Source organism: Bradyrhizobium sp. CCGUVB14, from assembly GCF_024199935.1.
In the GTDB taxonomy this organism is placed as follows: domain Bacteria; phylum Pseudomonadota; class Alphaproteobacteria; order Rhizobiales; family Xanthobacteraceae; genus Bradyrhizobium.
Map to the genome: position 1 here is coordinate 1238062 of NZ_JANADS010000001.1, position 230686 is coordinate 1468747.

The 230686-nt window shown below is 59.3% G+C and carries 203 protein-coding genes and 5 pseudogenes (1 of these 208 cut by a window edge); 129 read left to right on the plus strand and 79 right to left on the minus strand.

The window, feature by feature from the left end; all coding sequences use genetic code 11:
• The 4 genes in view from NLM32_RS05955 to acdA (NLM32_RS05970) are tightly spaced (at most 17 nt apart) and all read left to right on the plus strand, a layout consistent with a single transcriptional unit that may run on beyond the window.
• Positions 1-580 carry the 3' portion of a TetR/AcrR family transcriptional regulator gene (locus NLM32_RS05955; RefSeq protein WP_254128315.1) on the plus strand. Its footprint begins 77 nt before the window's first position, so the window shows 580 of its 657 coding nt (coding positions 78-657); the start codon falls outside the window, past its left edge; it ends in the stop codon at positions 578-580.
• 2 nt (positions 581-582) lie between these two features.
• Complete coding sequence (locus NLM32_RS05960; RefSeq protein WP_254128316.1) at positions 583-1581, plus strand: acryloyl-CoA reductase; 999 nt, start codon at positions 583-585, stop codon at positions 1579-1581.
• A gap of 17 nt (positions 1582-1598) precedes the next feature.
• A complete protein-coding gene (locus tag NLM32_RS05965) occupies positions 1599-2174 on the plus strand; it encodes a peroxidase-related enzyme (protein WP_254128317.1) in 576 nt (191 codons plus the stop codon).
• A 13-nt stretch (positions 2175-2187) separates the two neighbouring features.
• Entirely contained in the window at positions 2188-3390 is a 1203-nt protein-coding gene (gene acdA / locus NLM32_RS05970; protein ID WP_254128318.1) for a 3-sulfinopropanoyl-CoA desulfinase, read from the plus strand.
• 51 nt (positions 3391-3441) lie between these two features.
• Here acdA (NLM32_RS05970) and NLM32_RS05975 read toward each other — a convergent pair whose 3' ends face one another.
• Together NLM32_RS05975 and NLM32_RS05980 are read right to left on the minus strand one after the other, a co-directional pair.
• Entirely contained in the window at positions 3442-4395 is a 954-nt protein-coding gene (locus tag NLM32_RS05975; protein WP_256568215.1) for a LysR family transcriptional regulator, read from the minus strand.
• Between the two features lie 165 nt (positions 4396-4560).
• Positions 4561-4896, minus strand: a complete 336-nt coding sequence (locus tag NLM32_RS05980) for a hypothetical protein (protein WP_254128319.1) — start codon at positions 4894-4896, stop codon at positions 4561-4563.
• 17 nt (positions 4897-4913) lie between these two features.
• On the opposite strand from NLM32_RS05980, the gene NLM32_RS05985 reads away from it, so the two are divergent.
• The 10 genes from NLM32_RS05985 (at position 4914) to NLM32_RS06030 (ending at position 15157) form a co-directional block, all read left to right on the plus strand.
• Positions 4914-5312, plus strand: a complete 399-nt coding sequence (locus NLM32_RS05985) for an SRPBCC family protein (protein ID WP_254128320.1) — start codon at positions 4914-4916, stop codon at positions 5310-5312.
• Positions 5313-6026: 714 nt separating this feature from the next.
• Positions 6027-7262, plus strand: coding sequence for an FAD-binding oxidoreductase (locus tag NLM32_RS05990; protein ID WP_254128321.1), 1236 nt, complete (start codon positions 6027-6029; stop codon positions 7260-7262).
• A 94-nt stretch (positions 7263-7356) separates the two neighbouring features.
• Positions 7357-8199 carry a transporter substrate-binding domain-containing protein gene (locus NLM32_RS05995; RefSeq protein ID WP_254128322.1) on the plus strand — a complete coding sequence of 281 codons (843 nt, stop codon included), beginning with the start codon at positions 7357-7359 and terminating at the stop codon, positions 8197-8199.
• 4 nt (positions 8200-8203) lie between these two features.
• Positions 8204-9175, plus strand: coding sequence for a proline racemase family protein (locus NLM32_RS06000; RefSeq protein WP_254128323.1), 972 nt, complete (start codon positions 8204-8206; stop codon positions 9173-9175).
• A gap of 11 nt (positions 9176-9186) precedes the next feature.
• Positions 9187-9840, plus strand: coding sequence for an amino acid ABC transporter permease (locus tag NLM32_RS06005; RefSeq protein ID WP_254128324.1), 654 nt, complete (start codon positions 9187-9189; stop codon positions 9838-9840).
• Complete coding sequence (locus tag NLM32_RS06010) at positions 9840-10685, plus strand: amino acid ABC transporter ATP-binding protein (protein ID WP_254128325.1); 846 nt, start codon at positions 9840-9842, stop codon at positions 10683-10685. Before NLM32_RS06005 ends, NLM32_RS06010 begins: the two co-directional genes overlap by 1 nt.
• Before the next feature lie 6 nt (positions 10686-10691).
• Positions 10692-11591 carry a dihydrodipicolinate synthase family protein gene (locus NLM32_RS06015; RefSeq protein WP_254128326.1) on the plus strand — a complete coding sequence of 300 codons (900 nt, stop codon included), beginning with the start codon at positions 10692-10694 and terminating at the stop codon, positions 11589-11591.
• Positions 11592-11752: 161 nt separating this feature from the next.
• Entirely contained in the window at positions 11753-13186 is a 1434-nt protein-coding gene (locus NLM32_RS06020; protein ID WP_254128327.1) for an NAD-dependent succinate-semialdehyde dehydrogenase, read from the plus strand.
• A 36-nt stretch (positions 13187-13222) separates the two neighbouring features.
• Positions 13223-14611, plus strand: coding sequence for a PLP-dependent aminotransferase family protein (locus NLM32_RS06025; RefSeq protein ID WP_254128328.1), 1389 nt, complete (start codon positions 13223-13225; stop codon positions 14609-14611).
• 159 nt (positions 14612-14770) lie between these two features.
• Complete coding sequence (locus tag NLM32_RS06030) at positions 14771-15157, plus strand: tautomerase family protein (RefSeq protein WP_254128329.1); 387 nt, start codon at positions 14771-14773, stop codon at positions 15155-15157.
• Between the two features lie 273 nt (positions 15158-15430).
• Here NLM32_RS06030 and NLM32_RS06035 read toward each other — a convergent pair whose 3' ends face one another.
• From NLM32_RS06035 to NLM32_RS06055, 5 genes are read right to left on the minus strand one after another with little or no spacing between them, the layout of a single operon-like run.
• A complete protein-coding gene (locus NLM32_RS06035; protein WP_254128330.1) occupies positions 15431-16777 on the minus strand; it encodes an aspartate aminotransferase family protein in 1347 nt (448 codons plus the stop codon).
• A gap of 14 nt (positions 16778-16791) precedes the next feature.
• On the minus strand, positions 16792-17985 hold the full coding sequence (locus NLM32_RS06040; protein WP_254128331.1) for a phosphotransferase: 1194 nt from the start codon (positions 17983-17985) through the stop codon (positions 16792-16794).
• On the minus strand, positions 17927-18718 hold the full coding sequence (locus NLM32_RS06045; protein WP_254128332.1) for an ABC transporter permease: 792 nt from the start codon (positions 18716-18718) through the stop codon (positions 17927-17929). The genes NLM32_RS06040 and NLM32_RS06045 overlap by 59 nt, the downstream gene beginning before the upstream one ends.
• Positions 18715-19512: an ABC transporter ATP-binding protein gene (locus NLM32_RS06050; protein ID WP_254128333.1), complete on the minus strand. Its 798-nt coding sequence runs from the start codon at positions 19510-19512 to the stop codon at positions 18715-18717. Before NLM32_RS06050 ends, NLM32_RS06045 begins: the two co-directional genes overlap by 4 nt.
• A 10-nt stretch (positions 19513-19522) precedes the next feature.
• Complete coding sequence (locus NLM32_RS06055) at positions 19523-20503, minus strand: ABC transporter substrate-binding protein (protein WP_254099436.1); 981 nt, start codon at positions 20501-20503, stop codon at positions 19523-19525.
• Between the two features lie 199 nt (positions 20504-20702).
• On the opposite strand from NLM32_RS06055, the gene NLM32_RS06060 reads away from it, so the two are divergent.
• The 4 genes from NLM32_RS06060 to NLM32_RS06075 are packed head-to-tail and all read left to right on the plus strand — an operon-like array spanning position 20703 to position 26086.
• Positions 20703-22787 (plus strand): hydantoinase/oxoprolinase family protein, encoded by a 2085-nt coding sequence (locus NLM32_RS06060; RefSeq protein WP_254128334.1) that lies wholly within the window; start codon positions 20703-20705, stop codon positions 22785-22787.
• 11 nt (positions 22788-22798) lie between these two features.
• Positions 22799-24535 (plus strand): hydantoinase B/oxoprolinase family protein, encoded by a 1737-nt coding sequence (locus tag NLM32_RS06065; RefSeq protein WP_254128335.1) that lies wholly within the window; start codon positions 22799-22801, stop codon positions 24533-24535.
• On the plus strand, positions 24532-25380 hold the full coding sequence (locus NLM32_RS06070; protein ID WP_254128336.1) for a sugar phosphate isomerase/epimerase: 849 nt from the start codon (positions 24532-24534) through the stop codon (positions 25378-25380). Before NLM32_RS06065 ends, NLM32_RS06070 begins: the two co-directional genes overlap by 4 nt.
• Before the next feature lie 31 nt (positions 25381-25411).
• A complete protein-coding gene (locus NLM32_RS06075) occupies positions 25412-26086 on the plus strand; it encodes a TetR/AcrR family transcriptional regulator (protein WP_254099427.1) in 675 nt (224 codons plus the stop codon).
• 185 nt (positions 26087-26271) lie between these two features.
• On the opposite strand, the gene NLM32_RS06080 is transcribed toward NLM32_RS06075, so the two are convergent.
• From NLM32_RS06080 to NLM32_RS06095, 4 genes are all read right to left on the minus strand, one after another.
• A complete protein-coding gene (locus tag NLM32_RS06080; protein ID WP_254128337.1) occupies positions 26272-26943 on the minus strand; it encodes a hypothetical protein in 672 nt (223 codons plus the stop codon).
• Between the two features lie 79 nt (positions 26944-27022).
• Positions 27023-28279: a pyridoxal phosphate-dependent aminotransferase gene (locus tag NLM32_RS06085; RefSeq protein WP_254128338.1), complete on the minus strand. Its 1257-nt coding sequence runs from the start codon at positions 28277-28279 to the stop codon at positions 27023-27025.
• Positions 28280-28287: 8 nt separating this feature from the next.
• The gene (locus NLM32_RS06090) at positions 28288-29850 is read right to left on the minus strand and encodes an aldehyde dehydrogenase family protein (protein ID WP_254128339.1); all 1563 of its coding nucleotides are present in this window, start codon (positions 29848-29850) and stop codon (positions 28288-28290) included.
• A gap of 35 nt (positions 29851-29885) precedes the next feature.
• A complete protein-coding gene (locus NLM32_RS06095; protein ID WP_375143623.1) occupies positions 29886-31292 on the minus strand; it encodes a VOC family protein in 1407 nt (468 codons plus the stop codon).
• A 150-nt stretch (positions 31293-31442) separates the two neighbouring features.
• On the opposite strand from NLM32_RS06095, the gene NLM32_RS06100 reads away from it, so the two are divergent.
• The 11 genes from NLM32_RS06100 to NLM32_RS45720 all read left to right on the plus strand — a co-directional run bounded on the left by NLM32_RS06100 (position 31443) and on the right by NLM32_RS45720 (position 42699).
• The gene (locus tag NLM32_RS06100) at positions 31443-32345 is read left to right on the plus strand and encodes a LysR family transcriptional regulator (RefSeq protein WP_254128341.1); all 903 of its coding nucleotides are present in this window, start codon (positions 31443-31445) and stop codon (positions 32343-32345) included.
• Positions 32346-32887: 542 nt separating this feature from the next.
• Positions 32888-34447, plus strand: coding sequence for an AMP-binding protein (locus NLM32_RS06105; protein ID WP_254128342.1), 1560 nt, complete (start codon positions 32888-32890; stop codon positions 34445-34447).
• A gap of 12 nt (positions 34448-34459) precedes the next feature.
• Positions 34460-35269, plus strand: a complete 810-nt coding sequence (locus tag NLM32_RS06110; protein ID WP_254128343.1) for an enoyl-CoA hydratase/isomerase family protein — start codon at positions 34460-34462, stop codon at positions 35267-35269.
• 122 nt (positions 35270-35391) lie between these two features.
• A complete protein-coding gene (locus tag NLM32_RS06115; RefSeq protein ID WP_254099609.1) occupies positions 35392-36447 on the plus strand; it encodes a hypothetical protein in 1056 nt (351 codons plus the stop codon).
• A gap of 44 nt (positions 36448-36491) precedes the next feature.
• Positions 36492-37553 carry an ABC transporter substrate-binding protein gene (locus NLM32_RS06120; protein WP_254128344.1) on the plus strand — a complete coding sequence of 354 codons (1062 nt, stop codon included), beginning with the start codon at positions 36492-36494 and terminating at the stop codon, positions 37551-37553.
• A 113-nt stretch (positions 37554-37666) separates the two neighbouring features.
• Positions 37667-38455 (plus strand): ABC transporter permease, encoded by a 789-nt coding sequence (locus NLM32_RS06125; RefSeq protein WP_254099605.1) that lies wholly within the window; start codon positions 37667-37669, stop codon positions 38453-38455.
• 76 nt (positions 38456-38531) lie between these two features.
• Positions 38532-39263, plus strand: a complete 732-nt coding sequence (locus NLM32_RS06130; RefSeq protein WP_254128345.1) for an ABC transporter permease — start codon at positions 38532-38534, stop codon at positions 39261-39263.
• A 10-nt stretch (positions 39264-39273) separates the two neighbouring features.
• A complete protein-coding gene (locus NLM32_RS06135; protein ID WP_254128346.1) occupies positions 39274-40392 on the plus strand; it encodes an ABC transporter ATP-binding protein in 1119 nt (372 codons plus the stop codon).
• A 4-nt stretch (positions 40393-40396) separates the two neighbouring features.
• Positions 40397-41209 (plus strand): IclR family transcriptional regulator, encoded by an 813-nt coding sequence (locus NLM32_RS06140; protein WP_254128347.1) that lies wholly within the window; start codon positions 40397-40399, stop codon positions 41207-41209.
• A gap of 71 nt (positions 41210-41280) precedes the next feature.
• Entirely contained in the window at positions 41281-42210 is a 930-nt protein-coding gene (locus NLM32_RS06145; protein ID WP_254128348.1) for a LysR family transcriptional regulator, read from the plus strand.
• Between the two features lie 357 nt (positions 42211-42567).
• Positions 42568-42699 carry a hypothetical protein gene (locus tag NLM32_RS45720; protein WP_256562434.1) on the plus strand — a complete coding sequence of 44 codons (132 nt, stop codon included), beginning with the start codon at positions 42568-42570 and terminating at the stop codon, positions 42697-42699.
• A 744-nt stretch (positions 42700-43443) separates the two neighbouring features.
• Here the strand turns inward: NLM32_RS45720 and NLM32_RS06150 are convergent.
• From NLM32_RS06150 to NLM32_RS06165, 4 genes are all read right to left on the minus strand, one after another.
• On the minus strand, positions 43444-45000 hold the full coding sequence (locus NLM32_RS06150) for an AMP-binding protein (RefSeq protein WP_254128349.1): 1557 nt from the start codon (positions 44998-45000) through the stop codon (positions 43444-43446).
• Between the two features lie 77 nt (positions 45001-45077).
• Positions 45078-46049, minus strand: coding sequence for a nitronate monooxygenase family protein (locus NLM32_RS06155; protein ID WP_254128350.1), 972 nt, complete (start codon positions 46047-46049; stop codon positions 45078-45080).
• An 81-nt stretch (positions 46050-46130) separates the two neighbouring features.
• A complete protein-coding gene (locus NLM32_RS06160; protein ID WP_254128351.1) occupies positions 46131-47345 on the minus strand; it encodes an ABC transporter substrate-binding protein in 1215 nt (404 codons plus the stop codon).
• 529 nt (positions 47346-47874) lie between these two features.
• Entirely contained in the window at positions 47875-49281 is a 1407-nt protein-coding gene (locus tag NLM32_RS06165) for a short-chain fatty acyl-CoA regulator family protein (RefSeq protein ID WP_254128352.1), read from the minus strand.
• Positions 49282-49400: 119 nt separating this feature from the next.
• Here NLM32_RS06165 and NLM32_RS06170 point away from each other — a divergent pair, with 119 nt between their 5' ends.
• From NLM32_RS06170 to scpA, 6 genes are all read left to right on the plus strand, one after another.
• Positions 49401-49994, plus strand: a complete 594-nt coding sequence (locus NLM32_RS06170) for a biotin transporter BioY (protein WP_254128353.1) — start codon at positions 49401-49403, stop codon at positions 49992-49994.
• Positions 49987-51519 (plus strand): acyl-CoA carboxylase subunit beta, encoded by a 1533-nt coding sequence (locus tag NLM32_RS06175; RefSeq protein ID WP_254128354.1) that lies wholly within the window; start codon positions 49987-49989, stop codon positions 51517-51519. Before NLM32_RS06170 ends, NLM32_RS06175 begins: the two co-directional genes overlap by 8 nt.
• A gap of 5 nt (positions 51520-51524) precedes the next feature.
• On the plus strand, positions 51525-53540 hold the full coding sequence (locus NLM32_RS06180; RefSeq protein WP_254128355.1) for an acetyl/propionyl/methylcrotonyl-CoA carboxylase subunit alpha: 2016 nt from the start codon (positions 51525-51527) through the stop codon (positions 53538-53540).
• A 54-nt stretch (positions 53541-53594) separates the two neighbouring features.
• Entirely contained in the window at positions 53595-54671 is a 1077-nt protein-coding gene (locus NLM32_RS06185; protein WP_254128356.1) for a CaiB/BaiF CoA-transferase family protein, read from the plus strand.
• Between the two features lie 79 nt (positions 54672-54750).
• A complete protein-coding gene (locus NLM32_RS06190) occupies positions 54751-56616 on the plus strand; it encodes a methylmalonyl-CoA mutase family protein (RefSeq protein ID WP_254128357.1) in 1866 nt (621 codons plus the stop codon).
• Positions 56617-56663: 47 nt separating this feature from the next.
• Entirely contained in the window at positions 56664-58817 is a 2154-nt protein-coding gene (gene scpA / locus NLM32_RS06195; protein ID WP_254128358.1) for a methylmalonyl-CoA mutase, read from the plus strand.
• 478 nt (positions 58818-59295) lie between these two features.
• Here scpA and NLM32_RS06200 read toward each other — a convergent pair whose 3' ends face one another.
• Entirely contained in the window at positions 59296-60840 is a 1545-nt protein-coding gene (locus NLM32_RS06200; RefSeq protein WP_254128359.1) for an enoyl-CoA hydratase-related protein, read from the minus strand.
• Positions 60841-60959: 119 nt separating this feature from the next.
• Complete coding sequence (locus NLM32_RS06205) at positions 60960-62501, minus strand: acyl-CoA synthetase (protein ID WP_254128360.1); 1542 nt, start codon at positions 62499-62501, stop codon at positions 60960-60962.
• Between the two features lie 264 nt (positions 62502-62765).
• Between NLM32_RS06205 and NLM32_RS06210 the strand changes: the two genes are divergently transcribed.
• From NLM32_RS06210 to NLM32_RS06300, 18 genes are all read left to right on the plus strand, one after another.
• A complete protein-coding gene (locus tag NLM32_RS06210; RefSeq protein ID WP_254099566.1) occupies positions 62766-63440 on the plus strand; it encodes a TetR/AcrR family transcriptional regulator in 675 nt (224 codons plus the stop codon).
• An 822-nt stretch (positions 63441-64262) separates the two neighbouring features.
• Positions 64263-65411, plus strand: a complete 1149-nt coding sequence (locus NLM32_RS06220) for an acyl-CoA dehydrogenase family protein (protein WP_254128361.1) — start codon at positions 64263-64265, stop codon at positions 65409-65411.
• A 29-nt stretch (positions 65412-65440) separates the two neighbouring features.
• A complete protein-coding gene (locus NLM32_RS06225; protein WP_254128362.1) occupies positions 65441-66616 on the plus strand; it encodes an acetyl-CoA C-acyltransferase in 1176 nt (391 codons plus the stop codon).
• 24 nt (positions 66617-66640) lie between these two features.
• Positions 66641-67402: an SDR family NAD(P)-dependent oxidoreductase gene (locus NLM32_RS06230; RefSeq protein ID WP_254128363.1), complete on the plus strand. Its 762-nt coding sequence runs from the start codon at positions 66641-66643 to the stop codon at positions 67400-67402.
• Positions 67399-68574: an acyl-CoA dehydrogenase family protein gene (locus NLM32_RS06235; RefSeq protein WP_254128364.1), complete on the plus strand. Its 1176-nt coding sequence runs from the start codon at positions 67399-67401 to the stop codon at positions 68572-68574. Before NLM32_RS06230 ends, NLM32_RS06235 begins: the two co-directional genes overlap by 4 nt.
• The gene (locus tag NLM32_RS06240; RefSeq protein WP_375143524.1) at positions 68523-69638 is read left to right on the plus strand and encodes a phosphotransferase family protein; all 1116 of its coding nucleotides are present in this window, start codon (positions 68523-68525) and stop codon (positions 69636-69638) included. The genes NLM32_RS06235 and NLM32_RS06240 overlap by 52 nt, the downstream gene beginning before the upstream one ends.
• The gene (locus tag NLM32_RS06245; RefSeq protein ID WP_254128365.1) at positions 69635-70411 is read left to right on the plus strand and encodes an enoyl-CoA hydratase/isomerase family protein; all 777 of its coding nucleotides are present in this window, start codon (positions 69635-69637) and stop codon (positions 70409-70411) included. The genes NLM32_RS06240 and NLM32_RS06245 overlap by 4 nt, the downstream gene beginning before the upstream one ends.
• 13 nt (positions 70412-70424) lie before the next feature.
• On the plus strand, positions 70425-71588 hold the full coding sequence (locus NLM32_RS06250) for an acetyl-CoA C-acetyltransferase (RefSeq protein ID WP_254128366.1): 1164 nt from the start codon (positions 70425-70427) through the stop codon (positions 71586-71588).
• The gene (locus NLM32_RS06255; protein ID WP_254128367.1) at positions 71585-72580 is read left to right on the plus strand and encodes a nitronate monooxygenase family protein; all 996 of its coding nucleotides are present in this window, start codon (positions 71585-71587) and stop codon (positions 72578-72580) included. The genes NLM32_RS06250 and NLM32_RS06255 overlap by 4 nt, the downstream gene beginning before the upstream one ends.
• 54 nt (positions 72581-72634) lie before the next feature.
• On the plus strand, positions 72635-73414 hold the full coding sequence (locus NLM32_RS06260) for an ABC transporter ATP-binding protein (RefSeq protein WP_375143525.1): 780 nt from the start codon (positions 72635-72637) through the stop codon (positions 73412-73414).
• Positions 73411-74124, plus strand: a complete 714-nt coding sequence (locus tag NLM32_RS06265) for an ABC transporter ATP-binding protein (protein WP_254128369.1) — start codon at positions 73411-73413, stop codon at positions 74122-74124. Before NLM32_RS06260 ends, NLM32_RS06265 begins: the two co-directional genes overlap by 4 nt.
• 12 nt (positions 74125-74136) lie before the next feature.
• On the plus strand, positions 74137-75015 hold the full coding sequence (locus tag NLM32_RS06270) for a branched-chain amino acid ABC transporter permease (RefSeq protein ID WP_254128370.1): 879 nt from the start codon (positions 74137-74139) through the stop codon (positions 75013-75015).
• 2 nt (positions 75016-75017) lie between these two features.
• The gene (locus NLM32_RS06275) at positions 75018-76037 is read left to right on the plus strand and encodes a branched-chain amino acid ABC transporter permease (protein WP_254128371.1); all 1020 of its coding nucleotides are present in this window, start codon (positions 75018-75020) and stop codon (positions 76035-76037) included.
• A 20-nt stretch (positions 76038-76057) separates the two neighbouring features.
• On the plus strand, positions 76058-77266 hold the full coding sequence (locus tag NLM32_RS06280) for an ABC transporter substrate-binding protein (RefSeq protein ID WP_254128372.1): 1209 nt from the start codon (positions 76058-76060) through the stop codon (positions 77264-77266).
• Positions 77267-77430: 164 nt separating this feature from the next.
• Complete coding sequence (locus NLM32_RS06285) at positions 77431-78576, plus strand: acyl-CoA dehydrogenase family protein (RefSeq protein WP_254128373.1); 1146 nt, start codon at positions 77431-77433, stop codon at positions 78574-78576.
• Between the two features lie 74 nt (positions 78577-78650).
• On the plus strand, positions 78651-79628 hold the full coding sequence (locus tag NLM32_RS06290) for an NADPH:quinone oxidoreductase family protein (protein ID WP_254099525.1): 978 nt from the start codon (positions 78651-78653) through the stop codon (positions 79626-79628).
• Between the two features lie 34 nt (positions 79629-79662).
• Positions 79663-80334, plus strand: coding sequence for a nitroreductase (locus NLM32_RS06295; protein ID WP_254128374.1), 672 nt, complete (start codon positions 79663-79665; stop codon positions 80332-80334).
• A gap of 137 nt (positions 80335-80471) precedes the next feature.
• The gene (locus NLM32_RS06300; protein WP_254128375.1) at positions 80472-81248 is read left to right on the plus strand and encodes an enoyl-CoA hydratase-related protein; all 777 of its coding nucleotides are present in this window, start codon (positions 80472-80474) and stop codon (positions 81246-81248) included.
• Positions 81249-81499: 251 nt separating this feature from the next.
• On the opposite strand, the gene NLM32_RS06305 is transcribed toward NLM32_RS06300, so the two are convergent.
• Together NLM32_RS06305 and NLM32_RS06310 are read right to left on the minus strand one after the other, a co-directional pair.
• Entirely contained in the window at positions 81500-82678 is a 1179-nt protein-coding gene (locus NLM32_RS06305; RefSeq protein ID WP_254128376.1) for a cytochrome P450, read from the minus strand.
• A 14-nt stretch (positions 82679-82692) separates the two neighbouring features.
• Positions 82693-83901, minus strand: coding sequence for an ABC transporter substrate-binding protein (locus tag NLM32_RS06310; RefSeq protein ID WP_254128377.1), 1209 nt, complete (start codon positions 83899-83901; stop codon positions 82693-82695).
• A gap of 111 nt (positions 83902-84012) precedes the next feature.
• Between NLM32_RS06310 and NLM32_RS06315 the strand changes: the two genes are divergently transcribed.
• Entirely contained in the window at positions 84013-84492 is a 480-nt protein-coding gene (locus NLM32_RS06315) for a MarR family winged helix-turn-helix transcriptional regulator (protein WP_254128378.1), read from the plus strand.
• 549 nt (positions 84493-85041) lie between these two features.
• On the opposite strand, the gene NLM32_RS06320 is transcribed toward NLM32_RS06315, so the two are convergent.
• Positions 85042-85416 carry a tyrosine-type recombinase/integrase gene (locus NLM32_RS06320; protein WP_256568393.1) on the minus strand — a complete coding sequence of 125 codons (375 nt, stop codon included), beginning with the start codon at positions 85414-85416 and terminating at the stop codon, positions 85042-85044.
• Between the two features lie 122 nt (positions 85417-85538).
• Positions 85539-86660 carry an IS630 family transposase gene (locus NLM32_RS06325; RefSeq protein ID WP_254128379.1) on the minus strand — a complete coding sequence of 374 codons (1122 nt, stop codon included), beginning with the start codon at positions 86658-86660 and terminating at the stop codon, positions 85539-85541.
• A gap of 25 nt (positions 86661-86685) precedes the next feature.
• On the opposite strand from NLM32_RS06325, the gene NLM32_RS06330 reads away from it, so the two are divergent.
• Positions 86686-87000: a LexA family transcriptional regulator gene (locus tag NLM32_RS06330; protein ID WP_254128380.1), complete on the plus strand. Its 315-nt coding sequence runs from the start codon at positions 86686-86688 to the stop codon at positions 86998-87000.
• On the opposite strand, the gene NLM32_RS06335 is transcribed toward NLM32_RS06330, so the two are convergent.
• Together NLM32_RS06335 and NLM32_RS06340 are read right to left on the minus strand one after the other, a co-directional pair.
• Positions 86904-87344 (minus strand): hypothetical protein, encoded by a 441-nt coding sequence (locus NLM32_RS06335; protein WP_256568394.1) that lies wholly within the window; start codon positions 87342-87344, stop codon positions 86904-86906. The genes NLM32_RS06330 and NLM32_RS06335 overlap by 97 nt on opposite strands.
• Before the next feature lie 318 nt (positions 87345-87662).
• Positions 87663-88841 carry an aminotransferase class V-fold PLP-dependent enzyme gene (locus NLM32_RS06340; RefSeq protein ID WP_254128381.1) on the minus strand — a complete coding sequence of 393 codons (1179 nt, stop codon included), beginning with the start codon at positions 88839-88841 and terminating at the stop codon, positions 87663-87665.
• 518 nt (positions 88842-89359) lie between these two features.
• On the opposite strand from NLM32_RS06340, the gene NLM32_RS06345 reads away from it, so the two are divergent.
• Positions 89360-90109, plus strand: coding sequence for an SDR family oxidoreductase (locus tag NLM32_RS06345; protein ID WP_254128382.1), 750 nt, complete (start codon positions 89360-89362; stop codon positions 90107-90109).
• A gap of 98 nt (positions 90110-90207) precedes the next feature.
• A complete protein-coding gene (locus NLM32_RS06350; RefSeq protein WP_254128383.1) occupies positions 90208-90588 on the plus strand; it encodes a DoxX family protein in 381 nt (126 codons plus the stop codon).
• Positions 90589-90717: 129 nt separating this feature from the next.
• On the opposite strand, the gene NLM32_RS06355 is transcribed toward NLM32_RS06350, so the two are convergent.
• Positions 90718-91617: a LysR family transcriptional regulator gene (locus NLM32_RS06355; protein WP_254128384.1), complete on the minus strand. Its 900-nt coding sequence runs from the start codon at positions 91615-91617 to the stop codon at positions 90718-90720.
• 114 nt (positions 91618-91731) lie between these two features.
• Between NLM32_RS06355 and acdA (NLM32_RS06360) the strand changes: the two genes are divergently transcribed.
• The 5 genes from acdA (NLM32_RS06360) to NLM32_RS06380 all read left to right on the plus strand — a co-directional run bounded on the left by acdA (NLM32_RS06360) (position 91732) and on the right by NLM32_RS06380 (position 97965).
• Entirely contained in the window at positions 91732-92946 is a 1215-nt protein-coding gene (gene acdA, locus NLM32_RS06360) for a 3-sulfinopropanoyl-CoA desulfinase (protein WP_254128385.1), read from the plus strand.
• Between the two features lie 264 nt (positions 92947-93210).
• Positions 93211-94422 (plus strand): CaiB/BaiF CoA-transferase family protein, encoded by a 1212-nt coding sequence (locus tag NLM32_RS06365; protein WP_254128386.1) that lies wholly within the window; start codon positions 93211-93213, stop codon positions 94420-94422.
• Between the two features lie 456 nt (positions 94423-94878).
• The gene (locus NLM32_RS06370; RefSeq protein ID WP_254108912.1) at positions 94879-96213 is read left to right on the plus strand and encodes a tetratricopeptide repeat protein; all 1335 of its coding nucleotides are present in this window, start codon (positions 94879-94881) and stop codon (positions 96211-96213) included.
• A gap of 220 nt (positions 96214-96433) precedes the next feature.
• A complete protein-coding gene (locus NLM32_RS06375; RefSeq protein WP_256568395.1) occupies positions 96434-97222 on the plus strand; it encodes a CoA transferase subunit A in 789 nt (262 codons plus the stop codon).
• Positions 97219-97965: a CoA-transferase gene (locus tag NLM32_RS06380; RefSeq protein WP_254128388.1), complete on the plus strand. Its 747-nt coding sequence runs from the start codon at positions 97219-97221 to the stop codon at positions 97963-97965. Before NLM32_RS06375 ends, NLM32_RS06380 begins: the two co-directional genes overlap by 4 nt.
• Before the next feature lie 78 nt (positions 97966-98043).
• On the opposite strand, the gene NLM32_RS06385 is transcribed toward NLM32_RS06380, so the two are convergent.
• On the minus strand, positions 98044-99543 hold the full coding sequence (locus NLM32_RS06385; protein ID WP_254128389.1) for a CoA-acylating methylmalonate-semialdehyde dehydrogenase: 1500 nt from the start codon (positions 99541-99543) through the stop codon (positions 98044-98046).
• Positions 99544-99646: 103 nt separating this feature from the next.
• Here NLM32_RS06385 and NLM32_RS06390 point away from each other — a divergent pair, with 103 nt between their 5' ends.
• On the plus strand, positions 99647-100534 hold the full coding sequence (locus tag NLM32_RS06390) for a LysR family transcriptional regulator (RefSeq protein WP_254128390.1): 888 nt from the start codon (positions 99647-99649) through the stop codon (positions 100532-100534).
• Between the two features lie 47 nt (positions 100535-100581).
• Here NLM32_RS06390 and NLM32_RS06395 read toward each other — a convergent pair whose 3' ends face one another.
• A complete protein-coding gene (locus NLM32_RS06395; RefSeq protein ID WP_254128391.1) occupies positions 100582-101652 on the minus strand; it encodes a YeiH family protein in 1071 nt (356 codons plus the stop codon).
• 85 nt (positions 101653-101737) lie between these two features.
• Between NLM32_RS06395 and NLM32_RS06400 the strand changes: the two genes are divergently transcribed.
• Positions 101738-102649 (plus strand): LysR substrate-binding domain-containing protein, encoded by a 912-nt coding sequence (locus tag NLM32_RS06400; RefSeq protein WP_254128392.1) that lies wholly within the window; start codon positions 101738-101740, stop codon positions 102647-102649.
• A 40-nt stretch (positions 102650-102689) separates the two neighbouring features.
• Here the strand turns inward: NLM32_RS06400 and NLM32_RS06405 are convergent, their stop codons facing one another.
• The 3 genes from NLM32_RS06405 to soxC are packed head-to-tail and all read right to left on the minus strand — an operon-like array spanning position 102690 to position 105080.
• Positions 102690-103265, minus strand: coding sequence for a hypothetical protein (locus tag NLM32_RS06405; protein WP_254128393.1), 576 nt, complete (start codon positions 103263-103265; stop codon positions 102690-102692).
• A 32-nt stretch (positions 103266-103297) separates the two neighbouring features.
• Positions 103298-103837, minus strand: coding sequence for a c-type cytochrome (locus NLM32_RS06410; protein ID WP_254108904.1), 540 nt, complete (start codon positions 103835-103837; stop codon positions 103298-103300).
• Positions 103824-105080 (minus strand): sulfite dehydrogenase, encoded by a 1257-nt coding sequence (soxC, locus tag NLM32_RS06415; protein ID WP_375143624.1) that lies wholly within the window; start codon positions 105078-105080, stop codon positions 103824-103826. The genes NLM32_RS06410 and soxC overlap by 14 nt, the downstream gene beginning before the upstream one ends.
• A gap of 313 nt (positions 105081-105393) precedes the next feature.
• On the opposite strand from soxC, the gene NLM32_RS06420 reads away from it, so the two are divergent.
• From NLM32_RS06420 to NLM32_RS06455, 8 genes are all read left to right on the plus strand, one after another.
• Positions 105394-106119 (plus strand): succinate dehydrogenase/fumarate reductase iron-sulfur subunit, encoded by a 726-nt coding sequence (locus NLM32_RS06420; RefSeq protein ID WP_254128395.1) that lies wholly within the window; start codon positions 105394-105396, stop codon positions 106117-106119.
• Positions 106120-106121: 2 nt separating this feature from the next.
• The gene (locus NLM32_RS06425) at positions 106122-106454 is read left to right on the plus strand and encodes a succinate dehydrogenase (RefSeq protein WP_254128396.1); all 333 of its coding nucleotides are present in this window, start codon (positions 106122-106124) and stop codon (positions 106452-106454) included.
• The gene (gene sdhC, locus NLM32_RS06430; RefSeq protein ID WP_256568216.1) at positions 106451-106792 is read left to right on the plus strand and encodes a succinate dehydrogenase, cytochrome b556 subunit; all 342 of its coding nucleotides are present in this window, start codon (positions 106451-106453) and stop codon (positions 106790-106792) included. The genes NLM32_RS06425 and sdhC overlap by 4 nt, the downstream gene beginning before the upstream one ends.
• A 2-nt stretch (positions 106793-106794) precedes the next feature.
• Positions 106795-108561: an L-aspartate oxidase gene (locus NLM32_RS06435; RefSeq protein WP_254128398.1), complete on the plus strand. Its 1767-nt coding sequence runs from the start codon at positions 106795-106797 to the stop codon at positions 108559-108561.
• Positions 108558-109520 carry a fumarate hydratase gene (locus tag NLM32_RS06440; RefSeq protein ID WP_254108899.1) on the plus strand — a complete coding sequence of 321 codons (963 nt, stop codon included), beginning with the start codon at positions 108558-108560 and terminating at the stop codon, positions 109518-109520. The genes NLM32_RS06435 and NLM32_RS06440 overlap by 4 nt, the downstream gene beginning before the upstream one ends.
• A complete protein-coding gene (locus NLM32_RS06445; RefSeq protein ID WP_254128399.1) occupies positions 109484-110164 on the plus strand; it encodes a fumarate hydratase C-terminal domain-containing protein in 681 nt (226 codons plus the stop codon). Before NLM32_RS06440 ends, NLM32_RS06445 begins: the two co-directional genes overlap by 37 nt.
• 68 nt (positions 110165-110232) lie before the next feature.
• Positions 110233-110550, plus strand: coding sequence for an NIPSNAP family protein (locus tag NLM32_RS06450; protein ID WP_254128400.1), 318 nt, complete (start codon positions 110233-110235; stop codon positions 110548-110550).
• 40 nt (positions 110551-110590) lie between these two features.
• A complete protein-coding gene (locus tag NLM32_RS06455; RefSeq protein ID WP_254128401.1) occupies positions 110591-111334 on the plus strand; it encodes a sulfite exporter TauE/SafE family protein in 744 nt (247 codons plus the stop codon).
• Positions 111335-111368: 34 nt separating this feature from the next.
• On the opposite strand, the gene NLM32_RS06460 is transcribed toward NLM32_RS06455, so the two are convergent.
• Complete coding sequence (locus NLM32_RS06460) at positions 111369-112307, minus strand: LysR family transcriptional regulator (RefSeq protein WP_254128402.1); 939 nt, start codon at positions 112305-112307, stop codon at positions 111369-111371.
• Between the two features lie 366 nt (positions 112308-112673).
• On the opposite strand from NLM32_RS06460, the gene NLM32_RS06465 reads away from it, so the two are divergent.
• From NLM32_RS06465 to NLM32_RS06475, 3 genes are read left to right on the plus strand one after another with little or no spacing between them, the layout of a single operon-like run.
• The gene (locus tag NLM32_RS06465; protein WP_254128403.1) at positions 112674-113444 is read left to right on the plus strand and encodes an ABC transporter ATP-binding protein; all 771 of its coding nucleotides are present in this window, start codon (positions 112674-112676) and stop codon (positions 113442-113444) included.
• Between the two features lie 28 nt (positions 113445-113472).
• Positions 113473-114333 carry an ABC transporter permease gene (locus NLM32_RS06470; RefSeq protein WP_254135228.1) on the plus strand — a complete coding sequence of 287 codons (861 nt, stop codon included), beginning with the start codon at positions 113473-113475 and terminating at the stop codon, positions 114331-114333.
• A 56-nt stretch (positions 114334-114389) separates the two neighbouring features.
• Positions 114390-115394: an ABC transporter substrate-binding protein gene (locus NLM32_RS06475; RefSeq protein ID WP_254128404.1), complete on the plus strand. Its 1005-nt coding sequence runs from the start codon at positions 114390-114392 to the stop codon at positions 115392-115394.
• A gap of 121 nt (positions 115395-115515) precedes the next feature.
• Here NLM32_RS06475 and NLM32_RS06480 read toward each other — a convergent pair whose 3' ends face one another.
• Positions 115516-116355: a nitroreductase family protein gene (locus tag NLM32_RS06480; protein WP_254128405.1), complete on the minus strand. Its 840-nt coding sequence runs from the start codon at positions 116353-116355 to the stop codon at positions 115516-115518.
• A 321-nt stretch (positions 116356-116676) separates the two neighbouring features.
• The gene (locus NLM32_RS06485; RefSeq protein WP_254128406.1) at positions 116677-117606 is read right to left on the minus strand and encodes a LysR family transcriptional regulator; all 930 of its coding nucleotides are present in this window, start codon (positions 117604-117606) and stop codon (positions 116677-116679) included.
• Between the two features lie 146 nt (positions 117607-117752).
• Here NLM32_RS06485 and NLM32_RS06490 point away from each other — a divergent pair, with 146 nt between their 5' ends.
• The 8 genes from NLM32_RS06490 to NLM32_RS06525 all read left to right on the plus strand — a co-directional run bounded on the left by NLM32_RS06490 (position 117753) and on the right by NLM32_RS06525 (position 126823).
• Positions 117753-118928, plus strand: a complete 1176-nt coding sequence (locus NLM32_RS06490; RefSeq protein WP_254128407.1) for an acyl-CoA dehydrogenase family protein — start codon at positions 117753-117755, stop codon at positions 118926-118928.
• A 119-nt stretch (positions 118929-119047) separates the two neighbouring features.
• Complete coding sequence (locus NLM32_RS06495; protein WP_254128408.1) at positions 119048-119845, plus strand: ABC transporter ATP-binding protein; 798 nt, start codon at positions 119048-119050, stop codon at positions 119843-119845.
• Between the two features lie 71 nt (positions 119846-119916).
• Positions 119917-120750: an ABC transporter permease gene (locus tag NLM32_RS06500; protein ID WP_375143625.1), complete on the plus strand. Its 834-nt coding sequence runs from the start codon at positions 119917-119919 to the stop codon at positions 120748-120750.
• A gap of 34 nt (positions 120751-120784) precedes the next feature.
• Positions 120785-121786: an ABC transporter substrate-binding protein gene (locus NLM32_RS06505; RefSeq protein WP_254128410.1), complete on the plus strand. Its 1002-nt coding sequence runs from the start codon at positions 120785-120787 to the stop codon at positions 121784-121786.
• Between the two features lie 91 nt (positions 121787-121877).
• Complete coding sequence (locus NLM32_RS06510; RefSeq protein WP_256568217.1) at positions 121878-123047, plus strand: CaiB/BaiF CoA-transferase family protein; 1170 nt, start codon at positions 121878-121880, stop codon at positions 123045-123047.
• Between the two features lie 89 nt (positions 123048-123136).
• Complete coding sequence (locus NLM32_RS06515) at positions 123137-124381, plus strand: CaiB/BaiF CoA-transferase family protein (RefSeq protein ID WP_254128412.1); 1245 nt, start codon at positions 123137-123139, stop codon at positions 124379-124381.
• A gap of 105 nt (positions 124382-124486) precedes the next feature.
• Entirely contained in the window at positions 124487-125641 is a 1155-nt protein-coding gene (locus tag NLM32_RS06520) for an acyl-CoA dehydrogenase family protein (RefSeq protein WP_254128413.1), read from the plus strand.
• Positions 125642-125773: 132 nt separating this feature from the next.
• Complete coding sequence (locus tag NLM32_RS06525) at positions 125774-126823, plus strand: acryloyl-CoA reductase (RefSeq protein WP_254128414.1); 1050 nt, start codon at positions 125774-125776, stop codon at positions 126821-126823.
• A 195-nt stretch (positions 126824-127018) separates the two neighbouring features.
• On the opposite strand, the gene NLM32_RS06530 is transcribed toward NLM32_RS06525, so the two are convergent.
• The 4 genes from NLM32_RS06530 to metC form a co-directional block, all read right to left on the minus strand.
• On the minus strand, positions 127019-128170 hold the full coding sequence (locus NLM32_RS06530) for an NADH:flavin oxidoreductase/NADH oxidase (protein ID WP_254128415.1): 1152 nt from the start codon (positions 128168-128170) through the stop codon (positions 127019-127021).
• 240 nt (positions 128171-128410) lie between these two features.
• The gene (locus tag NLM32_RS06535; protein ID WP_254128416.1) at positions 128411-128719 is read right to left on the minus strand and encodes a cytochrome c; all 309 of its coding nucleotides are present in this window, start codon (positions 128717-128719) and stop codon (positions 128411-128413) included.
• 11 nt (positions 128720-128730) lie between these two features.
• A complete protein-coding gene (locus NLM32_RS06540; protein WP_254128417.1) occupies positions 128731-129930 on the minus strand; it encodes a molybdopterin-dependent oxidoreductase in 1200 nt (399 codons plus the stop codon).
• A gap of 394 nt (positions 129931-130324) precedes the next feature.
• Positions 130325-131488, minus strand: coding sequence for a cystathionine beta-lyase (gene metC / locus NLM32_RS06545; RefSeq protein WP_254128418.1), 1164 nt, complete (start codon positions 131486-131488; stop codon positions 130325-130327).
• A 1336-nt stretch (positions 131489-132824) separates the two neighbouring features.
• Here metC and NLM32_RS06550 point away from each other — a divergent pair.
• The 5 genes from NLM32_RS06550 to NLM32_RS06570 all read left to right on the plus strand — a co-directional run bounded on the left by NLM32_RS06550 (position 132825) and on the right by NLM32_RS06570 (position 137632).
• Positions 132825-133856, plus strand: coding sequence for an amino acid ABC transporter substrate-binding protein (locus NLM32_RS06550; RefSeq protein ID WP_254128419.1), 1032 nt, complete (start codon positions 132825-132827; stop codon positions 133854-133856).
• 88 nt (positions 133857-133944) lie between these two features.
• Positions 133945-135132: an amino acid ABC transporter permease gene (locus NLM32_RS06555; RefSeq protein ID WP_254128420.1), complete on the plus strand. Its 1188-nt coding sequence runs from the start codon at positions 133945-133947 to the stop codon at positions 135130-135132.
• A gap of 3 nt (positions 135133-135135) precedes the next feature.
• Positions 135136-136296 (plus strand): amino acid ABC transporter permease, encoded by a 1161-nt coding sequence (locus NLM32_RS06560; RefSeq protein WP_254128421.1) that lies wholly within the window; start codon positions 135136-135138, stop codon positions 136294-136296.
• A 15-nt stretch (positions 136297-136311) separates the two neighbouring features.
• Entirely contained in the window at positions 136312-137109 is a 798-nt protein-coding gene (locus NLM32_RS06565; protein ID WP_305884089.1) for an amino acid ABC transporter ATP-binding protein, read from the plus strand.
• Between the two features lie 169 nt (positions 137110-137278).
• Complete coding sequence (locus tag NLM32_RS06570; RefSeq protein ID WP_254128422.1) at positions 137279-137632, plus strand: carboxymuconolactone decarboxylase family protein; 354 nt, start codon at positions 137279-137281, stop codon at positions 137630-137632.
• 112 nt (positions 137633-137744) lie between these two features.
• Here NLM32_RS06570 and NLM32_RS06575 read toward each other — a convergent pair whose 3' ends face one another.
• On the minus strand, positions 137745-138680 hold the full coding sequence (locus NLM32_RS06575; protein WP_256568218.1) for a LysR family transcriptional regulator: 936 nt from the start codon (positions 138678-138680) through the stop codon (positions 137745-137747).
• 96 nt (positions 138681-138776) lie between these two features.
• Between NLM32_RS06575 and NLM32_RS06580 the strand changes: the two genes are divergently transcribed.
• The 4 genes from NLM32_RS06580 (at position 138777) to NLM32_RS06595 (ending at position 141712) form a co-directional block, all read left to right on the plus strand.
• Positions 138777-138974, plus strand: coding sequence for a hypothetical protein (locus tag NLM32_RS06580; protein WP_254128423.1), 198 nt, complete (start codon positions 138777-138779; stop codon positions 138972-138974).
• Between the two features lie 171 nt (positions 138975-139145).
• Entirely contained in the window at positions 139146-139604 is a 459-nt protein-coding gene (locus NLM32_RS06585) for an SRPBCC family protein (RefSeq protein WP_254128424.1), read from the plus strand.
• Between the two features lie 491 nt (positions 139605-140095).
• A complete protein-coding gene (locus NLM32_RS06590; RefSeq protein WP_254128425.1) occupies positions 140096-140296 on the plus strand; it encodes a hypothetical protein in 201 nt (66 codons plus the stop codon).
• Positions 140297-140470: 174 nt separating this feature from the next.
• A complete protein-coding gene (locus NLM32_RS06595; protein WP_254128426.1) occupies positions 140471-141712 on the plus strand; it encodes a GGDEF domain-containing protein in 1242 nt (413 codons plus the stop codon).
• Between the two features lie 219 nt (positions 141713-141931).
• Here NLM32_RS06595 and NLM32_RS46025 read toward each other — a convergent pair whose 3' ends face one another.
• The gene (locus NLM32_RS46025; protein WP_309144832.1) at positions 141932-142450 is read right to left on the minus strand and encodes a DUF3732 domain-containing protein; all 519 of its coding nucleotides are present in this window, start codon (positions 142448-142450) and stop codon (positions 141932-141934) included.
• A 230-nt stretch (positions 142451-142680) separates the two neighbouring features.
• Positions 142681-143349, minus strand: coding sequence for a tyrosine-type recombinase/integrase (locus tag NLM32_RS06605; RefSeq protein ID WP_254128428.1), 669 nt, complete (start codon positions 143347-143349; stop codon positions 142681-142683).
• 20 nt (positions 143350-143369) lie between these two features.
• Here NLM32_RS06605 and NLM32_RS06610 point away from each other — a divergent pair, with 20 nt between their 5' ends.
• Positions 143370-143954 (plus strand): hypothetical protein, encoded by a 585-nt coding sequence (locus tag NLM32_RS06610; protein WP_254128429.1) that lies wholly within the window; start codon positions 143370-143372, stop codon positions 143952-143954.
• A gap of 41 nt (positions 143955-143995) precedes the next feature.
• Positions 143996-144541 (plus strand): hypothetical protein, encoded by a 546-nt coding sequence (locus NLM32_RS06615; RefSeq protein ID WP_254128430.1) that lies wholly within the window; start codon positions 143996-143998, stop codon positions 144539-144541.
• 9 nt (positions 144542-144550) lie between these two features.
• On the opposite strand, the gene NLM32_RS06620 is transcribed toward NLM32_RS06615, so the two are convergent.
• Complete coding sequence (locus NLM32_RS06620; protein ID WP_254128431.1) at positions 144551-145519, minus strand: hypothetical protein; 969 nt, start codon at positions 145517-145519, stop codon at positions 144551-144553.
• A gap of 132 nt (positions 145520-145651) precedes the next feature.
• On the opposite strand from NLM32_RS06620, the gene NLM32_RS06625 reads away from it, so the two are divergent.
• The 4 genes from NLM32_RS06625 to NLM32_RS06640 all read left to right on the plus strand — a co-directional run bounded on the left by NLM32_RS06625 (position 145652) and on the right by NLM32_RS06640 (position 148440).
• Positions 145652-146236, plus strand: coding sequence for a hypothetical protein (locus NLM32_RS06625; RefSeq protein WP_254128432.1), 585 nt, complete (start codon positions 145652-145654; stop codon positions 146234-146236).
• A 129-nt stretch (positions 146237-146365) separates the two neighbouring features.
• Positions 146366-146830 (plus strand): mobile mystery protein A, encoded by a 465-nt coding sequence (locus tag NLM32_RS06630; protein WP_254128433.1) that lies wholly within the window; start codon positions 146366-146368, stop codon positions 146828-146830.
• The gene (locus tag NLM32_RS06635; RefSeq protein WP_254128434.1) at positions 146817-147416 is read left to right on the plus strand and encodes a mobile mystery protein B; all 600 of its coding nucleotides are present in this window, start codon (positions 146817-146819) and stop codon (positions 147414-147416) included. The genes NLM32_RS06630 and NLM32_RS06635 overlap by 14 nt, the downstream gene beginning before the upstream one ends.
• 4 nt (positions 147417-147420) lie before the next feature.
• On the plus strand, positions 147421-148440 hold the full coding sequence (locus NLM32_RS06640) for a restriction endonuclease (RefSeq protein ID WP_254128435.1): 1020 nt from the start codon (positions 147421-147423) through the stop codon (positions 148438-148440).
• Between the two features lie 244 nt (positions 148441-148684).
• Here NLM32_RS06640 and NLM32_RS06645 read toward each other — a convergent pair whose 3' ends face one another.
• Both NLM32_RS06645 and NLM32_RS06650 read right to left on the minus strand, forming a co-directional pair.
• Positions 148685-149899, minus strand: a complete 1215-nt coding sequence (locus NLM32_RS06645; protein WP_254128436.1) for a TIR domain-containing protein — start codon at positions 149897-149899, stop codon at positions 148685-148687.
• Between the two features lie 150 nt (positions 149900-150049).
• The gene (locus NLM32_RS06650; protein ID WP_254128437.1) at positions 150050-151747 is read right to left on the minus strand and encodes a hypothetical protein; all 1698 of its coding nucleotides are present in this window, start codon (positions 151745-151747) and stop codon (positions 150050-150052) included.
• On the opposite strand from NLM32_RS06650, the gene NLM32_RS06655 reads away from it, so the two are divergent.
• On the plus strand, positions 151748-152032 hold the full coding sequence (locus tag NLM32_RS06655) for a hypothetical protein (protein WP_254128438.1): 285 nt from the start codon (positions 151748-151750) through the stop codon (positions 152030-152032).
• A 209-nt stretch (positions 152033-152241) separates the two neighbouring features.
• Here NLM32_RS06655 and NLM32_RS06660 read toward each other — a convergent pair whose 3' ends face one another.
• The 4 genes from NLM32_RS06660 to NLM32_RS06675 all read right to left on the minus strand — a co-directional run bounded on the left by NLM32_RS06660 (position 152242) and on the right by NLM32_RS06675 (position 154992).
• The gene (locus NLM32_RS06660; RefSeq protein WP_254128439.1) at positions 152242-152496 is read right to left on the minus strand and encodes an ATP-binding protein; all 255 of its coding nucleotides are present in this window, start codon (positions 152494-152496) and stop codon (positions 152242-152244) included.
• Entirely contained in the window at positions 152493-152669 is a 177-nt protein-coding gene (locus NLM32_RS06665; protein ID WP_254128440.1) for a hypothetical protein, read from the minus strand. Before NLM32_RS06665 ends, NLM32_RS06660 begins: the two co-directional genes overlap by 4 nt.
• A 400-nt stretch (positions 152670-153069) precedes the next feature.
• Complete coding sequence (locus NLM32_RS06670) at positions 153070-153816, minus strand: DCL family protein (RefSeq protein ID WP_254128441.1); 747 nt, start codon at positions 153814-153816, stop codon at positions 153070-153072.
• Positions 153817-154053: 237 nt separating this feature from the next.
• Positions 154054-154992, minus strand: a complete 939-nt coding sequence (locus tag NLM32_RS06675; protein ID WP_254128442.1) for an IS481 family transposase — start codon at positions 154990-154992, stop codon at positions 154054-154056.
• Here NLM32_RS06675 and NLM32_RS06680 point away from each other — a divergent pair.
• The 3 genes from NLM32_RS06680 (at position 154991) to NLM32_RS06690 (ending at position 158366) form a co-directional block, all read left to right on the plus strand.
• On the plus strand, positions 154991-156001 hold the full coding sequence (locus NLM32_RS06680; protein WP_375143526.1) for a reverse transcriptase domain-containing protein: 1011 nt from the start codon (positions 154991-154993) through the stop codon (positions 155999-156001). The two genes, NLM32_RS06675 and NLM32_RS06680, sit on opposite strands and share 2 nt — an antisense overlap.
• 91 nt (positions 156002-156092) lie before the next feature.
• The gene (locus tag NLM32_RS06685) at positions 156093-157313 is read left to right on the plus strand and encodes an IS701 family transposase (RefSeq protein WP_254135231.1); all 1221 of its coding nucleotides are present in this window, start codon (positions 156093-156095) and stop codon (positions 157311-157313) included.
• Positions 157314-157991: 678 nt separating this feature from the next.
• Positions 157992-158366, plus strand: coding sequence for a hypothetical protein (locus NLM32_RS06690; RefSeq protein WP_254128443.1), 375 nt, complete (start codon positions 157992-157994; stop codon positions 158364-158366).
• 3 nt (positions 158367-158369) lie between these two features.
• Here the strand turns inward: NLM32_RS06690 and NLM32_RS06695 are convergent, their stop codons facing one another.
• Genes NLM32_RS06695 through rplQ form a run of 4 tightly spaced genes read right to left on the minus strand, consistent with a single transcriptional unit; the run spans position 158370 to position 161538 of the window.
• Positions 158370-159971 carry a hypothetical protein gene (locus NLM32_RS06695; RefSeq protein ID WP_254128444.1) on the minus strand — a complete coding sequence of 534 codons (1602 nt, stop codon included), beginning with the start codon at positions 159969-159971 and terminating at the stop codon, positions 158370-158372.
• Positions 159968-160798, minus strand: a complete 831-nt coding sequence (locus tag NLM32_RS06700) for an ATP-binding protein (protein WP_254128445.1) — start codon at positions 160796-160798, stop codon at positions 159968-159970. Before NLM32_RS06700 ends, NLM32_RS06695 begins: the two co-directional genes overlap by 4 nt.
• Positions 160795-161088, minus strand: coding sequence for a hypothetical protein (locus NLM32_RS06705; RefSeq protein ID WP_254128446.1), 294 nt, complete (start codon positions 161086-161088; stop codon positions 160795-160797). Before NLM32_RS06705 ends, NLM32_RS06700 begins: the two co-directional genes overlap by 4 nt.
• A 3-nt stretch (positions 161089-161091) precedes the next feature.
• Positions 161092-161538, minus strand: a complete 447-nt coding sequence (gene rplQ / locus NLM32_RS06710; protein ID WP_254128447.1) for a 50S ribosomal protein L17 — start codon at positions 161536-161538, stop codon at positions 161092-161094.
• 717 nt (positions 161539-162255) lie between these two features.
• Between rplQ and NLM32_RS06715 the strand changes: the two genes are divergently transcribed.
• The 3 genes from NLM32_RS06715 to NLM32_RS06725 all read left to right on the plus strand — a co-directional run bounded on the left by NLM32_RS06715 (position 162256) and on the right by NLM32_RS06725 (position 166463).
• A complete protein-coding gene (locus NLM32_RS06715) occupies positions 162256-164352 on the plus strand; it encodes a DNA/RNA non-specific endonuclease (protein WP_254128448.1) in 2097 nt (698 codons plus the stop codon).
• Positions 164353-164493: 141 nt separating this feature from the next.
• A complete protein-coding gene (locus NLM32_RS06720; RefSeq protein WP_254128449.1) occupies positions 164494-165348 on the plus strand; it encodes a S1/P1 nuclease in 855 nt (284 codons plus the stop codon).
• 14 nt (positions 165349-165362) lie between these two features.
• A complete protein-coding gene (locus NLM32_RS06725) occupies positions 165363-166463 on the plus strand; it encodes a hypothetical protein (RefSeq protein WP_254128450.1) in 1101 nt (366 codons plus the stop codon).
• Between the two features lie 49 nt (positions 166464-166512).
• On the opposite strand, the gene NLM32_RS06730 is transcribed toward NLM32_RS06725, so the two are convergent.
• Complete coding sequence (locus NLM32_RS06730; RefSeq protein WP_254128451.1) at positions 166513-167946, minus strand: hypothetical protein; 1434 nt, start codon at positions 167944-167946, stop codon at positions 166513-166515.
• Positions 167906-169006, minus strand: a complete 1101-nt coding sequence (locus tag NLM32_RS06735; protein WP_254128452.1) for a nucleoid-associated protein — start codon at positions 169004-169006, stop codon at positions 167906-167908. The genes NLM32_RS06730 and NLM32_RS06735 overlap by 41 nt, the downstream gene beginning before the upstream one ends.
• A 264-nt stretch (positions 169007-169270) precedes the next feature.
• Here NLM32_RS06735 and NLM32_RS06740 point away from each other — a divergent pair, with 264 nt between their 5' ends.
• Both NLM32_RS06740 and NLM32_RS06745 read left to right on the plus strand, forming a co-directional pair.
• Positions 169271-170818 (plus strand): Fic family protein, encoded by a 1548-nt coding sequence (locus NLM32_RS06740; protein WP_254128453.1) that lies wholly within the window; start codon positions 169271-169273, stop codon positions 170816-170818.
• A 270-nt stretch (positions 170819-171088) separates the two neighbouring features.
• Entirely contained in the window at positions 171089-172129 is a 1041-nt protein-coding gene (locus NLM32_RS06745; RefSeq protein WP_254128454.1) for an IS110 family transposase, read from the plus strand.
• Positions 172130-172471: 342 nt separating this feature from the next.
• On the opposite strand, the gene NLM32_RS46190 is transcribed toward NLM32_RS06745, so the two are convergent.
• The 6 genes and pseudogenes from NLM32_RS46190 to NLM32_RS45730 all read right to left on the minus strand — a co-directional run.
• Positions 172472-172891: a hypothetical protein gene (locus tag NLM32_RS46190; RefSeq protein ID WP_375143527.1), complete on the minus strand. Its 420-nt coding sequence runs from the start codon at positions 172889-172891 to the stop codon at positions 172472-172474.
• Between the two features lie 66 nt (positions 172892-172957).
• The gene (locus NLM32_RS06750; RefSeq protein WP_254128455.1) at positions 172958-173218 is read right to left on the minus strand and encodes a hypothetical protein; all 261 of its coding nucleotides are present in this window, start codon (positions 173216-173218) and stop codon (positions 172958-172960) included.
• 658 nt (positions 173219-173876) lie between these two features.
• On the minus strand, positions 173877-174158 hold the full coding sequence (locus NLM32_RS06755) for a hypothetical protein (RefSeq protein WP_254128456.1): 282 nt from the start codon (positions 174156-174158) through the stop codon (positions 173877-173879).
• Between the two features lie 303 nt (positions 174159-174461).
• Positions 174462-174659 carry a hypothetical protein gene (locus tag NLM32_RS06760; RefSeq protein WP_254128457.1) on the minus strand — a complete coding sequence of 66 codons (198 nt, stop codon included), beginning with the start codon at positions 174657-174659 and terminating at the stop codon, positions 174462-174464.
• Positions 174660-174690: 31 nt separating this feature from the next.
• Positions 174691-174942, minus strand: a complete 252-nt coding sequence (locus tag NLM32_RS06765) for a helix-turn-helix domain-containing protein (RefSeq protein WP_309143721.1) — start codon at positions 174940-174942, stop codon at positions 174691-174693.
• A gap of 18 nt (positions 174943-174960) precedes the next feature.
• Positions 174961-175074 (minus strand): annotated as a pseudogene (locus NLM32_RS45730) (hypothetical protein); the annotation flags it as partial.
• Between the two features lie 954 nt (positions 175075-176028).
• Here NLM32_RS45730 and NLM32_RS06770 point away from each other — a divergent pair.
• Positions 176029-176217, plus strand: coding sequence for a hypothetical protein (locus NLM32_RS06770; protein ID WP_245288299.1), 189 nt, complete (start codon positions 176029-176031; stop codon positions 176215-176217).
• Between the two features lie 303 nt (positions 176218-176520).
• Positions 176521-176739 carry a hypothetical protein gene (locus NLM32_RS06775; protein ID WP_254128459.1) on the plus strand — a complete coding sequence of 73 codons (219 nt, stop codon included), beginning with the start codon at positions 176521-176523 and terminating at the stop codon, positions 176737-176739.
• A gap of 12 nt (positions 176740-176751) precedes the next feature.
• Here NLM32_RS06775 and NLM32_RS06780 read toward each other — a convergent pair.
• The 4 genes and pseudogenes from NLM32_RS06780 to NLM32_RS06795 form a co-directional block, all read right to left on the minus strand.
• Positions 176752-177089: pseudogene (locus tag NLM32_RS06780) on the minus strand (transposase); the annotation flags it as partial.
• A 113-nt stretch (positions 177090-177202) separates the two neighbouring features.
• Complete coding sequence (locus NLM32_RS06785) at positions 177203-178003, minus strand: IS630 family transposase (protein WP_309144875.1); 801 nt, start codon at positions 178001-178003, stop codon at positions 177203-177205.
• Positions 177966-178313, minus strand: a complete 348-nt coding sequence (locus tag NLM32_RS06790) for a hypothetical protein (protein WP_254128460.1) — start codon at positions 178311-178313, stop codon at positions 177966-177968. Before NLM32_RS06790 ends, NLM32_RS06785 begins: the two co-directional genes overlap by 38 nt.
• A 453-nt stretch (positions 178314-178766) precedes the next feature.
• A protein-coding gene (locus NLM32_RS06795) for an IS3 family transposase (RefSeq protein ID WP_375143528.1) occupies positions 178767-179995 on the minus strand; the annotation gives its coding sequence in 2 pieces (ribosomal slippage) (positions 178767-179713 and positions 179713-179995; 1230 coding nt in all).
• Positions 179996-180275: 280 nt separating this feature from the next.
• Here NLM32_RS06795 and NLM32_RS06800 point away from each other — a divergent pair.
• The gene (locus NLM32_RS06800) at positions 180276-180515 is read left to right on the plus strand and encodes a hypothetical protein (RefSeq protein ID WP_254128462.1); all 240 of its coding nucleotides are present in this window, start codon (positions 180276-180278) and stop codon (positions 180513-180515) included.
• Between the two features lie 826 nt (positions 180516-181341).
• The gene (locus NLM32_RS06805; protein WP_254128463.1) at positions 181342-182838 is read left to right on the plus strand and encodes a methyl-accepting chemotaxis protein; all 1497 of its coding nucleotides are present in this window, start codon (positions 181342-181344) and stop codon (positions 182836-182838) included.
• Between the two features lie 351 nt (positions 182839-183189).
• Here NLM32_RS06805 and NLM32_RS06810 read toward each other — a convergent pair whose 3' ends face one another.
• From NLM32_RS06810 to NLM32_RS06820, 3 genes are all read right to left on the minus strand, one after another.
• Positions 183190-183630: a VirK family protein gene (locus NLM32_RS06810; protein ID WP_254128464.1), complete on the minus strand. Its 441-nt coding sequence runs from the start codon at positions 183628-183630 to the stop codon at positions 183190-183192.
• Positions 183631-183880: 250 nt separating this feature from the next.
• Positions 183881-185311 (minus strand): IS701 family transposase, encoded by a 1431-nt coding sequence (locus NLM32_RS06815; protein ID WP_254128465.1) that lies wholly within the window; start codon positions 185309-185311, stop codon positions 183881-183883.
• Between the two features lie 107 nt (positions 185312-185418).
• Entirely contained in the window at positions 185419-186855 is a 1437-nt protein-coding gene (locus NLM32_RS06820; protein ID WP_254128466.1) for an IS701 family transposase, read from the minus strand.
• 145 nt (positions 186856-187000) lie between these two features.
• Here NLM32_RS06820 and NLM32_RS06825 point away from each other — a divergent pair, with 145 nt between their 5' ends.
• Positions 187001-188341, plus strand: coding sequence for an IS1182 family transposase (locus NLM32_RS06825; RefSeq protein ID WP_254128467.1), 1341 nt, complete (start codon positions 187001-187003; stop codon positions 188339-188341).
• Positions 188342-188830: 489 nt separating this feature from the next.
• Positions 188831-189526, plus strand: a complete 696-nt coding sequence (locus NLM32_RS06830) for a hypothetical protein (protein ID WP_254128468.1) — start codon at positions 188831-188833, stop codon at positions 189524-189526.
• Between the two features lie 426 nt (positions 189527-189952).
• Here NLM32_RS06830 and NLM32_RS06835 read toward each other — a convergent pair whose 3' ends face one another.
• Entirely contained in the window at positions 189953-190267 is a 315-nt protein-coding gene (locus tag NLM32_RS06835) for a LexA family transcriptional regulator (RefSeq protein WP_254128380.1), read from the minus strand.
• A gap of 25 nt (positions 190268-190292) precedes the next feature.
• On the opposite strand from NLM32_RS06835, the gene NLM32_RS06840 reads away from it, so the two are divergent.
• From NLM32_RS06840 to NLM32_RS06850, 3 genes are all read left to right on the plus strand, one after another.
• A complete protein-coding gene (locus NLM32_RS06840; protein WP_254128379.1) occupies positions 190293-191414 on the plus strand; it encodes an IS630 family transposase in 1122 nt (373 codons plus the stop codon).
• 557 nt (positions 191415-191971) lie between these two features.
• The gene (ltrA, locus tag NLM32_RS06845) at positions 191972-193234 is read left to right on the plus strand and encodes a group II intron reverse transcriptase/maturase (RefSeq protein WP_254128469.1); all 1263 of its coding nucleotides are present in this window, start codon (positions 191972-191974) and stop codon (positions 193232-193234) included.
• A 226-nt stretch (positions 193235-193460) separates the two neighbouring features.
• The gene (locus tag NLM32_RS06850) at positions 193461-194492 is read left to right on the plus strand and encodes a LacI family DNA-binding transcriptional regulator (protein WP_254128470.1); all 1032 of its coding nucleotides are present in this window, start codon (positions 193461-193463) and stop codon (positions 194490-194492) included.
• 1715 nt (positions 194493-196207) lie between these two features.
• Here the strand turns inward: NLM32_RS06850 and NLM32_RS06855 are convergent.
• Together NLM32_RS06855 and NLM32_RS06860 are read right to left on the minus strand one after the other, a co-directional pair.
• The gene (locus NLM32_RS06855) at positions 196208-196594 is read right to left on the minus strand and encodes a response regulator transcription factor (RefSeq protein ID WP_254128471.1); all 387 of its coding nucleotides are present in this window, start codon (positions 196592-196594) and stop codon (positions 196208-196210) included.
• Between the two features lie 86 nt (positions 196595-196680).
• Positions 196681-197352: a response regulator transcription factor gene (locus NLM32_RS06860; protein WP_254128472.1), complete on the minus strand. Its 672-nt coding sequence runs from the start codon at positions 197350-197352 to the stop codon at positions 196681-196683.
• Positions 197353-199375: 2023 nt separating this feature from the next.
• Here NLM32_RS06860 and NLM32_RS06865 point away from each other — a divergent pair.
• The 9 genes and pseudogenes from NLM32_RS06865 (at position 199376) to rfbC (ending at position 211824) form a co-directional block, all read left to right on the plus strand.
• Positions 199376-200809: an MATE family efflux transporter gene (locus NLM32_RS06865; protein WP_254128473.1), complete on the plus strand. Its 1434-nt coding sequence runs from the start codon at positions 199376-199378 to the stop codon at positions 200807-200809.
• A gap of 532 nt (positions 200810-201341) precedes the next feature.
• Complete coding sequence (locus NLM32_RS06870; RefSeq protein ID WP_254127840.1) at positions 201342-202568, plus strand: ISL3 family transposase; 1227 nt, start codon at positions 201342-201344, stop codon at positions 202566-202568.
• A 535-nt stretch (positions 202569-203103) separates the two neighbouring features.
• Positions 203104-203430, plus strand: coding sequence for an HU family DNA-binding protein (locus NLM32_RS06875; RefSeq protein WP_254128474.1), 327 nt, complete (start codon positions 203104-203106; stop codon positions 203428-203430).
• 1090 nt (positions 203431-204520) lie between these two features.
• Positions 204521-205713: pseudogene (locus tag NLM32_RS06880) on the plus strand (DUF932 domain-containing protein).
• Positions 205714-206472: 759 nt separating this feature from the next.
• Positions 206473-207966 (plus strand): strawberry notch-like NTP hydrolase domain-containing protein, encoded by a 1494-nt coding sequence (locus tag NLM32_RS06885; RefSeq protein ID WP_256568220.1) that lies wholly within the window; start codon positions 206473-206475, stop codon positions 207964-207966.
• Complete coding sequence (locus NLM32_RS06890) at positions 207966-209021, plus strand: toprim domain-containing protein (protein WP_254128475.1); 1056 nt, start codon at positions 207966-207968, stop codon at positions 209019-209021. Before NLM32_RS06885 ends, NLM32_RS06890 begins: the two co-directional genes overlap by 1 nt.
• Positions 209022-209469: 448 nt before the next feature.
• Positions 209470-210075 (plus strand): LuxR C-terminal-related transcriptional regulator, encoded by a 606-nt coding sequence (locus tag NLM32_RS06895; RefSeq protein WP_254128476.1) that lies wholly within the window; start codon positions 209470-209472, stop codon positions 210073-210075.
• A 44-nt stretch (positions 210076-210119) separates the two neighbouring features.
• Positions 210120-211091: a glycosyltransferase family 2 protein gene (locus NLM32_RS06900; RefSeq protein ID WP_254135233.1), complete on the plus strand. Its 972-nt coding sequence runs from the start codon at positions 210120-210122 to the stop codon at positions 211089-211091.
• 160 nt (positions 211092-211251) lie between these two features.
• Positions 211252-211824: a dTDP-4-dehydrorhamnose 3,5-epimerase gene (gene rfbC / locus NLM32_RS06905; protein ID WP_254128477.1), complete on the plus strand. Its 573-nt coding sequence runs from the start codon at positions 211252-211254 to the stop codon at positions 211822-211824.
• A gap of 662 nt (positions 211825-212486) precedes the next feature.
• On the opposite strand, the gene NLM32_RS06910 is transcribed toward rfbC, so the two are convergent.
• Entirely contained in the window at positions 212487-213494 is a 1008-nt protein-coding gene (locus NLM32_RS06910; RefSeq protein ID WP_254128478.1) for a glycosyltransferase, read from the minus strand.
• A gap of 220 nt (positions 213495-213714) precedes the next feature.
• Between NLM32_RS06910 and NLM32_RS06915 the strand changes: the two genes are divergently transcribed.
• Positions 213715-213864 (plus strand): hypothetical protein, encoded by a 150-nt coding sequence (locus tag NLM32_RS06915; RefSeq protein WP_254128479.1) that lies wholly within the window; start codon positions 213715-213717, stop codon positions 213862-213864.
• A gap of 98 nt (positions 213865-213962) precedes the next feature.
• Here NLM32_RS06915 and NLM32_RS06920 read toward each other — a convergent pair whose 3' ends face one another.
• The 7 genes from NLM32_RS06920 to rfbB form a co-directional block, all read right to left on the minus strand.
• Positions 213963-214112, minus strand: a complete 150-nt coding sequence (locus tag NLM32_RS06920) for a hypothetical protein (RefSeq protein WP_254128480.1) — start codon at positions 214110-214112, stop codon at positions 213963-213965.
• A 40-nt stretch (positions 214113-214152) separates the two neighbouring features.
• Complete coding sequence (locus NLM32_RS06925) at positions 214153-214935, minus strand: ABC transporter ATP-binding protein (protein ID WP_254128481.1); 783 nt, start codon at positions 214933-214935, stop codon at positions 214153-214155.
• 2 nt (positions 214936-214937) lie between these two features.
• Positions 214938-215702, minus strand: coding sequence for an ABC transporter permease (locus tag NLM32_RS06930; protein WP_254128482.1), 765 nt, complete (start codon positions 215700-215702; stop codon positions 214938-214940).
• Positions 215703-215862: 160 nt separating this feature from the next.
• On the minus strand, positions 215863-217599 hold the full coding sequence (locus NLM32_RS06935; protein ID WP_254128483.1) for a glycosyltransferase: 1737 nt from the start codon (positions 217597-217599) through the stop codon (positions 215863-215865).
• 261 nt (positions 217600-217860) lie between these two features.
• On the minus strand, positions 217861-218733 hold the full coding sequence (gene rfbA / locus NLM32_RS06940) for a glucose-1-phosphate thymidylyltransferase RfbA (RefSeq protein ID WP_254128484.1): 873 nt from the start codon (positions 218731-218733) through the stop codon (positions 217861-217863).
• Positions 218730-219623 carry a dTDP-4-dehydrorhamnose reductase gene (rfbD, locus tag NLM32_RS06945; protein WP_254128485.1) on the minus strand — a complete coding sequence of 298 codons (894 nt, stop codon included), beginning with the start codon at positions 219621-219623 and terminating at the stop codon, positions 218730-218732. Before rfbD ends, rfbA begins: the two co-directional genes overlap by 4 nt.
• A gap of 7 nt (positions 219624-219630) precedes the next feature.
• Positions 219631-220674 carry a dTDP-glucose 4,6-dehydratase gene (rfbB, locus tag NLM32_RS06950; protein ID WP_254128486.1) on the minus strand — a complete coding sequence of 348 codons (1044 nt, stop codon included), beginning with the start codon at positions 220672-220674 and terminating at the stop codon, positions 219631-219633.
• Positions 220675-222031: 1357 nt separating this feature from the next.
• Here rfbB and NLM32_RS06955 point away from each other — a divergent pair.
• Entirely contained in the window at positions 222032-223273 is a 1242-nt protein-coding gene (locus NLM32_RS06955; protein WP_254128487.1) for an O-antigen ligase, read from the plus strand.
• A gap of 449 nt (positions 223274-223722) precedes the next feature.
• Here NLM32_RS06955 and NLM32_RS06960 read toward each other — a convergent pair whose 3' ends face one another.
• Entirely contained in the window at positions 223723-225681 is a 1959-nt protein-coding gene (locus NLM32_RS06960) for a glycoside hydrolase family 127 protein (RefSeq protein ID WP_254128488.1), read from the minus strand.
• A gap of 563 nt (positions 225682-226244) precedes the next feature.
• Here NLM32_RS06960 and NLM32_RS06965 point away from each other — a divergent pair.
• Positions 226245-226361 (plus strand): annotated as a pseudogene (locus NLM32_RS06965) (hypothetical protein); the annotation flags it as partial.
• 141 nt (positions 226362-226502) lie between these two features.
• On the plus strand, positions 226503-227933 hold the full coding sequence (locus NLM32_RS06970; RefSeq protein ID WP_254128465.1) for an IS701 family transposase: 1431 nt from the start codon (positions 226503-226505) through the stop codon (positions 227931-227933).
• Positions 227934-228201: 268 nt separating this feature from the next.
• Here NLM32_RS06970 and NLM32_RS06975 read toward each other — a convergent pair.
• Both NLM32_RS06975 and NLM32_RS06980 read right to left on the minus strand, forming a co-directional pair.
• Positions 228202-228363, minus strand: a pseudogene (locus tag NLM32_RS06975) (IS5/IS1182 family transposase); the annotation flags it as partial.
• A 129-nt stretch (positions 228364-228492) separates the two neighbouring features.
• Positions 228493-230214: an NEL-type E3 ubiquitin ligase domain-containing protein gene (locus NLM32_RS06980; protein ID WP_375143529.1), complete on the minus strand. Its 1722-nt coding sequence runs from the start codon at positions 230212-230214 to the stop codon at positions 228493-228495.
• Positions 230215-230686 lie beyond the last annotated feature (472 nt).

Sequence of the window (230686 nt, forward strand, 5' to 3'; positions counted from 1 at the left end):
GCGCGCACGGCTAGTACGCACGGGCGTCGCGATCCTGACCGAGAAGGGCTTCAGCGCCGTTGGAGTTGAGGAGATCCTGGAAGCTGCCGATGTGCCAAAAGGGTCATTTTACCACTACTTTGACAGCAAGGACGCCTTCGGTCTCGAGCTGATCGACGCCTATGCTGACTTTTTCGCGCGCAAGCTGGATCGATGGTTCGACAACATGGAGCGTGCTCCCCTCGACCGTCTCCGTGATTTCATTGCGGACGCAAGGTCGGGGATGGCGCGGTACGGTTACCGGCGTGGCTGTCTCATCGGTAATCTCGGACAAGAGATGGGTGTCCTGCCGGAGCCGTTTCGAAAGCGCCTGGCCGCCGTCTTCCGGGACTGGGAAGCGCGGACGTCCCGTTGTCTGCGCTCGGCGCAAGAGGCGGGCGAGATACCCAGTGGCATCGATTGCGAAGGCCTAGCGCAGTTTTTTTGGACAGGCTGGGAGGGCGCGGTCCTGCGCGCCAAGCTCGAACGGCGCCCCGACGCGCTCGACTTATTCGCCGAAGGCTTTTTTTCGATTATCCGGGCAACGTGTAAGGAGAGTTGACAGTGGGGTCGAATTTCAAAGCCGTGCTGATCGAGCATGATGGCAACCGGCAGTCGGTAAGACTGGCTGAGCTTGCTCGCGACCAGTTGCCCGAGGGAGATGTGACGGTACGCGTTGCCTGCTCGACGTTGAATTATAAGGATGCGTTGGCCATCACGGGAAAGAATCCGGTTGTTCGTAACTTTCCCATGATCCCTGGCATCGATTTCGCGGGGACCATCGAAGAATCTTCAAACGCGAATTTCAAGCCAGGCGACCGGGTCGTGCTGAACGGATGGGGCGTGGGCGAGCGGCACTGGGGCGGGTTGGCCGAAGTCGCCCGGGTGAAGAGCGATTGGCTGATCCCTTTGGAGCCGGCCTTTTCCTTGGCTCAAGCGATGAGCATTGGGACGGCCGGTTACACTGCCGCGCTCTGTGTGATTGCGCTTGAGCGCCACGGCGTTACGCCGGGAAGTGGCGAGGTGCTCGTGACCGGCGCGGCAGGCGGCGTGGGCAGTGTCGCAACGGCGCTACTCGCCAATCTCGGTTATGAGGTGGCCGCAGTTACAGGGCGTCCTGAAGAATCGGACTATCTCACGAAACTTGGTGCCAAGCGCATCTTGCCGCGATCGCGGTTCAGCGAACCGGGGAAGCCGCTCGCGAAGGAAGAATGGGCCGGCGCGGTCGATGTGGCCGGCGGACAGGTGCTCGCCAACGTCTGCGCATCGATGAAGTATCGTGGTGTGGTCGCGGCCTGCGGTCTCGCCGCTGGCATGGGCTTGCCGGCGACCGTGGCCCCCTTCATCCTGCGAGGCGTCACACTCGCTGGCATCGACAGCGTCATGTGTCCTCGCGAGGAACGCCGCGAGGCGTGGCGGCGACTTGCCCGTGACCTCGATCCTTCTCTCCTTGATGCGATGACCGAGCGCGTGCCGCTCGAAGCGTGCATCAGCGTTGCAGATCGTCTCATTGCGGGCACGGTGCGCGGCCGCGTAATCGTGCCAATTTCCAACGAGCAATAACCTAGGGATCCAAAGTCATGACCCAAGCCCTTGCAGTCAGTCGCTTCCCCGTTCCCGATCTCGCCGACATGCCCGGCGACATCCGCAGCCGCATCCTGGCCGTTCAGGAGAAGTCGGGCTTCATTCCGAACGTCTTCCTCGTGCTCGCGCACCGGCCGGACGAGTTCCGCGCCTTCTTCGCCTATCACGACGCCCTGATGGACAAACCTGGCAATCTCACCAAAGCCGAGCGCGAGATGATCGTGGTCGCAACCAGCAACCTCAACCAGTGCCAGTATTGCGTGGTGGCGCATGGGGCAATCCTGCGAATCCGTGCCAAGGATCCCCTGATTGCCGATCAGGTCGCCGTCAACTACCGCAAGGCGGACATCACTGATCGCCAGAAAGCCATGCTGGATTTCGCCGTCCGTGTCTCCACCGAGGCTCAGAAGGTCTCCGAGAGCGACTTCGCCACGCTGAAGTCGCACGGATTCACGGAAGAGGACATCTGGGACATCGCCGCGATCTCGGCCTTCTTCGGCTTGTCGAATAGGCTTGCCAACGTCACAAGCATGCGTCCGAACGCCGAATTCTACGCCATGGGCCGCGGCTGAGAGGAGGTACGCCATGGAGCTTTCATCGGAGCAACAGGCGCTGAAGGAAAGAGCCGCGGCGTTCTCGAACGGGCTGCTGCGCAAGCGCGGCGCCGAGGTCGATCAATCGCGTGAATATCCCTGGGACGTCGTCGAAGCGCTGAAGGCAGAGTGCTTCATGGGAATGACCATTCCCAAGGAGTATGGCGGGGAGGGCCGCAGCTTCCTCGACACAGTGCTGGTCATCGAGGAGATGGCGCGCGCGTGTACCGTCTCGGCGCGCATCGTCGTTGAAGCCAACATGGGTGCAATCTCGACTGTCATGGCGTATGGCACCGACGCCCAGCGCAAGCGGGCTGCCGATCTCGTCTTGGCCGGCGACAAGCCGGCGATCTGCATTACCGAGCCCGACGCGGGCAGCGACGCCAGCGGAATGAAGGCCCGGGCCGACAAGCGCGGCAACCGTTACGTGATCAACGGCAAGAAGCACTGGATCACGGGCGCCGGCGTATCGCGCCTGCACCTGATCTTCGCGCGGGTTTTCGATGAGGGCGGTGAGGAGCTGGGCGTCGGCGGCTTCCTGGCTGTGCGCGGGGACGCCGACGGTCTGCGCATGAGCAGGCGCGAAACGACGATGGGACTCTGCGGCATGCCCGAGCGCGAGCTGGTGTTCGAAGATCTGGAGATCACGCCAGATATGGTGCTGCTGCCCCCGTCGGGCTTCAAGCGCGGTTTTGCCGATCTCATCAACGCCTATAACAGCCAGCGCGTCGGCGCGGGCACCGTCGCCATGGGGATCGCCGCCGGCGCCCTGGAGCATGCCGTCCAATGGGCGAAAACGCGCGAGCAGTTCGGGAGGCCGATCGGCGAATTCCAGGGTTTGCAATGGATGCTTGCCGACATGCAGACGCAGCTCACGGCGTCCCGGTTGATGTTGCATGCCGCGGCAGCATCGCGCGGTCCGGATGGCAGCGCGTTTCCCGACCCGATGCTCGCAGCCCAAGCAAAAATCTTCGCGTCGGAGGCCGCGATCAAGATCGTCAACGACGCGCTGCAAATGTTCGGGGCCCGCGGCTATTCGCGCGACTTCCCGCTTGAACGTATGGCGCGTGATGTACGCATGTTCACGATAGGCGGGGGCACAGCCCAGGTGCTGCGCACGCTCGTCGCAAGCAAGGTTCTGGGCTGGAAGCTGCCGCAGACCCGCGATGGCTACACGATATCCGAGAACCAATAAGGTCTACACCTAAGATCAAAGCCATGACCTTGGGATCGTTGGCGGCACCATTCAGGGTTTCTTCGCGCCTTGACTCTTCCTCAGGTCAGAAAACTCTTGCTTGAGCAGGTCCAGAACAGTTCTGACTTTGGGGAGATCCGCCATGCGCTTGTGGCAGATGATCGCGAGTTCTGCGCGGAGTGAGGCTGGAAGCTCGAGCTTGAGCTCCACGAGGTCTCCCGGCCGCTTGAGCCGATGGGGCGTCTTCAGAAGGATCATCGCGCCAACGCCAGCCTGGCAGGCCGCGACCTGTACGCTGTAGTCGTCAGATGCGAAAGTGGGACGAAAGTCTGGGATCTTGGCCGCGAGCTCCGGATTCGGGCTGACCATCTCGAGCTGCCCCGCCCATGCGATCCAGTCGAGGTCGCGAAAGCCATATTTCGCGGGCAGTCTCCGTGCGTAGTCCTTGCTGACGTACGCGCCGATCGGAATCACAGTTTCGCCGACTGTGATCAGATCGGGATCATCGGAGGGATATCTCCTGAGCGCGATGTCCGCCTCGCCACGCGAGAGATTCAAGCGTTCCGTGCTGGCCAACACCTCGAGAGCGATCTGTGGGTGCTTTCTCTTGAGGGTTTCCGCGAACGGCGCCAGGAGATCTAAGGCGAACGTCGGTGCGGCCGTAACGCGCACGCGGCCACTGACAGGAGAGTTCTTCGCATCGAGTGAGCGATTGGCTTCCGTCGCCCATTGCGCCATGCCTTGGGCTGCGGGCATTAGCCTTATTCCAGTTTTCGTTAGGGTGATGCCCTGGTTTTTGCGGACGAAAAGCGGCTCGCCGAGCCCGTACTCCATCTCCGCAATCCTCCGGCTCAAAGTGGGTTGGCTCACCTTCAAGCGCCGCGCGGCGCCACTCATGCTCCCAGCATCGCAAACGGCGAGAAAAATGCGGAGGTCGTCCCATTGTAAGTCCACGTTCGCTCCTCCGGCTCGTATGGTGGGCCATCCAGTTATGTATGGAGACATAGGAAGTTAGGCGATTGCTATTCTGTCTGTCCAGGGCAAAGTCGTCATCGTTCATCAGTCTGGGGCTGGGTGCTCAGGCAGTAGGAGGCGACGGTAATGCTCGACCAGCAGGCAGGCGACGGAGTCTTGTTCATCGTCAATGATTCCGTAGTTAGTCAAAATGAATTAGGCGGGATGACACCGAAGACGATGAACTCCGGAGCTGTCGATTTTGTGAACGGCTCGGTCGCGGGTGGCTGGATGGCAAGGGCCATTGAGCGCCTTTGGCGCCTCGTCTTTGACCTTAGCTACTAGCTGCATGACGTTTTTCAGGGCCGTTTCGCGCGAGAATTTCTGAGAACGCTCGAAATCGAAATCGTCGGTCACCGTAGTGTATCGCACGTCGATGGCCTCCCGCAGCGACCAGTCTTCATAGGAAAGCACGCTCGGATCCACGGTCAACACAAACAAGGAGATCAGACTCATGGCAAAATACGTCGTCGCGTCCGCCGAGCGCACCATCGACGCGCCCGCGCACGATGTCTACCGATACCTCGCAGACATGCACCTTCACGCTCGGTTCCTGCCCCTTCTACGACTTTCAAGTCGAAGAAGGCGGCGTAGGAGCAGGCAGCGTCGTCAGCTTCAAAATAAAATCTGCGGGCGGCGTCCGGAATCTCCGGATGGAGATCACTGAGCCGGAGCGCGGCCGAATCTTGGTCCAGGCTGACACCGGAAGCTCCGGCCTCGTCAGGACATTTACTGTGACCCCCCACGGCGAGCAGGCGTTGGTGAACATCACCTCCAGGTTTGATGGCGAGACGGGCATCGCCGGCTTCGTCGAGGGACTCGTCGCGCCTCGCAGGTTGCACCGCGTATACGTCGAGGAACTCACCCGCCTCAACGCTTATGCCCGTGAGCAGCGCGACGCATCCTGAAGTGCCACGGCAAGCTCGCAGACAGTCGGTGTTGCCAAGATCTGTACCCGTCCGACTCTTGGCGGCGGCAGGTGACGAAGCGCCTGCCGTCGGAGAAGTGCCGCACCGGATGGACGTTCTCGAGACCCGAGCGGTGCTCGACCGCCGGCCGTCCTGCCGATGCCCCCGTAAGCGGCAGCAGCATCGCAAACTGACCAGGCCCGGCCTGTCGTTGCCGAGTGCGGACCTCAGCGCATCTTCATCATCCGCGCAGTGTTCGGGCACGCGATAAAAAGACCCAGAAAAACAGCACGCAAAACAACCGGTGTGGGGCTTCAAGGCGACCGGCGAGCTGGCGTTGCTCACCTCATCGAAGCCCGACCCGCGCCTCGTCGCCCTGGTCAGAATAGTTGCGCGACAGGCCGCGCGAGGCTTCTATTCACGCCCCCATGGGTCGGCCGGGACTGTGCGACCTCCCACACTGTTCGACGCCAAGGATGATCGGATTACGCGTCAATGATCCGTCGTTCGGCCTCGCGGTAACAAGCGTATGCCGTTGCTGCTGACAAAGGGCCCGACAACCAGCTTGGTGAACAAATAATCATTGAACCCCGCCGTGAGTCGTGATTGTTATATGTCAATGACTCGGAAATCGTGCTTATTGAGCTATGTCAATCCTAGGGCAGGCAGTGTGGTCGCGGCGCGGCGGGGCTTAGCGCGAACAGGAGATTTTGCATGGCTGAATCGCATGCTGTCGCGGTGATTGGCGGGGGCGTAGTCGGCGTGAGTTGCGCGCTCATGCTGGCGCGGGAAGGGCACAGCGTCACGGTCGTCGAGGAGGGCCGCGTCGGCCATGGTTGCTCTTGGGGCAATGGTGCCCAATACAATGCGGGATCGGCTCTTCCGATGGCTCATCCCGGTGTCATGTGGCGCGCGCTGCGCTGGTTCGCTGATGCTAATGGCCCAGTGCGCCTCGCTCCGCGTGAGTTGCCTCGCACGCTCCCTTGGCTAGTCCGCTTCCTGCGTACTGGACGTCCGCAAGCTTGGGAGGCGGCGTATGCGGCGTTGCACACTCTCAACCAACCGTGTGCCGCTCTGTATCGCGATATGCTCGGCGATACCGATTGGAAACGATTGTTCCGGCCGAACGGTGCCCTCCATGTATGGCGCGACGAAGCGCCAAGCGCGCTGGAAGAGCGGGTGGACTGTATGCGGACGCAGCACGGCGTAGCTTTTGAGAGGCTGAGTGCCGAGCAGCTGCGCGAGTTGGAGCCGGCTCTGTCCCGCGACTACCAACGTGGGGTCTACTTTCCAAACAGTGGTCATGTGACTTCGCCCCCAGCGCTGGTGGAGGGTTTGATGGAGCGAGCGGCTGCGCTTGGCACCTCAATTCGCACTGCGCGTGTTGAGGCGATAGAGCCGGGCACGGAACATGTAACACTGCAGACGAGTACCGGGCCTCACCACTGCGACACAGTGGTTGTCGCGGCGGGGATTGCTAGCCGCGATCTGGCGCGCTCCCTGGGAGTTTCCCTGTCGCTGGCCAGTGAGCGTGGCTATCACATTACTATGCCCGGTATTTCCGGTGCCATCAGCCGCCCCGTCACCGACGCAGCCTCGGCCTTTGTTGCCACACCGCTCGACGAAGGGCTGCGCGTCGTGGGCATCGCCGAATTCGATGCGCCCGATGCGCCGCGTGATGTGAAGCAGAGCACGAAGCTGCAAGCATACGCCCGCACAATGCTCCCGGACATACCCATCAGTCAGGTGACTGACTGGATGGGCGTAAGACCATCAACGCCAGACAGCCTCCCGATCATCGGCGCCCATCCGAAGCATGCGTCCATCTTGTTCGCTACTGGCCATGGGCACATGGGCATCAGTGGAGCCCCCATGACTGCGGCCATTATCTCCGACCTGGTCGCGCGCCGCGCACCCCGGATCCCAAGCGCGCCTTATCGGCTGCGATAAAGGCGGTAGGTCTCACAAGTTTAGCCTTGCGTCGCTCAGCGATAATGATATGGTTCAATTGTAAATTGACATAGTTCAATAGGAGGAAACCTCAATGAGCCGTTGGATAAGTGCGATCGTCGCTGCTGTCATTGGTGCGGCTTCGCTGCTGGGGCCGGTTTCGGTGCCGGCTCGAGCCGAGAACCCCTCCCTGGTGCTCGACCGCATCAAGGCGAGTGGGAAGCTCAAATTCCCCGTGATGGTCGCGGAGGAGCCCGGCTACATCAAGGATCCGCGCACCGGCGAATGGTCGGGATTCTTCGTCGACTGGGGCAAAGATATCGCCAGTCTGCTTGGCGTTCAGATCGAATATTACGAGACGACCTGGGGCAACCTCGCTGCCGATTTCCAGGCCGGCAAGGTGGATCTTGCGGTGGCTCTCAACCCCAATCCTCGCCGCGGCCTCGTCATCGACTATGTGCCAGGCGCCATCGTCGAGGGCATCTGGGCTCTCGTCGCGCGTCCTGGCTTTACGCCCAAGACCTGGCGCGAGATGGACAAGAAGGAAGTGCGCGTCGCCGTGCAGAAAGGCGGCACGATGCAGGTGATCGCGGAATCCGTGATCCCCAACTCCACCATCGTCGTAGTGCCCACGCGCGACCAGGCGGTGCTGGAATTGCAGTCAGGCAAGGTCGACGCGATGATCGTCGCCGACCAGGACGCCGCGCTCCTCGACTCGAAGGGGGTCGGCAAGGCCGTGGTGCCCATGCCGGTGCTGCGTAACCCCGCAACGATCGGCATCCGCCGCGAAGCCGGAAATGAGGGGTTCTCCAACTTCTTGGCCAACTGGATGTCGCAGCAGAATTCACTTGGTCTCGCCTGCTCGCGCATCACTCACTACATGCTCGAGCGCGGCATCGACATGAAGGTGGTTCCCCAGTCCGGCAAGTATTGCTGACGCCATGCGTACGAGCCGTCTCTTCACGGTTATCGACAGCCACACCGCAGGGCATCCCACCCGAACGGTCATGTCGGGGATCCCTCCGCTGCGCGGGCAGAGCGTGCGCGAGCAGCGGGATGATTTTCGCAACAACCATGACGGCTTGAGAACGCTACTGCTGCATGAACCGCGCGGGCATGCCGCCATGGCGGCGGCCGTGCCCGTGCCCTCGCGCGAGGCGGACCAGGGGCTGTTCTTCATCTTCTCCTATGTCTACGCTGACATGTGCGGCCATGCCACGATCGGTTACATCGCCAGTCTCGCTGCTATGGGAGCCCTTCCGCAGGGCTTTGAGCAAAATGGTATGTCCATCGAGACCCCGGCGGGCATCGTCCATGTGACAGGCACGTTCGAAGCCGGGCGGCTAACGTCTGTCCTGTTACGCAACGTGCCCTCCTTCGTGCTCGCCTCCGGCATCGTCTCGGAGGTCGAAGGTCTCGGCACAGTGACCTGCGACATTGCTTATAGCGGGATCACATATGCGCTAGTCGACGCTGACCAAGTCGATCTTCCCTTCGACATCGACCATGCCAGCCGCTGGTGCCGCGCAGGCATGACGATCAAGCAGGCGCTAAACGCCCGCAGCGGAGCGCCGCAGGTCGGCAGCGTGCTGTTCTATCGCTCCATCGAGGGCGGCGCCCGACATCTGGTCATTTTGGCCAGCAACAAGTTCGACCGTTCGCCCTGTGGCACCGGTACCTCCGCCCGGTTAGCCCAACTCCACGCCCGCGGGCAGTTGGCGGTAGGCGCCGCATACCGGGCCGAGAACATTCTGGGCGTGCCCTTCGAAGCCAAAGTCGCGGGCCTGGCTAAGGCCAATGACGGCAAGCCCGCTGTTATTCCGGAGGTGCGCGGCATGGCTCATGTCACCGCATTTTCCACTCTCGTTCTGGAAACAGACGATCCGCTGCCTTCCGGCTTCCTTCCGAACTGACGGAGAGCGCCATGAAATTCGATCCGTCCATCGTCTTTGCGAACTGGGACATCCTTGCCTACGGCCTGCTCGTCACTCTGAAATACACGATCTACACCTGCGCCATCGGACTCGCGATTGGCCTCCTCGTGGCGCTGCTTCAGCTCTCTCCATGGCCACTGGTGCGATGGACCGGCCGAGTCTGGGTCGAGTTCTTCCGCAACATCCCGCTGCTGGTGTTGCTGATGTGGACCTATTACGCGCTGCCAATCTTCCTTCAGATCCAGATCGGTAAGGAAACGGCCGGTGTTCTGGGTCTCGGGTTCTACGCCAGCGGCTTCTATGCCGAGATTCTGCGCGCCGGCGTCCAATCGATCGACCGTGGCCAGACCGACGCTGCCATCGCGTTGGGCATGGGGTACGTGCAGCGCATGAAGCGCATCATCCTGCCGCAGGCACTCCGCCGCATGGTGCCGCCGCTGATGGGCCAGACCATCATGCAGCTCAAGAACACGACGCTTCTTTCGGTGCTGACCATCCCCGATCTGCTCTATCAGGCGGGCTACATCGCCAGTTTCACCTACCGGCCGATGGAGGTCTACACCGTCATCGGTGCCGTCTTCATCCTCTTGCTGTTCCCCCTCAGCGCTCTTTCTCGCCGATTCGAACGCAAGGAGGCCGCGTAATGACGGTAACATCCACCGAAGTCGTACTGAGCGTACGCGGCATCGAGAAGTCCTACGGGAAGAATCATGTACTTCGTGGCGTCGATCTCGACGTGCATCGCGGAGAGGTGGTCTGCCTGATCGGTGCGAGCGGCTCGGGCAAGACCTCGCTGCTGCGCTGCATGAACCTTTTGATGGAGCCGGACCAGGGCGAGATCCTCATCGAGGGGGCGCCTCTGTTCCGCAGCACCGGTGATGAGCGGCTGAAGCTCTCCGGCAGACAGGTCAGTGCCGTGCGCACCAAGACCGGCATGGTGTTCCAGAGCTTCAACCTGTTCCCCCACCGCACCGCTCTGGAGAATATTATCGAAGCTCCGTTGGTGGTGAAGAAAGTGCCGCGCGCCGAAGCCGAGGCTCGAGCACGCGAGCTCCTCGCGCGCATGGGTCTTCCGGACGCCGGGCACAAATACCCTTCGCAATTGTCGGGCGGCCAGCAGCAGCGCATCGCGATAGCCAGGGCGCTCGCTATGCAGCCCACCATCATGCTTTTCGACGAGCCGACCTCGGCGCTGGATCCGGAACTGGTGGGCGAAGTGCTCGCCGCTATCCGCCAGCTCGCTGCCGAAGGAATGACCATGGTCATCGTCACCCACGAGATCGGCTTCGCCTATGAGCTGGCCGATCGGGTGGTTTTCATGGACCAAGGAGTCGTCGCAGCTAGCGGAGCTCCACGCGAACTCCTGCTGTCGAGCGAAAATCCGAGGCTCGCGGCCTTCGTCGGACGGTTTACCGAACAGGCCCGTCTTCTCGGCCCCCTCACTTCGCCGGCGGCTGCACCTTCAACCGCATCTTCCAACAAAGGATAGTAGATCATGACCAATGTGAACTGGGGCGGCATCTTCCCCGTGCTCGTCACTCCCTTCGGCGCCGACGGCTCCATCAACGAGGCCCGATACAAGGCACTCATCGACGACGCGATCGCCAACGGCGCGCAGGGCGTCGTAGCGGCCGGCAGCACCGGAGAATTCTATGCGCTTACCAAGACCGAGCGCGCGCGCCTCTACAAGTTGACCGTCGACCACGTGGGCGGCCGCGTTCCCGTCCTGGCGGGGGTCGCCGACTTGCGTGTCGAGGATGTGCTGGAAGCGTGCCAGTCGGCCGTGGCGGCGGGCTGCGCGGGCGGCATGATCCTGCCGCCGATCTACGCCATGCCGAGCCCGCGCGAGATCGTGGCCTTCTTCGAGCACATCTCTCGGAACACGTCGCTGCCCCTGATGCTCTACAACAGCCCGCGTCGCGCCGGCATCGACATAACTCCGGCCCTCGTGGAGCAGCTCTCGGCGCTGCCGACCGTCGTCGCTATCAAGGATAGCTCCGGCGTGATCACTCAGGTGACAGAGCTCGTGCAGCGCGTGGGGAGCAGACTTCGTGTCTTCGTCGGTTACGAGACAATGATCGTGCCGGCTCGCGCCGTTGGTGCTCACGGAGTGGTCGCTATGGCGCATCAAATCGCCGGGCCTTTGATCCGCGACTACTGGGACAAGGCCCTGAGTGGAGACAAGGCATTGGATGAGCTCGGCCGCGACGTCTTCGCCTTCTATCGTTGCTTCCAGTCCGGATCCTATTACGCGGCCATCAAGGAGACCATGAGCCAGCTTGGTCGGGGCGCGGGTGGCCCGCGCCTGCCGCTGCTGCCGCTGGCCGACGAACAGAAGGCGGCCATTGCGAAGATCATCGCCGAAGCCGGTCTTGCTCGCTGGGGGAAGGCTTAAGGGGAGGCAATCAGTAATCCGCCATCAAAATTGGTGGCGGCCCCTACCAACTGCGCGAGCAACAACGGTTCGCATCGAGCCGCATCGACACAGGAACTCGATCCAATCGGGCTCCCATCCACTCGCGTCTGAGAGCATCATATCCGTCTAAGGAATAGAATATGTACACGAAACTGGCACTCCTCATTGATGGCGAATGGATCGAGGAAACCAATGCTGGAAGCGAAACCGTTCTCAATCCGGCCACGGAGCAGCCTCTCGGCAAGCTGCCGCACGCCGGAACGGCAGAACTCGACCGCGCACTTGCAGCGGCAAGCCGGGCCTTCGAGAGCTGGAAGCGCACCTCGCCTTATGAGCGTGGGCAGATTTTGCGCCGCGCGGCTGGCCTGATGCGCGAGCGTCTGGACCACATCGCGACGGTACTGACCCTGGAGGAAGGTAAGACCCTCGCGGAAGCAAAGGGTGAGATCGCCGCCGCGGCGGAGTTCTTCGACTGGTTCGCGGAAGAGGGGCGGCGCAGCTATGGGCGTGTCATCCCGGCGCGCCTGCCCGATATGCGCCAGACGGTCACGCAGGAGCCGGTAGGGCCCGTGGCTTGCTTCACGCCCTGGAATTTCCCGGCAGTCACACCTGCGCGCAAGATCGCCCCCGCTCTTGCCGTCGGATGTACTTGCATCATTAAGCCGGCTGAGGAAACGCCGGGTACGACGCTGGAAATAGCGCGGGCGCTCACCGACGCAGGGCTACCCAAAGGCGTGCTGAACGTCGTCTTCGGCGTACCAGCGAAAGTCTCCGAATATTTGCTGCGCTCCCCCATCATCCGCAAAATCTCGTTCACGGGATCAACACCAGTGGGACGACACCTCGCTCGGCTCGCTGGAGAGACCCTGACCCTCGCCACCATGGAGCTGGGCGGTCATGCACCGGTGATCGTCGCAAAAGACGCCGACGTGCAGCGCGCCGCGGAGCTCTCCATGGCCATCAAGCTGCGCAACACTGGCCAGGTCTGCACTTCGCCGACACGCTTTTTCGTGGAGCAGCCGGTTTACGAAGAGTACCTCGAACACGCGCGTGCCTACGTCGAGAAGCAGGTGGTGGGCGACGGCCTGCAAGCGGGCACCACAGTGGGTCCCGTCGCCAACACACGCCGCGTCGCAGCGATGGACGACCTGATCTCCGACGCCTTGTCCCATTCGGCGCGCCTTGTGGTCGGAGGTGAACGACTGAAAGGGACAGGTCTGATGTATCGGCCCACGATCCTGGCGGATATGCCCGACCGTGCGAGGGCTATGAGAGAGGAGCCGTTCGGCCCCCTTGCGCTGGTACAACCTGTTGATGACCTAGAACAGGCCATCGCCCGGGCGAATGCATTGCCTTACGGTCTGGCCGGATATGCCTTCACCCGCTCTGCCGCAACGGCCAACCGGATCGCGGAGGAGATGGAGGTCGGCGTCATCGGCATCAATCAGATGGTGGTGACGATACCCGAAACGCCGTTCGGTGGAATCGGCGACAGTGGCTGGGGCCGCGAAGGCGGCATCGAGGGTCTGGAGTCCTACACTGTCAGAAAGTATGTCGGCCATCTTCATGTCTAGCAGGCGATGAGCCCGAAAGGAAAAGGAGCGCGGGACATGAGCCTGGATGGACCAATTTCGGGCTGGAGACCTCGGCAACTCGCGCCCGAGGGGCCGCGCTACCTCGCCTTGGTCAACGCTCTAGAGCAGGACATTGCCGATGGCCGGCTATCGGACGGCGATCGCCTGCCGCCTCACCGCGACCTGGCACGGGAGCTTAGTCTGTCCGTCGGGACCGTGAGCAAAGCCTATCAGGAGGCCGAACAGCGCGGTATTGTCAGCGGCCATGTCGGGCAGGGCACCTTCGTCCGGCGCCGTTCCGCCGCCCGAGCCGAGCCGACGGCAAGACGTGAGCCGGTCAATTTGGCGTTGAACGTACCCGTCGAGGCAGGCGAAACGCAAATCCTGTCCGCGATGTTCAGCGAGGTGGTGCGCGAGCCTGATCTTAAGCCGTTGCTGCGCTACCACCCCCATGGCGGCATCTGGAAGCACCGCGAAATCATCGCTGCTTCGCTGTCCGACGACAGCTTCACCGTCGAACCGGCAAGGCTGTTCCTTTGCAACGGTGCCCAGCACGCCTTAGACATCGCCCTGCGCCTGGTGGCAAAGCCCGGCGACAGCATCTTAGTCGATACCTTTACCTATTCCGGCTTCAAAGCCATCGCCGCTGCCAGCCATCTAAACTTGGTGCCCGTGGAGATGGACGACGAGGGAATGGATCCGGAAGCGCTAAGACAGGCGTGTCGTGCGTCCGGGGCGCGGGTGCTCTATTGTATGCCGACCTTGCAGAGCCCAACGGCCCGTACCATGAGCCTTCCCCGCCGGCGGCGCATAGCTGAACTCGCCGAGGAACTCGATCTCGCAGTCGTAGAGGATGACGTTTACAGCTTCTTCTTCTCCGAGCGTCCGGCGCCAATCGCCTCGTTGGCGCCAAGCCGCACCTTCTACACCACGTCCTACTCCAAATGCCTTGCGCCAGCCTTCCGACTCGGCACGTTGTCGGTACCGACAGACTACATTGCTCAAACCGAGCTCCTCCTGCATGCCTCCGCCTGGTTTGTGGCTCCGATGCTAAGCGAGGTAGTCGTGCGATTAATTGAGAGTGGCAAACTGGAAGACCTTCTGCGTGAGCGACGCCTGCAGGCGCTTGAGCGTTACAGGGTGTTCCAGGACGTCTTTCCCAAGGCCGCCAAGCTTCAGTCCCCGGCCTTCTACGGTTGGTTGCCATTGCCGAAAGGGTGGTCTGCAGATCAATTTGCGGCCGCCGCCCGAGGTCGTGGCATACTCGTGACCCCACGCATAGCATCGGCGGTAGGCGAAGGGGATCCAGGCGCAACCCGCATCTGCCTTGGCGCGCCTCAAGATATCGTCACACTTTCTGATGTGCTTCAGACTCTGCGCGATATCCTGGCTCGCCATCCAATAAACGTGGTTTCTGTGGCCTAGCCATCGCTCGCTCAGCTTTCGGTCCATTCCGGCCCGGTCACCGCAATGTGGTCAAACGGAGCGAATACGAGCCAGCTTCGTTGGAAAGGGCAACGATCGACGATGGCACGAAAGCCGTTCTCGACCCCATGATGGCAAGCCTCTTGAGGAAATCCATAGATGCCGAGTACACGGATCACGACGGGCAGGTGGGCTCGTGGCAGCGAGCAAAAGGTTATCGAAACGGTCCAATCGGCGCTGCTCTCCGCGCTGAAGATACCTGACTACGATCGCGATGTAGTCCTCGACATCTACGATGCGAACGTCCGGATCATTCCCACCGGCCGATCGGACCACTACACGCGTGTCGAAGTCGTGATGTTCTCGGGCCGATCGCTTGAAGCAAAGCATGCACTCTACAAGGCTCTAGTCACAAACCTATCCGCGCTCGGGGTGCCAGCGACAGAGATCAAGATCATCTTGCTTGAAGTGCCAGCGGAGAATTGGGGACTCAGAGGTGGCTACCCTGCATCGGAAATTGATCTGGGCTTCAAAGTTGACGTCTAGTCGAACCGGCAACTCAGCGACTTGGGGACGTGAAGATAAGGGACGTCCAGGCGGCTAGCCTGGGAATCTGCTGTTCTACCAATCGCAACAATCGGGTGTTGCGTGTCTCCGCAACCAATGATTGTTGCGAAAGCTAGGCGCCCAAAGCCCCGGCTTCCCACGGGCGCGGCGGTCTGCGTGCTGGCCCTCGCGTATCAACGTGGATGCGAAGAAGCTCCTTTCGCAAAGCTTCGCTAGTCTAGCGGCTCGATTGCGCCGCTCTTTGAGAGTAGGTCAGATGCTCCTCAAAACGGCGCGCATTTCGGTCAACAAGCGATCGACGTCGCTCTCCGAAAAGACGAGAGGAGGGCGAATTTTTAAGCAGTTCGCATAATAGCCGGTCGCCGAGATCAGGACGCGACGTTTGCGCAGCCCATCGACCACGGCGAGCGCGGTCACCGAGTCGGGCTCCTTCGTGCCTCGATCCTTCACGAACTCCGCCGCGACATAAAGTCCAGCGCCGCGGACGTCCCCGATGCGCTCATCGTTGGCCGCGATCTCCCGGAGACCCTTCTGAATCATGGCGCCGATGCGCGCGGCATTGTGCTGCAGATTATCCTCACGGATGACATCAAACGTTGCCCTTGCCGCCGCGATGGCCACGCTATTGCCGCCAAACGTATTGAAATAACGCATTTCGTTGCCGAAGCGCTCGATGACCTCTCCGTGGACCGCCACGGCCGCGACGGGGAAGCCATTGCCCATCGGCTTGCCCATGGTGACGATATCCGGCGTCTGGCCATGGCGCTGGAAGCCCCACAGCTTGTCGCCCGAGCGACCGAAGCCGGCCTGCACTTCGTCGGCGATGACGACGCCGCCGGCCTTGTGCACGAGCTCGGTGATCGGCCGCAGGATATTCGTGGGATTGGCGTAGATCCCGTCGGATGAGAAGAGCGAGTCCGCGATGAAGGCGGCGATCCCTTCACCCCGCCGTTCAAGCTCCGTGATCTCGTGTGCGACCTGGCGAACGAGAAGCTCGGCAACTTGGCCCGCGGGCAGGCGGTAGGAATCGGGCGCAGGGATCCTGCGGACCCAGGTCCCCAACGGGGAGTTCTTGCCAAGCGACGGGGACAGCCCTGCTGTTAGGAACGAATTCCCCGTGTAGGCCTCGGACGTGATGATGATGCCCTTGCGGCCGGTCTGGTGCATGGCGATGCGCAACGCCAGATCGTTGGCCTCCGAGCCGGTGCAGGTGAACATGATGTGTTCGATCGGCGCGCCGAACGTCGGAATGATCTCGGCGGCAAATTCGAGGATACCGTCCTGCACGTAGCGCGTATGGGTACAGAGCGTCTGCATCTGACGATGGACCGCTTCGACGACGCGCGGGTTGCAGTGGCCGACCGAGACGACGTTGTTGTAAGCGTCGAGGTATTCGTTGCCCTGCGCATCCCACATCTTCGTACCGAGGCCGCGGCTGATCTGGACGGGCTCGGCGTACATCAGCCGGTAGGCCGGTCCCAGCAGCTCGCGGCGCTGGCGGATCTTGTCCTGAAGTGCGGCGTCAAGACCGTCCATGTTGTTGGGGTCGAAGCCGTTGACCATCCCGACATTGACCTTGGGCTTGGTGGGCGCATTCATGATCGTGCTTCCTTTCAGATGCTTTCCAGGCGGATGCTTTGGGGCGCGCCAGCGAATGTCTCGCTGATGTGGTCGCGCGACCGCTCGAGGAAGTAGTGCAGCTGCTTCCAGCCCTGGTGGGTGTTGCGCATGATGTAGCGGGCATTGTCTGGGAATTGTTCAGCGCGCCATGTGGTGATCAGCGCGCGCGCGATTACGCGAGCCATGACGAGGTGTGGCAGGACTTCCAGCTCGGTGCTTGTCAGGCCAGCGACAGACAGATAGCCTGCCAGAAGGTCGCGTCCGGCATCGAACATCGCGTCGTCGCCTTCAGCGTCGAGCTGGTTCAACAACGCAGTCGAGACGTCGACGGCGATATAGGTTCGCACGGCGTCGCCGAAATCGATCACGCCCGTGACGAAATTGGCATTGGCGCGATCGGCGACGATGTTCGAGCGGCTGAAATCGTTATGCAGGACCTGACGGCGGCACCGCTTGAGTAGGTCCTCGATCTCGTGAAAGCGTTGGAGACCGCGTTCCAGCATCCTACGCTGCTCGGGATCGCGAATGCCGCCCAGAAGATAGGCGAGCTTCGGCAGATGCTGGACGTCCCAGGCAATCTCGCGCCCGTCGTATGGATGACTGAAGTCGGCCATGGCCAGACGCAGCTTCGCAAGCACCGCGCCGACCCGGGCGCGATCGGCGGCCGTTTCGTCGACGCGGTCGAGCGGAATGCCCTCCAGATACGTCAGCATGCGCACCAGACGTGGCTGGCCATGGCGATCGATGTGCGTGAAGAAGGTCGCACCATCGCGATCGCGCACCACGCGGGGCGTCGGAAGGCCGCCGTCGTGTCTTGCCAGGTGATCGAGCAAGTCCGACTGAAGCGCCAACTCATTCGGGTCCTCATCCGGGTTGGAGAACTTCACGATGAAGCGCTCTCCCGCGGGCGTTGCCAGACGGAAGGTATCGTCCTTTTCGGTTGCCAAGCGATCGAGCGTGCCGGTGATACCGAAGTGGACGTTGAGAATACCAAGCGCTTCGTCGACGGCAATCGACTTGAACGGTGTGGCCAACCCTCCAGCGGTCAGCAGATTGGGAGAGGACATCGTGGATCGCTTTCGATGGCGGGTACGAGGGAGGGATGCATGCGTCCCTCCCGTTCCGTGATCAGGTTGTCGGCTGGCGCTGCGACGTATGCCAGGGCAGGGCGATGCGCTCCATGACATCGACGGCGTAGAACAGGATGGTGCCCATCACGCCGAGCAGCACCAGGGAGACGAAGACGCGCGTTGTGTCGAACTGACCCTGGGCTGTCAGCACCAGGAATCCCAAGCCTCGCCCACCGGCCACGAACTCGCCGACAATCGCTCCGACCAGCGCGAAGGAAATGCCAACCTTCATACCCGAGAACAGTGAAGGCAGGGCGTTGGGTATTCGTATCTTATAGATAATGTCGAACTTTGAGGCCCGGGTTGCTTTGGCGAGATTCAGCATATCCGGGTCGACGGAGCGCAAGCCCAGCACGGTATTGATGACAATCGGGAAGATCGCCAGCATCACCGCCACCGCCAGTTGCGACGAGACACCGGTCCCCAGCCAAATGACGAACAGTGGTGCCAGCGCCACCTTAGGCACCGAGTTCACAGCGATTAGCAGCGTATAGACCGTGCGCTCGAGAAATCGCGACTGGACGATGCCGACTGCAAGAATCACGCCCAATCCGACGGAGATCGCGAAGGCGATGGCTGTCGTCGACAGGGTGTAGAGCATATTACGGATAAATATCCATGGACTTTGCAAGAACGCCGCCCAGATCGCGGAGGGCGCGGGCAGGATGATGGCGGGCGGATTGAAGATGCGCACGACCGCCTCCCAGAGCAGGATCGAGCCGATCAGGACGAGGACGATGTCCAGTGATCGACTGTCGCGCATGAATTTTGCGATGAAACTGCTTGTCATTCGTGAAGCACTCCCAGTTCGGCGAAGTGGTGGCGAATACGCTGGGCATAAACACCGAATGCATCGGTCTCGCGCACGGAGAGCGGGCGGGGGCGGGGTAGATCGACATCGAACATGTCGACGATGCGGCCCGGTCCGCGCGACATCATCACCACCCGGTCGGCGAGAAACACGGCCTCCGAGATGGAATGCGTGATGAAAATGACGGTCTTGTTGGTGCCCTGCCAGATGCGCGCGAGCTCGACATTGAGATCGTCGCGGGTCATCGCGTCCAGCGCGCCAAAGGGCTCGTCCATCAGGAGCAGGTCGGGGTCGCATAGCAGGGCGCGGCAGATCGAGGCGCGTTGACGCATGCCGCCCGACAGCTCCCACGGATGTCGCTTCTCGTAGCCCTTGAGGCCAAAGCGCTCCAGGAGCTGCAGGGCGCGGTCGCGGTACTGCTCGCGCGGGTGGCCAAGAAATTCAGCCTGCAGCAGCACGTTGTCCAGAATGGTGCGCCAATCCAGAAGCACGTCACGTTGGAACACCACGCCCATGCGATCCGGCGGACCGATCAGAGGCTTGCCCGACACATTGATGCTGCCGGAGGTGATGCTCTCCAGTCCGGCGATGCATTTGAGCAACGTGCTCTTGCCGCAGCCGCTCGGACCAACGATGCTGTTGAACTGGCCGAGGCGCACATCCAGGTTGATGTCGCTGAGCGCAACGACCGGGCCATGCTTGGAGGGGTAGGTTTTCCCCGCGCCTCTGACCTGCAGATAGTTACCGGCGATCCTGTTGGCTATCATGTTCATGGCGACCTCGTCAGCGCGGGACCAGATCGTTGGTGAAATAGTCGCTGGCCTTCCAGCCCGCGGGCACGACGCCGGCGCGCTCCATGCCCTTCAGCGCGGCGTTCCAGTCCTCGGTCGCCTGCCAGCCAATCGGCTTTCCTTCGGTCGCTGGCGTGTTGAAGTATTCGAGGGTCAGCTTGATCTGCTCGCGCAGGACGTCGGGCTTCAGCATTGCGTCTGGACGCTCGGCGAGCATGGCTTTGACGCCGAGGTCGGGATCCTTGGCGATCTCGGCCCATGCGCGCTGTTCGACCTCGATCAGCTTCTTCAGCGTGTCGCCGCGCTTCTGGATCGTTGCGTCGGAGGCGATGAGCCCGTAGCTCGGGAAATAGAGGTCCGCTATGTCGGAGGTCAGGCATTTTGACGGCCGGGTCGCCTGCGCGAGCGGCAGGGCGGAAGCGACAGTCGACATCAGCCCGTCGGCGCGTCGCGACGTGTAGGTGCCCCACAGCGCCGCGGCATCGACGAATTCGATCGTCGTGTTGTTGCGGTCGAGCCCTCCGGCGGCGAGGAACGTGTCGATATAGGGCGCCCATGGGCTGGCGGCGAAAACGACAAGCTTCTTGCCCTTGAGGTCTTCGATCTTCCGGATCGGCGCGTCCTTGTCGACGAGCACACACAGGTCCGTGCGCCTGTCGAACCCCGCGATCGCCCTGACCTTGGCGCCGCCGTGGCGGGCCGCGGGCACGAGGCCGAGCTGAATTTGTCCGACATCTGCTTGGCCCGCGTTCACGAGCTGCAGGGTGTTAGCGGAGCCCCGGCCGTCCTGCACATCGACATCAAGTCCGGCCTCTTTAAACCAGCTCTTTTGTTGTGCGAGGTGCATCGCTGCGTGACTGCCCCAGGGCGAGAAGTCTAGCCGCACCGTCAGCTTCTCGTTTGCAAGAGCGGGCCCGGCAAGGGCCAAAAGCATCGCAAAAGCGGCCGATGACAGAAGTCGCATATTTCTCATTTGTCCTCTCCAGAAGTGGGCTGTGTTGGCCATCCGCCCTTATTGGTTCATTGGCGAATAGTACTATTAGTTAGATAACAAGCAAGAGCCGAGATCGAAAAGTCTGAATTTCAGGCATACAATGCCAAAAAATTACGTTGCCGGCTCTGTTCGTGACGTGATACAGAACTAACCGATTAGTTCAACAAGGATGGCTTGCATGGCGACTTCGGCGATCAGGACCGCGCGGGTCGGTGTCGACATTGGGGGGACGTTCACGGATCTGGTGATGATCGAGGGCGATGGTCGCCTACATCACGCCAAGGTTCCCTCGACGCCCGGCGCGCCCGAGGAGGCCGTCATCACCGGCATCTCGCATCTCGTGTCGGACGCGCGGATATCCGTCGGCGACGTCCGTGAGATCGTGCATGGCACGACCGTCGGATCGAACACGCTGCTTCAGAAGGTGGGCGCCAGGGCCGGCCTGATCACGACCGCCGGCTTCCGCGACGTGCTGGAGATCGGGCGGCTGCGCACGCCCAACATGTTCGACCTGCAGTGGGACAAGCCGCTGCCGCTCATCCCGCGCCGCTACCGCCTCGAGGTCAGGGAGCGGATCGCTGCCGACGGCAGCGTCATCGAGCCGCTCGACGAGGCCGGCGTCATTGCCGCGGCTGCCATGCTGGTCGAGGCGGGCATCGAATCCATCGCGATCTGCCTGCTCAACAGCTATCGCAATCCCGCCCACGAGCAGCGCGCTGAGGCGCTGATCCGCAAGCGCTTTCCTGCCATCCAGATCACGACGTCGGTCTCGGTGCTGCCGGAGGCGAAGGAATACGAGCGGACCAGCACAACGGTTGTGAATGCCTATGTCGGTCCCGTGCTGGCCGCCTATCTCGAGCGCCTGCAGGCCGGCATCAAAAGCCTCGGCATCGATGCACCGCTATTGGTCAGCAACTCGAACGGCGCGCTCGCCTCGGCCGAGACGGCCTGTGCGAAGCCGGTGTTCTTCATTTCCTCGGGCCGCGCCGCGGGAGCCGTCGGCGGGGCGCGTCTGGGCGAGGCATTGGCCCAGAAAAACCTCGTCATCTTCGATATGGGAGGCACCACGGCTTCAGCGTCGCTGGTGCGTGAGGGCGAATTGAGCCGGGTCAGCGAGTATGAATTCCGGGCGGGAATTTCGACGCCCAGTCGCTTCATCAAGGCCGGCGGGTACATGATGAGCGTTCCGACCGTCGACGTTGCCGAAGTCGGCAGCGGTGCTGGATCGATCGCGGCGCTCGACAGTGCGGGACTGATCCGGGTAGGACCCGTTTCCGCCGGCGCCGATCCCGGTCCGGCCTGCTACGGCCTCGGTGGCAACAGGGCCACCGTAACCGATTCCAACCTGGTGTTGGGCTATCTGCCGGAAGAGCTCGCGGGTGGTGCGAGGCGGTTGTCGAAGGCGGCCGCCGAGGCAGCCATCGCCGACCAGATCGGCAGCCAGCTTGGCCTCAGCGCCAGCGAGGCGGCCTATGGCGTGCGCGAAGTAGTCAACGCGAACATGGCGCGCGCCATTCGTGCGGTGACCGTGGAGCGGGGCGTCGACCCACGTGACTTCACACTGGTGGCCATCGGAGGCTCCGGTCCCGTCCATGCCGCCGCCATCGCCTCGCTCCTGTCGATGACCAGCCTGCTGATCCCTGCGACCCCCGGTGTGTTCACGGCAATGGGCATGCTGTCGGGAGACGTCGAACGCTATTTCACGGCTCCGATCGGCGGCGTCGTGGAGACGGTCGATCTCGATAATTTCGCGGCCGTGACCGACGAGTTGCGCCGGCAGGCCGTTGCCAACCTGCGCGAGGAAGGCATCCCCGAGGACGCGATGGAGCTCCTGCCCGAGGCCAACATGCGTTTCCGTGGACAGGAAATGTCGCTGGCCATCCCGTTCGCGGAGCCCTTCGATCCCGAGGCGGTGCGAACCGCGTTCCTCGAGACCTATCGTTCGATCTACAGCTACGTCTCCTCGGATGCCGTCGAGGTCGTCAGCATCCGGATGACCGGCCGTGGCCTGCGCCAGGGCCGTCTGGACTTTCGCCAGCTGTCGGCGGTCGGATCTGAAGAGGCAGGGCCCGTTTCGCGCCGCAAGGTTTACTACGGCAAGGCCGAGGGCTGGATCGATACGCCGATCTACGACCGCACCCGTTCGCCGCGCAAGCTGATCGGTCCGGTTATCCTGGAAGCCAACGACAGCACCGTCGTCGTGCCGCCCATGGCGAGCGTCGAGCGTGACGACTTCCTGAACCTCCATATTCGCCTGTCCTGAGGAACGAAGCCATGGCCGAGATTTCCGCTCACGATCCGATCACCTTCGCTGTTCTGAAAAGTGCCGTCGAATCCATTGTCGATGACATGGCCTACACGGTGATGCGAACGGCCCGTTCGCCCATCGTCCGCGACGTTCTCGATTACTCGACAACGATGTGCGATGCCAAGGGCCGTATCCTCGCGCAGGCGAAGACCGTGGCGCTGCATCTGGGCGCAGTCCCGGACGCCATGGATGCGCTGCTGAAGCGCTTCGGCGGCGATCTGCACCCCGGCGACGTGATCATCTTCAACGATCCGTACGAGGGCGGCATGCATCTGCCGGACATCTTCATGTTCAAGCCGATCTTCCATGGCGACGAGCAGATCGGCTTTTCGGTGGTGATCTGCCATCACTGCGACGTCGGCGGCCGCGTGCCCGGCTCCAATGCGAGCGACTCGACGGAGATTTTCCAGGAAGGCCTGCGTCTTCCGCCGCTCAAGCTTTATGATCGTGGCGTACGCAACGAGATCGTTTTCGAGATCATTGGGCGGAACGTTCGCCTGCCGGATCTGGTGATCGGCGATCTCGAGGCGCAACTCGCAACCTGCGCCATGGGCGAGCGAGAATTGTTGCGCATCGTCGACAAATATGGCGCACCTGCGTTCAACCGCTTCCTGGGAGATTTCCTGGACTATGGCGAGCGTCTGACCCGGAACGAGATCGCAAACTGGCCCGACGGGCGCTACGAGTTCACCGACTACATCGACGGTGACGGGTTCGATGAGGCGCCGATCTCGATCAAGGTGGCGATTACCGTGAAGGGCGACCACCTCGATGTCGACTTCAACGGCAGTTCGCCTCAGGTGAAGGGCGCGATCAACTCGACGCTGTCGTTCGTGAAGTCCGCGAGCTATCTGGCGATCCGCTGCGTTCTCGACGCCGAGGTGCCGAACAACTCCGGCGTCTACCGTGCGATCGACGTATCGGCACCGCTCGGTACGTTGTTGAACCCACACTTCCCGGCACCTGTCGCGGCACGCGCGTTGACCGGCTATCGTGTCGTCGACGCGGTGCTGGGCGCCCTGGCTCAGATCGTTCCCGAACGTGTTGCGGCGGCGGGCGAGGGTGGAAACTCGGTCGTCTGCCTTGGCGGCTATGACAAGGTGACGCGGCTGCCGTTCGTCATGGTGGACATGATCAATGGCGCGCTGGGAGCGCGCGCCACCAAAGACGGCATCGACGCGATCACCAATCCCTCGCAGAACATGTCGAACATGCCGGTCGAGCTGATGGAATCGACCTATCCGATCCGGATCGAGGAGTATGCCCTGCGCGCGGACTCCTGCGGCGCCGGCGAGCGTCGCGGCGGGCTCGGCGTGGTCCGGCAGTACCGCCTTCTGGCCGAAGACGCGGTCATGCAGCTGCGCTCGGACCGTTACCACCATCGTCCCTACGGGCTTTTCGGCGGCAACGAGGGAGCGGCTTCGCGCAACTTGCTCAGCGTCGACGGCAGCAAGTTCGAGCTGCTGGATAGCAAGGTGACGCGTAACGTTTCGCGTGGAGATGTCATCCGTCATGAGCAGGCGGGCGGGGGCGGCTACGGCAACCCGATGAAGCGCCCGCTGGAAGCGGTGCTGGACGACGCGCTTGATGGCAAGATCACACCGGAATTCGCCAGCGAATACTACCGCGTCGTGATCAAGGACGGTCGCATCGACCAAAAGGCAACCGCCGACCTGCGCAACCTGCGGACGGAGATGGCATGATGGCTGACTTGCGTCGTTTCGCGATCAATCAGATCACGACACGGGACTGGACCCTCGAGCAAGCCGTGAACGGCTATGCCCGACAGGGCGTCGCCGGCATCGGTGTCTGGATGGAATACCTGGATGCCTGTGGCGTTCGTCAGGGCGCAAGGCTGATCCGCGATGCTGGTCTGTTCGTGCCCAGCCTTTGCACGAGCGCCTGGGTCAATATTGCGGATCGCGCCGGCTTTGATGCCGCCGTCGCGGAGAACCGCAGGCGTCTCGATGCGGCCGCCGAGATCGGGGCAACGGCCCTGGTTGTCGTTCCCGGGAGCCTTGCGACCGGTGAAAAGGATCTGCCCGCGGCGCGGTCGCGGGTCCTTGGTGCGCTCGAACAGCTCTTACCCTATGCGCTGGAGGTCGGTGTGGTTTTGGGCATCGAGCCCCTGCACCCGATGTATGCCGCAGACCGCTCCTGTCTGAACACCTTTGCTCAGTGCCTCGACATTTGCCGCAGGCTTGGCCAAGGAACAGGAATCGTCGCCGACACCTATCACTGCTGGTGGGATCCGGAATTCGTGCCGGGGCTGCGCCAGGCGGGGCCGGAAAATATCCTGACGTTCCATCTGGGCGACTGGCTTGTGCCGACGCGCGATGTATACCATGACAGAGGCATGGTCGGCGATGGTGTAGTCGACTTTGGGGCTTACCGAGCGGTTCTCGACGAGATGGGTTACGACGGGCCGTTCGAGATCGAACTGTTTTCCAAGTTCGACTGGTGGCTTCGTGATGGTGACGAAACAGTTGCCGTGGCGGTCGACCGCTGCGCGCCGCTGGTCGGTGAACGACAGAAGGCTCCGTGCTGAGCGCACTGTCGGTTGAAACGATGGAGGGCAGATGGCGGAAAAACCCGCTATCCGAGATTCGATCCGAACGCAGGAAAAGATCCTCGCGGCAGCGCAGGTCGAGTTCGCACGCCGCGGATTCGATGGCGCCCGTGTCGACGCCATCGTGGAGCGGGCCAAGATCAGCAAGAATCTGCTCTACCACTATTTTCGCAGCAAAGAGGATCTCTACATCCGCATTCTCGAGCGGACCTATGAGACTTTGCGCAGGCGTCAGAGCGACGTGTCAGTCAATGGCCTCGATCCACTCAATGCGATGATCCGCTTGTGCGAGAACACTTTTCGGGTCTTTGTCGAAGAGCCTGACGTCATCGTGATCCTGAATACCGAGAACCTGCATCGCGCCAAGCACATTGTTAAATCAACGATCATCCGGACGATGTACGACAAGCTATCGGAAAACCTGCGCGAAATTCTGCAAGCCGGGGTCCAGCAGGGAATCTTTCGCCAAGGCGTCGATCCTGTCGAGCTGTACATCTCTATGTCCGCTCTGGGATACTTCTATCTGTCGAACCAGCACACGCTATCCATCCTCTTCAAGCGAAAGCTGGGGGCGCCCGAGAATATCGAGCGCCGGCAGGCCCATCTCGTCGACATGGTTGTCAGCTACCTAATGCGGAAACCCGAACCGGGCGATTGGACTCCGTCGCTAGCGCGCGGGTCCTGAACGGACACGAGGCCACCAACGTCATGGTCGCAGGCAATGCGGCTAAGCTGGGGGCGGTTTTCGGACGAGACACCGGGGCTGAGACTGGAAACCATGCACGACAGCGCTGCTGGCGCGCGGTGAAATGCCTCCCTGGCTGGATATAACTGGCGGAAGGTCTCTCCACGGGCTGCCGTGCGTGCGATTCACAACAATGCTTCGAGAAACGAACTGCCACCGCCCGAGGTCGTGGCATACTTGTGATCCCACGCATCGCGTCCGCGGTCGGCGAGGAGGATCCTGGCGCAACCCGCATCTGCCTTGGCGCGGCAAGAGATATTGTCGCACTCTCCGAGGTGTTCCAGACTCTGCGCGATGTCCTGGCTCGCCACCCAATAAACGTCGTTTCGGTCGCCTAGTCTAACCGTGGTTGGCTCTGCTTTCGGTGCGCTCTGTCTCGTTTGCTGCGGTTCACAGGAAAGTCCAGCCATCGAGCAGCGAACCTCGGGACTTCGCATTCGACCAACTGCAGAAATCTGTTGTTCCGAGCACCCGAAACCACCGGTTCCGACGATTCCAGTTTGCGACCCCATTCCGCAGGGATCGGTGTTACGCCTCCCCGCAACCACCGACGCTTGCGATAGCAAGCCGTTCAGAGCCCCGGCCTCCGAAAGGAAGTCGGGGTTCTTTTTGCCTGCCGCAAACCGCAGGATCGCGGCTAGGTCGCCGCGCAGCACGATCGCGAGTTCCTCCGCCTCGGGCATCAGCGTCACCTGATCGACGAGGGTACGGAGAACCTCCGCTGCTTCCCCTTTGTCGTCTTCGTTTTGCAGGCTTTCGTACAGCGCGGCCACGTGCTGCCGATAGATCTCCGCCATGTTGGGATGTAGGAGAGGCGGCGGCTCTTCTGCGAGATCCGACCAAGGTGATTGCGCCATTCAATGAAGGCGCAATTTGCTAAGCGTCGTTTTTTTCTTTGCAGTCTTTCGAAAGTCTAGCGGTTGCGTGCGCAATGCGCCGGCATGCTTCCTCCAGCTCAACTAAAGACGTTGCGTAGGAAATCCTGAAATAGGGAGCAAGCCCGAAAGCAGAACCAGGCACCACCGCAACGCCGGCGCCGCGCAGCAGATACTCGACAAAGTCCCTGTCGTTCTCCAGCGTTTGCCCGTCAGGAGTGATTTTGCCGATCAGGCCGGCACAGCTTGCAAATGTGTAGAAAGCGCCCTCGGGCACGCGGCAGGTGATCCCGTCGATCCTGTTCAGCGCGCCGACGACAAGATCGCGCCGCTCCTGGAACGACCGGCAGCAGTCGCGGACAAAATTCTGCGGCCCGTTCAGCGCCTCGATGGCTGCGGCCTGACTGACCGACGACGGGCAGGAGGTCGACTGGCTCTGCACGACGGCCATGGCCCGGATCAGGGCACTTGGTCCGGCGCCATAGCCGATGCGCCAGCCGGTCATCGCATAGGCCTTCGAAACACCGTTGATGGTCAGCGTCCGGCTGCGCAGCGCTGGCTCGATGGCTGCTGGCGTGGCGAAGCGAAAGCCGTCATAGACGATGTGCTCGTAGATATCGTCGACCATCAGCCAGACCTGCGGATTTGCGAGCAGCACGTCGAGGATCGGCCGGTAGGCGGCCTCCGAATAGGCCGCGCCGGATGGATTGGACGGCGAGTTCAGCATCACCCAACGCGTGCGAGGCGTGATGGCGCGCGCGAGATCGTCGGCCGAGAGACGAAAGCCATTGGCCTCGGAGCACGGCACCAGCACCGGCGTGCCGCCGGCGATTGCGACGATGTCGGCGTAGGTCACCCAGAACGGGGTCGGGATGATGACCTCATCGCCGGGGTTGATCGTCGCCATCATGGCGTTGAAGAGCACCTGCTTGGCGCCGGCCGACACCGTGATCTCGTCCTGAGCGAAGTCGAGTTCGTTGTCGCGTTTGAACTTCGCGCGAATGGCGGCCTTAAGCTCCGGTGCGCCGTCGAGCGCGGTATATTTGGTCGCGCCGGCGCGCATCGCGCGCTCGGCTGCCTCCTTGATCGTATCCGGTGTGTCGAAATCCGGCTCGCCTGCGCCGAGAATGATAACGTCCCGGCCTTGGCGTTTCATCTCCGCAGCGAGCCCGCTGATCTTCAGGATCTCCGACACGCCGATCGACGAAAGGCGGTGGGAGGGGCGGAACAACGCGGGGCTGTGGAGTGGGGCGTTCATGTGTCCTCTTACGCCACGTCGAACTTGACGCCCTGGGCGAGCGGCAATGTCCGGCCGAAATTGACCGTATTGGTCGCGCGGCGCATGTAGGCCTTCCAGGCGTCCGAGCCCGACTCGCGCCCGCCGCCGGTTTCCTTCTCGCCACCGAAGGCGCCGCCGATCTCGGCGCCGGACGGGCCGATATTGACGTTGGCGATGCCGCAATCCGAACCGCGTACCGACAGGAAGGCTTCGGCTTCGCGCAGATCATTGGTGAAGATCGAGGACGACAGACCCTGTGGGACCGCGTTGTGCAGGTCGAGCACCGCATCGAAGTCACGATACTTGATGACGTAGAGAATCGGCGCGAAGGTCTCGTGCTCGACGGGACCGACCTGGCTCGCGATCTCGACCAGCGCCGGGCGGACATAATAGGCCTCATCGCCGCCGTCAGTGCGAACCCGCTCGCCGCCGAACACAGTGCCGCCCGCAGTGCGCGCCTCGCCCAGCGCTTTCTGCATCGATGCGTAGGCCGCGCCGTCGATCAGCGGACCGACCAGGGTGCCGTCCTTGAGCGGATCGCCGATCGTCACAGACTCATAGGCGCGCTTCAGGCGCGGCAGGAACGTGTCGTAGACGCTGTCGTGGACGAACAGGCGCCGCAGCGTCGTGCAGCGCTGACCAGCGGTGCCCATGGCGGCGAACGCGACGCCGCGCAAGGTCAGGTCGAGGTCGGCCGTCGGCGCGACGATTGCGGCGTTGTTGCCGCCGAGTTCGAGGATCGCGCGCGCAAAGCGTTTGGCCAGCCGCGGCCCGACGACGCGCCCCATCGCAGTCGAGCCGGTTGCCGACACCAGAGGCACCTTGGCGTGATCGACGAGGATCTCACCGATCTCGCGGCCGCCGAACAGAACCGCGGACAGCCCGTCCGGCGCCGTGCCGTCTTCTGCCTTGAAACGCGCGAGCGCGCGATCGAACAGCGCTTCGGTCGCAAGCGCCGTCAGCGGCGTTTTCTCCGACGGCTTCCAGACGATGCTGTTGCCGCAGATCAGCGCCAGCGCAGCATTCCAGGACCACACCGCGACCGGGAAGTTGAACGCCGAGATGATCCCGGTCACGCCGAGCGGATGCCAGCTTTCCATCATCCGGTGCTCGCTGCGCTCGGTCGCGATGGTCAGGCCATAGAGCTGGCGCGACAGACCCACCGCGAAGTCGCAGATATCGATCATCTCCTGGACCTCGCCGAGGCCCTCGGACGCGATCTTGCCGGCCTCGATCGATACCAGCCTGCCGAGCGCCGGCTTGTTGGCGCGCAATTCCTCGCCAAGCAGGCGGACGAGTTCGCCGCGCTTCGGAGCGGGGACAAGCCGCCATTCGAGGAAGGCCGCGTGCGCCTTGTCGATCGCCGCCTGTGCATCGGCGGCACCGATCTCGTTCACATGGCCCGTGATCTCGCCTGTTATCGGCGATCGAGCTGTCAGCTTGCCGCCGGTGTAGCGGCTCCGCTTGACGCCGAGTGCGGCGAGGAGCGCGTCTGCCTCGTCCGCCAGGGATTTGACGGCGCGTGCTGGGGTCTGGGTCGTGATGGTCATGGCGATTTCTCTTGGATAGTTGAAGGGCGGTTCAATCAGGCCATCGCCCGGCATGCAAGGTGCGGTGACCCGAGCTGGCGCACGGCCTGCTCCAGGGAGGTCCTTTCCGCCTGCGCGTACAGCTTCATTTCATCGTGAACCCCAGCACCGAGGGCGACTTCGAACGCAGCCCGGTTGGAGCGCGCCGCGTAGTTTTGCTGCTGGTCGGTGCCGAGATTCGACTGGAAAATTCCTGCCGCACTGACCGGGAGGAAATCTTCGTAGACGATCGGATCGTAGCGCAGAAAACCCGCAGCCAGCAAATCATCGAGGCTGGATGGCGGCGGATGCCGCTTGCATGCATCAATGCCCGCCGACGTCGCCGAATAGCGGAAGAAGGCGAGCCCTTGCGCGCGAAGCTCCGACCAATCGTCCGGGAACATCTTGAAGCGCTCGGCCAGTTCGCTGTCGTAGTCGCGTGCGGATGCGCCGGCCGCACCGGCCTGCCGCACGGAGGCGAGCAATCGGTCGTAGAGCTCGCGACCCTTGGGCGTGAGCGCAACGCCGCGCTGCTCGATCTCGCCGAAGCGGGCGGTATGTGTCCCGGCTGCCATCGTCTCATTGGCCTGCCGGAACAGGATCGGTTCCTCCAGCGCCTTGAAGCTGGTCTGACGCAGCAGGATCGGGCAGTCGCGGCGCGGCGGACCTTCGATGATCGCCTTCGGCGCGATGCCGCGCCGTGGCATTGCGGCCTGGACGGCATCGATATCCAGCGTGCGCGGCGTCAGATGGTTGATGTGCGGGCCGCGAAAGCTCACCACGTCGGCGATCAGTCGATGGGTCGCGTGCAGCTTGCTGTAAACCTCCAGGCTGACCGTGGCCTCGCTGTGCCAGCGGAACGTCTCCAGGGCTTCGCGAACGAACTCATCCGCCTGCGCGATGGTCAGATGACCCGTCGTCTCGAAGGTGCCGACCAGTTCGAGCGCCCGCGGCGTGAAGATGCGACGCCGACCTAGGATTTGCTCCGCCTCGGCGCGCAGGCTCTCATCCTCGATCAGGTCGAGGCGCAGCAGCGAGGTGAAGACCCGGAACGGGTTGCGGCGAAGCGCGGCATCGTCGATCGGCCGGAAGGCCGTGGCATGGACGGGCACGCCGGCGATCGACAGGTCGTAGTAACCGACCGGATGCATCCCCATCACCGCAAAGACGCGGCGCATGTCGCGCAATTCGTCGGCGCGGCCGAGCCGAATGGCACCGTGACGCTCGACGCCCAACCGCTCGAGCTCGTCACTGCGCGCGAGACTCGCCCGCAGCTGCTGGTGCTGCCGCACGGTCTCGCGATTGGTGTCGTTGACGAGTTCCACCAGGGTGCCGTATTGCGGCACTTCGGCCCGGTACATGTCCGACATGGCGCGGGAAAACAAAGTACGGATCTCGTCCGCATCCGCGCGCAGCGCTGGCATCATCATCTCCGTCGACGGCGGATCGGCCGTCATCGACGGACCGATCCCAAGTTCATGCTATTTCGTTATGTTCCGGCGATTAGACCTTGCTTGATCGGCCAATTCAAACGATGTTTGCTCAGAAGGTCATTCTGAATTGGAATGATAGCAATGGATCCGCAGACACCTCGCCGTTTTCTTCCCTCCACCGCCGTGCTGGCGGCGTTCGAAGCCACCGCGCGGACCGGCAGCATGACGCTGGCCGCGCGCGAGCTTCAGCTGACCCAAAGCGCCGTCAGCCGGCAGATCAAGATGCTGGAGGAGCAGCTCGAGGTGGAGCTCTTCATCCGCGAGCGGCAGACCGTTCGACTGAACTCCGTCGGCGAATCCTATGCGCGCGAGATTCGCGAAGCGCTCCACAAGATCAGCACCGCCTCGTTCAATCTTCATGCGAACCCGAGGGGCGGGAGCCTCAATCTCGCCATCCTGCCGACGTTCGGCACCCGCTGGCTCGCGCCGCGTCTGCCGAGGTTCCTGGCAGCAAATCCCGGGATCACCATCAACCTGGCAACGCGGTTGTCCTATTTCAATTTCCGGGTCGAGTCGCTCGACGCTGCGATTCATTTCGGCCAGCCGGAATGGCCCGGCGCCGAGATGGCTCTGTTGCGGTCGGAACAGGTCATCCCGGCCTGCAGTCCCGGCCTGAAGCGCCAATACCACTTCCGTGTTGCCGGCGATCTCCGAAACGCGCCGCTGCTCAGCATCTCCACGCGCTTTCATGCCTGGGACCGGTGGTTCTTGATTCACGATGCGCCCGGCAGGACCACTCAGGGGATGGTGTTCGACCAGTTTGCCACCGCAGCCCAGGCGGCGATCGCCGGTCTTGGCGTGGCGCTGCTGCCGACCTTCCTCATCCAGGATGAGCTCGCGAGCCGCAAGCTGGTCCGAGCCATCAACCTGCCTATGGAAAGTCCCGAACGATATTACCTCGTCTGGCCTTCCGAACGGGCGAAGTACCCGCCGCTCGCCGCATTCCGGGAGTGGCTGCTCGCGGAGACTGCACCTGGCCGTTGATCAAGCGGCGCTGAGCCTTTCTACGGCGGTACAGTCGCCAGGCTTTGAATGCGTTGCGCGCAGCGTCTATGGCAGCAGCGCTGGCGGTAGCGGTGATTGTCTTGAGCTTCCCGAACTCTTCTCCGGTCGCCGGCTGGCGAACTGAAAAAGCTACTACGTACGTGGTCGTTCCGGAGGGGCGGCAGACCTCTATCTCGCGCTTTCCTTGAGTGGATCCTGCAAGAGACGCCCCGTTAAACATCTGTTTTCGTGCAGCACCTAGGTCTGGAGCTAAGCTAAAGCACCACCATCCCAGGTGGATCGGTGTCCAGGCTTCCCTACGATTTCGCTGAGAATCTTAAGGCGCTGATGTGTCGTCGGTCGTCTTCCGAGGCCAAGCGTTCGGCTTCTGCGACGCGTCAGTTCCAAATTCCAAGTGCGGCGCTATCAATTCCAAAACGATATCGATCGAGGTGCAATTGGTATTGGTCGATCAACGGCAATCGCTACACAATCGCTCAACTCGGCCGAACTGAAGCGCCGCGAACCTAGAGACAGGCTCGATGCAGACGATCCCCCAGCTTCTCCTCGCGCGTGCCCAAGACTCAGGCGATCGCGTCTTCTGCAAATTCAAGGGGCAGCAAACGACGTTTCGCAGCCTGCTCGCCAAAGTCCAGGAAATGGCGGGCGCGCTCCAAGAGGCTGGTGTGAAACGTGGCGATCGGGTCGGCTTTATGCTGACCACTTCCGTCGAGCACATTGCCCTCTATCTGGCGACCTCCTGGATTGGTGCTGCGGCAGTGCCGTTCAGCGTTCACCTCAAGAGCGCAGGCATCGAGCTCCAGGTTTCGAGTGCAAAGCCATCCGCTTTTGTGGCCAATCGCGTTCAAACGGATGCGGTACGTGCGGCTTTCGCAACGGTCCCCAAAGCCCCCGTCCTGATCTGGTTCGAGGATGGCGATAACCGAAATTCCGAACACAGTCTCAACGATCTCCTCCGCGCTAGCCGGTCGGCGGTGACCCCCGTTTCGCGATCGCTCGACGATCTTCTTGCGATTAACTACACCTCCGGTACGACCGGTGCGCCCAAAGGCGCAATGTTGTCGGACCGATTTTATTGGATCGGCGCAAAAAACGCAGGCGTATTGTCCGAAGCCAACCGGGATGATGTTTTCTTCCTGTGGGAGCCCTTCTACCATGTGGCAGCTTGGATGACCGTCATGATGGCTCTTCATCATGGTCTGAGCATCTATATGGTCGAGCGGTTAAGTGCCTCCAAACTCTGGGACCAGATCGCCGATGCAAAGGCTACAAAATTTCACTATCTGGGCGGCCTGATCAATATCCTCCTCTCGCAGTTCGTGACTGAGAGCGAGCGTAACAACACCGTGTCTATTGCTTGGGGCGCCGCTTGCCCGAAAGACACCTGGCGTCAGTTCGAAGAACGGTTCGGGCTGATCGTCCGCGAGGGTTATGGCCTTAGCGAAGGTCAGAATTTCACCCACATCAACATGCGGGATGTCCTCGGCTCCATTGGCACACCGGTAGAAGAGTTTGACAGCTGGTTGGTTGATGACCACGGAGACCGTGTTGGGCCAGGCGTCGTCGGCGAAATCGTGCTGAAGCCTAAGATGCCCGGTATTACCATGCGGGGGTATTTTGGCGATCCCGAGAAGACGGCGGAGGTGCTCCGAGCCGATGGCTGCGTCTATACGGGTGACACAGCCTCCACCGATCAAGATGGCAATTTCTACTTCAAGGGCCGTAAGAAGGATGCCTTGCGCCGGCGGGGAGAAAATGTCTCGGCATGGGAGGTTGAGCGGGTGCTCAATGCCGCTCCGAACGTTGAAGAGTCCGCGGTTTTGGGCGTAGCATCGCCCATGGGAGAGCAGGATATCTTGGCGGTTGTGAAGGCCAAGGACGGGGCTGAGGCGGACCCGCTGACTATCGCGCAGTTCTGCAGCGAGCGCCTCGCGTACTACCAAATTCCCCGCTACATTCAGATCGTCGATGAGTTCCCGCGGGGCCCGACTCAGCGCATAAAAAAGAACGATATCGTCGTTGATTTGAACGCGGCTTGGGACGCCGAGAAGGCCGGGTTTAAGCCTGCCCGGAACGTCTGAGGGAGCCGGGTCATGTTGGAAGCTCCCCAAAACCAGCCAAACTCCGACGAGCTCTTGAGCGAGGTTCGCGAGGGGGTCTTGATCCTGAAGATCAACCGCCTCAATCGATACAACGCGTGGACGTCTGACGTTCGAGATCAACTGGCAGGCCATCTTACGGCAGCGGGGGGCGATCCAGGCATCAGGGCGGCGATCCTGACCGGCGCAGGCGATAAGGCATTCTGTTCAGGTCAAGATCTTTGGGAGCTACAAGCATTCAAAGATGGGTCGGAAATCGGCTCGTGGCTTGGACGCCTGACCCGCTGTTACGATGCCGTCAGACAATTTCCAAAGCCATTTATCGCTGCGGTGAATGGCGTCGCAGCCGGTTCCGGTTTCCAGGTCACCCAGTTCTGCGATCTCGTCGTTACGCACGCCGGCGTGACGATGGGCCAGACGGAAATCAATTCCGGCCTGCCGAGTATATTCGGGACGTGGCTGATGTGGGAGCGAGTGGGGCGGCGCGCTATTGAGCTCTCTCTGCAAGGCCGCTTGATGAACGCCGAAGAAGCCCGCAGCCTCGGATTCGTTCATGAGATAGTCCCGCAAGAAGGCGTGCTTAGCGCTGCTTTGAGAGCAGCGGAGCGGCTGTCCAAGCAGCCTCAAGTCGCTTACAGCCTGTCAAAACGCGCCAATACTTTGCTTGACGAAGATCGCTATCGAAAGGCGATCGCCATGGCCATGGAAGCCTATGAGCAGGCGTTCAACGTCGGTGCGCCGCAAAAGGAGATCGAGCGCTTTTTCGAACGCCGCCGTTATCGAAAGAAATTGGCCGAAGGCTGATAGCTGAAGCTGGACACAACCCGCGCCGCGAGGCGCCGAGCCACGAATACCCCGAGCGAAGTTCCCCCGGACGGCGTTTCCAAGCGTTGCCCGAACGGTCCCCCATTGGAGATTACCCAATCATGCCTACCGAACTGTCGAGCGTCGAATTTAGCACCTATCTCTGGTCCCGCATGTACGCCGGATTGCAACTGGTCACCATGAGGGAAAAGGGCGAGTCAGGCGTTGCTGACCTCAAGTTCAATTTCATGCGCTCACACGGTGCCAAGCACTTCATCGCTGGTCTTAAGAAGCTCGGCATCGACAAGGATCCGCCCGCGATCGCCGCTGCCAAGTATCACTACCTGTCGAATTGCGCAGTCGGCGCGGTTGATATGGAGTACGCCGAAGAAGGCCCGAAGAAAGCTTGGATCCGCTATCTCGCGCCGGCGTGGGCGTACCCCGGCTCGGGGCTGCTCGCTATCCCGGCCTCGACGCAGATTGGGGCGTTCCGTGCTTGGCACCAGAACAACGGTACCTGGCTCGGTTGTCCGCGTCTGGGGTATGTATGCACCAAGCTTTACCAGCATGGCGCCCCTTACGATGAAGGCTACTTCATCGAATACGATCACGATATTACATACGATGAGGCTCTGAAGTTCGAGACGGTGGACCGTAGTCCGGGTTTCGATCCGGCGATCGCGCCCCGACTGGACGAAGCAGAATGGCCTCTTGAACGGCTGGCTAAGGCGAGGCGCCGCTACGCTGAGGGTTATACCGCCGGACCTGTCGGGGTCTTGGTGCGATCGTATGGCGTGCCTTATGCCGCCTACCTTGTAGCGCAAGCTGCAAGGGGCATCGGAACGCAGTACGCTCGCGAAATCGCCAGCCGGTTCGGCTGCGCTGAAAAAGATGCACCCGCTATGGCCAGGCTTCTTTCGGACATCTTGAGCGACTTGGGCATCGAGCATCAGAGCCGCAGCAAAGATGGCTCGTTCTTTATCGAACGCCGGCAGTTTGCGCCGTTACAGGACGGATTTCCGGACGAGATCCACGACGCAATCGGTGAGCTCTTTCCCGCAATCATCGCGGTGCTGTCCGACAAGGTCGATTTCAGGGTCGCGGTGAACGGCGCTGCTTCAAGCGAGAGCCGTACCGAAGTCTGGAAAATCGAAGGAAGCGCCACGCGCTTACGGTAGTCACCCACCACTTGTGTCATAACCAGAAAGAAGAGGGGAATGCGATGACTAAGACCAAGCTCGGTATGAATCGACGACAAATTCTTGCTGGTGCCAGCGCCATCGGCATTGGTGGGATAGTTGCTCCTGCCATTACCGGTAGTGCCCTGGCTCAATCCAAATCGATCACGGTCGTGAGCTGGGGCGGCTCGCTGGTTGAGGCGATGAAGAAGCACTGGATCGTGCCCTTTACCAAAGAAACCGGCATCAATGTCGCAGTTGCGGATGGCCCGGACCTAGCGAAGCTCAAGGCCCAATCCATCATGGGCCGCTCTGAATGGGATGTGTTCGATGCGTCTGGGGCAGTAGCATTGGCCGGGACGAAACAGGGATTCTGGGCCCCTCTCGACCGCGACGTCATCAAGTCTGACAACCTCAAGCTTCCGGCCTCAGAACACCGCGTCGGCATGTACTTCTTCGCGGGGGGCATCGCGTTCAACCCGAAAACACACCCGGAAGGCAAGCACCCCACGAATTTCAAGGAATTTTTCGATGCGAAGGCTTTCCCCGGAAAGCGAGCGCTCCGGACGCGAGTTTCCGAGATGCTCGAAATCGCATTGATCGCCGACGGCGTAGCGCCGAAGGATCTCTACCCCCTGGATGTCGAGCGAGCGTTCCGAAAGCTCGACACGATCAAGCCGATTGTCACGAAGTGGGTTGAGCAGACGCCCCAAACGATCTCGTTGATCCAGAACGGCGAGGTCGACTATTCCTACACCTACTCGAATCGGGCCAAAGTTGCGCAGGAATCGGGCGCTTCCATCGATTTCGCCCTGCAGCAAGTGCTGCTGGGCGTGAGTTATCTGACGGTGCCCAAAGCGAGCCCCAACAAACCTGAAGCGATGCAGTTCATCGCGTTCATTTTGCGTCCTGATCGACAGGCGGCTTTTGCAGACGAACTCGGTCTCCTGCCAAACAATCAAAAGGCGGTGCCCCTCATGAGCGAAGCTTCCCGCAAGTGGGTCCCAAATCTGGAAGGCCCGAATTCTGCAATACTGAACGATGAGTGGTGGGGAGAGAATTTTGACAAGCTGCAGGCTCGGTTCAAGCAGTGGCTTTTGATTTGAGCAACTGAAAGTCACCCTACTGAAATTTGGTGGGCGGATCACTCCGCTCACCAGGCAGACGGTTCAAAAGCATGTCATCTTTCACATTGCGGCCACTAGAAGGCTGGGCCTACTTGGCCCCCGCGCTGCTGCTTCTCGCGGGTGTCTTCCTTGTTCCACTGATATTCACGCTCTCGTTTAGCTTAGATACCCCGCCGTCGGCCCAGCACTACGTCGCACTTGTCGGCGAGCCGCTTTTCCAGCGCGTCTTAGGCAACACTCTTACGATAAGCCTGCAGGCGACCGCCTTGACGGTGCTGATTGCCTATCCTGCGGCGTTCCACCTGGCGCTCCAACCTCCTCGTAGACGGGCCCTGTTAATGGCACTTGTGATGCTTCCGTTCTGGACCAGCATCCTGGTGAAGAGCTTCGCCTTTATCGTCCTCCTTGGGGACCAGGGCGTGATCAATCGCACGCTGCGAGCTATCTTCGGCAGTGAGGCGGGCGTCACCATGCTATTCAACCGAGTGGGCGTGATGATTGGCCTTACCCACTACCTTGTTCCGTTTGTCATCTTGCCGGTTCTAGCGAGCCTTTTGGGACGCAATCAGAGCATTGAGCGCGCCATGGCGGTCATGGGTGCGGGTCCAGTTCGAATTTTCTGGAATGCTATCTTGCCCGCCAGCCTACCTGGTCTACTGGCGGGTACGCTTATGAGCTTGACGCTGTCTCTGGGCTTTTTCGTAACCCCTGCCCTGCTGGGGGGGCGACAGGATATGATGATCGCCAACCTCATCGATTTTTACACCCGGGAAGTTCTGGACTGGCCAACCGCGTCTGCCATCTCGATCATCCTGCTCTGTCTCTCTGGCTTGCTCATTACCGCACTGCTCCGGGCGAAACGCGGCGAGAGTCTTCTCTAAGGGGGATACAATGGTCTCTGATCTGGCTACGACCCTTTGGCGCCGAATTGGCTCTTGCCTGGCGTGGGCGGTCTACATGTTCCTGCTGCTACCTACTCTGATCGTTATCCCGATCGCGTTCGGCGACAGCGCCGAGGTACAGTTTCCCCCGGCAACTTGGTCACTAGGACTCTTTCGGCGATTCTTCGCTGATGAAATCTGGATGACATCGCTCTGGACGAGCATTGAAGTTGCGCTTGTCAGCTCCTTGATCGCTCTTCTTGTTGGCGTGCCCGCAGCATATGGGCTCGCAAGGGCATGGATAAGAGGCCGCTCGGCGGTGCAGCTGATATTGATGAGTCCGCTGCTTGTCCCAAGTATCGTCCTCGCCCTGGGCGTCTATCTCTATCTAGGGCGAGCCGGCCTGTCGGGAACGAAGACAGGCATCATCCTCGCCCACACGGCCTATGTCCTGCCTTTCGTAGTCGTAACAGCTAGTTCCGGATTGAAGGCGCTTGATGCGCGGATCGAACTGGCTGTGCAGGTTTTGGGCGCCAACCGGTCGCAAGTGCTGCGATATGTCGTTATTCCGCAACTTCGGCCAACCATCTTGGTGAGTTTTCTGTTCGCATTCTTGATGTCCTTCGATGAGGTCGTGCTCTCGTGGTTCTTGAGCGGCACCTCGGCCACCACCTTACCCGTCAAGATGTTCACGGCAATTCATTGGGAAGTGTCACCGGTTCTGGCTGCGGTTGCTACTCTCCTGACCATTGTATCGGCAGCAGCATGCCTCGGCGCAGCGCTCCTCCAGCGAAACCCAACACACTAGGGGCTCATCCGTGAACGCCACCGCGAATTCCGAAGCTGTCCGACTCCGGGTTGATCGAGTTAGCAAGCAATATGGTGATATGACTGCCTTAGCGGCTACCGATCTCGTTATCCGAAAGGGAGAGTTTGTCAGCCTACTTGGGCCCTCAGGATCCGGTAAGACCACGCTCCTCAACATCGTTGCCGGCGCCGCAATGCCTTCAACAGGGCGAGTGCTGCTGGACGGCCGTGACATCACGCACCTGCCGTCACGCGAACGCAACCTCGGCATGGTCTTCCAGCATTACGCGCTAATCCCGCATATGACCGTTTTCGACAATGTCGCCTTTCCGTTGAAAGTGCGGGGTGTGGCCAAGAATGAGATCGCTGACCGTGTGCGGGCCGTGCTGGCCACTGTCCGACTCGACCAACTGACTGATCGGAAACCTAGTCAACTGTCTGGCGGGCAGCAGCAGCGCGTGTCGATCGCTCGCTGCCTCGTCTATGATCCGCCGGTCATTTTGATGGACGAACCGCTTGGTGCTCTGGACAAGGGCTTGCGTGAAGCCATGCAGTTTGAGATCAAGCGACTTCATAGGCAGCTTGGCATCACCGCACTGTATGTCACGCACGATCAGGACGAAGCTATGGCGCTCTCCGATCGGATCTGCGTCATGAACAACGGCTCGATTGCCCAGCTTTCAGCAGCTCGCGAACTCTATTATCAGCCGACCAGCAAGTTTGTTGCGGAATTCCTGGGCGAGTCGAACGTTCTTCCGGGTAAAGTAACCTCATCAGGTTCCACCATTGAAGTTGAACTCGACGAAGGAGCAGGTTCGGTTCGGAGCACTCAGCCTTGTACTCTCAAGCCGGGCGAGCAAGCGTTTGCGATGATGCGTCCTGAGAGCATCTCAATCGTGGCAACCCCTGGCCAGACCGCAGCCGATAACAAGCTGGCTTGCACCGTGGAGGGCGTTGAGTTTATCGGTGGTGTTAGTCGTGTCCGGCTCCGCGCGGCCGGTAATATCGCCTTGAGCGTCAAGTTGTTGTCGAGCCACAAACCGCTCGCCACGCTCGCATCAGGAGACCACGTCTGGGCTACCTGGAGCCCTTCCGATACGATCTTGCTCGACCGCACCCACGATGCGTGAGACCATGGCTTCGCAGAATTCAGCGAGCGGTAGTTTCACGGACTATCGAGACGACCGCCTCTTTGTCGAAGCTATCGAGAAGTGCTTCATCGTCCTCGAGGCCTTCGGGGCGCGCAGCCCCGCGATGAATATAGCGCAGCTGAGCCTCAAAACAGGGTTGGGACGCAGCGCAATCCAGCGGATTGTCTACACGCTAAGTGAGCTCGGTTATCTGCAGCGTGAAGAGGAGACCAAGCAACTGAGTCTGGCGCCTAAGAGCCTCAGCTTAGGTTCGCGATATATCGCAGCAGATAACCTAATTGAACTCGCTCAGCCGTTTTTGCGCGACATTGCTGAGCGGTTCGACGAGACGGTGACCCTCGCTCGTTTGGATCGATCCGAGATTGTCGTCGTTTCCAGTGTCCCGAGTTCGCAAGTTATTAGCGCCTCCGTGCCTGTCGGTGCACGGTATCCTATCGAGGGGTCTGCGTCCGGATGGGTTCTCGTGGCAGACATGCCCGAAATCGCGCAGCTGAAAATTGTCGAGAAGATCCGTTCGCGCACCGGTTCGCGATGGGCGTCCAATGACGAGCTGCTCAGGAGACTGGAAGAAGTTCGCGTACGTGGCTTTTCGCTTATCGAGCCGCCACTGTTCCTGGGTGGGCTGTCTATCGCTGCGCCGATCCTTAATGTGGATGGCACCGCTTGTGCCGCTTTGGCTGTGTCTTGCCCAACAGCCCGATGGTCTATCGAGGAAGCGAACGCCCGCATCACCCCTATCATCGTTCACGCCGGGCATGCCCTATCTCGATTGAATGGCTGGCACGGCGGCGAGTGACGGCTGTCCAGATCTGGTATACTCAGGCATGGTCGAAAGCGATCGATCGCAGGGCTTGAGGATCGCAGGGAATGGATGTCCGGCATTTCAGATACTTTCTCGCAGTGGCCGAGGCGCTGAGCTTCGCAAAGGCTGCACGAGCACTGCATATGAGCCAGCCTCCGCTGTCCAAGCGCATTGCTGACATGGAGGAGGAAATTGGCGTCAAACTATTTGATCGGACGAGCAAGAAAGTCGAGCTAACACAAGCGGGCGAGGCACTTGTTCCTTACGCTCGCGACGCCATTCTGGCGTTTGACGCGGCCGTACGAGCAGCTCGGTCTCAATCCCCAAGTCGCAGGCACCGAGTGCGAATTGCTCTCCCGCCAGAAACGTCTCGGGTGGTGATAGAAGAATTGGTTCGCCGACTTGAGCAACTCCGGATTGAAGCTGAGCCTGTGGAAGCCTGCACTGCCGATCAGGAGAGCCTCCTGAGAGCAGGCGACATCGACATCGGCGTCCTTCGGCTTCCCTTCGATGATAGGGGGTTTTGGGTATCCCCCCCACTTGCTCAATCCCTTGGGATTGTGATGGATGCCACGCATCCACTTTGTTCCCAGCCAAGGATTTTCCTAGATGATCTTAGCCCATATCCCTTGGTGCAGTTCGCGCGACATTACGCTCCGGGCCTTTATGATGAGTTGCTCAGACTGTGCGCTGAAGGAGGATACTCTCCGTCAAAAATTCTCCATGGCGTTAGAATGACCGCGGCTCTCCTCCGAACGGAACAAGCGGTTACGTTTACGACGCCACGCTTCCTAAAGCGCCGTGGCGATGGAGGCACCAAAGAGCTCGTGTGGCGCTCGCTCCAGAATGATCCAATCCATTGGTGGACGTCGGCAGCATGTCGCCTTGAGGACCATAGGGGTTCCGTAAAAGCCGCGATCGAGGTGGTTTTGGCAACCGTGGAGCAACATGAAAACTGGCTACGGATTCCACGACCTGAAAAATTCGCTAAATGACGGAAGGCGGCTCCTCCTACATCTAACGACGCTTGAACGAGACCCGCGGGTCTTGGAGACTTCCGGCGATGACCTCTTTTTATCAGGTGGTTGCCGGCACCGCGCTAGAAGTATGTCGTCCCGCGCTGCGTCGCGACACTTGTAGACGTGGGCTATCAGCGCAAGATCGCCTCCCGACGGGAATATGTTGTTGTTCCTCGTCTACTGCATCTTGGCATCAGTTTATGTCCGCACAAGCCCAGTGATTGATCGAGCGGTACCGTCCTTGCTGGGTAAGCGCGAATTTCTCCGCATCCTTGCTTTTGAGTGCTCTAGCTAATGCATGAGGTGTCCGCCAAAATAAGTGGACACCTTGTGATGGCGACGGATGATCAGAAACCGCTGGTCCACGGCCTCGTGCCGGAACTGCAACGTCGTGGCCTGTTCCGCACCAAGTACGACGGCCCAGCCCTGCACGATACTCTTGGACTGCTCCAGCCGGAGGGCTGAGGTCGCGCGTGCCCACGCACGCTCTGCTCTTCAGCCTCCGCACCATGATCGTGCTACGACTATCCATCTGCGGCCTGAAAATACCGGCGCGACCAGTAAGCCATTGATAACGGGCAGTTCTCAATAGGAGGACGCAGTCAGAGTCTACTCATGCAAAAAGCTTCGGAATCTCTTGTTCAATCAATCGCAATAATCGGGTGTTGCGCCTCCCCGCAACCAACTATGCTTGCGATAGCCAGCCATCCAAAGCCCCGGCCTCCGAAAGGAAGTCGGGCTTTTCTTGCTCGCCGAAAAGCGCAAGGATCGCATCCTTGACGCCAGCCTTCGGAGCATCTGTCCAAAAAAAGCCGCCCGCTGTTTAGTCGTGTGCCGCCGCACCCGGCATGATCCCGACGGCCCAAAAGTGGCCCACGCGCGAGAAAGTCCGCGCCGCCCCCGGACGTTCTCGCAAGCCTCTGGCGCCAACCCGAATTGAGGCCTCTAGCTAGGTCTCGCTTTGAATCATATCTCTGGAGAAGCGTTGAAGCCGCGGGGCGAGTTTCCTCCCCTGCGGCGCAACGTTGAGACCGGTACAGAATTCGCAGTGGCCGGCGCGCCGTACCGCTTCAGTCCACTCGGCTTCGCAGACGAGAAGGGGGTCCTATCCGCGATCAGGGAGACCATCGGTCGTTGGCGTCTCCCAGCAGTCGATCGCGGGCCAACGCGTCAAACGCACACTGCTGAAGCCCTGATGCTGTGGGTGACCTATCCGACCATGCGGTCGTGTCCTGTCCAGAAGTTCGCTCGTAGAACCTTCTTGTCGACCTTTCCGACCCCGGTCATCGGCAACTGTTTGACAAGCTGCACTTGTTTCGGCGCATGAGCAGAGCCTTTGCGGGATTTGACCAAATTGATCAACTCGTCGGGATTGGGGTTCGAACCTTCGCGCGGGACGACGATCGCGGTGACGGCCTCGCCCCATTTATCGTCAGGAATGCCCACTACCGCGACCATCGCGACATCAGGGTGCTCTGACAAGACGTCTTCAATCTCACGCGGGAAGATGTTGAATCCACCGGAAACGATCATGTCCTTCTTGCGATCAAGGATGAACATGTAACCACGCTCGTCCTTACGGGCGATGTCGCCAGTGTGCAGCCAGCCGTTCTTCAACGTTTCGGCTGTGATGTCTGGCTGCTTCCAGTATTCTGCCATGACGTGCGGTGCACGAACGCAGATCTCGCCTGCTTCGCCCGTTTCCACTTCTTGATCGTCGTCGTCGAGAATTTTTACATCGCATACCGATATCGGGAAGCCGCAAGAAAGGAACAATTCGGGCGTATTCGGATCGTGGTCGGCTTTGCGCAGCACCGAAACCGGATAGCACTCTGTTTGGCCGTAGAGCTGAGAGAATACCTGTCCGATTCTCTCGATCCCCTCGACTAGGCGGCTCGTCGACATCGCCGATGCACCGTACAAGACTAGTTCGAGTGACGAGAGGTCGGTCCTTGAGAGCGACGGATGATCGAGTAGCATGTAAATCATGGTCGGTACGAAGAGTGTGAAATTGATGCGCTCGCGCTGTATTGTGTGGAGCACCGCCTCCGGATCGAAGCCCTTCAGTATGTGAACGGTTCCGCCAGTCATCAAGGTCGGAAGCACTTTGGTTCCTGCGACATGGCTGATCGGAGCGACGGCAAGATACCGAGCTGCCTCCGGAATCTCGAAGTCGGCCAGGATCGCGCCGGCGAAGCCGCCATATTGGCAGTGGTATCGAAGCGCTCCCTTCGATCTCCCTGTGGTCCCGCCCGTGTAGTTGAGAATTGCGATGTCGTCGGGGCCGGCGAAGCTGCGCGGGGTTACGTGTCCGGCGGCTTCGATGGCCTTCAGCAGATCGGTACCGTATTGAGCGCGACCTACGGTAAACACCGCTTTCAGTCCGGCGGCGCTCGCCGCGAGCTCGCCGCCTCGATCGTGGAATGCAGCCGCGTCGACCACCAGCATCGCGGACTCTGAGTCCTCAAGCTGAAAGAGTTGATCTTGAAGGGAGCCGAGCGGGTGCAACCAAGTGATGCCGAACCTGGCGAGCTGCGCCGCGACGCCCGCGCACCACATGTCTGCCCGGTTGGCGGTCAGGAGTGCGACGCGCGATCCCGGAGGCAGATTCATCTGCATAAAGACGCTTTGCATGCGTCCAATGAGGTCGAAAGCGCCTCGATAGCTTAGGGTCCCCTCCGGCCAGCTAAAGGCTGTTCGGGAGGGGTAGCGTGCGAGCGCCCGCAGGGTTTGCTCGCAGACCGTAGGGAAAGCGTGGAGTGACATGTTTCCACCTCGTCTTGGTTGTTTCTTTTCTGGCCCTGCCCATCCTAGGAAGCTGGGCGAAATCTTAGGGGCGCGGATCATCGCGCCTGGACGGCGCTGCGGAATTCCGTGATGGTCTGCGCGATCAAATCATCAACGGACAGGATATTTCTGACTCCGGAAGTTGAATGCCCGCCGCTCCAGATGTCCCGCCACCTCTTCGGTCGAGCTTCCCGCGCGGCGATGTCGATGTCGTGACCGATTTCGATCGAACCGTGCGGCGGCAGGTTGTCCGGTTCGAGGCCCGCTGCCTCGATCGATGGCCTCAGCATGTTGGTCTGCAATCCCGTGAACGCGGTAGTCAGAAGGACATCGTCCGCAGAGCTCTCTACGAGCATCTGCTTGTGTCTCTGATCAGCCATGCTCTCGCGAGTCGCGATGAACTTCGTTCCCATGTAAGCGAGATCACAGCCCAGTGCCTGCGCCGCTCGCAGAGCGACACCGTCGCTAATGCCGCCGGCGAGCACGATCACACCGTCGAAAAACGTGCGGACCGCGCGTACGAACGCGAATGGATTGAGCCAGCCGGTCTGGCCGCCAGCCCCCGCTGTCAACAGCACGAGACCGTCGACGCCTGCTTCTGCTGCTCGTTCTGCGTGCCGAATGGACGCCACGTCAGCAAGAACCATGACGCCGGACTCCTGAAGCGGTCGAAGCACTGGGGTAGGGGATCCGACCGAGGTGATGACCATCTCTGCCTTGTGTTTAAGGACGACCTGCAGATCCTCTGACAGGCGGGCATTGGATTTGTGTACGATCAGGTTCGGACAGACCGGCGCATGGCGTCTCTCCGTTTCGGAGTGGTAACGGTGCAGGCGCTCGTTGATCGTAGTTAGCCAATGATCGAGCTCGTCGGCGCTGCGGCAATTCACCGTCGGGAATGATCCTATTACCCCGTTTCGGCTCGCGGCCACGACGAGTTCGATGCCCGAGACGAGAAACATCGGAGCTGCGATCAACGGTAAGGCTAGGCGATCCTGAAACCGTGCCAGTTGCTTCGACGAGTCCACCTTCTCTCCTTCGATCGCACTTTGTAGCCATCTGAGAACGGAAGCCGTACGGACTTCCAAATCCGTGCGGCTCGGGTGCTCCTAGTTGGACAACTTGCCTTCGATGATCGGACCAAAAGTGACCCAATTGTCTCCTTCAAATTTCATCAACTGCATCTGTTCGATCGGGAAATGATCGGTAGGCGACGTGTTGAGAGTGATTCCGGGGAGCAAAGTCGAGGGTGCGAAACCATTCAGGCTTTCTGAGACCTTCATGATGTTCTCCCGGGTCAGGTTATCCCCCGCCTGCTCGAGAATATATTGGAGTGTTTGAAGAGCTGCATAGGAGTAGGTAACGAGGCTGCTATTGCGGTCTGCATCAGGTGCGTACTTCTGCAAGAAGCGTTCGCATTCCTGAATGCCTGGGTCGTTCTTCCAACGAGGGTCTGTCGGGTCTTTGTAATACCCTGCGCTGATGATGCCTTGCGCGTAGTTGAGGCCGGCCGGTTTGATCACCGCTCCTACGGAGCTCGAAACGTTGTTGAGGATATGGACAGGCTTCCAATCCAGCTCGCCCATCTTCCGAATCGCCATCGCGGCAAATTTGGGCTGGCTGAGATTGAGCAGCAGATCTGCTCCTGACGCCTTCAGCTTGACGATCTGCGAATCGATCGTGGGGTCGCTAAAGTCGTAGGTCGCCTCAGCGACGATCATCGAGGTCTTGTCGCCGAGCCCATCCTTGACGCCTTTGTATATGTCCTTGCCGTACTCGTCGTTGGCAACGAGGACGGCCACCTTCGCGACGGGATGTTCCTTCAGAACCCATTTTGCATAGATCCGACCTTCCGACTGATAGGATGCATTGAAGGGCATCGTCCACGGAAACGCTTTCGGATCTTCGCCGAACCTCGTGCCCCCGGTGGCGACCATGAGCTGCGGCACCTTCTTCTGGTTCATGTACTTCATGATGGCAAGATTCGGCGGAACACCGAGCGTCTGGTAGAGGAATAGGACTTCGTCGCTTTCAACCAGCTTGCGGGCCTGCTCGACCGTTTTCGGCGGGCTGTAGGCGTCGTCATACGAGATCCAATTGATCTTCCGTCCGTGGATTCCGCCCTTTTCGTTAATCATCGTCACGTAGGCAGAAGCGATCTTTCCCACGATTGCGTAGGCGGAAGCGGGCCCGCTGTAGGGCAGGATATTTCCAATCTTGATCTCGGTGTCGCTCGCGCCCGGGCCGTACTGCTTCTGGGCCAATGCTTCCTGCGAACCGATTGTGATGCCAGCGGCGACGGCAAAAAATATCAAACCACGCATATTCAGCGCTCCTCCTGTCTCGTTTTTGCTTGATCGTTTGGACGCCTAGACGTCCCGCAGCTCTCTCAAAGCGGCGCCATTGTCACCGTTGATTTCGGCGTCAAAGCTTCTTCTGTCTGTAAATTTATCAAGCAATATCAATTCATTGCAGATATTTTACAGCAGTAAAAATTATGACATTGACGTCATGTTACTAAAGTTGGACTTTTGGTCAAGCCCACGCTCCCCGTATGTGTGTTCTCAACTCGCTCCTAACGTGAAGGTGCGGCTGATGATTGCCACAATCGACAAGCTCGAAGTTCGGCGCGCCGGAGCCAAGCTCGGCGGCGGCGAGAAGCGCATCGAGGCCCAGCATGGCCGCGGCAAGCGGGTGCGTCAGGCGTGATCCGGGCGGTCAGGATTGTCCTACGCGCGAGAAAGTTCGCTCCGTCCCCAACGTTCTCGCAGGCCTGTCAAACGCCAACCCGAATTGACGCCTCTAGGTCTCGCTTCGAGTCTCACGCAGAGGTCAGCGGCCGGTACTCGGGACCTAGGAAATTTCATACGGCAGAACGTTTCGCCGATTGCGATGGACCGTCAACCTGCTTTTCAACGGAGGCACCGCGCGTTGTGCGCAGTCTGCACGTTCGCAAATGCGGCAAGAGATTCCGATCGGATCGTAAGCACCTTTGCTCGTCAGATCGAGCCCATCGGCATACACGAAATCTCGTGCGTAGGAGATTTCACATCCAAGGGCGATCGCATAGCGCGGCCGCAGTGTTCCGAACCCACCGTGGCCTTTAGCGAGTTCGGTCGCAATGCAGAGAAAGCGCACGCCGTCCGGTGTTTCTGCGAGCTGCCGAATGATGCGGCTCGGTGACTCGAACGCCTGATGCACATTCCATAGTGGGCAAGCTGCGCCATAGCGCGCGAACCGCAATTTCGCTGCGCTATGGCGCTTTGTGATATTTCCCGCGCGGTCGACACGCGCGAAGAAAACCGGCACGCCCTTTTGACCCGGCCGTTGTAGCGTGGAGAGCCGGTGGGCAATTTGCTCCAGGCTCGCGCCGAAACGGGCCGCGATCAGGTCAAGATCGTGACGCAACTCTTTAGCGGTCGTTAGGAATGCCTGATACGGCAGGATCAGTGCTCCCGCAAAATAGTTCCGCAGGCCGGCCTTGCATACCTCGCGCGCGTCAGCCGTGCGAAACTCGGCGCGTTTCGCAATTTTTTCAATCTGGTCTTCCTGCTCAAGCGCGGCGATCTGAAACGCCATTTGAAAGCTGCGTGTCGCGGCAGGCAGATATGGGCTCAAGAAGAGGGTTCGTGATGCAGCGTCGAAGCGCCTCAAGAAGCTATCGCCAGGATCCGTTCTCCGGATCAGCACGCCGTGTTGGTTCTCCAAATGCTTTGCGAGCGCTGCGTTTGCGTCGCTATTGGCGATGTCGAGCTCAAGTGCCAGACTCTCGGCTGAGACGTCGAGATCGTGAACATAGTTGTCGGTGAAGTGAAAGAAGTCGCGAACCTCCTCATAGGGGGTTGGTTCGGTGCTCCAACTGCCGATGTGGTCATCCAGGCTTGCGAGTTGTTCGCTATTGCGCCGGTAGGCCTGATGGCAACTGAGCAGCGCCTGCGCAAAGCTAGGTGCGTTCTGAACGACGAGCTTCAGCTCCTGGAGGCTGGGGGAGTGGGGGGAGAAGACGGGATCGGCCAATGCTTCCGATAGCATTGCGATGAGACGATCACCGTCGTTCGTCGATATGGAACTGAGGTCTATCCCAAATCGCTCGGCCAGAAGAACCAAAACCGAGGCCGAGACCGATCGCTGGTTATTCTCGATTTGGTTTATATAACTAACTGAAATACCTAATCTTTCCGCGAACGCCGTCTGGGTCAGCTTCGCTGCTTCGCGGACCTCGCGAACCCTTCGCCCGATATAGAGCTTGCCAGTCGACATTTTTGCAACTTTGCAATTTTCATTTTGCAAATTTGTATCATGTGCAGTTGTGCCTCTTCAAGCCTTTCTTGCAGGCGCTTTGCCTCGTACGGAGACCGCTCCCTTCTCTAATCGAGTTCATGATGACGATTTACAATTCAGGCGTGCTCCGCAGCGCACCGCGTCGCATTAGCTTCGACTTGGCGATGATCGTAAGCGCTTCGCTGCTCATTGCCGTCTCAGCGAAGGTTCAGGTCCCGTTTTATCCGGTACCAATGACCATGCAGACCTTCGTGGTCTTCGGCATCAGCCTAACCCTCGGTCCGATCCGAGGCAGCCTTGCCGTACTCGCCTATCTTTTCGAGGGCATTGCAGGGTTTCCTGTCTTTGCCGGCTCTCCCGAAAAGGGCATCGGTCTCGCCTACATTCTGGGGCCGACGGGTGGCTACCTGCTCGCTTGTCTCCCGGCTGCGCTGTTGGCTGGTTACCTCGCTGAGCATGATCGGAATGGCTCATTCCTGTCGATCGTAGCGAGCGCCGGGGTCTTCCTCGCAACTATTTATGTTTCAGGTCTCCTATGGCTTGGGATCGTCATCGGCTTCGATGCACCACTGCTTCGGCTCGGCTTCTTTCCATTCATCATCGCTGACTTGCTTAAAGTGACTGCAGTCGCCCTCGCATTCTACTTCTGGCGAGGTTGGACGAACAACGGGCGAGGCCAAGCCGATGCTTGAAGTGATCGAAATGCTCGAGGCTCGTCGCGCCGGCGCCAAGCTCGGTGGTGGGGAGAAGCGCATCGAGGCGCAGCACGCCCGCGGCAAGCTGACCGCGCGCGAGCGCATCGAGCTCCTGCTCGACAAGGGATCGTTCGAGGAATTCGACATGTTCGTCGAGCACCGCTCGACCGAGTTCGGCATGGAGAAGTCCAAGGTGCCGGGCGATGGCGTCGTCACGGGCTGGGGCACCGTCAACGGCCGCAAGACGTTTGTCTTTGCCAAGGACTTCACGGTGTTCGGCGGGTCGCTGTCCGAGACCCACGCGCTGAAAATCACGAAGCTGCAGGACATGGCGATGAAGGCGAGGGCGCCCATCATCGGCCTCTATGACGCTGGCGGCGCCCGCATCCAGGAGGGCGTCGCCGCGCTCGCGGGCTATTCCTACGTCTTCCGCCGCAACGTGCTGGCCTCCGGCGTGATCCCGCAGATCTCCGTCATCATGGGCCCCTGCGCCGGCGGCGACGTCTATTCGCCCGCCATGACCGACTTCATCTTCATGGTGAAGAACACCAGCTACATGTTCGTCACTGGCCCGGACGTCGTGAAGACCGTCACCAACGAGGTGGTCACCGCCGAAGAGCTCGGCGGTGCCTCGGTGCACGCCACGCGCTCCTCGATCGCCGACGGCGCCTTCGAGAACGACGTCGAGACGCTGTTGCAGATGCGTCGTCTCATCGACTTCCTGCCGTCGAACAACACTGACGGCGTGCCGGAATGGCCGAGCTTCGACGACATCGGTCGGGTCGACATGTCCTTGGACACGCTGATTCCCGACAATCCGAACAAGCCCTACGACATGAAGGAGCTGATCCTCAAGGTCGTGGACGAGGGCGATTTCTTCGAGATCGCCGACATGTTCGCCAAGAACATCGTCACGGGCTTCGGCCGCATCGCCGGCCGCACCGTCGGCTTCGTCGCCAACCAGCCGATGGTGCTGGCCGGCGTGCTCGACAGCGACGCCTCGCGGAAAGCGGCGCGATTCGTCCGCTTCTGCGACGCCTTCAACATCCCGATCGTCACCTTCGTCGACGTGCCGGGCTTCCTGCCGGGCACCGCGCAGGAATATGGCGGCCTGATCAAACACGGCGCAAAACTCTTGTTTGCGTACTCGCAGTGCACCGTGCCGCTGGTCACCATCATCACCCGCAAGGCCTATGGCGGCGCCTTCGACGTCATGGCGTCGAAGGAAATCGGCGCCGACATGAACTATGCCTGGCCGACCGCCCAGATCGCGGTGATGGGCGCCAAGGGCGCGGTCGAGATCATCTTCCGCTCTGACATCGGCGACCCCGACAAGATCGCCGCCCGCACCAAGGAATACGAAGACCGCTTCCTGTCCCCCTTCATTGCGGCCGAACGCGGCTACATCGACGACGTCATCATGCCGCACTCGACGCGGCGCCGGATCGCCAGGGCGCTGGCGATGCTGAAGGACAAGAAGGTCGAGATGCCTGCGAAGAAGCACGATAATTTGCCGTTGTGAGAAGTATGTTCAAACGCATCCTGATCGCCAATCGCGGCGAAATCGCCTGCCGGGTCATCAAGACCGCCCGCAAGATGGGAATTCAGACGGTTGCCGTCTATTCCGAGGCTGACCGCGACGCCCTCCATGTCGAGATGGCCGACGAGGCCGTGCTGATCGGCCCGCCCGCCGCGGCCGAGAGCTATCTGGTGATCGAGAAGATCGTCGAGGCTTGCCGCAAGACCGGCGCCGAGGCCGTGCATCCCGGTTACGGCTTCCTGTCTGAGCGTGAGGCATTTCCGCGGGCGCTGGAAGCCGCCGGCATCGTCTTTATCGGCCCGAACCCCGGCGCGATCGCCGCGATGGGCGACAAGATCGAATCCAAGAAGGCCGCCGCGAAGGCCAAGGTCTCGACCGTGCCGGGCTATCTCGGCGTCATCGAGGATGACAAGCACGCGGTCCGCATCTCCGACGAGATCGGCTACCCCGTGATGATCAAGGCCTCCGCCGGCGGCGGCGGCAAGGGTATGCGCATCGCGCATTCGAAGGCCGAAGTGGCCGAGGGATTTAATCTCGCCAAGGCCGAGGCCAAGGCCTCGTTCGGCGACGACCGCGTCTTCGTCGAGAAGTTCATCGTCGATCCCCGCCACATCGAGATCCAGGTGCTCGGCGACAAGCATGGCAACGTGATCTATCTCGGCGAGCGCGAATGTTCGATCCAGCGCCGCAACCAGAAGGTCATCGAGGAGGCGCCGTCGCCGCTGCTCGACGAGGCCACTCGCCGCAAGATGGGCGAGCAGGCGGTCGCGCTGGCCAAGGCCGTGAACTATGATTCCGCCGGCACCGTCGAGTTCGTCGCAGGGCAGGACAAGAGCTTCTACTTCCTGGAGATGAACACGCGCCTCCAGGTCGAGCATCCCGTCACCGAGCTCGTCACCGGCGTCGACCTCGTCGAGCAGATGATCCGCGTCGCCGCCGGCGAGAAGCTGGCGCTGGCGCAGAAGGACGTTACGCTGACCGGCTGGGCCGTGGAATCGCGCCTCTATGCCGAAGACCCGTTCCGCAACTTCCTGCCATCGATCGGGCGCCTCGTGAAGTATCGCCCGCCGGCGGAAGTGAGCAGGGACGGCATCACCGTGCGCAACGATACCGGTGTGCAGGAGGGCGGCGAGATCTCGATCCATTACGATCCGATGATCGCCAAGCTCGTCACGCATGCGCCCTCGCGCGCTGCTGCGATTGAGGCGCAGGCGACAGCGCTCGACTCGTTCTATGTCGACGGTATCAGGCACAACATTCCGTTCCTGTCGGCGCTGATGCATCATCCGCGCTGGCGCGAAGGCCGGCTCTCGACCGGCTTCATCGCTGAGGAATTCCCCAAGGGCTTTGCTGTGCGCGTGCCCGAAGGCGAGGTCGCCCGGCGCATTGCCGCGGTCGGCGCCGCCATCGATCACGTGCTTGGCGAGCGCAAGCGCCAGATCTCCGGACAGATGGGCGGCCGCGTCGTGCAGCGCGAGCGCCGCCGCGCGGTCTGGCTCGATCGCCAGGAGATTTTGCTCGAAGTCGCGCGCGAGGGTGACGCGATCGCCGTGCGCTTCGTCGATGCCGACGGCAAGGCCGGCAATCCGCATCTGCTGCGATCCGCGTGGAAGCCGGGCGATCCGGTCTGGCAGGGCACTATCGACGGTCACGTCATCGCGGTGCAGGCACGCCCGATCGCCAACGGCATTCGCCTCGCGCATCAGGGTGTCGAAGTGCCGGTCTATGTCTGGACCGAAGCCGAAGCGACGTCCGCGCGGCTGATGCCGGTGACGACGGCCGCCGACACCGGCAAGAAGCTGCTCTGCCCGATGCCCGGCCTCGTCGTCTCGATCGCGGTGACCGAGGGACAGGATGTCAAGGCCGGCGAGACGCTGGCCGTGGTCGAAGCCATGAAGATGCAGAACGTGCTCCGCGCCGAGCAGGACGGCACCGTCAAGAAGATCCACGCCAGCGCTGGCGCGACGCTCGCGGTCGATGCGCTGATTCTGGAGTTCGCATAGCGCATTCTCTAAACGAGCAACCGACGATCAAGAAAATCAGATGGGAGATCCCAAATGGACGGCCCTCTTGCCGGCATTCGTATCGTAGAATTCGCCGGCATCGGTCCCGGCCCCTTCGCTTGCATGATGCTGGCAGACATGGGCGCCGAGGTTGTGACCCTTGACCGTGTCGGTGCCGCCAGGAACTTGAAGGGAATTGCCGCACGTGGTCGCAAGTGGGTCAATGTCGACCTGAAGGATGACAAGAGCAAAGGCGATGTTATCGAGCTTCTCGGCACGGCGGATGCCCTGATCGAGGGCTTCCGTCCGGGCGTGATGGAACGCCTGGGGCTCGGTCCCGACGTTGTTCTCAACCGCAATCCTCGAATTGTTTACGGGCGGATGACCGGTTGGGGTCAACATGGTCCCCTCGCGAACGCTGCGGGTCACGACATCAACTACATCTCGATCACAGGCGCGCTCGCCGCGATCGGTACACGCGAAAGGCCGATCCCGCCACTCAATCTGGTCGGTGATTTCGGCGGAGGTGCCCTCTACCTCATCGTCGGAGTTCTTGCAGCGCTGATGGAAGCGAAGAAGTCGGGCAAAGGACAGGTTGTCGACGCCGCAATGTGCGACGGAGCAGCCTCGTTGATGACCATGTTCTTCGATATGAGCGCTACGGGGGACTGGGTGGAAGGCCGCGAGCAAAACATGCTGGACGGAGGTGCGCATTTCTACGGTGTCTTCGAATGCGCGTGCGGCAACTTTGTTTCGATTGGATCCATCGAGCCGCAATTCTACGCGCTGTTACGACAGCATGCAGGCCTGCTTGATCCAGACTTCGATGCTCAGATGGATCGCGCAGCCTGGCCAAAGCTGAAGCAAAGACTTGCGGCAGTTTTCAAGAGCAAGACACGCGAGGAGTGGTGCAAGATCATGGAAGGGACCGACATTTGCTTCGCTCCGGTCTTGACGATGACGGAAGCCTCGCGCCACGAGCACATGGTTTCGCGGGAGGTCTTCCTTACACGCCATGGGGTTCTACAGCCTGCTCCGGCGCCGCGGTTCTCCAGGACACCCTCAATGGCCCGCGACCCAGAAGAACTGTCGCTCGCGGTGGTCATGGGCTCCTGGAAGAATCGCCAGTAGATCAATTTTCGTAAGGGGGGTTGTCGATGCCGTGCAGACCCGAGCCGCAATTTTGTGCCGATGTGCAAGGGCTCAGACCGTGACGCCGGATGACCTGCCGCTGGCGGCGGATTTTCCCAAGGCGACGGACGCGGACTGGCGCAAGCTGGTCGATGGCGTACTGAAGGGCGCGCCGTTCGAGAAGCTGGTCGGCAGGACCTATGACGGATTGAAGATCGAGCCGCTCTATCCGCGCGCCAAGAGCGTCGCGCCGGTGACGGGACGGCCGGCGGCCGCACCGTGGCAGATCATGCAGCGGATCGATCATCCCGATGCGACTGCTGCGAATGCGCAAGCGCTGACTGATCTTGAGAACGGGGCCACGGGGCTTGCGCTGGTGTTCGCCGGCGGCAGTGGCGCCCATGGTTTCGGCCTGGAACCTTCGGCCGATGCGGTTGCGAAGGTGCTGAAGGACATTCATCTCGACGCCGGCATCGGCATCGAGCTCCAGGTCGGCCCGCAATCGCGGATGGCTGCGATCCACGTCGCGGAATATGTGAAGAGCAAGGGCCTCGATCCCGCCGCCTGCAACATCCGCTTCGGGCTCGATCCGCTCGCGGGCTGCGCGGTCTGGGGATACAGCCCTTATAGTTGGGACGAGATCGTCCCGGCGGTGACCGGCGCGATCAAGGGCCTCGCGGCGCTCGGCTTCAAGGGGCCGTTTGCATCCGCCGACGGACGCGTGATCCACCATGCCGGTGGCTCCGAGGTGCAGGAGCTCGCCTTCGTGCTCGCCTGCGACGTCGCGTATCTGCGCGCGATCGAGAGCGCGGGCGTTCCGCTGGAGCAGGCGCAAGGCATGGTCTATGCGCGGCTCGCTGCGGATGCAGACCAGTTCCTGACCATGGCGAAATTCCGCGCGCTGCGGCTGCTCTGGGCACGCATCGAGACGGCGTGCGGGCTGACGCCGAAGCCGCTGTTCATCGCCGCCGATACGGCCTGGCGTATGCTGACGCAGCGCGACCCTTACGTGAACATGCTGCGCGCGACCATCGCGACCTTCGCGGCGGGACTTGCCGGTGCCAACGCGATCACCGTGCTGCCGCATACGCTGGCGCTCGGCCTGCCCGATCCGTTCGCGCGGCGCGTGGCGCGTAACACGCAACTCCTGCTGCTGGAAGAAAGCAATCTCGCCAGGGTCAGCGATCCCGCGGCCGGCGCAGGCGGCATCGAGACGCTGACGGCGCAGCTTTGCCAAGCCGCCTGGGCGCTGTTCCAGGAGAGCGAGAAAGCCGGCGGCGCATTCGCCGCGCTTCAGCAAGGCCTGTTCCAGGGCAAGGTGGCGGCTGCGCGAAAGGCGCGCGAGGCCAACATCGCCAAGCGGCGTGACGTGCTGACCGGCGCCAGCGAGTTTCCGAACCTGCAGGAGAGCGAGACCGCAGTGCTGAAGGCGACGCCGGTCGCACTCGCGCCTTACGGCGAGCAGAAATACAAGTTCGACGCGCTGCCGCCGATCCGGCTGGCCGAACCGTTCGAGGCGCTGCGCGACAAATCGGATGCGGCACTCAAAGCGCACGGTGCGCGGCCAAAAGTGTTCCTGGCCAATCTCGGCACGCCCTCCGATTTCACCGCACGCGCGACCTTTGCCAAGAGCTTCTTCGAGGCCGGCGGCATTCTGGCTGTCGACAGTGACGGCTTTACCGATCCGGCTGAGCTTGCGGCTACGTTCAAGGCGTCGGGCGCCGCGATTGCCTGCCTCTGTTCCAGTGACAAGGTCTATGCCGACCAGGCGGAAGCCGCAGCTAAGGCGTTACAAGCGGCCGGCGGCCGACACACCTATCTGGCAGGCCGCCCAGCCGAAGCGGAGACGGCACTGCGGGCCGCCGGCGTCGCCGGCTTCATCTTTGCCGGCACCGACGCGCTCGTAATACTGCAGGACGTCTATCAGCGGACCGAACAGGTATAAGGCAAGATTTTGCGCCTCGTGCGCTCAACGGCGATATGGACGAAACGATGACCCGTATTCCCAATTTCAGTGATGTTGCGTTCGAGAAGGTCGCAAGCCCCGCACCCGCGGGTCGCGCCGAGCCGTGGCTGACGCCTGAAGGCATTCCGGTGAAGAGTGCTTACGGCGAAGCCGATCTTGCGGCGCTCGATTTCCTCGAGACCTATCCGGGCATCGCGCCGTACCTGCGCGGGCCCTACCCGACCATGTATGTCAACCAGCCCTGGACTGTCCGGCAATATGCCGGCTTCTCCACGGCGGAGGATTCCAACGCGTTCTACCGCCGCAACCTGGCGGCGGGCCAGAAGGGCCTCTCGGTCGCTTTCGACCTCGCCACGCATCGCGGCTATGACTCAGACCATCCGCGCGTCGGTGGCGATGTCGGCATGGCCGGTGTTGCCATCGACTCCATCTACGATATGCGCACGCTGTTTGCGGGCATCCCGCTCGACCAGATGAGCGTGTCCATGACCATGAACGGCGCCGTGCTGCCGATCCTCGCGCTCTACGTCGCGGCAGCTGGCGAACAGGGCGTCGCGCCAGAGAAGCTGTCGGGCACCATTCAGAACGACATTCTGAAAGAGTTCATGGTGCGCAACACCTACATCTATCCGCCCGCGCCCTCGATGCGGATCATCTCGGACATCTTCGCCTACACCTCGCAAAAGATGCCGAAATACAATTCGATCTCGATCTCCGGCTATCACATGCAGGAGGCCGGCGCGACGCAGGATCTCGAGCTCGCCTACACGCTCGCCGACGGCGTCGAATATCTGCGTGCCGGACTTGCCGCGGGTCTCGACGTCGACCGCTTCGCGCCGCGCCTGTCGTTCTTCTGGGCGATCGGCATGAACTTCTTCATGGAGGTCGCCAAGCTGCGCGCTGCGCGCCTGCTCTGGGCGAAGCTCTTGAAGCCGTTCAACCCGAAGGACCCGCGCTCGCTCTCGCTGCGCACGCATTCCCAGACTTCGGGCTGGTCGCTGACCGCGCAGGACGTGTTCAACAACGTGATGCGCACGACGGTCGAGGCGATGGCGGCGACCCAGGGCCACACCCAGTCGCTGCACACCAACGCGCTCGACGAGGCCCTGGCGCTGCCGACCGATTTCTCGGCACGTATCGCCCGCAACACCCAGTTGTTCCTGCAGCAGGAGAGCGGCACCACCCGCATCATCGATCCCTGGGGCGGCTCGTATTATGTCGAGCGGCTCACGCGCGACCTCGCCGCCAAGGCGTGGGGCCACATCCAGGAAGTCGAGGAGCTCGGCGGCATGGCGAAAGCCATCGAGGCCGGCGTACCCAAGCTGCGCATCGAGGAAGCCTCGGCCAAGACCCAGGCGCGGATCGATGCCGGTAAGCAGGCGGTGATCGGCGTCAACAAGTACAAGCCGACCGACGAGGCGCCGATCGACATCCTCAAGGTCGACAACACCAATGTCCGCCGCCTGCAGATCGACAAGCTGACGCGACTGAAATCCGCGCGCAACCAGAGGGATGTCGAGGCCGCGCTCGCCGCGCTGACGCGCTCAGCCGGCGAGGGCAACGGCAACCTGCTGGCGCTCGCCATTGATGCTGCGCGCGCGAAAGCGACTGTCGGCGAAATTTCGGACGCCATGGAGAAGGTGTTCGGCCGCCACCGCGCCGAGATCAAGTCCATCACCGGCGTCTACAAGCGGGAAGCATCCAGCATGGGCAATCAGGTCGAGAAGGTTCAGGCGCTGATCGATGCCTTCGAGGAAGCCGAGGGCCGCCGCCCGCGCATCCTGGTCGCCAAGATCGGCCAGGACGGCCATGACCGCGGCCAGAAGGTGATTGCCTCGGCGTTTGCCGACATCGGCTTCGACGTCGATATCGGACCGCTGTTCGCCACCGCCGACGAAGCGGCGCGGCAGGCGGTCGAGAACGACGTCCATATCCTCGGCGTCTCCTCGCTCGCCGCCGCCCATCTCACCGCGGTGCCCGAGCTCAAGGCCGCGTTGAAGAAGCAGGGCCGCGACGACATCATGATCATCGTCGGCGGCGTGGTGCCGCCGCAAGACTATGACGCGCTTTATGCGGCGGGCGCCGAAGCGATCTTCCCGCCGGGTACCGTGATCGCGGACGCGGCCGAGGAACTGATCCGCAAGCTCAATGCGCGCCTGGGGCATAGCGAGGCAGCATAGCGGCCTGGCTCCAAAACCGCCACTACATTGAGGTTGCGCTTCGATCTATTGGTTCTGAGCATAAGAAATACTCATCATGCCGACTCTTGAATCGATACGTCACGAGATAGATCGCACGCGCCTTCAGGTTGGGCGTCTTCGCAGAGAGATCGCCCGTCTCCGACTCGCTGGGATACGCGTCGACGCGGCGGAGGCAATTGTGGAAAGAATGCTGACGAAAATCGAAGAATTGTGTCTCCAACGCAACGCGTTGGCAAAAGCCAGACCTAATCCTGCGAAGGGCAGAGTCGGCCACCGAAGATACTGAGACGGACGAGGCCGATCGCATGCCAAGCCACGGAACGCGCGACCTGCCGCCCGTACGTCGAGCATCTGAGCGAGCGAGACGTCGATCATAGCAGCTAGGGCCTAGATGCCCGACGATCGGGGGGCGACGCTATACGACGACAGGCCACTAGATCAGGAGCTGAGGAGCCGTTCACTCTTCAGGGAGCCATCCGCCGCTCAAGAACCCATCCACTGAACGCAAGATATCTGGAGCAAGAGGCCCCTCCGACGACCACCAAGTCAATGGCCCTCCGGAATAGGCGGGGAACACGCCGCCCACCACACAGGCAACATCTGCCAAAGAGGCATCCCCGACCTCGTTGCGCGCCTCTCGTCGGTTCGCTGCAAGCGCCTGCGCAGCTAGGATGAGTAAGCGCGGGAAGTTTTCCGTGATGCCCCGATCCTTTATCAGGGCGAGGATCGCCAACAGCGAGCGCTCGCCGTCATGGATATAGGGCGTCGCTCGCAATTGTTTAGCCAGAGCAAGCGCCTTGCCGATGCGATCATCTCCGGGCGTTGCTATGATCTCAAGGGCGCGCCCGTACTCGGACGAACTCGCGGAGTGGACGCCAATGAAATGTTCGCGCCGATCTTGCGCTGCGTTCAGGATTTTGAGATCGGCCTCGTTCTCCGTGCGATAGGAGCCAGACACGATGCGTACGTCTGACGGCTGAGATTGACAAAGGTCGACAACGGAGGCTCCCGAGGCGCGAAGATCCGCGCAAAGCGCTTGCGCACCGGCGTCAGTCCCCTCGACGGCGAAGCGGGTGATCGTCGCAGCACCTGCCAGCAATTTGCTCGCACGTTGACGTGACAGAAACAAGGTCGAGACCATGTTGCCGGCCACTGGGTCTTGGATGAGTTCGACAACATGGCTCAATTCGACGCGCGTTCCTTCTTCCACCGTCAGATCGCGCGCCTCCACAACACTCCGCACAATAGCGTCATAGGCTGGATAGTCTGCAGTGACGTCGTCGCCGTGGCCGTAATGCCGCGTGATTTGGCGAACGATATCAGCATCCTCCAGATTGAACGGTCCGGGCTGCAGTCTCGGAGCAAACTTGGATGGCAGCTGCCGTCGAGACGCTTGTTCTGTGAAAGCGACGGCGATATCGATCAGATTATCCTTGGCGACGATTTGATCGACCAGCCCTAACAGCTTTGCCTCGTCAGGCCCGACGGAGCTTCCATTCAAGAGCAACTCTAAACCACGTTCGATACCGATTAGGCGGGGGAGGCGTTGCGTTCCGCCTCCGCCCGGCATCAGGCCCAACTTTATTTCCGGCAGCCCAAGTTGCACCCGGGGGTCGTCGGCTACGATCCGCCAACGGCAGGCCATTGCAACCTCAAGGCCACCACCGAGAGCGAGGCCATTCAGAGCGGCGATCGTGGGTTTAGGCAAAGTCTCTAGGCGCAGAAATAGTCGGCCCAACCGGCCGCAAACGGCCTGAAGCTCGTCACGATCCGCGGTGAGGCCCAATTTCGTGTACGCGCGAGCCATCTCCAGATCGGCACCAGCGAGGAAGGAACTCTTGCCGGACGTCACTATAAGTCCCCGGACGTCGCGATCCCTATTCGCCCGGTCGATTACGACCTCGAATTCATACATCAACGCGTTCGAGAAGACATTCATCGAGCGACCAGGCATGTCGATGGTCGCTATCAGGATGCCATCTTGCATGTACTCGCTGATCATATCGGTGCTGCCTATGAATTGAGGCGTCTGAATTGTCTGTCGGCTGTCGCGTGCCGCTTACGACTCTGACGCTCGGCTCCCGCTTAGACATCGTCATTCTTATTGTTTGACTGCGGTCGCTAGGCGGATTTCTCGGGCCAATACCTCTTGCGCAGCTCCTGCTTCATGAGCTTGCCCGTCTGCGATCGCGGGACTTCGGGCACGAAGTCGACGCTCTTGGGCGCCTTGTAGCTGGCAACCCGTGCCTTCACGAAGGCGATGACTTCTTGCGCCAAGTCGTCGTTGCCTTCGATGCCGGGCATGAGTTGCACTATTGCTTTGACCTGTTCGCCCATTTCAGGATCGGGAATACCGATAACGGCTACGTCCGCGATCGCAGGATGAATGACGAGGACGTTCTCGATCTCTTGAGGGTAGATGTTGACCCCACCGGAGATGATCATGAATGCCTTGCGGTCGGTCAAGAACAGATAGCCGTCGGCATCGACGTGTCCGATATCGCCGACCGTCGTCCAATACGGATGTGCAGGATGTTGCGCGGCTTGTGTCTTCTCGGGCTCGTCGTGGTAGACAAACGGCATCCCGTCGCGTTCGAAATAGATGGCACCCGTCTGACCCACTGGGACTTCGTTGCCTTCCTCGTCGCAGATATGAATTTTCCCCAGTACCGCGCGACCGACGGAGCCGGGCTTTCTGAGCCACTCCTCGGGCCCAATCACGGTCATCCCGTTCATTTCGGTGGCGGAGTAGTACTCCCACAATACCGGACCCCACCACGTCATCATCTCTCGCTTGACTTCAACGGGACACGGAGCGGCGGCGTGAATGGCAACCTGCAAACTGCTGATGTCATACCGACCCCGCACTGACTCGGGCAGTTTGAGCATCCTGACGAACATGGTCGGGACCCACTGACTGTGGGTCACCTTGTAGCGTTGGATGATGGCCAAAGCCGCTTCGGCGTCGAACTTGTCCATGACCAACGCAGTGCCCCCGAGCGCTTGGACGGTCGCGCAGGTTCGCAGCGGCGCGGCATGATAGAGCGGCGCAGGAGACAAGTAGATGGTCCTCTCGTTGAAACCGAAGTTCGACGAGAACATCTGCACCATCGTATCGCCTGGATCGGAAACCTGCCGCTCCGGCAGCGCATGCTTTACGCCTTTGGGTCTGCCGGTTGTGCCGGAGGAATACAGCATGTCGGCGCCACGAGGTTGGAAGGATGGCATGGTGGCGCGCGCGGTTTTCAGTAGATGCTGGTATGGCTCGTAACCAGGCAGATCCCCTTCGAGACTGATGCGACGCTTGAGCTGGCTGTGCGTACCAAGTCTTGAGGCCGTCTCGACACCACCGCGACCCACGAACAACGCGGCAGCGCCGGAGTTGGCGAGCATGTAGTCGACTTCATCAGAGCTCAACCGATAGTTTATCGGCATCAGATACAGACCCGAACGCTGAGTGGCCCAATAGATGTCGAAAATCCAAGAGCTATTGTCGGAGAGTACGCCGACCACATCGCCAGGCCGCAGGCCCGCGTCGAAGAGCCAATTTGCAACTCGCCGTGACCGGTTCTCCAATTCGGCATAGGTCACGACCTCACCGGTCGCTGTCATGATGAGGGCAGGGCGGTCCGGATTTGTAAGTGTATGGGTCCCCGGATACATGATCACTCCCTGGATGCCGCCCTTCCGAGGAAGACGCGGAGTTGATATCGAGCGGAATTTGCTGGCGGGTTCGTGATGCTGACCGCCTATGGTCGGCCTGCGCTTGCAAGGCGTTTCACTGGCTACGGCGGCAAGTCAGGCAGCGCCTTTTGCTCTTCCTACCCTTGATTTGCTTGAAGTTTGAGCTTGAACAAGAACTGATATTGATGTCACATTACTGATTGCGGGCTAGTGGTCAAGGGACCGCGATGCTATGGATGGCAAATGCTGGAGACCGATGATTCTGCTTTAGAGCCGCTGGCCCCTGCGACGGCGAAGGGGGCCGCGATGCGTGAGCGGCTGCTCAACGCCTCGGCGCGTGTATTCGCGCGCAAGGGGTATGAGGCCACCCGAGTCGAGGACATTGTCAAGATTGCCCGCACGTCTTACGGCAACTTCTATCGGCACTTTCGAAACAAGGACGAAATTCTGTTGGCCGTGTTGAAGCCGCTGGTCGACGAGATCTACGTCGCGAGCAAGCGCAGGATTGGCCGCTCGTTGAAGGCAACCGAAGCAGAGTTCGTTGAGAATACCATCGCTTATCTCAAGATCTATGCCAGGCATCGCAAGCTATTGCGTGTCATGCGGGAGGCGGCAGCTCGCGGCGAGAAGGCGACATTTCTGTCTCTCTATGTCACGGAACGTAGCCGCTTCGTTAGGCGTACCTCCACCTGGCTGACACGGCTTCAAGGGCTAGGCGAACTAGGTCGCGAACTCGATCCTGAAATGGCTGCCGAAGTGCTCGGCGCTACGATGGAGCAGGTTTCCTATATGAAGCTTGATCTCGCCTCGGAAGATCCAAGTGACGCCGAGGTCGAGCACATAGGATCGCACTGCGCGAAGATCTGGTACCGAGGTGTGTTTGGCGCGGTCAAAGAAGATTCACCTGCTCCAAACTAGGGAGTGCGTCCACGAACGCTGGTTTCCGGTAGCAAGGCGGAAGTCGCTCCGCTTGGCTGCATCGGCGGTTAGAGAAATATCATCTCGCAGCATGAGGCCGGTGTGACATGAAAAAGAGCGACGTCGTTTGTCCTGAGTGCGGCGCTGGTTTTCGACGTCTCGAATTATCGTCACGGCCGGGCGAAATAGGCGAGTACCGCTGTCCGGTCTGCGATTCCTCCCTGGAAGTTTTCGACGGTAGCAAGTTAGTTGCCTACCGCCTGACAATCGAACCGTGCACGAGAGCCATGCGCGATTGAGGCGGCCTCACCGAAATTTCGGATTGTATCCGCAGCCGGCAGCCTATCGCCATCGATTGATCCAGTCGCCAGCTCGCTGCTGTGCGTGGGTTCAATTGGTCTGTCTTGCTTGCTCGCTCTAGCATCATGCCGTCTTAAATTGCCGCATCGACTATTCGGTTGGGCCGCGATCGGCCATCGATGCGACTGCGTGCGGCGGCCAAGCAGGTGCGTTGCGCATCGTCGTGAATGCCGCCCAGGGCCATAAGCGCGCGATCGAGCGGTCATCATCCCAAAGTGCCACGCGTTTGGCTCGCAGCATCCGCGCGAAGCCTTGACGGGACGAATGATCGGTAATATGACGTCAATATCACTTTTATCCGCCGATGCAGAAGCGCGGGATTTCGACAGGGGAGGAGCCGATTAAATCGGCGCAAAACTCAATGAAATCAGCTATTTCGTTGCTTCGCTCCCTCGTTCATGGCGCGGTCGCACTCGTTCGCCGTCTACCCGTCATTGGCGGATATTCGGCGGGAGCTTCGTCATGATCCTGAACGAAACTCAAGCCGCCATCCGCGACGAGGTGCGCAAGTTTGCTCAGGAGCGGATTGCTCCCCGCGCCAGCGAGTACGAAGAAGCCAATGGGTACCCGCCGGAGCTATTTGAAGAGCTCGCGAGTCTTGGTCTGATGGGAATGACGGCTCCCGATGCTGTCGGCGGAGCTGGTGCGGACTACGTGGCCTATGCGGCCTCACTCATCGAGATCGCAGCGGCTGATGGCGCGCTGTCTACGATATTGAGCATTCAGAACAGTCTGATCGTATCAGGCTTGTTGAAGGACGGTACGCCGACGCAGCAAGCGAAATTTCTACCCTTGCTGATCTCTGGGCGAATGATCGGCGCATTCGCACTAACAGAGGCGGAGGCGGGCTCGGATGCTTCCGCGTTGAGGACGCGCGCCGTTCGCGCGGGCGATGGCTACAAGCTAAACGGAGCGAAGCAGTTCATTTCGTCGGGACGAACTGCCGGCCTCGCGATCGTATTCGCTGTAACCAATCCTGCAGCGGGCAAACGCGGGATCTCGGCCTTTCTGGTCCCTACTGATAGTCCCGGGTACAGCGTCGAGAGGGTCGAACGCAAGTTGGGGCAGGCGGCGTCCGACACTTGTGCCCTTCGGTTCGATGACGTTTTCGTCGAAGAAGGGTTGCGGCTCGGGCCGGAGGGCGCGGGCTACTCCATAGCGCTCTCCAATCTTGAAGTCGGCCGCATCGGCATTGCGGCTCAATGTGTGGGAATGGCGCGCGCCGCTCTTGACGCGGCGGTGAGGTACTCGGGCGAGCGCAAGAGTTTTGGAGCCCCAATCATCTCGCATCAGGCCGTCGGATTTCGTCTTGCGGACCTTGCCGCAAGACTTGAGGCCGCTCATCAGCTCGTGCTGCATGCGGCCGCGATGAAGGACGCCGCTCTACCCTGTCTCAAGGAAGCGTCGATGGCCAAGCTCGTAGCCTCCGAAACAGCCGAGGAGGTGGTTTCCGGCGCGCTACAGACATTCGGCGGCTACGGCTATCTGGAAGATTATGCGGTCGCCAAGATCTACCGCGATGTGCGCGTTTGCCAGATCTACGAAGGCACATCAGACATTCAGCGAATGGTCATTGCGCGCGATCTTGCGAAAGCCGCGACAGCAACGTGACCGGCAACGAAGTGCATCGAGGAGCGTCCATGTCCGATCCAGTCGTCATCGCGAGCTACGCACGTACGCCCATCGGGTCGTTCCAGGGATCGCTCGCTGGCTTTAAGGCCACCGAGCTGGGTGCTGCAGCAGTGAAGGCGGCGGCCGAACGGGCCGGCGTCGTGACGGAAAACGTAGACCAAGTGGTCATGGGCTGCGTATTGCCGGCGGCCCTTGGTCAGGCTCCCGCTCGGCAAGCCGCGCTCGGGGCGGGGTTGCCTCTGAGCGCTCAGGCAACCACCGTCAACAAAATGTGCGGTTCCGGGATGCAAGCCGCGATCCTGGCTCACGACGCGATTGCGGTGGGCTCCGCGGACGTTGTCGTAGCGGGCGGCATGGAGAGCATGACGAACGCGCCGTATGCGCTACCCAAGCATCGCGGCGGCGCGCGCATCGGGCATGACCGTATCATCGACACGATGATGATGGACGGACTGGAGGATGCGTACACTCCAGGCAAGGCCATGGGCATCTTCGCGGAAGATGCTGCGCGCGAATTTCAGTTCAGTCGCAGTGCGCAGGACGAATATGCGCTCCGATCCCTGGATCGGGCCAAGGCCGCAATTTCAAGCGGAGCATTCGCGGACGAGATAGTGGCCCTGCCGGCGGCAGCCAAGACCGGATCGGTCGTTGATACCGATGAGCAGCCCAGAAAGGCGAAGCCGGAGAAGGTGCCCTTCCTCAGGCCCGCATTTGCTCCTGACGGCACGATCACTCCTGCCAACGCCTCGTCCATTTCCGATGGAGCCGCCGCCTTGGTGATGACCCGCCGAAGTATCGCCGAGAGATTGGGGCTTCCGATCGCCGCGACGATCCGTGCGCATGCTGCTCACGCCCACGCGCCGGCTCTGTTCACAACCGCTCCGGTGCCCGCAATCCAGAAGGTGCTCGCCAAGGCCGGGTGGTTGGCCGCAGACGTCGATCTCTACGAGATCAATGAGGCGTTTGCCGTGGTGGCGATGATCGCCGCACGGGAGCTCGATATTCCGGTTGAGAAACTCAACGTCAATGGCGGTGCGACCGCCCTCGGCCATCCCATCGGCGCGAGCGGCGCGCGCATCGTTGTCACCTTGCTGGCTGCGCTCAAGGCGCGCGGTCTCAAGCGAGGCGTGGCCAGCCTCTGCATCGGCGGTGGCGAAGCGACCGCGATGGCGATCGAAGTTTAAGCATCTAAGACAGGAAAGATAAGCATGCAGATCAAGGGAACAGCCGCGATCGTCACGGGCGGCGCATCCGGTCTCGGGGGCGCCGCGGCAGAGCGACTCGCGGCAGCCGGCGCCAAAGTGACGATCTTGGATCTCAACTCCGAGTTGGGGGAGGCGCACGCCAAGGCTATCGGTGGGCACTTCGTCAAAGTCGACGTGACCGACGAGGATGGCGTCGAGCAGGCGCTCGAATCCGCGGAGCGCCTGGGCGGCAAAGCGCGCATCCTGGTCAACTGCGCCGGCCTCGGCCCGCCCGGCAAGGCTATCGGCCGAGACGGCAAGGCGCTGCCGCTGCGCGACTTCGCCAGAACGATCAACATCAATCTGATCGGCAGCTTCAATGTCCTGTCAAAGTTCGCCGCGCGTCTTCATGCGGCCGAGCTGGCCGATGAGGAACGGGGCGTCATCATCAACACCGCGAGCGTCGCCGCATTCGATGGCCAGATCGGCCAAGCCGCCTATTCGGCATCCAAGGGCGGCATCGTCGGCATGACGCTGCCCCTTGCTCGTGAATTCGCACGCTACGGCATCCGGGTGATGACGATCGCACCTGGTATCTTCCTGACTCCCCTGCTGATGTCGCTCCCTGAAGAAGCGCAAAAGTCGCTGGGCAAGCAGGTACCCTTCCCGAGCCGGCTCGGACATCCGTCTGAATTTGCTCAGATGATCGAATCCATCGTCGCCAATCCAATGCTGAACGGCGAGACCATCCGCCTGGACGGCGCAATCCGCATGGCGCCGAAATGACCGGGATCGGCCCAGAGCGTACTCAAGAGATTGCGGATCGCGTTGAGCGCTTCGTTCGGGATGTCGTAGTCCCGTTCGAGCGCGATCCTCGCCGTGATCATCATGACTGTCCAAAGGACGAGTTGGTCACCGAACTACGTGAACTGGCGCGGGCGGCAGGCGTATTGACGCCGCACATACTGCCCGACGGTTCACATCTCTCGCAGAGCGAGACGGCGACAGTCCTGGCCAAGACAGGCCTATCGCCGCTTGGACCGCTCGCATGCAACACGGCGGCCCCCGATGAAGGCAATATGTACCTTCTGGGCAAAATCGGCTCGCCTGAGATCAAGGAACGGTTTCTAAAGCCGCTCGTCGAGGGGCGCGCGCGGTCCGCCTTCTTCATGACCGAACCGGCCGAGGAGGGCGGAGCGGGATCCGACCCATCGATGATGACGACGACCTGCCGTCCGGACGGCAACCAGTGGGTCGTGAATGGACGCAAAGCGTTCATCACGGGAGCACGCGGAGCCAAGGTCGGCATCGTGATGGCAAAGGCCGAGGAGGGCGCATGCATGTTCCTCGTCGATCTGCCCGATCCTGCAATTACCATCGATCGTGTGCCCAACACGATCGACAGCTCCATGCCGGGCGGCCACGCCGTCGTGACCATCCGCAATTTGCGTATTCCTGCCGATCAAATGCTCGGGCAGCCGGGTGAGGGGTTCAAATATGCCCAGATCCGGCTTTCGCCGGCCAGGCTGTCGCATTGCATGCGCTGGCTGGGTGCTTGCATCCGCGCCAACGAGATCGCGACCGGTTACGCCAACCGCCGGAAGGCGTTCGGCAAGACGCTGATCGATCACGAGGGCGTCGGCTTCATGCTTGCCGACAACCTCATCGATCTCAAGCAGGCCGAGCTGATGATCTCGTGGTGTGCGAGCGTCCTGGACGCGGGGGCACTCGGAACCAACGAGAGCTCGATGGCCAAGGTCGCGGTGAGCGAGGCGCTCATGCGCGTCGCCGATCGCTGCGTGCAGGTGATGGGTGGATCTGGCGTCACCAACGAAACCATCGTCGAACAGGTCTTCCGTGAGGTTCGCGCATTTCGAATCTATGACGGTCCCACCGAGGTGCACAAATGGTCGCTTGCAAAGAAGATCAAGCGCGACTGGCAGAAGGCAAACCCGTGAGCGCTCTCGACGAAGCGGCGAATTCCGGACTGACTGAGCCCTCCGAGGGCTATCGTCTCGACGAGCACGCCTTGTCGCGATGGATGACGGCTAACGTCGATGGATTTCGAGGGCCTCTCAACGTCTCGAAATTCAAGGGAGGTCAGTCGAACCCGACCTACCGTCTTCAGTCAGCGGACGGTGTCTACGTGCTCCGGCGCAAGCCGCCCGGTGTGCTGGTGTCCGGTGCGCACGCAGTCGATCGCGAGGCTCGCGTACAAAGCGCGCTGTCGCAAGTTGGGTTTCCGGTGGCGCGCATCGACGGATATTGCGCCGACAAGTCCGTCATCGGGAGCGAATTCTATGTGATGCAGCTTGTCGAAGGCCGGATCTTCTGGGACGCCACCTTCCCCGAGGTGAGCCGTGAAGAGCGTCCTTCGTACTTCTACGCCATGTGCGACGTCATCGCGCAACTGCACTCCGTTGATCCGGATTCGATTGGTTTGAGCGATTACGGAAAGCCGGGCAGCTACTTCGCGCGGCAGATCGGTCGCTGGTCGCGCCAGTATCAGGAAGATCCTGAGGCCGGGCGCGACGCCAACATGGACCGCCTCCTCAAAGCGCTCCCGGAACGAATTCCCCAAGGTGACGAGGTCGCAATCGTTCACGGCGACTTTCGCTGCGACAATCTCATCTTTCATCCCCGAGAGCCGCGAATTATCGCCGTACTCGATTGGGAGCTTTCGACCATCGGACATCCGCTGGCGGACTTCGCCTATCACGCGATGATGTATCGCATGCCTCCTCATATCGTCGCCGGCCTTGGCGGAGCCGATCTGGCGGTCCTCAACATTCCGAACGAAGCGGAATATATGAAGAGGTATTGCCGAGCGACCGGACGCGAAACGATCCCGGACTGGCACTTCTACGTTGCTTTCAATTTCTTCCGGCTCGCGGCGATCATGCACGGCATTGCTGGTCGCGCGCTGCGCGGTACGGCCTCCTCGACGCAGGCTATCGAGCGCGGCAAGACCTTTCCAGAACTGGCTGCGTTGGCTGTCCGCGCGCTGGAGAACCTCCCATGAGCCCCCCTATCGAGTTCTCCTGCGCCGAGAAAATCGCGACCGTGACCCTGTCGCGCCCGGACCACGGCAACACGATCGATCCCGCTCTGGCTCGCGCTCTACTAGAGGCCGCCAAACGTTGCGACGAGGACGATGACATCCGGTGCGTTGTTCTGACCGGGCGCGGCAAGCTCTTCTGCGGGGGCGGGGACGTCAGCGCTTTTTCCGCAGCCGGCGCCGACGTCTCGGCCTTCCTGGAGGATCTGGCGGAAACGCTGCACGCGGCAATCATGCGCCTTATGCGCATGAGAAAGCCGCTGATCACGCTCGTGAACGGCCCCGCAGCCGGAGCCGGCATGAGCCTCGCGATGATCGGTGACTTCGCGCTGGCAGCCCGCTCGGCTCACTTCAGCCCGGCCTATACCGCCTTGGGCCTCAGCCCGGACGGAGGAATGAGCTGGCTGCTGCCGCGGGTGGTTGGCCTCAGGCGAGCTCAGGAGATCATCCTGTCCAACCGTCGCGTGTCGAGCGACGAGGCAGAGCGAATTGGTATCGTCACGCGCATCGTCGATGGCGAGCAGTTGCTTGCTTCCGGCGCCGAACTCGCTGCGAAGCTCGCGGCTGAGCCGGTGGCAGCGCTCGGTGCGGTCCGGCGTCTCCTGCTCGAAAGTTACGATAGCACACTGGAGACGCAACTTGAGCGCGAGATGCGGAGCATTGCCGCGCTGGGTAACTCGGAAGAATCGCGTCGTCGCGTAGCGGCCTTCGTCGCTCGTCGAAATTCAAACGGATGAAAGGAATTGTTCCATGGCCGAAGCTTATATCGTCGAAGCTGTACGAACGGCAGGTGGCAGGCGCAACGGCAAGCTGGCCGGCTGGCATCCCGCCAATCTGGCGGCCGAAACGCTCAACGCGGTCGTAGACCGCTCGGGTATTGATCCTGCCGCCGTCGACGACGTGATTCTGGGCTGCGTGACGCAGGCCGGCGAACAGGCGTTCGCCTTCGGACGGAATGCGGTGCTTGCCTCCAAGCTCCCCGGATCCGTTCCGGCCGTGACGATCGACCGGCAATGTGGGAGCTCACAGCAGGCAGTGCAGTTCGCCGCCCAAGCAGTGATGTCCGGTACCCAAGATGTCGTGATAGCCGCTGGCGCGGAGAGCATGACCCGCGTGCCGATGTTCTCGAACCTTTCTTTGCACCAGAAAGAAGGCATTGGGACCGGCCCAATCAGCGACCGCATTCAGAAACGGTTCGGCGTGGAATCCTTCAGCCAGTTTGAGGGCGCCGAAATGATCGCAAAGAAGTACGGGTTTGATCGACTGACCTTGGATCGGTTCGCTCTTGAAAGTCATCGTCGCGCCGCAGAGGCGACGAAATCCGGAGCCTTCCAGAGCGAGATCGTTCCGCTCAAGATCGAGGGCGGAGAGCACACGATGGACGAGGGAGTTCGCTTCGACGCATCGCTGGAGTCAATCGGCTCGGTGAAGCTTTTGAAGGAGGGCGGTGTCGTCAGCGCCGCCAATGCAAGCCAAATCTGCGACGGCGCCTCCGCAGCACTGGTCGTCAGCGAAAAAGCTCTCAAAGACTACAATCTGAAGCCGATCGCCCGCATCGTTGGCCTCACTGTGACCGCCGGCGACCCCGTCATCATGCTCGAGGAGCCGATCAACGCGACTCGTCGGGCCCTCGCGAAGGCTGGAATGAAGATCGGCGATATAGACCTCTACGAAGTCAACGAAGCCTTCGCGCCCGTGCCCCTCGCGTGGCTTCAGGCGATCGAGGCCGACCCGGAAAAGCTCAATGTCAACGGGGGCGCGATTGCGCTCGGTCACCCGCTCGGCGCCTCGGGCACGAAGCTCCTTTCCACTCTGGTTCACGCTCTCAAGGCGCGGGGCAAGCGATATGGCCTTCAGACGATGTGTGAGGGCGGCGGCATCGCCAACGTGACCATCGTTGAGGCTTTGGGATGACCTTCCAAACCCGCTTTACGGAGCTCGTCGGTATCAGCCACCCGGTCATGCAGGGCGGCATGATGTGGGTCGGGCGTGCGGAGCTCGCCAGCGCGGTCTCCAACGCTGGCGGGTTGGGTATCATCACGGCTTTGACCCAGCCGACTCCGGACGATCTGCGGAGAGAGATTGATCGCTGCCGATCGATGACCGATAGGCCTTTCGGGGTCAACCTGACGATCCTTCCCTCGGTGACACCTCCTCCTTACGCCGAGTATCGAAAGGCCATCATCGAATGCGGCATCAAGGTGGTCGAGACGGCAGGCGCGCGGCCACAAGAGCATGTGGATGAATTCAAGTCACATGACATCATCGTCATTCACAAGTGCACTTCGGTTCGACACGCCCTTTCCGCCGAGAAGATGGGGGTCGACGTTGTGTCGATCGATGGCTTCGAGTGCGCTGGCCATCCCGGAGAGGATGACGTGCCTGGTCTCGTATTGATCCCCGCTGCGGCAGACAAGATTTCCATTCCGATGTTGGCCAGCGGCGGCTTCGGTGATGGTCGTGGTCTCGCAGCTGCCTTGGCTCTCGGGGCCGACGGAATCAACATGGGCACGCGTTTCTGCGCGACGGTTGAGGCTCCGATACACGAGGCAGTGAAGCAGTTTCTGGTTCAGAACGACGAGCGCGCAACGAACCTTATCTTCCGCAGGTTTCGGAATACGGGCCGGGTCGCCAAGAACAGCGTGTCCGACAAGGTCGTTGAGATATCGAATGTACCTGAAGCCGCGTTTGATGATGTCCGGCCGTTGGTCTCGGGGGCGAAGGGACGCGTTGCGCTCGAAACCGGTGACCTTGACGCTGGGTTGATCTGGGCAGGGCAAGTGCAAGGGCTCATTCACGATGTCCCCACGTGCCAGCGCCTGATCGAGCGGATCGTGGCTGACGCCAAGGTTACGATTCGTGGCCGGCTCGCGGGATTGCTGAAGTCCGAAGGTCTCCCGGCCTGAAGAGAGTGCCGGTGCTCCGGCGTTGTGGGGTAGAGCATGGTTCAAGTGAGGCAAATGAAGGATCAAGGGGTTCTGCTCTCGGTTCGTGGCGTGACGGTCGCTTTCGGCGGCATCACCGCGCTCAACGGCGTGTCCTTTGACATGCACAAGGGCCAGATCCTCGGCTTGATCGGCCCCAACGGCGCCGGCAAGACCACGTTCTTCAACTGCCTGTCCCGGCTCTACCAGCCGTCGTCCGGCGACATCCTGATGGAAGGCGTGAGCATCCTGTCGCGGCCGCCGCACCGGATCGCGGAGATCGGCATCGGCCGCACCTTCCAGAACGTGGCGCTGTTTCCGAACCTCTCGGTGATGGACAACGTCCGCGTCGGCGCCCACTCGAAGACCTCCAGCGACATCATCAGCGATTCCTTGCGACTTGCCTGGGTCCGGCGCAGCGAGACCAGCGTCAATAAGAAGGTCCATGAGATCCTGGCCTATCTCAATCTCGAGGACGTCGCCCATACCGTCGTCTCCGGCCTGCCCTTCGGCACGCAGAAGCGGGTCGAGCTGGCGCGCGCACTCGCTGCCGATCCGAAGATCTTGCTGCTCGACGAGCCGGCCGGCGGCCTCAACCACGAGGAAGTCTATTTGCTCGGCGACCTCATCCGCCGCATCCGCGACGAGCGGCACATGACCGTGCTGCTGGTCGAGCATCACATGGGTCTCGTGATGTCGATCGCCGACCACGTCGTCGCGCTGAATTTCGGCAAGAAGCTCGCGGAAGGCACGCCGGCCCAAGTGCAGGCGGACCCCGACGTCATCAAGGCCTATCTCGGGAGCAAGGACCAATGACGGATCTGCTCAACGTCAAGGACCTGCGCGCCTATTACGGCCAGGTCCAGGCGCTCCACGGCCTGTCCTTCTCGCTCAACGAGGGCTCGCTGACGACGCTGCTGGGCGCCAACGGCGCCGGCAAGACCACGACGCTGCGCGCGATCTGCAACATGGTGCGCTCCACCGGCGGCATCGAGTTCGACGGCAAGCCGCTGAACAACCGCTCCACCGAAAGCATCGTCCGCTACGGCATCGCCCATGTGCCGCAGGGCCGCGGCACCTTCACCACCATGACGGTGGAGGAAAACCTCCAGCTCGGCGCGATCACCCGCAAGGACAATGCCGGCATCGTCTCAGACATCGAGCGCATGTATGCGCATTTCCCGGTGCTGAAGCAGCGGCACACCCAGCAGGCCGGCACGCTCTCCGGCGGCGAGCAACAGATGCTCGCGGTCGCGCGTGCGCTGATGCTGCGGCCACGGCTGATGCTGCTGGACGAGCCGTCCTTTGGCCTCGCGCCACTCGTCGTGCGCGACCTGTTCGGCATCCTCGGCAAGATCAACCGCGAGGACAAGGTGTCGATCCTGGTGGTCGAGCAGAACGCCCAGCTCGCGCTCGAGCTCGCCGACCAGGCCTATGTGATCGAGACCGGCCGTATCGTGATGTCCGGCAATGCCAAGGACATCGCGAACAACGAAGAAATCCGCAAATCCTATCTGGGTTACTGAGGAGCCGGGACAATGGAGCTGTTCACCAACCAGGTCCTGGCCGGCATCGCCACGGGCGCGATCTACGCCTGCATGGCGCTCGCCGTGGTCATGATCTACCAGGCCATCGACCATCTCAACTTCGCGCAGGGCGAGATGGCGATGTACTCGACCTTCATCTCCTGGCAGCTGATGCAATGGGGCGTGCCCTATTGGGGCGCCTTCATCATCACGCTGGCGTTCTCCTTTGTCGCCGGCATTGCCATCGAGCGCATCCTGTTCAAGCCGCTTGCGAAAGCGCCGGTGCTGACCAACGTCGCCGGCTTCATCGCACTGTACGCGATCATCAACTCCTCGGCCGGCCTGCTCTGGGACTTCACCATCAAGCAATATCCGACCCCGTTCGGCTCCTCGCCGTTCCTCGGCAGCCAGCTGATCTCGACCCATCAGGCCGGCATGATCGGCGTCACCGTGCTGCTGCTGCTCGGCCTGTATTTCTTCTTCCAGTACACAAGGATCGGCCTTGCGATGCGCGCGGCTGCCTCGGTGCCTGAATCGGCACGCCTCGTCGGCATCAACACCAGCTGGATGATTGCGCTCGGCTGGGGCATGGCGACCGCGATCGGCGCGATCGCCGGCATGCTGATTGCCCCGGTCGTGTTCCTGGAGCCCAACATGATGGGCGGCGTGCTGATCTACGGTTTTGCAGCCGCCGTGCTCGGCGGATTGACCAGCCCGTTCGGCGCCGTCGTCGGCGGCTTCCTGATGGGCATCTTCGAGAACCTCGCCGGCACCTACATCCCCGGCGTCGGCAACGAGCTGAAACTCCCGATCGCGCTCGCGCTGATCATCTCCGTCCTGGTCGTCAAACCCGCTGGCCTGTTCGGCCGGCACATCGTCAAGCGAGTTTGATCATGAGCGCAGCAGAAGAAGTCGTCGCCGAAGGCAACGAGGCGGTCGAGGCCGTTCCGAAGCGGGCCATGACGCTGGGCACAGGCACCTCGGTGGTGGTGCTGTTGCTTCTCATCGCCGTTCCCCTGTTCGCGAAGAACTTCGTGATCTTCCAGCTGACCCAGCTGCTCTATCTGGGTCTTGCCGTGCTGGCGCTGAACATCCTGACCGGCGGAAGCGGCCAGTTCTCGCTCGGCCAGAGCGCGTTCTACGCCATCGGCGCCTACGTCACCGCGGTCATGATGGAGCAATTCAACGTCCCCTACTTCCTGTGCCTGCCGGTCGCGGCCGTGCTCTGCTTCGGCGCAGGATTCCTGTTCGGCCAGCCGGCGCTGCGGCTCTCCGGCGTGTACCTGGCGCTTGCGACCTTCGCGCTCGCCACCGCGATGCCGCAGCTGCTCAAGCTGAACTTCCTCGAGCACTGGACCGGCGGCGTGCAGGGCCTCGTCGTCACCAAGCCCGACGCGCCGTTCGGGCTGAAGATGTCGCAGGACATGTGGCTGTACTACTTCACGCTCGTCGTCGTGCTCGCGATCTACATCTGCGCGGTCAACCTGCTGCGCTCCCGCTCGGGCCGCGCCTTCATGGCGATCCGCGACAACGAGATCGCGGCCTCCGCCATGGGCATCAACGTCGCGCTGTACAAGACACTGGCCTTCGGCGTTTCGGCCGCCATCACTGGCGTCGCCGGCGGCCTCAGTGCGATCGCCGTGCAGTTCGTCGCACCCGACAGCTTCACCATCACGCTCGCGATCCAGCTGTTCCTCGGAATGGTCGTTGGCGGCGTCGGCTGGCTGCCGGGCTCGATCGTCGGCGCCGCCTTCATCATATTCGTGCCAAACATCGCGGAGGGCATCTCCAAGGGTCTCTCCGGCGCCGTGTTCGGCGTCCTCTTGTTTCTCGTCATCTATCTTGTGCCACATGGCGCAAGGCAGGTCGCGATCCTAAGCCAAGGCTGGGTCGCCAAACTAAAACAGAAGTGAAACTCACAAGGAGACTTCATATGCTTGCTAGGATTATAGGGACGACCGCTCTGGCAACAGCAGTGATCGCGCTCGCGTCGGGCACCGCGCTCGCCCAGAAGAAGTATGATACGGGGGCCAACGACACCGAGATCAAGGTCGGTAATCTCATGCCGTACAGCGGTCCGGGATCTGCCTACGGCGTCATCGGCCAGGTGGAGGCCGCATACTTCAAGATGATCAACGACAAGGGCGGGATCAACGGCCGCAAAGTCAACTTCATCAGCTATGACGATGCGTACTCGCCTCCGAAGGCCGTCGAGCAGACGCGCAAGCTGGTCGAGAGCGACGAAGTGCTGCTCATTTTCGATCCACTGGGCACAGCCAACAACACGGCCATCCAGAAATATCTCAACTCCAAGAAGGTTCCGCAGCTGTTCGTGGCGGCGGGGGCGACCAAGTTCAACGACCCCAAGAACTTCCCCTGGACCACAGGCTGGCAACCCTCCTACCAGAGCGAGGCTCGCGCCTACGCGAAGTACATCCTCAAGGAAAAGCCAAACGCCAAAGTCGCCGTTTTCTATCAGAACGACGATCTCGGAAAGGACTACCTGAAGGGTCTCAAGGACAAGCTCGGTGCTCAGATCATCGCCGAGGAAAGCTACGAAACATCAGAGCCGACGATCGACAGTCACATCGTCAAGCTCAAGGCGACGGGTGCCGATACACTGGTCGATATCAGTTCGCCCAAATTTGCGGCCCAAGCAATCAAGAAGATTGCCGAAGTCGACTGGAAGCCGCTGCACATCCTGAGCAACGTCTCGGCGTCGGTCGGCAGCGTGATCAAACCTGCTGGCTTTGAGAACGCACAGGGCATCATCTCCGCCACCTACTTGAAAGACCCGGCGGATCCGCAGTGGGACAATGACCCCGGCATGAAGGAGTTTCAGGGCTTTCTGAGCAAGTACTATCCCGAAGGCAACAAGCGCGACGTCTTGCTGATCACCGGCTACGCGCTTGCGGAGACGCTGGCCCAGACGTTGAAGCAATGCGGCGACGACCTCACCCGCGAGAACGTCATGAAGCAGGCTGCGAACCTGAAGGATTGGCGGACCGAGGCGCTCTTGCCGGGAATCTACGTGAACACCTCGCCGACCGACTTTGCTCCGATCAGCCAACTTCGGTTGATGCGGTTTAGCGGCGAAAAGTGGGAGCTCTTCGGAGCCGTGATCAACGGGGACACGGAATAGACCCCCACGCAGAGAACCGTCGCGCATGCTTTCGACAGCAGATGAAATCGAAGCTTTGTCGAAGAAGTGCGCGGCGGGTTCAATCGATCACGTTTGGATGAAAATGCGGAACCCAGCCGGAAGCGAAAGCGATGGTTGCTTTCATAGGAACGACGAGTAGGCGCATGATTGACTATCGACCCTCCTGGCTCGATTCCGACCTTGAGATGTATCGCGAAACGGTCACCCGCTTCGTCGACAAGGAAATGGCGCCATTTGACGAAGAGGCCCGCGCGCGAGGGAATGTCGGGCACGAACTCTGGCTTAAGGCCGGCGCGCTTGGACTTCTCTGTTCAGACATCCCGACCGAATATGGCGGCGCCGGAGGCGATTTTCGGCACGAAGCTATCTTTTACGATGCAATGGCGCGCCGCGGCCTGACGGGCATGAATCCCTCCGTCCACACGATCGTCGCGCATTATGTGCTGAACCATGGCACCGAGGAGCAAAAACGCGAATACCTGCCGCGCTTGGCGAGCGGAGAACTCGTCGGAGCCATCGCGATGACCGAGCCGGGTGCTGGCTCGGATCTCCAGTCCATTCGAACCCGTGCTGAGAAGCGCGGCGATGACTACGTGATCAACGGCTCAAAGACGTTCATTTCCAACGGTCTTCTTGCCGGCCTGGTGCTCGTCGTTGCGAAGACCGATCCGGCCGAGCGGGCGAGCGGAATGTCGATCATCCTGGTTGAGACAGCAAAAGCTCCAGGCTTCAGGGTCGGACGCTTGCTTGATAAGCTCGGACTGAAGGCCCAGGATACTTCCGAGCTGTTCTTTGACGAGGTCGTCGTGCCAGCCTCAAACTTGCTCGGTGGAGTGGAAGGTCGTGGCTTCTACCAATTGATGTCGGACTTGCCCTATGAACGCACGATCATCGGCGTCATGGCGGTGGCGGCAATGGAGGGCGCACTCGAGGCGACGCTTGCCTTTGTTCGGGAACGCAAGGCGTTCGGAAAGTCGATCGCTGACTACCAGAACACAAAGTACCGGCTGGCCGAGTTGGCAACGATCACGAAAGTCACGCGCAGCTTTGTCGACGAATGCGTCGAGGCGCTGGTTTCCGGCACGCTCGATGCGGCAACAGCCTCGATGGCCAAGCTCTGGGCATCGGAGCAACAGGGTAAGGTCATCGACGAGTGTTTGCAGTTGCACGGCGGATACGGCTTCATGAACGAGTACCTTATTGCACGGATGTATGCCGACGCACGCGTGCAGCGTATCTATGGCGGAACCAGCGAAATGATGAAGGAGGTGATCTCTCGGGCCCTCTAGAGTTTGGAGATCTCTGCACTTAATCGCGCGAATTCGACGGCCGATCGAGATCGGCGCTCGCTCAAGAGGATGTCATGAAAGCAGTCCTGGTCGAAAACTACGATCGCATCGAAAATATCGCCATCAAGGAAGTGGCCAAACCTGAATTGTCGCCGGGAATGGTCCGCGTTCGAATTCAAGCAGCCGCCGTCGGTTTCGTGGACGGCTTGAAGGTGCAGGGGCTGTATCAGACCAAGGATCCTCTGCCATTTACGCCGGGGTCGGAGTTTGCGGGCGTCGTCGACGAGGCGGCGGAAGATGCTAAGGGCTTCGCACCCGGTAAACCGGTCATCGGGATGGTCAGAAATGGCGGCCTTGCCGAGTATATTTGCGTGCCAGCCGAAGACCTTTTTTTCACGCCGAAGGGCATAGAGCCGGAGGTCGGCGCCTCGTTCTTCGCTAACTACCTGACAGCACTGTACGCGCTCAGCGCTCGGGGAAAGCTACAAAGAGGCGAGACACTTCTGGTTTTGGGAGCCGCGGGTGGGGTCGGAATAGCCGCTGTCCAGGTTGGAAAGTTGCTGGGAGCCCGCGTCATTGCGGCAGCTTCGACTGAGGAGAAACGACAATTTGCGATCAGTCATGGTGCAGATGCGGGCCTGGACTATACGCGTGAAGGGTGGCGCGACGAACTTAAGGAACTCACCGGCGGTCACGGGGCGGACGTGATCTATGATCCCATTGGCGGAGATCTGAGCCTGCAGGCCTTCCGTTCGATCGCCTGGAACGGACGGCACCTGGTGATCGGCTTTGCTTCAGGGACGATTCCGGCGCTGCGGTTCAATCTGCCCCTTCTGAAGGGGGGCGCGCTGCTGGGTGTCGACCTGGCACAGATTGGTCGTCGCGAGCCGGATGTGAGAGACCTCGTCATCGCCCAGCTGTTCACTTGGTTGAGCGAGAAGACGCTTGCTCCTGTGGTGGGACGGGTCTTTGCGTTTGAGGAATTCCACGAAGCGTTCAAAGCGATGACGACGCGCTCGGCTCTAGGAAAGATGGTCGTCCGGATTGGATGACGAGTTTTCTCGATAAGTCTTTGGAGAAAGTTTCATGAGAGTTTCGGACGCGTTGAACTCGCGCACCTCCGTGCGGGCATTCTTGGACGTTCCCGTCCCCGGCGAGGTCGTCGAAGACATCCTGCTTGCGGCCAGCCGTTCACCTTCCGGCGGCAATCTACAGCCTTGGCATGTCTGGGCTCTAGGAGGTCAAGAACTCGCTCGATTCAAGGCGCTAATGGCCGAGCGGATCAAGATCAATCCGAAGGGCGAGAAGCCGGAATACAATATCTATCCACCAGAACTGAAGGAGCCGTATAGAAGCCGACGCTTCAAGAACGGCGAGGATCTCTATCGCTCGATCGGGATTCCGCGCGAAGACAAAGCTGCGCGTCTCAATCAGCTTGCTAAGAACTTCAGCTTCTTCGGTGCGCCAGTCGGCCTGTTTTTCGCCATCGATCGCCAAATGGAACCTGGGCAATGGGCAGATCTCGGCATGTACATGCAATCCGTTATGCTGCTCGCGCTGGAGAAGGGGTTGAGCACTTGCCCGCAGGAAGCTTGGGCGCTCTGGCACGAGACCGTTGCGGAGTTCATCGGCTTGCCTCCCCATCTCATGCTCTTTTGTGGCATGGCTCTGGGTTACAAAGATCCAGCACATCCTATCAACAGTCTGCGCGCGGATCGCGCCGACTTGTCGGAATTCGCGACTATCAGAGGGTTTTGATCGCGAGGAGCCAAGAAACTCTGCGCTGATAATCGAGTTGCTGAAACTTGATTGTCTGCAAACTGGTCGTCTCGGACGACTGCTGTCCATCTCCCGATTGCCATCGGCATATTCCACTTCGAAAGGCTAAAGCCGCAATGACGTACGAACATGTCAAGGTCGCCCGCGAGGGCAGATGCACAATCGTCACGATTGATCGGCCTGAGGCACATAACGCCTTGAATGCTGATTGCCACGCCGAGCTTGAGGACGTCTTCGACAAATTTGCTTCCGACGACGAGCAGTGGGTGGCGATCATCACGGGGGCCGGACCGAAAGCGTTCTGTGCAGGGCATGATCTCAAACAACAAGCTTCTGGCGGGGGACTTGCAACCCCGCCCAAGGGTTTCGGCGGCTTGACGAGGCGCTTTGACTTGGCCAAGCCGGTGATCGCAGCAGTCAACGGAATCGCGATGGGGGGCGGATTTGAGATCGCGCTTGCATGCGACATCGTGGTCGCCTCCGAGAACGCCGTGTTCGCCCTGCCAGAGCCGCGAGTCGGCCTGGCCGCGCTGGCCGGAGGAATTCAGCGGCTCCCTCGGGAGATCGGCCTCAAGCGAGCGATGGGCATGATGCTGACGGGACGCCGGGTCAGCGCGGAGGAAGCGTTCTCGTTAGGTCTCGTCAACGAGGTGGTGAGCGGGGACGTTCTGGATGCCGCCAGACGCTGGGCTGAGGAGATCCTTGCCTGCAGTCCCATGTCGGTCCGAGCCACTAAGGAGGCGGTTCTCCGAGGGCTATCACGTTCCATTTCCGAGGGAATTTCAGAGGAGTGGGAATACCCGGCTATGAAGGTGATGCTCGCTTCTGCGGATGCGGTGGAAGGACCACAGGCCTTTGCGGAGAAGCGCAAGCCGAATTGGAAGGGGAACTAAGCCTACTTCACAGTGGATTAGTGTCTCAAAGGATTTGCCGTTTTCTTAGCTTCAGCCGTGATCGTAACTCGTTCACACGACGCCTGGAATAATCGCAGATGTCTGTGTTGTTCCTCCCAAGACTTGCCGGGCTGTTGCAGCTCAGGTTGCAACAGCCCGGCACTTTTTCCTTGATCCAGAAGCTTCACAACTGGCCAAAGGTCGTCGCGGTAGTTTGGCCTTAAAGGGTGGCCGGCCGCGCGTGATACAGCTCATGCCGCCGTCACGCGAACCGGCATGCTCTCCAGTCCGCGCAGGGAATTGTTGAGCCTGCGTTTCGGCTCTGCCGTGAGCTCGATCGCCTTCACGCGCCTGGCGAGTTCGCCGAAGATCAATTCGCCTTCCAGGCGCGCGATCATCTGGCCGACGCAGGCGTGAACGCCGGCGCCGAAGCCGACATGGCCGGTCGCGACCCGCTCGACGTCGAACCGATCCGGATCGCGCCAGCGCGCAGGATCGCGGTTGGCGGAGGCCATGAACAGCAGCACCTTGCGGTGGGCAGGGATGACGCCGCCGCCGATCTCGACGTCGCGCGAGGTGGTGCGAAAGAACGTCTGCACCGGTGAATCATAGCGCAGGCCTTCCTCAAAAGCGTTGCGCGCCAGCTCCGGCTTTTGGTGGAGCTTGCGATATTCATCCGGATGCGTGGCGAGTGCGAGCAGGGTATTGCCGATGCCGTTGACGGTGGTGTCGATGCCCGCGGTGAGGAACGGCCGCACCAGATGCGTGGCTTCGTGCTCCGTGATCTCGCCCTCGTCGGCGGCCTGGTAGATCATCATGCCGAGCCCGTCGGGGCGCAACGCATCCCGGGCACAACATTCCATGATCCAACTCTGGGCGGCCAGGCCCGTCTTGCGCGTTTCGACGAGTATCTCGTTCTCCGGGCCGAAGCTGTTGAACACGAAGGTGCTCCAGGCCAGCAGCTTGTCGCGGCCGTCCGGCCGGATGCCGATCGCATCCGGAAACACTTTCATCGGGTAAGCCTCGGCAAGGTCGGTGACGGCATCGAACGAGCCCTTGTCGATCAGCTCGGTGACCTTCTTCTCCGCCTCATGCTGGAACGTCTCGCGCAGCTTCCTGGCGACGCCAGGAGACAGCGTGCGGCCGAGCACCCGCCGGCCCTTGTCGTGGTCGGGCGGATCGATCTGCAGCGTGAGCGGCTTTGGCAGCGCAGGGTTCATCCCGTGCAGTCCGACGCCCTCGCCGCTGATGAACGTCTTCCAGTCCTTCAGGGCCGGCTCGACCTCACCATAGCCGGCCATCGCCCATACGCCGTAGCGCTCCAGCGTGAAGACCGGCCCGCGCGCGCGCAGCGCCTCGTAGGCCGGATAGGGGTCCGTCAGGAAGTCCGGGGCGAACGGATCGACCGGGCTGGATGCAATGCCGCTCATCGCCGGCTCCGCGTCTATTGCTTGCTGAGGGGGCATTGGCCTTCGCTCTCGGGGCGGAAGGCGTCCTCGCCCTTGATGGTCGCGACGACCTTCAGCAGATCCCAGGCGGATTTCGACTCTTCGGGCGCCTTGACCTGGAGCAGGTAGAGCGGGTGGATCTTGCGTCCGTCCTTGCGGATATAGCCCTTGCCGAACAGCGGATCGTCGGTCGGCATCTCCTTCATCGCGGCGACGACGGCCTTGCCGTCCTTGGCACTACCGACCTTGTCCACCGCCTTGAGATAGTGAATGACCGAGGCATAGACGCCGGCCTGCATGTCGTTCGGATAGGCCTTGGAGGGAATGCGTTCGGCGAAGCGTTTTGCGAAGGCGCGCGTGCCGTCGTTCAGATCCCAGTAGAACGGATTCATGATCTGCGCGCCTTGCGCAAACTTCAGGCCGAGCGCGGGAAGGCCGTTCATGCCCAGGATCAACCCGACCAGCTTGTGGTCCTTGGTCAGTCCAAACTCGGCGGCCTGCTTCATCGACGTGATGGTGTCGTCGCCGGCATTGGCAAAGCCGACCACATTGGCGCCCGAGGCCTGGGCCTGGAGCAGGAACGAGGCGTAATCGGCCGTTCCCAACGGATGCCGCACGCTGCCGAGCACCTCGCCGCCGGAGGCCTTCACCGCCTCCGCGGCCTGCTTCTCCAGGTCATGGCCGAATGCATAGTCGGCGGTGATGAAGAACCACTTCTTGCCGCCCTGCTGCACGATCGCCTTGCCGAGGCCGCGGCCGTAGGCATAGGTGTCGTAGGTCCAGTGCACCGTGTTCGGTGTGCACTTCTCGCCGGTCAGCAGCACCGTGCCGGCGCCCGATCCGACGAACGCCTTGTTCTTCTCGGCGCTCATGCCGGCTACCGCAAGCGCGATCGACGAGTTCGGAATGTCGAAGATCGCATCGACGCCCTCGTTCTCGTACCAGCGCCGGGCGATGCCGATGCCGATGTCGGTCTTGTTCTGGTGATCGGCTGCGACGACCTCGACCGGCTTGCCGCCGGCCTTTCCGCCATAGTCCTCGACGGCCATCTTTGCGGCGACGACAGAGCCGACGCCCTGATAGCTCGCGAACGGACCGGATTGGTCGTTCAGGATGCCGATCTTCACCGCGTCCTGGGCGAATGCCGGCGTCGCGGTCAGTGCTACGGCCCAAATGCACAATTTGTGCAGGAATTTGCTGTTCATTGTATCCCTCCCAAAGCGGTCTTGGTGCCGCTGAATAATAGTTATATTTTATATCTATTTTTGAGAGTGTCAATTCGGCCATCAGCCGATGGCTGCCGCGGATGGAAAATCATGAGCTCGAAACCCCTGAGACCCGGAGCGAAGTCCGCCCAGCAGAGCGAAACCTCGCTAGACCTGCGCGCGCTGCAGCGGACGCCCGGCTTCATGCTGCGCCTTGCCCAGCTGAAGTTCTTCGAGGGCTTCTACGAAGAGTTCGCCGCACTCGGCCTCACACCCGCGACCTACGCGATCTTCGTCGTCATCCGCGACAATCCCGGCGTGCCCCCGAGCAGCCTTGCCAGCCTGTTGCGGCTGCGTCTGCCGAACCTGATCAAGATCCTGAACGAGCTCGAATCGTCCGGCTTCATCAAGCGCAACCGCTCGAAATCCGACCGCCGCGCCGTCGAGCTCGTGCTTACCCCGAAGGGTGCAAAGCTCATTGCCGATGGGACAAGGCTGACGGAGCCCTACAATCGGAAGATGCTGGCCCCGCTCACCGAGACCGAGAAGCGCACGCTGCTCGAGCTGTTGAACCGGATGCTGCCGCTTTAGGACGGGTCAGCGAGCTGGGACGTTGCGACGCCCCGCCGTCGATACGGGGCCGCCGGGCCCGGGCCTTACGGGATGGTCCAGGGCTTTTGTTTGCAGGCATGCGGGCGGCCGGACTCCTCGACGCCCGATGCGACGTCTAACGTTCTGGCCGTTGCGCGCGCTGAGAGTGCCTCCGCTTTCTTCGCGGTACGCTTCCCAGTGAGTTGAGCTCTTTGCAGTTCATTGCTTGCTGAGCACTCTTGCCACCACGTCCTCGGTGTGAACGCCTACAAGATTCTCGCAGAGCACCACAGAAGAACACGCCGAATTCAGGCGCCGATCTACGATTCGAAGTCACACGCTCGGCCTCGATCACTTCGCAACCTTAGAACGAAGCTGCCGCTCGCGCCGGCTCGACCAGATGGAATCGAAATGGATGATCGATAACTGCGGCCTCACAAACCGCGAGAAGGTCCATAATGCCGTAACCCTGATTATGCCGCATGGCGTCCGTTAGAGGTTGGTTCTCCTAGCTTCGGCCATGCGGTAGTTCGGCATAATCAGAGCGCCTCAAGGAACGAGAGGAACTGGTCGTCCGGTCTGAACCGGCTTGAGGGGGTGTCCGGGGCGGCAACGCGGGCGAGCGCCTTCTCCTTCAGCCCTCATGTCGGCATGGATGTAGACCTGGGTGGTCTCGACGTTTTCGTGACCGAGCCAGAGTGCGATCACCGCTGGGTCGACACCGTGATGGAGCAGGTCCATCGCAGTGCTGTGACGAAGAGTATGGGGCGTGACCCGCTTGGTTCCGATACTTGGGCACATCCTCGATGCAGTCAGGCTGTGCTTGCGGACAAGATGCTCGAGAGCGTCGCGGCTCAAAATTTCGCCGCGGAGCGAGGGGAAGAGCGGTTTGCTCTCCTTGTTGTCGCCGATCCAACTCGCCAGGAGCTTGGCCGTCTCGCGGCGAAGCGGAGTGGCACGTTATTTCCGCCCCTTCCCCATGCAACGGATATGGGCGCCGGTTCCGATCGCCGCATCTGAGGCCGACTAGTACCTCGCCACAGTGATTATGACTCTTTGGATGTGACGGGATAGGCGCGGCGCATTTTGGCGCGGGCTTTGTCGGTTGTGAACATCCAATTGATTTGGGCGCCGGCGGCGTTTCGTTGTCGTTCCCAGGCGTCGATTTCGCGGCGGAGCCAGTCTGGGTCATCGATTCTGCGGTCGAGGCACTGCCCGCGCAGCACGCCGATCTCGATCTCGACCATGTTGAGCCAACTGGCATGCTTGGGGGTGTAGTGGAACTCCAGGCGGCGCAGAATCCGCCGGGCTTCGGCGGGGGCGAAGGCCTCATAGAGGGAGCCGGCCGCGTGGGTTGACAGGTTATCCTGCACGACGCGGATGCACGCGGCGTCGGGATAATGGACATCGACGAGTTCGCGCATGCAGTGGGCGTAATCCTCCGCGGCCCGCCGTTCGGTGACCTTGACCTTGCGCCAGGGTCGATGCACGTCGATGCAGACGAAGAGATTGACGGTGCCATTGCGGCGATACTCGCAATCGTAGCGTTCGAGCTGGCCCGGCTCGGCCGGGATCGGCTGGCGAACCTCGCCGATGAGCTGGAGCGGGCTCTCGTCGAAGCAGACCACCGGCCGGTCTGGATCGGGCGCCTCGGCATAGAGGTCGAGCACGTCTTCCATGCGGGCGACGTATTCGCCATCGACCTTTGGAATGCACCACATGTCCCGACGCCAGGGCTTGAGACCGTTCTCGGCCAGTCGCCGGCGCACCGTCTCGCCCGACAGGCTCTCGTGGTCAGTGAGCTTGACCATGGCGTCGGCCAAAAGCTCCAGCGTCCAGCGAGCGCGGCCCTCCGGGGGACTGGCGCAGGCCGTTGCCACCAGCAACGCCTCCTCCTTGCCGGTGAGCTTGCGCTCTGCGCCAGGCCGCGGCTCCTCGCTCAACGCCTGCTCCAGATTGCCTTCCACGAAGCGCCGCTTGGTCCGGTACACGGTGGAACCACCCACCGCTACGGTGCGGGCAATCTCTTCATCGCTGCAGCCGGAGTCGGCCGCCAGCAAGATCTGGGCGCGCTTGAGCTTGCGGGCGGCCCGTTTGCCCTTGCTCAACATCGCGGTAAGCTCGTCGCGTTCGGCTTGGCTCAATTCGACCCGATAACGTACATTCATCCCGACCTCCTTGTTGGAGAGCCGGATGAATCGACAAATGAATCAAAAATCAGGTGCCGCTCGCAGCCTCAGCGCTCAAGTCTTCACAGACAAGCAGGGCCAATACCTAGCCTTCATCTACACTTACGCGCACATGTTCCGACGCCCGCCCGCCGAGGCCGACATGCAGCGCCACTTTCAGGTCACACCACCTACCGTGCACCAGATGATCATGACCCTCGAACGAAACGGCCTCATTCGCCGTCAACCCGGCGTCGCCAGAGGCATCCAAATCCTCGTAGCTCCGGAAGACTTGCCCATCCTGAACTGGCTAGGAATCAACCAGTCAGAAACACTGTGACGAGGTACTAGTTCGGAAGCCCGCAGACCCGTCTGCACAGCAAGCAGAAGCAGCGCATGGTCACGACGTCCGGTCCACGTCGTGCGGTCCGGCGCCGCCAGCAGGGCCGCGATCTCTTCTCCGTCGAGGAACGTCACCGCACGCCGCACATTGCGCTTATTCGGCATGGCGAGGATGCGGTGGCAATGCAGCAACCAGGTCGGATCGCTCATGGCGAGGTACCGGAAGAACGATCGGATCGCGGCCAATCGGGTGTTGCGGCTACGCGCGCGGTTGCCGCGTGCAGTCTCGGTGTGAACGAGGACGTCGGCGACGAGATCGGCATCAATCTCCTCGATCGTCAGCTTGACCGGCGGCTTACCGTGCCGGGCGCTTGCCTATCGCAACAAAAGGCGGAAGGTGTCGCGATAGCCGGCCACGGTATGGCGGCTCGCTTCCATCTGCACGCACAGTCGGTCGGTGAAGAAACGCTGGATCAGCGCGGGCAAAGTGGCGTTGCTCATCGGCTTGCCTCCCTGCTGTCGCCACTCGCTCGCGCCATGGCCAAATCGAGCAGTTCGGGGACCGCTTCCAGATACCGGTATGTGTTGGAGGGATCGCTATGGCCTAGATAGGTCGTCAACCGGATCATCTCGCGCGCCAAATGCAGTCATCACCCTCCATCAAGTGGGAATAAGACTGGACACTATTTCCACGAAACGTTCGATCTCCTTCTCCGTGTTGAAGTAGTGCACGGAGGCGCGAACCAGCGAGGAGAGCCCCCGCTCGCCAAGATCAAGCCGGGCATAGGGCACGCCGGACACCGAGACGTTGATCTGCTGGGCTCTCAGGCGCTCGGCAATGCTCTGCGGTTCGAGACCTTGCTTCTGGAAGGTGACGATGCCGCACTTCGTCCGCCCGAGGTCATGAACGGAAACACCCGCCTCACCGCAAAGAGCATCCCGAAGCGTGGCGGCCAAGGACGACACGCGCTGTTCGATCACCGCGATGCCGATGCTCCGCGCATATCGGACAGCAGTCATGAGACCGACGCGGCCGCCGACATAGCTTTCCCAGTTCTCGAAACGCTTTGCGCCCGCCGCCAGCTCGTACTGATCATTGGTCGTCCAGTTGGCCGACAGAAGGTCGATAAATGGCGGGTCGAGTTTTTCGACAATGGCGTTGCTGACATAGAGAAAGCCGGTGCCGCGCGGCCCCCGCAGAAATTTGCGGCCGGTGCCGGAAAGGATGTCGCAACCAATGGCCTTCACATCCACCTCAAGCTGGCCGACTGACTGGCATGCATCAAGCAGGTACAGGATGTTGTGCTTCTTGGCGACTTGGCCAACTGCGGCTGCCGGGTTCACCAGCCCACCCTGTGTTGGGACATGCGTGATGGCGATAAGCTTTGTGGCGGGCCTGATCAGAGTTTCGAGCGCAGCGACATCGAGTTGTCCGCTCTCGTCGGAAGGCGCTATGTCAATCTCGATCCCACGTCTTTTGGCCTGATGCAGAAATGCCAGGAAGTTCGACGCATATTCTGAACCGTGTGTAATGACCCGGTCGCCCGATTGGAGGGGGAGAGCATAGAACGCCATATCCCACGCACGAGTGGCGTTTTCGACAAAGGCGATTTCATCCGGCCTGGCATTCAAAAGGGCTGCGAATTCGCTGTAAAATGCCTGCAAATCGTCTGCTAGGCGCCGCTCGGCTTCGTAGCCGCCCACGCCGTTTTCTAGATCCAACACGCCCTTGACCGCCTCGTAGACCTGACGAGGCATTAATGAAGCCCCCGCATTGTTAAAATGCAGCACTTGCTCGCAAGCGGGGGTATCCGCCCTCACCTTGTCAATATCGATCATGTGGCAAACTCCCTCGAAGGTGACGGCACATTTAATAGCCCACGTTTGGCTCATCAAGCCGGGAAGCTCCCGGTTGGAACAGTGCAAAGCAATTGAGCGTAATGGCTGCTTTTGCCAACAAAACTCAAAAACATGACCGTCAGCTTCCCACCCCATTTCTGCCGGGTTAGAGGCGACCGAACTCGCTGTGCGTAATAAATCCGATTATGCCGAGCTGACGAACGGCCAGAACCAGCTCTGACAGCCGCCAACGTTGGTCATCGGCATAATTCGGGTTACGGCATTATGCACGTTATGCCGATATCGGCATAAGACCCATTGGTCATCCCACCGCAACTCCACGTTCACTCCTCGGGTAGGTCCGCGCCATCCATTTCTGTATGCCGGCATAGAAAATTAGGCGGTTGCCATTCTGTCTGTCCAAGGCGAAAGGAGCGCCAGAAGTGAGGAAAACAAATCAAGCTTCATAAAACGTGCGGTTTACATCGGGCACGCCAAAGGACGATAGGAGACGAAATATGGGTAAACTAGGCGGTAAGGTCGCTGTCATCACCGGCGGCAGCGATGGGATGGGACTGGCGACAGCCAAGCTGTTCGCACGCGAGGGTGCGAAGGCCATCATCACCGGGCGGGATCAGGCGAGGCTCGATGCCGCGGCGCAGAGCATCGGAAACGGCGCCGCCGCGATCGGCTGCGATATTTCGAAGATGGCGGACATTGAGGCGCTTCGTGCGTTTGTCGAGAGAAAGCACGGCCGCGTCGACATCATCTTCGCGAACGCAGGTGCGGCGCGACCGAACATGTTTGAATATATGTCGGAGGAGGAGTTCGATTTCACGGTCGCCTGCACCTTCAAGGGAACCTACTTCACGATCCAGAAGCTCCTGCCGCTCATGACATCCGGGGGCTCGATTGTCCTCAACACCACGACCCTGACCACCAAGGGCATGCCCTATGTCAGCGTCTATTCGGCAGGCAAAGCTGCCATTCGTTCGCTGGCACGCTCGCTCACGGTAGAACTCATCGACAAGGGCATACGAGTGAACGCCATGGCGCCCGGCTACATCGACACTGACCAGGCGCGCAAATCGGGTGTGAGCGAGGAGATGATTCAGCAGACCAAGACCCAAGTTCATGCCCAAATTCCGATGCACCGCAGCGGCACCGTCGATGAGATCGCAAAAGCCGTCCTGTTCTTGGCCTCCGATGACTCATCCTATCTGACAGGCAGCGAACTCTGCGTCGACGGCGGCTGGAGCCAAGTCTGATAGTTCCTGAGATCACGCATAACAAGGTCATCCGCTCTAGCCGGATGACTTTGCGGAATTGATTTGACCATCACTCATTAGAATGGGCGTGTGATCGTATGTCTGAAGAGTCAGTACTGAATCCCGGGAAAATGAGTCTTTGGGTTCTGCGTGGCCTCATGGGCTTTGTTTTCATTGCTACCGGTGCGATGAAATTGGTGGCAACACCCATGATGATTGAAGATTTCAACCATCTGGGCCTGGGGCTCTGGTTTATGTATTTCACTGGGGCTTTGGAGGTTATCGGTGGGGTTGGTGTTCTAGTGCCGCGTCTCTCGCCGTGGGCCGCCCTACTGCTGTTGGTGCCGATCGACATCGCAGCCTTCGTCCTGCAGTTGATGGTCTTTCATCACGACTGGATTCATCCAATCGTCTTCGGTCTGATCCTTTTTGGGATCATATATCTTCAACAGAGCGCTCTCCGCTTGAAGGTGACTTGATCGGACCAGAGGCCGATCCCAGAGCTGCGATACGAACTACATCGCTTTGGTTCAGCTCGCCTCGATCAGGCTATGGCTTCGCGTTAACGAGTTAGAGCAGCGGGAGTTCAAGTCGAATAGCCGCTCCGACTATCGCTTACGTTTGCGGGGCGTGGAGCGGGGCGCCGTTACGAATGATTTGAATGCGTCAGCGACCGCGCGAACGGTAGGGGCATCAATCGTCCCACGACGAGCCAAAATCCCGATTCGTCTATGAACCGGTGGATCGAACGAAATCGACTTTAGAGCGTCGAGGTCGGGAGAAAACAGACCGACTGGAATAATGGTCACTCCGAGCTTGAGCCTCACAATGCTGATCATTGTCTCGATGGAGTCGAACTCCATGAAGTCATTCACCAGAATTCGACGTGCGCGCAACGTCGAATCGATTACTCGTCCAACTCCCATGGCAGGATTGAAGCGAACGAATGGGTATGTTCGCAGCAGTTCCCCGATCGAACCGCGGGCCAGATCCTTGTGAATGACAACCTTAAGCTCTTCTTCCGATATCTGCTCAAAGGCGATCGACGGATCCAGGCGCTCCAACTCCGTAACGATTGCAACATCCAAGCGCTTTTCCTCAACCTTAAAGGCAAGTTCGGGAGACAGGCCGCTTTGAATTTGAATTCTCAAGCTCGCGTGCTCGTTCCGCAATTTTGATAGCGTTTGAGGAAGAAGGTGCGTCGCAACGGAGGGAATAACGCCAAGCCGCAGAGAACCCGTAAGGCCCGTCGAAGGAGTCGATGCAAGCAGCCGAAGGGCATCGTAGCGTTCGATAATCTGTCTGGCTTCGTCGACAAGGCGCCATCCATTGCTATTGAGAACCGGCGGTCTGATGGTGCGGTCGAATAGCTTGGCTCTCATGTCGACTTCCAAGGCCTTCATCTGCATGCTGACCGCCGACTGGGTCATGTAGAGCCGCTGGGCGGCCGCGTTAAAGCTACCGCCATCTGCAATGGCCACGAGTGTGCGAAGCTGTCTGATGCTCATGACAGACAACTTAACATATTTTGAAGTCTGGCTCGCAAAATATTCGTTTGCCTTTCGATAGTCTGCGGAGTGAAAACGGCTGACCGTCCCGTACCCGAAGAGGATTCACCCCCTATGGATATGAAGCTCTCGCCTGAGCAACAGAAGCTGAAAGCCGCTGCGCGCGAGCTTGCAGAGTCCAAATTCGCCGAAAAGGCTGCAGAGGTAGACCGAACGGAGGCCTATCCCTACGACAACGTGAAGGCGCTGACCGAAGCCGGGTTCATGGGGTACACGGTGCCTAAGGAGTATGGCGGTCGCGGCGGTAGCTTCTTTGAGGCCACCCTCATCATCGAGGAAATGGCCCGCGTATGCGGTGCTACCGGGCGTATTACGGTCGAAGCCAACATGGGCGCGATCTCAGCCGTCATGCAGTACGGTACCGAGAAGCAGAAGCGGATGGCGGCGGAGCTGGTGCTCGCCGGCGACAAGCCCGCGATCTGCATTACCGAACCGAATGCCGGTTCGGCCGCTACCGAGATGACCACGCGTGCAGACAAGCGTGGCGGCACGTATGTCATCAACGGCAAGAAGCACTGGATCACTGGCGGCGGTGTGTCCAAGCTGCACTTGATCTTTGCCCGTATTTTCGACGAACGGGGATCGGAGCAGGGGATCGGAGGGTTTTTGGCCGTTGCCGGGACCCCGGGTTTGAAGGTCGGCAAGCGTGAGCCGGCGATGGGGCTTCGCGGAATTCCCGAAACGGAGATCATTTTCGAGGACCTTGAGGTCAAGGACGATATGCTCGTCCTGCCGCCGCGCGGGCTTCGTCGTGGCTTCGCTGATCTGATTGACGCCTATAACAGCCAGCGCGTCGGCGCGGGCACTGTGGCGCTCGGCATCGCGCAAGGCGCATTCGAAAAGTCTCTTGCTTTCGTGAAGGAGCGTGAGCAGTTCGGTCGTCCCATTGCGGAATTTCAAGGATTGCAATGGATGGTGGCCGACATGGCCGTAGCCGTGAATGCCGCGCGCCTGTCGTTGCATCAAGCCGCTTTGAGTGCGAATCCATTTCCGGACCCTCTCATGGCCGCCCAAGCGAAGATCATCGCTTCCGAGACCGCCAACAACGTCACCAACCAGGCATTGCAGCTCTTCGGCGCTCGGGGATACTCGCGCAATTATCCAATGGAGCGCGCGGTGAGAGATGCTCGCATGTTCACCATTGCCGGCGGAACTGCTCAAGTGCTCAGAACCTTGGTGGCCTCGCGCGTGCTTGGCATGAAGATGCCGCAGACACGTGACGGTTACGCCCACGTTGCGCGAAGCCAAGGCCGCGATGCTGCCGAATAGGATGCCTGTCTGAGGGCTGGGCAGGGCCCGATCGACCATCTCGCCGGATGAGGCTTAGGAGCCTCGTCCGCCTCGGAAAAGGGCTCATGACGGTGCTCTTCGCTCGTCCGAAATCGGAGATACGCTTTTCGGCCGCCTCCCGGTCGGATCAGGGGCCCGCAGGCCCCGCTACTCGAGCCCGGCGTGTGCAAATGTACATGCCGGGCTCTTTTTCGAAAGCGTCGTGCAATCGACGCATCCTATTGTAAGTGGGGCACCTACATCATGACGACTTCCTTCGCAAAGCCGCTCGCCGGGACGCGTGTGATTGAGCTAGGCGAGCTCATAGCTGGACCTTTCGTGGGGACACTGCTTGCTGACAACGGAGCAGAAGTAATCAAGATCGAGCGGCCGGGGCGGGGCGATGTACTTCGGCAGTTTGGTCCCATGGTCAATGGAACCAGCGCGTTTTGGCAGGTAAACAGCCGAAACAAAAAGTCGGTCGTGCTCGACATCACCCGCGACGGTGGCCTTTCTATCTTGCGGGATCTCTTGAAGACCGGTGACGTGCTCATCGATAGCCTGCGGCCCGGCGTACTTGACAAAATTGGACTCAACGACGAAGCGCTCCAGTCGTTGAATCCGAGATTGATCGTCGTGCATGTCTCTGCGTTTGGCCGAATTGGACCAAATTCGAAGCGGGGCGGGTACGATCCGGTCGCGCAGGGATTTTGCGGGCTAAGCAACCTGACGGGTGAGCGCGATGGACCGCCCATGAGGGCAGGTGGTGCCGTACCAGTCTGCGACTTCATGACGGGAGTGCTTGGCGCGTTCGGCGCGGTGTTGGCGCTCTATCAGCGAAAGGGCGGAATGGAGCCGATGTCGTCGGTCGATGTCGCGCTCTATGACGTCGCGTTCCGAATGATTGCGCCACTCATTTCCTACTATGAAGCTACTGGAGAGGCTTGGCAGCGAGACGGCAATCACAGTCTTGGAGGGGCCCCAACGGGGCATTTCAAGACGGCGGACGACAAATGGATATGCCTCTCCGTTCAGAATGATGAACAATTCGCGCGCTGCGCGGCATTGGTCGGCCGTCCTGACTGGGCTTCCGACGCTAGATTCGCGACCCTCTCGCAACGCACCGCTCATCGCGACGAGATTGAGGCTTGGGTCGCGACCTGGATAGGGGAAAGAGATCGGACGACCGTTATCGCAGCTTTCGAATCGAAATCGCTTGGCGTCGGGCCAATCCAATCTATTGAGGATATGGCCAGCGACGAACATCTGAGCGCCAGAGATTTGAATGCCGTCGATGACCCGGTTTTGGGATCGGTCAGAATGCCACAAACTCTTCCAATCAATCTGAATGCCGGGAAGCAGTCTCCCGCTCCGGCGCTGGGTGAACACACTCGCCAAGTCTTGTCTGAGGTTCTTGGATATTCGGCGGAGGCGATCACACAAATGATAAGCCATGGCCACGCCGCCTCCGTGTAGGCGCCGGTTCGGCGTGCGCCGAATGGTCTTTCAGGCTGCTCGTTTCAATAGCGAATGCTGCCGGACAAGGGACAGCACCCGTGCTGCTACGCGACCTTACCTCTGCCGGTGACCGGCTGCGAACTTGACTTCATTATTTTTGAATTGGTGCGTGAATTTATCTCGTTTGCTTAAGTTGGAAAATGACGCGAAATAAGATGCTCCAAGCGCAAACGAATGGGCGTCGCAAATGCAGTCCCAAGAACAGGCGGTGAAGTGCAGATTTGCGCGCTCCGTGCAGGCGATCGTGCACACGCGCAACAGCTTTGTAGGTCCGTCTCCAGACTAGGACGCGCGCCACTGCTTGATTATTTGAGTATCCCTTCCCTTTTGCGGGTGTAGCGCCCGAGGCGTGAAGGGCCCTCGAACGCTCGCCGTGAATATCTTCAACCGAAAACGACAGACTTTAGAGGTCCTATGTTCGACGATCGAGGTTTGGAACTTAGCAGCCAGAACGAGGCCGCCGTGACTTCCTATAATCGGGCGGTCAAGAGCTTTCTCGAGTACCGGACGACGGCAATGCCCCTGACAAAGGAAGCGTTGGATGCCGATCCGCAGTTCTGCCTGGCGCATTGCTTGCGTGGCTATTTCTTCATGGTCTTCGGCACGTTCTTGGTCATGGACAAGGCGCGTGCTGCTTTCAAGGATGCTCAATCGACCCTAGGCAACGCAAACACCCGCGAGCGACGCCACGTCGAAGCGTTGGGCCTCTGGATTGCCGGCGATCTTATGGCCGCCAACACCTGCTGGGAGCAAATTCTTTTCGAGCACCCCCACGACCTTCTTGCCTTGCGGCTTCATCACTTCAACTGCTTCTGGATGGGGCAGACCCGCGCTCTGCGCGCGGTCCCTGCATCCGTGCTGGCGAGTTGGAGCAAAGACATGCCCGGCTACGGTAACGTTCTGGGCATGCTTGCGTTTGGCTTTGAGGAGAACGGTGAATACGCGAACGCCGAACGTTGTGGACGCGAGGCCGTCGAGATCTGCCCAGACGACTTATGGGCATTGCATGCCGTCGCGCACGTGCTGGAGATGCAAAGTCGTCACGGCGAGGGGCTGAAATGGCTCAATCATCCTCTCGACCAGTGGAACGATAGAAATCCGTTTCGGCGTCACCTGTGGTGGCACAAGGCATTGTTCAACATCGACGCGGGACGTCTCGATGGCGCGCTGCAGCTCTATGATGAGGCCATCAAAGGCGACAAATCCGACTTCTATCTCGATATTCAGAACGCCGCGTCTCTTCTCGCCCGGCTCGAGTTCTGTGGTGTCGATGTCGGGAACCGATGGGGGGCTCTCGCCGATCACGCCGAGACGCACATCGATGATCATGCGCTGATCTTTACCGATGTTCATTGTGTGATGTCGTTGGCACATGAGCGTCGCTTCGAGGCGGCCCAGAAGGTAATCGAATCGATGAAGAACTATGCCGGCGACGAGACCCGCTACGCAAGCGGCGTTATCCGTAGGCTCGGCGTTCCGCTCTGTGAGAGTATCATTGCATTCGAGCAAGGTCGATATGACGATGTCGTGGGCGGAATTCTGCCGCTGCGTCACGTCACTGGTCCGATCGGTGCAAGTCACGCTCAGCGCGACATCTTCGATCAGTACCTTCTTGAGGCGGCTCTTCGCGCGAACAAGCTGCCACTCGCCCAGAGCCTGCTCCAGGAGCGCAGCCTCTTGAAGCCAGGCAGCCACGAGAGCGAATACAAGCTGGCCAGACTGCAAGGATCGATGGCGTCGCGCGCGTAGAAGCGCGAGCTGTCTCGAAGGTCTGCGCAGATCATTGCGGGTAGTCGCCGCTTAGCGCAGTGATCAGTGCCGGCTCACTCGGCGCTGATTGCAATTTGTACGCTGCATTGGCGTGACCTGGGGTGACCTTGCCGATGATTGGTCGCTCGCCGACAACGTCCCGTACGACGTACCTACTGTGAAGCAAGCGGAGGCATCTTTGGCGAGCTCTCTTGGCGAAATGGCGAAATGTATCGAGCGTGGAATGACCATCGCGCTGCCGGTAGACTACGCCGGCGTATCGATGGCCATGACGCGCGAAATGATCCGGCGGGGTGCGAATGACCTTCATCTGGTCTGTGTGCCGACTGGAGGCCTGGAAGTTGATCAACTCATCGGAGCCGGCCTGGTCGGGACGGTCGAGACGAGCGCTGTCTCATTGGGGGAGGCAGGCGGCGCGCCTCGATTCAATGCCGCCGTGAAGGACGGCTCGATTCGCCTGAAGGACGCGACGTGTCCGGCGATTCATGCCGGCTTGATGGCTGCACAGAAAGGCATTCCATTTCTGCCGATGCGGGGGCTGATCGGCACAGACGTGCTTCGGCACCGGGAAGACTGGCGCGTCCTCGACAATCCGCTTGCTGATACCGCCGATCCGATCGTCCTGATCCCAGCCATCAAGCCGGACGTAGCTATCTTTCACGCCCCGATGGCAGACCGTTTCGGAAACGTCTGGATCGGCCGTCGTCGTGAGCTCGCGGCTATGGCCTATGCGTCAACCATCACGTTGGTCACGGTCGAGCGCATCGTGGAGGAAAATCTACTTGCGGATGAACTGACGGCCGCAGGTGTGTTGCCAGCCCTCTACATTGGGGCTGTCGGACAAGCCTCGCGAGGCGCATGGCCATATGGCTTGTGGGGCGAATATCCCCCGGACGTGACGGAACTCAATCGCTATGCGCGGGCGGCACGAACGGCCGAGGGATTCTCCAGATACATGGCTGACGTCAGGTCGGAGACAGTATCGTGACCGCCATCCATCCCCGCGAGATACTGATCTACGCCATCGCGCAGCTATTGGATGGCGTCAAACACGTAGCTGTAGGCGCCTCGTCGCCGATCCCCGCCGCTGGAGCCATGCTCCTGCGCGCAATGAAAGCTGCCAAGGGAGAGCCTGTCCCCCGCATTTCGGTGCTCGGCTCCGTTGATCACAACTTCTTCACCAATGGCTCGGCCGAGCTGTTCGATTGCGCGGCGCAGGGACGCATTGATGCGTTCTTCCTTGGCGGCGGCCAAATCGATGGGGTCGGCAACGTCAATCTCGTGGGCGCGGGCGGCTATCCGCAATCGGACGTGCGCTGGCCTGGATCTTTCGGGTCGGCATATCTGTATTTTGTCGTTCCTCGGGTCATACTCTTCCGCGAGGAACATTCGCCGCGCGTTCTCGTCGACAAAGTTGATTTTGTCAGCGCGCCCGGCGTGAGCGAAAGGGGAGTCTTTAGAAGTGGGGGGCCGATCGCACTGCTAACGGGCAAGGGCCTCTTTCGCTTCGACAAGTCGCATCCAGGGTTCATTCTCGACAGCATTCACCCCGGATACGATCTCAATGAAATCAAGGCTTCGACCGGCTTCAGATTCCACCATGCGGATCAGCCTAGTCTAACGGCACGGCCCGACGCGTCAACATTGGGCTTGCTACGCGGTAAAGTACTCGACGAGCTCGCCGAGACATATGGCGAGTTTGCGGCGAAGATGCGCGCCGAGCTTCCTTGAGGTTTGTCCAGAGAGTATCCTTCAGCAATCGGCCGCAAGGCCAGGCGAAAACCGATGCGGTCTTCGCCCGGTATTAGATCAATTCATCGTCGGCATAACGAACTCTGCACCTGATCGAATGCCGGTCGGCCACCGCGTGGTGATGGTCTTGAGCTTGGTGTAGAAGCGTACCCCCTCGGGACCATGCATGTGATGATCGCCGAAGAGAGATGCCTTCCAGCCACCGAAGGAGTGAAATGCCATTGGCACGGGGATTGGCACGTTAATGCCGACCATGCCCACCTGAATCTGATGCGCGAATTCACGGGCCGCATCGCCGTCTCGCGTGAAAATGGCAGTGCCGTTGCCGAACTCGTGCTCGTTGATCATCTCGGCTGCTTCGTCATATGACCTGGCGCGTGCGATGGCGAGCACAGGTCCAAAGATCTCCTCTTGGTAGATCTTCATACCGGTCGTGACGTTGTCGAAGAGTGATCCGCCGATGAAGTATCCCTTTTCATACCCCTGACGCCGGAAATCCCGGCCGTCGACGACAAGCTTTGCACCTTCGTCGACGCCAGCATCAATGTATCCGCGGACCTTGTCGAGGTGCTGCTTGGTCACCAAGGGGCCCATCTCGGCTTCAGAGTCCGTCCCCGGACCGATATTCAGAGCGCGGACCTTTGGCGCGAGCTTTTCGATCAATCTGTCTGCGGTGGTGTCGCCGATCGGCACCGCCACCGAGATTGCCATGCAGCGCTCGCCGGCGGAGCCATAGGCCGCCCCCATCAGCGCGTCGACAGCCTGATCCATGTCGGCATCTGGCATGACGATCATATGGTTCTTCGCGCCGCCAAGCGCCTGGCATCGCTTTCCGTGCTGGGTCGCCGTCTCGTAAATGTAGCGGGCGATCGGGGTCGAGCCGACGAAGCTGACGGCAACGATATCGGGATCAGACAAGATCGCGTCCACGGCTTCCTTGTCACCTTGGACGACGTTGAAGACGCCGTCGGGAAGTCCAGCTTCCTTCAGCCACTGCGCGAGAACCAAGGACGTGGAAGGATCGCGCTCGGAGGGCTTGAGGATGAAGGTGTTGCCGCAGGCGAGGGCGACTGGGAACATCCACATCGGAACCATAGCCGGGAAATTGAACGGTGTGATCCCGGCGACCACACCAAGCGGCTGACGTAGCGAGTGGCTGTCAACGCGCGTTCCGACGTTCTCTGTAACCTCGCCCTTGAGAAGCTGCGGTGCACCGGTTGCGAACTCCACCACTTCCATGCCGCGCTGGATCTCGCCTTTGGCGTCTGAAAGGACTTTGCCGTGCTCCGCGGTAATGATCTGCGCGAGTTCGTCGATGCGGTCCTCGAGAATCCGAAGGAAGCGGTTGAGGATGCGAGCGCGTCGTAGAGGAGGTGTATTCGCCCAAGCCGGGAATGCCTTCCGAGCAGCGATCACCGCGGACCGAACATCTTGTGCTGATGCTAGTCCCAGAATTCCCGATTGTTCGCCGGTGGCCGGATTGTAAACGGCCGTGGTGCGGGGGCCCTGGCTTGGCACCAACTCACCATTGATGAAATTCGGAATGGTCGCCTGCATGGTCTTGTTTCTCCAAACGAAGCTTGATCGTTTGGGTATGGAGCGCCTAAAATCGCACTTCAACGGCCGAATTCGCGGCTCCGTTGTGCGGAAATTGTAGTCGATGGATTGGGAACGGGTGCGGATATTTCTTGAAGTCGCAAGAGCGGGACAGATCCTGAAAGCGTCGAAAAGCTTACGGCTCAATCATGCGACCGTTGCGCGACAGCTTACGGCGCTCGAGCGGAGCCTGAACGCCAGGCTGATCGAGCGACACACAACCGGCTGCACTTTGACCGCAGCGGGGGAAGCGTTGGTCGCTGCCGCCGAGCGCGCCGAAAGTGAGTTTCTGAGAGTCGGCTCCAGTATTGGAGGAGCCACGGAGGCGATCGTTGGTACCGTGCGCGTCGGCGCCCCCGACGGCCTGGGAAATTACTTTCTTGCGGATCGTCTCGGAGCGCTCGCCGCGAGCCATTCGAAGCTGGTGGTTCAGCTCGTTCCGTTGCCTCGAACATTTTCGCTGTCCCGGCGCGAGGCGGACATCGCGATTACCTTGGATCGTCCCAAGCAGGGGCGACTTATCCTGTCGAAGCTGACGGACTACACGCTGAGCGTCTACGCCGCAGAGAGCTACCTCGAACGCGAGGGACCGATCGCCAGCCAAGCCGAATTGGCCGGCCGCTTGTTCGTAACGCATGTCGAGGATTTTGCTTACAGTCGCGCTCTGGACTACGCCGCTGTTCTCGGTCGGCTGATGTCACGTCGATACGAATGCGGAAGCGTGGTCGCACAAATGGAGGCCGTCCGAGCCGGGCACGGCGTTGGCATTCTTCACGACTATGCGGCGCAGCGATTTCCCGAGTTGAGACGCTTACTACCAGAGGTTCGTTTCGTTCGAAACTATTGGATAACGTCTCATCCCGACACGCACGAGACGCGGCGCATCAAGGAGGTACACAGGTTTATCTCCGGATCCGTAAAGGAAGCCAGATCGGCATTTGTCTCCACCTGACGGGTGTGATCACCGGCCATCGTGGATACAGATCAATCCATCCTGCGCTAGGTCGGTATCACGTAGCGAACGAGACAGAAGCTGACTGCGATCAAGAAGATGAGCGATAACGTTACAGCGGCCGTCACTCGGGCTCCGACCTGTCCGACTACGCGAAGATCCACGCCCAGACCCAGCGCGGCCATCGACAGGACCGTGAAGATGCTCGCGATGTAGCGGATGGGCGAGATGAAGTTGTCGGGAATCAAAGATAGGGACCGCAACGCCGCCAACGCAAAAAACACGATGATGAACCACGGTACTGCTTTGAAGAGCTTCTGATTTGACGATCTCGCCGCTCCGTCAGTGCGCAGGCCGCGCGCCAGGTAGGCGATTGAAGCGACAACCGGCCCCAGCATCATGACGCGCACCAGCTTGACGACGGTGCCGATCTGCGTGCTGACGAGGCTGGCCGGCATGGTGGCCGCCAACACTTGCGGTACAGCGTAGACGGTCATGCCCGCCAGTATCCCGTACTGAACCTCAGAGAGAGCGAAGAGCGGAATGAGCAACGGCAGGCCCAGAACAACGATGACACCTAGAATCGCAGTGAAGGCGATCGACGAGGCAATTTCATCGGAGTTCGCACCGATCAGAGGTGCCACAGCGGCAATAGCCGAGTTTCCGCAGATTGAGTTTCCACACGCGACTAGAATGGAAAGACGGGTTGAAAGCCCGAGAGATCGGCTCACCGCGTAGCTGATCACGATGGTCAGAATGACAACGCAGACGGTCGCCACCAGTAGAATTGGACCAGAACCTGCAATCGTCGAGAACGTAATCGAGGCACCTAGCAATGCGACGGCAACTTCCAGCAGTTGCTTCGCGCTGAAGGCGATGCCTGCTCGCCAGCGGGTGCCCGGCGTCCAAAAGGTACGAATAGCCGTTCCGACGAGAATGGCGATCACGATCGCTTCTAGGTAGGGATGACCAAAGCTCGATTCCTGTGCCATCTGAAGACTGATCGCTACTACTGTGACTGCAGCGCAGAGGACTATCCCGGGAAGAACCGAGGATGCCGCTGAAATGGCTGAAACAGCAGGCGTGGACTTCTTGGTGCCATCGACTTGATCCGACATCTCGTTCCCCTAAAGAGAACAAAATATGCGTGACACGAGCGATTTTGGAAAATATCAATTTGTCATGAACCGATAATGGGGAATTATGGCCCTCAACCTTCATTTGCTCCGGATGTTCGTGGCGGTAGCCCGAGCGGGCAGCTTTTCTCGCGCCGCTGAAGGAATGAATCTAAGCCAACCGGCACTGTCAAAGGGAGTGCGGGACTTCGAACTTCAGGTCGGCTGCCGGCTGCTTAACCGGTCTCAAAAAGGCGTTGTGCCCACGTCGGAAGGCCTCGCTTTGCTGAAGTATGCGGAGGATCTATTTGCCGCCGAGCGCGCAGCGGAGGAAATGCTCTCGTCTAAGCGCAACCTGAACAACGGATCGCTGCGAATTGGTGCAAGTACGACGATTGCCACCTACATGCTCGCTCCTTATCTGGGGGCCTTTCATAGGGCATACCCTGGGATCGATCTCCATCTTGTCAGCGCGAATACGCGCGAGATTGCCGAGCAGATGGCGGCACAAGAAATAGATATTGGCCTGGTCGAGGGACCGATCGACGAAGGTGTTGTGGTAGCGGAGGAATGGCGAACCGACGTCATGAAGTTGATCGTCTCGGAGCATCATGATTTCGCTTCGGCGATGGAACCCATCGACCCTCAGCTTCTAGGAGGGGAGGTATTGATTCTGCGTGAGCCGGGATCAGGCTCGCGCGAAGTCGTGGCGCAGGCGCTCGCGTCGAACAACATCGAGCCGCTTCGGTTTCTGGAGATCGGCAGCACGGCCGCGATCAAGCAGGCGGTGGCGGCGGGTATTGGCGTCTCCATCGTTTCAACTGTTGCGACGAGAGACCAAGTCCGGCTGGGCTATCTGAAGGCCGTAGAGCTTCGCGGAATCACGGTAGAGCGCTCACTATGGCGACTGAGGCTATCGGACCGAACTCCGAGACCTGCCGCACGAGTATTCGACAACTTGTTGGATGATCCGGAAGTGCCCAATCCTAGCGATGGATAAGCGCCATCCGCTCTAAGAAATCGTCCCGTCGTCCGTTCGGTCAAGATTCGAGGCCCGTCGGGCCGCCAAGAAGCCGTTCGTAGAGGCCGGCTTTGGCGGCGTCAGCTATGAATTGTCGGAGTTCGTCTCCCTCTTCAATGAGGGCGAACTGTGCGCCGCCGAGGCGAGGCGTTCTGTTCTGAAAGTCTCGGCCCAGGACCACACCCGTGCTGGTCGTTTGGGTGGGTATGCTGACTTCGAGAACTGGATCGTCAGGGACGATATCGGTCATCTTGGTCAGCAATAATGTGACAGTCGCGCATCCAATCTCCTGGAAGACAAGCGTCTCGCTACGCGTCCCTAGGGTACGGATAGCGGAACCGGCTTCACATGCGGGTCGTCCTCCGGAGACCACGGAGGGAGAGATCCGAGTTCCCCAAAGAACGTTGGCGGTTTGCCGCTCCGGTTGACCGCTACGGCGAGATGGTTGAGCCGAGGGCTCGATCACCACTTCATCGAACATCATGCTGTAGAACAGGGTCTCCGACGTCTCTATGGGCCGCGAAATGAAGAGCACGAGTCGAGGGAGCCGCGCGCCAACAATCGAGCGAAGTTTTTGGGTCAGCCCCGTGATCATAGTTGAGCCATCCGAGTGAACGTTGACACAAGTCACTTTACGTCTGGACGGGGATCTCCAACGAAATTATCGCGGTTGGGCATCCTGATGGCGGGCAGGTTCTTCGCATCCAAGGCGGCGTTGTCGGGTAGCAGGCCGTTGAGATGAAGAACATAAGCTGTGACCGCATAGACCTCCTCATTGCTGAGCGATTGGGGGGAAGGGTGCGGCATGGCTCGGCGAATGTAGTCGAACAAAGTGGTCGCGTAAGGCCAATAGGATCCAACGGTCTTAACAGGATTCGGCGTGGCCAATGTACCTTGTCCGCCAACAAGCTTATCACCGACGCCGCCTTCACCTTTCGAGCCGTGGCAGGCGGCGCACTGTTGATCGAACACTTCCCTGCCGAGGCCGACCGAGCCTTTGCCTGGCGGCAGATTCGTCCCATTGCGGTCAATATCAATATTCCAGCCAGCGATTTCAGCTTTAGTCGCTGTACGTCCAATCCCGAGTTTAACCGAGGACTCCGAATGCGCCGCCGAGACCAGGAATAATGCGGCGGAACTCGCAATCAAAAGATTACGCATTTGCATTGGTAACCTCGCCGTCCGCGGCAACCCGCCAGGGTTGGACTGCGTTGTTGTGATAGAACGAGTTATCGCCGCGTACGCCGACCAGGTCAGACAATGTCGGCTGAACATAGCCAGTTTCGTCGATCGCCCGGCTTTGGATCACGGTGGGGCTGCCATCCCATCGCCATGGCAGTCTGAAGCGCGTTAGAGCTCGCGTAAGTACCGGCTCCTGTAGCTGTGCTTCTTGCCAGCTCTTGCCATCGTCGACCGAGACGTCGACGCGCTTGATCTTGCCACGGCCAGTCCATGCGATACCCGATATCTCGTGGAAGCCATGCGACTTGAGCTTTTGGCCGCCGGACGGATGGGTAATGATGGACTTTGCGTCCATGTAGAACGTGAACTCTCGCGCCTTACCGTCCGGCAAGAGGTCCGTATACTTCGACGTTTCTTCGCGAGAATAGACCGGCTCGGCAATGACATGCAGGCGGCGCAGCCACTTTACGCTCATGTTACCTTCAAAGCCCGGCAAGAATAGACGCAAGGGATAGCCTTGCTGCGGACGAAGCCGCTCACCGTTTTGGCTATAGACGAGCAGCGCGTCGTCGAGACATTTCTCGATCGGAATGCTGCGTGTCAATGCGGCTGCATCTGCGCCTTCAGCGACGATCCACTTTGCCTCGCGCCGCAATCCTGCTTCCTGCAGCACATGGCTGAGCTTGACACCGGTAAACTCGGCGCAACTGACCAAGCCGACCAAGTCAGATGCTGTCTTGCCGTACGGCTTCTTGAACCCGGGGTTACCGGAACACTCGAGAAAGTAGATGTGTGATTCAGATGGGAAGCGTCTCAGGTCATCCATCGTGAAAATGAGAGGATTGTCGACGAGTCCGTGGACGATCAGGCGGTGTTGGGCCGGATCGATCGCCGGAACACCCGAATGGTGACGTTCGTAGAAAAGCCCGTTCGGGGTGATGATGCCATCCAGATCCTGAAGGGGAGTGCGACTGGACGTCCAAAAAACCGGTTCGCCACTTTTCGGTATGTTTCGCGTGACACTCTTTTCGAACGGAGACGGCGTCCCGTAGAGCTGGCTGCCGACAGGATCGCCGGGCGACTTCATCCATTCGGGGACGTTCGGCGGCAGATTTTCGCCATTGAGCGGGTCTGCGAGAGCATCTCCGCCGACGACCGCGCTGACAGCCGCACCTCCAACAAGCGTGCCTCCCTCGCGCAAGAATTGGCGGCGCGAAGCGACGAGCATGTGCTCATTTGAATCTTTCGAGCGGTCGGCCATGCCTTCGATCTCCTGTCTCAGCGCGCAAACAGACAAGCCCTGGCCTATCGGAGAGATGTGAGCAAACTAACTTTCCTGAAATTGCATTTCAGGATTCGTGAAGTGCATCGTCGATTGGTTGGTGCTCCGCCGGAAGACGTGCGCCTAAGAAGTGCCTTTCGGCGGACCGCGTTTGCGGTGATAGTTTTTCTTACATTTTCCGTCACTATTTTTGGGTTTCTGTCAGAAAAATCGTCAATATAGTCGAGCTCAGGCAAACAATATTCCTGGGAGCGAGCGCTTGTCCTCGGACGCAAAAACCCTCGACGTATCTGTGTGGCGGGGAGACAGCGCTGGCGGGAAGTTTGAGCGCTTTCAAGTTCCCAATCAGGAAAGCCAGACCATTCTCGACGTCGTGGTTTGGATTCAACAGAAGATCGATCCCACGCTTGCCTATCGATACGCGTGCCGGGTGGGTATGTGCGGATCTTGCGCGATGATGGTCAATGGCCAGCCTCGGTGGACTTGCCGGACGCACGTGCAGAGGGTTGTCCGCGACAATCGCATCGAGGTAGCGCCGCTTCGCAATTTGCCGGTCATCAAGGATCTCGCGACGGATATGGATCCCTTCTTCACGAAGTGGGTCAAGGCGGAAGGGGTATTCCACCCCACAGGCACGAGGGATGACGACATCGTCAAGGTAGACCCGTTGAGTGGCGATCGCATTCTCGCGGATGCCGCGATCGAATGCATCAACTGCGCGGTGTGCTACGCTTCTTGCGACACTGTTCAGGGCAATCCGGAGTACCTAGGACCCGCCGCCCTTAATCGCGCATGGACGCTCGTCAACGACGAGAAGGACGGGAAGCGGGCCGATATCCTCGATGCGGTGTCGCAGCGGGGGGGCTGCCACAACTGCCATTCCCAGGGGAGTTGCGCCAAGTTCTGCCCGAATGAGCTAAGTCCAATTACGTCGATCGCCGGGTTGAAGCGCGAGACGATGAAGTCCTTCTTCAAGGGACGGTGACCATGCTGACATTTCGCCTTTTCATGCTGCAGCGAGTGACAGCGCTGATCATGGCTCCCCTGGTCCTGGGGCACCTGGCCGTGATGGTTTATGCGATACGTGGCGGCCTGTCGACTGGAGCGATCCTTTCTAGAACGCAGGGAAGCCTTCCTTGGGCGCTCTTCTATGGGACCTTCGTTGTAGCGGTATCGATCCACGCCGCGATCGGCGTGAGAGTAATCGCCGCAGAGATTCTCCACATGCGCGGTCTTCTCCTCGACGCCTTGTCTTGGGCCCTGTGCGCCTTCTTGCTTTTCGCAGGGCTGCGCGCCGTTCTTTCGGTGACCGCGCTATGATCCGTCCGCACCGAAATCATCCGCTCTGGTTGGCCTACATTCTTCATCGGCTATCCGGCTTGGCGCTCGCGATCTTTCTTCCGGCGCACTTCTACGTCCTTTCCCTCGCGCTCACCGCACCGAAGGATCTAGATGGCTTCCTGCATTGGGCGGACAAGCCGCTGGTGAAGGCCACCGAGTTTGGGCTCGTGTTCCTGCTGGCGGTCCATTTCTTCGGCGGCCTCCGGCTTATGGCTTTCGAATTGCTCACCTGGACGAGGGATCAGAAGACCTGGGCCGCGGCCAGCGTGGCGTTCGCGTTCATGGTCGCCGGCAGCTTCCTTCTGAGGGCGATTTGATCATGGCGGCCCCTTTCGATCTTGAACGTCACGACACCGACATCCTGATCATCGGGACAGGCGGAGCCGGACTGTTCGCGGCACTTCACGCGCAGCAGGCGGCTCCTGAAGGCACCAAGATCACGATCGCCGTGAAAGGTCTCATCGGGAAGTGTGGCTGCACGCGGATGGTCCAGGGGGGCTACAATGTGGCGCTGGGCGGCGGCGACTCCGTCGAACGTCATTTCATGGACACGATCATTGGCGGAAAATGGCTTCCCAACCAGGACATGGCCTGGAGGCTCTGTGAGCAGGCCGTGGTGCGCATCCGCGAACTCGAGAATGAGATCGGCTGCTTTTTCGATAGAAATCCAGACGGCACGTTGCACCAGAAGGCGTTCGCCGGGCAAACGGCGGACAGAACCGTTCATAAGGGTGACTTGACTGGCATCGAGATCATCAGTCGCCTCATGGAGCAAGTGCTCGCTCGACCGGTAGAGAAACTGCAAGAACACCGCGCCGTTGGCCTTGTTCCGTCGAGGGATGGTTCGTCCCTTGCCGGGGTCTTGTTCATCGATATGCGCACGGGTGCACTGCGGTTGGTGCGCGCCAAGACGGTGCTGATGGCGACCGGCGGCGGGCCGACAATGTACAAGTATCACACACCATCCGGCGACAAGACGATGGACGGCCTCGCCATGGCTCTTCGGGCCGGCCTGCCGCTCCGCGACATGGAGATGGTCCAGTTCCATCCCACCGGCTTGCTCGCGGGTGAAGATACTCGGATGACCGGCACAGTCTTGGAGGAGGGGCTTCGGGGCGCCGGAGGCCAATTGTTGAACAGTTACGGCCATCGCTTCATGTTCGACTATGACGCAAAGGGCGAAAGAGCGACCCGCGACGTCGTCAGCCGAGGGATCTATGCGGAGATGCGCAAGAACAACACCTCGAAGAACGGCGGCGTATACATCTCGATGGCCCATCTCGGCCCTGAGAATGTACGGCAGAAATTCAAAGGCATGGTGAAGCGCTGCGCGGACAGCGGCGTTGACCTCGCCGCAGGGCAGGTCGAGGTGGTTCCCACAGCGCACTATTTCATGGGTGGCATTGTCGTGGATACCGACACGCACACCGAGATGGAAGGGCTGTACGTCGCAGGCGAGGACGCCGGCGGTGCACACGGATCGAATCGGCTGGGCGGAAACGGCGTGGCCAATTCAACCGTCTACGGCGGGATTGCTGGCGACGTCATGGGCCGCGACATCCGCAAGATGGCGCGTCTGCGCGATCCGGACGAGGCGGTTCTGCAGGCCGAAATAGAACGGGTCGTCTATCCGTTCACGAAATCACCAGGAAACATCCGCGAGTTGCGCAACGAACTTCAGAATACGATGTGGGACAACGTCGGCGTGATGCGAACTGCGGCAGGAATGACCAGGGCAGCTCGCCGCATTTCGGAGATTCGGTCCGAGCTCATGAATGTCGGTGTGGCAGGAGGCAGCCGGGCCTTCAATCTCACTTGGCACGACTGGCTGAACGTGAGCTCGCTCTGCGACATCTCGGAGGTCATTACCAAGGCGGGTTTAGAGCGAGAAAATTCTCGTGGAGCTCACTACCGGGAAGACTTTCCAGAAAGCGGAAGCCTGGAGAAGTCATACTTCACCTTGGCGCGCAAGCGCGACGAGGAGCTTCAGATGAGCCGGGAACAGGTGAAATTTACTATCGTACAGCCCGGCCACTCGATCCTATCCACCGAAGAACCCGACACCCTCGTGAGGGCTGCAGAATGATCTCCATCGATGCGATTCAGAAGGCCGCGGAAATCCTGATGGAGAAGGCCGCCATCGAGATACCCGAAGACTATCTCGATGGCCTCAAGGCCGCTGCAGACGTCGAAGATGGTGATCTGTCCTCGTTCGTTCTCCAAGCCATGCTTGAAAACTATGAGGCGGCCAAGCAGGATCGTCGCGCGATGTGCGGGGACACCGGTTGTCCGCGCTGGTACGTCAAGATGGGTAATGAGGCCAGCATCGAGGGGGGTCCAATCGCTCTGGAAACCGCCCTGCGGCGCGCCACCGCCAATGCAACCAGGAACGTTCCACTCAGGCCGAATCGCGTGCATCCGCTTTGGCGTACCGATCACGATAACAACGTCGGTATCGGTGCCCCCGAGATTGAATATGCGTTCGAGCCGGATGGCGACTGGGTCGACCTGATTACGGTTCACAAGGGTGGTCTCTTCGGAACCGATTATCGCATGTTGTTTCCGTCCGACGGTATCGCCGGCATCAAGCGCTTCTATCTCGACAGCCTCGTTGCATTTGGAAAACGAGGCCTGGCCTGTCAGCCGGCGATCATCGGCATTGGTCTCGGAGGGTCGAAGGACGCCTGCATGGTTCTGGGTAAACGTGCCGCCTGCTTGCGAACAGTCGGAAGCCGAAACCCGGACCCGCGCATTGCAGAAATGGAGCGGGAGTTCAAGGAGCTGGGCAACTCCATCGGAATGGGCGCGATGGGATTCGTCGGCAAATCGATGGTGATCGATTGCCATATCGAAGTCGGATATTGCCATACCGGCGGTATGCAGATGAGCGTCCACGCGTTTTGTCTGTCGTCTCGCCGCGCGGTAGCACGCATCCATGGCGACGGCCGTGTCGAGTACCGGACCGATCCGGATTGGTTCACTGATTATCAACGTCGGGAGACGGTGGAATGGAACGTGCTTCCAAGCCTAAGCAAATCCGCCTGAGCACCAAGCCTACGCGGGAAGATCTGGCGGCCCTGAAGATTGGAGACATCGTCTATCTGGATGGGCTGATCTATACGGGTCGCGAGGGCGTGTACATGCGCGTTCTCGAGGGGAAGGAACCTCTCCCGTTGAGCTTGCCGGAAGAAAGCGCTGCCAATTTCCACTGTTCGCCGGCGGCTACCGTTGATCAAGACGGTAAGATTACGATGGGCGCCGTGACGGCCACGGCCTCCTTCCGCTTCTCGAAGTGGATCGGGGAGTGGCTGCGCATTTCCGGCGCGAAGCTCATCATCGGCAAGGGAGGTATGACGTCGCACGACTACAAAGAGCATTTCGTCCCGAACGGCGCAATCTACCTGACGACGGTGGGGTACGGCACCGGCGCGCTATTGGGGCGCGGCATCAAACGCGCGCGCGATATCTACTGGAAGAAGGAACTCGGGCTTGCCCAGGCCATGTGGTTGATCGAAGCCGAGAACATGGGGCCCTTCATCGTCGAGAGCGACTTAGACGGCAATAGCCTGTTCGAGCGCGAGAACGCCAAGGTGTCGGCCAATCTCGAGCGTGTCTACGCGGGCACGAAGCCGGCGGTACTGAAGCGGTTCGGCGAAACCGACGATCGGTCGGACGAGCTAATCGGTTAATCGCAGCGAAGCTCGCACGGGATAGGACCGGGGTCGTTCAATTCGCCAGCAGGCTACAAGGACGCACAATGTTCGTGGACGAAAGAATATACTCCCTGCATGCGGGCCAGGTCCCCACCTTCTTGAAGCTCTACGAAGAAGAAGGGATGGAGTGCCAGGTTCGCATCTTGGGCAAGATGGTTGGCTATTACTATACCGATTTCGGCCCACTAAATCAGATCGTCCACATGTGGGGATATGAAAGCCTGGATGATCGGTTCGAGCGACGAAAGCAACTGCAAGCGTCGCCGGCATGGCAGTCCTACGCCAAGAAAATGCGTCCTCTTGTGGCGAAGGTCGAAAACAAGCTGCTGGTGCCCGCGCCATTCTTTCGTGTGCCGAATTAGGCAATAGATTACGGTCGATAACACGGTCGGCATCCAAGTCATGAGCTTCTATCTTTGGCTTGCGGCAGGCTCTGCGGCGGGCGGCTTCATTAACGGTCTTGCAGGGTTCGGAACTGCGCTTTTTGCGCTTGGTTTCTGGCTGCAGATACTGCCGCCGACCGAGGCCGTCTCGATGATCGTCATCATGTCCGTTGTCAGCGGGCTGCAGGGCGTTGCTCTCGTCCGCAATAGTATCCGTGAAAATCCGCTGCGTCTGTCGAGGTTCGTCCTCCCCGGACTCCTTGGTATTCCGATTGGCGTCAAGCTGCTCGCGATCGCGAGCCCGCTCGCGATCAAGCTCACGGTAGCAGCATTCCTCATTGTGTATGGTGGTTTCATATTGCTGCGCCGAGAGCTTCCACGGTTGCCCCAACCAAAGCCAATATTGGACTGCGCTGTCGGATTCGTAGGCGGAATTCTAGGAGGGGCGGCCTCGTTATCTGGAGTGATGCCGACGATCTGGTGCACGCTCCAGCCTTGGACAAAGTCCGAGCAACGAGCTGTCATGCAGCCATTCAACGTCGTCATCCTGGCGATTGCGGCCGCCGTCTACGCGATGAGTGGCTATTACTCGTCCAGAAGCGTTCCGCTGATCCTGATTGTGCTCCCTATTACCCTGATCTCGGCCCAAGCCGGCATCTGGGCTTTCAAGAGGCTGTCAGACGATCAATTTCGAAAGCTGCTGGTCTGCCTGATGTTCGTCTCGGGATTGATCATCGTCGCCAAGGAAGTGCTGCTTGGCTAACTGGTGGAGCAGCACACCAGAGCTTCGCTTGCTCTTATCGTTTTCGCCTCGACGGCCTCTTCTTGAGTGCCGGCTGACGCGAGTCTGGCGAAGGCTGCCCTTCGCGTATCGCTGCGGCAAATCGAGCATTCATCTCGTCGATGGCGCGAATCCTGACGCTGTCGGCTCGAGATATGCACCCGAGGATGCGGACCAGGCGCTTGTCCGGACCGAGCGGCAAGTGCTTAAGGGGCAGGGCGTTCGATGCGCTGACGCAGGTTCGTGGTGCGATGGAGACGCCAAGATTGTAGTAGACCATGCTTGAGATGGCCTCCAGGCTCTCCAGCTCCATGCTCTCGTTCACGACGATCTTGTTTTCTTGGAGCCACGTTTCGATCAATCCTCCGACCACGGCCTGACGTGAGAAGCGTATGAACGGACTTCTCTGCAGCAACTGGAGCGGATCCTTGCCCTCGGCCTCGAGAGACGCCAGCAGTTCAAAGGGCTCTTCTGCAAGATCATACCAGACGAGATTACGAGGAATGAAGTGCGGCTTCGAGACGATCGCAAGATCGAGATGACCTCTCTCGACCTGTTGGATCAGCGCGGTGGTCAGGCCGGGCGTGATCGTGACATGCAGGCCCGGATAATCGCTCTTCAACTTCGATACTGCGAGGGGCACGAGGCCTGTGAGCGTCGTTGGGACGGCTCCTAGCGAGAAGACGCCCTCGATTCCTTGATTGCCCAATACATTTGGGACGATGCTGTCGTAAGCAGCGACGACCTCGCGGGCCTTCGAAACTAGTGCCCGTCCTGCGGGGGTGAGCTCTGGCGTTCGGCGACTTCTGTCGAAAAGCGCTATCTTCCACTCCTCTTCAAGCGCCCTGATCTGCTGGCTTACGGCGGCGTGCGTAACGAACACCTCCTTTGCCGCAGCACTGAAGCTCCCCTGATCCGCCACTGCAATCAGCGTTTTGAGGGTTCGGATCGACATGGAGATACTCCGTAGACATGTAAGTCGAACTTTCAATAAGCGTTAGCATTTGTGCCTTTGAGAAAGAAGGACTTTACGCCAATATTTTAGAAGCGGAAAAATTGCGAAACGCAAAACGAGACCGCGTGAGGAAAGCGCTTGAGGTGCTCAGCATTAGCTCTGGGTCAGGATCCCTCGCTCTCGTCGGAGCCGCTGCTCTGCCGGGATCGCTGGAGGTCGCCTCTATCGTGTCAACGGTTGGGTGACGCGACGACCGCGCCGCCTCCAAATGCAGAATGCCGGTGAGCGGGCCGGCGTCATCGATTTATAGCGCCGCCGGGACAGCCGGATCCCAAGAAGACATCGGGGACACATATGGGAGGAGAAATGGACCGAGACGAGCCGCTTCTGAAAGTATCCGGCGTTACGCTGCAATATAAGACAACGTCTCATATAGTGACGGCAACGTACCGCGTCGGCTTTGAGATGTTGAAGAGCGACCGGTTCGTGCTGCTCGGGCCGTCGGGATGCGGGAAGTCGACACTTCAGAAGGCCGTTGGCGGATACATCGCGCCGACAGAAGGCGAGATGCGTCTCAAGGGAAAGCTGATCACAAAACCAGGCCCTGATCGCATGATGGTCTTCCAGGAATTTGATCAGCTCTTGCCTTGGAAGACGGTGCAACAGAACGTCGCTTTCGCGCTCGAGGCGGCGAAGAAACTGTCCAAGCGCGAGGCGGGCGATCGGGCCGGCCACTATGTCGAGATGGTGGGGCTCTCAAAGTTCGCCAACAGCTATCCTCACATGCTGTCGGGCGGCATGAAGCAGCGCGTCGCGATTGCTCGCGGCATGGCAATGGAGCCTGACATCCTGCTGATGGATGAACCGTTCGCTGCCCTCGACGCGTTGACGCGACGAAAAATGCAGGATGAGCTTCTCTCTCTGTGGGACAAGACGCGCTTCACCGTCATGTTTGTCACGCATTCGATCGCCGAGGCCATCAAGATCGGGAATCGCATCCTTCTGTTGTCGCCACATCCGGGCCGGGTGCGAGCTGAGCTCAACAGCGCAACAACCCCTGAAGACGTCGCGCACCTCGAGCGGCAAATCCACGAAATGCTGTTTTCCGAAGCTGCGCCGGAGGCGGCCCATGCATAAACAATTGAGCGTCGTGTCAAATTCGCAAATGGCCAACTCACTTCGTCCCGAAATCCGGAATGCTCAGAGTGTCGAGGAAATCAGGGTGGTCGAGAAGCCTCGATCTCTATTCGATAAGCTCTACGGCGAGGACTTCGTTCGGAAGGCATTCATTCTCATAGCCCTGGCACTTGTCTGGGAAGGGTATGGGCGTTGGCTCGACAACGAACTCCTGTTCCCGACCTTCGGGGCGACCATGTCGGCGTTCGCCAAGGGGGGTGTCAATGGGGTTCTGCCCGGCCGGGCATGGGGGTCGATTAGGGTTCTGCTGATGGGGTATGCGTCGGGCATCGTTCTCGCCGCGCTGCTTACCGGTCTTGCAATCGCATCCCGGATTGGCAGGGATTTTCTTGAGACGATGACTTCCATGTTCAATCCCCTGCCGGCGATCGCGCTGCTCCCGCTCGCCTTGATCTGGTTTGGACTAGGGAATGGAAGTCTGGTGTTTGTCTTGGTGCACTCGGTCACTTGGGCGATTGCGCTCAATACTCATGCCGGCTTCCTGTCCGTGAGCAAGACCTTGAAGATGGTCGGCCGCAACTACGGACTTGGCGGTCCTGCTTTCATCATCAAGATTCTGATTCCCGCGGCATTTCCCAGCATTCTGACCGGTTTGAAAATTGGCTGGGCATTTGCCTGGCGAACACTAATCGCGGCCGAGCTTGTGTTCGGCGTCAGCTCCGGCTCAGGCGGTCTGGGATGGTTTATCTTCGAGAACAAGAACATGCTCGATATTCCGAACGTGTTTGCCGGCCTGTTGACCGTCATCTTGATTGGGCTTGTCGTCGAGAACCTTATTTTCCGCGTCATCGAGCAGAGAACGATCAATCGGTGGGGCGCCCACAGCTGATGACAGTGAGAGTCTCCTCGCATAAGCGAGAGGCGACACGAATGGGAGGACAAACAGTGAAATCCAGCTACCTGGCGCTTGTCGCGCTCGCTCTGGCGAGCGTTCTGACGCCAAACGTTTCAAGGGCGGAAGTTTCGACGATACGTCTCGCCAAACAATATGGCCTAGCCTATCTGCCGCTGACCATCATGCAGGAAGAGCAGCTTCTCGAAAAGGAGGCGGCCAAGAGCGGTCAAACCGTCAAAACGGAGTGGCTCCAGTTTTCCGCTGGCTCGGGGATGAACGAGGCGCTTCTCTCCGGCAACCTCGACCTAGCATCGGGTGGTGTCGGCCCTATGCTCACGATTTGGTCGCGGACGTTGAAGAACTACAAGATCAGGGGCATCTCAGCGATGGCTTCGCTGCCCCTTTACCTCGTAACTGTCAATCCAAACGTGAAGTCGATCGCGGACTTCGGTAGCGCCGACAAGATCGCAATGCCGACGGTGAAGACCTCGATTCAGGCGATCACGTTGCAGATGGCTGTCGAGAAGCAGTTCGGGAAGGGGCAGGCGACCAAGCTTGACCCGCTGACAGTGTCTTTGAGTCATCCCGACGCTCAGGTTGCGATGTTAGGTGGTAAGGCAGGCATCACCTCGCATTTCGGATCTTCTCCGTTTCAGGAGATGGAGCTCAAGGATCCCAGGGCGCATCGAGTTCTCGACAGCTATGAGGTCCTTGACGGACCTCATACATTCAGCGTCGTTTGGGCGACGGACAAGTTCGTAAGCGAGAACCCGAAAATCGTTGCGGCGTTCTATGCGGCGCTCAAGGAGAGCATCAGTTTGATCAACTCCGATCCGAAAGCTGCCGCGAGCCTCTGGATCAAGGGGGACCGCCTGAAGCTCTCGGAAGAGGATGCTGAGGCAATCATCAAGAATCCGGAAAACAAGTGGACGACCGAGCCTCAGAAGCTGCTGGTATTTCTGAATGGAATGCACGCCGCGGGGCTGATCAATGACACGACCAGCAATTGGAAGGACCTCTTCTTCACCTATGTCCACGACACAAAGGGGAGCTGAGGGGCAGGGACCACCCGGGTGAGTTCGTCACCAGCTTAGCGTGCGGCGCAGGTCTGCCTGTTGGATAGTTCGGCGTCGAAACACCGTGTCAATTCTCCGCGCAGTGTCACGTGTCGGCCGATTAGTCTAGCTTGAAACCGATGCGCTTGACGTAGGCGCCAAAGTCTTGGCGCTCCGGAAACGCGTATTGCCGCGCCTTGTCCTCGGACCAGCCGTAGCTCTCGGACCGGCCGAGTTCGTTGACGTATCGTTGCGTTACATAAGGCTGGTCGGCCGACCTGCGTCGATCGTATTCCTCGATCGCGGCGTCGAGTGTATCGTCGGTATAGGTGTTGTGATGAATAGTAACGGGCAGAGGTAGCCGCAGACTCCTTGGTGGCTGGTCATCTGGATACCCGACGGCTAGGCCTGCCACGGGAAAGACGTGTTCGGGTAGATTCAGCAACTCTGCGAGCCGGTCCGGGTGATTGCGCACCGCGCTGATGGGGCAGACGCCAAGGCCTTCTGCTTCCGCCGCGACCACAAACGATGAGAGTGCTATCGCGGCATCGACTGTGGCATTGAAGAAGGCATCCAAATGGTCGTTGACAAAGGGCCGAGCCCTCAGCGCATGGAGGCGCCGCTGCCGCCGATTGTTGCCGCAGAAGATCAGAAGGTTCGGGACTTCCTCGAGCCAGTTCTGGCCCAGGCGGCCGCTTGCCAAAAGCACGCAGATTTCGGATCGCAGGGCAGGCGAATCGATAATGATGATATCGCGTTGCTGCAAATCGCTCTTGGTTGGGGCACATAGCGCGAGCGCGCAAAGTCGCCTCAGGACATGATCTGGGATTTGTTCTGGGCGAAATTTCCGAACAGAGCCGCGCTTGACCAATTGTTTGTGAACGGCAGGCGCGCCGTCTTCGAGCTCCAGATCCGCGGCCTCGGGGCCGAAGCGGTTAGAGAGCAGATGAAATTCATCCATTTCGCGATCCAGGTCCGATTGCTTTGAAGCTTGTGCAATCCCGTCAGGTTAGTCGATCCGGATTCAAGAGTCGCGGAAAATGTCTTCAACTCCAATGTTCAATGTTCTTGCGTGCGCCGGGCAAGCGAAGAAATGCAGCAGTCGATTGAGAAGCAGGCGCGTTGATTCTCTTGCGCACTGCATATCTTTTCCTTCGGGCGGGCCAAGGCGCCTCCGCTGGGGGCAGCAGGTAGCTCAGGCTCCAGAGATGGCGTTCCCAAAGCTTGGAAGGCTCCTCCGGGAGTGATAGTTACGCCCGATCGTAGCTAGCTCACGGAGCGATCAAGGCTTGCGCGTCGTGCGCCTTGTTGTAGGCGAGCGGCGTGACGGATGGCGGTTCGAGAAGGACTGTCTGAGAGAATTGGCAAGTTCTTCCACTTCGGTCCTCCAGCGCATAGTCGGGTCCCAAATCGCGGTTAGATCCATGCCGAGAGCAACACCGTTTGCCGTGATCTTCGTCGTATAGAGATCCGTCCGAGTGCTCGATGGCATGACCGCTGTACCGAGGCCGACGCGAGCCAAAGCGAGGATGACGCTGGCGGAACTGCCCTCGTGCATAATGTTCGGCGTGAGCTGTAGAAGCCGTAATGCGGCGTCGAGAGTTAAGCGAGACTGATAGCGACGGTCGAGAATTAGTAAGTCCCGCCGACAGAGTGCTCTAAGTTCAATGCCGTTTTTAACCTCGCCAGGAGCGAAGGGCTCCGAGGAGCCGGCGAGAATATTCAAGCGCACAATTGGACGATCGATAAGCCCGGTATCAAAGCGAGGGCGGGCGGTGATGCCGAGGGAAGCTTTGCCACTCAAAATGAGATCTTCAATCTCGACCCCGCCGGCTTCTAGAAGACCTATCCTGACGTTCGGATGAGTTCGCACGAATTCGGCGATACAATCCGCTACTACCGTCTCGATCATATGGGCCGTCGCCGCTACGGTTAAGTGAATCGCTGGGCGCACACCGTTCACGCGTGCGGCGGCCTCCAGCGCCGTAATTCCTTCCAACGCCGCCAAGGCGAGGGGGAGCAGATTCTGGGCCTCGCTCGTCGCCGCCAATCCCCGTCCAGAGGATTCGAAGAGAGACAGGCCCAGCTTGTGCTGGAATTCGGTGATGCGTCGCGACAACGCCGACTGCGAGATGTTGAGGCGCTCGGCTGCCTCCACGAGTGAGCCCGATCGGTAGACGGCAACGAAGGATTCCAACGACCGCTTATCCATCCTTGCAAGATCCTCAACGATTTCTCGGAGTTGCAGAGATCGCAACAAATGGCCTGCAAATATTGCACTTTATGCATGATGTCAATTCGGTTAGCGATAGTGCAACGAACATCAGCTGCTTACGGGCGCGCTCAGGAAGGAACCAGATGACAGTTTCTGTCAGTTCTTGTGTGTTTTCGCACGAGGAGATCCGAGAGCGCGTCAAGCATCTTGCCGATAGCGTGCTCAGGCCAGCGGCAGCAGAGATCGATAGAACTGAAGAATACCCATATGCCCATGCCCGCGCACTGCGGGATATCGGCATCGCGGGGATGACGATGCCGAAGGCCTACGGAGGCCGCGACGTCGACTTCCTTGGCGTGACCATTGCCGTCGAGGAGGCGGCCAAGGCCTGCGGGATTTCCGGCAGAATTGTCGTTGACACCAATATGGGTGCCGTCCCCGCTATCATGGCATACGGCACGGAGACGCAGAAACGCCGCGCGTCGGAACTTATTCTCGACGCCGACAAGCCGGCGATCTGCTTTTCGGAACCGCGAGCCGGCTCCGATGCGGCCAACATGACCACCAAGGCTGTACGCCGGGGCAATAGCTACATTCTCAATGGGACGAAGCACTGGATCACCGGCGCGGGCATCACGCGGCTCTATCTCGTGCTCGCTCAGGTCTATGACGGCGAAACCTACCAAGGTATCGGCTCGTTCATGATCGAAACTGGACATCCGGGCTTTCGTGTCGGCAAGCGCCTTCCTGCAATGGGCCTGCGTGCAATTCCGGAAGGAACGTTGCACCTGGAAGATTGTGAAGTCCCCGCCGATGCTTTGCTCGTCCCGCCCGCAGGGTTGAAGAAGGGCTTCGGACAAATCATGCAAGCGTATAACTCGCAGCGCATTGGCGCGGCCTCGGTGGCGCTCGGAATTGCTCAGGGCGCGTACGACGCCTCTTTGGCCTATGTCGACGAGCGCGAGCAGTTCGGACGGACGATCTCCGAGTTCCAAGGCGTGCAATGGATGCTGGCAGACATGGCGATCACGCTACGCGCCTCGCGACTCCTGATCCAGGACACGGCGCGTAATGCGAATCCGTGGCCGGATGTCACGGCATCGGCGCAGGCCAAGATATTCACCGCGGAGGGCGCCATCAAGGTGACGAACGATGCCCTGCAGCTGCACGGCGCCGCCGGGTATGGCCGCGATCTGCCGCTCGAACGAATGGCGCGGGATGCACGCATGTTCACCATCGGCGGGGGTACGACCCAAATCCTGCGCAATATGGTCGCAGGCGGCCTGCTCGGTCGCCGCCTTCCGCAGACAAGGACGTAGACCGAGACGCGGCGACCCAAAAATAATCGGGCGACGTGGAATTTAGAAGACTGGGATTTGGAAACGCAATTGTCGTCATGCGGATCGGGCCGCGCATGACGGTCGGATAGGAGTAGGTGATGCTGTCGACGCTCCAGGTCGTCTCGAATCCGCGCCCTGCGCAGATTCCTCAAGAGCCGCTCCTCCAGGTCTCGGGGGTGACGCTCCAGTACAAGACCACCGAATACCTGGTTACGGCGACATCGCAAGTTAGCTTCGATATCCATGCCGGAGATCGCTTCGTTCTGTTGGGGCCATCTGGTTGCGGCAAGTCGACGTTGCTGAAGGCGATTGCCGGCTTCATCAAACCGGTTGAAGGAAGGATGACCCTCAAGAACCGTCAAATCGATGCGCCCGGTCCCGATCGGATGATGGTTTTCCAGGAATTCGACCAATTGCTGCCGTGGAAGACCGTCAGACAAAACATCGAGCTGCCGCTCAAGCTAAACAAGCGCGCGGATGTCGCTCGCTCTGCAGAAGAAATTATCGAGCGGGTCGGGCTGACAAAATTCGCAGATGCATATCCGCATACGCTTTCGGGTGGCATGAAGCAGCGCGTTGCTATCGCGCGAGCCATGGCAATGAAGCCCGACGTCCTCCTGATGGATGAGCCTTATGCGGCGCTTGATGCCCTGACCAGGCGGAAGATGCAGCATGAACTTCTGCAACTCTGGGACAAGACACGCTTCACTTTGATCTTCGTGACGCACTCGATCGAGGAGGCGGTTCTCATCGGGAGCCGGATTCTCGTGCTTTCGCCGCATCCCGGCCGGGTGCGCGCCGAACTCAATGCGCACCAGTTCGGTCCGGATAGCCAAGGCGGATCCGAATTTCAGGCGCTCTGCAAGAAGATCAACGACATGCTGTTCGAGCATTAAGCGTACCGGAAGGAGATCGATCTATGAGCTCGATGGTTTTAACGCCCCCGGTTCGCGACGAGTACGAACTTATGGTGTTGCCTGCCAAGGACCCGAGTGATGTAGAGGTGAAACTTCCCCTGTTCACGCGGCTTGCCGAAGTGACGCTGCTACGCAGGTTCACTGTCCTCGTAGTTCTTGCAATCATCTGGCAAGTCTACGCGACCCGGGTCGACGTACCGATCCTCTTCCCGAGTTTTGCGGATACCATGCGAGCGCTTGGGGAAGGCCTTTCGAGCGGGGTAATTCCCGCGCGGCTTCTCGTGACTCTCAAGACGCTCTTGGTGGGCTATCTTCTCGGGCTCGCGATTGCTTCCGCGTGTACGATTCTTGCCGTTTCTACTCGGATCGGCACGGATATCCTCTCAACCCTGACCGCGATGTTCAACCCGATGCCGGCGATAGCTTTGCTGCCGCTGGCCCTGCTCTGGTTCGGATTAGGCAATGTAAGCCTCTTCTTCGTCATCGTGCACTCGGTAGTTTGGGCGGTCGCGCTGAACGCCCATTCCGGCTTTTTGGGTGTGTCCGAAACTCTGCGGATGGCTGGGCAGACATTTGGTTTGCGCGGAGTCAGGCTCGTGTTCCACATCCTGATTCCCGCTGCGCTGCCGTCAATCGTTACTGGTTTAAAGATCGGTTGGGCTTTCGCCTGGCGGACGCTCATTGCTGCGGAGCTTGTCTTCGGCGCTGCATCGGGGCAGGGCGGGCTCGGTTGGTTCATTTTCGAGAAGCGCAATTCGCTGGAAACGCCCAGCGTCTTCGCAGGACTACTGACCGTGATGATCGTCGGTCTGATCATCGAAAACGGGATATTCCGACAAATCGAGAAGAGGACCGTCATCAAGTGGGGGCAGGTGCGCGCTTGACGCCTGCCGGCCAAAGAATGAGCGACATGAGAGGATGAACATGAAGATTCTAGCGTCTCTGATGGCGGCGGCCTTCGTATTTACCGCATTTCAGGCACATGCAGAGGTCAAAGAAGTCAAGTTGGCGCGGCAGTTTGGCCTTCACTATTTGCCGTTGGTCCTCATGGAGAAACATAAGCTGGTCGAAAAGACCGCCGCAGCTGCCAACATCGAGCTGAAGACAAACTGGTTGCAGATATCTGCATCGGGGATCAACGAGTCGCTGTTATCCGGGGCGATCGACATCTCAGCCACAGGTACCGGGCCGCTCGTACTTCTTTGGGACCGGACCCACAGCAATCTCGCAGTCAAGGGCATTGCCGCCGTCAGCGAAGTGCCGATGATTCTGACGTCCAGGAATCCATCGTTTAAGTCTCTGAAGGATCTCAGCGCAACTGATCGTATCGCGATGCCCGCCATTGCGCTGGGTTCAATGCAGGCTGTTACGCTGAAGGCGGCAGCTGTCCAGCAGTTTGGCAAGGATGCTGTGACCAGGTTCGATTCCAATGTGGTCGCTATGGCGCACCCCGATGCTGCGACCGCGCTTCTATCCGGGAAGAGCGAAGTCAACGCTCACTTCACGGCCGCTCCTTATTCATACATGGAGCTTCAGGCCCCGCAGATCCATAAGGTCTTGAGCTCCTACGACGTGTGGGGCGGACAGTCGACCCTCATTACGATCAATACGACGACTAAATTCTACGAACAGAATCCTAAGGTCGTGAAAGCCGTCTTTGACGCCCTCAAGGAGGCGTCGGCCATGGCGAACAATGATCGGAAGGCTGCGCTGGCGGACTACATCGCCGTGACGAACGAGAAGCTAACGCCGGAGGTCCAAGACGCCTTCTTGAAGGACAAGGAGATCAACTTCCAGGTCGCGCCGCGCGGTCTGCAAAAGGTTGCTGAGTTCATGCTCTTTGCGGGCGGCGTGAAGCAAAAGTCGACCAATTGGAAGGATTTGTTCTTCCCTCTCGTTCACAACGAAAACGGCAGTTAGTGGCGGAGGCGAAATTGGCGCACAGTCATAAAATGACTGCCGCTGCCACAGGACGAATGAAGGTGGATGTGCTGGTGAGCATGGGTGGTAAATGGGCCCGCTTGGTGGACTGAAGATCGTCGAATTGGCGGGCATAGGACCGGCCCCGATGTGTGGCATGTTGCTTGCCGACCTGGGAGCTTCCGTCCTTCGAATTGACCGGCTCGAGCCTAGCGGGCTCGGCGTGGAACGGCCGATCGAGTTCAATCTGATCATGCGGAACCGAGACACTGTGGCGCTTGACCTCAAGTCGAAGCGCTCGATCGAATTGGTGTTGCGGTTGGTGCAACAGTCGGACGTGCTGATCGAAGGATTTCGTCCAGGGGTGACAGAGCGGCTTGGACTTGGGCCGACCGAGTGCATGGAGCGAAATCCGGCTCTCGTATACGGACGAGTTACCGGATGGGGACAAGACGGCCCCCTTTCCAAGTACGCGGGGCACGATCTGAATTATGTTGCCATCACCGGAGCACTTGCAGCCATGGGTCGCGCTGGCGCTCCGCCCACGCCTCCGCTGAACGTAGTCGGCGATTTTGCCGGAGGAGGTCTCTTCCTAGCGTTCGGCATTCTAGCCGCAGTGATTGAGGCCAGGCGGTCCGGGAAGGGGCAGGTCGTCGATGCGGGAATCGTAGATGGGGTTGCATCGATGATGACGCAATTCTTCGGAATGAAGGCCGTCGGGCTCTGGACGGAGAGGCGCGGAGACAACATCTTGGACTCCGGTGCGCCATTCTACGACGTCTATAGGTGCGCAGACGATCAGTTTATCTCGGTCGCACCGATTGAAGACAAGTTCTTTCTTGAACTTGTGCAACTCATCGATCTGCCGGCGTCGACGATCGAGCTGAAGAAGGACAAGCGGCGATGGGGGGAACTCCGCACCGTCCTCGCCGATATTTTCGTAAAGAAATCGAGCCAACATTGGCGAAATCTTCTCGAGAACACGGATGCCTGTTTCGCACCGGTGTTGACGATGGAGGAGGCGGCCAGCCATCCTCAATTGAAGGCGAGAAAGACGCTGATCGAGGTTGCGGGGGTCGTTCAGCCCGCGCCGGCTCCGCGCTTCAGTCGGTCCGTTCCTGACATTCCGAGACCACCGCGCGCTCATGATCCTAAGGACTACGAGGAAATCCTTTCGCGTTGGCTCCCCCGCGAAGAGCTGGCTCCTGCGCTCGAATTAATCGCGGCGAGTAGCAAGGGTGTCTTGCAGGCTGCCAGGTAGCACCGCCTTTCGCGAATACGAGCTCTTAGCTGCGATGATTCAATCATAAGTAGATCAAATACAAAGACGCTCATAAGGATTGTAAGCTGATGAAATCTTCCCGGAACCGCTCGGATCTGTCGAATGGTCCGCTGGCTGGCTACCGAGTTCTTGATCTCGGATCGACGGTCGCCGGCCCCTTCTGCGCGAGGTTGCTCGCCGATTTCGGTGCGGAGGTCGTCAAGGTCGAGGATCTTGCGGGAGATCCACTTAGAAATCTCGGAGAGACTTTCCGGGGTAAGTCCCTCTATGCAACTACGCTGTTGAGAAACAAGCGGATCATATCGATCAACCTGCGCTCAAAGGACGGACAAGACATCGTCCGACGGCTGGTGTCGCACTTTGACATTGTGGTCGAGAATTTTCGTCCCGGAATGCTCGAGAAGTGGGGCTTGGGGTACGAAGATCTGCGAAAGGTGCGCCCCGATCTGATCATGACGAGGATCAGCGGATTCGGCCAAACTGGCCCAATGTCGCAGCGCCCTGGCTACGGCGTCATTGGAGAGGCGATGAGCGGCTTGCGGGAAATGATTGGGGATCCGGACCGTCCTCCGTCTCGCGTCGGCTTGCCGCTCACGGATTATATCACAGCGATGTATGCGGCTTTCGGTACGGCAATGGCGGTGATCGCTCGCGAAAGCACCGGCGAAGGGCAGTGCGTCGATGCGGCTCTTTACGAGGCCGCCTTCAGTCTGATGGAAGCCTCCGTGCCGGCGTTTGAAAAGACTGGCAAGCTTCCACGCCGGGCCGGAGCCCGCTTGCCGAACAGCGCACCAAACAGCTTGTACCCGACACGTGACGGGAAATTCATCCATATCGCAGCGCTCGCCGACCAGGTGTATCGCCGCCTGTGTAAGGCGATGGGGCGGCCGGAGTTGGGGGCTGATCCGCGATTTGCAGAGCAGGCCACGCGAGCACGACACGTGGAAGAGATTGATGCGATCGTCGAGGCGTGGACTCGTTCGCACGACCTTGATCAGGTTGAAGCGATCTTGGACGCAGAGGACGTTCCTGCGAGCCGCATCTTTACGATGGAAGACATTTTCGCAAGCAAACACTATCGCTTCCGGGAAATGATCCTAGACGTCCCGGACGAGGATCTAGGCTCAGTCAAGCTGCCAGGAATTGTGCCGAAGTTATCTCGAACACCTGGCCAGGTTCGTTGGTCGGGACATCGGAACGGTCAGGACAGCCAGGCAATCTTGAGAGAGTATCTGAACCTGGACGATGCTGAAATCGAACGCCTCCTAAGCACAGGTGCCGTCGGCGCTGATGTCCTGGAAGCGATGGCATAAGCGGCTAACGGCAAAACGCGCGAAGTAAATCGAGGAGATGAGCGGTCGCTTCGCGAGACCGCGTAGGCCGCGGGCGACGACGAAGAAAGGATAGAGGCAGTCAACATGGACTTCTCCCTAACTATTGAGCAACAGATGATCGTGAAGGCCGCGCAGCGCATGGTCGAAACGGACATTCAGCCCGTGCTTGATGCGAACGACAAGGATAGGGCGCTTTCGAAGGACGCTATTCTCAAGATATTCGCAAAGGCCGCCAACCTGGGCATGACATGCGCGAGGATTCCGGAAGAAGGCGGCGGAGCGGGCATGACCATGGTCGACTGCGGGCTGATTACGGAGCAGATCCCACCGACCGTTGGTCTGATCCTTCAGCCGCACGAAGCGACGACGACCCGGATCTACTTCGGATGCACGCCAGAGCAAAAGGAACGCTACCTCGAAGACTTGATGACAGGCAAGAAGATTGCCTGCACCGCGAGCACCGAGCCGGACGTCGGCTCCGACCCGAGGGGGATCAAGACGCGGTTGAAAGAGGAGGGGGACGAGCTCATCCTGAATGGTGCGAAGCAGTGGATATCCAACGCGACCGTTTGCGACGTGATGAACGTGACATGCCGCCTCGTGAAGGACGACGGCAGTTCGAGCATGGTTCGTGTCCTGGTCGATCCGACCGAGTCGAAGTTTCACGCGCGGGAAGTGGACATGCACGGGCTCCGGCAAGCACCGCTTGGAGAAGTGACATTCAGCGACTGTCGCGTACCTAATGGCAACCTTTGTCCGGACACGGGGGAAACGGCCAAGTTGCTTACAGTGACGTGGCTCGCCAATCGGCCGCTCGTCGGTCTAATGGCCGTCGGCCTAGCTCAGAGGGCGCTTGATGCGGCGCGCGATTATGCAGGTGTTCGCAAGCAGTTTGGCAAGCTGATCGGCGGCTTCCAACTCGTGCAACACGATCTCGCAGAAATCGAGACCTGTGTGCTGAGTAGTCGGCTCCTCTGCTTCAATGCGCTTTCCGCTATCGATCGCGGCGAACGAGCGAACGGCCTTTCTGCAATGGCGAAACGATACGCTGTAGATGCCTGCGACCGAGCGATTGCACTCGCGATGAGGCTTCACGGTGCTATGGGTCTCAGCAAAGAGCTGGGTCTGGAGCAGATGGCGCGGGATGTTCGAACTCTCACCATTCCTGACGGAACGCCGGGTATTTTGACGCTCATCCAGGGGAGAGAAATCACGGGTCTAGATCCCTTCAGATCATAACCGGTATTGGCCGAGCCGTAATCGCGGCTACGAAAGACGAAATAGTGTTCTGCGAGAGTTCTAGCGAGTAGGGCGCACAATATCTGGTTGCAGTGTCCTGAGCGTCAGGGCCGGCTCTAACGAGGAAAAACGATGACAACATTCAAAGCTTATCGAGTGCACACCGTTGGCGGCAAACCCGTCTGCAAATTTGAACAGTTGACAATGGACGACCTGGATCCGGGTGATGTCGTCATCAAGACCGCATATTCTGCGATCACATACAAGGATGCGATGGCGGCCCGCGGCGTCGGAAAAAACGTCCGAACCGATAGGCCCTGTGTCACTGGCGTCGATCTCTCGGGCGTCGTCGTTTCGTCTTTGGACCCTCGCTTTCGCGAAGGGGACAAGGTTGTTGTGACCAACTACAAATTAGGCGTCAACCAGGACGGCGGGTACGCCGACTACGCGAGGGTGCCTGGCGACTGGATTGTGCCGCTGCCGGACGGGCTTGATCTATACGAAGCCATGGGACTCGGGACGTCGGGTCTCACTGCGGCGCTCGCCTTTGATCGCCTCGAAAAGGCTGGCCTGAAGCCCGAAGATGGAGTCATGGCAATCTCCGGCGCGACCGGCGGAGTTGGTTGCCTGGCCGTGGATATGTTCGCCAAGCGAGGATTCGAAGTCGCCGCAATTTCAGGTAAGGTGGAGCAGGAGCCGTTCCTGAAAAGGATCGGTGCGACGAAAGTCATTTCCCGCCAGGAACTGCTGGCTGACAAGGCGCCGCTCGCGCCGCCATTGTTTGCCGCGGCCCTCGACAACGTTGGCGGCGTGTTCTTCGACCGTCTGGCGGCACGTCTGCAACCCTACGGCAAGCTTGCGGTCGCGGGAATGGCGGTAGGCGCCGAGCTTAATACGACAGTCCTTCCGTGGGTGCTCCGCGCCATTGACGTGCTTGGCATCAATGTGTCTCGTCAGTTGCACATGGAGGAGCGTAAACGGCTTTGGAAGCGTCTGGCTACCGATCTGAAACCGAATCATCTCGCCGAAACATCGCGGCCGATCCCTTTCGAAAAACTCGATGAAGTGATGGATCAATTCTTCAATGTGACGGTGGTTGGCCGGATCGTCGTTGAAGTGGGGTCAAAGGCGCCCAAGGCGAGAGGACAGGATGCTCCTGTGCTGGAGCGACAGCAGAGCTGATTAGGTGCCGGAGGGGGGCGGATGGAGCCCGTCACCCTCCGGGCCAACTCGGGAATCGGGTTCTGGCGTGGGTCAAAGCAAACCCGTGTCATGGCCATATCAAAAGATATCCGCTTGGCAGCGGGCGATTGGTTCTCAATCATCCGCTTGTCGGGCGGTTGTCTTGGCGGTCTGGTCTGCCGAACCGTTTCGACATCAAAAGCTAGATGTGAAGCCTAGACCGGTTTCGCGGCGCTTAAGCCGCCAAGCGTAATCGGCCGGAAAAAGGTCGAGGTAGTCGCTTAGGCCGAGCTCCTTCGCTGCTTGGACAGGCCAGTCACCACGCAGCATTAGTTCGCGCGCGAGGGCAACAAGGTCAGCTTTACCTTCCCTGAGGATCAGCTCGCAATGACGCGGATCGCTGAGAAGTCCGACTGCCATCGTCCGCGCTCCGGCATCGCGCCGGACGCGCTCGGCAAAGTGGACTTGATAGCCGGGCACATTGGCCAGCTTCGGCATCGCCGAGTCTCCCGAGATGCCACCTGAAGAACAATCGATCATATCGACGCCGCGCTGAACGAGCTCGCGAGACAGTGCGACAGTATCGTCTTCATCCCAAAGGCCGCCTTTTCCATCCACGGCGGACAGGCGAAAGAACAACGGCTTGTCCACGGGCCAATCTCGACGCACCGCCTCGACGACCTCAAGGGCGAAACGCATCCGGCCGGCGCGGTCTCCGCCGTATCGATCGGTCCGTTGATTGGACACTGGCGACAAGAACTGATGGAGTAGATAGCCATGCGCACCGTGTATTTCGCAGATGTCGAAGCCGGCAGCGGCTGAGCGCTTTGCGGCTTCGGCGAAGGCCTCGACGACAATCTTGATGTCGTCGACTCGCATCTCGAGCGGTGCGGCCATGTCGGGGGCTCCGCGCAGGGGGCTCGGAGCAATTCCGGTCCATGGCGGACGTCCAATTTTGGCATCGGCGTCCGTTAAGGCGGCGAAATTCTGCATCGGGCCGTGCGTACCTGCCCGTCGACCGCAGTGGCCCAGCTGAATCGCGGGGATGGATCCAAGTGAGCGAACGAAGTCGGTAATCCGTCGATAACCCTGAACTTGCCGCTCGTTCCATATTCCGGCGCAATCGTAGGTCTTGCGTCCTCGAGGCTCAACGGCGGTCTCTTCAGTAAAGACGATACCAGCGCCGCCCAGTGCCATTCGTCCCAAATGCACCAGGTGCCATTCGTTTGGACGGCCATCGTTGGATCGATACTGACACATGGGGGAAACAACGATGCGGTTGCGCGTTGTGACGCCTCTCAGAGTCAGCGGAGTAAATAGCAGTGGTTGGGCCAAGTTGTTGGTCATGATCGAGACGGCGATGGACCCATTCGCCGCGGAAGTGCCGGAGGGCACAATTAATCGAGCGAACGGTCGGGAACCGATTCATCCCAATCATCCTGGAATTTGTTCATTGGATCAAATGCATAATTCCGAGTGACATATATGCATGGCTTGCACGAATGTCTCGCGTGTTTCGGCTCGACTGGCGAGAACGCAAGCGGACGCAAGTTGGACAGCGGAACTTCGACGGCGCCTCACCCTTGTTCAGTAAGTCGCGGCCAGATAGTCGACGATCTTGCCGACGTCGGCATCGTCGATCGGGGCGCCATAGACCTTGATCATCTTGGTCACCTCGGCTTGCCAAAACGCTTTCTTGTCCTTCATCGGCGGCTGCGTGGCGATGTAGTCGGACGAGTGGCAGGCGGCGCAATTGCCCTGAACCACCTCGAGATTGGGGCCGGGCTTGAAGGCTGCGACCTCATCAGGCGTCTTGTAATTGACCGGCGCGGCGAGGGCCGAACCCACCATGGTGGCGATGGCAAGCGTGATGGCGATGAGAACGGTGCGCTGCATGATAATGCTCCTCAGGCCACGCTGACGCGGACGGTTTCGACGACGTTGCGCAAATAACCCGCCGGGTTCCAGCGCGGGGTGTCCGGCTGCGTTTCGCCGGAATTGCTGGTGGCGCGCACCTTGAGCTCGACCTGGCCCGCCGCCAGCTTCACCGGCAGCTTCCATTCGCGGAATGAGTAGTTGCCGAGATCCTTGCCGAGCTTGGCGGAAGACCAGGTTTTGCCGCCATCGGTGGAGACCGAGACGTCCTTGATGCCCTTGCCGCCGTCGAAGGCGATGCCGCGCAGCGTCGTGCGTCCGGCCTTCAGCTTGGCGCTATCAGTCACGTTGGTGATGAAGGAGCGGATGGTGAAGCGGTTGATCGGGATCGTTGCCTTCGGCGCGGTGCCGGGCTCGATCGAATTGTTCGGCGTGTCCGGGATGCGATAGGCCGACTTCATCCAGAAGCCGTCATAGACGCTGTCGACGACGGTGATCTCGTTGAGATGCTTGACCCAGTAGGTGCCGTAATAGCCGGGCACGACCAGGCGCAACGGGAAGCCGTTGAGGAACGGCAAATCGTCGCCGTTCATGCCATAGGCCAGCATCACCTCGCCGTCGGTGGCGTGAGCGAGGTCGAGCGCCTTGGCGAAGTCGGGCGTCTTGTCGCTCACCGGGCCGTCCATGCCGCCGAATACGACCTGCTTGGCGCCAGCCTGCACGCCCGCCATCTCCAGCAGCGCCTTCAGCGGCACGCCGCGCCAGCGCGCATTGCCCATTGCGCCATTGGCGAGCTGGCCGCCGGCGACGCGCGGCTCGACGAGGCCGCGGCTGTTGCCGGAGCATTGGTTGACGGCGACGATCTCGGTCGCCTTCATCTTCCTTATGTCCTTCAGCGACAATTTCAGCGGCTTGTCGACCTTGCCCTTGATCTCGAGCGTGAACTTGTCCGGATCGAGATCGTAGGGCAGGCCCGCGAGGTGATAGCGTACGAAGAACGCGTTGTTCGGCGTGATAGGCCCGTCGTTGAATACCGCGAACGGCGTCTCGAGCTGCGGCGGCCGGCTGGTCAGCCCGATCATCGGCCGCTTCTGCGGATATTTCACCAGCGGCCGCTCGCCATTGGCGAAGGGCAGCGTCACGGTGTCGAGAGCCAGCGCTTTGGTGGAATTCAGTGTGGCCGCCATGGCGGCAAAGCCCGCTCCTTTGAGCAGGTCGCGTCTGTCGATCATGTGTCTCCCTCCGGAGCGAATGCTTTTGAACTGCAGTCACCACTGCAGCACAACGATCATCGATTGCATTAACGGTACGAACTGATCGGAAGCATCCAGTAGATCGTGATGCCTTCGTACCATTGACGGTGTGAGGCGCGGGAAAGCCGCCGTTGGGAAAACGGTGCTGCGCGCAATCCATGAGATCATGCCAGTACCGCCGCAAAGTCGGGTAATGAAAAATCCTAACGCGAGCTGTAAGCGAGACTATCTGAGCCCCATTGCTGCTGCTTGGTTCGCTTGGCCCCGGCGCGACCGCTTGCGGAAGGGTGATGTGTGCGCGAGTTCGCGGCAATGACATCGGGACGCCACGATGCGAGTTTTGCGCGAGGACTCATCGCCGTTCGATGCCAGCTCATACTGCACTGGCCTCAGCCGCGCGCATGGCGGCGAGAGCCTTTGTTAGGTCGGCAATGAGGTCGGTCGGATCCTCAAGGCCAATATGCAGCCGCACCAGAGTACCCGATAATGGCAACGGGCGGTCAGTGCGCGTAAAGCGGGCTGGCAGGGCAAGGCTTTCATAGCCTCCCCAGCTTGAGCCGATCCCGAAAAGCTCCAGCGAATCCATGAAGGCGGTCAGCCCGAGTTGAGAACGGGAGGCAAGCTCGACGCCGAAGAGTGCAGAGGATCCACTGAAGTCGCGTGACCAGAGCGCGTGCCCCGGATCGTCGGGCAGGCCGGGATGCAGTACGCGCACTACGTCCGGCTGTGTTTGAAGCCAGCGCGCGACGGAGAGCGCACTCAGCATCTGGTGGCGCATGCGCACACCGAGCGTGCGCATGCCCCGCAGGACCAGATAGCAGTCATCCGGACTGGTCGAATAGCCCAGGTCAGCCACGACGTCGCGAATTGGTCGCCACCACTCCTCGGTCGTGGCGATAGTGCCCATCATCACATCGGAGTGGCCGCAGAGATATTTGGTTGCCGCCTGGATCGAGATGTCGACGCCCTTAGCGAGCGCGTCGAAGAACAGCGGGCTGGCCCAGGTGTTGTCGAGCAGGACGGGGATCGATCTCGCGTGCGCGGCTTTCGCGATAGCGGGTATGTCCTGCACCTCGAAGGTGAGCGAGCCGGGGCTTTCGCAGAATACTGCTCGCGTATTGTCACGAAACAGCGTGGCGATTCCGTCGCCGATTGAAGGGTCGTAATAGGTTGTCTCGACGCCGCTGCGCGCTAGCAAGCCATCGCAGAATGCGCGCGTAGGTCCGTAGACCGTGTCCACCATGAGGAGGTGATCGCCGGCCTTAAGAACGGCGGTGAGAGCTGCCGCAATGGCAGCAAGCCCGGACGGCACCACAATCGCGCGATGACAACCCTCGAGCCTCGTGATTGCCTGCTCGAGCGAGAATAGTGTGTCAGTGCCGTGGATACCGTAACGCAGCGCCGCGAACCGGTCGGCACGCGTTGCGTCGAAGGCGGCAAGATCCTTGAACAAAATCGTGGAGGCCCGTGACACCGGGGGATTCACCGGACCCGTGGGCGCGCGGCCGCCGCGGACCAGCAGCGTGTCTTTTTTCATGGTGCAAACCTTGACGTAGGGGAGATCAACCGCGCGCCCCGAAAGGCAACAAATCTTGCGAAGAAGCAAATTCATCGGCTTGATGTGGAGACCGATATTTGTGGGCGCTCCGAGAGTGCCGCCTCGCATTATGCGAAGCACCGTATGACTACGCCTAGGGCGTAAGCTTCACAATCCAAATTTGTTGACGATGTTCATAAGCGAAATTGTTGTTGCCGGTCCGTGTTGGTTGTCGCCGTGTACTGACCTGACCTGCCATTTGATTGCTGGCACCGGCAGCTTAGAGGCTGGCGAGAGGGGGTATCGGTGGCATCCGTCGGCGGAGGTCACGCCGTTTGTTGGTGAGGCCTAGCAGCGACGAGCATGATAGCTCTACGATCTTTCACGCGAAATCGCCCTCCTGCGAACGGAAGACGGCAGCGCCGATCGGGTGGCCCGTCGAAAATCGATCCGATATCCGAGGGGTATGCGCGGACGTCGAAGTGTCCGCTTTACGGGCGGCTCTAGATCACTGAGATCAAAACACAAGCATTCGTAGGACGGCGGGCACTTAAAAAAAATTGAACCCATCCGTGAATATATCTCGTTTGCTTGATTCAAAAAACAACGCGATGCTGGGTGATCAGGAAATCGCGAAGCTTCGAGGGTGTGCATCCATAAAGGCGCAGATGTCGAACGGGACGGAGATGCAGCGGACGCGGCTTTGCCGCCGGCACAAGCAAATATCTCGATTTCCGGTCGTGTTGCTGTCGAAATGGAATATCGCCTTCAGATGTTTCGAGACAAGAAACGAGACTTTCTGGATCGCTGCCCCTGGCATCGGAGCCACAATGGTAATGGCCACCATAATGGTGCTGATTGGGAGGTAAGGTCGCTTATGCCAGTCTTCTTGGGGCAGTACATGCGAGGCCGTTCTGATCTGTGTACTCAGTATTACGAGTACACGGTCTGGCGAGCGAGTTGAGTGGGGGGCTAGTTCGCAAGGCGCGGATCGCTTCGGATTAACCGCCGGATGCGCGCTGGCGTAAGCCAAGCAGGGTGCGGTCTAGGATATGTGGGATCATTCCCAGAGCTATGCACGTGCCGATCGCGATCGGTCGTTCGATGGGCAGCTGCGTCTGGTCAACACGTGTTCCGTAATCAGTTGCAACGCATGGATCGCGTTGACGTTCGGGTGTGGGGCTAAGAAGCAATCAGCTCCATAACGGATCTGGTACGAGCAAGTCTCGCCGAGATCCCATTGGCCGTAACGATCCGAAACGGCTCTCGTTGCCGAGTGAGCTCACGGGTTGGAAGTCCGTGGCGAAGATATTTGACGAAGAAGAGGGGGGAGACCATGAGAAAGAAATCATTGGCAATCGCAGCAGGTGTGGCGTCGCTTGCGCTGACGGCATCGGTAGCGTCGGCGGACACGTTGTCCAATATCAAGTCAAAGGGCTTCCTCCAGTGCGGTGTGAACGTAGCCTTGGCGGGCTTTTCGGCTTCGGATGACAAGGGGCAGTGGACCGGTCTCGATGTCGACTTCTGCCGTGCGGTCGCGGCAGCCGTATTCGGTGACCCCAGCAAGGTCAAATTCACCGGGCTGACAGCCAAAGACCGGTTCACCGCGCTTCAATCTGGCGAAATCGATGTCCTGTCGCGCAACACCACCTGGACGGTGAGCCGCGACACGTCGCTTGGCATCAGCTTCGTTGGCGTCATGTATTATGACGGCCAAGGCTTCATGATCGACACACGGAAGTTGCCCGATGTCAAGTCGGTCAAGCAACTGTCGGGCGCGGTGATTTGCGTCGCGGCGGGGACGACGACCGAATTGAATCTTGCCGACTACTTCAAAGCCAACAAGATCGACTACACACCAGTGGTCTTCGACACCCTCGAGGAGGCGACCGCGGCCTACAATGCGGGTCGATGCGATGCCTTCACAAACGATCAATCCGGTCTTTACGCAGCTCGCCTGCAGACCTCGTCGCCGAAGGACTTCGTGGTATTGCCGGAGATCATTTCGAAGGAACCGCTCGGGCCTGCCGTGCGTCAAGGGGACGCGAAGTGGCTGAACATCGTGAAGTGGGCCTACTTTGCGCTGCTTGATGCCGAGGAGGCTGGCATTAACCGGTCGAATGTCGATGAGATGAAGGGGAGCAGCAACCCCGACATCAAGCGGATACTTGGGACCGAGGCCGGAACGAAGATTGGTACTGATCTGGGCCTGTCAACCGACTGGGTCGTCAACATCGTCAAGGCGACCGGTAACTATGGGGAAATCTTCGAGCGCAACCTCGGGTCGGGTAGCCCTTTGAAGATCTCTCGTGGTGTCAACGCATTGTGGACCAAAGGCGGCATCCAATACGGCGTGCCAATACGCTGATAGCCCTACGACGGGCTGAGGCAATTCAGCATAATTTTGGGTCCTGGCACGCCACATCGGCATCAAGAATTCACGCGAGGGGAGCACAGTGTCACAAGAGGTAATTCTCGATGGCGCGCCGACGAAGGTGTCGCCGTTCTATGACCCGAAGCTCCGGAGCATCGTTGTCCAGGTCGCAATTGTCGTTCTGCTGGTGCTCGGGCTCTGGTGGATCTCCGACAATACCATCGAAAATCTCCGTCGTTCCAATATTCCGACAGGATTTGAGTTTCTGAACTCACGCTCCGGGTTCGAGATTCCTGATCGGCTTATTGATTACAGTTCGGAGTCATCCTACGGCCGGGCCCTGCTGGTTGGCATTGTGAACACCGTGCGTGTTGCCGTCTTGGGCATCATCGTCGCAACAATCATAGGCTTTGTGGTTGGTATCGGCCGACTATCGAGCAACTGGATGATACGCAAGCTTGCGACCATCTACATTGAAGTCTTCCGCAATGTACCCCTGCTGCTCGTGATTCTATTTTGGTACCAAGGAGTGCTTGCGTTGCTGCCGAACGTGCGCAGCAGCCTGGCGTTGCCCTTCGGTTCATACCTCAACAACCGCGGTCTCTATCTCCCGCGCCTGATCTGGAGCCAGGGAGCTTGGCTGATCATTGCAGGGCTCATGATAGCCATTGGGCTGTCATGGTACGTCGCGCGAAGAGCGCGTGCCCGCCAGATGGCAACGGGGCAGCAACTCCCCGTCTTCTGGGTTTCAGTTGCACTCCTCATAGGTTTGCCGCTGCTTGGTTGCGTGCTGGCAGGGTTTCCGATGACCGTCGAATTCCCGCAGAAGGGCACCTTCATGCTGACGGGAGGGCTCGACGTGAAGCCCGAATTTCTGTCGCTACTTTTGGCGCTGTCCTTCTATACGGCATCGTTCATCGCAGAGATCGTTCGCGCTGGTATCCAGGGGGTGCCGAAGGGGCAGGCGGAGGCTTATTCCTCCCTGGGCATTCGCCCTGGGCAGGGATTGCGTCTGGTGATCATTCCGCAGGCACTACGTATCATCATCCCACTGCTGACGAGCCAGTATCTGAACTTGACGAAGAATTCGTCGCTTGCAGTGGCAGTCGGCTATGCGGATCTGTACGCAGTCGGCGGAACGATCCTTAACCAGACCGGGCGCGCCATCGAGGTCGTCGTCATCTTTATGGTGGTCTATCTCGGTTTGAGCATTCTGACCTCTCTCGTCATGAACTGGTTCAACGTCAAGCTGGCACTCAGGCAGAGGTGAGGCATGAAGCAACATGACATTGCCTGGGTGCGCACCGAAATGACCCTTGCGCAACCTGCACCGAATTCCGAGGTAGGGATTCTAGCTTGGATGCGCAAGAATCTCTTCGCCACGCCGGCGGACATGCTCCTGACGGTTGTTGCTGTGATCATAGCCGCGTGGGCGTTGCCACAGATCCTGAGCTGGCTGTTCTTCGATGCCGTCTGGGTTGGCACCGATCGAACTGCCTGCCTCACCATCGAACAGGGCGGCCAACTGCCTGCCGGTTGGTCGGGTGCGTGCTGGCCGTTCGTATCCAACCGTTTCGGCTATTTCATGTTTGGCCGTTATCCGTTGGACGAGCGCTGGCGCGTGATCCTGGCGGGCGCCGTTTTCGTGGGACTGCTCGTCCCGCTGCTCATTCCGCGCCTGCCGCTCAAACGGGCCAATGCGATCCTGTTCTTCGGCGTCTATCCGTTTATCGCCTTTGTTCTGTTGGTTGGCGGAGTTTTCGGGCTGGCTTACGTCGAAACCCCGCTTTGGGGTGGACTTATGGTCACTCTCGTCCTTGCCTACGTTGGTATCGTCGTCTCGCTCCCCTTGGGCATTGTCTTGGCTCTTGGCCGTCGATCCAGGATGCCGACGATCAAGCTACTCTCTGTCATCTTCATCGAAACTGTGCGGGGAGTTCCACTGGTCACAGTGCTGTTCATGGCAGCGTTCATGCTTCCGCTTTTTGTGCCGCCCGGTACGACATTCGACAAGTTGCTCCGCGCGCTCATCGGCGTTGCGCTGTTTTCATCTGCTTACATGGCGGAAGTGGTGCGGGGTGGGCTTCAGGCTATGCCCAAGGGCCAATACGAGGGAGCGGATTCTCTTGGGCTCAGCTATTGGCAAAAAACCGGGCTGATCATCATGCCGCAGGCCCTAAAGCTCGTCATTCCAGGGATCGTCAATTCGTTCATTGGACTGTTCAAGGACACGACGCTGGTCCTCGTCATCTCGATGTTCGATCTGCTTGGGATCGTCAAGCAGGGCATTTCCGGAGACGCCAATTGGGCGACGCCGCAAACCGCGAGGACTGGTTATGTTTTTGCCGCAGTGATCTTCTGGATCTTCTGCTTCGGTATGTCTCGATACTCGCAGTATGTGGAACGGCGTCTTGAAACTGGGCACGGGCGGTGAGAAGGAAGGCTGCAGATGAGCACAAAACGTACGTCCGGCGTTGCGAAAGTAGATCTCAGCAGGACGCAAGTCTCGGCGAATGAAGTCGCAGTCGAGATCATCGGCATGAACAAATGGTACGGCGGCTATCACGTCTTGAAGGATGTGAACCTCAAGGTTATGTGCGGCGAGCGCATTGTTATTTGTGGGCCTTCGGGATCCGGAAAATCGACAATGATTCGCTGCATCAATCGCCTGGAGGAGCACCAGAAGGGCAAAATCATCGTCGACGGCAAGGAGCTCACTAGCGATCTCAAAAAGATTGACGAGGTCCGTCGTGAGGTCGGCATGGTGTTTCAACACTTCAACCTCTTTCCGCACCTCACGATCCTCCAAAACTGCACGCTGGCGCCGATTTGGGTTCGCAAGATGCCGCGCAAGGAAGCAGAGGAAATCGCGATGCATTACCTGCGCAAGGTAAAGATTCCCGAACAGGCCAATAAGTATCCCGGTCAGCTGTCTGGCGGTCAGCAGCAGCGCGTCGCGATTGCGCGTTCTCTCTGCATGAAGCCGCGGATCATGCTGTTTGACGAGCCAACCTCGGCGCTCGATCCGGAAATGGTCAAGGAGGTCCTGGAGACGATGGTGGGTCTGGCCGAAGAGGGGATGACCATGTTGTGCGTCACTCACGAGATGGGGTTCGCGCGCAAGGTGGCTAACCGTGTCATCTTCATGGATTCCGGTCAGATCGTCGAGCAGAACACGCCGGCCGAATTCTTCGGGAACCCACAACATAATCGGACAAAGCTGTTTCTTAGCCAAATTCTACACTGAGGGGATGCCTCTCAAGCGTGTCGCGGAGGCCCGCGTCGAAATTGCCGAGAGGGGCGGCACCTAAAGCACTTGTACGACTATCGAGCGCGCAAAGTTTGGCGCGTTTGTTGACCGCTTCGTCTCATATGATGTGGCGATGTTCTGAAGAGCAAAGAGAAGAGGAGAGTACATGTTAGACTGGTTGAAGTATCGCGCTGCCGTGAAGTCGCGGGTTGGCGACTTGGCGAAGCTCGCACCGGAAACGGTCAAGGGATATCTGGCTCTGGCCAACTCTGGCGATAAGGCGCAGCATCTCGACGGGAAGACGCGCGAGTTGATCTCGCTTGCGGTTGCTGTCACCACCCACTGTGATGGCTGCATTGCCAGCCACGTCGAGGCCGCAATGAAGCATGGCGTGACGAAGGCTGAGATTGCCGAGGCACTTGGCGTCGCCATTGCAATGAATGCGGGTGCGGCGCTCGTCTATACAGCTCGTACCCTGGATTGCTTCGATCAGATGTCCGGGACGAACGCTGCTGCATAGGCAACGGCCGGTTCTTCGCGGAATAGTTGAATTGTCGCCCGGTTGGAGGCCATCCGACCGGGCGATGTCTTAGCCAGCATTCGGGCCGCACTATTCAATGTTCGCTCGCGTCTTAAGCCTTCCTCAGATTCGCGAATTCCTGCCTGAGCAGGTCCAGGACGGTTCTAACCTTGGGGAGATCGGCCATACGCTTGTGACAGATGATCGCGAGTTCTGCGCGGAGCGAAGTTGGAAGGTCGAGCTTGAGCTCCACGAGTTCTCCCGGCCGCTTGAGCCGATGGGGCGTCTTCAGAAGGATCATCGCGCCAACGCCAGCCTGGCAGGCCGCGACCTGTACACTGTAGTCGTCAGATGCGAAAGTCGGACGAAAGTCTGGGATCTTGGCCGCGAGCTCCGGATTCGGGCTGACCATCTCGAGCTGCCCGGCCCATGCGATCCAGTCGAGGTCGCGAAAGCCATGTTTCGCGGGTAGTCTCCGTGCGTAGTCCTTGCTGACATACGCGCCGATTGGAATCACAGTTTCGCCGACTGTGATCAGATCGGGATCATCGGAGGGATATCTCCTGAGCGCGATGTCCGCTTCGCCACGCGAGAGATTCAAACGCTCTGTGCTGGCCAACACCTCGAGAGCGATCTGTGGGTGCTTTCTCTTGAGGGTTTCCGCGAACGGCGCCAGGAGATCTAAGGCGAACGACGGTGCCGCCGTAATGCGCACGCGGCCACTGACAGGAGAGTTCTTCGCATCGAGTGAGCGACTGGCTTCCGTCGCCCATTGCGCCATGCCTTGGGCTGCGGGCATTAGCCTCATTCCAGTTTTCGTTAGGGTGATGCCCTGGTTTTTGCGGACGAAAAGCGGCTCGCCGAGCCCGTACTCCATCTCCGCAATCCTCCGGCTCAAAGTGGGTTGGCTCACCTTCAAGCGCCGCGCGGCGCCACTCATGCTCCCGGCATCGCAAACGGCGAGAAAAATGCGGAGGTCATCCCATTGTAAGTCCACGTTTGCTCCTCCGGCTCGTTTGGTGGGCCATCCATCTATGTATGGAGACATAGAAAGTTAGACGATTGCTATTCTAGCTGTCCAGGGCAAAGTCATCATCGCTCAAGAGTCTTAGGCTGGGTGCTCAGGCGGTAGGAGGCGACGGTAATGCTCGACCAGCCGGCAGGCGACGGAGTCTCGTTCATCGTCAATAATTCCGTAGTTAGTCAAAATGAATTAGGCGGGATGACTCCGAAGACGATGAACGCCGGAGCCGTCGATTTTGTGAACGGCTCGGTTGCGGGCGGCTGGATGGCAAGGGCCATTGAGCGCCTTTGGCGCCTCGTCTTTGACCTTAGCTATTAGCTGCATGACGCTTTTCAGCGCCGTTTCGCGAGAGGATTTATAAGAACGCTAGAAACCGAAATCGCCGGTCACCGTAGTGTATCGCACGTCGATGACTTCCCGCAGGGACCAGTCTTCATAGGAAAGCACGCTCGGATCCTCGGTCAACCCACAAACAAGGAGATCACACTCATGGCAAAATACGTCGTCGCGTCCACCGAGCGCACCATTGACGCGCCCGCGGACGATGTCTACCGATACCTCGCAGACATGCACCTTCATGCTCGGTTCTTGCCGCCCCCCTTCTACGACTTCCAACTCGAAGAAGGCGGCATAGGAGCAGGCAGCGTCGTCAGCTTCAAAATCAAATCCGCCGGCGGCGTCCGGAAGCTCCGGATGGAGATCACTGAGCCGGAGCCCGGCCGAATCCTGGTCCAGGCTGATACCGGCAGCTCCGGCCTCGTCAGGACATTTACTGTGACTCCCCACGGCGAGCAGGCGCTGGTGAACATCACCTCCAGGTTTGATGGCGAGACGGGCATCGCCGGCTTCGTCGAGGGACTCGTTGCGCCTCTCAGGTTGCACCGCGTCTACGTGGAGGAACTCACCCGCCTCAACGCTTATGCCCGTGAGCGGCACAACGCATCCTGAGGTGCCACGGCAAGTTCGCGGACGGTCGGTGTTGCCAAGGTCTGCACTCGTCTGACTCGTGGCGGCGGCAGGTGACGAAGAGCCTGCTGTCGGAGAAGTGCTGCACCGGGTGGACGTTCTCCAGACCCGAGCGGTGCTTGACTGTTGGCCGGCCCTCCGAGTGCGCCATGCAGCAGGTGCTCAGACTGGCGCCGCCCCGGAGGCGCCCCTCCTCGCCGCAGACCTCGCAGGTCACGGCGCTGCGGGCTCCGCCAAGGCGATGGCGTCCTTGATCCGCTCGTCGCCCTCCAGAGAAATGGCGCCGTCCCAGTAGACGCGGAGGGTCCCGTACTTCTCCTTGATCTGGTCGAACTGGAGGGGGCCGCTGTCGGCTTGGACGGCCGTCCGGGTCCGAACGTATAGATGCTCGAGAAGGTCGTACCAGCCGGCACCGCATTCGGGCGAGCCTTGGGCTGCGCCGGGGAAGTCGGCGGCGGCTGGAAGAGGTCGCGGTGAGCCTCGAAGAGGTCAAGGCTCCAATTTCCAACGATGAGTGTCTGCTGACTGGCGGCATTTGGGCCCATGTCGACATGCGTTCCGAGTACGACGAGGAGGGCAAAAAGAACAATCCGTTCTTAGTCGATGTGACGGGCTGGGATTTCATTGTCGAGTTCCCTGGAATCGGCCCGGCGGGATGCGGTTGGGGCAGCTGACGCACTGGGCGATGTGCAGATAGGTGAAGCCGAGTGGCCGTCGGTTTTTGCCTTTCGGTCGCTCCGTAAATTTGCGGGTGATGTCTAGCGGTCCGCATCGCTGCGTTGCTGGCACCCATTCTTAACCTCTCCCGGACCACTATCGCGTGACTTTTCAATGAGCTTGCCGCCTTCATGGATCGTACCGATTTCGAGAGCGAGATTGCGCGCGCGTCTTGTTGGTCCTTTCAGCCTGAGCTGGAGGGCACGTACGCGCTTCAACGCGGACGTTCGATGGCTCGTCACATGGCGCGCTCCTCGGCGGTCTGCGCAATTCTGATGCTTGGCGCAATTGGCTTTGACCGTTCAAATAGTGTCGAGGTCTTCGCCGCGGCATGGCATTGGAGATGTCTGGTCGCACTCTTTTGCGCCGGTGTCGCGGTCTGCGGGTTGCGCTCGCGCAACGCCCTGCAGATCAGCTTCGCCTATGGTGCCGCTATCATATCGATCATGGCTGTCATCGAGTTCGCTGGAACATCAGCGCCGCCGGCGATGATGGAGAACTATATGCTCGCTGCGATCATGGTATTTGCCATATGTCTCGCAGCCGTACCAATTTCGTTTTCCGCGGGACTTGTTACCTGCCTTTCTGCGGCAATCTTGCACCCAACCCTGCCACTACTCTTCGGAACGGATTCGAGTTCTTTCGTCAGCGATACGATCATCGGTACCGCGGCGTCCCTGACGGTGCTCCTGGTGATCCGAAAGAACGAGATTGATCGGAGGCGACGATTTCTGGAAACGCTCCGCTACGAATATGCGGCGATGGAATTGAGCCTGGTCAATCGAGAGCTTCTGCGCATCTCCAACACAGACGCATTGACCGGGCTTCCAAACCGCCGTTATTTCGAGGCCGAAGCCGCACGTCTGTCCGCGGAGAAAGAACGTAAGAGTGTCGGCGCTATCCTGATGGATGTCGACCACTTCAAGAAGTATAACGATTCCGCCGGGCATATTGCCGGCGACGTCTGCCTTCGGACGGTGGCGCAGGCACTCGCTTGCAAGGCGGATAAAGAAGGCATTTCGATTGCTAGGTACGGTGGCGAGGAATTCGCTGCGATAGTTCCCTCAATCACGGCCCTTGAACTGGAGCGTGTTTGCGAGGAATTGCGGGCGGCCGTCTCCAGAGTTGACCTGCCTCATCCCGGCTTGCCGGGACGCAGCGTAAGTATCAGTGCAGGACTGGCTTGGTGGGATGCGTTTGCTGGTGATCCTCATCTATTGCTGGAAGAGGCGGATCGGGCGCTATACGAAGCAAAGGCCGCCGGGCGCAATTGCGTTGCATGGGCCGGGAGAGTGACGAGCAACGCCTCACCGAGCATCGTTCCAGATGAGGTCGTCTCGGGCACTATCCTAAGCGCGCATCCGGGCCCGTGAAGGACGGCTTGCCGTGGGTCTAGCCATGTAGCGGACCCGTGAAGACCCATCGATGATGGTCATCACGTTTTCCCAACGTTGCTCGAAATTTGCTTCGCCGTTCCGACAATAGGAAATTGACTTGGAGGTTCACTGCAGACGTCAAAGACGTTTGTCGGAATGCACATTGAACATGTCGCGAAGTACAGGTTTGGGTCTGGACGGCTATGCGGCGTCATATCAGTTGTCCTTGTCAGTCTCCTCAGGGTCCTGAGACTGTGGAGGACTCCACGAGGTCGGGATAAGGAAGCCCTCGTCATCGCGCCAATTGGCAACTCCGACCACACCATCCACTTTACCCCAAGCTAGCAGCGCGGCCAGATGGTACGCCATCCAATTCTCTCCGCTACCGATCTCCCAGAGATAGTCAGGGCGATTGCCGCTTCGGCCAGTAGTCGCTGCTTCTCTGCGGCTAAGCTGAGCGATACCTGCAGCAGTAGTCAGATCCAAACACAGCCCGAGATCAATGGCCGCCCCTACGACCGCGGGCTTACGTATCCTTCTTCGGCCTCTGATTTTTAGTTCTTCAGCGAACTGAATTCCCCGGACCGGATTGGACTCCCAGAAGTAAATCCCTGGGCCCAACCAATCGTACGCGTTAGTGCTTTTCTTGAAGTCATCGCCTGCCACGAGTCTCTCGGCGACCGAAGCGCCACAGCCATGGTAGCCGAGGACGAATGACGTTGTCAGCGTATGCACGGGTTGACAACTAAGGCACGGGCTGCGGCAACGCGCTTCGCGTAAGTGGTATAGTGTCCTTAGCGCCCAACCTGTCTCTTAATCAGCGCCCCGGTCGGACTCCGCTTATGCGACAAGCTTAGGGATCTCCCGTTCCATCAATCGCAACAATCGGGTGTTGCGCCTCCCCGCAACCACCGATACTTGCGATGTCGGCGCAGGCGATCCGGAAGGGGCGCCTCTCAGGTGACTCAAGCAGCGTCTCCCTTGATCGGCATCACCTTCTTTGGATCGAGCCAGTTGTCGATCCGATCAGCCCAATGCTGCATCAGCTTCGTGCGCGAGCCGATCAGGGCGAGCGGTCCGTGCTTCTTGTACAGACGTTCCACAGTCGAGTTATCGAGATGGGCAAGCTGCAGCTCGACCGCATCGCCATCCCATGACTTGGCATCCTTGATCTCTTCGTGGTGGGACAGGGTCGAGAAGGTGGTCCGGAATCCGTGGGCACAATGATCAGTCTTGGTGTCAATGCCAAGCAGCCGCAAGCGCTTGTTGAGCGTGTTGTTTGATAGCGGCGCGTCCTTGGAGCAGGAAAACGCGTATCGGCGATGGCCGGTTAGCTTCTGAACGCTCCGCAGGATTGCGAGTGCCTGCCGTGACAAGGGCACGACATGGTCCCAGCCGGTCTTCATCTTGGCGGCTGGAACAGTCCAGCGTTCGGCGTCCCAATCGACCTCGCTCCGCTCCATTTTATTGACCATGCCGGGGCGGGGAATGGTCAGTGCATCGAAGCGCAAGGCGAGGCCAACAACGTCACCAAACCTCCCTCTCGTCCACGGTGCGCTGATGAGCTTGAAGACGCGCGTCACGTCACGTGGTTCGGTGACGCCGGGACGTGGCGTCGAAATGTTGGCGATCATCTGCCCCTTCAGGTTGCGGAATGGATTGTAGCCGTCGCCTTCGAGCCTTTGGAAAGGCCTCCGCCGAAGAGCAGCGATTCATCGATACGGAAAGGGCCGCGTATGACGGGTGGTTTGCCTATCGGTTGCTCTACAATCTACGCAACTATGGCCAGCACCACGATATGCCGCTTTCACTTGTTCCGGTTAGTGCGCGGCGGGAAGCAGACGGCAAATTTGCAGCGACAGCAAATCTGTTGATCGACCCGACCGAAATTCTGGAGAGTGATCTAATACAGAATTCGTTTCGCAAGAAGGAGCTGTCTAAATTAACTGAGCAGCTAGAGCTGATGCCAATGGTGCAGCAATACATGCAACTCCACGGGCTAATGTTGAATCTTATCGTCTCGATACACCTGCCGCGCTTGGTTCAATTGCAAGAGTACGAAGCGCTGTTGCTCGAAAAGACACGCATTCCGCCTGGCGCAATCCCTATGATCTACGAGGAGAACGAAAAAGGGGAGATAGGTCGCTTCCATCATTTTTCGTTCGACGAGGTCTTATTTCTGCGGGAGCTTGCGGGGTCAATCCAGAAGCCGGAGCCAGATCTCGTCGTGAATACGTGAGTTGCGTGATTTTCAGCCCCTTGGACAATAGGGAGATATCCATGAAAACCGAGACAATCAGCTGCCGCTTTATCGGCGACTTCAAGGTCGGCGACAATATGGTCTACAACGCCGGCCTCCTCTGCAAGCTCGCAGAGTCGGGCAGCACATTCAACAAGCTGATGCTCTTGCAGGCCGGTGCAATTACCGAAGCGGCGCTGTGGGAGATCATTTACCGTGCGCAGAATTTCAATCGCGAGGGCGTACCGAACATCTCCGAGGAGGACCGGGCGGAAATCGAGGGTAAGAAGGTCGAACGCTTCAGGGCGATCATCGACGTGATGAAGAAATACAAGATTCTCGATAAGGCCGGTGCCGACATCTACGACGAGTTGGATAAATTGCGTGAGTACCGCAACAAAGTGCATATCCAGCTCGATGTGAAGCTGGAGGGTGTGCCGCGCGACGAGGACAAGGCCTTTACCGATCCGGTGCGTGACTGGGCGCTGAAGCTCAATGTGAGGGTACTCAAGTTCCTGACCGAAAACTTTGCGCGCCCCGCAGATCTGGCGCAGTTCGCGCATAGCATAACCGTGCCCAGCCCCTGACTTCCGGGGTCAGGCACCCGCTTGGGTCCGGGTCAGATCGCGGCCAACATCCTCAAGGCAGGAGTCGCTTTCTGAGCTGAGCTTATCCCAGAGGATGTGGGCCTGGTCTACGCGATCGGCGCGCATGACCGGTTGATCGAGTTTTTCAAACCGATCGAACTGCGCGGTTGGCATCAGGCCGTTCAACCGCCCGCTCGCGAACAGAATATAAGCGGACACCGCTTCGGTAACGCGCGCCAGCGCCTTAATCGCGTGGGTTATCTTATTCGTTGTAACCAGCAAATGAGCCACTTCTTCACGTTTCTGCGGTGTGCCGGCGTGGGCAAGATAGGCATGGCTCCATTTCGCGAGTTCGTCCGCGCCGCTATTGTTCAGCCAGCCCTCAACCGTATCGATGAGGGCTAACGGCAATTGATCCTCACGGTTGCGGTTGGTCGACGCGATTCCTGACAGTCTGTCGAATTGTTCGTGGGCCATTTGCGAGGTGCCCCACGCCTTTGGACCCGATGTATGGCCCCAAAACGCGCCGGAGCCCACGCGCTCCAGCATTTCGTTGTGTTGGACCACTGCGTAGTCGTAGGGCAGCCCGTTGTGGCAGACGTAGTTTTCCCGCGTGAACAGATTGAAATTTCGCCGCACATCCTTGATGAGGCGCCGCAGGGAAATAACATCGGAGCCGCCATCGACGAAACGGCGTATGGCCAGCACTTGCGTTGCGACATGGCCGTTTATGATGGCCTCGGCAACCAGTGAATTGCCAAGGCAGCTGGCCTCATCATCGATGGCGAATTGAGTCAGCGTCCGGAATGAGACATCTGTCCACACCATTGCAGATAGGGTCTGCCAGATCGCGTGATGTTCGTCCGTATCTATCCAGCTCAGCCATACCTTGCGCTTGCCACGATAAGACTCCAAAGCCGGTCTTCGCTCAGGCGGCACATCACATTGCGATAAGGGCGTCTCATTGTCTTCGGTCATTGGGGCCAACATATAGCGTCACGGCAGCACGATCAGCATCAAAGAGTTCGTTCAAAGCGGACGCAATACCTGCGTATGGCGCTATACTCGAAGGATGCGAATCGAAAGCGCGATAGTGCGAACACTGCAATTGTGGACAAGGCGCTCCGCAGTGAGTTCGCGGACGATTTTGACAAGCGTTGCCTCTATGCGGCTTTTGCCGTTTTTGCGTTGTTGCAGGATGAAGGTTTCGACACCCGCCTTGCCGGCGGGGATTTCGTAGCGTTCGTTGTTGCCCGCTCGGAGGAGCGAGCCGGTCTGCAGGGGTTTGGCTACGGCAGCGACCAGCCCTCGCATTTCTGGGTCGAGGTTCAGGATACGATTGTCGATCTGGGGCCGCATTATCTACCGCACGGCTCGTCCTTCGCGGCGGCCGCCATGCCACTGGTGGCGTGGCAGCTCTCTGATGGGCTGCCGGTGTATCTGCGGTATCGCACGTATATGCGTTACGATCCCGCCGTACAGTTGCAATCCTTTCCCGACGTGATGGCGCGGAAGGATCGCTTCGTTGCCGGATGCCGCGCGAAGTATGCTGCCCAGCGTGGTCAGCCGCGGCTGCCATCCTGGCTGATGACTGGCCCCGCGGCATTGGAACTGGCCGCGCGTGAGGGGGACGTCTGGGCCAGGAACGCCCTTAGGTTCGCGGTTGGAATCGACAGAAGCCAGCTCCCCTTTTGAATTTCAAAGGGTTGGCGGACGGGCAGGCTATGACCTGATTTACGTATGGAATATCAGTCTATGACCTGATATTATGGCGATAAGATAAGGCTAGGACCTGAAAATAGTCTTCTGAAATCAGGCTACACTATGAAAACCGGTACACGTCACCGCGCCCGAGAAAGGCTCGACGATCGTCTCCAGCGGCTCAAGCCCGTGGAGCGGTTCCACGCGCCGCCGAAAGGGTGGGTGCGAGCCATCCGTGATGCCCTCGGCATGACGGGCGTGCAATTTGCACGAAGGCTCGCCGTCCGGCCGCAGAGCGTCGAGACGTTAGAGCAATCGGAAGAGAGTGGCAGCATTCAGTTGAAGACGCTGCGGCGCGCAGCAGAAGCCCTCGACTGCACGCTTGTCTATGCGCTCGTACCAAACGACTCCCTTGAAGGCGCCGTACTCGGGCGGGCGCGCAAGATCGCAAAGCGCGAGCTCGGCCGGGTTGCGCACACAATGAGGCTCGAAGCCCAGGAGACGGCCGACGCCAACACCGACGAGCGGATTGACGCCTATATCCGTGACAATGTGAAGGAGCGGGATATCTGGAATGACCGAGACTGATCTGTTTCAGGAGCCGAACGACGCGACGCCACTCGATCCGGCGCTGCGCGGCGACCTGATTCAGACATGGGTCACAACGCGCGCCGACCTCAATGAAGCCGAGGAAGAAAACATCCTGAAAGGAGCGGTGTGGGGAGGCCGTCGCCGCGGCGGCGCCGAGGCGCTGCTCGACGAAGGCTTCTCAAAGAACCTGCACAAGCAGATGTTTGGCGAAGTGTGGAAGTGGGCGGGAAAGTATCGCCAGAAGGAACTGAACATCGGCATTGATCCGCACCTGGTTGCCGCCGAAATGCCGGTGATATTCGATAACGTACGCTTCTGGGTAGAAAATAAGACCTTCCCGCCCGATGAAATCGCGGTGCGGCTGCATCATCGCCTGACGCGGATTCATGGCTTCCCGAACGGCAATGGCCGGCATGCGCGCATGATGGCCGATTTGTTGATCGAAAAGCTCGGCGGCAAGGCCTTTACTTGGGGCAACGGCACCATTCACGAAACTGGCGCATTGCGCGACGCCTATGTCGCCGCCCTCCAGGCAGCGGACAATCACGATATCGCTCCGCTTATGAAGTTCGTGAGGTCGTGAAGGGATGGTGACGAAGTCGATTCCGACGAAAACGACCGGTCCTTTGCATTTCGAGGATCTGGAGCCCCGCCGGTTTGAAGACTTGGTGCGCCGTCTCCTCTACGATTTCAGGCAATGGCGTGAGCTTGAGGCTACGGGGCGAACCGGGAGTGATGAAGGGTTCGACGCGCGCGGCAATGAAGCTGTGCAGGGTGACTTCGGCGATGGAATTGATGGCGACGACGATGATGATGACGGCGGTGGGAACCGAACCGATAGCGACGTAAAGGACCGCGTCTGGCTAATTCAATGTAAGCGCGAAAAATCCATTCCGCCGAAAAAGCTGGCGGCATATCTGGATGCGCTTCCTCGCGGCCAACAGCTCTATGGAATCATCTTCGCCGCCGCATGTGATTTCTCCAAAGCAGCGCGCGATGCTTTCCGAACCAGGGCCCAGGAGCGTGGATTCCAGGAAGCATATCTTTGGGGCAAGGGCGAGTTGGAAGATATGCTCTACCAACCCAAGAATGACGACGTGTTGTTCACGTTCTTTGGCGTGTCAAAACGGATTCGCCAGCGTTCGTTAAGCGCAGAGGTGCGCCGAAAGCTTGTCGTCAAACGTAAGGCGCAACGATTGCTGCAGAGCTTCGGCCTGGAAGTGCTGGTGAGAGACGCCAGCGATGACCGCTATCCATATGCCGATGAAACACAGCGTGAGAAACTCAGGGCAAGGCGCTGGTGCATCTATCGGTACGAAGGCTGTCACCATGACGGACTGCACGTCCTAAGACACCGCCATCTCGCATTCATCGATGATGATAGCGTGGCTTGGGATTTTGCCGAATGCATGGACGACTCCGCCCCGCACAAAAATCCCTGGCGCACGGAGGACGACGAGAAGCTTATGGATCAAGTCGCGGCCGCACGTGCCAATGCTATGACCATTTGGGACGCGCTGCCGGAGAAAAACAGGGCATGGTTTGAGGAGTACCTGGTGCTTCCATACGAATCGGTCATCGACATCGACGACAAGGGCGATGAGTAGTTCGAAGGCCCGCACATTTACGTGGGCGAGTTCGATCCGGTGCGAGGTCCATTTCGTGACTACCGACGAGTGAGGCTCTGTACCATCGGGCAATGGTCGGCGCGGCATGCAGAAGCGAACCCGGAAGCGAGAGTGAAGAAATTTCCTCGCGATGAAGCGCTCGGTCCGTGAACGTGCAACTGCGCAAATATGAATTTGCGATCATTGGCACCCACGCTTGCACGGTCTCGATGCCCGCAAGTAGTTATCTCTTCATAGCGACATTCCAATCGATATCGAATCCCGCAGCCTGCAATTCACGGCTCAGGGCCTGTTTCCACGCGCCGCCGGCATCGAATGGTTCATAGACAACGCCTCCAAAGTCGGAGGGTACCTCGATATCGCCGCGCTTGAGCGCGCAGACGCGTGCTCGTCCAAGGCGGCCGATGAAATACCCTAATTCGAGCAAGACGTTCTGACGCGCGCGGGGCTGGAGATCATCACTATTCATTATGCCGCCGATATCATCTGGCGTCAGCAAAATGACGGCAAAGCCGACTTCGCCGTGTGCTTCAATCTTCTCAATGATGGTGCGGCCTTGGTTGGCCTGTTCGTGCAGAATGATCGCCTCAAACCCGAGCTGTTCAAGAAATCGGGCGACGGACTCGCGCGCGCCCTCATCGTGGCCGTGGACGATGAAGACCTTGCGTGCCGCCGGACCAGATCGGACCGGCAGCAGAGTGGCTTCTGTCGTACCCGTGGCCGTCTTGACATGCTCGATGTAATCTCGCGCAAACGGCACGATCATCTGTGCGGCCATGTTCTGCACGTTGGCCGTCAGCTTGTTCCCGGCATAGTAAAACGTGTGCGAGAAATCCATGGCCGCGTCAGGAATTTGGGCGAATCTGTCGATCAGGAGAATAACCAGACCGAGCTCTTTCTGCGGATCGCTCGGCCATTCCAGCGTGGCGCTACCGACCATGCCGCCTTGTGTCGCTTCTCCTGACTTGATCCAGGCATCAAGATCGACATCCGCAATCAGAGCGCTCGAAATCGGTTCGAGCGTTTCCGAATGAAGCAGGCGCGACAGCTTCTTGATGTGCCGGTCGAACGTATTGAATTCGGCCGAGCGCAGATCGTTCACGGTGTTTTCGATCTGCCTGAAAATGCCTTGGTCCACGTTTTCGCCCACCGTCTTGTCTCCGTCCGTCAGTCTCGCCGCCGCTGCACGCGCTAGAATGTCTTCCTCATATTTCTGCTTGAGCTCAGCCACCAGGTTATCGACCATGGTGCTGCTCCCAAAGCCGCTTACCCTTTGGTCAATCGCCAGTTTCATGTCGGCGATGGCGCGCTCGACGCTTGTTTGATCGTGGGGATCAAAGTTGACGGTCGTGAGCTTGCCGTCGAGCGCTTCGGCGACCTGGCCGAGAAGCGTCATCTCCCGCTGAAGATCATCTAGTCCCTTGATCTTGAACCCCATGGGTGCTCCTGCGAATTACGCCGCAGCATGACCCAATCCCGATATTGAAGGGAGACATCAGCACTGAGCAAGTGAAGGTTTGGTGTCCGTAAGTGAATGCTCGAGATAGTGAATCGCGAGGGTGACAATGCATTTACGAGAAATACGCGTTTACTTGGGTTTCGATTTGAGATTTAGGGTCACCTTGTTGCAGGCGCAACGCAGAGACTCGGGGATTGGTTTGGGCGAAGCGTAGAGCCAGGAGCCGCAGTCATCGCAGCGAAAGCATTCGAGCAGGTTCTTGAACGCGGCGATGACGGGTTCGAAATCCTTTTTGCCGAAATTGGCCCATTCGTTGTAATGCACGGCCTTGTTGACGGCCCACTGTTCAACGCTGCGTGCGCCGTTTGACTCGGATAGCGCCGTCTTGCGGTTAAGAGCCTCCTCCTTTGCCGCGGTATTGCCCCAGGATTGGGCGGCATCCGCAGCTTTGCCGCAGAGTTCTTTCATGCGAACCAGAACGCTCGGCAGGAGTTCACCAAGCTCGTAATTTCCGTCGCTGCGGAACGCAGGCCGCGCCGCCAGCTGGTCTGCCAGGTGCCGAGACGCATATTCAAGATGATGCCGCAATCCATGGGCGGCGGTTTCGACCTTGCCGCGCGAAAGTGCGGCCGCGATTTCGTCCCAGATTTCTTCATTTGATTCGACAAGCGGACCTGTATCAACCGTCCAGCTGTGAAATGCGAGCGATGTCTTCGTGGTAACCAGACCAGCCGAGTGCATCTGCTCCGCCCAAAGGCGGTCGTGGGTCGTAATGATAAACTGGGTATTGGGGAAATACGATCTTAACAGCTTGCAGAATTGATAGCGATGTCCGGAATCGACGGACATGACCACGTTGTCGAGCAATGCAAGCGTGAAGCGATCGCCGAACAGACGCTTCATGAGTGCCAGATAAAGGCACACGCCCATCCCGTCCTGATGGCCTTCACTGTGATAGGCACCCGGCGGAAACAGGCCGCGCTCGTAGAAATTGACGTTGAAATCCAGCTTGCCCTCGCTTGGGCTGAGCTTCGCCGTGAATTTCACTTCGTCGTCTTCGTTGACCGCCTTATAGTAAGTGCTGAAGTCCGTTTCGACGCTGTCATAGAGCGCATTGAGTTCGGTCTCCATGACATCGCAGTAGGCGTCATAAGCGGCTTTGCCGAGTCTGGCTGCTTTTTGGGCTGCGGTGCCTTTACGCATCGCCTCGCGATAATCATCGAGGCGCAACTGTGCCGTCGTAAGAAAGGTATGCGCGTCTACATGAGCTGTCTGGTCGGGTTTCGCGTCCACGGCGGCCCTAATAGCAACGAGCATTGTTGCGAGCTGACCCGGTAGACCATGCCAGCCGCGTTCAAGCCGCGACTTCATGCCGACAAGGCCCTGCAGGTCGGAGAGACCGCCTTTGAAGGTCTCAAGATCTTGCGCCCAGCGATCAAGCAGCAGGCGGGCGGCATCATTGTGCTCGGCTGCGATTTTGACAACTGGCGCAATGAGCCCGCTCAGCCGCGCGCTGTACTGTACGAGAGTCGAACCAGCGCCGAGCATCTCAGCCTGAAGCGTGGCGGCTTCTCCAGATTTCGACAGCTTCGTTTCCAGATGCTTGCGTAGGTGATCTTCGTCATCCCAGGAGCGATCACAGAGTGGACACTCGGCGCCGTCCAACAGTTCAAGCCCCTTCTCGATCAGAGCGCGGCGCTGAAATGCATCCAGGAGCGAGGGATCGTCTTCAAGACGAGCGATTGCTGCCAGAATGACTGTGGCGGGTTCTGCACCGGCAGGCCCAATCTTCTCCAACGCGCGGGAAAGGGCTTCAAGATCGCGCAATTGGGATGCCTTGTTGAACTCTGGCAGTTTATCGCCGCCGGAAAGTCCCGCATCGAGCTTAGTATCCGCTGCAAGCGTAGCGATCTCCGGCAGCCCGAGAACCTTTCGCCGCGCATTGACCGCGCTGAGGAGGTCAGGCGCGCGGAATTCCGCAATCTGCAGGTGCCGCTGCAGCGTGTTCCGACTGGTATCGACCTGTGTCGCCGCGAGCTTTTGTGCGGATTGAAGTCTGTTGGCAGCGGTGTTCAGGGCTGCGCGCGTCTGGCCGACCTCGTCAAGCTTTAAGATCGTCTGAATCTCTTCTGACCGTTTAGTGGGTTCGATCAGGTTGAAGCGCAGAATGTCGCGGCGCGACAGCGTGATTTCGGGATGCTCGGCGATTTCGTCGAAGGCCGCCCGAATATCAGGTTCGTTGGGATTGATCGTCGGCTTTTTTGGAGCGGAAACTTTGCGAGTGATGGTCGCCGTCTTCCCAAGTTCTTGGAAATGAACGGTCAGGCTGACGAATGCCGCGTCCGGAATTTAGTCTTATCGACATGGGGCCCGTGCTCGGCCACGGACAGGCCCTTGGTGCCCGCACCGGTCAGACGACTCATCTTGCCTGTGAGCGCGAACTCGATTGCATCGATCACGCCGCTCTTACCCGATCCATTGGGGCCGGATACCGAAAACGTATCCTTGCCGAACGTGATATCCAGCTTGCGGATACCACGTACCTCTTCGATATGGGCGCTCTCGAGCTTGATCATTCGATGTCGCCAGCGTCATCAGACGCGAACACCTTGGCGAAATCGTCGGCTTTGGGCTTCTTATCGGCCGCCAAGAGATCGGTAATCTGCTCGATCTTTTTTGAATCGAAGTCCTCGTCCTCGGCCAATTTGGCGAGGAACTTGTCTGCAATCGTCTTCTGCAACGTTTTCATGAACCAATCTCGGCGATTCGTAGGTGTGACCGCTACCGAAAAAGATATCTTGGTCAGGTTCTGCCGCCATTCGAGGATGCGCGGATCCGCTGAGGCATTGTCACAGTACCACAGTGGGCATTAAGAATGGCCGACGGCGACCGGTTTGCCGCAAAGATCCGGATTGTCGCGTTGCTCGACCGATGCGGAGAATGCATGCGAGAGGACCGCCCACCCTCGATTGAGATCCAGCTCGGCGGCTGAGAATTGCGCAGCAGAGCCTTTGTTTGGGCACTCCAACGTCCATCACGGAGCGGAGCAATAGCGCGAGCCCTTCATCCGCCAGCCGCGTGCTATCAGGGATCGCAAATGTGACCGTGTAGCCAGCGTCTTTTTCCGATGAGCCCATTGCGCGGACACCTCATCCTAAAATCTGTACTGGCAACTTCACTCTCGGTCGCCGCTGACCCGCTGCCATCGAGAGGTTTCGGTGTCGTGCAACGATCCGGAGCGTCGCTGCGCCGTGATGAAATAACCGGAAGGCCTGCGCGACGGCGCTGTCGACAAAGGTCGTGGTAGTCTGCGCGTCTGCCGGCAAGGTCAGCGTTCCCTTAGGCGCGCCATGCTGCCAACCACGCGCGGCGCGGAATGTTATGACCAATTGCCCAAAAGTCGGATAAGCATGATCGAGATGGGCGTCAGGGAAAGCAAGCAACTCGCCGGTGAGGTCGCAAGGGACGCGGCCCGTACTATCCGCGAAAGCGGTGAAATGACGTTTCTTCGCCGCGAGAAGATCGGCCGCCACGGCGGCACGGCAGGCATCATAGAACTCCTGCGCATCCGACTTCGGTTGCCCCTTTACGGCCTGGATGTAACTGAAGTCCGTTTCGCTGCCGTCGACCCGACGCACCCAAAAGCCAGGCGTTGAAAAGCCTTGGCCGGCATTTTGGCGCCGGAAAAAATAGTCTATTCCACGCCCAATCTTTGTCGGTCCATCGATGATGACGGCATCGTAACGCTCGAGAAGAGCGACAAGATCATCGTGATCAAGATAGTCCTCGACAGTTTCCTCGTCGGCATAGCGCCTGAGCATGTCCTTGAAGTGATCGAGAGCGGCAGTTTGCGCCTTCCAGAACCGTCCATTCGGAAGGGAAACAGATTTGGCCATCGCATGGAGCCTATCTTAAGCGGAGGTCGACAAAGCGCCGCAGCATGAACGTAAGAGATGCGCAAGATGACACAAATTATATCGCGCTCCTGCGGCCTTGATACCGCCGGCGGACTTCACTCATGTTCCATATACACAGGCGCCCGCAGTCCAGTAACGAACTCGCCGATACGTGCACGTACGAGTGCTTATCGCTGCAGCCCCCGCATTAACCAGAAATCCGCACCACTCATTGGATCAGGCCGGCTCCTCTAAGTTGTTTAGTCCCGGCATTTGCTGGAGCGGATTTAGTTTGAATCGTTCTGGCTGCGAAGTCCAGCATTTGCAGATGTATTCGTAAGGAGTGAGGCCCTTCAGGGTTTTCAGCCGCCGAGCGTAGTTGTAGGCGTTTATGAAGTCGGCGAGGTGGCTCTCGAGCTGGTCGTGACGGTCGTAGTGATAACGTTTGACGGTGGCTTCCTTGATCGTCCGGTTCATGCGCTCGACTTGGCCATTGGTCCAGGGATGCTTGATCTTGGTCAGCCGGTGCTCGATGCCGTTTTCTTTGCAGCGCATATCGAACATATGCGTCGCGTATCTTGCCGTCGGGCCGTCCGCGTAGCGCGGCGGGAAGGTGAACTGGATGCCGTTGTCGGTAAGAACTGTGTGAATCTTGTAGGGCACAGCAGCGATAAGAGCTTCCAGGAATACTGAGGCCGAGGCTCTACCGGTCTTCTTGACCAGTTGGACGAAGGCGAACTTGCTGGTGCGATCGATAGCGACATAGAGGTAGAGCTTGCCTTCAGCGGTCTGAAGCTCAGCGATGTCGATGTGGAAATAGCCGATCGGATAAGCCTTGAACTTTTTCTTCGAAGGCTTGCTGCCCTCGACCTCCGGCAATCGGCTGATGCCGTGTCGCTGGAGGCAACGATGCAGGGATGATCGCGTCAGATGCGGGATGGTCGGCTGGAGCGCATAGAGGCAATCGTCGAGCGGCAGTAGCGTATGCTGCCGGAAAGCGACGATGATCGCCTCCTCCTCGATGGAAAGCACGCTCGATTTGGCCGCCTTGGGACCTGTCGGGAGGTCGGTGACGGTCTCGCGCTCCTTCCACTTCGCGACAGTCTTCTGGTTGATCCCGTAGCGCTTGGCGATCGCGGCTTTGGAGGATAAAATCGTCCAAGGCGCGACCGTCATGGTGCTCAACGCCATCTACGAAGGCGACTTCGTCGGTTTCTCCTACGGGTTTCGACCCGGTAGGGGCCCACATGATGGGTTGGACGCCCTGGCGGTAGCGATCACCACGCGGAAGGTGAACTGGATACTTGACGCCGACGTGCAAAACTTTTTCGGAAGTGTGAACCAAGACTGGCTGGTCCAGTTCTTGGAACACCGCATCGGCGACAAGCGCATCATCCGCCTGATCCGTAAATGGCTGAAGGCGGGCATTCTCGAAGACGGGGTCGTTACCGTGGACGACAGGGGCACGGGGCAAGGATCGGTGATTTCGCCGCTGCTCGCCAATGTCTACCTGCACTACACGTTCGATCTTTGGGCCGAACGCTGGCGACGGCAAGAGGCCCATGGCGACATGATCATCGTGCGCTATGCCGATGATCTCGTGGCTGGCTTCGAGCATGAGGACGACGCTCGCCGTTTCCTTGATGCAATGCGTGAACGGTTTGAAGCATTCGCGTTGACACTCCACCCAGACAAGACCCGCTTGATTGAGTTTGGTCGCCGTGCGGCGGTCAACCGCAAGGGGCGCGGCCTTGGCAAACCGGAGACCTTCATGTTTCTGGGCTTCACCCACATCTGCGGTAAGTCACGCCGGGGGAACTTCCTGCTCGAAAGGAAGACCCGTCGCGACCGTCTGCGGAGGAAGCTTCAGGACATCAAGGAAAAGCTGCGGCGTCGGATGCACCAACCGATCCTCGTCCAGGGTGCATGGCTGAGACAGGTCGTCGCCGGCCACTTCGCCTACTACGCGGTTCCTACAAATGGGCGGGCGCTCTCGGCGTTCCGCGACTATGTGACCGATCTCTGGCGTCGAACGCTTCGGCGCCGCAGCCAACGAGACGGCTTCACTTGGGATCGTATGACGAAGTTGGCGGATGACTGGCTTCCTCAACCCCGTATCCTCCATCCATGGCCGCAACAGCGCTTCGCCGTCACACACACACAAGGTAGGAGCCGGATGCCTTAATTGGGCTCGTCCGGATCTGTGCGGGGGGCGCTCAGCAATGAGCGTCCCTACCGCGATTGTTTCTTGTGGATTTCTGAATCCATGGGCAACCATGATTCGAATGTCGTGGGCGCGGGCCGCGTCGGTTGAGGAGACGCTTGCGTTATGGGCGGCGTCGCTTCGAGAGATCAAGAAGCGGATACGTCCGTTGTTCACGCAAGAGCGTGTGGCGACGAATGCGGGCCTGTTCCTGGAAGGCCTGCTCGGAGATGAGCAGCGCAAGACCGGTTGGATGCGGGCGGAGGCGGCTGGCGATCCTGGCCCATGGCGGCAGCAGGCGCTTCTTGGTCGTGGGGATTGGGACGCGGATGCTTTGCGCGATATCGTGCGCGACTATGTCATCGAGCATTTGGCGGATGACGACGCGGTGCTGGTGATCGACGAGACCGGCTTTCTCAAGCAGGGAAAAGCGTCATGCGGAGTGGCGCGGCAATACGCTGGTTCGGCAGGCAAGATTGCGAACTGCCTGATCGGCGTCTTCGCTACCTACGTTTCGCGTCATGGCCATGCGTTCATCGATCGCGCGCTGTATCTTCCGAAGGAATGGACCGACGATCCAGATCGTCTGGAGGCCACATACGTGCCTGCCGACGTTGGCTTTGCGACCAAACCAAAGCTTGCGACGAGACTGATCGCACGCGCGATAGCCGCGTCTGTACCATTCAAGTGGGTTGCCGGTGATACCGTCTACGGTGTTGGCGACATCGAACAGCAACTACGTCGGGCAGGCAAAGGCTATGTGCTTGGGGTCAGTAGCGCTCATGTATTCCGATCCTGGGGCAAGCGACCGCCGGTCGCCGGGACGGCTGCCGACCTCGCCCGGACGCGGCGCTCATCCGACTGGAAGCGCCTGTCGGCGGGAGCCGGAACCAAAGGACCGCGGCTGCACGATTGGTGTTATCTCGAATTGGCCGATCTCGAGGCCGAGCAGTCCAACAGTGCGAATGACGGTTTGTGGACACGCGGTCTACTGATCCGTCGTCGCATCGCCGATGATGACCTCGCCTTCTTCACCACCTGGTGCCCAGCGGGAACAGCCATTGAAACGCTGGTCGCGGTCGAAGGCCACCGATGGGCGATCGAGGACAGCTTTGAAACCGCGAAAAACGAGTTCGGGCTCGATCACAACGAAAGCAGGTCCTGGCATGGCTGGCACCGTCATGTGTCCCTGGTGATGCTCGCCTTCGCCATGATGGCCGCGATCCGACATCGCGCTAATCCGCCACCGCCCAAAAAAACGAAACGGCGCCCCCCGGCAAAAGCCAAAGCATAACCACCCCACCACTGATCCGTTGGTCAATCCAGGAAATCCGACGCATTGCCATCAAACTTAATCGAAAGCGAATTCAACCCGCACACATCATCGCATGGTCTTTCTGGCGCAGAGCTCACCAGGCTGCCGCTCAACGCGCTCACATCAAATCAAAAAAGCAACTGTAATGCTAGATCCCCGAGGCACGTCTTGGCGGAGTTCTTCCGCTGGCGCGCGTGCGGCTTGCGCCGCATCGGGCGCTTGTGAACCGAGCCGCTGTGCGTCTCGGCCACCGGCGTCGATCCCTCGCGCGAACACTGCGGAGCTCTTCGCCGGGGGCACTCGGGAAAGGGGCTCGCCTTCGGCGATCGCTATCACTGCCCCTGTCCCGGGTGCCCCTGTTAACCGGTCTCGTCGCAGCACTCGGACCCGCGTGCCCCTTCGGGTCGCTATGCTCACGCTCCTGCGGGTGCCATTTCCGTTTAGGCGATGCGCCGTTGGCGCACGCCTGGTCGGCCTGCGGCCCTAAGCACCTCAAGACCAAGTCCAATGAAGAATCGGACGGAAGGCGGGCCGCGTCGCAGATTTCGCATTCTCTCATGCAACAGCTTCGGTCCGTACACGATCTGCGATAATCGCTTAGGTTCGCTCCCGAATAGCGGGCGTACGGATCCGCATTATGAACGCCGGCAGGCGCTCATGATGCTCCCCAGCCAAACCATCGGCATCTCGATTGTAAATCGATCGTCCGCTTCGAAGAATCATCCACAGGATGAATCAATAATTAACCAAATAACGTTAGTATCCAACCCGAGTAGCACTTCTTCCGAATCACGCTTTGTGGTCATGCTGCGTAAGGTAACGATGGAGGAAGACTTGGGCAAAAAAGCGCAAACTGGCTCCAAATCGAACGAGCCAAAGCTCACATTGCGTGCCGCAAGCTCGAGCCGAGGCGAAAGCAAGAAGTCGGCTCGGGCAACTGCGCGGCCGCGGATTGACTCCACGTTGTATTTCATTGAACGAGAAAGCGACGATCTGCCGCTTAGTCACTTCGAGAAGTTTGACATAACTTGAGGCTCAGGGACCGCCTTCGAGTTGTTCGATGGCCCGAGCGCGGCCCTCGAACGAGCCGGATATGGTGCTGGCGCCTCTCGATAACCGATGATTGAGCAGCTTTAGTTTTCTGATTTCCTGCCGAAGCTCGTCATAGCGCGTTCCCTTTCGAAGCAGTCTTGCTTTCACCTCGCGCGCATTGAATAGCCCATAGAGATCCGACCCACGCCTTTTTTCAATGCGGTGTATGGCCTCGGTCGCGAGTGCAATTCCCTTGTCCAAATCGGTAGACTGAACCCGCCACTCCCGCTTGGCGCGCAAGATGAGCGCGTTGATCAAGCCGCTTTCGCTATGACCGCGTTCGTGCTCGAGCTCTGCCTCCTCTAGCAGGCGCTGCACGTGCCCATCATCGAACTCATCTCGATCAAGCAGACAAGAGACATGCATATTGAGTATGTTGCCCCGCCCAGTGGGATCGATCATTTTTGCGAAAATGGGCTCGACAAGCTCTAGCAGCTTGACGACAGCTTCATTGTCACTATCGGGTCGCTCACTGAGGATCTTGGCCTTTTTGAAGACTGCATTTGCATATTGATACAGAAGTTCATTCTGGGAGTAATATTCAATGCAGACATCGATAGTCTCGCTTGCGCGATCAAAATCACCCATCAGTCGGTATAGATCTGCGGAAATCTCCGCCAACTTGATCTCGCCCGCCCGGTTGTCTGAATCCTGGTCCTTCAACAGATTGCGGGCTTTTTCCAACGCCTTCTCGCAGAGCCGATACTCGTCCTTGTGGAGGTAAGCTCTGGCCTGATATCGGATAGCGAGGCCTTGCCAGTCGAGCAAATTGGCTTGGCTCGCGGTTTTTTCCAATTGCCTGGAAACGCTCAAGACTTCTTCGATATCGCGTTTCTTCAATAGCGCCTGCAGCAGCTCCTCGCTCAGAAGGAGATGCAAGGCCTCGCTCGACCGCGGGTCGAGAACCGCGGTAATCCTCTTTATCCGGTCCGCAGGCGCGCTTCGCCAAGGATTTGTCGTGCAACGTAGCGCTTCATGAATCAAAAGATCGTCTTTGGTTGCGAACAAGGAATCTTGCTTGAAATCGTCGAACGCGCGGACGAGGCGTCTTAACGTGGCTCTGAGCTCAGGCTGTAGTGCTGCGCGGATATACGCGTTCGTATACCGCTTCATCGCCGAGGCCGGTTTCAGAAAATACTCCAAGTAGGTTACTTCGGCTTCATACTTTCCCTTCAGTGCGGGCTCGATCGTCGAAACGCGATCCTGAAAGGCTGAAAGGACAAGCTCAAAGTCCCGTAATTGCTCCGAGGGAGCAATTTGGTTTGCGAAGACGTATCGTAAGACCTTGCGGATTGGTGTTGCGATAGAGAGTTCGCGATCTTTCTCGTAGCTCTGAAAAAAGCTCTCGATATTGCTTTCGAGGACGTTATGTCTCTCGCACAATTGTTGATAGGTCTCTCTTAAAAAGAATCTGGGGAATCCAAGAACCGATAAGGATGCCAATTCCTCCCCGGCATGAGTGGTCAGCAACTGCAGGAGAACGTCGTCGAGCGTGCCGATATATGCTTTGGTTTTGAATCTTGCAAAGGGTGCTTCGCTGCTCATCGTGTGGGGACCTCATTGGCCGCCTGAACTCGAAGCCGTCTTGGAGGAAGCAATATTTTTATGGCAGCCGCCATGCGCATCGGATCGGTGGAATAGTCCTCAAGGGCTCTCTCCACGATGCTCTCGATGCTCTCGTCGATCCTGCGGCCGTGTTCGCGCAGCCATTCAAATAGCTCTTCGCGATCGGTGATTGGACCTAATGTATACTCGCAGCAAACGCGTTTGGTAGGATAGTCGAGATTCTCTTTCTCGAAGCTCTGGCAAAAAAATGCGATCTTGGCAGAAGGGATTAGCCTGGAGACCTTCAGAAGGTGCTTGTACGTCCAGGTCCGGATGATGGGATCGCACTTTTCGTAGTTGTCAATGATCAAGACGAACTGCCGCGGGCCAAAGTAAGCCGCGAGGTCCCGCACAAATGCGTCAAAAAGATCAGAGTAATACAGCCAGAGATTATCTTCTGACTGAGCTCTGCTGATGGCGTCGATCTGAACCTGCTGCGAGTTATTCACCTGCACACCCTGTACGAAGCTCAGAGAGACCGACGCCGGCGTTCGGCAGGCCTGCAGGTTCCGCTGAAAAGTGTGTCCGACACCTAAATCGTTGAGGATGGTCGAAATGATGTCTGGCGGCTTCTCGAGACTATTGAGCTGAACGAAGGCAGACATGTGACTGTCCTTGATCTGCTCGTACAGCCACTCGCAGAGCATCGACTTGCCATAGTCTTTGGGGGCACTGATGACGCAAAGCTTCAGCGCGTCATTGACCAGAAATGCCTGTAGCCTTTCACGCCCTTGCTTGTGGTTGACCAACGGCGAGGGCTTAGTCATTTGGTGGACGAGCTGATCTTGACGTTTTTGCTGGTGGGATCGATCGAAACATCCTCGATGCTGGATCCCTTGCCGACCGCCCCGACTTCTACGTCCGTGCCGGCCGCTTCGATTCGCCGAACCGTTGAAACGTCCGACGGGCTGTGCGTTTCAACCGATGCGCCGCTCAGTGGCGACCAGTTGATGCGCTTCAGTCTCGATCTCAACAAGATGACTGCGACAACGGCGAAAAGTACCAGCGCGGCGATAAGAACTGTCGTGTCCGATAGCTTTGCGGCAATCGTTTCCATCTTCTACCCCTTCACATCATCTGGATCATCTTCCTTGGTGCCGTAGCGATATTGCCCCGGCCCGTTATAAGCGGCAGCTCCCTTGGCGCTTGCGTCGCGATCGACAAACTCGATGACAGCCATGGGAGCGCTGTCGCCGTAGCGAAAACCAGCGCGGATGATGCGCAAATAGCCGCCCGGACGCTGTGCGTAGCGTGGCCCGATGTCTTCGAAAAGCTTCTTGAGGACGTCTTTGCGAGTGAGGACGGCAGCCACTTGCCGCCGATTATGCAAATTGTCGTCTTTGCCCTTGGTAATCAATTTTTCGACGATCGGCCGAAGTTCTTTTGCCTTCGGCACCGTCGTCAAAATTTGCTCGTGAAGCAGCAAGTTGGACGCGAGATTCCGAAACAGAGATCGCCTGTGGGCGGATGTCCGGCCCAATTTGCGATGCCCATCTCCGTGTCTCATTTGGACGTCCGAGCCGAATCTTGATGAAAAGGAATTCTTGAGAAAAAAATACTGACTCCTGATGGGTCAGTGGAACCACAATGTCAAGTGGCAAGTTTCGATCACAAACGCAGGAATAGCGGGAAAATCAACAGGAAGAAGATGCCTCAGGATCAGGAGGCCTCAGCGCGCCGAGTTCGCATGATCAAGCTAACGTCTTTGACGAAGTCGGCCTGTTACTGCCTGTCAAATGTGTACCAGGATATGGCGCAGCATTTCATCGGATTTGTCCTGTCTCGCGCGCAACCCTGAACATCTCTGATCTTTTGTGCAGCATTGCTGTGTCGAACGCGTCGCCCGCTACTAAGATCGCTCCGTCCCCCGGGACGATACCTTCGCGGCTGTCTCAGGCTAGCATGCAAGCCAAGAGGCTATATCATTTGCAATCTTGTCTTGCATGCGAACGCCCTGCTTGACCGGGCACGATACGTGTGTAGGATCAACAATCAGAGATTGTGCGAAGCATATTGATCCGGCATTTTGGAAAAGTCATATGTTCAACCACGAAGCCGGCGACCGCGAATTCATCCTCAAGCCGGCAGGCATCCGCACGCAGTAAGTCAGCCGCAAGCTGCAGATTTGCGACGCTCACATGACAGTGTGGCCGGGCGATGTTCTGGCGCGTGTCGGAGCGATGAATGAAAAATATGTTGCTGGTAGGGCGAGGCCGTGCGGGGCATGGAAATTGACAGGTCGCGATTTAGGCAGATCGTCGAGCAATCGCGCGAAGATCGTGATCGGGTGCGCAGGCTCGTCGACGACAAGCGGTGGCGGGAAGCCGAACCCGACCGAACGCGGATGGCCATGTATACCGCGCGTACCACTCGGCAGACGATGCCGAGGGGCGCGGAAGCAGTGCAGGGACCGGACGATATGCAAGCGTCCTCGTTCCTGCCAGAGGGCGCGACGGCTCGGCGCGCAGTCGGATTCGTCGAATCCACAAACGGTGGCAAATGGACCGCCGGCACCGGGTTCTTGATCAGCCCCACCTTGTTCATAACGAACCAGCATGTCGTGCCGGATGAAAACGCCGCGCTTGCGACGCAAATCACCTTCGATCGGGAGATGGGCGAGGACGGATCGCTCCTGCCGACGACCGTCTTCAGGCTGGCGCCCGACCGGCTTGCTCTATTCTCGCGCCAGGAAGAATTGGACTACGCCGTCATTGCACTGGGGCAAAGAGTTGCCGGTAACGGCGACCCGCGGGATTTCCGCTACTGCGTTCTATCCGACCGGCCCGACAAGCACGTGATCGGCATGAACATGAACATCGTGCAGCATCCGAACGGGCTGCCGAAGATGATCGCCATCAGGAACAACATCCTGCAGTACCGGACGGAGCGCACGCTTCTGTACGAAACGGACACCGATCACGGCTCGTCCGGGGCCGCGGTGTTCAACGACGCGTGGGAACTGGTGGCGCTTCATCATTTTGGCGAGCCGTTCCTGGAGCGCGTCGACGAAAACGGAAATCGCATACTTGCGAACGTGAACGAGGGCGTGCGGATCAGCGCGATCTACCGTCATCTTTCAGATCGTCTCGGCAGCCTTGATGGGGAGCGCCGCGATCTGTTGCGGGTCGCCCTCGAACTCTCGAAGACGGCGATCGCGCAAACCGGCGGCAAACGGCTCTCGCCGCCGCATCCGTCCAACGAAGCAGAGAGCCTGGTGATCGGTGAGGAGCACGGCATGGCGAATGACGTCGGCGGAAACGAGATCAGGGTAACCATTCCGATAGAGGTCAGCGTTCGTGTCGGCGGCGCCTCCGCACGCGGTGTCCCGCTCGCGCAGGTGCCGACGCCTCAAAAGACACTGGTGCGTGCAGCGGAAAAGATATCGATCGATCAGGACTATTCCAACCGCGACGGTTACAGCCCGCAGTTCGTGCGCGGCGTAACATTTCCTCTGCCGACGCCGGTCGGGAAGCTGTCGCGGCAAATCGCGCCGTTGAGGGCCGGCGAGGCTAACGCGGAGGCCGGTGAACTCAAGTACGAGCACTTCAGCATCAAGATGAACAAGGTTAAGAAAATGGCTTTGTTCACGGCCACGAATATCGATGGCAACCACTTCTTGAACGTCGATCGCAATACTGGGGAGGTTACCGACGGTGCGGAAGGAGAGACCTGGTTCAGTGATCCTCGCATCAGCGCGAGCTTCTTCATCGATCAGACCTTCTACTCGGGGTGGTCTAATCTTTTCGACCGGGGCCATCTGACGCGCCGCATGGATCCGGACTGGGGAAACAAGGAGCAGGCCGAGCGCGCGAATGCGGACACGTATCATTTCACGAACTGCACTCCGCAGCATTTCCGCTTCAACGAGAGCACCAAGTTCTGGCAGGGGGCCGAGCAATACGTCCTCGAGAACGGGGCGATCGCGGAGGAAAGCGCCAACCGCATCTGCGTCTTTCAAGGGCCGATCTTCGACGACAAGATTGATCTGTGGGCCGACGACATCCAGATACCCTCGTCGTTTTACAAGGTGATCGCTTGGAAGCGCAGAAACGGCGTGAAATCCGTCGGGCTGGTGGTCGATCAGCGCCAGCTGCTGTCCGAGCAGCGTCACGGGGGCATTCCTCCGAAGCCGCCTGCATTCGTCGACGTCTCGCAATGGCGTGTCGCCATCAGCGAGATCGAACGCCGAACAAGCCTGGACTTCGGTGATCAAATCAGGTCGGCCGACACATTTGAAACGAAGGATCAGCCGGTCGTCGGCGAGGCGCGCCCGGCGGTTCCGGTCAAGTCCCTATCCGATCTTCTGCCCAAGAACCTGTGATCCAAGCCTTCGGGGGAGCCTATGCTTGATCTATCTGCCAGGAGATCGTGGAGATCATTTGGTAAGAAGGCTGCGGGTATTTTTCTCTGCCTTCTCGCTTTCGTCCCCCACAGCGCGTCCGCGTGGTGGGACGAAGGTCACATGCAGATCGCCTACCTTGCCTACAAGCGGCTCGATCATTCGATCAAGGATAAGGTCGACGGCCTCCTGAAGCTCAACCCTGATTACCCGAACTGGATAAGCAGTGCGCCGGATCAGGCCTCACGAGCCGTCTATGCTTTCGTGCACGCGGCGACCTGGGCTGACGACATCAAGACCAAAGGAGACTACCACGAAGATCGCATTACAGATGCGACTGCCGGACAGAATGTTGCATATGATAAGTTGAAGCACGCTTATTGGCACTACAAGGATCTTCAGTTTTCGCCAGACGGCACGTCCCTACCTACTTCCGATCCGGTCGATGCCGCAAAACAGGTGAAGCTCATCATCGCCACCCTGCCGGCGGCCTCCGGAGCATCGGATCAGCTTCGTGCATACGATCTTGTGTGGCTGCTTCACCTCGTCGGAGACCTTCATCAGCCACTTCATGCGATCGCCAGGTACACCGCAGAACTTCCTCACGGAGATCGCGGCGGCAATTCTGAACTGGTGGTGCCGGCGAGCGGCGAGACGATCGCGCTGCACGCGTACTGGGACCGTATCTTCGGCGGGTATTCATCTGTATTTGGAGCCATGTTCGACGCGGACGACAGGACGGGGCTTGGATCGGTCCCTGTTCCCGCCGGCGCCGAGACCGTGCTCGATCCCGACCAGTGGGCGGCCGAGAGCTTTGAATTGGCAAAGACGTACGCCTATGCGGCTCCTGTCGCAAACGGGGCCGCAGCGGTTTCCCTTACGCGTGAATACGAAACTAACGCGCGCAACGTGGCACGCTCTCAGGCAGCCCTTGCCGCAGCAAGATTGGCAAGAGTGCTCAACGAAACCTTGCGATAAAGATCAGGAAAGCCATGCTTCCGACAATGCGACAAAGACTATACAGCGCGGTCGATCTGATCGACGGATTCAACCCCTTTGACGCGTTAGGCTTTACGCTCACGCGGGATTTCGAAGTCTTCCGCCAGTTCGTATCGGATGGAGGACCGGTGCCGTCTTCTCTGGAAACGCGACTTCTCCAGGCACAGCACGACGCTGAGATTGCCGACGCGCTCAGGAGGTTCCTGAAAGACGTGGATCGCCCGCTCGTCGGATTCATGGGTGGTCATGCGGCCAAGCGGAATTCGCCGGCGTTTGCCGACATCGCCAGGCTTGCCTGGAGCGTTGCCCAGGAAGGCTACCTCGTCGTCACTGGAGGCGGCCCAGGCGTCATGGAAGCCGCACACGTTGGAGCCGCCTTTAGCCGGAACGATATGAGCGACCTGGATCGGGCACTGCAGCGCCTTGCAGGAACACCGGACTACGGCGACTTGGACGATCTCTTCGAGTCCGACGGCCGCGTCCGGAAATCGAAACGCAAGGACGTGGCGGCAGCCCGGGATTGGCTGGCGGTAGCTCTCGAGGTGCGGTCGGCGGCGCCCTCGACGATGCCATTGAGCTTGGCCATTCCGACATGGCTCTACGGAGCAGAGCCGACGATGCCGTTTGCCACCCACTATGCCAAGTATTTCCAGAACAGCCTGCGCGAGGAGGCGCTCGTCAATAATTCGCGGGCCGGAATCATCTATGGTCAGGGTGGTGGCGGAACGTTGCGGGAGATCTTCGTCGAACGAAACTACTACGCCAAGGATGTCGACAACTTCACGCCAATGATTTTCTTCGACAAAGGCGGCTATTGGCTGCGCGCTGCGACCTATGAGGGAACCACTGTCAGGAGCTACGGCGCGAAGCTCGACGAAGCAGTACCAGACATGCTGAAGTTTGGAATCTGTGCGCGTCTGAAGCCAGACGACGCCAGGTTGTCACTTTTTCTAGAAAAGGTCGCCTTTACAAGCGAGGTATCCATCATAAAGGACGTGCTAGCCAAGCATTCGGGTGTCGCCAGGCGGAACATGGCATTTGCACTTGCGGGTGAGCCTCTTAAGGTGCCCACCTTCAGGATGAATAGGGCCTAGGATCGCGCTCAATTGTTTGCAAACTGCCGCCGGCCTTCCTGCGTCTATATTATGGCGACTTAGCCGGAGGTGGAGGGACTGGAGCTTGACTCGGCGCCGCGCCTGTGGCGCGGCTCGAAGGCGAGGGCGTTACATCGTGCAGCGTGTGCACGCCCGCTGCAACGAGAACTCCAATCAAAAGTATGTAGACCCCAAACAGTACGCCGCGGGTTTCCCGGTAGTTCTTCATCGCTTCCTCGATCGGCGTTTCAGCGATTTCTTCCCGCTCGCGAACGGAGATATAGCTGTAAAGACTTTGCATCCAGCTCCGCCGGGAGGAGGCCTGACTTTGGAAGAACGCGCCATTGATACGCCACTGCAAAACAAAGGATACGCCGATGAACACGGCGGCAGCAAAGTAGAAAAGCGAAGAAACGAGGGTGTCCGAGGTTTTGGCCGCGTCGCCAAAGATTTTTAGTATGAACGGCGCTGCCGAGACGGCTAGGTCGCGCCAAAGCGTTGCTGCGAGATCTTGCGCTCGTTGGGCTACTTTTTGAGTTTCATCAATGACCGTCTTGCGGAGATCAGCGAGCGCTTTCAGCGTCTCGCGACTGGATGATTGGACGTGAGCTTCATAGGCAGCTTTGGCCGCCTCAAGCGCCTGGTCCAAGGTCGTGGCCAGATCCTGCTGAGGACGGCTCGCCCGAGCCAACTCGCCCGAAAAGAGCAGATGGCGTGCCTCGATGTCGGTTCCAGAAAGAAAGACCCAGTGCGCGGCTTCAGTCAGTTGAGCACGAGCATCCGGCAGGGCAGGATCATCAGCCTTGATGCGATAGATCGGAGGCGTCGCTGCTGCTTGCAACCAAACCTGACCATCCTCGAGCCAGGCACGGGAAACAAGACCACCGAGCAATCGGCGGGCAGCCACCGTTTCCCAGGCTCGATACGCGGGCGATGAAACTGCTGGCGCAGCCACGAGCATCCAGGGACCGAGATCGGTAACGACTTCACGATCCGGCACAAAGTCGCGGACATACCCGCTTGGGTCGATCGGGCCGAGAGGGGATTCTGACGGTTTGGGCGGCTGCGCCAAATCCCATGCCGCGACCTCCAATCCTCGCGCGCGAAACCCCTGAGTGGAAGGGAAGTCGGCAATGGCGAGGCGCGGGAGGACAGTCCGTTGCGTCAGATAGTGCGGAACGCCGGATTGGAAGATAAAGAAGACGCAACCCTCGGCGACTGGCTTTCCAAGCGTGATCACCACCTCGCGCGTCGAATCAAAGACGTCACTTGCAACGAGATCGCCACCGACAGCAGGATTATAGACCTGCAATGCCGAGAAGGGGGCCGGGATTTCGTCGACGAATACGAGCCAGGCCGCCTGCGCGTCGGCCGACGGCAGCCGCCCTCGCAAGACGAGAGCATCAACACGCTCGTCCGCCCATGCGCCGTTCGCGACTAGCTCACGAACGCGCTCGACCAGATGTGTTGAGCTCAAGGTCATCGAGTGTGATCTTGTCTTTGATGATGATCTGGCCCTTCTCGCGATCGACCGAGATGACAGACGGCGTCAGGGCCGCAGGAAAGGTCACCTTCACTCCGCTCGCCGTCTCGACCCGACGGTTTCGAGGCGCCGGAATCGCATTCTTTTGCAGCACAAATGATTCGCCCGCCATTCCTTCGCGCTTCAGCCTGGCCTTGAAGTCCGTTACCGCAGGGCTGTCGTCGGGCAGCGGTCCGAAAATGCTCTTGAGCCAATTTTCAGCGCTTTCGCCGTCGACGGATCCACCTGACTGGCTGGCATCGTAAAGGCGTTGCGCGAGATTCTTCATCGCGTCTTGCGGAAGTATGTCTTTGTGCTTTTGCGCAATGTTGCGCGTGACGTCGATGATGGCCTTGGTCAGCTCTTCTTCCGTCCGCTGCCGTCGTACGAGCAGGAACTGTTCGAAATAGGCCGCAGGCCGCTGCGGATTCTGACGATCGACAACGCAGATCTCGTCGCCGTCTTTGCGCAGCTTGACCAGCGCGGCCTTCTGCAAGGCGTTGCGGTTTTGGACGAATGTCCGCTCGATTTCGCCGAAGGTCGGCTTCGGCTTGCCTGAGCGCCCACGGGTGACGTCATAGTCATAGCTGAGAACCTTTTCGTCCTCGAATTTCAACAGCGCAAACAGCCGGCCGCTGGAACAGGACAGGGAGAAGATCAGGAAAGCCCCCACAGCCGTGCTACCTCCATGGGCGTTATTGAAGGCAGTAGCGAGCTTTTCGCTTTCCTCCTGGAAGGTCGCTTTGTCCCGGCTGATGCGCGCAAGTTGTGCCCGGACTGCGGCGTCTTCCAGAAATTCGTATCGGTTTCCGCTGTTAACCGAGCGGACGCGGCCCAAGAAAAAAGGCGCGTGGCGACCGGCATCGAACGCTGTCAGTAGCTGAAAGTGTTCCTCTCCCGGGCCGACGATATGGAAGACGCTCTGATCGATGCGCAGGCTTTCGAGTTCCTGCTCCGTAAGGAAAGCCATAAAACCACCATAGAACAAAAAGAGAACAAAAGCAATTGAGCCAGTCTTCAAGACCAGTTACGCCGCATTCGATGAATTAATCCTGCATTTTGGTCAGTTTCCATCTGGAATTGCACCTTTTGGTACGCCTTTTTGGTGGTTGAGCGACGCGGCGGCCATCGGTTCCCCTCGGTCCACGAGGAAGCAGGCTCGTGAAAACTTTTCATACCTTTTTTATTGCGAGAGCGTTTTTCGTAGCCGAAGATTTGTTTTCAACCTAAGGAGGAGAACGGGAAGGAAATTCACAGTCGAAAGCGCTTTTCAGGAACAAAGCCCATGAAGACAGACTTTTCAGGACCCGTGAATGTTTTTCGTGATCGAAGACTCCCCGAGGTGGCCACTCCGGCTGGCTATGCGGCGCTGATTGACGCCTACGACCTAGCCGTCCCGGTCCCCCGGATCCTTTCCGCCATTGGGACAAAGCACCGGATCATCGAGCATGGGGGATGGCGCATCTTTACGCCACGGCATGCGCCGGACGCTACTCTTGAGGGACACCTCACCTTCGCGCTGAAGAACGAAGGACTGGACCTTGCAATCCTGAAGAGACTTTTCCTCGCCGCGACGGAGAACGAGATTGCTGAGCTTGTGCGGCAGAAACCGACGGGGCTCTACACACGACGTCTCTGGTTTCTCTATGAATGGTTGCTGGAGCGCCAACTTGATTTGCCTGCGGCAGACAAGGTCTCTTACGTCGATGCCGTCGATACAGAACTTCAATACACCGCCTCCGGACAGAATTCGGTACGCCATCGTGTCCGCAACAATCTTCCGGGAACGCCGGGCTTCTGTCCGCTCGTCTTCAAGACGCCGGCACTGACGCAATTTGTTGCGCAGGATCTTAGGGAGCGGGCCCGGGTCGTGGTGAGCCAGGTTCCGAAAGATCTGCTCGCGCGAACTGCCGCCTTCCTTCTTCTCAAGGACTCAAAGTCCAGCTACGTCATCGAAGGCGAGAGACCGCCGCAGGACCGCATCCAGCGGTGGGGCAGGGCCATCGGTGAGGCGGGACGGGCAGCGCTCGATGAGGCAGAACTTTTACGCCTCCAGCGCATCGTGATCGGCGATGAGCGCTTCGTGAAGCTTGGCTTCCGTGCCGAGGGCGGCTTTGTCGGCGAACATGACCGCGAGACGCAAAGACCCATTCCGGACCATATCAGTGCGCGCCCGGAAGACATCGACTCCCTCGTCCGCGGACTGATCGCATTCGATCAGGCAGCGGAGAGCGAACTTGATCCTGTCGTTGCTGCCGCCGTGCTTGCCTTCGGGTTCGTCTACATCCACCCGTTCGAAGACGGCAACGGTCGTATTCACCGATACCTCATGCACCATGTTCTGGCGCGGCGCGGGTTCAATCCCGCCGGGATCCACTTTCCTGTCTCGGCAGCAATTCTCGACAAGATCGGCGAATACAAGGAAGTGTTGGAAAGTTATTCGAATAGATTGCTTCCTATCGTTGAATGGGAGCCGACCCCAAAGGGCAACGTCAAGGCCTTGAACGATACCAGCGATTTTTACCGCTTCTTCGACGCGACGCCGCACTCAGAGTTTCTGTACGAATGTGTGCAGAGGACGATCGAACAGGATCTTCCAAAGGAAACGCGATTTTTGCGAAGCTTCGATACGTTCCGGGCAGGCGTCGAAAACATGATCGATATGCCGGAACGGACGCTTAACAATCTATTTGGATTCCTCCGGCAGAACGAAGGACGCCTCTCCAAGCGTGCTCGCGAAAGCGAATTCTCACAATTGACGTCAGATGAAATCACAAGGATTGAGGAGCTTTACCAAACGGCGTTCGTGGAGGGCTCGGCAATACCTGAGTAGTCGTGCCAGATTGACATCTCGCTCAAGCGAATATCGCTGTCACCTAAGACTGCCGAACACGCGAACAGTGAACGTCCTCGTCGAGAAGCGATCGCAAAAGAAGGCGCTTCCGCAGCAGGGTTTTAAGATTGGGAGGCTATAGTCGCGCCTTCCGCTTGCGCGCGTGCGGCTTTCGCCGCATCGGGCTCTCGTGTTGGGGTGGACGGCCCCCTTCCGCCACACTGCGTGGCAAGATGAGGTCGTCGCTGACCTCAAACGAAGGAGCCGCCTGTGGAAACGATTGTTCGCATCGGTCTGGATACGTCGAAGAGTGTATTTCAGCTGCATGGCGTTGACGGGACCGAGCAGCCGGTCTTACGGCGTAAGTTGAGGCGCGGGCAGGTTTTGGAGTTCTTCAGTCGCTTGCCGCCTGCGCTTGTCGCGCTGGAGGCGTGCGGTGCATCGCACTACTGGGCGCGGGAGCTCCAAGCGCTTGGGCACGAGGTGGCGATGATCCCGCCGCAATATGTCAAACCATATATGCAGCGAGGAAAATCGGACGCTGCAGACGCCGAGGCAATTTGCGAGGCGGCAAGCCGGCCGAAACTGCGTAAGAACTTTGTGCCTATCAAAAGTCCCGAGCAGCAGGGCGCACAGATGCTCGCGCGTGTGCGCAACCAGTTCATCGCCAGGCGGACCCAACTCGCCAATTCGATCCGTGGCTACGCCGCGGAATTCGGCTTTACCGCGCCCAAGGGGCTTTCCCGGCTTCAGCAATTGCTCATCGACATTCGGGCTGACGCGACAGTACCTGACTTGGTGAAGGAGTTGGTAGACGCTTTGGCAACAGAGCTCGCGCGCGTCGATGACCAGATCGCCAAGCTCGACAAGAAGCTCATGCAACTCCACTGGAGTAACGAGATAAGCCGGCGGCAGGCGGCTATCCCGGGCGTTGGTCCGATCGGCGCGACGCTGCTGTCAATCAAGGTCGTGGATGCACGCGGGTTCAAGTCGGCAAGAAACTTTGCCGCCTGGCTTGGCCTGACACCAAAGAATCACTCGACGGCCGGAAAGAACCGGCTCGGCGTGATTACACGCGCCGGCGACGGCATGTTGCGTTCCGTTTTGGTGGCTGGCGCGACGGCTGTGATCGCAGACATGCGCCGACGGGAAAGTCGCTCCTGGCCCTGGCTGAAAGACATCATCGCACGCAAGCCGCCGAAGCTGGTGGCCATAGCGTTGGCAAACAAGCTGGCGCGGATCGCCTGGAAACTGATGGTCAGCGGCGAGCGGTACCGACCCGCAAGCAGACTCATGCCGATGCCGACATAAACTTGAACGAAATGCAGAGCTTGGCGCCAGACCGGCAGGTTTGACGCTGGGGGCGGAACTTGCAGGACAGAAAGAGGTGGTACGTTCGGCGCGAGCCGGTCAGTGAAATGCTCCGCTCGGTTTACCGGCAGAAAATGCCGCTCTCGTGTTTGGATCTCACTGTCCGCGAAGCCCATCTTGGCCGGTGGTCGCACGACCCGAAAACAGGCCGGACATATGAGCGCAAGCGATCCGAGCATGCTGCCAGAGCCAATCCTTGCAAGTCGGGGACCGTCCACATATGAACCGAGCCGCTGTGCGTCTCGGTAGGGTAGGCGTGGAACACCTCCGCGGAGGATGTCCCTACGCCTCCCCCCAAACCGTGCGGGCACCTTTGCGATGCACACGGCTTTCCATATGCGTATGCTCTCGATTGGAGACGGCCACCCGGCACAACGGGCACAGGACGATCGTCTTGCGCCGCCAACCGGACCGTTTCCAGACTATCAGCGACCCACTCTGCAGGTCTCGCACGCGGCGGAGGTGATGCATCTCGAATGGTCCCGTCGTGCCGCCACATGCTTCGCATGGGCGAGCGTGCAGGCGATCGATTAGGTCATTCGAGTTTATGACCCACCACGCGCCTCTTGTGAGATCGCCAATTCCTTGACTTATCCAAAAGGTTCGCGTGAGGTGCTTCAGTCTCCACAGTTTGATCGTGCGAAGCTTGCTTCGGACTACGGAGGACACCTCGTAATCCGACCCTTTCCACAGACGGGCCATGATCTGTGCCCTCGTCGTTCGATGGTGCAACGCCAGCGTCTTGATGAGGCTGCGGAACACAACGAGCTACAGCACTCCCAAGGCGCGTTTGTTGTCATCGGCAAACGAGTAGTAGTTGGCAAAACCACGGAACTCTGAGTTATAGGCGAACACGGTCGCAGTGTCGCTGGTGACCAAGAACTGCTCACGAGCACGGCCGGTCTTCCTGGCGAGGTCGCCATAGCCATGCCGTTTGCAGAACTCGCGAGCGGCTTCGAGACTCAACGTGTCGGCGTCCGCGGTCGTGAGCGGAGACCGGTGGTCGGGGTGCTCGTTCAGGAGAAACATGGTTCGGCCGATGCTAGCGGTGGGAAGGAGTGCGTGGTTCGCCTTCTTTAACAATAGCACAAGCGCCGTATCCGCTGATGGCGCATCAACTACTCATGGAGCACAGATCATCCTTCTGCTGGGCATCTCCCCTGGCCGATAACCGCATAGTGCAATAAGCAATTTAATCTAAAATGGCTTTCATCGTCGATTGTTGCCGATACCAACAGAAATACCAACAAGCTGACGTGCGGTCTTAGCTTGCAAAAATATTTTCAGCGGGCCTTGGAAGCAGGTCAGGCCCGACGCCGTTCCGGTCTCCGCAATGTCCCGACCGGGAATCCAACCCTGGCCGTGACGAGAATTAGTAAGCGACGAGAATTAGTAAGCGGGGAGGGGCTGGGCTTCGGGGCCAACACTGTTGCGTTGGCGCGAGACCGAGCCAAAAGCGTCTGATCGCGCGCCGCTGAACTGGACGTCCAACGACCAATGCGTGCCAAAGTCAGATGGCGTGCCAATGTCCGACGAGACAATTTAGAAAGACGCAGGGGATTATGGGCTGCAATATTGGCACCGCCGGCGATCACTACGAGATTGCGCTCGATCGTGTCGACCCTACTCAACGAGGAGGGCTCGCTCGACGGCGATGAACCGCCGTATCCTACGCCGATCGGCGGGCCTAATTTGCTCTCGTGTCGACCCTCGGCAGCGAAGCGTGATATTCGTCGACGCTGTCGAGGTCTATCATGGTCTTGCCTCCCATCTTGTAGGCCCTAATCCTGGCGTCGCCGATCAGCTCATAAGCCTTGGTCCTTCCGAATTTGCCATAGCGGCAGCCGTCCTTGAACTCGACGAGCCGGCGGCGATTGTTCTTTTCATTCTCAACCATGATTCCCGCATGTGCTTCGATGATCTCCACGAGAATCAAATAAAGCAGCTCTGAACAAGAAAGGATGTCCATGGCGCGACCTGCGCACCCCGGCGTACAAATCGGATGGACCGGAAGCGCTGTTGCTAGGACGTGCCTGCCATTCCCCGTGCTCGGTTGGGCCTCATTAGGCAAGGCCCGGTGCAACAGAGCCATTCAAACCCATCGCTTTGCAATGCCAGTCGTGGAAGCGACATGAAGCAAGTCGTAGCGCAGAGTGAACAGTTTTGGCGTGATGTAACGACGCAATCGTGATCAAAGCTTTGCAACGCTGGTCGCTGCGCCGGTGCGCAGACATCCGATTGAGCCAATGAAAAAACTGAACCCTCAACGCCTTCAGGTAGGCGACATCATCCTGACGTCGGGCCCGGGCAAGGTGAGCAAAATCCTCGCGGAATTGATGAGATCGGAGATCAGTTGGTCTCTCGTCCCGTCGACCAGATGTGGATCAACATCGGGGAAGCGATGCCGGTGCTCCAGGAGGGTGGCCCGGAGATTGCCGGCAGAGTGGAATGCATGGATGCCGATGATCAATCGGCCGCTCTCTCAGATTTGCGGGACCAGCTCAGCGATAGCTGTGGCCCTTGCGGACCGAGATCTCGTCGATGCCGATCGCGCGGGGGCCCGGCGTGCCAGCGCGCTTGAGCTGGGCCCTCATGTACTGCATCTCCAGCGTCTTGACCGTGTCCCAGTCGAGCTTCAGCTCACGGGCGACATCGCGGATTGATGCCTGCCGGCAGCGGCGGCCAACATAGAATGCAAAGCGTTTGGTGAAGTGCGGATTGTCCGCGAGAAAATCCAGCCCTTCGCGTTTCACGGCGCCGCAACGGCGGCAGGCGACGCGCCGCGCTTCGAATTCCAGAACAATCCGAAATCCCGCACTCGACAGGTCGCGAACCTGCCGCACCCGACGCTCGTACCAGCCGTGCTGGACCCGTCCGCAACAACCGCAAGCCGTTTTTTTGAGCGCCGATCAAGGCGCGCGATCCGCACATTCGGATCACCGAACACACCGCGTACGGTCGCTCTCGCCCGAAAGCCTGCGAACGAATATCCATCCGACAGACGCCGCTGTCGCTTCCCCGATTTGGCCATCGCTCAGCATGCCAAAATCGAGCGGCTGTCCGAGCTTACGAAAGCCCGTATCCACGAGCATTTCCGCCGCTATGATCCCCCAAAATCACCCACTCGATTCCCTGAAGACCCATCGAAATCTATCGGCCGATGGAATCTGCCATTGCGGCCTGAACGGCACGTTTCAAATTCGATTGCGACCGTCCGACGAAGATCGAGCGCTGCCTCGTCGCGACACTATCTCGATGTCCTTGTTGCATCCGAGCAATCTCAAGTCAAAGTAGCCATCGAAATTTATGACGCAGTAAGACCGAGTGTACCATAGCCAAGCGTGGTTTTGTAGGTTCATAGCGAGCGGCGCCGTGTGAATGCCAACCATTCCTAGTAGGTGCGGCGACCGTCGGAATCTAGCATGCTCAGTCGCCATCAAGCGAGCGGACGCAAGCGAGCGGACGTATGGATTAAATTGCACTCGTTGTTGGATGATTGAAAATGTCGGACACGAGACAACGGCTCAGAGCCGCAATGTTCGAGAAGCTTGAGGCTTGACAGACCTGGTGCGGACGAACAGGAAATCGAAGTCCCGACACGATGAATTTTTGGAATGACACACACAAACACACACGGGCACTTCTTTGCCGGTGCTGCTGCATTTGAAAGTCAAGCGCGCGATGTTGGCATCGCCGATCTCTGTCTGACAGGCCGAACCAACCTTATAGAGAGCGTTGAAGAAGCACGTGGCCATCTAAAGGCCGCATTCTCTGTGGTAGGCCAGTACCTGAAAGTGCGAGCGTATGGCTGCGCAGCTTGAGACGAGAGGAGGATTCCGATGTTCGAGGCTAAAGACTATCGCGTGTGTTGCCACCACTTTGTCACCCCAACCGACCGCGCCGTCTACCCGGCGCAGGAGCCCTTACTAACCTACCCTGAGGCCCTCCGGCACGTGCAGGCCGAGCAGGCCAAGGGCTACATGGTGGCCTGGGTCATCGACCGCGCCGGAGCAGGCGCCACGAAATGAGATTGGTGATTCGAACGCGAGCGTTCCCACTGGGCCTTGGTATGTATGGGACTGTTAGGGCTTAGTCCCCGGCAGCATCAGCTATGACCGAGTTGGCTGGCGCATTTTGAGGAACCTGCAGGGCCACCATGTCCGCACGGTGGCCCGGGAATTGCTGATCGACAAGCCGACCGTTGAAGGGATTACGTCCGTTGATGAAGTTGACAAGGCTTTCGGGCCGACAGGCGTTGGTTTTGTCCAGGCCAAGGGAACGAGACGAAAGGGACAGATACGAGTCAAATTGCTGCCGACATGCCGCCATCATTGAACGAGCAGCGGCAAGATTATGCCGAGAAGCTGCACAAGCGCATACTGCAAGAGCCGCTTCCGGAGATCGCGGCCGTCACCGAGATCGAGGCGATGCACGCGGCTGATCTGCCGCAGCATTCGCCGCGAGCCGTTGCCGGTCAGAAATGGCAGCTGCTGCGAACGAAAGCGGAGCCAATCAATGGCCTCTTGCTACCGGAAAGGAGGGCAAGCTGATGCTAGAGGCGGAGCAGTGTCAGTGCCATAGCCGGCGTCCATCAGGACCACGCCGCGCGGCAAGCCCACCGCGCGGGCCCGGCGCAAATGATCAAGTGGAATTGCCGGCTTCGTCTTGATGCTGATGTCGGGAACTCCGGCTTGACGTACACGGTTCGTCACCCACTCCTTTGGTAGGTAGAGCCGATAGGCGCCATCGGCTCGACGCTCTTGCGATCGCATGGCATCATCAGCCCGGTGCAGTTATCGCGAAGCGGTTTGGCTCGTTCCGCATGTCCGATCATGCTCGTAAGGCCGTCAATATATGCCGAAAACCGCGACGCAACGTTCCCCGAGTTTGTCAGACCCATCTCAGCCTCCCCACGCTGGAGTTGAGTCTTCTCAAATATATGATTTCTGTCGACAAGGGCCGCGACACTCTGCTCAGTAAGACTAGGTCTGCGTTTTGGTGGTTCGAATCATATCAAGCGGCCTCGGCGAGCTTGTAGGACCAGGTGTGGATGACAGGATACCGATTGACGTCGTCGATGCCGGCCATGATGCGCTCCTTGAGTTCGTGTTTTGAGGTCAACCGGATGTGGCGCAGGACGGAGCGAGCGAATTTGGAGAAGAAGCCCTCGATGAGGTTGAGCCAGGAGCCGTGCTTGGGCGTGAACGTAAACTCGAAGCGGCCTGCCGGTCGTGTATCGAGCCAGGCTCTGGTTTCTTTCGAGATGTGTGCGGAGTGATTGTCGAGAATCAACTTGATCGCGGTACCGGCCGGATAGGCAGCACCGATAAGTTTGAGGAATTCGATGAACTCGCGGCTGCGGTGGCGGTCTTTGACGAGAGCGTGGACCTTGCCGGTCAGCAGATCGATTCCAGCCAACAAGCTGAGCGTGCCATGACGTCTATACTCAAAATCGCGCGCAAAGGCCGGATAGACGCCTGGCACAGGGGGCAAATCCGGCGCCGTCGTCGCGATCGCCTGGATTCCGGGCTTCTCGTCGTAGGAGACGATCGCCACCCGCTTGCCCGATTTCTTCGACCTGGCTGCGCTCTTCTTCAGGATCTGGACCTCGCGATAGACACACAAGACCTCCGCCATTTTCTGCTCGAACTCGGCATCGCGACGCTCCAGATAGTAGCGCACCTTGTGCGGCTTGATTTCCTCTTGGCCGAGAATCTTGCACACCGTGCCCTGGACCAGGTTGGCAACGCATTGGTGTCCCGCCGACGGGCCATGCTCACGCGCATGGCGTGCCAGCAGCCGCGTCGTCCACAGCTCGTGCGGGTAGCCGTGCTCCTTGGCCTTCGCACGCCAAAGACACCAGCCAGGCCTTGGCCTCCGGCGTGATCACCGGCTCCTTGCCCGGTCGCTGTCGGTCGTCGAGTGCCGCCAGCGCACCATAGGCTACCGCCCGCTCGACGCAGCGCTGAACCGTCTGATGATGCACACCAAGTCTTCGTCCCACGGCAAAGAACGACGGGTTCTCGCGATAGGCCAGCAGCATTGCTGCCCGCGACACCCGGCTCGCCGACTCGGTTCGAGACCGCGAAAGAGCCGTCAACGTTTCAATCTCCTTCTCAGTCATCGCCAACTCGACTGCTTGCCGCCATGTTGCCATGATACCAACCCTCGTTCGGACAATCTCAAAACGAGGAATCCACGAACACCCTTCCAGTTCCGTGCCGGCTTCATGGAATCGGTCGTCTAGCGCGCGAACGAAAGAAGATGGTGCCGATCGGGTGTGCCTAATCGAGTATCGATCCAAAGACTGTGATGCACGTGCGGAGATGAAGCCATCGCCCTACGAACTGCCCCTTGATCACTGATATCAAGACCGAAGCATTCGGGAACGACGGCGGGTTTCACTTCAAAAAATCGAACGGCCCAGAGAATAGATCTCGTTTGCTTGATTCAAGAAATCACGCAATGCTGGTGGTCAAGAGATGGAAGAAAGCAAGACTGAAGTGGACCCTATGCTGAGGACCACTGGGTCTGGTTTTTTAAGTGGAGCTGCTGCCGTTCGTTCTTCCCAGTGACTTTACGCTACTCTTGCCTGCTGCTGTTGTGGCTGTGGGGATGTGGGCAACGCGCAGCGTTGTCCAAGCTTCTCGCTTGCGAGAAGCGTCATATCCACAGCCTGTGCGCCGGTGACACCGGCCCGCCAGACCGCCATCGGCGCGCGGTTTTCCAGCGCCTGATGAGGGCGCTGGAAATTGTAAAATTCGATCCATCGGGCGATTCCGGCCTTGGCCTCGTGGCCATCCGAATAACCCTTGAGATAGATGTCCTCGTATTTGAGCGAGCGCCACAGCCGCTCGATGAACACGTTGTCCATCCAGCGCCCACGACCGTCCATCGAGATCCTGACGCCGGTGGCGGCCAGCGTGCCGGTGAAGGCGGCGCTGGTGAACTGGCTACCCTGGTCGGTATTGAAGATCTCAGGCCGGCCGAAGCGCGCCAAGGCCTCTTCGAGCGCAGACACGCAGAACGATGTGTCCATCGTGTTCGACAGCCGCCAGGCCAGCACCGCACGGCTCGCCCAATCGATGATCGCCACCAGATACAGAAAGCCCTGGCCGATCGGCAGATAGGTGATATCGGCCGCCCACACTTGATTCGGTCGGTCGATCACCATATGGCGCAGGAGATACGGGAAGATCTTGTGTCCCGGCGCCGGCTTTGTGGTTCTGGGCTTTGGTCCCAGCGCCGCGATGCCCATCTTGCGCATCAACCGCTGCACGCGCTTGCGATTGATGCGACAGCCTTCGCTATTGAGCATCGCCGTCATCCGCCGCGAGCCCAAGAACGGCCAGGCCGTGAACAGCTCGTCGATCCGCCGCATCAGCTCAAGGTCGTTGTCATTGGCCGGCCGCGGCGGCCGATACACGCTCGATCGCGCAACGCTCAGCAGTTGGCATTGCCGGCGGATCGATAGACCCGCATGATCGCGCTGAAGCAATCCTCGGCGATCCGGCGCGCTCATCTTCCGGACCTCCTGGCTAAGAAATCCCGCTCGACCGTCAATTGTCCGATCTTGGCGTGGAGCTTCTCGACCTCCAGTTCGTGGGCCGCCTCGCCATCCCGACCAGCGCCCGCGTCGAACGCCCGAACCGCTTGATCCTGAAGCTGCTTCTTCCAGGCATAAATCTGGTTCACATGCACCTGGTAGCGCTGCGCCAGATCCGTCACCGTTGATTGTTCTCGCAGCACCTCCAAGGCGATCTTTGCCTTCAGCGCCGCATCGATTGTCCGTCTCGTCTTCTTCATGGTCCGCTCCGTTTATCAAAACGCAACGGCATCCGCACCACCTAAGCCGCCGGTCCAAAATCCGAGGTCCACTTCAGGGCGAGCGGGACCCGGCCCACCGCTCGCTTAGCGAAGCGCGACTTGGAAATGGAGAAAGGAGTTCGAAAAGTGACGAAATGTATGCTGGTTGCCGGACGTTTCTCCGATGCGGCGTGCGCTCCAACAGGCCAAACGTTTCGCTGAAAGATCTCTTGCTGCTGCTCGAAATCAAATAGGACATGGGCCTTCATAAGTGACAACGATGATCGATGAAGACCTGGCTCGAATTCGGGCTCATCGCAACAACATGCACCGATGCAGACGCGTGCTAGAAACAAGACTGTCGGATGTAGAACGCGAGTTCATCGAAAGACGACTTGCAGAGGAGCAGGCCGCGCTCCACTCTCTTGCTGCCAAAACCTTCCCGCTTACATTTTCATTTCCGAAAGAACCGAACGCCTTCCCGAAACTTCAGGGCGGGCAAGGTTGCGATCGTGCGTAAGTATTAAGTATTGAACCCAATTCGGACTGTGTTCCAGCAACATCGGACCGGGAGGCCGGCGGTCAAATAAATAGGGCAGGTCGGTGCGCATTTCGAACAGCCGGACACCGTGTTGAAGTGCGACGGGCCGCAGTCGCGCTTTATCCGCTTGCTCGGTTTGGGGCCGCTGTTCATTGCGACCCAATGCTGTTTAGGAAGCCTGTCCAACTCGTTGCGCAGGTTGCGATCGCCTTTGTGATGTCGCGCTTGATGTTCTGACCAGCAGTCGCGATGGTTTGCGCCTTCAGTCGCGCCCGGGCCTCGGTGCGGGGGCGGACGTTCGACGTGGCAATGCTGAAGACGGCGTTCGCGGCACTGGCTGATGGACGGCGATGATGATTCGCATTCGTTCAAACGCGCGCGCGGGTAATGTGTCCCGAGTAGCTGTAAGAGTCTCACTCGCAGATCGAACGAGCGATGGCGCGCGGGCACTCTTGACGTAACGCCCGCGTTATTCGACGCGCCACTTGCTTCTTTGTGCGAGCATCACCGCAGAGTCGTGGAGACGCACGCGCGGATTCGCATCGCTTTGCACGGCGTCGGAGCTGCCCGCTCAATAGCTCCGATATACCTCGGTATAGGCCAATATACGCGGGTATGTGCGCACTACGCGTAAAGGATGCGTAGGCGTTGATCGCCGCATGTCGCCGAACGAGCAACAGACAAATTCGTCCAGAGTCATCAACGCGTCGACCGCGGACAGTGCGAAGTGTTGGCATTTAGCCGCGCATCAATTTTGATCGCTTCCCAAGCCCTTTGTGCTTTTGATTTCGTCATGAGGGTTCGCATGGAGAAAAACGATCTGAACGGACAGGTCGTCCAGCACCGAAAGAGAGTTTTAATCGAGATTCGATACAACCACTTGACTTGGGTTCATTCGCATTTGGGGGCTTCGATGTGGCTTAGTCGAATATCAAATCTCGCGCTGGCGTTGTCTGTCCCGGCAGCAACCGTCGCTGCCAATGCGGACGCGTTGTCAATTCACTTCTGGAGCGGGCTGCTTGTCGGTGGATCAATGTTGGCTATTTCCTTCGCGACATCGACGCGAGGGAAGACCGCAGCACCAACCTTAGACGATGTGATGGCCATTAACGCCTTTGAGTCCATCAAGGATGGTATCGCAGTTTTCGACTCCGACAAGTGCGTCCTGAGCAACAATGCTGCAGCTCACATTCTTGGGTTTTCCAATAGGAAAGAGATGCGAGGGCTGGCGCTCGCGGATATTTCGGTTGATCCGCAGCCGAATGGTAAGAGCGTTGCGCAGATGTTTGAAGAGACCAATAAAATCGTCATGCAATCAGGCCATGTCGCGATCGAGTGGTGGCTTCGCCGTAAGGATCAGACCCCTATTCCGATCAGGACAAGTCTTGTGGTGTCTCAATTCGAGGGCCGCCCGATAGTCGTGTGTGGTTGGCAGGACATAACTGACCTGGTCCGCATGCGCGAGGAGCGGTTGAGCCTAGCTAAGAAGTTTGAAAACGACGTGTCGCGGGTTGTCGATGTTCTGGCCGGCTCCATGCGGCACATGCAAGCAGTCTCATTGGCAATTACGGCCTCCACGGACGATGTCTGTCTTCGTACTGAAGGTATAGCCGCGATGGTGAAAAAGACGGAAGAAAACTCGAATGCCGTGTCGTCAGCTGCGCAGGAATTCTCGGCCTCAATCTCGGAGATCGGCAGGCAAGTTTCGACCGCGGCGGACACTTCGCAGGCTGCCCGGGATAAGACGGTGCACGCCGAAGCAACGCTAAGTGAGCTCGTTGCGTCGGTGACAAGGATCAGTAGTGTCGTCCAGCTCATCGAGGGAATAGCATCGCAAACCAATTTGCTGGCGCTTAATGCGACTATCGAGGCCGCGCGAGCTGGCGAATCGGGCAGAGGCTTTGCAGTGGTGGCGAGCGAAGTGAAGAATCTTGCTGCTCAGGCGGCAAACGCGACGAGCGAGGTCGATGTTCAGATACTTGCCATTCAGGAAAGGGCGAGACTGGCGGCGGCCGCAATGGTCGACACCGCTGAAATAATAGACAAGATGCGCGAGATCTCGAGCAGCATATCGGCGGCGATAGAACAGCAATCGATTGTTACGAATGACATCTCAGAGAGCATCACACACATCAGTGCTGATATGCGAGAGGCATCGCGAGATATTGACCGGCTGAATGATGCATCGCGCGCCTCCGGCTCATCGGCTGACCAAGTCGTCGACAACGTCCGAGAGTTGAACAACAATATCGGCTTGTTGCAGGGACAGGTGAGCGATTTTCTGATCAAAATACGAGCGTAGTGCGGTGCACGCTTCGCTTGTCAGTTTCACGAGATCGCGCTCCTGGCTGCTCGTCGCTCAACGTCCAACTAGGAGGGACAGCCACGTGTGATCGGCCTCTATCGGATCCATGTATGCCCGAAAACACTATTTTGATGATATTGCGAGGCGAGGCTTGTTCTGAGCTCACGGTCGGCGGGTGATCGCGCCGACCCATTTTCTTTGTGTGGCGGCCCTGTGCCAGAACACGGCCGGAAACCAACTGGCCATCGCACGTTCGCGACTACCATGTTGGCTTCCGATGAAGTGTCCACACTGCCTTGATCAGCGGTGGCAAAAGCGCACCACGCATCGTGCGAGTATTTCTTTGGACTACCAGACGAACTTCGCGCCGTCCGGCAGTTCGCAGGCAAAATCACCCTGGTTCACGACCTCGGTCGCCCCGACCGCTAGCTTGGAGGCCCGCACGGTGAGCTTGCCTTCGCGGCTGAGGCTATGGCGAATGTATTCGGTAACCGGGTGTCCGGAGATGTCCACGGTTTGATGCGCATTGGCGAAGCTGATGCCGTGCTGGGCGCTCACCCTGAAGGCGCTAATAGTCAACCCGCCCTGCACGGCCGGTCCAGGCTTGCCGCCATCGACAGTGGTGCAGCGGCTGAGGTCCAGTATGAGCTTCACATCCTTGCCGCCCTGCAGGGCACTGAGCACTTCGGCGTATTTCGGCGAGGGCTCATCGGCCTTGGCGATCGTGCTCATGCTCGCAGCCACAAACACGGACAACAGGATCGGCAGGCGTCGGCCACTGAACTGCATATACTCTTCTCCTTCAAAACGACCACAGGTTGGGAACGCAGCACCTTGCCCGATGTCGTTCTCGCCAGCATCTCGGCGGATTCTAGACATAAGACTGGTCGCGCTCAGACAACAACATGTGACGCAAACGCACGCAAGCGGTTGAAGGCTAACCTAACGTCACAAACTCGCACGTAAGGTTTCTGAAGTGGTGTGACGACTTGTGACGTCCTCCGCGGGTTCTTCTGGTTCGGCTGTATCCCCTCTAGTCTTACTGCGTCACAAAAGAAGGCGCTGTTTGATCGGGCGAATGCAACAGGGACAGCGTGAGAGGGTGCGGACGATGGCAACGATCAGTCTTCGCCGCATCGTCGCAATCGAGTTCGGGATGTGACGTTCGGGTCGCAGCAGCGGAGCCTCTGGGTCGGTAACCGTTGGAAACCGCAAGTCTCTTGAACGGCCTGGTGGAACGAGATCCCGAGGGGGGAATCGTCTCCCTCTCGGAGACCAGGAATCCGTAGGCTGCGATGCACAGCGTAGCGTGGTGGTGGAAGCCACGCCAACCTCGCCCTTCGAAATGCCCGAGCCCGACCTCTTGTTTGAGATCCTGATAATCGCGCTCGATGCGCCAGCGCAGCTTGGTTAGATCGACTAGCCTTCCAAAAGTGATCGTTTCCGGCAACGTTGAAAGCCAGTATTTGGTCGGCTCGTCCTCACCTTCTGGCCATTCGATCAAAAGCCATTCTTCCGGTCGGCTTTCGGTGAGTTGGTAATCTCGATGCGCGACGCAAACGCGCGCGCGAGCGAAGCGCGACGATAGCCGCTCGGCCGCGCCCTCTCGCCACTTGATCGTGCGCCAGACCCGCTTAGGAAGGCAAAGAGCAAGCTCCTTGACCGAAATCGGTTGATGCTTGTGGTCGCGGCGCAGCAGCTTTGGTGGTCGCCCTTTGCCCGACCATTTTTTCGGCGGTAGCGGCGCCGTGTCGGATGTCCACACCGTGGTGTTTGGCAAGATACCAGCCACATAGGTCAACGCCAACGCGCTGATGCTGGTCCGCAGGTCCGTGTTGCAGCCATATCCGGCATCCATCAGCACCACGCCGCGAGGAAGCCCGGTTCTGCAGGCTGCTTCGATCTGTTCAAGCGCGATCTCTGGCTTGGTCTTAAAGCTGATCTCCTTGGGCACGCCCGCTTTGCGCCGACGTTTCTTATCTGCCGCCCATTCCTGCGGCAGATAGAGACGATACATCGCCGGCAGACTGGCGTGGTGATTGGCAAGCGACAGGGATACCGCGACTTGGCAGTTATCCTGCTTGCCGAGCTGCCCGCAATATTGACGCGCCACACCGACCGAGTGCGCTCCCTTCTTGGGAAAACCGGTGTCATCGATGATCCACGCTTCGATCGGTCCATGGCGCTCTATCGCCGGCAGTACCATCTCACCCACTTTGGCCAAAACACCCTCGTCAGACCAAGGCGATTGGCCGACGAAGTGCAGCAGCGACTGATGCTGCGCCGCCGTCCGATCAGGTGCCGTTACCGCTGCCATAGGCTCAACGCTTTTACGCTCCCCCGGCATGATTAAGCCGATGCAATAATCAAACAACGGCTGGGCCCGGTCCGCATGTCCGATCACACTCACAAGTTTCTCGACAAAAGCCGAAAATCGCGATTCACTGCCGCCTGATGTCCGGAGATCCATATCAGCCCCCGTTGCCGATGCCTGAATCTCAACAGGTAACTGATTCTCACAGGATCTCGCCCGCGATCTTTTGAATCAGACACTTTTCTGACTCAGTAGTACTAGTCCTACTGCGTCACAAACGGTGGTCGGTGGAGTGGGCGAACTTGATCGCACAACAAGGACATCTCAACAACGTTCGGACCAGCCCTTGTTCGAGCCGCCGTCGCATCGTCGTGATCGAATCTGGAATGTGGCGTTGGGTTCGCAGTGGCAGATCCGCGGGGTCTGTAATCTGCGGGAACGCGAGCGAGCGGGATCGGCCGGGCGCACCGAGCGCCTGAGGGGGGAATCGTCTCCCGCTCGGAGATCAGGAATCCGAAGGCTGCAATGCACATCGTTGCGTGATGATGAAAGCCGCGCCAGCCGCGTCCCTCGAAGTGGCCAAGCCCGACTTCCTGCTTGAGATCCTGATAGTCGCGTTCGATGCGCCAGCGCAATTTAGCCGTCTCTACGAGAGTCCGGAATGCCACATCCTCCGGCAATGTCGAGAGCCAGTATTTGGTAGGCTGGTCCTCGCCTTTCGGCCATTCGATCAGCAACCATTCCTCCAACCGCTGGGTGGTTTGGCAATAATCACGGTGCGCGGCACGGACCCGGACGCGGGCAAAGCGCGAGCTCAGCTTTTCGTTCGTTCCTTGCCGCCATGTGATGGTGCGCCAAGCTTTGGCCGGCAGGCCGATCGCGAGCGCCTTGACGGCGGCCGGTTGATGCTGACGGTTGCGGCGCATCAGTTTCGGGGGACGACCGCGGCCCGACCATGGCTTCGGCGGCAAGGGACCGGTGCCGGGCGCCCATACCGTTGTGCTCGACAGAAGACCCGCCACATAGGTCAATCCCAGCGCCGTGATCTCCGTGCGCAGATCGCTGTTGTTGCCATAGCCCGCGTCCATCAGCACGACACCGCGCGGAAGTTCGCTCGCACAGGCCCACCGCAACTGCTCCAGCGCGATCTCAGGCTTGGTCCGGAAGCCGACTTCGGCAGGAATGCCCACCTTGCGCCGCCGATCGCAATCCTCAGTCCATTCCTTCGGAAGATAAAGGCGATAGGCGACAGGCAGGCTGGCGTGGTGGTTGGCAATCGACAGTGACACCGCCACCTGGCAATTATCCTGCTTGCCGAGCTGCCCGCAATATTGCCGTGCAACTCCAACCGAGTGTCGCCCCTGCTTGGGAAATCCGGTGTCATCGATGATCCAAGCTTCGATCGGGCCCTGGCGTTCAATCGCCGGCAGGACCATCTCGCGTACCTTGCCCAGCACCTTCTCATCCGACCAGGCGCCGCTGCCGACGAAATGCAGCAGCGATTGATGCTGGGCGGCCGTCCGTTCCGGGGCCGTCACCGCCGCCATCGGCTCCACGCTCTTGCGACCGCCACAGGCCATCAGACCGACGCAATAGTCGCGCAGTGGCGCCTTCCGATCCGCATGACCGATGACGCTGGCAAGCCCTTCCAAATACGCCGCAAATCGCATTTCGCTGGTCTTGGTGCCACGCCCATTCATGTCGGCCTCGTCGGTTGATGGTCGATGCCTCAACCATCGCTGATTCTGGCCGGCTAAAGCCTGCGGTTTTGTGACTCAGTCAGACTAGGAGCCTGTCCGAGTAGTCCCTGTTCAATTGGGTGGGTTTCTGATTCTATTGGCGGCGATGAGCAAGTATTTTCGCCTCTGGAAGATTGATCAGCCGCAGCTTCTGCCGCCCAGCGTGCAGGATTTCGTACCAAGGGACCACTTGTCACGGTTCATCGTGGAACTGGTGCGGGAGAGCCTCGACCTCACCGAGATTAGCGGCAGCTACACGAGTGCGCTCGGCCGGCCGCCGTTCGATCCGCGCCTGATGGTGGCGCTGCTGCTCAACGGCTATGCGAGCGGCATCTACTCCTCTCGGCGCATCGCCAAGGCGTGCATCGAGCGCGCCGACTTCATGATGATCGCAGCCCTCGATGCGCCGGACTTCCGCACCATCTCCGAGTTCCGCAAGCGGCACCTCAACCAGCTGGCCGGGCTATTCGTGCAGGTGTTGAAGCTCGCCGAGAAGGCTGGGCTGGTACGGCTTGGGCATGTCGCGCTCGATGGCACCAAGATCAGGGCGAATGCGTCCAAACACAAGGCGATGAGCTATGGGCACATGAAGAAGCGCCAAGCCGAACTGCAGGCCGAGGTCGATCGCTGGCTGGCCGCCGCCGAGGCCGCGGATGCCGAAGACGACAAGCTGCACGGCACCAAACGTGGCGACGAACTGCCCGACTGGGTCGCCGACAAGCAGAAGCGGATCGCCAGGATCGCTGCGGCCGAGGCTGAGCTGGAGGCGGAGGCCAAGGCCGCGGCCGACGAGGAGCGTCGCATCGAGGCCGAGAAGCAGAAAAGCCGCGAGGCTGAGGGTCGCAAGAAGACCGGCAAGCCCGCCGCGCCGCCATCCGACGAGCCTGCCGCAAAGGCACAGCGCAACTTCACCGATCCTGAAAGCCGCATTCTCAAAACCAAGGACGGCTTCATCCAGGGTTATAACGCGCAGGCGGCCGTCGATGGCAAAGCGCAGATCATCGTTGCACACGGGCTGACGCCGAGCACGAGCGACCATGGCCAACTGGTGCCGCTGGTCGATGGCATCGAAGCCAATCTCGGCCACAAGCCACAACAAGCTTCCGCCGACAGCGGCTATCTGAGCGAGGCCAATCTTGCGAGCCTCGAGCAGCGCGGGATCGACGGCTACATCGCCACCGGACGCGCCAAGCGCCCCACCGCCGACAACGGCAAGGTCGGCGGACCGCTGACACAGGCGATGAGAAAAAAGATTGCCGATGGCGGCTTCGACACCCCCTACCGGCTAAGAAAGCAGATCGTGGAGGCGGTGTTCGGACAGATCAAGCAGGCACGCGGCTTCCGCCAGTTCCTGTTGCGGGGCCTGGCCAACGTGCGTGCCGAATGGGCGATGATCTGCACCGCCCACAACCTCGTGAAGCTCGCTAACCTCGCAAGGGCCGCATGAGCGGGATTCGTGTCGAAATGCGCCAACCAGAAAGCTATCTGGACGGGCTCCTAGACTAAAGGACGAATCGTAACGCAAAGAAGGCTCATCTAGAGGGTGAGTGGAAGCGTTTCAGGCGATTCATCAATCAGGATATGCGGCGACGGCTCGCGAGATTATTGGTTAGGTGGCCACGTAGACGTCGGTGCTGCGCGTTCCAAATCGAGGTCGTGACGGCGCATGGCCCAGTCCGCGTTGGGACGGAGAAACTCTAAGCTACTCGGCAAGCTGCGTCTGAAGCGCAGAGCTATTGTCTCTTGCTCTTACTGGCCAACAATCTGTTCTCCGCTCGCGGAATGTGCAGAAGGGCTTGAATCGAGCGTAGCGTCAAGTTGTAAGAAACGCGCGAAAACGTTGGCCATGAGACCTTCAAAATGACAAGACCGATCGACTGCGAGCAGGACCGCGGATTTCACGTCAGGGCTTGACTGGGCCAAGTCCGCGCGCTGGGTGGCCGCGTTCGTTTTCTCGTCTATAACTGCAGTTGCGCCGCATGCCACACAGGCTGCGCCCGCGACCGACAGTCTGAATTGGTCATCCAGTACCGAATCGAACGGCGCTTCCGCCGTCACCGCCAAGCAGTCGATCCTGCCGTTCTGGGACGCCTGGATCGGCGCCGACATGACGGTGGTGCGCCAGCCAGCCACGATGTCGGATTTTCTGGCGAAGAAGGCCGCTAATGGCGGAACCGTGCCGCAATCCTCCGGCAACGTCTGGGCTGTTGCGACCGCGCCCGGCGCAGGCATCATCTGGGACAAAGCGGTGTTGGAGGCGCGCGTCGATCCGGGCGCGGAGAGCAGCAAGATCGGCACCTCGCTCACCGGGTCGGTGCCGCTGCCCAACGTACACTCGCTGGCCTTGCAGATCGACTGCAACGTGCTTCAGCACGGGAAGGTGTCGCGCTTCGGCATCGGCGGACAGGTAAGCAATTACGAGACCCATCAGTCGGCGAAAGTCACAATCGAAAAGATCGGCACTAGCTTTGTCGTCGGCCAGATCATGTCGACCACTGACGATAAATGGCTGCGCACCTTTGGCGCAGAGCAGAAGCTTTTCGAGGGCGTCACCATCGCGAGCTCAATCGGAGAAACCGCGCAAGGCACGACCAGCATGAGCTTGACCGCAGGATTCAAGACGAGCTGGTAAGGTGTCGACGAGTTTTTGGAGTGGCGACCTTTCCGAGGTCAGCGTGACGCCTTCATGTTCATCGATGAGCGCTTTTCGCTCAAGCGCGTAAAGTCAGAGTCCATACGTCGGACGCTCTATTTGTGCGCGACCGACAACAGCACGGGCACACTGGCGAATTCAATAATCATGGCTCTACATAGCTGCAGTGTTTGAAGTAGCCTCTGAGCCTGGTCAGCATTTCGGCAGCCGTTAAAAGGGTTGCCCCGCTATTGTCCACGCAGTCAATTGTGCATGGCCACTCTTTCAGCCGCCAGACCGACAGGTAGGCGACTGTTCTCGGCCACGAGTCACGCTATGCTCGTGCACTGTTCCGATGGCGAGCGCAGCCCTTAGCTGGCGGCGTGCCAACTTATATCCTTCTGGCTCGGATCGGCTAGTACCTCGTCACAGTGTTTCTGACTGGTTGATTCCTAGCCAGTTCAGGATGGGCAAGTCTTCCGGAGCTACGAGGATTTGGATGCCTCTGGCGACGCCGGGTTGACGGCGAATGAGGCCGTTTCGTTCGAGGGTCATGATCATCTGGTGCACGGTAGGTGGTGTGACCTGAAAGTGGCGCTGCATGTCGGCCTCGGCGGGCGGGCGTCGGAACATGTGCGCGTAAGTGTAGATGAAGGCTAGGTATTGGCCCTGCTTGTCTGTGAAGACTTGAGCGCTGAGGCTGCGAGCGGCACCTGATTTTTGATTCATTTGTCGATTCATCCGGCTCTCCAACAAGGAGGTCGGGATGAATGTACGTTATCGGGTCGAATTGAGCCAAGCCGAACGCGACGAGCTTACCGCGATGTTGAGCAAGGGCAAACGGGCCGCCCGCAAGCTCAAGCGCGCCCAGATCTTGCTGGCGGCCGACTCCGGCTGCAGCGATGAAGAGATTGCCCGCACCGTAGCGGTGGGTGGTTCCACCGTGTACCGGACCAAGCGGCGCTTCGTGGAAGGCAATCTGGAGCAGGCGTTGAGCGAGGAGCCGCGGCCTGGCGCAGAGCGCAAGCTCACCGGCAAGGAGGAGGCGTTGCTGGTGGCAACGGCCTGCGCCAGTCCCCCGGAGGGCCGCGCTCGCTGGACGCTGGAGCTTTTGGCCGACGCCATGGTCAAGCTCACTGACCACGAGAGCCTGTCGGGCGAGACGGTGCGCCGGCGACTGGCCGAGAACGGTCTCAAGCCCTGGCGTCGGGACATGTGGTGCATTCCAAAGGTCGATGGCGAATACGTCGCCCGCATGGAAGACGTGCTCGACCTCTATGCCGAGGCGCCCGATCCAGACCGGCCGGTGGTCTGCTTCGACGAGAGCCCGCTCCAGCTCATCGGCGAGGTTCGCCAGCCGATCCCGGCCGAGCCGGGCCAGCTCGAACGCTACGATTGCGAGTATCGCCGCAATGGCACCGTCAATCTCTTCGTCTGCATCGACGTGCATCGACCCTGGCGCAAGGTCAAGGTCACCGAACGGCGGGCCGCGGAGGATTACGCCCACTGCATGCGCGAACTCGTCGATGTCCATTATCCCGACGCCGCGTGCATCCGCGTCGTGCAGGATAACCTGTCAACCCACGCGGCCGGCTCCCTCTATGAGGCCTTCGCCCCCGCCGAAGCCCGGCGGATTCTGCGCCGCCTGGAGTTCCACTACACCCCCAAGCATGCCAGTTGGCTCAACATGGTCGAGATCGAGATCGGCGTGCTGCGCGGGCAGTGCCTCGACCGCAGAATCGATGACCCAGACTGGCTCCGCCGCGAAATCGACGCCTGGGAACGACAACGAAACGCCGCCGGCGCCCAAATCAATTGGATGTTCACAACCGACAAAGCCCGCGCCAAAATGCGCCGCGCCTATCCCGTCACATCCAAAGAGTCATAATCACGTGTGCTGCAGAAGTTGACGAAAGAGGAGAGGTTGAAATGACTTAGCCTAATCGAAGACGAGCTGTGCGATTGATGAGGGTAGGCCCCTCGGGATCGGCTTTCAGGAGCGGGTCTCAAACCACTTCAAGCTGCTGCGGCTAAAATCCGTGGTGGTGAGCGTTGAAGTCAAAGCGCGGGGAAGACCTCGCGCAGGTATGTGTCCGGGAGACGAATGAAAATGAACTCTTCGATCACGCGTCGTTATACTTTCAAGTACCGTCAAAACCAGGGGTGGTGATTCTCCTGCGATAAACCTGTCGGAGGCCTGATGACTGGACAGGTGGCGGTCGGCGTAAAGGGGGCGTGAACCGGATACAGGCGATTGCACGGAACTGCAGGAACCAGTTCTCCGATGCCAAGGGAGAAGCACAAGCGGCCAAAACCGCGAGGCGAGAGTACCGATGCGGATAACTGGGGCGGACCGACCCGTACGAGCGTCGAAAGTCCTGTAATGGGACTGGAGCAAAGGGGGCGGGTCAGGCGGTGGCATTCACCGAAACAACTGGAAACAGGATGAACTCGACGAGTGCAACAAACAAACCGTTCAACATCGAGAAACGTCTCGTGTACGAGGCGTACAAAGCGGTCAAATCCAACAAGGGCGCGGCCGGAGTGGACAAGCAGACGATCGAGGAATTCGAGAAGGATCTGTCAGGAAATCTGTATAAGATCTGGAATCGAATGAGCTCGGGAAGCTACTTTCCCCCACCGGTGCTCGCCGTCTCCATTCCGAAGAAGACTGGAGGCGAACGGATTTTAGGTGTGCCCACTGTGAGCGACAGAATCGCGCAGATGGTGGTCAAGCAGGTCATTGAGCCGATTCTAGAACCAATCTTTCTTCCAGACTCCTACGGGTACAGGCCGAACAAATCGGCGCTGGATGCTGTAGGGGTCACGCGACAGCGGTGCTGGAAGTATGACTGGGTGTTAGAGTTTGACATCAAGGGTCTATTCGACAACATCGACCACGATTTGATGCTCCGGGCTGTCCGGAAAGACATAACGTGTAATTGGGTTGTGTTGTACATCGAAAGATGGCTCAAGGCGCCCATGATGAAGGAAGACGGAGCCATCATCGAGCGAAGCCGCGGTACCCCGCAAGGGGGAGTGGTCAGCCCGACTCTGGCGAATCTTTTTCTCCATTACGCGTTTGATCTCTGGATGACGAGGATGCACCCCGACCTCCCGTGGTGCCGTTATGCAGATGATGGACTGGTGCACTGCCGCACCGAGCTAGAAGCAGAAACCCTCAAGGTCGAGCTTCAAGTCCGGTTGGCAGAGTGCCATCTGGAGATGCATCCAACGAAAACCAAGATCGTCTACTGCAGAGATGGGAATCGCAAAGGCAACCACCCGAATGTCAGCTTTGACTTCCTCGGATTTTGCTTTCGCTCCCGTCAGGTAATGAATTCCCGAACCAACTCGCTGTTTGGAGGATTTAATCCAGCAGTCAGTCCATCGGCAATGAAGACCATGCGGGGGACGATTCGGGACTTGAACTTGCGCCGGCGGACACACCTGTCCTTGCAGGACCTAGCCTCAGACATCAATCCTCTCCTCAGGGGATGGATTGCATACTATGGGCGCTATACTCGGTCGGCACTGTATCCCTTCCTTCGATATGTCAATCAGACGCTCGTGGCGTGGGCGGTGCGGAAGTTCAAGCGCTTCAGCCGCAACAAAACTGGTGCGAGTCAGTTCTTCCTAAGGCTCGTCAAGGAAAGTGCGGGACTCTTTGTGCACTGGCGACTCGGTATGACTGGGACGTTTGCCTGATGGGAGCCGGATGACGGGAGACTGTCATGTCCGGTTCTGCGAGAGCCCCGCGGTGAAATTCCGCGGGGCTACTCTCCTGTGGCGAGGTACTAGTCGAAAGGCGCTGGCGTAGACGTGCGCACTTCGTTGAATGCAGCTTGATCTGTAGCTTTGAGATGCCAAAAAGAACTGTCTGTGTTTGTCATGGCATCTCAATTCACGGATGACACATCCGCTGGAGATAGCGATGAAACGGCCAACGATCGCCGACTTGGCGCAGGCAGCCGGCGTGAGTATGTCGACGGTAAACCGGCTCCTGCATGGTGGTGCCACGGTGCGCTCCGAAACCGTGGAGCACGTCGTGGAAACAGCGGAAAGAATCGGCTTTTACGGATTGGGCACGCTGCGCGAGCGCAGGAAGCCGCACCGGAATCTTGGATTTCTGATGCAGCGGTCGCATCGGCCGCTTTATCAGCTGTGGGCCGCACAAATCGTCGCTGCCGCAGCCCGGCGCACCGATACTGTTATCAAGGCGAATGTGCTCTTCGAGGACGACCTGGCCCCGGAAGCCGTCGCCACCAACCTCTTGAGCCTTGGGAAGGATAGCGACGCCGTCGCCGTCATCACCGCCGACCATCCACTGGTCAGTCAGGTGATCGACGAATTGCGGGCCACACGGGTTCCGGTCGTGGCCTATATCACCGACCTCTCCGCCGCGAGGCGTGGAGGCTTTGTGGGAACTGACAACTGGAAGGCCGGTCGAACGGCGGCCTGGTTCATCAGGCAGACGGTCCGCGAGCGAGGCAAGGTATTTCCCTTGATCGGCAGCCACCGCTATCAGTGCCAGAATATTTCAGACGCGAGTTTTCGCTCCTACATGCGCGAGCATGCCCCGGACTTCGACGTCAGCGACACATTGCTGGTTCATGAAGACCCCGGGAAGGCCCATGAAGTCATCCGAAAATTGATCGATGAAAATCCGGACCTCATGGGCATCTTCGTCAATGATGGCGCCACTTCCGGTGTCTTAGGTGCGATGCGCGAGCTGTCTCCCGAACGACAGCGGAAAATCCGGATCGTCTGCCGCGACCTAGGACCTGAGACGCGCAAGGGCCTGAGCGAAGGACTGATTACCGCGTCCATATGCCATCCCTTCGACAAGATGCCGCAGGAGCTGATCGATGTGATGCTGCGCTTGGTCGAATGTCCAGACACGCCGTCAATCGAGCAACGACTCGTTCCGTTCGAGATCCTTACGCCGGAAAGCATATGGACATAATGAAGTAAGTATTGCCCGATTGCTGCTGAGGAAATCCATGAGCGGAGGCGAACAAGGGAAATCGCGATAGATTGCGCGCAAGTCCTCAACATCCGAATGATTGATACGAGCGGCACACTCTTGTGTGAAGGGCTCGCGCTGTGGTTGGTCGCCTGGTGAAACAGCAACGCCGCCCGCTTGAAATGATGGCAGGCGGCGTTACTCAGGACTCGGGAGGGTGGTGCAAAAGCCCGATAAACAATGGGTCTGCACGTCCTGTGCCAAAATTGATGTCTCGGGCTGTGATACGGCGCAAGGGTTTGGATAAGGAAGCTGCACGTGGCCAAGCTTCATCTGACTTTACCAATCACTCTGTCCCCGGACGGAGACGATGATCATACGAAAGGTTTCGCGCGCGTGTGTTCTGGGTGCCAGATGCGGGAGTCGATGAGACACAGCTGCGGCTGCGCGGTTCTTCATCCCTTCCTTCCGATCGGTCGCTGAAAAAAGAGTGGGGCGGCCCCGACGTCTTTGGATCGGGGGATGCGCCGAGTCCGCCCCAGCATCACCTGGGAGGTGGTGATGCGGCGTTGAAGGTAGCAAACAACCCGACGCTGCAGCACCTGCAGCTATCTCATGCCAGGACGGCCCCGATGAGGCTTGAACCGCACGCGGCGTGAAGTTGTAGCTTATGAGCTTTTATGTGTCTGTCTGATTTTATCTGGCTGTCTCAGGAGAAATGAAAGCCGCGCAAGATGACGACAACAAGAAACGAGTAGACAGGGTCGACATAGCGATGGTGATCGCCGGGATCGAACATTAGTCAGCTATTTCACGATCGATCCTGCCCCGTCTCACACGCGTTCAACCTCGACCTGCCGTGGTCTGTGCAAAGTCGATAGTGCATCCGGCTCTATTCTCGATAGGATCCGGTTGCCAGCTCGCAATCCTTGTTCTGAGTCTGGCAAAGTGTGAGATCCAAAACACCAGGTGATTGTCCTCGCGAGTTCATGCGAAGCGCAATCACGCGCTCAATGCTCGTAAGGCGCGATGGCACGGCCCTTGCTGTTTCTCGCGATAGGCCAATAGGGGCCGATTTGAAGGAGCTGAACATGAGCAGCACGACAGGATCTTGGGCTTCCGGAGAGAAAGTGCCGATGCCGAGCCAAGAACAGATCACGTCAAAAGAAGGTCGTGGCTCTTGACCAGCGGTGGTTTTGGGACCCTGCCGCCGGATGCGAAAGTTGCAGCTGGAGCGACCAGGGTGAGCGAAGAAATCGGGCGCAGCACTGCGGCTTAAGCAGGGCCGCAACTGCAGTACCGCTGACCTCGCCTTGCCCCTTGACGGCAAGGCGAGGAAGCGCCTGCGCGTCGCATCTCGAAAGACTTGGCAACCGTATGCGGTTGCTCATTCGTCACGTAGGAACGGATTGCCTCATCGGCGAGATAAACAATCCTCAGCGGAGCGCGGTGATGGTTTGTGCATACTCATTGCACCGCAATTGAAGATACTGCGATTTCGGTGGAGGTCCGGTGGGATTTGAGAGCGCGCACCATGGATCCTTGTTTCGTGAAGCCCTTTGGTCGGTCCGCCGCGCGCTCAACACTTTTGCCGATCTCGCTCATCATGAATGGCTGCGTGACGGATGATCATCGCAGAATATGGCGGATCAACAACGCCGTTGATTTCAAGATGAACTGGAACCAGTGACGAGTGGTGGACAGCGGCTGAGGCGTCATCCGCTTGGACCGTCCGATCCCTCCAGAGCAATCTTTACGCATTTGATCAAGGCTTGCGTGACAAGCGGTTTGGCAAGAAACCCGATCGCGCCGGCCTTGATCGCGTGGGCGCGCACTGCATCGTCCGGAAAGGCCGTGATCAAGATGAAAGGCATGTGATGGCCCAGGCCGCGCATGTGCCTGAGCAGATCTAGTCCGCTCATCGCCGGCATCTGGATGTCCGATATCACGCAGGACGCCTCGTGCAGTTCCGCCGATTGGAGGAATTCAAGGGCGGAGGCAAAGGTTTGAACGATATATCCGCACGATGTCAGAAGGTTGGTCGTTGCGGCGCGAACGGAAGGATCATCGTCGATGACCGAAATGACAGGTGGCGTTGACAAGATGACTGCTCTTGATCGGGGACTGCTTGCCGCGGCTGCGGCCGACGGTGGAAAGTGGGGGCGCGGCACAGGATTGAAAAGCATACTTAGGTTTGTAAGTCTCCCCTCGGACGAGAGATTCCAAGCGCTTCACTCATTTTTATCAGGTCGGCCAGCGATTTGGCCCGCATTTTGCGCATGACCTGCCCGCGATAGATCTTGACCGTAATTTCCGCGAGGCCAAGCTCGCCCGCCACTTGCTTGTTCAACAGGCCAGATGTGACCAGGGGCAGAATGTCGCGCTCGCGTGGCGTTAGACTTTCGAAGCGGGATCGCAGGTCGGAAACTATTTTCCCGAGGTCGCGCCGCTTGCGATCTCGTTCGATGGCGGCTTGGACAGCGTCGAGCAAGTCCTGCTCGCGTACGGGCTTGGTCAGGAAGTCGACCGCACCGCTCTTCATAGCCTGGACGGTCATGGGGATATCGCCGTGACCTGTGATAAAGATGATGGGAGTGTGGATGTTAGCCTTGGTGAGATCGGACTGGAGCTCGAGGCCGCTTGATCCCGGCAGACGGATGTCGAGCACGAGGCAACTCGGCAGCTCTGGCGGGTCGGCCTGCAAAATTTCGGCTGCAGAGCCGAAAGCCTCGACCCGGAGGCCCACCGATTCGAACAGATTTGTGAGAGCCTCGCGCATCGAAGCGTCGTCGTCGACGACGAGGACGACGGCGTCATCAGGACTTGTGCGCGACCGCATCTCTTGCGAGAGATCGCTCATGATACATCCTCTGGCTGTAAGCGCGGGACGATCCTAGATGTCACGCCGTATCTCCGGTCAGAAATCGAAAGAAAGCGCCTTGATGCGGCCACAACCTGTCTGTGCGGCGAATTCGCCAATTTCGTAGGCAGTCAGGCCTGACCGCAAAACTTCCCATTTTTCGATTATATGGACGATTCGTTTGCGGCAAAAGGACGATGCAGGCCTCCGACTGGGCTCCTGTTGTTGGCGGTCGAAAGGTCTTGCTGCTCTGGCGGAAGGGGCACGAGGGGGCGGTCTACTTACGGTTTGGAGGGCGCGAATTCCGCGGGGCCCCGACCGGTACTCTGAAGCCCGCGGAAATTCCCCGCCGCATCATGCTTGTTGCCATATGGCGGTGGTCGGCGCTGGCGAGGACCGCCCGACTCAGGTTAAGCAGCCGTTATCGATCGGTCCAACGCGCTGAAGGAATGAAATGGTCGCTGCCGCTCCAAGACTTCCCGCCTTCGGTTTTGCTCTCGAAGTGGATGGTCGACTGAAAGCTGAATTTGCGACCAAAGACGGGGCCTGGGCCGGAGCGAAGGAGCTAAAACAGCGCTTTCCCAGGCTTGAGATCAGAATTTATGACGCTCAGACAAAGTCCAGAGAGGAAGTCTAGCTTTCGGCGCCTGACTTTCCCGTTTTCGGTTGTTGCTGCGCGTGCGGCTGGCCGCACCGGGCCTCATATAAACCGAGCCGCGTCGCGTCTCGGTAGGGCCATCCGGCTTCGATCCCGCGCGCCCAAGCGATCAAGGTTGTGCCCTCGCCGAAGGCACTCGGGTCCCGGGGCCCCGGCGGGTCCCGCGCCGGCGTATGTAGGGCGCGCCTGCCGGTACCTTTTTAATCGATTTTGAGGACTGTCGTCGATCCTTGCGTCCCACCAACGGGCGACGCCGTGCTGCGTGCCTGCGGCTGCCTCCCTTGTGAGTTGCCGCGCCTAGCGTCTCTTCTTGCACCACACGATACATTCTCCCGGCTGCTGCAGCTCCATGTATCAAGGAAGACCAGCGAGGCGGCAAATTGGATTCCTCGCTTTTTGTCGGATGCCTGCCGACAGAGCTGAAGAGAAGAAGGTTGCGGACCCGCGATCTTGCACGAACTCATTCTTTTTTGTTCGAGAGCAGAGTGGGACGGATGATGGGGTTTCCGCGACTGTTTGAGGGCGGGCCGAAAGCGAGGCTCCTCGCCGACCGCCGCGGAGTATCGAATGATCAAAGCTATCGCTCTCTTATTCTTTCTCAGGCGACATGGTCTTCACCACAGCGGGGGCTGAGCTAGCCCAATATCCGACCCATGCAGGCTGACGCTTCAAGCCATTGGCGAAAGAGCATCGTGCCGCGCCCTTTGCAGGGTCAAAAGATCCGAGCGGTCGATGCTGAAGAGAGGATAGCGCTGGGCCACGCCTGAGCGGTTTGCCCCAAGCCACCGCAAGGTCGAGATCAAGTCTCCCTGATGGCGGCTGTCGGATCTCTGACGTGCTGTCAGAGCCGCGACACATCCGCTTCAGCGGATCGCCTTCTAGTTCAAGGTTTTCGCGTTGGCACGAGCCTTGAAGAGAGAAACTCGTTCAGGACGGAAGTTCAAGGATTCTCAGGTGACCGACGATCTCAATCACCCGCATACGAGGAACGTGACTTCGGGACATTTAACGCCAGTCCCCTTTTGGCTACGCGCTCTTGCGAGATTTTCCGGCTAGATCGAGCATGCCAGGATCCAGTTCGCGCCGGATACCCGTGCGATGTTGGAGATCGACCATTTCGGTGTGTCGGCCAGCAGCCGCATCTCTTTCACACGAAGGCGGTGCCGCTGACGGACGTGACGGTGCGCTCTCATCAGTCGGCGAGCAACGGGCGGGCCTCGAACTCAATGCGGATCAATCGCGCGCAATCGCTGATGTGAGCTCGCCTCAGTCGTCATCGCGAGTTTTAGGGCAGGGAAGCGAATCCTCTTCTCTCTGAAGCAGAAATTGTGGGGCCGGCAAAAAGAATCGGACAGCGTTATTTCTATGGACAAACTCGTCGAAAAGCCCCAGCTCGCCTTCCAGCACAAACGGACGATATGGGGGAAATACCATCACTTCGCTGTCGAGCTTGCCGAAGTTGCGAAGCTCGCATGGCCGATGGTGTTGACGCAGCTCGGGCAGGTCGCGATGATGACGACCGACCTTGCCTTGATCGGGCGCATCGGTCCTGAGGCGCTTGCCGCGGCAGCGTTGGGGGCCACGATCTTCCTCATTGGCTTCACCCTTGGCGTAGGTTTGCTGGCGCCGATCGCGCCCCTGGCAGCCCAGGCGTTCGGGGTGGAGGATCTTGCCGCGGTAAGATGCACGCTGCGCATGGGACTCTGGGCGGCGCTGCTGCTATCGCTCCCGATCATGGCATTCGCGCTACACGGTGAGCAAATACTGCTCGCTTGCGGCGAGGCGCCCGACGTGGCGCAGCTCGCACAGCAATACCTGTTCGGACTAGCCTTTGGCCTGGTGCCGGCACTGTGGTTTCAGGGGTTCCGCAACTTCATGGCCGCGGTCCACCGGCCGCAGCCGGTGTTGTGGATTACGCTTGGGGCCATCCCCTTCAACGCCTCCATGGCTTATCTCTTGATCTATGGGCGGCTGGGCCTGCCGCCGCTTGGCCTGTTCGGGGCCGGTCTTGCAAGCACCTTCGTGAACTTTGCAATGTTCCTGGCGGTTCTGTGGTTTACCACAATGCGCCGCCCTTTCCGAGATTATCACGTCCTCGCGCGTTTCTGGCATTTCGATTGGCCCTTCATGCAGCGGTTGATCGTGATCGGGATTCCGATCTCACTGATTGTTTTGCTGGAATACGGATCGTTTTCCGCCGCGGCGCTGCTTGCCGGACTGGTCAGCGTCAGCGCACTTACTGCCCATCAGATCGCAGTCCAGGTCGACTTGATGTTGTTCGTGGTTCCGCTAGGCATCAGCACGGCGGCGGCCGTGCGCGTTGGCCATGCAGTTGGCCGCGGTGACGGTCCCGGTGTCAAAAGGTCAGGGCTGATCGCTATACTGCTCGGCATTCTGGCTGCTACACTGCTGACGACCGCGGTCGTCGCGATGCGTTTTCAGATTACCGGTCTTTTTCTGGACCAGACGGCTGACGGCACCGGAGCGACGACAGAACTGGCGGCAAATCTCCTTTTGATTGGCGCGAGCTTCTTTATTAGTGATGCCGCACAGCACATTGCGGCGGGCGGTTTGCGCGGACTGAAGGACACCCGCCTCCCGCTACTGTTCGCCTGCATAGCCAATTGGGCGATCGGCTTCACCCTTAGCTACGTGCTTGGTTTGAAGATCGGGCTTGGCGCCATTGGTATCTGGATCGGATTGTCAATTGGGACGACCGTCTACGCGGGCTTTCTCGTTTTCCGTTTCCTGCTGCTCGCGAGCAGGTTTGCCTTTCAGAGGCGTCCGTCAATCTCGTAAGCCAGGTTATTACCAGCCAGAATGGTTGGACCATCAACAGGGGTGGCTCATCCGCTTGACCAATCAAACCCTTTGCTTCGAAAGATGATGCTGCTGTCGTGCAACCTCATCCGCTTGGGAAGCCGAGTGCCGCCGGTATTGTGTTGCGCGGAGTGGCAATCTCAGCTTCTCGATGACGCAAGCGGCTTTTTAGGTGCTCTTAGCTCTCGCGCAATTCTCCTCGCAAGTGTTCAATCTTGCGATGTGCTGAACGCCTTTGTTCCGATAATGCGGCTACATATAAGCCTCTTTTGAAAACCGAGTGGGGGCAGTGACGGCTTTGGCCGCTTGACGACGAGCGCCGCGTTCATCCCTATGTTCGACCGGATGAGAGACCATCCCTCCGTCCCGACCTGCCTTGCCCGGTGCAAGGGGGCGTTCGGCGGTCAAGGATGGCCGCAGGCCACCGCACCGCGGCGCGAAGCGTCCTTGAGGGCCGACCGCCCCCTTGCGATGCTGGGTGCAGGTGGGGCTCTGGGAGGCGTGTGGGACGGTGCAAAATCAGCTCTTCGAATCGGCGCTTGGGATTACCAAGCCGTGGTACGTTCGGGGCGTCGACTTCGACGCTGCCAAGAAGGTTCTGACGATCACTGTCGATTTCGTCGCCGGGACGCGATTTGCGGTCGCCGGTGTCGCGGGCGTCCACCCGGTTCATGACACCCAGATCAAGCGGCTGCGACATCTCAACTTCTTCCAGCACGAATGCTTCCTGGAGGTTCGGACGCCGCGGGTGAAGCTGCCCGATGGGAAGGTCGTCCTGGCCGAGCCCGCTTGGTTCGGCAAGCTCGCCGGCTTCACCCTGCTGTTCGAAGCGCTGGTGCTGGCCATGGCCCAGCAGATGACCTTTGCGGCCGTCGCCAAGCTGGTCGACGAATCCTGGCATCGGGTCCACGCGATCTGCTCGCGCTATGTCAATCTCGCCTTGGCCGAGGCGGACCTTTCGGCAGTGACCGCCGTGGCGATCGACGAGACGTCCTGCCGGCGCGGCCACAATTATCTGACCATCACCGCCGACACCGATGAGCGGAAGGTAGTGTTCGTCACCGAGGGCAAGGACGCCAAGACGGTGGCCGATTTCGCCGCCGATCTGGCCGCCCACAAAGGTACCGCCGAGCAGGTCCGTTTGGTCAGCATCGACATGTCGCCGGCCTTCATCAAGGGCGTCGCAGATCATCTGCCCAACGCCCGCATCACCTTCGACAAGTTCCATGTCGTCGCCCACGCTTCCACTGCCGTCGACAAGATGCGGCGCCTCGAACAGCGCACAGATCCAAGCCTCAAAGGGCTGCGCTGGACGTTGCTCAAGGACCGCGGCCGGCTGTCGGACGAAAGTCGCGCCGATCTCGACACCTTGATTGCTCAGGCCGCGACCAAACGCACGGCGCGTGCCTGGCTCTATCGCGAGCATCTGCGCGACATCCTCGATCGCAAGCAGATCAACGTCGTCTCCGCCATGCTCAAACAGTGGTGCACCAACGTCCTGCGCTCCAGGGTCGAGCCGATGAAGGAGGTCGCCAGAATGATCCGCAAGCACTTCGACGGCATCGTCGCCTGGACGCAAACCCGCCAGACCAACGGCTACATCGAAGCCCTCAACGGCCTATTCCAGGCGGCTAAACGCAAGGCCCGCGGCTATACCCGTTTCACAACGATGCGCACCGTCCTCTTCCTCATCGCCGGAAAACTCGACTTCACTCCGATCAACCCCCATGCCGCGTAGCCCACTCAAAGTTCAAAAGAGCCACATATAAGTATACGAAGATCGCGGCCAAGGGCCTTTCCAGCTACCTTAGCGCCAACGGACCAGCGGCCGGGACAGGACTGGCTGTCAAGCCCATGCCGCCGACAATGATCAATGCCGATCGTCATCGCGCTGATGATGATGGCGATCCTGATCGTGCCGAGGATTCATGATCCACGGCGAGCCTCGCGCTTTATGGATCATCCCTCGTCTGGCCTGTAACCCCCGGGGCGGGTTTGTTTAGGGGCAGCGCTCGCCAATCTGGCGGGCAAGGCTGTGCACTTTGCCGAGGTCGATGGCCGCGTAACATCCGACGTATGAAGTGGGCGGGATGTAGCAAACACCTCGAACGGATCCTTGTGTTTTGGCTTCGGATAGGTTTTAAGCCCGTCACTTCATGACCTTGGTGTGAACGAGAAGCGATTCATGCGGCTTTGCCATGCGCGAACAAAAGTGACGATGCCGACATAGCTCACACATTCGGACCGAATTGCGGCTCTCAAAGGAATCCCCCATGCCCAAAATGACCAAGAACCAGCTAATTGAGGCGATTGCTGAAGGAACGGAGATTTCCAAGGCTAACGTAAAGGCCGTCATCGAGCAGATGGCGAGTGTAGGCTACAGGGAGTTGAACCAGTCCGGAGAGTTCATCATTCCGGGCTTCGTAAAGATGTCGGTGGTGAACAAGCCCGCTACTGAAGCCCGTAGCGGAGTGAATCCCTTCACGAAGCAGCCGATGGAATTCGCGGCCAAGCCAGCCAGCAAATCGGTCAAAGCGTCACCGCTCAAGGTTGCTAAAGACGCGCTGCGGTATGAAGAAGTCCCCGCTCTCAGTGGCTAAAATGCGGCTGGAGTACCGAGGCGTGCGTCGGCGCTAGAGGCAATTAACGGAGTTCACGTTGGACAGCCTCGCAAAGCGAGGCTTGGCCCCCAAACAAAGGGCTACGAAATGCAGCTACTCGGCCCGCGCCCGGCTCGCCTCAGAGGTCGGGATACGCTCGCGACGCAGGTCGGGGAATGGGTGCAGCGATGGATTGCAGTTGGCGTGATGCCAATACCCGAAGCGGAAACGCGCTGGCCGCCAGCCGGCCGAAATCGACGTGGCGGTCGGCCATGTTCTTTCTGAGCAATTGCCGGATCGGTTTCCCATGACAGTCGCGGCTAAAAAAAACAACCCATAGCGATTGCGTCGTTCCCCTGACAGATGTGTCCATCGTCATCCACAGAGTCGACCCGGAGGAATTGAGGCTTCTTGTGAACTGCCCGAAGCAAAACGGCGAAGATGCGCGAAAGGCTTTGCATATTTCGCCGCGATCTGATCGAGGATGATTCCGATTCCGCCTCCATTCGTCCAGCAATAGGTAAGCCCTTTCGCCAATATCGACTGGGCCGAGAAGGTGGTGCTAGAATCGATCTCCGGATCGATCAGAACTTCGGACGGACCCGAATCGCCGCTGAAGGGGGAGCTGTGGCCAAGAAGCAAGCATTCCGAGGCGGCTGTTCGAATACCGCCCGTTCGGCAATCGCACATTGGATGTGATCAATCTCTTTTGTGCCGATCCGCGCACGCTCAATGATCCGCTCGACCCGCGGCCATCGCTTTGCTGATTCCGCATGCGGACCTTCGTCGGCGCGCAGCATCATATCGCTTCAAAAACGCGCGATGTATTCATCGACAGATTTTGCTGATCAGCACCCCAATGGCTCGTCGTTTCCCTGCGGGACCAGGGTTGTCGGCTGGCGCGGAAAACTCACCTTGAGCCGGGTTTTCACCCTTCAAGCTTCCTTCCCTGACCCAAGCTGCGGCGGGAGCGGAATTTCGTAGGCTTCGGCGACAGACGATGCAGGAGAGGAAGAGTGGAGCGGTGTTGGCCGTGACGGGTTGAGGGCCGGAGGAGAGTCTTCCGGCGCCCGTCATGGAGATTGCCCCCATGAATACGCAGGTTCTTGATGCCCACCGCGATACAAGCGGCGGTTACAGAGTGGATGCAAGTCGCGGCGAGCGCGTCGGTCGGGTGTCCTCGGAGTGGTTTTCCCGTCCCGCAGATGAGCGTTATCTCTCGCTCAACGCACTGGCCCGCACGGTGCGCGAGCGCACGGACCGCAGCAGGACGCGCGTGGTCGAAAGCGCGCTCATCCATGTGGAAGCAAGCCGTACCGACCCCGAGCGCTTGGTCCTGATGCTGCCTGGGTCGGACGAGCCAGTCGCGCCGACCCACTGGAGCTTCGGCCAGCTTGCAAGCCGGGTTGGCGCTCCAGCCGCTTACCTACGACAGCTCCCCGCGGCACTCGCTGGCATCAACCTGCAATATGGTCTGACCGCTAATCGCGTCGAACAGATCAAGACGCTCGAGACCGAGGATAGCCGCGTTGAGCTGCGCGCCGTCACCGGCCCCGACTACGGGCGGATCTATGATCACGAGTTGGTCGAGGCCGTGCAGCGCATCGCCGGCAATGGCACGGGCGACACGCGGTGGAAGGTGCCGGGTGTGCTCGACTGGTCGACCGGGAGTACAATCCCCAGATCGACATTTCCAAGGACACGACCATCCTCTATGCATCGGACAGGGACGTCTTCCTTTTCCTCGTCGATGATCTCAACCCGATCGAAGCTGGTCGTCTCCGGGACGGCTCGCCCGATCTCTATTTCCGGGGCTTCTATTGCTGGAACTCGGAAGTCGGGGCGAAAACGCTCGGCATGGCGAGCTTCTATCTCCGCGCAGTTTGCCAAAATCGCAATTTGTGGGGCGTGGAGGATTTCGAGGAAATAACCATCCGCCATTCTAAATACGCAGCCTCCCGTTTTGCTCACGAGGCAGCTCCGGCGCTGCTGAACTTCGCCAACTCCTCACCCATGCCATTCGTCAATGGTATTAAGACCGCCCGCGAGCGAATCGTGGCGCGCAGCGACGAGGATCGCACCGAGTTTCTGCGCCGCCGCGGCTCCTCCAAGGCCGGGACATGCCAGGTGATCGACGCGGTGCTGGCGGAGGAAGGCCGTCCGCCTGAAAGCATCTTCGATTTTGTGCAGGGCATCACTGCAGTCGCGCGCGACAAGCCGCATCAGGATGGCCGTCTGGACATGGAGGCCAAAGCCAAGAAGTTGCTCGGCCGGGTGGCGTGATTTTCCGCGACGCCGGGGATTTTCGGACTTAAAGCTCGGTGCGTCTGCGCTTTCCGATGCGCGGATTCAGTTGTTCTTTCTTTCGAAAAGACCGGAATGCGACGCCGTCGCGGGCCCACAATCCCGCGGCGGCTTTCGGTGGGACTCGCCGACAAACTCGCAGTTGCGTGCAGCACAGAAAGTGCACCGCAAGATGCTACCGCAGAGTGTCGGGCGCCGCCGTTATCGCGCGTTTGGACTCCTGGTGAAGCAGGAGCGCCTACTGAAGACCGCGTTGGTCCCCTGCATCGTCGGTGATGCGATCACCGAGATCAGCACGGAAGAGGACTCAACTCGCCGATATCGTTCATCGCGTCGCGCATCATCCCCTTCGGCCAGTTTCGTGCATCCCAGACGTTGCGCGAACAAGGCTGTTCCGAGCAAGACATCGCGCCTACCCTCTCCGTTTCCGTCGACATGATCAAATAGCAGCTCCGGCTCACGGCAGTCTGTCCGGCAGCGCGCTTCGCCGTGTTCGCGCGCGAGCGCGGCGCTTCCAGTACTCGATGAACTGAAGGGGCACGATCTCGTGTGCTTCCCCGCGCCGCGGCCCTGCCAGGGCGATCCGTTGTTGCAGCTTGCGCACTCGATGCGCGCCCGACGTGAGGGCGGCCGTGTGATAAGAGCTGAGAGGGCCGCGGTGACGGGTTTGAGCCGGCCTGGTCCAGAGAGAGCACCAGCCAGCTCGACCCGCTCCTGCTCTCCGAAAGAAATCTTGCCATGACCGAATCTCTCGCCGGCGGCGCTGTCGCCGCGCCGCTATCGATGCGTGCCGCCGCAAATATCATTTCCGCCGTCGCCAGGGCAGCGCGGCAGCTCTTGACGGACCTTGAACGCAACCGTCGTATCGATGGTGGTGTCCTGCGCAGCGCTATGAAGGCTGTCTTTGGCGCCTCGGACGCGGACGGCGCCTGGGACTGGAAGACCGCCTGCGACACCTACGAAGCGGCGACCGTCCTATTTGTTCGCAGGTTTGGTCCGGTCAGGCGGTCCAAGCCTGGTTCGACGGTCGTGATGCTGCCCCTGCTTGCGAGAATCGCAAATTGTCTGCAGACCCATACGCTCCGTTCCGAGGACTGTCAGGCGCTTCAGCAATTCTCGACTCCGATCCCGCTCGGGCTTGCGGCATGCACCGCAGGCGGCATTGCGCCGGCCGACCGCGTTTTGAAGCCCGTCGCGCGGGCCGGTTTGCTCGCGACCTTTGCCGGGGATCATAAGATTTTTCTCGCCTGGTCAGGCATGGCAGGCGATGTCGGCACCTTGTTGGTGACCCAGCATGTTCTTCCGAAGCTGCCCGTTGCGACTCCCCTCGTGGTTGACGCAATCGGGCGTCCTGCGATGTCGCGATCGGTCGGTGCCTTTGCACCACGCCCGTCGTCCACTTCGGGAGGCGGCACGCCAGAAGGTGTAGAACCTTCATACGAGACGACCGAATTGCCGCCGGAAAGCGCCAGACCCTCCGAGGCCTTCTACGAAGAATATGAATTGCAGCCGATCAGTATTCCCGGATCGTGCGCACATCCGATCAAGCTCCTGCAATCCGCGGCGGTGGCGTCCGTTGCGTTACCGAAGCCGAACGACCGTTCGCACCTGCCGTCAAGTCTTATGGCTGATGGCATTCTGTTGGACGTCCGGCTCGGCGCAGGCAAGGGCCAGGTCGCCGGTATCTTGCTCGACAATTGGCTCAAGGGCCGCCGCCGGGCGGTCTGGAGCAGCAAGTCTGACGAACTGATCGAAGATGCGCAGCGCGACTGGTCCGCGCTCGGCATGGCGCGGCTGCTTGTGAGACCGCTGTCGCGTTTCCATCAGGACACCCCGATCCGGCTTTCGGAAGGCGTCCGATTTACCACCTACGCTACGCTGCCCAGCAACGAACGCGATGAAATGCTTTCGCGTGTAACGCAGATCGTTGAATGGTTGGGCTCTGACTTCGACCGAATGATCGTCTTCGAGGAGAGCCACGCCAAGACCGTTTTCGAGCTCGCCGAAGATCTTCAGTTCCGCCGCGTACGAGTGATGGGTGTAAACCGCACTGAAGTCTCCGGGTTCAAGGGCACGATGGGGGACCGTCCCAAGTCTTACGGCCTTTTCCGCGAGATCATCTCCTGGAAGCTGCGCAGGTTCGCCCTGGCAGATGCGACCCGACCTGGGATCCGCGCCCAGATGCTGGAGCGCTATCCGCTTGGGCTAGTCGCCGAACGCGAGGCCGCGTGATGGGACGCCAGCTTTCCGAACTGGCACATCGTCTCGCGCGTGAGGTCGAGGCGGTGTGTCGCCATTGTCTCTCCAACGGCCGGCGCCAAGGCCGCTACTGGACGGTTGGTGATGCCCGCAACACGCCGGGACGCTCGATGTTCGTGCGATTGCTAGCCTCCCCCAAGGGGCCAGCCGGCAAATGGACCGACGCTGCAACGGGTGAGCATGGCGACCTGCTCGATATCATCCGCGAAAGCTGCGGGCTTGTCGATTTCCGTGACGTTGCCGGGGAGGCGCGGCGTTTTCTCAACTTGCCTCGATCGGCCTCCGCGCTGTCCTCGAAAGTTGTGCACAATAAAGCGTTGGCGGGTTCGCCCGAGGCGGCCGCGCGCCTCTTCGCCATGTCGCAGTTGGTCGCCGGAACTCTCGCGGAGGCCTATTTGCGTGGCCGGGACATTGCACCTTTCTGCACCGACGGTGAGCTGCGCTTCCACCCGCACTGTTACTACCGATCCGATGAGGACACCGAAACAGAGATCTGGCCGGCATTGATCGCTCGCGTTACGGATTTAAATGGCCGTATTACTGGCGTGCATCGCACCTGGCTCGATCCTCACGGCTTCGATCGCGTGCGCCTCGGAAAAGCACCAGTCGACACGCCGCGACGTGCCATGGGCGATCTGCTCGGTAACGCCGTCCGGTTCGGTACCGCCGATGAGGTGCTTACGGCGGGAGAGGGGATCGAGACGATGCTCTCGCTCCGCTGCGCGGCTCCGACGATGCCAATGGCTGCTGCGCTTTCCGCAAACCATCTTGCCGCCCTGCAGCTTCCGCTGACGCTACGTCGACTCTACATTGCACGCGACCTCGATGCGGCTGGCGATCTCGCGGTAGCGGCCCTGACTGAGCGCGCCATGCAGGCTGGTGTTGAGACGATTGCCTTATCGCCTCAACTTTCAGACTTCAACGAGGACCTTCGAGCGTTTGGTCTCGCCGCGCTGCGAGCGGCACTGCGCATCCAACTCGCGCCGCAGGATGTCGTTCGCTTCATACACCGGGGGACGGCTAGGTGACAGATGTTTGTTCTGACGTCCTGACCGATCTGGTGAGGCCCATGCCCGACAGAGCCGCGCTGGCTTCAAAAGGTGATCGCTGCGCCGCAGCCCAAAGCCCCTTCGCATCGTGGAGTAGTCCAAAGCTAATAAAGCGGCCCGCGCGGGAGTAAGTCGGTTCTGTCACACAACTAAGATCCAACACTCGTTCTTGAAGTCAGCTTGGCTTAACTGCCGCGAAGACTCTCAGACTTGGCGATGCGTACATCGGAACGGGTAGCGAATAGCAGAACTCGCGTCGTTGTTCCGGAATGGGAAGCTCTATTCTCGCCAAGATTGGAGAGAGATCCGCCCATTGTCGGAAATCACTTGAACCGCACCTTGCGTCAGGTTGTAGGCACGCTTGGGGACTTGCTCATGACCAACGACGCGTAGAGTTGAAATGCTTGATTTGTGCACAGGAAGAGTCGTGTTCCGTCAGTCCTCAATGAACCCGGAGGAGTATTCGAGCATCATCAGCCTGCTCGACGTGATCAACTGTCCGGCCATTTGGATGGATCGAAACGGCTCGGTGCTGGCTGTGAGCGCCAAGGCTTCAAAGCTGTTTGACGGCGAGCTCTGCGTGCGGGGGCGGCGTCTTTACGTCACCGATTACCAATCGCGCATGAAATTGGAGGAGTTGCTGAATCGGGTCCGGTTGGCGTCCTGCTCGCAAGAGAGTTTAGCTTCGCAAGTCGTCATCCATCTTTCGGATCGTCGACCGATCATTATCGAAGCCGTCTTGCAAGCGTGGACTTGCAAAAGCCCGACTTGTGACAGCGGCGCTCTTCTTCTTCTGACGGATCTGAATGAGATCCCTGCCATTTCTCAAATTTCACTTATGGAGATATTCGGCTTGACTCGCGTTCAAGCGCATCTTGCACGACTCCTCGTTATGGGAAAATCGCTAAAGGAAATCGCCCGCGAAATGAACATTTCGGCGGGAACAGCCCGCAATCACCTCAAAGCCGTTTTTGTGCGGACAGCGACCAAGCGACAGGGCGAGTTGGTCTCGCTGTTGTCTCGTCTTCGTTAGTGCCGCGAATATTGGATGTAAGCAGCTTGCACCTTGGCGCCTTGATGCGAAATAGCCGACCGGCTTTCGTTGTTGCAGGCGATCGCAACACGAGCAGCCCACACGTAGCTATCTTGCTTGCTGTTAGGAATGGCGCGCGTTTCCTGTCCGAACAACTCCTATCATATGCAGAGCAGACCCACCCCAACTGGTCCGTCCATGTCTCGGATGACGGATCCAGCGACAGAACCCGCGATATAATTCAGGACTTCGCGGGCGGCGTGCCGCAGGAAGTGACCCTGCGCTGTGGCCCCCGCTCCGGAGCTGCGGCAAACTTCTTAAGTTTGTTGTCCGATGACAGAATCGAAGCGGATTATTTCGCCTTCAGTGATCAGGATGACATTTGGTATGCCGAAAAGCTAAGCAGGGCGATCAACATGCTGCGCACTGTGCCGTGCGACAAGCCTGCTCTCTACTGTTCGCGAACTGAGCTGATTGATGAGGCAGGGCGCCATCTTGGATACTCGACCGCATTCAAACGTCCTCCGAGCTTTCGAAACGCGCTTGTCCAAAATGTCGGCGGGGGAAATACTATGGTGTTCAATTGTCTAGCCGGCGATCTGCTCCGGCATGTGCCCAATGAGATCGTTGTCGCCCATGACTGGATGACCTATCTTACGGTCTCCGCAGCAGGCGGGATGATCTTCTATGATCAGACCCCTTCGGTGAGATATCGTCAGCATCGAGACAACTTGGTTGGGTCAAATCTGGGCCTTCTGGCCGCAATTCATCGCGCGAAGAAGGTCCTTGCGGGTCAGTGGCGAGGCTGGAATTCCCTCAATGTCAGGGCACTGATGCACCACCTGTCACACCGCATGACAGAGGAGAACATGAGCGTTCTCGAGAGGTTCGTTGAGATGCGCCTAGCGGAAAGCCTCCCGCGACGTTTGTGGAGCTTCTGGCGGTCCGGAGTTTACCGGCAGACGCCGCTCGCAAATCTCGCAATGCTGTTGGCTGTGATCGCGAACAAGATTTGATGATCTGCGTCCGACGCGAATTTAGGTGCTTGCATCACCTCGAAGCTGCCTCCCGGATATCTGATCGGTCCGCCCATTCGTCTTCGTTTGCTATTCACAGCGCTCACACGCTCGATGGTGTGGACCGCGGTCGTATTCAATACCATCGAAAGGAAATCACATGACGGTCGAAATCCAGTCTCTTGCCATCGCGGAGGTGAAGCTCATCCGCTCACCGAAATTCGGCGATCATCGAGGCTTTTTCTCTGAGACCTGGAATAAACGCGCGTTGCGGGAAGGTGGTCTTGATCTTGATTTCGTGCAGGACAACCACTCGTTCTCGGCTGCGACAGGCACTGTGCGCGGGCTGCACTTTCAGACCCCGCCGCGCGCGCAGGCAAAGCTTGTGCGTGTGGTACGCGGCGTCATCTTTGATGTTGCCGTCGATATACGCGACAACTCACCGACCTATGGCCAGCACGTGAATGCTGTGATTTCGGCGGAAACAGGAAGCCAGCTTCTGGTGCCTGCTGGCTTCGCGCACGGCTTCATGACGCTCGAAGAGAACACGGAGGTCCTTTACAAGGTCACCGATTATTTCGCACCAGAATGCGACAGCGGCATTCTCTGGAGCGATCCCGATCTCGGGATCGAGTGGCCGCTATCCGGTGCGAGTGCAGTCATTTCGGACAAGGACAGCCGGCATCCGCGCCTTAGGGATTTGACTAATGTATGCTCCGAAGCGCGGGTTTGACGTTCAGGTTCCAGCCTTCGCTTCGGAACAACCAACAAGTATCTGCAGCGACCGACAGTGCCTGGTCTGGTGTTGGTTGGCCGTCGATCACCCTAGCATGGCGCATTTATGCTTGTGGCGTGAGCGTCATCGCAAATCCTTGCGATGAGAGTACGTCTCAGCATGATCGCTTGACCTCCGAGCTTAGTATGACCAGGCCCCGAGCACGTAGCCGCTGGGTTCTGTCGGTACATCGAGGCGACCAATTGGGTCCCGTCGCGGCATCTTCGACGAACCAGCGTGTTGCGCGGGCAACCACAGATACATGTTCGGATATACTTCTGACCGGGGATGCATACAGGTTGCCGGGTTGGCAGCGCCGAGCAAGCGACAGGCTGTCGATCGTCGGGGCGCGACTTTCGGCCTTACGGCTCGGGCCGTTTCTTTATAGTCTGGCCAAAGATCATTGCTGACCCATGCAGCAGAAGGCCTATCCCTGAGAGCAACACGCCTCCGCGATTAAAAAGTGCTCATGTCCTGGATCCAGTGATGGGGATACTTACCCTGCTCGGTTCAAATGTGTGGACCCGTGCAATAGATAGTCCCCCGTTTCGTGAGATAATCAACCGTTGCGATTTGCGAAGAGATTGGCTTCGCCGCTGCGTAGATCACCGCGCTTGCCTTCACGACGCACGAGTCCGGATCAGTCCTGTCAGACAGTGCCTGATACCGACACCTACGTAGCCGATTGTTGGATCGCGCAGCAAAGTGCCCATCGCACGAAACATCAAAGCGTGTCGCTTCCTCAAGTGCGGTAGGATTGCTCCGATGTCGGTAAGGACGCGGTTCATGGCCTCGCGGTCACCGCGACGAACAGCCGTTACGTATTCGCCGTGAAGGTTGGCGTAGAATCGCGGCGCGATCAGGTCACGGACGAAATACCGATTCTGACGAGGATCGTCGGGAAAGGTCGTGGCAAGCTTGTATGCGTAGACCATACGCGACCTCGCCATGCGCGGGCTATACGATGTCGAGCCTGGATAGATGCGCCATTTCGAAAGAGGTTCGTCAAGATAGACGTGATCGTATCCGGCGCGAAACAGCCGTAGAAATAGGTCATCGTCCTCATAACCGGATAGCCTTTCATCGAATCCACCGACGGCCTCGAATGCTAGACGCGAGATGAGTGAGGCCGATGGCAGGATGAACATGTCCCTGGCCAGACACTCGATAATGCTTTGTTTCGGGTGTTGAGCCGGCACCCTATCCAAATAGCGCTTTGTGACCATTCCGCCGCTTTCATCGATTTCATCAAGGTTGCTGTAGACCCAGCCAAGCGGAATTCCGCGCTTCTTTCGGAATGGCTTGGACAGCCTCTCGAGGTGATGAGGATGCCAGACATCATCCTGATCAAGCAGGGCAATCAGACGGCTTTTGGAGTGGGAGATACCGAAATTTCGAGCAGACGATTGGCCGCCGTTCGGCTTGCGAAGAAGCCTGATCTTCGGATGTACCGTCGCCAGGCTTGCGACGATGGATGCTCCATGATCGGTTGAGCCGTCGTCCACAACCAGAACCTCGTTCGGGGGAAGGGTCTGAGCCAGCACGCTCGCGACAGATTCTTTGATGAACGTAGCGCCATTGTACATCGGAATAATAGCCACGATCGAGAGATCATCGGACGCCCCCATGGGAACCCCTAGTTGTCAACCTGCAGCAAAGCGGGTCTAATCTAAAGTTGAATCTATCGCAATGCGGGTGCCGAACACGTTTGCCGACAGCGCTGCGCGGAAGTCGTATCGCCGATGCGGATCAGCGCTCCGTGATCGACCAAGACACGTCGTCGTCCGACATAAGCAAGCAGCCCACCCCGACCGCGCCATCTGGGCGCCGGTGCATCCGGCGCCGAGCATGGTCGATCTCTCTGGCGGCGATGTGCTGATCGCTGACGTGCATCAAAACGACCCGGTTTCGGATGTCGTCGCGCTCGCGCAGGCCTGTAGCTGGCGTCTGATCGCCAACGCATCTGCGTCGACGATCCGGCCTACGCGCGGCGAGTGAAGAACGCGAGACTTCCGGGCTCCTTATCGCGGCCAAACGCGTCACCGTCAGCGTCATTCTTGAACGCACCTTCTCGTGAATTGAGGGATAGACGAAGTTCACGATCGCTTTGAAGCGATCGGCTTGCCGCTCTCCTTGGCATCGGCACCGTTATCAATCAGAGACCCATCCGGGCGCGAGGCGTCTTCCCTCAGATTGGCATTATCTCGAAGCTTCGCCGCCTTGCAAATAACCTGCTTGGAATTCATCACGGCCTTAAACTCAATCCCGAACAGACGCTAGCAAATATCAAGTTCCACCAGAAAACATCTCCGAGTATGCTGCTAGGACAGCTTCAATTTCACCAAACATCTCGATTTGACCGCGCTCCATCCAAATGGCTTTTGTGCACCACTGCCGACAAATTTCGAAGCTATGAGAAGCAAGCACCAGGATGCTGGCTCGTTCAACGAAGGAAGCTACACGGTGCTGCGCTTTGGCAAGGAAAGCTGCATCGCCGGCCATGATCCACTCATCCATCAATAGGATTTCCGGCGAGAAGCAGGTTGCCACGGCGAACGTCAATCGCGTCATCATACCCGATGAATAGGTGCGTACCGGGATGCTCAAATAGTCACCGAGTCCCGTAAAATCGCCAATGTCCGCCATCTGCGTTTCGATCTGGCTCGAGCTTAGCCCAAGCAGCATGCCGCGCAGCCGGATATTGTCATATCCGCTCAAGTCAGCATCGATTCCCAAGGCGATATCAAACAGAGGTGATATCCGTCCACAGGACGCTACGTTCCCGCTTGTCGGTTGGTAGACCCCGGCCATTGCTCGAAGCAAGGTTGTCTTACCGGCCCCGTTGCTGCCGATGAGAGCTATGCGATCACCAGCGCTCAACCGGAAAGAGACGTTTCTGAGCGCCTCAACGACGATCCGATGACTGGCATCTGTTGCAAGCTGGCCGCCTGTGCCACGAAACAACAGATGCTTTTTGAGTGAGCGCGAACCTGTTTGGTAGATAGGAAAGGAAACGCTTACATCTTCAAACGCAAGCAGAGGCGTCCGCTCAGAGGCTGATGTAACCATCTTTAAATCCAATACGCGATTCGCCAGCGGAAGCGCGAAAGTAGATAGACTGATACGCCGATGTTGAGGACTGTGATCAATACGACTGCGAAGTAGTTTTCCGTTGATGGCATCTCTCCTAGGAGCGGCGCACGCGCCAGCTGCAGCAGATGAAAGAACGGATTATACCGGGTGATAAAGGCGTGTCCGCTCAGTGAGTCAGGCCGCCAAAAGATCGGTGTGAGAAAGAACAGAATTTGGACGACCGAATTGATGACTTGCGGAATGTCGCGAAATCTCGCGGAGACCATTCCAATTGTCAGGCTTGCAAAGATCCCGTTGACGACAATGGCCAAGAGACCAATGATCGCTAAAAGGGCAACCGATCCGGGCCAAATTCTGAAATAAATAACAACGCCCAAATATACAATGAAATTGTGCAAGAAAATGATCAGTTTGGTCCAGTTGAAACGAAAAACATAGACCGAGAAAGGCAGGCTAATTTGCTTGATGTAGCACTCAGAGCCGGTGAACAGCGTCCCACTCTCAGTCAAATAGCTTGCCATGAACGTCCAGACCAAGATGCCGGAACAAAAGAACGGAATAAATTGGTCGACTTCTTGCTGAAAGAGCTCGGCATATACCACGCCCAAAGCGATGACCATGACGCCCATGCTGGCGGTCAACCAAAATGGGCCCAGAACGGAGCGCCGATACCGCTGGACGATCTCGTTCCAGCCCAAGGACCCCCAAAGCCTCCAATGGGTCAGGCCATCCAGGAGATCCAAGCGGGCACTCCTGAAGCCTCGCGTGGTCCTCGTTGCCGGGCGGCGGACGTCGAACTGACTTCGATCAACAGACAATGGATGCATCGGCTTGCTCGGTTACTTCGCAGCGTGCTGAATTTGTCTCAAGTACGCAAAGACTTGAGATCTGAAGTGGGTTGAATCAATCATGCAGTCTGCCCGCGATAGTGGATCTGGATGCTATGCGCGCTCGAACTGGAGCCTCTTCGCTGAAGGGCTTCCCAATCACAGAATGATCACGCGCGGCTAGGTGATCTTGCCACGGCTTCCGGCGTCGCGGAGGAAACGCGAGTTCAAAGGATGTTGCCGCATCATTGACGAGATTGTCGTTGTGAAAGGGATCACGCGACAGTTCCAGGTTCCATGTTTTGAGCATGTAGGCGGCCTCGGCTCGCAAATCTTTCGAATTGCCTACGTGCGCGTCGGCGTTTTTGCGCCTGGATTGATGATGATAGAGCTCCGCATGCGGGGTCCAGATGTTCCGGTATCCGCAGCGTCTGACTTTCAGACAGAGGTCAACGTCATTGAACGTAACGGGCAGGTTGATTTCATCCAGTCCGCCGACCTGTTCGTACACCGATCTTCGTACAAGAAGACAGGCTCCAGCTACGGCGGAGACTTCGGAAACCAGCACGTTCCGACCGAAATACCCGGCCGCATTTCGGCGCAATCGATAATTGAACGGATTGGCAATACTGGGCAAGGCGAGCGCCAACCCGCCATGTCGAACGCGACCATCCGAATGGACCAGCCTGGCCCCAACCGCGCCCGCGTCGTCTCGAAGGGCCCATGAGACCATTTCGGAAAGCCAACCCGGATTGATGACCTCAATATCGTCACTCAACAAACCGAGTATTACTCCGTTTGCCTGACGGGCCGCCATATTGATCATTGCAGAATAGTTGAATGCGCCCCTGTGTGTGAGGGTACGAACGCGAGGATCGCCACTGAGCCTTTGAAGCAGCGATTGGCGTTCCGTGGATCGGCTTTCGTGTTCAACCACAAGAAGCTCGACGTTGGGATAGTCGGTCTGCTCAAGGACATCTCTTGCGCAAGTGGCAGGCAGGCCCGATCCGACGAGCGTTGGGACGATGAGGGTGACGGTCGGCGCCGTTGCTGGAGGCTTTCGGCGAACACGCACCCAATGCGGCAAAACGGGATGTGATTCCGCGACGGCGTTCTCATGACTTCTCTGCAGGTGTTCGTCGATGGCTCGTCGAGCCGCTTGAGCACACCGCGCGGGTTTTGCTTCGGAGAACGACTTCGCTCCAAAATCGCGACGCCAGTGATAAAGGACAGTTGGAATGTGGTGAATTCGATCGGGTGAGCTGGATTCAACACATCGCAGCGCGAGATCGTAGTCCTGGCTACCTTCAAAGCCCAATCGAAATCCGCCGACGCTCTCCAGGAGAGAGCGCCGATAGACTCCCAAATGACTAATGAGATTGTGGCCCAAGAACAGTTCTTTATTCCAGTCGGTCTTAAAATAGGGTGACTGACGGCGACCTCGCCGATCGATCTGATCTTCATCGCTGTATATGATGTCGAGATCGGAGCGGTCATTGAGCGCCACGGCGACTTCATAAAGGGCGTGTGTAGAAAGGACGTCGTCGTGATCCATCAAGGCGACGAACTCGCCTTGAACGAGCGATAACGCAGAATTGGAGGCGGCCGAAATGTTGCCGTTAACGGCTCGCCTGACCAGTTTGATTCGGGGATCTCTCGTCGACTCTTCCAGTAAGGCTTTTACAAGCCGATCCGGCGATGCATCGTCGGCAATGCACAGCTCCCAGTTTGGGTACAATTGCTCGCGAACGCTTTCAATTGCCGCGCGGAGAGCCCAGGTCGGCGGATTATAAACCGGCATAACGACGGACAATAGGGGCTTGTATCGTAAGAGGTCTACATGTCGACGGATTGCGTCAACATCTGACGGGGTTAGCGTGTCATATTGCTGTACCCACCTCTGGTATTGTCGAGTTTGCAGTTGGTTCGTAGCCTTGAATAGACGTTTGAGCGGCGAGCGCATCCAGCTCGGTAAGCTATGCGCGCGCGACCTCAAATCGTCGAGGTGTTCGTTTGAAGCGAGTTTGCGGAACACTTTCTTGCAGTCTCTCTATGCTGATCCTATGTTCCGCGGTCAGCTGTGGCCATCGGCAACGCCAACGACGTATCGCGCGTAGTCACCTTTTCCCAACGACCCGGCAAGCCGGATCAGTTGGCCGCGATCAATGAATCCCTGTCCGAAGGCGATCTCCTCTGGGCACGCTATTCTGAATCCCTGACGTCGCTCGAGCATGGAAACAAACTCCGCCGCGGTGAGCAGGCTGTCGGGCGTTCCGGCGTCAAGCCACGTGAAGCCGCGACTCATGCGCTCGACAGTAAGCTGCTCCCGATCGAGGTAAGCCCTATTCAGATCGGTGATCTCAAGCTCGCCTCGAGCCGACGGCCGTATACCGGCCGCCAGATGGACAACCTGTGGGTCGTAAAAATAAAGTCCCGTCACCGCAAAGTTGGACTTTGGTTGTCTTGGCTTCTCCTCAAGGGAATTGGCCTTGCCGCTCTCATTAAAGGTGATGACGCCGTAACGCTCAGGATCTGAAACCTGATAGGCGAATACGGTGGCGCCGATTTTGCGTGCACGTGCGTTCGCAAGCAGCGCAGGAAGACCGTGCCCAAAGAAAATATTGTCGCCTAAGATGAGCGCCGAATTGTGCCCTTCCACAAACGTCGCGCCAATAACAAAGGCTTGTGCCAACCCCTCTGGCTTTGGCTGCGCCTTGTACGACAATGACATCCCCCATTGAGTGCCATCTCCAAGAAGGGACTGGAACAACGGCAGATCGTGGGGCGTCGCTATAATCAAAATGTCTCGAATACCTGCGAGCATCAGGGTCGTAAGGGGGTAGTAGATCATTGGCTTATCGTAGACCGGCAGAAGCTGCTTGGATGTCACTGCCGTCATTGGATAAAGGCGTGTACCGTTCCCACCGGCAAGGATGATTCCCTTCATAGTCCTTTCTCCTCATGCGAAATGCGATCCAAGCAGGCCGAGATGGATGATGGTGTCGGTGGCAAGCTGATCTCGAAAAGTGAGCGCAACCGTTCGGTGGAAAGTTGTGAATTGGTTGGCCGTAGGGCCGCGGTCGGATAGTCAGCGGACGAAATGGGTTCGACTGCGGCCGAGGGACCCGCGCGTTTCGCGCTCTCGCTAAAAATCAGACAGGCAAATTGATGCCACGTCATAGCGTCCACCCCGGCGAGGTGGGTAATCCCGCTATATTGCTGCCGCCAATGTCTCAACCTTCTGGCGATCGAGACGATCGAAGCGGCGATGTCGGGCGCATAGGTCGGGCAGCCTCGTTGATCGTCCACCACACGAACAAACTCGCGCTGCGCGCCTACCTTCAGCATCGTGCGAAGGAAATTGTGCCCAAACGGCGCATAAACCCAAGACGTCCGCAAGATCACGTGTCGAGGATTTGCAGCTGCGACAGCAAGTTCGCCCTCCAGTTTGGAGCGTCCATAAACGCCTTGCGGATTAGGTTGGTCCGTCTCTACGTAGGGGCCCGGCTTTTTGCCGTCGAAAACGTAATCAGTGGAGAGATGAACGATAGTCGCGCCAATCGCGTTTGCCGCTTTCGCGACTTCACCGGCCGCGTCGCGGTTTATGGCATAGGCTAGATCGGGTTCCGTCTCCGCCCGATCAACAGCTGTGTAGGCAGCTGGATTGATCACGATATCCGGCCTGAACGACGCAATTGCGCTGGCCATGGATTGGGGCCGCGCAAGATCGAGCCCGGGCCGGCTCGCAAAACCAATGACCAAGTCGCTCACGAACGCAGCCAACTCCTTGAGGGACCTCGATACCTGTCCCTTCGTCCCGATCACGTAGAGGCGCACGATGTCCTCATCCTCTTACAAGACCGAGGCGTTCGCCGGCATATACCGTCTCCCTTAGAGGCTGCCACCAATGTTGGTTTGACAGGTACCAATGGACCGTCTTCGCAAGTCCGCTCTCAAACGCCTCTTGCGCCCGCCAACCCAGCTCGTTTTCGAGTTTCGAGGCGTCGATAGCATAGCGGCGGTCGTGACCCGGCCGGTCCGGCACGAATTGGATGAGCTCGTGATGCGACTGATCAGTTGGACGCAGTAGGTCCATCCACGAGCAAACCTGGCGCACCACATCGATGTTCCGGCGTTCACTTCTTCCGCCTATATTGTACGTCTCGCCCGGGCGTCCGCCCTTCAAAATGAGGCCAAGTGCGCGCGCATGGTCTTCAACATGGAGCCAGTCGCGCACATTCGAGCCAGTTCCGTATATGGGAAGCCGCTGGCGATCCAGGGCATTGAGGATCATCAACGGGATGAGCTTTTCCGGGAGTTGGTAAGGGCCGTAGTTGTTCGAGCAATTGGAAACGATCACCGGCAAGCCATACGTTCGATACCATGCCTTCGCGAGATGATCCGATGCAGCCTTGGTCGCAGAGTAAGGAGAGCTTGGATCGTACGGCGTAGCTTCAGTGAATAGTCCGCGCTCTCCGAGCGAACCATAGACTTCATCAGTCGAGACGTGCACAAAGCGAAAGTCCGGCAGATTTTGAGATGAGAAGTGTCGCCGGGCAGCTTCGAGCAAGGCGAAGGTCCCGATCACATTGGTTTGTACGAAGACATCCGCCCCTGAAATCGATCGATCAACGTGGCTCTCAGCGGCCAAGTGAACCACGCCATCGGGGCGATATTTGGCAAACAGAGCGTCAACGGCCTCCTTGTCACAGATGTCCCGCTGCTCAAAATGATAGCGCGGATTGTTGGCAATGGGTGCCAATGACGCCAAGTTCCCCGCGTAGGTTAGCTTGTCCGCCACGACCACTTCGTAGCCGAGCTCTAAAACGAAATGACGGCAAACCGCCGACCCGATAAAGCCGGCGCCACCCGATACGAGAATGCGCATTCAATTGCTCAAGCTTCGGCAGCTGAAAGGCGGGGTTACGCCAACCCGTCTTGGCTGCCCTTGTCCTTTGACAACGGGAATCGGTCCAGGGTTCCCGCAATCGACCTCGAAGGCGGGATCATCTCGAGCGATGGCGCGATCGCACCGAAGTGATGAGTTCGTCGGTCGGCTTGCATATCCCGGCCGTCGGCATCGATTGACGTACCCATGCGGGAAGCTTTGATGGAGCGCCAGTCCCATTTGGGATAGGCGCGTTCGTTATGGTCGCTGCGCAGCCTTCGGCGAGGAGCGGCTGCTCGGCCTATCGGCAACAGTTCGCCAGCCGAGGTGAAGCGTGAAGTTTGCGCGGCCCAAGGTCCACGCTATGTAGGCGCGTCTCAAACGTGCCACGATCATGAAGTGCGTAAGGCTAGCCGAGTACGGCTTTCGTGCTCTTGGCGATCATGCCGGTTGCCCCTCTGCCGAGTATCATGTGGAACAGCGGTTCTTGCCGGTACGCTAGCATGGTGGGCGGGCCAATATCACTGCAGCGCGCGTTCGCTTGAAATGGACTCGAAATAGGTCCGCTCAATGCAAAAGGCGCTTGCTCATTGAGGGGCCCTGATTGTTGCGCGCGTGCGGCCGAGGACACGGCGCCCTGGGCCCCATATGGTAACTGAGTTCAACGGACGATTTTTTCGAGCTAGTGGAGCCTACGCCCTTCGCGAGAAGAACCGCGGCAGGTGGATGCCGTCCCAAATGGGACGCGCGGTGAGTTTATTCCACTGCTATGTGCCTCGCTGGGACTCCCAAACCAGTCTGTGGCGTCGCTGCGCCGATCGAGGACAATCCCGTTGAGCGATTGGCAGAAGCGGGGCAGCAGGAAGCGTTGACGTCCATGACCCGCGAATGACACCACCTGCGCGCTCTTGGAAAAGGGGCCTCACGTTTGGTGAACATCGCGGGCTCGACAACAGGGCTGGTAAAAGGACCGTCAGCTCGTGGATTTGCCATCACGAAATCTCACTGGATCATCTTCCGCGCATCATCGACACAGACAGTGCCGTTCTTTTCCGAGTGTCCTGCTTGGGAAAGCGCGCAACAGCTAGCCGAATTTGGCGGAGGTAGAAATTGTAACCGCCTGTTTCGCGCGTCCTTCCAGGGAAACATGGTCGAACCAATTACGATATTGTGATCGATGCGCTTCATAAGCCTCAGTGCGGCCGCTGTTGGCTGCAATGGGACACGGGTGCTCAATATGCAGATAACGTCAGCTGTTCTACTTTGTTCTCGGCGATTTGTGTCCGAGGCGTCGCTCGCCTGCACAACGTGGAGCGGCCCAGAGGTCGGCCGTGCGGACAGCCTGAGGCTGCGGAATGTGGACATCGTCGTGCTTGCGCTTGTGGCCGGACTGCCCTGGTCGACGACCCTAACCAGCATACTTGGAATCGTAATCTTCTTTGGTATTTTGACAACGGTCCGCACAGAGCGGATGCTCGCGACTATCAGTCGTCCCGCCGGCGCGTTGCCGCTCGCGCTCGTGTTGTTAGCGGCGATAGGGGTAACCTGGGCAAGCGGAGTCTCTTGGGTGGAGCGGCTCAATGCTTTGGGAAAAATGACCAAGCTACTGTTGCTCCCGCTCCTGTTGTTCCATTTCCAATCCAGTCCGCGGGCAAAATGGATGTTTGCAACCTTCGTAGGCTCGAACATGATTCTGCTTGCCTACTCGTTCGTTGCATCGGCGGTGCCGGAATTGGCGATTGTTCAAAGGGTCGGTGGCCTCGGCGTTCCCGTGAGAAATTACATTGACCAAAGCCAAGGGTTTTCGCTCGTTGCAGTGGCGTTGGCAGGCCTGTCATTCGAGGCTGCGTCGCAGCAGAAACGTCGTTGGGTTGCGGCGCTGGGTGTGGTCAGTCTCCTATTCTTTGCTAACCTTGCCTTCATCAACGTTGCCCGAACGGCGTTCGTCTATTTGCCGATAATGCTGGTCCTCCTGACAATACGTTACTCAAGCCAAAGAACTGCGTCGGTTGGGTTCATCGGAGCCTGCGTGTTATGCGGGGCATTGTGGCAGACGTCTCCCAATCTCCAACGAAAAGTCTCTGCGATTTTCATAGAAGTGGCTGCATTCCAGCCAGATGCCGAGATCGGAGAGAGAGAGCCTTCGGCAGCTGAGAGGCTTGAATTTTGGCGCAAGTCGTTTCAGTTCATTGAAACAGCGCCGGTCCTGGGTCATGGGACTGGTTCGATCCGACGCCTTTTCGAGCAAGAATCGATTGGGCGAACTGGAATATCGGCGCTGGTTGTGAGCAATCCTCACAATCAGACGCTTGCTGCCGCGGTGCAATGGGGCAGCGTTGGAATCCTCCTCGTCTGGACTATGTGGATAGCGCACGTACGGCTGTTCTGCAGCAGGGCCCTTGTCGCCTGGATCGGAATGCTTGCGACAGTGCAGAATATCGCAAGCTCGATTTTCAATTCGCACCTGATGGACGCGTACGAAGGCTGGCTTTACGTATTGGTGGTCGGGATTGCAGGCGGGGAACTATTGCGGATTGAGAGTCGTAAGCCGGCCCCTTTGGATTCGGCCATCGCGCCCAGCTCGCGTCATGTTGAGTAGGCAAAATCTATCCGTATCCGCGTCACGTCCAAGTATCTTTACGGTTTCCGGGACGCTTCGGCGCTCCCCCGTTCATTTCAAGAATGCTTTGGTGGAACGCTCTTCAAGATGGCATCGGTCAAGTGTACACAGCCCCTGCAGCTCTAGTTTACTCTGCACGATGTCGCGCGCTCCGTATGCCCGGCTGCAATCGAGACTCGCTGAATGCGATCCTTCGATTGGCCATGCTGACGCCCATCAGCTTCTCGAGCTGACCGCTTCCAAGGCGGTCTTGAAGGTTGATGGAGTTGGAATCGTTAAATGGCCGAAAGTCGAGTTGAAACATCGGCCCAGCGTCGCTCGTGAAAAGGCCAGCTGCCCTGCATGCGACGGGCCAGCCTATGCCCGCTCTCAACCAATTCTCTCCCCTTGGCCAGGTTTGCTTCAAACAGTTACCGGCCATGGCCCGGTCACCACTCATTGATCCAGATTCGCATTTCGCCTTCGCCACGATTAGCCCAGCTGAACCACGGAATGAATGTCAACCGCTGCGGTTGCCGCTGTCCAGGCACCTCGTCGTAGTGATAAAGCGGTGCTTCCTCAGAGAGCTTGTGCTGCAAACGGAACCCCTCGGCCTGCAGCAAAATCTTGCGGGCAAAGAGCCCCTTGCCTTCAACAAGCGAAAACTGGCTGTCTGCATCCAGCCAAATATTGTGTAGCTCCGGCCCATTGTCAGCTTCTTCCAGGCAGTAAACCAGAGGGCCACGCTGAATAGCCACTTTGCCGGCCAAATGGCGAAGTTGCGGATGACCGTACACGCGGCGCGCTTTCATGGGCAGCAGCAATTCGACGCGATCGCCCGGCCGCCACGTGCGCCGAATGTGCAAATACCCTTTGCGCGACTCGCAATTGACCGGTTCGCCGTTCAGCCTGGCTTCTGGCGCGCCGCACCAATCCGGCAGGCGCAGGGCGAGCGTATGGGTGATAGGCTGCTCGGATTCCACGGCGATCTCAACCTGGTCCTCCCAGGGATAGTTCCCGCTCATGCGCAGGCGCAGCGTATGCTCTCCGACCGCTAGCGCCACGCCATTGCCAATGTAAAGATTGACATAGAGCGCATCGGATCGTGGCGTATAGATGTAGTGACCGATTGATGTGAAAAGGCGCGCGATGTTCGGCGGACAGCAGGCGCACCCGCACCAGGGCTGGCGTACCGGTGTGACATGACTGTAGATGCGATTGGACCGAAGCGATTTGGGGTGAACTTCAAGCGGATTGACATAGAAGAAATGGCGTCCATCCAACGAAATGCTGCCCAGAACGGTGTTATAGAGCGCACGCTCCATCACATCGGCATAGCGACCGTCCGCCTCCATCTCCAGCATCCGGCGGGCGAACATCATCAGACCAATCGAGGCGCAGCTTTCCGAGTACATGGTATCGTTCGGCAGATCGTAGTCGCTGCTGAATGCTTCGCCGGCGCTTTGCGAGCCGATACCGCCGGTAATATAGATCTGCCGCTGCACCATGTTTTGCCATAGCCGGAGGCAAGCTTGGCGTAGCTGCTCGTTCTGGAGCAAACGTGCCAGATGAGCAACTCCAGTCATGAGGTATACAAACCGAACCGCGTGACCTGTTGCAGTCCGCTGCTCCGAGACCGGCAGGTGCGCCTGGCTATAGGCTTTATGTTTGATCACCCAAGGCGTTACGTGTGATTTCCGGTGGCCGGAACGCTGCTCATATTCTGTGTCATAGAAGTGTGGCTCAGTACCGCGTTGCTCGACGAAATAACTCGCAAGTGTGAGATATCGGCGCTCCTGCGTCACTTCGTAGAGGCGCGTCAATGCAAGTTCGATTTCCGGATGGGCATCATAGCCATGCAACTGATCGCGCTCCGGACCAAAAACCACGGCGATGTGGTCAGCCAGCCTGCGAGCGACGTCCAGCAGGCGCCGTTTGCCAGTAGCACGATAGAAAGCGATGCCCGCTTCAATCAAGTGGCCGGCGCAGAAAAGCTCGTGGCATTCACTTAGATTGCTCCAGCGCTCCCCAGGCGCCTTTACCGCGAAGTAAGTATTGAGATAGCCATCCCCGCACTGGGCGGCCGCAATCAGGTCAATCAGGTCATCGGCGGTTTTCTCCAGTTCTGGATTGGGTGTTTGGCACAGAGACCAGGCGACCGCTTCCAGCCATTTCGCCACATTACTGTCCTGAAAAACCGTGCCGTAGAACTCGCCCTTTGCTCGGTTGGCGGCGATCCGGAAGTTTTCTATCGCGTGGCTCGGCGGGACTTCGACGATACGATCGTTCAGCGCCTCCCACTGATGAGGAACCGTCACCTTTCTCACCAATTGCTGGTAGTTTCCAATGAGCGGATCCGTGATCCGTAAGTCATGGAGATTTACTTCCGTAACCAACGGACCATCCATCTCGCTCTCCCTCGTGTCGGGTGCACGGGCCCATAGTTCACGAAAGCCCACGCCATATCTTGTCGTTGCCGGGTGCGAATTGGCGACCCAGCACGTTCTGCATGCTACGGTCAGCTCATGCGCCTTTCGCGCCGTCCAAATTCCGGTGTGACGAGCGATTGAAGCGTCCCGTCGGGCATGTAATCTGTGTGAACGCACACTCTTCAAATAGAATGGGACGTTCTATGACGCTCGACGCGAACGACATTGTCGATCTTCCTACATCACGCTGACCAGCACGCTATCAAGACAGCAATTTCTGTGCCGGGAACATGAGCAGATCGTTCGTCCGAAACTAACATGCCCTCGACCTGGTGCGGGTTCAACGCGGATTCTGCGTCCCACGTTCGGCCCAGAGGCGCGGCAAAAGACCGTAGCGCTTTGCGATCACCTGACAGCGCCAACGCCGCCTCCGCCATGCACGATCGTTTCGCGAGCAAGCGTCGCGCCGCCTTCAACCGTTCGGCCGAGCGGCCGGTGATGACGTCTTTTGCGTTCAGGAGGCCAGCACGTCGGCCTGTGGTGAGATCGACCCCAACACCTATCCGGCAGGCATCAAAGTCACTGATGACGAAATGGACGCCATCAACATCCTCCGCCATAAATTCCACCGCGACTGGAACTACACTATCAGGCCGCAAACCTCAGTTCGCAGCGAGAGTTCCTGAACAAGCCCTTAGTACTACTGAGTCAGAAAAAGTGTCTGATTCAAAAGATCGCGGGCGAGATCCTGTGAGAATCAGTTACCTGTTGAGATTCAGGCATCGGCAACGGGGGCTGATATGGATCTCCGGACATCAGGCGGCAGTGAATCGCGATTTTCGGCTTTTGTCGAGAAACTTGTGAGTGTGATCGGACATGCGGACCGGGCCCAGCCGTTGTTTGATTATTGCATCGGCTTAATCATGCCGGGGGAGCGTAAAAGCGTTGAGCCTATGGCAGCGGTAACGGCACCTGATCGGACGGCGGCGCAGCATCAGTCGCTGCTGCACTTCGTCGGCCAATCGCCTTGGTCTGACGAGGGTGTTTTGGCCAAAGTGGGTGAGATGGTACTGCCGGCGATAGAGCGCCATGGACCGATCGAAGCGTGGATCATCGATGACACCGGTTTTCCCAAGAAGGGAGCGCACTCGGTCGGTGTGGCGCGTCAATATTGCGGGCAGCTCGGCAAGCAGGATAACTGCCAAGTCGCGGTATCCCTGTCGCTTGCCAATCACCACGCCAGTCTGCCGGCGATGTATCGTCTCTATCTGCCGCAGGAATGGGCGGCAGATAAGAAACGTCGGCGCAAAGCGGGCGTGCCCAAGGAGATCAGCTTTAAGACCAAGCCAGAGATCGCGCTTGAACAGATCGAAGCAGCCTGCAGAACCGGGCTTCCTCGCGGCGTGGTGCTGATGGATGCCGGATATGGCTGCAACACGGACCTGCGGACCAGCATCAGCGCGTTGGCGTTGACCTATGTGGCTGGTATCTTGCCAAACACCACGGTGTGGACATCCGACACGGCGCCGCTACCGCCGAAAAAATGGTCGGGCAAAGGGCGACCACCAAAGCTGCTGCGCCGCGACCACAAGCATCAACCGATTTCGGTCAAGGAGCTTGCTCTTTGCCTTCCTAAGCGGGTCTGGCGCACGATCAAGTGGCGAGAGGGCGCGGCCGAGCGGCTATCGTCGCGCTTCGCTCGCGCGCGCGTTTGCGTCGCGCATCGAGATTACCAACTCACCGAAAGCCGACCGGAAGAATGGCTTTTGATCGAATGGCCAGAAGGTGAGGACGAGCCGACCAAATACTGGCTTTCAACGTTGCCGGAAACGATCACTTTTGGAAGGCTAGTCGATCTAACCAAGCTGCGCTGGCGCATCGAGCGCGATTATCAGGATCTCAAACAAGAGGTCGGGCTCGGGCATTTCGAAGGGCGAGGTTGGCGTGGCTTCCACCACCACGCTACGCTGTGCATCGCAGCCTACGGATTCCTGGTCTCCGAGAGGGAGACGATTCCCCCCTCGGGATCTCGTTCCACCAGGCCGTTCAAGAGACTTGCGGTTTCCAACGGTTACCGACCCAGAGGCTCCGCTGCTGCGACCCGAACGTCACATCCCGAACTCGATTGCGACGATGCGGCGAAGACTGATCGTTGCCATCGTCCGCACCCTCTCACGCTGTCCCTGTTGCATTCGCCCGATCAAACAGCGCCTTCTTTTGTGACGCAGTAAGATTAGCCGGCCACGGTCAAAGCGCTCGCGATTGGGCCTCCCGGCCAAAGCTTGGCGCACCATCACGTCGCGGCAAGGAGCGAACGAAAAACTGAGCTCGCGCTTTGATGGCGTGCGGTCCGTGCGGGCGTACCGTGATTATTGGCAAACCTCCCGATGATTGCAGGAATGATTGCTGCATCGAATGGTACGTCATCCGATGACGGCCCCAGGGTAGGCCGTTTTGGAAGGTTGATCGCACTTAAGCGGCGCGAGGTGTCATGGAAATCGGTCTGCGAAACCCTGCTTTGCAAACCGAGCTGAAGCGCGCATTCAGGCTGTTCCAGTCAATCAGCGCTGCCAACCGCGCCAGCGGATGACCCATGTCGATGATCTGATCGAGCGCCGGAAGCAACAGGCCTTTCTGGCGATCATCCCGCGGCTTGCTCATCGCGTTCTCCAACGTCGACGACGCGGTCAGGAAAGCAAGACTCATCCGGCGCCGTCCTCCCAAAGATCACGATTGCGACGGAGTTCCGTGGAAGGGGACATTATCAACCGTTTGCAATCAAAGAACGCTTCACAGCTCGATGCCCCGATCGCTGAGCACCCGGTTCATGACCTCACTCTTGATCTCGCGGGTGATTTCTTTCGCGATCTGGGCTCCGAGCACCCGCTCGGCATCGAGGTCGCCTATCAGACCACGCTCGGCGAGCCCCTGGTTCAGGCGGGTTTGAAACTCCTCGCCCGTCGCCTCGGCGAGCCGCGCCTGCATCGCGGCATGGTCTTCGGGGGCGATGCGCCTCATAACCCTCTCCCAGGGTTGCCAGCTCGTTGCCAGATAGACCGCAAAGCCCGTCGTCTCCTGGCTCCGCACCGAGGTCTCGGCCGTGGCAATGTCATCCTCGTTGACGTGAGAGACATTCAAGAAGCGCATGGCCGGGGCGATGTGCCCGAGCTCCAACGGCTCGCGCAGCTGCGTCTGGTAGGCAAGATAGACCTCGATCTCGTCGACCTCGGCGTCCGGGTCGGCAAGGCGGAGCGAATCGACCGTCTGGCGCGCGATCGTGTCCAGCGCTTCCAAGCGGAACATGACACGGCCTTGCTGGAGCAATTCGTCGAGCCGACCGTCATAGGCGCCGTCCTCGACATCAGCGTTTAGGCGTGCGGTCTGCATGCGGTTCCAGGTCAAAGTGATGCGATCCTCACAGCTCATGCTTGCTTCGGATGCCAGCTCGAAGAACTGCTCGCGCAATGGCGGCCTGGCCATCCCCTGCCGCAGATCCTCGATCACCGCCTGCCGGAACGCGTCATTGCTATAGTTCACAGTGCCCCGGAGCCTGTCGAGGAAACTTGCATAGTCCTGGGCGCCTGGTTCTAGGGCGAAGCGTTGCCAGGCGGCTACCGCCGCCGCCTCGCCCTCCAGCCAGTCCGCGACAACCTCGTGCAGGGACCGCGGCGCAACTTCCTCCGCCCCTTCGTCCATCGAGAGAAAGATCTGCGGGCCAGCATAGTCCCCGGCGTGCATAGCTACCGATAGGTTGGTCGCTACCGGCTCAGGCAGCGGATTATTTTCCAAATCAACGCTGGACTCGCGGCCTAGCTGCGTCAGCATGGTTTCGGGAACGCTGGTCAGCTGATTGTTGCGGGCGCCGAGCCAGAGGAGCCCGCCGGGGAACGTCTCGGGCAGGCCGGTCAGCTCATTGTGGCTAGCGCTCAGCCATTCGAGCCCTGCAGGGAGGGGCTCGGGCAGATTGGTAAGCTGATTGTAGTCGACGTTCAGGCGCTGGAGCCTGGCTGGTAAGTCGGGCAGACTAGTCAGCCGGTTGCCGCTGGCATCCAACTCGCGAAGCGTTGGCGGAAGGGCGGTCAGATGAGTTATTTGGTTATTGTCGACCATCAGGCGCCGGAGCCGGGGTGGCAGGCCTGCGGGCAGGCTGGTCAGCCTGTTGCTGATGGCGTAGAGCCGCCGGAGATCGGCCGGAAGGGGGGCGGGCAAGGTGGTCAGGGACAAGAAAGATAGATCCAGACTCTCATTGCCATGGCCCTGCTCCCGCCAATCACTCGTTCGACTAACCGCCTCTTGCCGGTTCTCGCCTTCTGCCTGCCTCTCTTCGGCAGCCCAAACCGCCAAGATCTGATCCTGTGACGAGCCGGGGCTGGTGGCAGATACCCGCGTACTCGTCAAGGCTTCGGCCCATCGCGCCGCGGCGGGAGACCCAGGTTCGGAGGTTTCGGAATCGGACGTTGCGATCTCGGAAGTTTCCGAGGCGGTGCCAAGCTGCACCCGTTCTGTATTCATCGATGCCGTCTCTTCGGTAGCCAAATTGTAAGGGAATGCGCTGGAGCGGCGCTGTTCGAAGCTCGCGGCTGTCACCCTTGGTGGTGATCACCACGACTGATGAAGCAGGCGATTAAAAGATCGGCTCCCGTCAAACACCGCCCAACACGTTTCCCAATTTACCCACCGAGCAGTTGCTGCCAGAGATAGCGCGTCCGCACCAAATCTCAGTTTTCCAATCGCTTCAGATTGTTAAAGGGGTCCATCATTCCCCTCTGCCAGATCTGAGCAGATCAGGCAGATCGAGTCGTTCTCATGCTGACCGGTTTTGCTGTCGATAAGCTGACAAGCCCCATAGCGATCCCAAACTGCGCGGATGGAACTCTCGAAAATTTTGATGCCAGCGGCCCGCTGAAGAAAAGCCGGCAACGGTCAATCAGAGTTTCGAACTGACGGGTGCCGACGGCGGCGCGCCGGCAGCCTGCGCTCACGT

Coding starts and splice junctions, on each gene's coding strand:
- NLM32_RS06140 (WP_254128347.1), top strand. CDS start 40,397: ATGGCTTCGCAGAATTCAGCGAGCGGTAGTTTCACGGACTATCGAGAC.
- NLM32_RS06395 (WP_254128391.1), bottom strand. CDS start 101,652: ATGTCGGATCAAGTCGATGGCACCAAGAAGTCCACGCCTGCTGTTTCA.
- NLM32_RS06105 (WP_254128342.1), top strand. CDS start 32,888: ATGCAGACGATCCCCCAGCTTCTCCTCGCGCGTGCCCAAGACTCAGGC.
- NLM32_RS06740 (WP_254128453.1), top strand. CDS start 169,271: ATGAAGACAGACTTTTCAGGACCCGTGAATGTTTTTCGTGATCGAAGA.
- NLM32_RS06110 (WP_254128343.1), top strand. CDS start 34,460: ATGTTGGAAGCTCCCCAAAACCAGCCAAACTCCGACGAGCTCTTGAGC.
- NLM32_RS06820 (WP_254128466.1), bottom strand. CDS start 186,855: ATGAATGGGCGTGGCACCAAGACCAGCGAAATGCGATTTGCGGCGTAT.
- NLM32_RS06925 (WP_254128481.1), bottom strand. CDS start 214,935: ATGGTTACATCAGCCTCTGAGCGGACGCCTCTGCTTGCGTTTGAAGAT.
- NLM32_RS06630 (WP_254128433.1), top strand. CDS start 146,366: ATGAAAACCGGTACACGTCACCGCGCCCGAGAAAGGCTCGACGATCGT.
- NLM32_RS06410 (WP_254108904.1), bottom strand. CDS start 103,837: ATGCAAATGCGTAATCTTTTGATTGCGAGTTCCGCCGCATTATTCCTG.
- NLM32_RS06330 (WP_254128380.1), top strand. CDS start 86,686: ATGAATCGACAAATGAATCAAAAATCAGGTGCCGCTCGCAGCCTCAGC.
- NLM32_RS06075 (WP_254099427.1), top strand. CDS start 25,412: ATGGCGGAAAAACCCGCTATCCGAGATTCGATCCGAACGCAGGAAAAG.
- NLM32_RS06445 (WP_254128399.1), top strand. CDS start 109,484: ATGGAACGTGCTTCCAAGCCTAAGCAAATCCGCCTGAGCACCAAGCCT.
- NLM32_RS06640 (WP_254128435.1), top strand. CDS start 147,421: ATGGTGACGAAGTCGATTCCGACGAAAACGACCGGTCCTTTGCATTTC.
- NLM32_RS06530 (WP_254128415.1), bottom strand. CDS start 128,170: ATGACCAACAACTTGGCCCAACCACTGCTATTTACTCCGCTGACTCTG.
- NLM32_RS06695 (WP_254128444.1), bottom strand. CDS start 159,971: ATGAGCAGCGAAGCACCCTTTGCAAGATTCAAAACCAAAGCATATATC.
- soxC (WP_375143624.1), bottom strand. CDS start 105,080: ATGCTCGTCGCTTCGCGCCGCCAATTCTTGCGCGAGGGAGGCACGCTT.
- NLM32_RS06865 (WP_254128473.1), top strand. CDS start 199,376: ATGGACAAACTCGTCGAAAAGCCCCAGCTCGCCTTCCAGCACAAACGG.
- NLM32_RS06570 (WP_254128422.1), top strand. CDS start 137,279: ATGTTAGACTGGTTGAAGTATCGCGCTGCCGTGAAGTCGCGGGTTGGC.
- NLM32_RS06705 (WP_254128446.1), bottom strand. CDS start 161,088: ATGGAAACGATTGCCGCAAAGCTATCGGACACGACAGTTCTTATCGCC.
- NLM32_RS06200 (WP_254128359.1), bottom strand. CDS start 60,840: ATGATCAGCGAGTACATGCAAGATGGCATCCTGATAGCGACCATCGAC.
- NLM32_RS06365 (WP_254128386.1), top strand. CDS start 93,211: ATGACGACTTCCTTCGCAAAGCCGCTCGCCGGGACGCGTGTGATTGAG.
- NLM32_RS06405 (WP_254128393.1), bottom strand. CDS start 103,265: ATGATCACGGGGCTGACCCAAAAACTTCGCTCGATTGTTGGCGCGCGG.
- NLM32_RS06000 (WP_254128323.1), top strand. CDS start 8,204: ATGCGTACGAGCCGTCTCTTCACGGTTATCGACAGCCACACCGCAGGG.
- NLM32_RS06010 (WP_254128325.1), top strand. CDS start 9,840: ATGACGGTAACATCCACCGAAGTCGTACTGAGCGTACGCGGCATCGAG.
- NLM32_RS06450 (WP_254128400.1), top strand. CDS start 110,233: ATGTTCGTGGACGAAAGAATATACTCCCTGCATGCGGGCCAGGTCCCC.
- NLM32_RS06770 (WP_245288299.1), top strand. CDS start 176,029: ATGTTCGAGGCTAAAGACTATCGCGTGTGTTGCCACCACTTTGTCACC.
- NLM32_RS46190 (WP_375143527.1), bottom strand. CDS start 172,891: ATGGCCCGTCTGTGGAAAGGGTCGGATTACGAGGTGTCCTCCGTAGTC.
- NLM32_RS06425 (WP_254128396.1), top strand. CDS start 106,122: ATGCTGACATTTCGCCTTTTCATGCTGCAGCGAGTGACAGCGCTGATC.
- NLM32_RS06325 (WP_254128379.1), bottom strand. CDS start 86,660: ATGAATGTACGTTATCGGGTCGAATTGAGCCAAGCCGAACGCGACGAG.
- NLM32_RS06305 (WP_254128376.1), bottom strand. CDS start 82,678: ATGAGCGGCATTGCATCCAGCCCGGTCGATCCGTTCGCCCCGGACTTC.
- NLM32_RS06885 (WP_256568220.1), top strand. CDS start 206,473: ATGACCGAATCTCTCGCCGGCGGCGCTGTCGCCGCGCCGCTATCGATG.
- metC (WP_254128418.1), bottom strand. CDS start 131,488: ATGAAAAAAGACACGCTGCTGGTCCGCGGCGGCCGCGCGCCCACGGGT.
- NLM32_RS06510 (WP_256568217.1), top strand. CDS start 121,878: ATGGGCCCGCTTGGTGGACTGAAGATCGTCGAATTGGCGGGCATAGGA.
- NLM32_RS06245 (WP_254128365.1), top strand. CDS start 69,635: ATGAGCCCCCCTATCGAGTTCTCCTGCGCCGAGAAAATCGCGACCGTG.
- NLM32_RS06900 (WP_254135233.1), top strand. CDS start 210,120: ATGCGAAATAGCCGACCGGCTTTCGTTGTTGCAGGCGATCGCAACACG.
- NLM32_RS06210 (WP_254099566.1), top strand. CDS start 62,766: ATGCTGGAGACCGATGATTCTGCTTTAGAGCCGCTGGCCCCTGCGACG.
- NLM32_RS06440 (WP_254108899.1), top strand. CDS start 108,558: ATGATCTCCATCGATGCGATTCAGAAGGCCGCGGAAATCCTGATGGAG.
- NLM32_RS06230 (WP_254128363.1), top strand. CDS start 66,641: ATGCAGATCAAGGGAACAGCCGCGATCGTCACGGGCGGCGCATCCGGT.
- NLM32_RS06675 (WP_254128442.1), bottom strand. CDS start 154,992: ATGACGGTCGCGCCTTGGACGATTTTATCCTCCAAAGCCGCGATCGCC.
- NLM32_RS06480 (WP_254128405.1), bottom strand. CDS start 116,355: ATGGATGAATTTCATCTGCTCTCTAACCGCTTCGGCCCCGAGGCCGCG.
- NLM32_RS06920 (WP_254128480.1), bottom strand. CDS start 214,112: ATGAATTCCAAGCAGGTTATTTGCAAGGCGGCGAAGCTTCGAGATAAT.
- NLM32_RS06670 (WP_254128441.1), bottom strand. CDS start 153,816: ATGGCCAAATCTGTTTCCCTTCCGAATGGACGGTTCTGGAAGGCGCAA.
- rfbC (WP_254128477.1), top strand. CDS start 211,252: ATGACGGTCGAAATCCAGTCTCTTGCCATCGCGGAGGTGAAGCTCATC.
- NLM32_RS06550 (WP_254128419.1), top strand. CDS start 132,825: ATGAGAAAGAAATCATTGGCAATCGCAGCAGGTGTGGCGTCGCTTGCG.
- NLM32_RS06850 (WP_254128470.1), top strand. CDS start 193,461: ATGAAACGGCCAACGATCGCCGACTTGGCGCAGGCAGCCGGCGTGAGT.
- acdA (WP_254128318.1), top strand. CDS start 2,188: ATGGAGCTTTCATCGGAGCAACAGGCGCTGAAGGAAAGAGCCGCGGCG.
- NLM32_RS06160 (WP_254128351.1), bottom strand. CDS start 47,345: ATGCGTGGTTTGATATTTTTTGCCGTCGCCGCTGGCATCACAATCGGT.
- NLM32_RS06515 (WP_254128412.1), top strand. CDS start 123,137: ATGAAATCTTCCCGGAACCGCTCGGATCTGTCGAATGGTCCGCTGGCT.
- NLM32_RS06665 (WP_254128440.1), bottom strand. CDS start 152,669: ATGAAAACGTTGCAGAAGACGATTGCAGACAAGTTCCTCGCCAAATTG.
- NLM32_RS06980 (WP_375143529.1), bottom strand. CDS start 230,214: ATGAATACAGAACGGGTGCAGCTTGGCACCGCCTCGGAAACTTCCGAG.
- NLM32_RS06120 (WP_254128344.1), top strand. CDS start 36,492: ATGACTAAGACCAAGCTCGGTATGAATCGACGACAAATTCTTGCTGGT.
- NLM32_RS06295 (WP_254128374.1), top strand. CDS start 79,663: ATGAGAGTTTCGGACGCGTTGAACTCGCGCACCTCCGTGCGGGCATTC.
- NLM32_RS06045 (WP_254128332.1), bottom strand. CDS start 18,718: ATGACAAGCAGTTTCATCGCAAAATTCATGCGCGACAGTCGATCACTG.
- NLM32_RS06715 (WP_254128448.1), top strand. CDS start 162,256: ATGGAAATTGACAGGTCGCGATTTAGGCAGATCGTCGAGCAATCGCGC.
- NLM32_RS05990 (WP_254128321.1), top strand. CDS start 6,027: ATGGCTGAATCGCATGCTGTCGCGGTGATTGGCGGGGGCGTAGTCGGC.
- NLM32_RS06800 (WP_254128462.1), top strand. CDS start 180,276: ATGATCGATGAAGACCTGGCTCGAATTCGGGCTCATCGCAACAACATG.
- NLM32_RS06315 (WP_254128378.1), top strand. CDS start 84,013: ATGAGCTCGAAACCCCTGAGACCCGGAGCGAAGTCCGCCCAGCAGAGC.
- NLM32_RS06065 (WP_254128335.1), top strand. CDS start 22,799: ATGGCCGAGATTTCCGCTCACGATCCGATCACCTTCGCTGTTCTGAAA.
- NLM32_RS06220 (WP_254128361.1), top strand. CDS start 64,263: ATGATCCTGAACGAAACTCAAGCCGCCATCCGCGACGAGGTGCGCAAG.
- NLM32_RS06680 (WP_375143526.1), top strand. CDS start 154,991: ATGGTGCTCAACGCCATCTACGAAGGCGACTTCGTCGGTTTCTCCTAC.
- NLM32_RS06005 (WP_254128324.1), top strand. CDS start 9,187: ATGAAATTCGATCCGTCCATCGTCTTTGCGAACTGGGACATCCTTGCC.
- NLM32_RS06020 (WP_254128327.1), top strand. CDS start 11,753: ATGTACACGAAACTGGCACTCCTCATTGATGGCGAATGGATCGAGGAA.
- NLM32_RS06585 (WP_254128424.1), top strand. CDS start 139,146: ATGGCAAAATACGTCGTCGCGTCCACCGAGCGCACCATTGACGCGCCC.
- NLM32_RS06690 (WP_254128443.1), top strand. CDS start 157,992: ATGATGCTCCCCAGCCAAACCATCGGCATCTCGATTGTAAATCGATCG.
- NLM32_RS06460 (WP_254128402.1), bottom strand. CDS start 112,307: ATGTCGATCCGAACCCTCAAAACGCTGATTGCAGTGGCGGATCAGGGG.
- NLM32_RS06470 (WP_254135228.1), top strand. CDS start 113,473: ATGGCCAACTCACTTCGTCCCGAAATCCGGAATGCTCAGAGTGTCGAG.
- acdA (WP_254128385.1), top strand. CDS start 91,732: ATGGATATGAAGCTCTCGCCTGAGCAACAGAAGCTGAAAGCCGCTGCG.
- NLM32_RS06840 (WP_254128379.1), top strand. CDS start 190,293: ATGAATGTACGTTATCGGGTCGAATTGAGCCAAGCCGAACGCGACGAG.
- NLM32_RS06660 (WP_254128439.1), bottom strand. CDS start 152,496: ATGATCAAGCTCGAGAGCGCCCATATCGAAGAGGTACGTGGTATCCGC.
- NLM32_RS06455 (WP_254128401.1), top strand. CDS start 110,591: ATGAGCTTCTATCTTTGGCTTGCGGCAGGCTCTGCGGCGGGCGGCTTC.
- NLM32_RS06085 (WP_254128338.1), bottom strand. CDS start 28,279: ATGAACGCCCCACTCCACAGCCCCGCGTTGTTCCGCCCCTCCCACCGC.
- NLM32_RS06520 (WP_254128413.1), top strand. CDS start 124,487: ATGGACTTCTCCCTAACTATTGAGCAACAGATGATCGTGAAGGCCGCG.
- NLM32_RS06525 (WP_254128414.1), top strand. CDS start 125,774: ATGACAACATTCAAAGCTTATCGAGTGCACACCGTTGGCGGCAAACCC.
- NLM32_RS06050 (WP_254128333.1), bottom strand. CDS start 19,512: ATGAACATGATAGCCAACAGGATCGCCGGTAACTATCTGCAGGTCAGA.
- NLM32_RS06185 (WP_254128356.1), top strand. CDS start 53,595: ATGGACGGCCCTCTTGCCGGCATTCGTATCGTAGAATTCGCCGGCATC.
- NLM32_RS06435 (WP_254128398.1), top strand. CDS start 106,795: ATGGCGGCCCCTTTCGATCTTGAACGTCACGACACCGACATCCTGATC.
- NLM32_RS06115 (WP_254099609.1), top strand. CDS start 35,392: ATGCCTACCGAACTGTCGAGCGTCGAATTTAGCACCTATCTCTGGTCC.
- NLM32_RS06970 (WP_254128465.1), top strand. CDS start 226,503: ATGGATCTCCGGACATCAGGCGGCAGTGAATCGCGATTTTCGGCTTTT.
- NLM32_RS06890 (WP_254128475.1), top strand. CDS start 207,966: ATGGGACGCCAGCTTTCCGAACTGGCACATCGTCTCGCGCGTGAGGTC.
- NLM32_RS06025 (WP_254128328.1), top strand. CDS start 13,223: ATGAGCCTGGATGGACCAATTTCGGGCTGGAGACCTCGGCAACTCGCG.
- NLM32_RS06090 (WP_254128339.1), bottom strand. CDS start 29,850: ATGACCATCACGACCCAGACCCCAGCACGCGCCGTCAAATCCCTGGCG.
- NLM32_RS06810 (WP_254128464.1), bottom strand. CDS start 183,630: ATGCAGTTCAGTGGCCGACGCCTGCCGATCCTGTTGTCCGTGTTTGTG.
- NLM32_RS06070 (WP_254128336.1), top strand. CDS start 24,532: ATGATGGCTGACTTGCGTCGTTTCGCGATCAATCAGATCACGACACGG.
- NLM32_RS06400 (WP_254128392.1), top strand. CDS start 101,738: ATGGCCCTCAACCTTCATTTGCTCCGGATGTTCGTGGCGGTAGCCCGA.
- NLM32_RS06700 (WP_254128445.1), bottom strand. CDS start 160,798: ATGACTAAGCCCTCGCCGTTGGTCAACCACAAGCAAGGGCGTGAAAGG.
- NLM32_RS06645 (WP_254128436.1), bottom strand. CDS start 149,899: ATGGGGTTCAAGATCAAGGGACTAGATGATCTTCAGCGGGAGATGACG.
- NLM32_RS06290 (WP_254099525.1), top strand. CDS start 78,651: ATGAAAGCAGTCCTGGTCGAAAACTACGATCGCATCGAAAATATCGCC.
- NLM32_RS06575 (WP_256568218.1), bottom strand. CDS start 138,680: ATGTCTCCATACATAGATGGATGGCCCACCAAACGAGCCGGAGGAGCA.
- NLM32_RS06815 (WP_254128465.1), bottom strand. CDS start 185,311: ATGGATCTCCGGACATCAGGCGGCAGTGAATCGCGATTTTCGGCTTTT.
- NLM32_RS05965 (WP_254128317.1), top strand. CDS start 1,599: ATGACCCAAGCCCTTGCAGTCAGTCGCTTCCCCGTTCCCGATCTCGCC.
- NLM32_RS06875 (WP_254128474.1), top strand. CDS start 203,104: ATGCCCAAAATGACCAAGAACCAGCTAATTGAGGCGATTGCTGAAGGA.
- NLM32_RS06165 (WP_254128352.1), bottom strand. CDS start 49,281: ATGTCGACTGGCAAGCTCTATATCGGGCGAAGGGTTCGCGAGGTCCGC.
- NLM32_RS05975 (WP_256568215.1), bottom strand. CDS start 4,395: ATGTCTCCATACATAACTGGATGGCCCACCATACGAGCCGGAGGAGCG.
- NLM32_RS06535 (WP_254128416.1), bottom strand. CDS start 128,719: ATGCAGCGCACCGTTCTCATCGCCATCACGCTTGCCATCGCCACCATG.
- NLM32_RS06055 (WP_254099436.1), bottom strand. CDS start 20,503: ATGAGAAATATGCGACTTCTGTCATCGGCCGCTTTTGCGATGCTTTTG.
- NLM32_RS06565 (WP_305884089.1), top strand. CDS start 136,312: ATGAGCACAAAACGTACGTCCGGCGTTGCGAAAGTAGATCTCAGCAGG.
- NLM32_RS05980 (WP_254128319.1), bottom strand. CDS start 4,896: ATGGTGCGCTCGGCGGACGCGACGACGTATTTTGCCATGAGTCTGATC.
- NLM32_RS06345 (WP_254128382.1), top strand. CDS start 89,360: ATGGGTAAACTAGGCGGTAAGGTCGCTGTCATCACCGGCGGCAGCGAT.
- NLM32_RS06495 (WP_254128408.1), top strand. CDS start 119,048: ATGCTGTCGACGCTCCAGGTCGTCTCGAATCCGCGCCCTGCGCAGATT.
- NLM32_RS06130 (WP_254128345.1), top strand. CDS start 38,532: ATGTTCCTGCTGCTACCTACTCTGATCGTTATCCCGATCGCGTTCGGC.
- NLM32_RS06280 (WP_254128372.1), top strand. CDS start 76,058: ATGCTTGCTAGGATTATAGGGACGACCGCTCTGGCAACAGCAGTGATC.
- NLM32_RS06580 (WP_254128423.1), top strand. CDS start 138,777: ATGCTCGACCAGCCGGCAGGCGACGGAGTCTCGTTCATCGTCAATAAT.
- NLM32_RS06235 (WP_254128364.1), top strand. CDS start 67,399: ATGACCGGGATCGGCCCAGAGCGTACTCAAGAGATTGCGGATCGCGTT.
- sdhC (WP_256568216.1), top strand. CDS start 106,451: ATGATCCGTCCGCACCGAAATCATCCGCTCTGGTTGGCCTACATTCTT.
- NLM32_RS06275 (WP_254128371.1), top strand. CDS start 75,018: ATGAGCGCAGCAGAAGAAGTCGTCGCCGAAGGCAACGAGGCGGTCGAG.
- NLM32_RS06080 (WP_254128337.1), bottom strand. CDS start 26,943: ATGGCGGAGATCTATCGGCAGCACGTGGCCGCGCTGTACGAAAGCCTG.
- scpA (WP_254128358.1), top strand. CDS start 56,664: ATGACCCGTATTCCCAATTTCAGTGATGTTGCGTTCGAGAAGGTCGCA.
- NLM32_RS06835 (WP_254128380.1), bottom strand. CDS start 190,267: ATGAATCGACAAATGAATCAAAAATCAGGTGCCGCTCGCAGCCTCAGC.
- NLM32_RS06960 (WP_254128488.1), bottom strand. CDS start 225,681: ATGGATGGTCCGTTGGTTACGGAAGTAAATCTCCATGACTTACGGATC.
- NLM32_RS06755 (WP_254128456.1), bottom strand. CDS start 174,158: ATGGACATCCTTTCTTGTTCAGAGCTGCTTTATTTGATTCTCGTGGAG.
- NLM32_RS06255 (WP_254128367.1), top strand. CDS start 71,585: ATGACCTTCCAAACCCGCTTTACGGAGCTCGTCGGTATCAGCCACCCG.
- NLM32_RS05985 (WP_254128320.1), top strand. CDS start 4,914: ATGTCTACCGATACCTCGCAGACATGCACCTTCACGCTCGGTTCCTGC.
- NLM32_RS06730 (WP_254128451.1), bottom strand. CDS start 167,946: ATGACCTTGAGCTCAACACATCTGGTCGAGCGCGTTCGTGAGCTAGTC.
- NLM32_RS06485 (WP_254128406.1), bottom strand. CDS start 117,606: ATGGATAAGCGGTCGTTGGAATCCTTCGTTGCCGTCTACCGATCGGGC.
- NLM32_RS06505 (WP_254128410.1), top strand. CDS start 120,785: ATGAACATGAAGATTCTAGCGTCTCTGATGGCGGCGGCCTTCGTATTT.
- NLM32_RS05995 (WP_254128322.1), top strand. CDS start 7,357: ATGAGCCGTTGGATAAGTGCGATCGTCGCTGCTGTCATTGGTGCGGCT.
- NLM32_RS06725 (WP_254128450.1), top strand. CDS start 165,363: ATGCTTCCGACAATGCGACAAAGACTATACAGCGCGGTCGATCTGATC.
- NLM32_RS06035 (WP_254128330.1), bottom strand. CDS start 16,777: ATGAATGCGCCCACCAAGCCCAAGGTCAATGTCGGGATGGTCAACGGC.
- NLM32_RS06620 (WP_254128431.1), bottom strand. CDS start 145,519: ATGACCGAAGACAATGAGACGCCCTTATCGCAATGTGATGTGCCGCCT.
- NLM32_RS06825 (WP_254128467.1), top strand. CDS start 187,001: ATGAGCAAGTATTTTCGCCTCTGGAAGATTGATCAGCCGCAGCTTCTG.
- NLM32_RS06260 (WP_375143525.1), top strand. CDS start 72,635: ATGAAGGATCAAGGGGTTCTGCTCTCGGTTCGTGGCGTGACGGTCGCT.
- ltrA (WP_254128469.1), top strand. CDS start 191,972: ATGAACTCGACGAGTGCAACAAACAAACCGTTCAACATCGAGAAACGT.
- NLM32_RS06030 (WP_254128329.1), top strand. CDS start 14,771: ATGCCGAGTACACGGATCACGACGGGCAGGTGGGCTCGTGGCAGCGAG.
- NLM32_RS06490 (WP_254128407.1), top strand. CDS start 117,753: ATGACAGTTTCTGTCAGTTCTTGTGTGTTTTCGCACGAGGAGATCCGA.
- NLM32_RS06790 (WP_254128460.1), bottom strand. CDS start 178,313: ATGACTGAGAAGGAGATTGAAACGTTGACGGCTCTTTCGCGGTCTCGA.
- NLM32_RS06385 (WP_254128389.1), bottom strand. CDS start 99,543: ATGCAGGCGACCATTCCGAATTTCATCAATGGTGAGTTGGTGCCAAGC.
- NLM32_RS06265 (WP_254128369.1), top strand. CDS start 73,411: ATGACGGATCTGCTCAACGTCAAGGACCTGCGCGCCTATTACGGCCAG.
- NLM32_RS06340 (WP_254128381.1), bottom strand. CDS start 88,841: ATGATCGATATTGACAAGGTGAGGGCGGATACCCCCGCTTGCGAGCAA.
- NLM32_RS06175 (WP_254128354.1), top strand. CDS start 49,987: ATGCTTGAAGTGATCGAAATGCTCGAGGCTCGTCGCGCCGGCGCCAAG.
- NLM32_RS06150 (WP_254128349.1), bottom strand. CDS start 45,000: ATGTCACTCCACGCTTTCCCTACGGTCTGCGAGCAAACCCTGCGGGCG.
- NLM32_RS06605 (WP_254128428.1), bottom strand. CDS start 143,349: ATGATCGCCAACATTTCGACGCCACGTCCCGGCGTCACCGAACCACGT.
- NLM32_RS45720 (WP_256562434.1), top strand. CDS start 42,568: ATGGCGACGGATGATCAGAAACCGCTGGTCCACGGCCTCGTGCCGGAA.
- NLM32_RS06610 (WP_254128429.1), top strand. CDS start 143,370: ATGGATTGTAGCCGTCGCCTTCGAGCCTTTGGAAAGGCCTCCGCCGAA.
- rfbB (WP_254128486.1), bottom strand. CDS start 220,674: ATGCGCATTCTCGTATCGGGTGGCGCCGGCTTTATCGGGTCGGCGGTT.
- NLM32_RS06250 (WP_254128366.1), top strand. CDS start 70,425: ATGGCCGAAGCTTATATCGTCGAAGCTGTACGAACGGCAGGTGGCAGG.
- NLM32_RS06285 (WP_254128373.1), top strand. CDS start 77,431: ATGATTGACTATCGACCCTCCTGGCTCGATTCCGACCTTGAGATGTAT.
- NLM32_RS06910 (WP_254128478.1), bottom strand. CDS start 213,494: ATGGGGGCGTCCGATGATCTCTCGATCGTGGCTATTATTCCGATGTAC.
- NLM32_RS06180 (WP_254128355.1), top strand. CDS start 51,525: ATGTTCAAACGCATCCTGATCGCCAATCGCGGCGAAATCGCCTGCCGG.
- NLM32_RS06370 (WP_254108912.1), top strand. CDS start 94,879: ATGTTCGACGATCGAGGTTTGGAACTTAGCAGCCAGAACGAGGCCGCC.
- NLM32_RS06685 (WP_254135231.1), top strand. CDS start 156,093: ATGATTCGAATGTCGTGGGCGCGGGCCGCGTCGGTTGAGGAGACGCTT.
- NLM32_RS06145 (WP_254128348.1), top strand. CDS start 41,281: ATGGATGTCCGGCATTTCAGATACTTTCTCGCAGTGGCCGAGGCGCTG.
- NLM32_RS06015 (WP_254128326.1), top strand. CDS start 10,692: ATGACCAATGTGAACTGGGGCGGCATCTTCCCCGTGCTCGTCACTCCC.
- NLM32_RS06635 (WP_254128434.1), top strand. CDS start 146,817: ATGACCGAGACTGATCTGTTTCAGGAGCCGAACGACGCGACGCCACTC.
- NLM32_RS06225 (WP_254128362.1), top strand. CDS start 65,441: ATGTCCGATCCAGTCGTCATCGCGAGCTACGCACGTACGCCCATCGGG.
- NLM32_RS06540 (WP_254128417.1), bottom strand. CDS start 129,930: ATGATCGACAGACGCGACCTGCTCAAAGGAGCGGGCTTTGCCGCCATG.
- NLM32_RS06205 (WP_254128360.1), bottom strand. CDS start 62,501: ATGTATCCGGGGACCCATACACTTACAAATCCGGACCGCCCTGCCCTC.
- NLM32_RS06375 (WP_256568395.1), top strand. CDS start 96,434: ATGGCGAAATGTATCGAGCGTGGAATGACCATCGCGCTGCCGGTAGAC.
- NLM32_RS06170 (WP_254128353.1), top strand. CDS start 49,401: ATGATGACGATTTACAATTCAGGCGTGCTCCGCAGCGCACCGCGTCGC.
- NLM32_RS06595 (WP_254128426.1), top strand. CDS start 140,471: ATGGATCGTACCGATTTCGAGAGCGAGATTGCGCGCGCGTCTTGTTGG.
- NLM32_RS06750 (WP_254128455.1), bottom strand. CDS start 173,218: ATGTTTCTCCTGAACGAGCACCCCGACCACCGGTCTCCGCTCACGACC.
- NLM32_RS06915 (WP_254128479.1), top strand. CDS start 213,715: ATGGTCGATCTCTCTGGCGGCGATGTGCTGATCGCTGACGTGCATCAA.
- NLM32_RS06060 (WP_254128334.1), top strand. CDS start 20,703: ATGGCGACTTCGGCGATCAGGACCGCGCGGGTCGGTGTCGACATTGGG.
- NLM32_RS06720 (WP_254128449.1), top strand. CDS start 164,494: ATGCAGATCGCCTACCTTGCCTACAAGCGGCTCGATCATTCGATCAAG.
- rfbA (WP_254128484.1), bottom strand. CDS start 218,733: ATGAAGGGAATCATCCTTGCCGGTGGGAACGGTACACGCCTTTATCCA.
- NLM32_RS06100 (WP_254128341.1), top strand. CDS start 31,443: ATGGATCCGCAGACACCTCGCCGTTTTCTTCCCTCCACCGCCGTGCTG.
- NLM32_RS06240 (WP_375143524.1), top strand. CDS start 68,523: ATGGTCGCTTGCAAAGAAGATCAAGCGCGACTGGCAGAAGGCAAACCC.
- NLM32_RS06355 (WP_254128384.1), bottom strand. CDS start 91,617: ATGAGCATCAGACAGCTTCGCACACTCGTGGCCATTGCAGATGGCGGT.
- NLM32_RS06615 (WP_254128430.1), top strand. CDS start 143,996: ATGAAAACCGAGACAATCAGCTGCCGCTTTATCGGCGACTTCAAGGTC.
- NLM32_RS06300 (WP_254128375.1), top strand. CDS start 80,472: ATGACGTACGAACATGTCAAGGTCGCCCGCGAGGGCAGATGCACAATC.
- NLM32_RS06500 (WP_375143625.1), top strand. CDS start 119,917: ATGGTGTTGCCTGCCAAGGACCCGAGTGATGTAGAGGTGAAACTTCCC.
- NLM32_RS06560 (WP_254128421.1), top strand. CDS start 135,136: ATGAAGCAACATGACATTGCCTGGGTGCGCACCGAAATGACCCTTGCG.
- NLM32_RS06310 (WP_254128377.1), bottom strand. CDS start 83,901: ATGAACAGCAAATTCCTGCACAAATTGTGCATTTGGGCCGTAGCACTG.
- NLM32_RS06350 (WP_254128383.1), top strand. CDS start 90,208: ATGTCTGAAGAGTCAGTACTGAATCCCGGGAAAATGAGTCTTTGGGTT.
- NLM32_RS06270 (WP_254128370.1), top strand. CDS start 74,137: ATGGAGCTGTTCACCAACCAGGTCCTGGCCGGCATCGCCACGGGCGCG.
- NLM32_RS06465 (WP_254128403.1), top strand. CDS start 112,674: ATGGACCGAGACGAGCCGCTTCTGAAAGTATCCGGCGTTACGCTGCAA.
- NLM32_RS06805 (WP_254128463.1), top strand. CDS start 181,342: ATGGAGAAAAACGATCTGAACGGACAGGTCGTCCAGCACCGAAAGAGA.
- NLM32_RS06390 (WP_254128390.1), top strand. CDS start 99,647: ATGGATTGGGAACGGGTGCGGATATTTCTTGAAGTCGCAAGAGCGGGA.
- NLM32_RS06860 (WP_254128472.1), bottom strand. CDS start 197,352: ATGAGCGATCTCTCGCAAGAGATGCGGTCGCGCACAAGTCCTGATGAC.
- rplQ (WP_254128447.1), bottom strand. CDS start 161,538: ATGAGACACGGAGATGGGCATCGCAAATTGGGCCGGACATCCGCCCAC.
- NLM32_RS06040 (WP_254128331.1), bottom strand. CDS start 17,985: ATGTCATGGAGCGCATCGCCCTGCCCTGGCATACGTCGCAGCGCCAGC.
- NLM32_RS06095 (WP_375143623.1), bottom strand. CDS start 31,292: ATGCCAGCGCTGCGCGCGGATGCGGACGAGATCCGTACTTTGTTTTCC.